The sequence below is a fragment of the Kitasatospora sp. NPDC088861 genome (assembly GCF_044750105.1).
Classification (GTDB): Bacteria; Actinomycetota; Actinomycetes; order Streptomycetales; family Streptomycetaceae; genus Kitasatospora.
The window spans coordinates 228685-458119 of the sequence record NZ_JBIVJF010000003.1 but is presented as its reverse complement, the minus strand read 5'-3'; the positions used below and the strand labels follow the sequence as shown (position 1 = coordinate 458119).

Annotated in this window: 195 protein-coding genes, 1 tRNA gene, 1 other RNA gene, 2 pseudogenes and 2 riboswitches (1 of these 201 cut by a window edge); of the genes and pseudogenes, 102 read left to right on the top strand and 97 right to left on the bottom strand. The window is 72.9% G+C overall.

The window, feature by feature from the left end; genetic code table 11:
* Positions 1-69 precede the first annotated feature (69 nt).
* The 3 genes from ACIP37_RS08800 to ACIP37_RS08790 all read right to left on the bottom strand — a co-directional run bounded on the left by ACIP37_RS08800 (position 70) and on the right by ACIP37_RS08790 (position 3199).
* On the bottom strand, positions 70-1104 hold the full coding sequence (locus tag ACIP37_RS08800) for an NlpC/P60 family protein (protein ID WP_400805619.1): 1035 nt from the start codon (positions 1102-1104) through the stop codon (positions 70-72).
* 200 nt (positions 1105-1304) lie between these two features.
* Complete coding sequence (locus ACIP37_RS08795) at positions 1305-2666, bottom strand: NYN domain-containing protein (protein ID WP_400805698.1); 1362 nt, start codon at positions 2664-2666, stop codon at positions 1305-1307.
* A 269-nt stretch (positions 2667-2935) separates the two neighbouring features.
* Complete coding sequence (locus tag ACIP37_RS08790) at positions 2936-3199, bottom strand: hypothetical protein (RefSeq protein WP_400805617.1); 264 nt, start codon at positions 3197-3199, stop codon at positions 2936-2938.
* A gap of 201 nt (positions 3200-3400) precedes the next feature.
* On the opposite strand from ACIP37_RS08790, the gene ACIP37_RS08785 reads away from it, so the two are divergent.
* Both ACIP37_RS08785 and ACIP37_RS08780 read left to right on the top strand, forming a co-directional pair.
* Complete coding sequence (locus ACIP37_RS08785; RefSeq protein WP_363618850.1) at positions 3401-4183, top strand: rhomboid family intramembrane serine protease; 783 nt, start codon at positions 3401-3403, stop codon at positions 4181-4183.
* A 41-nt stretch (positions 4184-4224) separates the two neighbouring features.
* Positions 4225-4506: an Lrp/AsnC ligand binding domain-containing protein gene (locus ACIP37_RS08780; RefSeq protein ID WP_063347281.1), complete on the top strand. Its 282-nt coding sequence runs from the start codon at positions 4225-4227 to the stop codon at positions 4504-4506.
* Positions 4507-4533: 27 nt separating this feature from the next.
* On the opposite strand, the gene ACIP37_RS08775 is transcribed toward ACIP37_RS08780, so the two are convergent.
* From ACIP37_RS08775 to ACIP37_RS08765, 3 genes are all read right to left on the bottom strand, one after another.
* Positions 4534-5913 (bottom strand): aminotransferase class V-fold PLP-dependent enzyme, encoded by a 1380-nt coding sequence (locus ACIP37_RS08775; protein ID WP_363583002.1) that lies wholly within the window; start codon positions 5911-5913, stop codon positions 4534-4536.
* Between the two features lie 53 nt (positions 5914-5966).
* Positions 5967-6084, bottom strand: a riboswitch (SAM riboswitch).
* A gap of 107 nt (positions 6085-6191) precedes the next feature.
* Positions 6192-7268, bottom strand: a complete 1077-nt coding sequence (gene trpD / locus ACIP37_RS08770; protein ID WP_363583004.1) for an anthranilate phosphoribosyltransferase — start codon at positions 7266-7268, stop codon at positions 6192-6194.
* 120 nt (positions 7269-7388) lie between these two features.
* Complete coding sequence (locus tag ACIP37_RS08765) at positions 7389-7814, bottom strand: hypothetical protein (protein ID WP_350886353.1); 426 nt, start codon at positions 7812-7814, stop codon at positions 7389-7391.
* 396 nt (positions 7815-8210) lie between these two features.
* Between ACIP37_RS08765 and ACIP37_RS08760 the strand changes: the two genes are divergently transcribed.
* From ACIP37_RS08760 to ACIP37_RS08740, 5 genes are all read left to right on the top strand, one after another.
* Positions 8211-8831: a heme-copper oxidase subunit III gene (locus ACIP37_RS08760; RefSeq protein WP_063347284.1), complete on the top strand. Its 621-nt coding sequence runs from the start codon at positions 8211-8213 to the stop codon at positions 8829-8831.
* 187 nt (positions 8832-9018) lie between these two features.
* Positions 9019-9828, top strand: a complete 810-nt coding sequence (locus ACIP37_RS08755) for a c-type cytochrome (protein WP_063347285.1) — start codon at positions 9019-9021, stop codon at positions 9826-9828.
* An 8-nt stretch (positions 9829-9836) separates the two neighbouring features.
* Positions 9837-10889, top strand: coding sequence for a Rieske 2Fe-2S domain-containing protein (locus tag ACIP37_RS08750; protein WP_363583006.1), 1053 nt, complete (start codon positions 9837-9839; stop codon positions 10887-10889).
* Entirely contained in the window at positions 10886-12538 is a 1653-nt protein-coding gene (locus ACIP37_RS08745) for a ubiquinol-cytochrome c reductase cytochrome b subunit (RefSeq protein ID WP_363583008.1), read from the top strand. Before ACIP37_RS08750 ends, ACIP37_RS08745 begins: the two co-directional genes overlap by 4 nt.
* Before the next feature lie 106 nt (positions 12539-12644).
* Positions 12645-13016, top strand: a complete 372-nt coding sequence (locus ACIP37_RS08740) for a GntR family transcriptional regulator (protein ID WP_063347288.1) — start codon at positions 12645-12647, stop codon at positions 13014-13016.
* 19 nt (positions 13017-13035) lie between these two features.
* On the opposite strand, the gene ACIP37_RS08735 is transcribed toward ACIP37_RS08740, so the two are convergent.
* From ACIP37_RS08735 to coxB, 4 genes are all read right to left on the bottom strand, one after another.
* Entirely contained in the window at positions 13036-14298 is a 1263-nt protein-coding gene (locus ACIP37_RS08735; protein WP_363583010.1) for an Ig-like domain-containing protein, read from the bottom strand.
* A gap of 179 nt (positions 14299-14477) precedes the next feature.
* Positions 14478-14894, bottom strand: coding sequence for a cytochrome c oxidase subunit 4 (locus ACIP37_RS08730; protein ID WP_063347290.1), 417 nt, complete (start codon positions 14892-14894; stop codon positions 14478-14480).
* Entirely contained in the window at positions 14894-16669 is a 1776-nt protein-coding gene (gene ctaD, locus ACIP37_RS08725; RefSeq protein ID WP_063347291.1) for a cytochrome c oxidase subunit I, read from the bottom strand. The genes ACIP37_RS08730 and ctaD overlap by 1 nt, the downstream gene beginning before the upstream one ends.
* The gene (coxB, locus tag ACIP37_RS08720) at positions 16666-17520 is read right to left on the bottom strand and encodes a cytochrome c oxidase subunit II (protein WP_363583012.1); all 855 of its coding nucleotides are present in this window, start codon (positions 17518-17520) and stop codon (positions 16666-16668) included. The genes ctaD and coxB overlap by 4 nt, the downstream gene beginning before the upstream one ends.
* A 368-nt stretch (positions 17521-17888) precedes the next feature.
* Here coxB and ACIP37_RS08715 point away from each other — a divergent pair, with 368 nt between their 5' ends.
* Positions 17889-19289 carry a cysteine desulfurase/sulfurtransferase TusA family protein gene (locus ACIP37_RS08715; RefSeq protein ID WP_400805611.1) on the top strand — a complete coding sequence of 467 codons (1401 nt, stop codon included), beginning with the start codon at positions 17889-17891 and terminating at the stop codon, positions 19287-19289.
* On the opposite strand, the gene ACIP37_RS08710 is transcribed toward ACIP37_RS08715, so the two are convergent.
* Positions 19282-20259: a carbohydrate kinase family protein gene (locus ACIP37_RS08710; RefSeq protein ID WP_363622249.1), complete on the bottom strand. Its 978-nt coding sequence runs from the start codon at positions 20257-20259 to the stop codon at positions 19282-19284. The two genes, ACIP37_RS08715 and ACIP37_RS08710, sit on opposite strands and share 8 nt — an antisense overlap.
* Positions 20260-20539: 280 nt before the next feature.
* Here ACIP37_RS08710 and ACIP37_RS08705 point away from each other — a divergent pair, with 280 nt between their 5' ends.
* Positions 20540-20749, top strand: coding sequence for a hypothetical protein (locus ACIP37_RS08705; RefSeq protein ID WP_350886337.1), 210 nt, complete (start codon positions 20540-20542; stop codon positions 20747-20749).
* Between the two features lie 124 nt (positions 20750-20873).
* Positions 20874-21572: a hypothetical protein gene (locus ACIP37_RS08700; RefSeq protein WP_363583018.1), complete on the top strand. Its 699-nt coding sequence runs from the start codon at positions 20874-20876 to the stop codon at positions 21570-21572.
* 94 nt (positions 21573-21666) lie between these two features.
* Here the strand turns inward: ACIP37_RS08700 and erpA are convergent, their stop codons facing one another.
* Complete coding sequence (erpA, locus tag ACIP37_RS08695) at positions 21667-22020, bottom strand: iron-sulfur cluster insertion protein ErpA (protein ID WP_030391519.1); 354 nt, start codon at positions 22018-22020, stop codon at positions 21667-21669.
* A gap of 246 nt (positions 22021-22266) precedes the next feature.
* On the opposite strand from erpA, the gene ACIP37_RS08690 reads away from it, so the two are divergent.
* Positions 22267-23127: a GNAT family N-acetyltransferase gene (locus ACIP37_RS08690; protein WP_400805608.1), complete on the top strand. Its 861-nt coding sequence runs from the start codon at positions 22267-22269 to the stop codon at positions 23125-23127.
* 91 nt (positions 23128-23218) lie between these two features.
* Here the strand turns inward: ACIP37_RS08690 and ACIP37_RS08685 are convergent, their stop codons facing one another.
* The 3 genes from ACIP37_RS08685 to ACIP37_RS08675 all read right to left on the bottom strand — a co-directional run bounded on the left by ACIP37_RS08685 (position 23219) and on the right by ACIP37_RS08675 (position 26398).
* Positions 23219-24586, bottom strand: coding sequence for a pyridoxal-dependent decarboxylase (locus tag ACIP37_RS08685; RefSeq protein WP_244293334.1), 1368 nt, complete (start codon positions 24584-24586; stop codon positions 23219-23221).
* Positions 24587-24805: 219 nt separating this feature from the next.
* Positions 24806-25270 (bottom strand): Lrp/AsnC family transcriptional regulator, encoded by a 465-nt coding sequence (locus ACIP37_RS08680; RefSeq protein ID WP_363580968.1) that lies wholly within the window; start codon positions 25268-25270, stop codon positions 24806-24808.
* Between the two features lie 204 nt (positions 25271-25474).
* Positions 25475-26398, bottom strand: a complete 924-nt coding sequence (locus tag ACIP37_RS08675; protein WP_363580966.1) for an NADP-dependent oxidoreductase — start codon at positions 26396-26398, stop codon at positions 25475-25477.
* Positions 26399-26617: 219 nt separating this feature from the next.
* Between ACIP37_RS08675 and nadA the strand changes: the two genes are divergently transcribed.
* The gene (nadA, locus tag ACIP37_RS08670) at positions 26618-27802 is read left to right on the top strand and encodes a quinolinate synthase NadA (RefSeq protein ID WP_400333622.1); all 1185 of its coding nucleotides are present in this window, start codon (positions 26618-26620) and stop codon (positions 27800-27802) included.
* Between the two features lie 86 nt (positions 27803-27888).
* On the opposite strand, the gene ACIP37_RS08665 is transcribed toward nadA, so the two are convergent.
* Both ACIP37_RS08665 and ACIP37_RS08660 read right to left on the bottom strand, forming a co-directional pair.
* Positions 27889-28182, bottom strand: coding sequence for a hypothetical protein (locus ACIP37_RS08665; RefSeq protein ID WP_363622262.1), 294 nt, complete (start codon positions 28180-28182; stop codon positions 27889-27891).
* Between the two features lie 37 nt (positions 28183-28219).
* Positions 28220-29023 carry a PspA/IM30 family protein gene (locus ACIP37_RS08660; protein WP_363580962.1) on the bottom strand — a complete coding sequence of 268 codons (804 nt, stop codon included), beginning with the start codon at positions 29021-29023 and terminating at the stop codon, positions 28220-28222.
* 298 nt (positions 29024-29321) lie between these two features.
* On the opposite strand from ACIP37_RS08660, the gene ACIP37_RS08655 reads away from it, so the two are divergent.
* Both ACIP37_RS08655 and ACIP37_RS08650 read left to right on the top strand, forming a co-directional pair.
* The gene (locus tag ACIP37_RS08655; RefSeq protein ID WP_350886323.1) at positions 29322-29912 is read left to right on the top strand and encodes a DUF3043 domain-containing protein; all 591 of its coding nucleotides are present in this window, start codon (positions 29322-29324) and stop codon (positions 29910-29912) included.
* A 158-nt stretch (positions 29913-30070) separates the two neighbouring features.
* Positions 30071-30811 (top strand): class I SAM-dependent methyltransferase, encoded by a 741-nt coding sequence (locus ACIP37_RS08650; protein WP_400805697.1) that lies wholly within the window; start codon positions 30071-30073, stop codon positions 30809-30811.
* A gap of 17 nt (positions 30812-30828) precedes the next feature.
* Here ACIP37_RS08650 and ACIP37_RS08645 read toward each other — a convergent pair whose 3' ends face one another.
* Positions 30829-31029 (bottom strand): hypothetical protein, encoded by a 201-nt coding sequence (locus ACIP37_RS08645; RefSeq protein ID WP_350886321.1) that lies wholly within the window; start codon positions 31027-31029, stop codon positions 30829-30831.
* A 132-nt stretch (positions 31030-31161) separates the two neighbouring features.
* Between ACIP37_RS08645 and cobU the strand changes: the two are divergent.
* The 7 genes and pseudogenes from cobU to ACIP37_RS08610 form a co-directional block, all read left to right on the top strand.
* Positions 31162-31719, top strand: a pseudogene (gene cobU, locus ACIP37_RS08640) (bifunctional adenosylcobinamide kinase/adenosylcobinamide-phosphate guanylyltransferase); the annotation flags it as partial.
* 28 nt (positions 31720-31747) lie between these two features.
* Entirely contained in the window at positions 31748-32863 is a 1116-nt protein-coding gene (locus tag ACIP37_RS08635) for a nicotinate-nucleotide--dimethylbenzimidazole phosphoribosyltransferase (RefSeq protein ID WP_363628804.1), read from the top strand.
* 87 nt (positions 32864-32950) lie between these two features.
* Positions 32951-33730 (top strand): adenosylcobinamide-GDP ribazoletransferase, encoded by a 780-nt coding sequence (locus ACIP37_RS08630; protein ID WP_363580958.1) that lies wholly within the window; start codon positions 32951-32953, stop codon positions 33728-33730.
* 260 nt (positions 33731-33990) lie between these two features.
* Positions 33991-35496, top strand: coding sequence for a leucyl aminopeptidase (locus tag ACIP37_RS08625; protein WP_363580956.1), 1506 nt, complete (start codon positions 33991-33993; stop codon positions 35494-35496).
* Between the two features lie 406 nt (positions 35497-35902).
* Entirely contained in the window at positions 35903-37291 is a 1389-nt protein-coding gene (lpdA, locus tag ACIP37_RS08620; RefSeq protein ID WP_363580954.1) for a dihydrolipoyl dehydrogenase, read from the top strand.
* Between the two features lie 56 nt (positions 37292-37347).
* A complete protein-coding gene (sucB, locus tag ACIP37_RS08615) occupies positions 37348-39120 on the top strand; it encodes a 2-oxoglutarate dehydrogenase, E2 component, dihydrolipoamide succinyltransferase (RefSeq protein WP_363628806.1) in 1773 nt (590 codons plus the stop codon).
* 211 nt (positions 39121-39331) lie between these two features.
* Complete coding sequence (locus ACIP37_RS08610; protein ID WP_350885237.1) at positions 39332-39847, top strand: DUF4240 domain-containing protein; 516 nt, start codon at positions 39332-39334, stop codon at positions 39845-39847.
* A 42-nt stretch (positions 39848-39889) separates the two neighbouring features.
* Here the strand turns inward: ACIP37_RS08610 and ACIP37_RS08605 are convergent, their stop codons facing one another.
* Positions 39890-40951, bottom strand: coding sequence for a DUF2510 domain-containing protein (locus ACIP37_RS08605; RefSeq protein ID WP_363580950.1), 1062 nt, complete (start codon positions 40949-40951; stop codon positions 39890-39892).
* A 119-nt stretch (positions 40952-41070) separates the two neighbouring features.
* Complete coding sequence (locus ACIP37_RS08600; RefSeq protein ID WP_400805603.1) at positions 41071-41568, bottom strand: GNAT family N-acetyltransferase; 498 nt, start codon at positions 41566-41568, stop codon at positions 41071-41073.
* A gap of 64 nt (positions 41569-41632) precedes the next feature.
* Between ACIP37_RS08600 and ACIP37_RS08595 the strand changes: the two genes are divergently transcribed.
* From ACIP37_RS08595 to ACIP37_RS08585, 3 genes are all read left to right on the top strand, one after another.
* Complete coding sequence (locus ACIP37_RS08595; RefSeq protein ID WP_400805601.1) at positions 41633-42538, top strand: TIGR01777 family oxidoreductase; 906 nt, start codon at positions 41633-41635, stop codon at positions 42536-42538.
* 505 nt (positions 42539-43043) lie between these two features.
* Complete coding sequence (locus tag ACIP37_RS08590; RefSeq protein ID WP_363580944.1) at positions 43044-44375, top strand: NAD(P)/FAD-dependent oxidoreductase; 1332 nt, start codon at positions 43044-43046, stop codon at positions 44373-44375.
* A 236-nt stretch (positions 44376-44611) separates the two neighbouring features.
* Positions 44612-45835 carry a cation:proton antiporter gene (locus ACIP37_RS08585; RefSeq protein WP_363580943.1) on the top strand — a complete coding sequence of 408 codons (1224 nt, stop codon included), beginning with the start codon at positions 44612-44614 and terminating at the stop codon, positions 45833-45835.
* A gap of 166 nt (positions 45836-46001) precedes the next feature.
* Here ACIP37_RS08585 and ACIP37_RS08580 read toward each other — a convergent pair whose 3' ends face one another.
* Positions 46002-47918: a regulator gene (locus ACIP37_RS08580; RefSeq protein WP_400805599.1), complete on the bottom strand. Its 1917-nt coding sequence runs from the start codon at positions 47916-47918 to the stop codon at positions 46002-46004.
* 310 nt (positions 47919-48228) lie between these two features.
* On the opposite strand from ACIP37_RS08580, the gene ACIP37_RS08575 reads away from it, so the two are divergent.
* From ACIP37_RS08575 to ACIP37_RS08545, 7 genes are all read left to right on the top strand, one after another.
* Positions 48229-48990: a 3-hydroxybutyrate dehydrogenase gene (locus tag ACIP37_RS08575; protein ID WP_400805597.1), complete on the top strand. Its 762-nt coding sequence runs from the start codon at positions 48229-48231 to the stop codon at positions 48988-48990.
* A 186-nt stretch (positions 48991-49176) separates the two neighbouring features.
* A complete protein-coding gene (locus ACIP37_RS08570) occupies positions 49177-50544 on the top strand; it encodes an MFS transporter (protein ID WP_363580937.1) in 1368 nt (455 codons plus the stop codon).
* A 59-nt stretch (positions 50545-50603) separates the two neighbouring features.
* Positions 50604-52511, top strand: coding sequence for a helix-turn-helix domain-containing protein (locus tag ACIP37_RS08565; protein WP_400805596.1), 1908 nt, complete (start codon positions 50604-50606; stop codon positions 52509-52511).
* 196 nt (positions 52512-52707) lie between these two features.
* Positions 52708-53478, top strand: a complete 771-nt coding sequence (lipB, locus tag ACIP37_RS08560) for a lipoyl(octanoyl) transferase LipB (RefSeq protein ID WP_400805695.1) — start codon at positions 52708-52710, stop codon at positions 53476-53478.
* A gap of 198 nt (positions 53479-53676) precedes the next feature.
* Complete coding sequence (lipA, locus tag ACIP37_RS08555; RefSeq protein WP_063347320.1) at positions 53677-54630, top strand: lipoyl synthase; 954 nt, start codon at positions 53677-53679, stop codon at positions 54628-54630.
* 224 nt (positions 54631-54854) lie between these two features.
* A complete protein-coding gene (locus ACIP37_RS08550) occupies positions 54855-55034 on the top strand; it encodes a hypothetical protein (protein ID WP_363580931.1) in 180 nt (59 codons plus the stop codon).
* Between the two features lie 205 nt (positions 55035-55239).
* A complete protein-coding gene (locus ACIP37_RS08545) occupies positions 55240-55929 on the top strand; it encodes a DUF4191 domain-containing protein (RefSeq protein ID WP_063347321.1) in 690 nt (229 codons plus the stop codon).
* A 125-nt stretch (positions 55930-56054) separates the two neighbouring features.
* Here ACIP37_RS08545 and ACIP37_RS08540 read toward each other — a convergent pair whose 3' ends face one another.
* Positions 56055-56522 carry an RDD family protein gene (locus ACIP37_RS08540; protein ID WP_350885262.1) on the bottom strand — a complete coding sequence of 156 codons (468 nt, stop codon included), beginning with the start codon at positions 56520-56522 and terminating at the stop codon, positions 56055-56057.
* A 263-nt stretch (positions 56523-56785) separates the two neighbouring features.
* Between ACIP37_RS08540 and glnA (ACIP37_RS08535) the strand changes: the two genes are divergently transcribed.
* Entirely contained in the window at positions 56786-58198 is a 1413-nt protein-coding gene (gene glnA, locus ACIP37_RS08535) for a type I glutamate--ammonia ligase (protein ID WP_063347323.1), read from the top strand.
* A gap of 98 nt (positions 58199-58296) precedes the next feature.
* Here the strand turns inward: glnA (ACIP37_RS08535) and ACIP37_RS08530 are convergent, their stop codons facing one another.
* From ACIP37_RS08530 to ACIP37_RS08515, 4 genes are read right to left on the bottom strand one after another with little or no spacing between them, the layout of a single operon-like run.
* Complete coding sequence (locus tag ACIP37_RS08530; RefSeq protein ID WP_400805593.1) at positions 58297-60909, bottom strand: pPIWI_RE module domain-containing protein; 2613 nt, start codon at positions 60907-60909, stop codon at positions 58297-58299.
* Between the two features lie 48 nt (positions 60910-60957).
* Positions 60958-64380, bottom strand: coding sequence for a hypothetical protein (locus ACIP37_RS08525; protein WP_400805592.1), 3423 nt, complete (start codon positions 64378-64380; stop codon positions 60958-60960).
* Positions 64381-64417: 37 nt separating this feature from the next.
* Positions 64418-65533, bottom strand: coding sequence for a hypothetical protein (locus ACIP37_RS08520; RefSeq protein WP_400805590.1), 1116 nt, complete (start codon positions 65531-65533; stop codon positions 64418-64420).
* The gene (locus tag ACIP37_RS08515; RefSeq protein ID WP_363580923.1) at positions 65530-67044 is read right to left on the bottom strand and encodes a PD-(D/E)XK nuclease family protein; all 1515 of its coding nucleotides are present in this window, start codon (positions 67042-67044) and stop codon (positions 65530-65532) included. The genes ACIP37_RS08520 and ACIP37_RS08515 overlap by 4 nt, the downstream gene beginning before the upstream one ends.
* A gap of 146 nt (positions 67045-67190) precedes the next feature.
* Between ACIP37_RS08515 and ACIP37_RS08510 the strand changes: the two genes are divergently transcribed.
* Positions 67191-68102 (top strand): serine/threonine-protein kinase, encoded by a 912-nt coding sequence (locus tag ACIP37_RS08510; RefSeq protein ID WP_363580921.1) that lies wholly within the window; start codon positions 67191-67193, stop codon positions 68100-68102.
* Between the two features lie 21 nt (positions 68103-68123).
* Here the strand turns inward: ACIP37_RS08510 and ACIP37_RS08505 are convergent, their stop codons facing one another.
* The gene (locus tag ACIP37_RS08505) at positions 68124-70682 is read right to left on the bottom strand and encodes a tetratricopeptide repeat protein (protein ID WP_363580919.1); all 2559 of its coding nucleotides are present in this window, start codon (positions 70680-70682) and stop codon (positions 68124-68126) included.
* A gap of 443 nt (positions 70683-71125) precedes the next feature.
* On the opposite strand from ACIP37_RS08505, the gene ACIP37_RS08500 reads away from it, so the two are divergent.
* The 4 genes from ACIP37_RS08500 (at position 71126) to ACIP37_RS08485 (ending at position 76060) form a co-directional block, all read left to right on the top strand.
* A complete protein-coding gene (locus ACIP37_RS08500; RefSeq protein WP_363580917.1) occupies positions 71126-71287 on the top strand; it encodes a hypothetical protein in 162 nt (53 codons plus the stop codon).
* 203 nt (positions 71288-71490) lie between these two features.
* Complete coding sequence (locus tag ACIP37_RS08495) at positions 71491-72249, top strand: hypothetical protein (protein ID WP_363580915.1); 759 nt, start codon at positions 71491-71493, stop codon at positions 72247-72249.
* On the top strand, positions 72246-72494 hold the full coding sequence (locus tag ACIP37_RS08490) for a helix-turn-helix domain-containing protein (protein WP_363580913.1): 249 nt from the start codon (positions 72246-72248) through the stop codon (positions 72492-72494). The genes ACIP37_RS08495 and ACIP37_RS08490 overlap by 4 nt, the downstream gene beginning before the upstream one ends.
* 293 nt (positions 72495-72787) lie before the next feature.
* On the top strand, positions 72788-76060 hold the full coding sequence (locus ACIP37_RS08485; protein ID WP_400805588.1) for an SdrD B-like domain-containing protein: 3273 nt from the start codon (positions 72788-72790) through the stop codon (positions 76058-76060).
* Between the two features lie 184 nt (positions 76061-76244).
* Here ACIP37_RS08485 and ACIP37_RS08480 read toward each other — a convergent pair whose 3' ends face one another.
* Together ACIP37_RS08480 and ACIP37_RS08475 are read right to left on the bottom strand one after the other, a co-directional pair.
* Positions 76245-77342, bottom strand: coding sequence for a PP2C family protein-serine/threonine phosphatase (locus ACIP37_RS08480; RefSeq protein WP_400805587.1), 1098 nt, complete (start codon positions 77340-77342; stop codon positions 76245-76247).
* 297 nt (positions 77343-77639) lie between these two features.
* The gene (locus ACIP37_RS08475) at positions 77640-78857 is read right to left on the bottom strand and encodes a cytochrome P450 (protein ID WP_400805585.1); all 1218 of its coding nucleotides are present in this window, start codon (positions 78855-78857) and stop codon (positions 77640-77642) included.
* Between the two features lie 192 nt (positions 78858-79049).
* Between ACIP37_RS08475 and ACIP37_RS08470 the strand changes: the two genes are divergently transcribed.
* Positions 79050-79406, top strand: a complete 357-nt coding sequence (locus tag ACIP37_RS08470) for an arsenate reductase family protein (protein WP_400805584.1) — start codon at positions 79050-79052, stop codon at positions 79404-79406.
* Between the two features lie 48 nt (positions 79407-79454).
* On the opposite strand, the gene ACIP37_RS08465 is transcribed toward ACIP37_RS08470, so the two are convergent.
* Positions 79455-79925, bottom strand: a complete 471-nt coding sequence (locus tag ACIP37_RS08465; protein WP_400805582.1) for a pyridoxamine 5'-phosphate oxidase family protein — start codon at positions 79923-79925, stop codon at positions 79455-79457.
* A 65-nt stretch (positions 79926-79990) separates the two neighbouring features.
* Here ACIP37_RS08465 and ACIP37_RS08460 point away from each other — a divergent pair, with 65 nt between their 5' ends.
* Both ACIP37_RS08460 and ACIP37_RS08455 read left to right on the top strand, forming a co-directional pair.
* Positions 79991-80539, top strand: a complete 549-nt coding sequence (locus tag ACIP37_RS08460) for a DUF1697 domain-containing protein (protein ID WP_363622287.1) — start codon at positions 79991-79993, stop codon at positions 80537-80539.
* Positions 80540-80707: 168 nt separating this feature from the next.
* Complete coding sequence (locus tag ACIP37_RS08455; protein ID WP_063347333.1) at positions 80708-81271, top strand: DUF1707 and FHA domain-containing protein; 564 nt, start codon at positions 80708-80710, stop codon at positions 81269-81271.
* Positions 81272-81406: 135 nt separating this feature from the next.
* On the opposite strand, the gene ACIP37_RS08450 is transcribed toward ACIP37_RS08455, so the two are convergent.
* The 3 genes from ACIP37_RS08450 to ACIP37_RS08440 all read right to left on the bottom strand — a co-directional run bounded on the left by ACIP37_RS08450 (position 81407) and on the right by ACIP37_RS08440 (position 84196).
* Entirely contained in the window at positions 81407-81814 is a 408-nt protein-coding gene (locus ACIP37_RS08450; protein WP_400805580.1) for a hypothetical protein, read from the bottom strand.
* Positions 81815-82042: 228 nt separating this feature from the next.
* Positions 82043-82834 carry a hemerythrin domain-containing protein gene (locus tag ACIP37_RS08445; RefSeq protein WP_363580900.1) on the bottom strand — a complete coding sequence of 264 codons (792 nt, stop codon included), beginning with the start codon at positions 82832-82834 and terminating at the stop codon, positions 82043-82045.
* 294 nt (positions 82835-83128) lie between these two features.
* Complete coding sequence (locus tag ACIP37_RS08440) at positions 83129-84196, bottom strand: alpha/beta hydrolase-fold protein (RefSeq protein WP_363628527.1); 1068 nt, start codon at positions 84194-84196, stop codon at positions 83129-83131.
* Between the two features lie 427 nt (positions 84197-84623).
* On the opposite strand from ACIP37_RS08440, the gene ACIP37_RS08435 reads away from it, so the two are divergent.
* A complete protein-coding gene (locus tag ACIP37_RS08435) occupies positions 84624-85367 on the top strand; it encodes an SDR family oxidoreductase (protein ID WP_363628529.1) in 744 nt (247 codons plus the stop codon).
* Positions 85368-85404: 37 nt separating this feature from the next.
* On the opposite strand, the gene ACIP37_RS08430 is transcribed toward ACIP37_RS08435, so the two are convergent.
* The 5 genes from ACIP37_RS08430 to pulA all read right to left on the bottom strand — a co-directional run bounded on the left by ACIP37_RS08430 (position 85405) and on the right by pulA (position 97783).
* Complete coding sequence (locus ACIP37_RS08430; protein WP_400805577.1) at positions 85405-86967, bottom strand: AMP-binding protein; 1563 nt, start codon at positions 86965-86967, stop codon at positions 85405-85407.
* 55 nt (positions 86968-87022) lie between these two features.
* On the bottom strand, positions 87023-87247 hold the full coding sequence (locus tag ACIP37_RS08425; protein WP_363580892.1) for a hypothetical protein: 225 nt from the start codon (positions 87245-87247) through the stop codon (positions 87023-87025).
* 148 nt (positions 87248-87395) lie between these two features.
* A complete protein-coding gene (locus ACIP37_RS08420; protein ID WP_400843534.1) occupies positions 87396-89135 on the bottom strand; it encodes a carbohydrate-binding module family 20 domain-containing protein in 1740 nt (579 codons plus the stop codon).
* Between the two features lie 254 nt (positions 89136-89389).
* Entirely contained in the window at positions 89390-91726 is a 2337-nt protein-coding gene (locus ACIP37_RS08415; RefSeq protein WP_363372164.1) for a M4 family metallopeptidase, read from the bottom strand.
* Positions 91727-92275: 549 nt separating this feature from the next.
* Positions 92276-97783 carry a pullulanase-type alpha-1,6-glucosidase gene (pulA, locus tag ACIP37_RS08410; RefSeq protein WP_400805572.1) on the bottom strand — a complete coding sequence of 1836 codons (5508 nt, stop codon included), beginning with the start codon at positions 97781-97783 and terminating at the stop codon, positions 92276-92278.
* Between the two features lie 316 nt (positions 97784-98099).
* Here pulA and ACIP37_RS08405 point away from each other — a divergent pair, with 316 nt between their 5' ends.
* Complete coding sequence (locus ACIP37_RS08405) at positions 98100-99065, top strand: phosphatase PAP2 family protein (protein WP_363580884.1); 966 nt, start codon at positions 98100-98102, stop codon at positions 99063-99065.
* A 75-nt stretch (positions 99066-99140) separates the two neighbouring features.
* Here ACIP37_RS08405 and ACIP37_RS08400 read toward each other — a convergent pair whose 3' ends face one another.
* Positions 99141-102173: a bifunctional [glutamine synthetase] adenylyltransferase/[glutamine synthetase]-adenylyl-L-tyrosine phosphorylase gene (locus tag ACIP37_RS08400; protein ID WP_400805570.1), complete on the bottom strand. Its 3033-nt coding sequence runs from the start codon at positions 102171-102173 to the stop codon at positions 99141-99143.
* Between the two features lie 179 nt (positions 102174-102352).
* Between ACIP37_RS08400 and ACIP37_RS08395 the strand changes: the two genes are divergently transcribed.
* Positions 102353-103552, top strand: a complete 1200-nt coding sequence (locus tag ACIP37_RS08395) for an acyltransferase family protein (protein WP_400805568.1) — start codon at positions 102353-102355, stop codon at positions 103550-103552.
* Here the strand turns inward: ACIP37_RS08395 and ACIP37_RS08390 are convergent.
* Together ACIP37_RS08390 and glnA (ACIP37_RS08385) are read right to left on the bottom strand one after the other, a co-directional pair.
* Positions 103519-104736: a hypothetical protein gene (locus tag ACIP37_RS08390; RefSeq protein ID WP_363580878.1), complete on the bottom strand. Its 1218-nt coding sequence runs from the start codon at positions 104734-104736 to the stop codon at positions 103519-103521. The two genes, ACIP37_RS08395 and ACIP37_RS08390, sit on opposite strands and share 34 nt — an antisense overlap.
* Positions 104737-104902: 166 nt before the next feature.
* The gene (glnA, locus tag ACIP37_RS08385) at positions 104903-106264 is read right to left on the bottom strand and encodes a type I glutamate--ammonia ligase (protein ID WP_363580876.1); all 1362 of its coding nucleotides are present in this window, start codon (positions 106262-106264) and stop codon (positions 104903-104905) included.
* Positions 106265-106427: 163 nt separating this feature from the next.
* Here glnA (ACIP37_RS08385) and ACIP37_RS08380 point away from each other — a divergent pair, with 163 nt between their 5' ends.
* Positions 106428-108182, top strand: coding sequence for an NAD+ synthase (locus tag ACIP37_RS08380; RefSeq protein WP_363580874.1), 1755 nt, complete (start codon positions 106428-106430; stop codon positions 108180-108182).
* 5 nt (positions 108183-108187) lie between these two features.
* Here ACIP37_RS08380 and ACIP37_RS08375 read toward each other — a convergent pair whose 3' ends face one another.
* The 3 genes from ACIP37_RS08375 to ACIP37_RS08365 form a co-directional block, all read right to left on the bottom strand.
* Complete coding sequence (locus tag ACIP37_RS08375) at positions 108188-109057, bottom strand: endonuclease/exonuclease/phosphatase family protein (protein WP_363580978.1); 870 nt, start codon at positions 109055-109057, stop codon at positions 108188-108190.
* 470 nt (positions 109058-109527) lie between these two features.
* Positions 109528-110178: a TetR/AcrR family transcriptional regulator gene (locus ACIP37_RS08370; RefSeq protein ID WP_363580872.1), complete on the bottom strand. Its 651-nt coding sequence runs from the start codon at positions 110176-110178 to the stop codon at positions 109528-109530.
* 164 nt (positions 110179-110342) lie between these two features.
* Positions 110343-111953 (bottom strand): MFS transporter, encoded by a 1611-nt coding sequence (locus ACIP37_RS08365; RefSeq protein WP_363580870.1) that lies wholly within the window; start codon positions 111951-111953, stop codon positions 110343-110345.
* Between the two features lie 280 nt (positions 111954-112233).
* Here ACIP37_RS08365 and panB point away from each other — a divergent pair, with 280 nt between their 5' ends.
* The 3 genes from panB to ACIP37_RS08350 all read left to right on the top strand — a co-directional run bounded on the left by panB (position 112234) and on the right by ACIP37_RS08350 (position 115086).
* The gene (gene panB, locus ACIP37_RS08360) at positions 112234-113103 is read left to right on the top strand and encodes a 3-methyl-2-oxobutanoate hydroxymethyltransferase (protein ID WP_363580868.1); all 870 of its coding nucleotides are present in this window, start codon (positions 112234-112236) and stop codon (positions 113101-113103) included.
* Between the two features lie 151 nt (positions 113104-113254).
* Positions 113255-114277, top strand: a complete 1023-nt coding sequence (locus tag ACIP37_RS08355) for an ATP-binding cassette domain-containing protein (RefSeq protein WP_363580866.1) — start codon at positions 113255-113257, stop codon at positions 114275-114277.
* Positions 114274-115086, top strand: a complete 813-nt coding sequence (locus ACIP37_RS08350) for an ABC transporter permease (protein WP_363580864.1) — start codon at positions 114274-114276, stop codon at positions 115084-115086. The genes ACIP37_RS08355 and ACIP37_RS08350 overlap by 4 nt, the downstream gene beginning before the upstream one ends.
* A gap of 158 nt (positions 115087-115244) precedes the next feature.
* Here ACIP37_RS08350 and ACIP37_RS08345 read toward each other — a convergent pair whose 3' ends face one another.
* Positions 115245-118634, bottom strand: coding sequence for an AfsR/SARP family transcriptional regulator (locus ACIP37_RS08345; RefSeq protein WP_400805566.1), 3390 nt, complete (start codon positions 118632-118634; stop codon positions 115245-115247).
* A gap of 181 nt (positions 118635-118815) precedes the next feature.
* Here ACIP37_RS08345 and ACIP37_RS08340 point away from each other — a divergent pair, with 181 nt between their 5' ends.
* The gene (locus ACIP37_RS08340) at positions 118816-119631 is read left to right on the top strand and encodes a site-2 protease family protein (RefSeq protein WP_400805565.1); all 816 of its coding nucleotides are present in this window, start codon (positions 118816-118818) and stop codon (positions 119629-119631) included.
* 4 nt (positions 119632-119635) lie between these two features.
* On the opposite strand, the gene ACIP37_RS08335 is transcribed toward ACIP37_RS08340, so the two are convergent.
* Complete coding sequence (locus ACIP37_RS08335; RefSeq protein ID WP_363372195.1) at positions 119636-119836, bottom strand: hypothetical protein; 201 nt, start codon at positions 119834-119836, stop codon at positions 119636-119638.
* 114 nt (positions 119837-119950) lie between these two features.
* On the bottom strand, positions 119951-120643 hold the full coding sequence (gene npdG, locus ACIP37_RS08330) for an NADPH-dependent F420 reductase (protein WP_363622329.1): 693 nt from the start codon (positions 120641-120643) through the stop codon (positions 119951-119953).
* Positions 120644-120690: 47 nt separating this feature from the next.
* Between npdG and ACIP37_RS08325 the strand changes: the two genes are divergently transcribed.
* Both ACIP37_RS08325 and ACIP37_RS08320 read left to right on the top strand, forming a co-directional pair.
* Entirely contained in the window at positions 120691-121296 is a 606-nt protein-coding gene (locus tag ACIP37_RS08325; protein WP_400805564.1) for a hypothetical protein, read from the top strand.
* A 107-nt stretch (positions 121297-121403) separates the two neighbouring features.
* Entirely contained in the window at positions 121404-122771 is a 1368-nt protein-coding gene (locus ACIP37_RS08320) for an MFS transporter (protein ID WP_363580855.1), read from the top strand.
* 67 nt (positions 122772-122838) lie between these two features.
* On the opposite strand, the gene ACIP37_RS08315 is transcribed toward ACIP37_RS08320, so the two are convergent.
* A complete protein-coding gene (locus tag ACIP37_RS08315; RefSeq protein ID WP_363580853.1) occupies positions 122839-123072 on the bottom strand; it encodes a hypothetical protein in 234 nt (77 codons plus the stop codon).
* A 104-nt stretch (positions 123073-123176) separates the two neighbouring features.
* On the opposite strand from ACIP37_RS08315, the gene map reads away from it, so the two are divergent.
* Positions 123177-124022, top strand: a complete 846-nt coding sequence (map, locus tag ACIP37_RS08310; protein WP_063347361.1) for a type I methionyl aminopeptidase — start codon at positions 123177-123179, stop codon at positions 124020-124022.
* A gap of 19 nt (positions 124023-124041) precedes the next feature.
* Here the strand turns inward: map and ACIP37_RS08305 are convergent, their stop codons facing one another.
* Positions 124042-124743, bottom strand: a complete 702-nt coding sequence (locus ACIP37_RS08305) for a bifunctional DNA primase/polymerase (protein WP_363580851.1) — start codon at positions 124741-124743, stop codon at positions 124042-124044.
* 413 nt (positions 124744-125156) lie between these two features.
* Here ACIP37_RS08305 and ACIP37_RS08300 point away from each other — a divergent pair, with 413 nt between their 5' ends.
* Both ACIP37_RS08300 and ACIP37_RS08295 read left to right on the top strand, forming a co-directional pair.
* Positions 125157-125387 carry a hypothetical protein gene (locus tag ACIP37_RS08300; protein WP_063347363.1) on the top strand — a complete coding sequence of 77 codons (231 nt, stop codon included), beginning with the start codon at positions 125157-125159 and terminating at the stop codon, positions 125385-125387.
* Between the two features lie 52 nt (positions 125388-125439).
* Positions 125440-125637 carry a hypothetical protein gene (locus ACIP37_RS08295; protein WP_063347364.1) on the top strand — a complete coding sequence of 66 codons (198 nt, stop codon included), beginning with the start codon at positions 125440-125442 and terminating at the stop codon, positions 125635-125637.
* 36 nt (positions 125638-125673) lie between these two features.
* Here ACIP37_RS08295 and ACIP37_RS08290 read toward each other — a convergent pair whose 3' ends face one another.
* Complete coding sequence (locus ACIP37_RS08290; RefSeq protein ID WP_400805561.1) at positions 125674-126330, bottom strand: PadR family transcriptional regulator; 657 nt, start codon at positions 126328-126330, stop codon at positions 125674-125676.
* Positions 126331-126517: 187 nt separating this feature from the next.
* Here ACIP37_RS08290 and ACIP37_RS08285 point away from each other — a divergent pair, with 187 nt between their 5' ends.
* Positions 126518-126916: an ACT domain-containing protein gene (locus ACIP37_RS08285; protein ID WP_363580847.1), complete on the top strand. Its 399-nt coding sequence runs from the start codon at positions 126518-126520 to the stop codon at positions 126914-126916.
* A gap of 96 nt (positions 126917-127012) precedes the next feature.
* The gene (locus tag ACIP37_RS08280; protein WP_063347367.1) at positions 127013-127270 is read left to right on the top strand and encodes a hypothetical protein; all 258 of its coding nucleotides are present in this window, start codon (positions 127013-127015) and stop codon (positions 127268-127270) included.
* 137 nt (positions 127271-127407) lie between these two features.
* Here the strand turns inward: ACIP37_RS08280 and rnpB are convergent.
* The 5 genes from rnpB to ACIP37_RS08255 all read right to left on the bottom strand — a co-directional run bounded on the left by rnpB (position 127408) and on the right by ACIP37_RS08255 (position 131708).
* Positions 127408-127804: RNase P RNA component class A (gene rnpB / locus ACIP37_RS08275), an RNA gene on the bottom strand.
* A gap of 13 nt (positions 127805-127817) precedes the next feature.
* Complete coding sequence (locus tag ACIP37_RS08270) at positions 127818-129344, bottom strand: MFS transporter (protein ID WP_400805558.1); 1527 nt, start codon at positions 129342-129344, stop codon at positions 127818-127820.
* 62 nt (positions 129345-129406) lie between these two features.
* Positions 129407-130864: an RNB domain-containing ribonuclease gene (locus ACIP37_RS08265; protein ID WP_363628560.1), complete on the bottom strand. Its 1458-nt coding sequence runs from the start codon at positions 130862-130864 to the stop codon at positions 129407-129409.
* A gap of 95 nt (positions 130865-130959) precedes the next feature.
* Entirely contained in the window at positions 130960-131331 is a 372-nt protein-coding gene (locus ACIP37_RS08260) for a type II toxin-antitoxin system death-on-curing family toxin (protein ID WP_063347370.1), read from the bottom strand.
* A complete protein-coding gene (locus ACIP37_RS08255; protein WP_363580841.1) occupies positions 131328-131708 on the bottom strand; it encodes a hypothetical protein in 381 nt (126 codons plus the stop codon). Before ACIP37_RS08255 ends, ACIP37_RS08260 begins: the two co-directional genes overlap by 4 nt.
* A 152-nt stretch (positions 131709-131860) precedes the next feature.
* Here ACIP37_RS08255 and ACIP37_RS08250 point away from each other — a divergent pair, with 152 nt between their 5' ends.
* The gene (locus ACIP37_RS08250) at positions 131861-132301 is read left to right on the top strand and encodes a DUF3995 domain-containing protein (protein WP_363580839.1); all 441 of its coding nucleotides are present in this window, start codon (positions 131861-131863) and stop codon (positions 132299-132301) included.
* Positions 132302-132386: 85 nt separating this feature from the next.
* Positions 132387-133172 carry a peroxide stress protein YaaA gene (gene yaaA / locus ACIP37_RS08245; RefSeq protein ID WP_400805554.1) on the top strand — a complete coding sequence of 262 codons (786 nt, stop codon included), beginning with the start codon at positions 132387-132389 and terminating at the stop codon, positions 133170-133172.
* A gap of 55 nt (positions 133173-133227) precedes the next feature.
* Here yaaA and ACIP37_RS08240 read toward each other — a convergent pair whose 3' ends face one another.
* From ACIP37_RS08240 to ACIP37_RS08230, 3 genes are read right to left on the bottom strand one after another with little or no spacing between them, the layout of a single operon-like run.
* Positions 133228-134364, bottom strand: a complete 1137-nt coding sequence (locus ACIP37_RS08240; protein WP_063347373.1) for a bifunctional RNase H/acid phosphatase — start codon at positions 134362-134364, stop codon at positions 133228-133230.
* Between the two features lie 4 nt (positions 134365-134368).
* Entirely contained in the window at positions 134369-135112 is a 744-nt protein-coding gene (locus ACIP37_RS08235) for a C4-type zinc ribbon domain-containing protein (RefSeq protein WP_363580833.1), read from the bottom strand.
* Positions 135113-135135: 23 nt separating this feature from the next.
* The gene (locus ACIP37_RS08230) at positions 135136-135972 is read right to left on the bottom strand and encodes a Nif3-like dinuclear metal center hexameric protein (RefSeq protein WP_350885034.1); all 837 of its coding nucleotides are present in this window, start codon (positions 135970-135972) and stop codon (positions 135136-135138) included.
* Between the two features lie 625 nt (positions 135973-136597).
* Here ACIP37_RS08230 and ACIP37_RS08225 point away from each other — a divergent pair.
* From ACIP37_RS08225 to ACIP37_RS08200, 6 genes are all read left to right on the top strand, one after another.
* Positions 136598-139813, top strand: a complete 3216-nt coding sequence (locus ACIP37_RS08225) for a lanthionine synthetase LanC family protein (RefSeq protein WP_400805551.1) — start codon at positions 136598-136600, stop codon at positions 139811-139813.
* Entirely contained in the window at positions 139810-141807 is a 1998-nt protein-coding gene (locus tag ACIP37_RS08220; protein WP_400843530.1) for an alpha/beta hydrolase family protein, read from the top strand. Before ACIP37_RS08225 ends, ACIP37_RS08220 begins: the two co-directional genes overlap by 4 nt.
* Positions 141808-142072: 265 nt before the next feature.
* Positions 142073-142216, top strand: a complete 144-nt coding sequence (locus ACIP37_RS08215) for a VenA family class IV lanthipeptide (protein WP_159398410.1) — start codon at positions 142073-142075, stop codon at positions 142214-142216.
* A 115-nt stretch (positions 142217-142331) separates the two neighbouring features.
* Positions 142332-143987 (top strand): ATP-binding cassette domain-containing protein, encoded by a 1656-nt coding sequence (locus ACIP37_RS08210; RefSeq protein WP_400805547.1) that lies wholly within the window; start codon positions 142332-142334, stop codon positions 143985-143987.
* Positions 143988-144196: 209 nt separating this feature from the next.
* Positions 144197-145903, top strand: a complete 1707-nt coding sequence (locus ACIP37_RS08205) for an ATP-binding cassette domain-containing protein (RefSeq protein WP_400805546.1) — start codon at positions 144197-144199, stop codon at positions 145901-145903.
* 167 nt (positions 145904-146070) lie between these two features.
* Positions 146071-146244, top strand: coding sequence for a hypothetical protein (locus tag ACIP37_RS08200; protein ID WP_363580823.1), 174 nt, complete (start codon positions 146071-146073; stop codon positions 146242-146244).
* A 78-nt stretch (positions 146245-146322) separates the two neighbouring features.
* On the opposite strand, the gene ACIP37_RS08195 is transcribed toward ACIP37_RS08200, so the two are convergent.
* A complete protein-coding gene (locus tag ACIP37_RS08195) occupies positions 146323-147414 on the bottom strand; it encodes an alcohol dehydrogenase catalytic domain-containing protein (RefSeq protein WP_363580821.1) in 1092 nt (363 codons plus the stop codon).
* 177 nt (positions 147415-147591) lie between these two features.
* Here ACIP37_RS08195 and ACIP37_RS08190 point away from each other — a divergent pair, with 177 nt between their 5' ends.
* The 4 genes from ACIP37_RS08190 (at position 147592) to ACIP37_RS08175 (ending at position 151744) form a co-directional block, all read left to right on the top strand.
* Entirely contained in the window at positions 147592-148248 is a 657-nt protein-coding gene (locus tag ACIP37_RS08190; protein ID WP_400805543.1) for a class I SAM-dependent methyltransferase, read from the top strand.
* A 180-nt stretch (positions 148249-148428) separates the two neighbouring features.
* Positions 148429-149628 (top strand): hypothetical protein, encoded by a 1200-nt coding sequence (locus ACIP37_RS08185; RefSeq protein WP_363580817.1) that lies wholly within the window; start codon positions 148429-148431, stop codon positions 149626-149628.
* A 7-nt stretch (positions 149629-149635) separates the two neighbouring features.
* On the top strand, positions 149636-150637 hold the full coding sequence (locus ACIP37_RS08180; protein WP_400805541.1) for an N-acetylmuramoyl-L-alanine amidase: 1002 nt from the start codon (positions 149636-149638) through the stop codon (positions 150635-150637).
* A gap of 195 nt (positions 150638-150832) precedes the next feature.
* A complete protein-coding gene (locus ACIP37_RS08175; protein ID WP_363580813.1) occupies positions 150833-151744 on the top strand; it encodes a hypothetical protein in 912 nt (303 codons plus the stop codon).
* A 130-nt stretch (positions 151745-151874) separates the two neighbouring features.
* Here ACIP37_RS08175 and ACIP37_RS08170 read toward each other — a convergent pair whose 3' ends face one another.
* The 3 genes from ACIP37_RS08170 to ACIP37_RS08160 form a co-directional block, all read right to left on the bottom strand.
* Positions 151875-152936, bottom strand: coding sequence for a prenyltransferase (locus ACIP37_RS08170; protein ID WP_350885009.1), 1062 nt, complete (start codon positions 152934-152936; stop codon positions 151875-151877).
* Complete coding sequence (locus ACIP37_RS08165; protein ID WP_363372252.1) at positions 152933-153682, bottom strand: methyltransferase domain-containing protein; 750 nt, start codon at positions 153680-153682, stop codon at positions 152933-152935. Before ACIP37_RS08165 ends, ACIP37_RS08170 begins: the two co-directional genes overlap by 4 nt.
* Positions 153683-153805: 123 nt before the next feature.
* Positions 153806-155116, bottom strand: coding sequence for a glycosyltransferase family 4 protein (locus ACIP37_RS08160; RefSeq protein WP_079135554.1), 1311 nt, complete (start codon positions 155114-155116; stop codon positions 153806-153808).
* A gap of 254 nt (positions 155117-155370) precedes the next feature.
* Between ACIP37_RS08160 and ACIP37_RS08155 the strand changes: the two genes are divergently transcribed.
* The 6 genes from ACIP37_RS08155 (at position 155371) to ACIP37_RS08130 (ending at position 161961) form a co-directional block, all read left to right on the top strand.
* Positions 155371-156000, top strand: a complete 630-nt coding sequence (locus ACIP37_RS08155; protein ID WP_063351068.1) for a TetR family transcriptional regulator — start codon at positions 155371-155373, stop codon at positions 155998-156000.
* Between the two features lie 92 nt (positions 156001-156092).
* Positions 156093-156168: riboswitch (cobalamin riboswitch) on the top strand.
* A 117-nt stretch (positions 156169-156285) separates the two neighbouring features.
* Positions 156286-157533 carry a prenyltransferase/squalene oxidase repeat-containing protein gene (locus tag ACIP37_RS08150; protein ID WP_400805538.1) on the top strand — a complete coding sequence of 416 codons (1248 nt, stop codon included), beginning with the start codon at positions 156286-156288 and terminating at the stop codon, positions 157531-157533.
* Between the two features lie 86 nt (positions 157534-157619).
* Complete coding sequence (locus tag ACIP37_RS08145) at positions 157620-158312, top strand: SCO2322 family protein (RefSeq protein WP_400805537.1); 693 nt, start codon at positions 157620-157622, stop codon at positions 158310-158312.
* A gap of 63 nt (positions 158313-158375) precedes the next feature.
* On the top strand, positions 158376-159479 hold the full coding sequence (locus tag ACIP37_RS08140; RefSeq protein WP_363580808.1) for a CbiQ family ECF transporter T component: 1104 nt from the start codon (positions 158376-158378) through the stop codon (positions 159477-159479).
* Positions 159476-161086, top strand: a complete 1611-nt coding sequence (locus tag ACIP37_RS08135) for an ABC transporter ATP-binding protein (RefSeq protein WP_400805535.1) — start codon at positions 159476-159478, stop codon at positions 161084-161086. Before ACIP37_RS08140 ends, ACIP37_RS08135 begins: the two co-directional genes overlap by 4 nt.
* A complete protein-coding gene (locus ACIP37_RS08130; RefSeq protein WP_400333464.1) occupies positions 161083-161961 on the top strand; it encodes an ECF transporter S component in 879 nt (292 codons plus the stop codon). The genes ACIP37_RS08135 and ACIP37_RS08130 overlap by 4 nt, the downstream gene beginning before the upstream one ends.
* A 26-nt stretch (positions 161962-161987) precedes the next feature.
* On the opposite strand, the gene ACIP37_RS08125 is transcribed toward ACIP37_RS08130, so the two are convergent.
* Positions 161988-162815, bottom strand: coding sequence for a helix-turn-helix domain-containing protein (locus ACIP37_RS08125; protein ID WP_400805532.1), 828 nt, complete (start codon positions 162813-162815; stop codon positions 161988-161990).
* A gap of 393 nt (positions 162816-163208) precedes the next feature.
* Between ACIP37_RS08125 and ACIP37_RS08120 the strand changes: the two are divergent.
* A pseudogene (locus tag ACIP37_RS08120) lies at positions 163209-163736 on the top strand (alpha/beta fold hydrolase); the annotation flags it as partial.
* A gap of 220 nt (positions 163737-163956) precedes the next feature.
* On the opposite strand, the gene ACIP37_RS08115 reads toward ACIP37_RS08120, so the two are convergent.
* Complete coding sequence (locus ACIP37_RS08115; protein ID WP_400805530.1) at positions 163957-165171, bottom strand: helix-turn-helix domain-containing protein; 1215 nt, start codon at positions 165169-165171, stop codon at positions 163957-163959.
* A 288-nt stretch (positions 165172-165459) separates the two neighbouring features.
* Between ACIP37_RS08115 and ACIP37_RS08110 the strand changes: the two genes are divergently transcribed.
* On the top strand, positions 165460-166011 hold the full coding sequence (locus ACIP37_RS08110) for a flavoprotein (RefSeq protein WP_400805528.1): 552 nt from the start codon (positions 165460-165462) through the stop codon (positions 166009-166011).
* A 235-nt stretch (positions 166012-166246) separates the two neighbouring features.
* Positions 166247-166717 carry an NUDIX domain-containing protein gene (locus ACIP37_RS08105; RefSeq protein ID WP_400805526.1) on the top strand — a complete coding sequence of 157 codons (471 nt, stop codon included), beginning with the start codon at positions 166247-166249 and terminating at the stop codon, positions 166715-166717.
* 130 nt (positions 166718-166847) lie between these two features.
* Here ACIP37_RS08105 and ACIP37_RS08100 read toward each other — a convergent pair whose 3' ends face one another.
* The gene (locus tag ACIP37_RS08100) at positions 166848-167177 is read right to left on the bottom strand and encodes a hypothetical protein (RefSeq protein WP_400805524.1); all 330 of its coding nucleotides are present in this window, start codon (positions 167175-167177) and stop codon (positions 166848-166850) included.
* 421 nt (positions 167178-167598) lie between these two features.
* Here ACIP37_RS08100 and ACIP37_RS08095 point away from each other — a divergent pair, with 421 nt between their 5' ends.
* Complete coding sequence (locus ACIP37_RS08095) at positions 167599-168774, top strand: macrolide family glycosyltransferase (RefSeq protein WP_363580792.1); 1176 nt, start codon at positions 167599-167601, stop codon at positions 168772-168774.
* A gap of 98 nt (positions 168775-168872) precedes the next feature.
* The gene (locus tag ACIP37_RS08090) at positions 168873-169520 is read left to right on the top strand and encodes a M15 family metallopeptidase (RefSeq protein ID WP_400805522.1); all 648 of its coding nucleotides are present in this window, start codon (positions 168873-168875) and stop codon (positions 169518-169520) included.
* A 124-nt stretch (positions 169521-169644) separates the two neighbouring features.
* Here the strand turns inward: ACIP37_RS08090 and ACIP37_RS08085 are convergent, their stop codons facing one another.
* Positions 169645-169971, bottom strand: coding sequence for an antibiotic biosynthesis monooxygenase (locus ACIP37_RS08085; protein WP_363580788.1), 327 nt, complete (start codon positions 169969-169971; stop codon positions 169645-169647).
* A gap of 401 nt (positions 169972-170372) precedes the next feature.
* On the bottom strand, positions 170373-171128 hold the full coding sequence (locus ACIP37_RS08080) for a helix-turn-helix domain-containing protein (RefSeq protein ID WP_400805520.1): 756 nt from the start codon (positions 171126-171128) through the stop codon (positions 170373-170375).
* A gap of 157 nt (positions 171129-171285) precedes the next feature.
* On the opposite strand from ACIP37_RS08080, the gene ACIP37_RS08075 reads away from it, so the two are divergent.
* The 5 genes from ACIP37_RS08075 (at position 171286) to ACIP37_RS08055 (ending at position 173039) form a co-directional block, all read left to right on the top strand.
* The gene (locus ACIP37_RS08075; RefSeq protein ID WP_400805519.1) at positions 171286-171477 is read left to right on the top strand and encodes a hypothetical protein; all 192 of its coding nucleotides are present in this window, start codon (positions 171286-171288) and stop codon (positions 171475-171477) included.
* 19 nt (positions 171478-171496) lie between these two features.
* On the top strand, positions 171497-171637 hold the full coding sequence (locus tag ACIP37_RS08070; protein WP_363580782.1) for a hypothetical protein: 141 nt from the start codon (positions 171497-171499) through the stop codon (positions 171635-171637).
* Positions 171638-171813: 176 nt separating this feature from the next.
* A complete protein-coding gene (locus ACIP37_RS08065; protein ID WP_363580780.1) occupies positions 171814-172020 on the top strand; it encodes a hypothetical protein in 207 nt (68 codons plus the stop codon).
* Positions 172021-172078: 58 nt separating this feature from the next.
* Positions 172079-172288, top strand: a complete 210-nt coding sequence (locus tag ACIP37_RS08060) for a DUF397 domain-containing protein (RefSeq protein WP_400805518.1) — start codon at positions 172079-172081, stop codon at positions 172286-172288.
* A 562-nt stretch (positions 172289-172850) separates the two neighbouring features.
* Positions 172851-173039, top strand: a complete 189-nt coding sequence (locus tag ACIP37_RS08055) for a hypothetical protein (protein ID WP_363580777.1) — start codon at positions 172851-172853, stop codon at positions 173037-173039.
* Between the two features lie 83 nt (positions 173040-173122).
* Here ACIP37_RS08055 and ACIP37_RS08050 read toward each other — a convergent pair whose 3' ends face one another.
* Positions 173123-173533, bottom strand: coding sequence for a cupin domain-containing protein (locus ACIP37_RS08050; RefSeq protein WP_400805516.1), 411 nt, complete (start codon positions 173531-173533; stop codon positions 173123-173125).
* Between the two features lie 63 nt (positions 173534-173596).
* On the opposite strand from ACIP37_RS08050, the gene ACIP37_RS08045 reads away from it, so the two are divergent.
* The gene (locus ACIP37_RS08045) at positions 173597-174109 is read left to right on the top strand and encodes a MarR family winged helix-turn-helix transcriptional regulator (RefSeq protein ID WP_363580773.1); all 513 of its coding nucleotides are present in this window, start codon (positions 173597-173599) and stop codon (positions 174107-174109) included.
* Positions 174110-174158: 49 nt separating this feature from the next.
* Positions 174159-175226: a S41 family peptidase gene (locus ACIP37_RS08040; RefSeq protein ID WP_400805514.1), complete on the top strand. Its 1068-nt coding sequence runs from the start codon at positions 174159-174161 to the stop codon at positions 175224-175226.
* Here the strand turns inward: ACIP37_RS08040 and ACIP37_RS08035 are convergent.
* The gene (locus ACIP37_RS08035) at positions 175223-177295 is read right to left on the bottom strand and encodes an MFS transporter (protein ID WP_363580769.1); all 2073 of its coding nucleotides are present in this window, start codon (positions 177293-177295) and stop codon (positions 175223-175225) included. The genes ACIP37_RS08040 and ACIP37_RS08035 overlap by 4 nt on opposite strands.
* A 403-nt stretch (positions 177296-177698) precedes the next feature.
* Between ACIP37_RS08035 and ACIP37_RS08030 the strand changes: the two genes are divergently transcribed.
* On the top strand, positions 177699-178844 hold the full coding sequence (locus ACIP37_RS08030) for a peptidoglycan-binding protein (protein ID WP_400805513.1): 1146 nt from the start codon (positions 177699-177701) through the stop codon (positions 178842-178844).
* A gap of 17 nt (positions 178845-178861) precedes the next feature.
* On the opposite strand, the gene ACIP37_RS08025 is transcribed toward ACIP37_RS08030, so the two are convergent.
* The 4 genes from ACIP37_RS08025 to ACIP37_RS08010 form a co-directional block, all read right to left on the bottom strand.
* Complete coding sequence (locus tag ACIP37_RS08025) at positions 178862-179452, bottom strand: TMEM165/GDT1 family protein (RefSeq protein ID WP_350878273.1); 591 nt, start codon at positions 179450-179452, stop codon at positions 178862-178864.
* A 299-nt stretch (positions 179453-179751) separates the two neighbouring features.
* Positions 179752-180468 (bottom strand): ABC transporter permease, encoded by a 717-nt coding sequence (locus tag ACIP37_RS08020; RefSeq protein ID WP_363580974.1) that lies wholly within the window; start codon positions 180466-180468, stop codon positions 179752-179754.
* A 50-nt stretch (positions 180469-180518) separates the two neighbouring features.
* Positions 180519-182135, bottom strand: a complete 1617-nt coding sequence (locus ACIP37_RS08015) for a dolichyl-phosphate-mannose--protein mannosyltransferase (protein WP_400805511.1) — start codon at positions 182133-182135, stop codon at positions 180519-180521.
* Between the two features lie 199 nt (positions 182136-182334).
* Positions 182335-183639 (bottom strand): MFS transporter, encoded by a 1305-nt coding sequence (locus ACIP37_RS08010; protein WP_400805509.1) that lies wholly within the window; start codon positions 183637-183639, stop codon positions 182335-182337.
* Between the two features lie 146 nt (positions 183640-183785).
* Between ACIP37_RS08010 and ACIP37_RS08005 the strand changes: the two genes are divergently transcribed.
* The gene (locus ACIP37_RS08005; protein ID WP_363580762.1) at positions 183786-184346 is read left to right on the top strand and encodes a MarR family transcriptional regulator; all 561 of its coding nucleotides are present in this window, start codon (positions 183786-183788) and stop codon (positions 184344-184346) included.
* 145 nt (positions 184347-184491) lie between these two features.
* Here ACIP37_RS08005 and ACIP37_RS08000 read toward each other — a convergent pair whose 3' ends face one another.
* The 3 genes from ACIP37_RS08000 to ACIP37_RS07990 form a co-directional block, all read right to left on the bottom strand.
* Positions 184492-186321, bottom strand: a complete 1830-nt coding sequence (locus ACIP37_RS08000; protein WP_363580760.1) for a glycosyl hydrolase family 18 protein — start codon at positions 186319-186321, stop codon at positions 184492-184494.
* A 351-nt stretch (positions 186322-186672) separates the two neighbouring features.
* A complete protein-coding gene (locus ACIP37_RS07995) occupies positions 186673-187317 on the bottom strand; it encodes a hypothetical protein (RefSeq protein ID WP_400843525.1) in 645 nt (214 codons plus the stop codon).
* 151 nt (positions 187318-187468) lie between these two features.
* Positions 187469-188029 (bottom strand): DoxX family membrane protein, encoded by a 561-nt coding sequence (locus ACIP37_RS07990; RefSeq protein ID WP_363580756.1) that lies wholly within the window; start codon positions 188027-188029, stop codon positions 187469-187471.
* 200 nt (positions 188030-188229) lie between these two features.
* Between ACIP37_RS07990 and ACIP37_RS07985 the strand changes: the two genes are divergently transcribed.
* Positions 188230-188862 carry a MarC family protein gene (locus ACIP37_RS07985; RefSeq protein ID WP_400805506.1) on the top strand — a complete coding sequence of 211 codons (633 nt, stop codon included), beginning with the start codon at positions 188230-188232 and terminating at the stop codon, positions 188860-188862.
* Between the two features lie 61 nt (positions 188863-188923).
* Here the strand turns inward: ACIP37_RS07985 and ACIP37_RS07980 are convergent, their stop codons facing one another.
* Positions 188924-189469, bottom strand: coding sequence for an NAD(P)H-dependent oxidoreductase (locus ACIP37_RS07980; protein ID WP_363628616.1), 546 nt, complete (start codon positions 189467-189469; stop codon positions 188924-188926).
* Between the two features lie 92 nt (positions 189470-189561).
* On the bottom strand, positions 189562-190005 hold the full coding sequence (locus ACIP37_RS07975; protein ID WP_063347413.1) for an Lrp/AsnC family transcriptional regulator: 444 nt from the start codon (positions 190003-190005) through the stop codon (positions 189562-189564).
* Positions 190006-190220: 215 nt separating this feature from the next.
* Between ACIP37_RS07975 and ACIP37_RS07970 the strand changes: the two genes are divergently transcribed.
* From ACIP37_RS07970 to ACIP37_RS07960, 3 genes are all read left to right on the top strand, one after another.
* Positions 190221-191051 (top strand): tryptophan 2,3-dioxygenase family protein, encoded by an 831-nt coding sequence (locus tag ACIP37_RS07970; protein ID WP_363580750.1) that lies wholly within the window; start codon positions 190221-190223, stop codon positions 191049-191051.
* 14 nt (positions 191052-191065) lie between these two features.
* Entirely contained in the window at positions 191066-192292 is a 1227-nt protein-coding gene (gene kynU / locus ACIP37_RS07965; RefSeq protein ID WP_363580748.1) for a kynureninase, read from the top strand.
* A gap of 126 nt (positions 192293-192418) precedes the next feature.
* Entirely contained in the window at positions 192419-192916 is a 498-nt protein-coding gene (locus ACIP37_RS07960) for a hypothetical protein (protein WP_363580746.1), read from the top strand.
* A gap of 147 nt (positions 192917-193063) precedes the next feature.
* Here the strand turns inward: ACIP37_RS07960 and ACIP37_RS07955 are convergent, their stop codons facing one another.
* Positions 193064-194512: a choice-of-anchor A family protein gene (locus ACIP37_RS07955; RefSeq protein WP_363580744.1), complete on the bottom strand. Its 1449-nt coding sequence runs from the start codon at positions 194510-194512 to the stop codon at positions 193064-193066.
* A gap of 284 nt (positions 194513-194796) precedes the next feature.
* On the opposite strand from ACIP37_RS07955, the gene ACIP37_RS07950 reads away from it, so the two are divergent.
* From ACIP37_RS07950 to ACIP37_RS07940, 3 genes are all read left to right on the top strand, one after another.
* Positions 194797-195504, top strand: coding sequence for a 4'-phosphopantetheinyl transferase superfamily protein (locus ACIP37_RS07950; RefSeq protein WP_363580742.1), 708 nt, complete (start codon positions 194797-194799; stop codon positions 195502-195504).
* A gap of 154 nt (positions 195505-195658) precedes the next feature.
* On the top strand, positions 195659-196141 hold the full coding sequence (locus ACIP37_RS07945; protein ID WP_400805503.1) for a DUF2269 family protein: 483 nt from the start codon (positions 195659-195661) through the stop codon (positions 196139-196141).
* A gap of 124 nt (positions 196142-196265) precedes the next feature.
* A complete protein-coding gene (locus tag ACIP37_RS07940; RefSeq protein ID WP_400805501.1) occupies positions 196266-197102 on the top strand; it encodes a helix-turn-helix domain-containing protein in 837 nt (278 codons plus the stop codon).
* Between the two features lie 7 nt (positions 197103-197109).
* On the opposite strand, the gene ACIP37_RS07935 is transcribed toward ACIP37_RS07940, so the two are convergent.
* The 6 genes from ACIP37_RS07935 to ACIP37_RS07910 form a co-directional block, all read right to left on the bottom strand.
* On the bottom strand, positions 197110-197580 hold the full coding sequence (locus tag ACIP37_RS07935) for a hypothetical protein (protein ID WP_400805499.1): 471 nt from the start codon (positions 197578-197580) through the stop codon (positions 197110-197112).
* Positions 197581-197746: 166 nt separating this feature from the next.
* Positions 197747-198625, bottom strand: a complete 879-nt coding sequence (locus ACIP37_RS07930) for an amidohydrolase family protein (RefSeq protein ID WP_400805497.1) — start codon at positions 198623-198625, stop codon at positions 197747-197749.
* Positions 198622-200256, bottom strand: coding sequence for an acyl-CoA dehydrogenase family protein (locus ACIP37_RS07925; protein WP_400805496.1), 1635 nt, complete (start codon positions 200254-200256; stop codon positions 198622-198624). The genes ACIP37_RS07930 and ACIP37_RS07925 overlap by 4 nt, the downstream gene beginning before the upstream one ends.
* Positions 200240-200911 carry a TetR/AcrR family transcriptional regulator gene (locus tag ACIP37_RS07920; protein WP_400805495.1) on the bottom strand — a complete coding sequence of 224 codons (672 nt, stop codon included), beginning with the start codon at positions 200909-200911 and terminating at the stop codon, positions 200240-200242. Before ACIP37_RS07920 ends, ACIP37_RS07925 begins: the two co-directional genes overlap by 17 nt.
* A 140-nt stretch (positions 200912-201051) precedes the next feature.
* Positions 201052-202542, bottom strand: a complete 1491-nt coding sequence (locus tag ACIP37_RS07915) for a S28 family serine protease (RefSeq protein WP_363580730.1) — start codon at positions 202540-202542, stop codon at positions 201052-201054.
* A 301-nt stretch (positions 202543-202843) separates the two neighbouring features.
* Positions 202844-203758: a serine protease gene (locus ACIP37_RS07910; RefSeq protein ID WP_363580728.1), complete on the bottom strand. Its 915-nt coding sequence runs from the start codon at positions 203756-203758 to the stop codon at positions 202844-202846.
* Positions 203759-203983: 225 nt separating this feature from the next.
* On the opposite strand from ACIP37_RS07910, the gene ACIP37_RS07905 reads away from it, so the two are divergent.
* Positions 203984-204859 carry a metallophosphoesterase gene (locus ACIP37_RS07905; protein ID WP_350878102.1) on the top strand — a complete coding sequence of 292 codons (876 nt, stop codon included), beginning with the start codon at positions 203984-203986 and terminating at the stop codon, positions 204857-204859.
* 58 nt (positions 204860-204917) lie between these two features.
* Here the strand turns inward: ACIP37_RS07905 and ACIP37_RS07900 are convergent, their stop codons facing one another.
* On the bottom strand, positions 204918-207455 hold the full coding sequence (locus tag ACIP37_RS07900; RefSeq protein WP_400805693.1) for an ATP-dependent Clp protease ATP-binding subunit: 2538 nt from the start codon (positions 207453-207455) through the stop codon (positions 204918-204920).
* 196 nt (positions 207456-207651) lie between these two features.
* Positions 207652-207726 (bottom strand) — tRNA-Val (locus ACIP37_RS07895).
* A gap of 162 nt (positions 207727-207888) precedes the next feature.
* Between ACIP37_RS07895 and ACIP37_RS07890 the strand changes: the two genes are divergently transcribed.
* Positions 207889-209256, top strand: coding sequence for a hypothetical protein (locus tag ACIP37_RS07890; RefSeq protein WP_400805457.1), 1368 nt, complete (start codon positions 207889-207891; stop codon positions 209254-209256).
* Positions 209257-209386: 130 nt separating this feature from the next.
* On the top strand, positions 209387-209617 hold the full coding sequence (locus tag ACIP37_RS07885; RefSeq protein ID WP_063347431.1) for a zinc ribbon domain-containing protein: 231 nt from the start codon (positions 209387-209389) through the stop codon (positions 209615-209617).
* A gap of 16 nt (positions 209618-209633) precedes the next feature.
* On the opposite strand, the gene ACIP37_RS07880 is transcribed toward ACIP37_RS07885, so the two are convergent.
* The 3 genes from ACIP37_RS07880 to ACIP37_RS07870 all read right to left on the bottom strand — a co-directional run bounded on the left by ACIP37_RS07880 (position 209634) and on the right by ACIP37_RS07870 (position 214272).
* Positions 209634-210494, bottom strand: a complete 861-nt coding sequence (locus ACIP37_RS07880) for an HAD family hydrolase (RefSeq protein ID WP_400805455.1) — start codon at positions 210492-210494, stop codon at positions 209634-209636.
* The gene (locus ACIP37_RS07875; RefSeq protein WP_400805453.1) at positions 210494-212932 is read right to left on the bottom strand and encodes a phosphoribosyltransferase; all 2439 of its coding nucleotides are present in this window, start codon (positions 212930-212932) and stop codon (positions 210494-210496) included. Before ACIP37_RS07875 ends, ACIP37_RS07880 begins: the two co-directional genes overlap by 1 nt.
* Before the next feature lie 143 nt (positions 212933-213075).
* Positions 213076-214272, bottom strand: a complete 1197-nt coding sequence (locus ACIP37_RS07870; protein WP_400805451.1) for an HpcH/HpaI aldolase/citrate lyase family protein — start codon at positions 214270-214272, stop codon at positions 213076-213078.
* Between the two features lie 372 nt (positions 214273-214644).
* Here ACIP37_RS07870 and ACIP37_RS07865 point away from each other — a divergent pair, with 372 nt between their 5' ends.
* Positions 214645-215811 carry a TerD family protein gene (locus tag ACIP37_RS07865; RefSeq protein ID WP_400805449.1) on the top strand — a complete coding sequence of 389 codons (1167 nt, stop codon included), beginning with the start codon at positions 214645-214647 and terminating at the stop codon, positions 215809-215811.
* A gap of 85 nt (positions 215812-215896) precedes the next feature.
* On the opposite strand, the gene ACIP37_RS07860 is transcribed toward ACIP37_RS07865, so the two are convergent.
* On the bottom strand, positions 215897-216643 hold the full coding sequence (locus ACIP37_RS07860; RefSeq protein ID WP_350878113.1) for a Tellurium resistance: 747 nt from the start codon (positions 216641-216643) through the stop codon (positions 215897-215899).
* 373 nt (positions 216644-217016) lie between these two features.
* Here ACIP37_RS07860 and ACIP37_RS07855 point away from each other — a divergent pair, with 373 nt between their 5' ends.
* Complete coding sequence (locus ACIP37_RS07855) at positions 217017-218180, top strand: DUF2637 domain-containing protein (protein ID WP_400805447.1); 1164 nt, start codon at positions 217017-217019, stop codon at positions 218178-218180.
* A gap of 70 nt (positions 218181-218250) precedes the next feature.
* Here the strand turns inward: ACIP37_RS07855 and ACIP37_RS07850 are convergent, their stop codons facing one another.
* The 5 genes from ACIP37_RS07850 to ACIP37_RS07830 all read right to left on the bottom strand — a co-directional run bounded on the left by ACIP37_RS07850 (position 218251) and on the right by ACIP37_RS07830 (position 222305).
* Complete coding sequence (locus ACIP37_RS07850; protein WP_363580699.1) at positions 218251-219354, bottom strand: DUF475 domain-containing protein; 1104 nt, start codon at positions 219352-219354, stop codon at positions 218251-218253.
* 157 nt (positions 219355-219511) lie between these two features.
* The gene (locus ACIP37_RS07845) at positions 219512-220090 is read right to left on the bottom strand and encodes a TerD family protein (protein WP_363580697.1); all 579 of its coding nucleotides are present in this window, start codon (positions 220088-220090) and stop codon (positions 219512-219514) included.
* Positions 220091-220332: 242 nt separating this feature from the next.
* Positions 220333-220908 (bottom strand): TerD family protein, encoded by a 576-nt coding sequence (locus ACIP37_RS07840; RefSeq protein ID WP_363580696.1) that lies wholly within the window; start codon positions 220906-220908, stop codon positions 220333-220335.
* Between the two features lie 208 nt (positions 220909-221116).
* The gene (locus ACIP37_RS07835) at positions 221117-221575 is read right to left on the bottom strand and encodes a peroxiredoxin (protein WP_363580694.1); all 459 of its coding nucleotides are present in this window, start codon (positions 221573-221575) and stop codon (positions 221117-221119) included.
* Between the two features lie 289 nt (positions 221576-221864).
* Positions 221865-222305, bottom strand: coding sequence for a DUF3052 domain-containing protein (locus tag ACIP37_RS07830; RefSeq protein ID WP_363580692.1), 441 nt, complete (start codon positions 222303-222305; stop codon positions 221865-221867).
* A 518-nt stretch (positions 222306-222823) separates the two neighbouring features.
* Here ACIP37_RS07830 and aceE point away from each other — a divergent pair.
* Positions 222824-225574 carry a pyruvate dehydrogenase (acetyl-transferring), homodimeric type gene (gene aceE, locus ACIP37_RS07825; RefSeq protein WP_363580690.1) on the top strand — a complete coding sequence of 917 codons (2751 nt, stop codon included), beginning with the start codon at positions 222824-222826 and terminating at the stop codon, positions 225572-225574.
* A gap of 183 nt (positions 225575-225757) precedes the next feature.
* Here aceE and ACIP37_RS07820 read toward each other — a convergent pair whose 3' ends face one another.
* Positions 225758-227362: an MFS transporter gene (locus ACIP37_RS07820; protein ID WP_363580688.1), complete on the bottom strand. Its 1605-nt coding sequence runs from the start codon at positions 227360-227362 to the stop codon at positions 225758-225760.
* Between the two features lie 215 nt (positions 227363-227577).
* On the opposite strand from ACIP37_RS07820, the gene ACIP37_RS07815 reads away from it, so the two are divergent.
* Together ACIP37_RS07815 and ACIP37_RS07810 are read left to right on the top strand one after the other, a co-directional pair.
* The gene (locus ACIP37_RS07815; RefSeq protein ID WP_363620373.1) at positions 227578-228267 is read left to right on the top strand and encodes a TetR family transcriptional regulator; all 690 of its coding nucleotides are present in this window, start codon (positions 227578-227580) and stop codon (positions 228265-228267) included.
* A 171-nt stretch (positions 228268-228438) separates the two neighbouring features.
* A protein-coding gene (locus ACIP37_RS07810) for a sensor histidine kinase (protein WP_363580684.1) crosses the window boundary here: on the top strand, positions 228439-229435 show its 5' portion. Its footprint extends 308 nt past the window's final position; only the first 997 of its 1305 coding nucleotides appear in the window; its start codon is at positions 228439-228441; the stop codon falls past the right edge of the window.

Genomic DNA, 229435 nt, shown 5'->3' with positions numbered 1-229435 from the left:
AACGCCACCCCCGGTCCGAGGGTGGCGTGGATCACAGGCCCGGACGGGCCCTTCGGGCGTGTCGGGACGTCAGACCCGGCGGATCGTGTTGATCTGCATCGCGTCGACCTTCATCACCTTCACCACGTCACCGGTGTGCGGCGCGTGCACCACCATGCCGTTGCCGATGTACATCCCGACGTGGTGCCGGTCGGGGCCGTAGATGACCAGGTCGCCCGGCTGGGCCTGGTCCAGCGAGACCCTGGTGCCGACGTTGCCCTGCTCCTGCGAGGTGCGCGGCAGCGAGACGCCGGCCTGGCCGTACGCCCAGACCATCAGGCCCGAGCAGTCGAAGGTGGTCGAGCCGGTGGCGCCCCACACGTACGGCGAGCCCTGCTTGCTCATCGCCTTGGCCACGGCCACGCCCGCGTAGCCGCCGGCCTGCGGGAGGCTGCCGAGGTCGGCACGGTCGCTGCCGCGCGAGGCGCGGTCGTCCTGCTGCTGCTGGGCCCGCAGCGCGGCGCGGTCGGAGGCGCTGAGCGAGTTCAGCAGGTCCTGCGCGGCCTTCAGCTTCTGGTTGACGTCCGTCTTGGCCTGGTTCAGGTCCTTGGTGGTGGAGTCGAGCGAGGCCAGGACGGCGGCGGCCTCGGACTTCTCCTGGTCCAGCCGGCGCTGCTGGTCCAGCAGTCCCTTGAGCGCCTCCGACTCGCTGGCGCTGGCCTGCTGGGCGCTGGACGCCTTCTCCAGGTAGCCCGACGGGTCCGAGGAGAGCATCAGCTGGACGGACGGGTCGATGCCGCCGGTGCGGTACTGCTCGCCCGCCACGCCGGCCAGGCCGGTCTGGAGCTGGGTCATCTCGTCCTGGCTGCGGGCCACCTTGTCCTGCAGCTGGTCGGACTGCTTGCGGAGCTGGTCGGCCCGCTCCTTGGCGCCGTTGTACTTCTCCGCCGCCTGCTCCTGGTCCTGCTGGAGCTGGTCGATCTGCGCCTTGACGTCGGTCTTGCTCGGCTGGGGCGCGGCGTGCGCGGCGACCTGCGCGGAGAGGGCGACCGCGGTCGCCGCGGCAGCGGTGAGCACGGAGACCCGGGCGCGGCTCGGCTGCTTGGGACGGCGGTGGGAGGCCAAGGGAATTGCTCCTTCTTCCATCGGCCTCACCCGATCAGGTGAGAATCCGGAAAATAGGTTTGACGCCACACCCTAGGGAAGATCCACGGGTTTTGCCACTCCCCCGAAGGCGTGAACTCCACTTCCCCCGCAGGCTTCACTGGATGTGCACACCGCCGCAAACCGGGCGCTGACCAGGCCTCATCCCGCCGCGGCAGCCGTCAGGGCCGCGCCAGCCGGTTCAGCAGCAGAACGGAAGCCACGGGGCGCGCGCCGGCCTTCCGCACGCCCTCCGCGACCTCCCGGTCGGTGGACACCACCACCACCGGACGACCCTGCGGCTCGGCCCGCACCAGACGGCGGATCAGCTCGTCCGCGGTCTCGCCGGTCCGGCTGAACCGCACCCGCACCCCGCGCGGTGGCGCCATGATCACCGGAACGTCCAGGTCCTGCCCGTCGAACACGCAGGTGACCTCCGCCTGCGTGCGCTGGGCCAGCATCGCCAGCCCGCCCAGCAGCCGGATCCGCTGCTGCTCCAGCGGCAGCGTCGGATAGCCCGTCTTGGTCACGTTGTAGCCGTCCACCACCAGGTGCACCTGCGGGATCGCCAGCAGCTGGTCCAGCAGCGCCGGATCGTCGTCGGCCAGACCGCGCCGGGCCACGTCGTGCGGCGAGGCCGCACCCGGCACCACCGCCTCCACCAGGTCCCCCGGCCGGATCTGGGAGACCGGCAGCGCCAGCTCCCGCTGGAGCCCCTGCGCCGACTGCAGCACCGTGTCCAGCAGCAGCCGCAGCCGCATGTCCTCGACGCTGCGGCCCTCGCGGGCCGACCGGCGGCCCTGCTCGGCCGCCGTCTCCAGCTCGCCGACCCGGTGCCGCAGCCGCCGTGCCTCGGACTCCGCGGCGCCACGCTCGGCGGCCGCCTGCGCCCTCGCGGCCTCCAGCTCGGCGGTCAGCCGCCTGGTCTCGGCCTGCGCCCGGCGGGTGTCGCTCTCCAGCGAGCGCACCTTCTTCCGCAGCGACTCGGCCTCCCGGCGGACGTCCTCGGACTCCGCGCGCTGCCGCTCCAGGTCCGCCCGGGCGGCGGACCGCAGCTCGGCGAGCTCCGCCTGCAACTTCTCCGCCAGCCGGGTGGCCTCGGCGGCCGCGCCCTCGGCGCCGGCCCGCTCGGCCTCCTCCCCGGCCTCGGCCACCAGCCGGCTCCAGCCGGCCGACCGCACCAGGTAGGCGGCGGCCGCGACGTCCATCGGATCGGCGGCGCCCGGAACGCTGCCCGACTCCAACGCCTTCACCAGGTCCGGCTGGCCCAGCCTCAGCCGCTCCGCTATCCGCACCCGGAACGCCGGCTCCGACTCCAGCGCCGCGGCCAGCGCCGTGGCCGCGTACTTGGCCCGCCGGGCCGGGGTGAACTTGACGTACTGGCGCAGGCTCTGCGGCAGCTCGCCAGGCGGCAGCCCGCCGAGCGCGTCCGAGGCCAGGCCGACCACGCGCCGGCGCACGCCCTCGGGCAGCGGCCGGTCCAGCTTCTCGGCACCACGCTCCGGCGCCACCTCGCCGGAACCCGCCGCCCCGCCGGGGCCCACCGACTCATCGGAACCCGCCGCCCCGCCGACGGCCGCGGGCTCGGACGGAGCCGCGTCGGCGGCCCGCGCCTGCACGGCCGCAGCGGGCTGAAGCCCCTGCGCTTCGGCGGGCTCCCTCGCTGCGTCCACCACGTCCTCGGCTCCGATCCTGGTCCTACGGGGTCACGGCCCGCGGCCGCCGCCCTGTCGTCACGCTCCGTGCGTCCTGTCTGTATTGTCCCAGCGCGGCGGGCAGGCGCGCCGCGCACCCGCCCCCGCGCCGTCGGGCGTCAGCCCTGGTCGGCGGAGGCCTCCGCGTTCTCGGCGCCCGGACGGGCCACCAGCTCGACCTGGTCCACGGCGTTGCACCAGCGGCAGCGCACCGACTCGATCGTCTCGCTCAGCACCTCGGTATCCTCGACCTTGGACTCGCCGGCCAGGTCGAAGTGCAGGAACTCGGTGACCCGCGCGGTGCGGGTCACGTCGAAGCGGGTGAGGTTTCCGCACAGGGTGCAGCGCCAGCGCGTCTCGGCGGTCAGGGCGGGGACGGTCATCGGGGGTCCTCTCGGGTGGTCCCTGGGTGGGCTAGGCGCTCCCCCCGGAGCCCCGGCGTCGGCGGCGGGAGGCGGGATTGCCCGCCCCAAGCCTATTGCCTGAGGCAACCATCCCGGCCACCAGTCAGGAGAACGAGCGGGCTAGTCCACCTGCCGTACAAGGCCGTGTCACACGCCCGACACGGAGGGATGCTTGGCCGCATGGCACTGACGGCCCCCGGGCACACCGACGCGCGGGGCGAGCACCCGTCCGTGCCCGCCCCGGCGGTCACCTACGCCCTGATCGCGGTCAACACCCTGGTGTTCCTGCTGGGCCCGGCCGCCGGGCTCAACCCGCTGTACGGCACCGGCCAGTCCCGGCTCTGCGCGGAGCAGCGGTACGAGCAGCGCTGGGGCGTCATCCCCGCCGAGGTGCTGGCCGGCCGCCCGCTGACCGCCGAGCAGCTGGCCCAGGCCCCCGACCCGGCCCCGGGCTGCCCGGCCGCGCCCACCCCGGGCAAGCACCCGGCGCTGTCCGTCCTCACCGGGCTCTTCGTGCACGCCGGCTGGCTGCACCTGCTGGGCAACCTGCTCTTCCTCCACGTCTTCGGCCCCACCGTCGAACGGCGGCTGGGCCGGGCCCGGTTCGCCGTCTTCTACCTGGCCGCCGGCAGCCTGGCCACGTACGGCTTCGCCCTCGCCGAGGCGCACTCCCCGGGCTCCACCCGGGTGCTGATCGGCGCCTCCGGCGCGATCTCCGCCGTCCTCGGCGCCTACCTGCGCTTCCATCCGCGCGCCCGGGTGACGACGCTCGTCCCGCTGCTGCTGTTCCTGCCGCTGCGCTTCCCGGCCTGGCTGGTGCTCGGCCTCTGGTTCGCCCTGCAGTGGTGGTCGGTCCACTCGGCCGGGCCCGGGGTGGCCTATCTGGTTCACGTGATCGGCTTCTCGGCGGGCTTCCTCTACGCCTGCACGGCGGTCAGCCACCCCCCGAGACGACCCGGCTGACGCCCGATACGCTGGCGGCACCCCACAAAGGAGCCCGAACAGTGATCACCGCCATCGTCCTGATCAAGACCAGTGTCGACCGCATCCCGGAGATCGCCGAAGCCATCGCGGCCATCGAGGGCGTCAGCGAGGTGTACTCGGTGACCGGTGGCTACGACCTGGTGGCGATGGTCCGGGTGCGCCGGCACGACGATCTGGCCGCGGTCATCCCGGGCCGGCTGAACAAGGTCCCGGGCGTGGCCCACACCGAGACCCAGATCGCCTTCCGCACCTACTCCCAGCACGACCTCGAGGCCGCCTTCGCCCTCGGCCTGGACGAGTAGGCCCCTCGGCCCCGCCGACCGGGCCCCTCAGCCCTGCTGACGCCCCCGGTCGACCTGCACGGTGGCGACGCAGCGCCCGCCCTCGTTGCGGTAGTTCCACGCGGCACCGTCCGTGACCAGCTCGCGCACGGCGGTCAGGAAGCGGTCGACGTGCTCGTCCGGGGTCCCGGCCCCGAAGCTCACCCGGATCGCGTTCAGGCTGCGCTCGCCGGGCAGCGACGGCTCGGGCGCCCCGCACTCGGAGGGGGAGACCTCTTCGTCCCCGAGCAGGGTGCGCAGCAGCGGGTGCGCGCAGAACAGGCCGTCGCGGACCCCGATGCCGTACTCGGCGGACAGCGCGGCCGAGAAGTGCGAGCTGTTCCAGCCCTGGACGACGAAGGACAGCACGCCCACCCGGGCCGCCTCGGCGCCGAACAGGGTCAGCACCTTGACCTGCGGGATCTCCGCCAGCCCGGCGGTCAGCCGGGCGATCAGCTGCCGCTCCCGGGCCTCCAGCACGTCGAAGCCCGCCTCGCTCAGCGCCCGGCAGGCCGAGGCGATCGCGTAGGCGCCGATGACGTTCGGCGAGCCGGCCTCGTGCCGGGCCGGACCGGAGTGCCACTGGACGGCCACCGAGCCGTCGGTCCCCCGGGCCACCGTCCGGGTCGCCCCGCCGCCGGCCAGGTACGGGTCGGCCGCGTCCAGCCAGTCCGCCCGGCCGGCCAGCACGCCGGCGCCGAAGGGCGCGTAGATCTTGTGGCCGGAGAAGGCGATCCAGTCGACGTCCAGCTCGCGCACCGAGACCCGGTGGTGCGGGGCCAGCTGGGCGGCGTCCAGCACCACCCGGGCGCCGTGCCGGTGCGCGGTCCCGGTCAGCTCGGCGACCGGCCACAGCTCGCCGGTCACGTTGGAGGCTCCGGTGACGCAGAGCAGCTTGGGGCCCTCGGGCGCCTCGGCGAGCGCGGCGTCCAGGGCGGCGACCGCCTCGGCGTGCGAGCGCGGCGCGCGCAGGTAGTGGACGTCGAGCCCGGCGTGCGCCCAGGGCAGCAGCGAGGCGTGGTGCTCGGTCTCGAAGGCGAACACCCGGGTCCCGGCCGGGACGGCCGAGGCGAGCAGGTTCAGCGAGTCGGTGGTGGCCCGGGTGAAGACCACCTGGTCGCCCTCGCGCAGGTCGAGGAACTCGGCGACGGTGCGGCGGCTCTGCTCGAACAGGTCGGTGGACAGCTGGGAGAGGTACCCCGCGCCGCGGTGCACGCTGCCGTAGTAGGGGGCGTAGGCGGAGACGTCGTCCCAGACCCGCTGGAGCGCCGGGGAGCTGGCCGCGTAGTCGAGGGCCGCGTACCCGACCTTCTCGCCGCTGGCGAGCGGGACCTGGACGTCGTGGCCGAGGACGGCGAGGGGGGCGCAGATTTCGGTGGCGATCGACATGAGGATGCACTCCTTCTGGGGGTGTGGGACCCCGGGAGTGCTAAGTCGTCGGGCGTCCGCGCTTGCCGCACGGACGATTCGCCGAGCGACCCGGTCCTCACCCAGGGCACCCCGCCACGGACGGAGGGTTGCCGGACAGCAAGCTGGGGCTTGACGCTGTCACTCATGACCTGGCCAAGACTCTAGGTCGCGCCCAGCGAGTGGTCAAACAGGCATCCACCATCCGGACAGCCGAGGAGCCCGCGCCGGCGTTCCGGCACGGGCTCCCAAGTACCGCCTCACACCCGGCTGGTGGCCTCCGACCAACGCCGCAGCAGCTCCTGCGCCGCGCCCGAGTCGATGGCCCGCTCGGCCCGCGCCATGCCCGCCGCGAGCTGTTCGGTGAGCGGCGCCTCACCCAGGTCGAGCGCGACCAGCGCCGCCGCCGTGTTCATCAGGACGGCGTCCCTCACCGCCCCGCGCTCGCCGGCCAGCAGCCGCCGCGCGACCTCGGCGTTGTACGAGGGGTCCGCCCCGCGCAGCGCCTCGATGCCGACCAGCTCGACGCCGACGTCCCGCGGGTCGAAGGCGGTCTCGGTGACGGTCCCGTCCCGCACGATCCACACCTGCGAGGTGGTGGTGATGGTCAGCTCGTCCAGGCCGTCGTCGCCCCGGAAGACCAGGCCGGTCGAGCCGCGCCGGGCGAGCACGCCGGCGATCAGTCCGGCGAGCCGGGTGTCGAAGCAGCCGATCGCGTGCGAGGTGACCTTGGCCGGGTTGGTCAGCGGGCCGAGGATGTTGAACGCGGTCGGCACCCCGAGGTCGCGCCGGGCGGTGGCGGCGTGCCGCATCGACGGGTGGAACTTGGCCGCGAAACAGAAGGTCAGCCCGACCTCCTCGGCGATCTCGGCGACCCGCCGGGCCGACAGGTCGAGGCGGACGCCGAGCTTCTCCAGCACGTCCGAGGAGCCGCTGGCCGAGGAGGAGGCCCGGTTGCCGTGCTTGACCACCTTGGCGCCGGCCGCGGCCGCGACGATCGCCGACATGGTGGAGATGTTGACGGTCTTGGCCCGGTCGCCGCCGGTGCCGACGATGTCCACGGCCGGGCCGGGGATGTCCAGCGGCTCGGCGTGCGCGTACATCGCGTCCACCAGGCCGGTGATCTCGTCGACCGTCTCACCCTTGGCCCGCAGCGCCACCATGAACCCGGCCACCTGGACGGGGGACGCCTCGCCGCTCATGATCCGGTCCATCGCCCACGCGGTGGCCGAGCGGTCGAGGTCCTCCCCCTTCAACAGCGCCGCCAGGACGTCCGGCCAGGTGCGGACCACCTGCGCGGGTGCGGTACCACCGTTCGCAGGGTTCACGTTCACCATGGCTGACTCCAGCTGTTGTCGGGTTCCCCGCGGCGGGGGGACGTCCGTACGGATGGAGTCAGCCTATCGACCGGCGGGGTTCCCCCGGCGGCGTCTTCTCTAGTTCTGAGACGGCACCGCTCAGCGGCTGACGGGCGCCCGCTTGGCCAGCCGCGCCCGCAGCAGGGTGGCGACCGCCTCGGCCAGCGCCACCGGGTCCACCGGGCGCGAGATCGCGGCGTCGGCCCGGCTCCAGGCGGCCAGCCAGGAGTCCTGCGGCCGGCCGATCAGCACCAGCACCGGCGGGCAGCCGTAGATCTCGTCCTTGAGCTGGCGGCCGAGCCCGAGCCCGCCGGCCGGCACCGCCTCGCCGTCCAGGATGCAGAGGTCCACGCCGCCCTTCTCCAGTGCCTTCAGCACCGCGGGGGTGGTCGCGCACTCCAGGTAGGACAGTTCCGGAAGGTCCTCGACGGGCCGGCGGCCGAGTGCCGTCAGCACCTGCTCTCGGGTGTTGCGGTCATCGCTGTAGACGAGGACGGTGAGCGTCTCGTCGGTCGTGTACGCCATGGGCCCTGCTCCCTCAAGTGTGATCCGGACCACGTTCGCCTGATCCGGATGCTACTCCCGATCACCCGTCGCCGAGTCCCCCTCGCGGACCTTCCTCCTCAAGCCGCCGCGCCCGCGACTCACCCGCCCGGAGGACGGCCCGTCACCCGGACCCGTCCAGACCACCCGTACGGCCGATAAGGGGCCCGCGCATTACCCCCGGAGGCTCCGCCAAGCGTGCAACGACGCGCTGGGCAACGGGGTCGCAGGCCCCTCCGAAGGAACCGTCAGAAAAGGGACACGCCGCTGCTCAGCCGCCATTGGGACCCCCCACCGCCCTCCAGGGGGGCATACCGCACGCACCGGACACTCCGAGGGACACCCCCCGGCGTGAAGACGGAATAAGGGACCGACATAATGTCCGTCGTGGCGACAGCAACAGCAGTAGAAACCGGGCACGCGCACGGATCGGTCAACCGGCCGAACATGGTCAGCGTCGGAACGATCGTCTGGCTCAGTTCCGAGTTGATGTTCTTCGCGGCCCTCTTCGCGATGTACTTCACGCTCCGCTCCGTCAAGGGAGCCGAGTTCTGGACCGAGAAGGCGCACGCCCTCAACGTGCCCTTCTCCTCGGTCAACACCACGATCCTGGTGCTCTCCTCGCTGACCTGCCAGCTCGGCGTGTTCGCTGCCGAGCGCGGGGACGTGAAGAAGCTCCGCTCGTGGTTCGTCATCACCTTCGTGATGGGCGCGATCTTCATCGGCGGCCAGATCTTCGAGTACACCGAGCTGGTCAAGAAGGACGGCCTCTCGCTGTCCTCCGACCCGTACGGCACGGTGTTCTACCTGACCACCGGCTTCCACGGTCTGCACGTGACGGGTGGTCTGATCGCCTTCCTGCTGGTCCTGGGACGGACGTACGCAGCCAAGCGCTTCACGCACGAGCAGGCCACCGCCGCGATCGTCGTGTCGTACTACTGGCACTTCGTCGACGTCGTGTGGATCGGCCTGTTCGCGACCATCTACCTGATCAAGTAACCAGCTGATCAGGTCGCTGGCCACCGGCTTCGGTCCCCGCCCTCACCGGCGTCGGGCCGATTCTGCCGGTGGCGACGCTCCCACCGACCGACCGCGCGCGCAGCCCTAGACAGGCAGCCTCGTGCCGGCCAGACCGGCCGCCGGGTGCACCCACCAGTCGACCAGATCCTGACACCGGGGTTATTCCGTGAAAAAGCTCTCCGCACGACGGCGCCACCCATTGGCGGCGCTGGTCGTCCTACTTCTCGCCCTGGCGGCAACCGGGGGGCTGTACGCCGCGTTCGCGCCCGCCGACAAGGCGCAGGCCGACGTCGCCGCGCAGTCGCTCGCGATCGATGAGGGCAAGAAGCTCTTCGCCGTGGGCTGCTCCTCGTGCCACGGCCTGAACGGCCAGGGCAGCAGCGACGGTCCGAGCCTGGTCGGCGTCGGCTCCGCCTCTGTCGACTTCCAGGTCGGTACCGGCCGCATGCCGGCCCAGCAGCCCGGCGCCCAGGTGCCGCGCAAGAAGAACATCTACTCGCAGGCGGAGATCGACCAGCTCGCCGCCTTCGTCGCCTCGCTCGGCCCCGGCCCGGTGACGCCGACCCCGGAGCAGTACACCTCGACCAACCCGGACGACATCTCCAAGGGTGGCGAGCTGTTCCGCACCAACTGCGCCCAGTGCCACAACTTCGCCGGCCAGGGCGGTGCCCTGACCAAGGGCAAGTACGCCCCGTCGCTGGAGGGCGTGGACGCCAAGCACATCTACGAGGCCATGCAGACCGGCCCGCAGAACATGCCGTCGTTCCCGGACACCACCATGCCCGAGGAGCAGAAGAAGCAGATCGTGGCCTTCGTCCGCCACACCACCTCCGATGAGCCCAACCCCGGTGGTCTCACGCTCGGCAGCCTCGGTCCGGTGACCGAGGGTCTGTTCGGCTGGATCTTCGGTCTCGGCACGCTCATCGCGGTCGCGATCTGGGTCGCCGCCCACACCACCAAGGCCAAGAAGTCATGAGCCACGACATGTCAGAAGAGAAGCTTCCGGAGTCACACGGCTCCGCCGGTGACGTCGCCGCGCACGGCGACCCGTTCGCCGACCCGGGCCTTCCGGCCCACGAGCCCCGCCGCACCGACATCGACGAGCGGGCCGCCCAGCGGGCCGAGCGTCAGGTCTCGCTGATGTTCGTGGTCTCGATGCTCGCCACCATCGGCTTCATCGCCTCGTACGTGGCCATCGACCCGGACAAGATCGTCTACATCTTCCCGCTCGGTCACGTCAGCGCGCTGAACTTCGCGCTCGGCCTGACCCTGGGCGTCGCGCTGTTCATGATCGGCGCGGGTGCGGTCCACTGGGCCCGCACGCTGATGTCGGACGTCGAGCTGCCGGCCGAGCGCCACCCGATCGAGGCTGACGACGAGGTCCGCGCGGACGTCATCGAGCAGTTCAAGACCGGTGCCGCCGAGTCCGGCTTCGGCCGCCGCAAGATGATCCGCAACACCCTCATCGGCTCCATGGCGCTGGTCCCGCTCTCCGGCGTGGTCCTGCTCCGCGACCTCGGGCCGCTGCCCGAGAAGAAGCTGAAGGAGACGGGCTGGAACGAGGCGACCCCGGCCAAGCCCCTGCAGCTCATCAACATGAGCACCAACCTGCCGATGAAGGCCGAGGACATCGTCATCGGCTCGCTGACCTTCGCCATGCCCGAGGGTCTGCACGTCCACGACGAGGACTTCCAGCAGGCGATCGCCAAGGACGCCCTGATGCTGGTGCGCATCGCGCCGGACGACATCAAGGACGACCGGTCGCGGGAGAAGGCCTTCGAGGGCATCCTCGCCTACTCCAAGATCTGCACCCACGTCGGCTGCCCGATCAGCCTGTACGAGCAGCAGACCCACCACGCGCTCTGCCCCTGCCACCAGTCGACCTTCGACCTGGCGGACGGCGCGCGCGTGATCTTCGGCCCGGCCGGCCACCCGCTGCCGCAGCTGAAGATCATCACTGACGAGAAGGGCTACCTGGTCGCCACCGGCGACTTCGACGAGCCCGTCGGCCCGAGCTACTGGGAGCGTGCTCGATGAGTACGAGCAGCACCACCGGTGCCGCCAAGCCCGCCAGCACGCGCGCCAAGCCCGCCAACAAGTGGGAGGCCGCTGCTGACTGGACGGACGGCCGGGTGGGGATCTACTCCCTCGCCAAGGCCAACCTGCGCAAGATCTTCCCGGACCACTGGTCCTTCATGCTGGGCGAGATCTGCCTCTACACGTTCGTCATCATCATCCTGACCGGTGTCTACCTGACGCTGTTCTTCAAGCCGTCGATGGCCGAGGTCGTCTACAACGGCTCGTACGTGCCGCTCAAGGGCATCGGGATGTCCGAGGCGTACGCCTCGACGGTGGACATCAGCTTCGAGGTCCGCGGCGGTCTGCTGATCCGGCAGATCCACCACTGGGCCGCCCTGGTCTTCGTGGCCGCGATGCTCGTGCACATGATGCGCGTGTTCTTCACCGGCGCGTTCCGCAAGCCGCGTGAGATCAACTGGGTCTTCGGCTTCCTGCTGCTGATCCTGGGCATGTTCGACGGCTTCTTCGGCTACTCGCTGCCGGACGACCTGCTGTCGGGTACCGGTATCCGCTTCATGGAAGGCGCGATCCTCGCCGTCCCGCTGGTCGGCACCTACATCCAGATGTTCCTGTTCGGGGGCGAGTTCCCCGGCCACGACATCGTGCCGCGCTTCTTCACGATCCACGTGCTGCTGATCCCGGGCATCATGCTCGGCCTGCTGGTGGCGCACCTGATCCTGGTCTTCTACCACAAGCACACCCAGTGGGCGGGCCCGGGCAAGACCGAGAAGAACGTCGTCGGCATGCCGCTGATGCCGGTCTACATGGCCAAGGCCGGTGGCTTCTTCTTCCTGGTGTTCGGTCTGATCGCCGCCATCTCGGCGATCGCCACGATCAACCCGATCTGGGCGTACGGCCCGTACCGCCCGGACCAGGTGTCCACGGACGCCCAGCCCGACTGGTACATGGGCTTCTCCGAAGGCCTGATCCGCGTCATGCCGGGCTGGGAGGTCGGCCTGTGGGGCCACACCCTGAACCTGGGTGTCTTCATCCCGCTGATGATCTTCCCGCTGGTCCTGGTCTCGATCGCGGTCTACCCGTTCATCGAGGGCTGGATCACCGGCGACAAGCGCGAGCACCACATCCTGGACCGCCCGCGCAACGCGCCCGTCCGCACCGCGCTCGGCGCCGCCTGGATCAGCCTGTACCTGGTGCTGCTGGTCGGTGGTGGCAACGACCTGTTCGCCACCCACCTGCACCTGTCGATCAACTCGATCACCTACTTCGTCCGCGTCGGCTTCTTCGCGGTGCCGGTCATCACCTTCATCGTCACCAAGCGCTGGTGCCTCGGCCTCCAGCGCCGGGACAAGGAGAAGGTGCTGCACGGCCGCGAGACGGGCGTCATCAAGCGCCTGCCGCACGGCGAGTTCGTCGAGGTGCACGCCCAGCTGCCGCAGAAGGACCTGTACAAGCTCACCGCGCACGAGCAGGTCCAGCCGGTCGAGCTGCCGGCCCAGACGGACGAGAACGGCGTGGCCAGCAAGGCCGGCCTGCTCGGCCGCACCCGGGCCAAGCTGTCCCGCGGCTTCTACGGCGGCAGCGCCCAGATCCCCAAGCCGACCTCCGAGGAGCACCACGAGATCACCAGCGGCCACGGCCACCACTGATCCCGTACGCCCCGCAGCGTCACACCCGAGGGCCGCTGACCAGAGTTCTTCTGGTCAGCGGCCCTCGGGCTTTCCCGTCCCCCGTCCGCACCCTCCAGGAGCTCCCGTGCAGCTGTCCGTCGACCCCGCCGCCGCCACTCCCCCGTACGAGCAGATCCGGGCCCAGATCGCCGAGCGGGCCCGTTCCGGCGAACTGCCGACCGGGCTGCGGCTGCCCACCGTCCGGGCCCTGGCCGAGGAGCTGGGGCTGGCCGCCGGGACGGTCGCCCGGGCGTACCGGGAGCTGGAGGCGGACGGCGTGGTGGAGACCCACGGCCGGCGCGGCACGCTGATCGCGGCCACCGGCGACACCGCGCACCGGCTGGCCGCCGCGGCCGCCGCCGAGTACGCCGAGCGGGCGACCCGGCTCGGGCTCCCGCGGGCGGATGCGCTGGCCGCGGTGGACGCCGCCCTGCGGCTGGCCTACCAGGAGGCCTGAGAAGGCGCTCCAGGGGCCCTCAGGCCTCCGGGCGGATCATCCCCGAGGCGTGGGCCTGGGAGGCCGGCGCGGTGGTGCTGACGGGCTCTCCGAGGGCGCTGTGCTTGACCCAGTCCGTCCAGGAGATGTTCCAGTCCCCGAAGCCGTTGCCGAACGGCTCCATGGTGGCGCCGCGGCTGTTCACCACCGTCACCAGGTCCCCCACCCTGGTGTTCTGGAAGAACCACTTGGCGTTCTCGGTGCTCATGCCGGTACAGCCGTGGCTGACGTTCTCCAGGCCCTGCGAGCGGACCGACCAGGGCGCCGCGTGGACGTACTCGCCGCTCCAGGTGACGCGGGTGGCCCACTCCACGTTGAGGTCGTAGAACTCCGAGCTCCCGGCCTTTATCCCGATCGTCTCGCCGTTCATCCGGACGGACCGCTCCTGGCCGAGCACCACCTTGACGCCGTTGCGGGTGTCGAAGCCGGGCTTGCCGGTGGTCACCGGGATGCTCCGCACCAGCTCGCCGTCACGGCTGAGGGTGAGCACGTGGGCGGCCGCGTCGACCACCGTCTCGACCCGGGCACCGATCCGCAGGCCCAGCGTGCTGCGGTCGCCGCCGTAGAGGCCGTCCTCGATCCGGACGCCGGTGCCGTCGAAGGCCAGCGAGACGGTGGTGCCGGCCGGCCAGTACTCCTGCGGGCGGAAGTGCAGTTCCTTGTCGCCCACCCAGTACCAGGCGCCGGTGACGGCGGGCTGGGAGCTGACGGTCAGGACGCGCTCGACCTCCTGGCGGGCCTGCGGGTCCTGCACCGCCTCGGAGAGCTGCACGGTGAGCGGCTGGCCGACGCCGTAGATGCCGCTGCCGGAGGAGTCCGGGCCCAGCTTGGCGGTGAGCAGGCGCTGGGCGGCGAGGGTGCTGAAGTCCGCCGTGGTGTCGCCGCGGCCGCCCTTGCCGTCGTCGGCGGCGATCCGCACCGAGTAGTCGGTGTCGGCCTTCAGCCGGCCGGTGGTCTGCCAGCTGTGCTGGTCCTCGGCGAGCTGACCGGCCACCACCCGGCCGTCCGGGCCGGTCACGGTGACGTCGGTGAGCCGGCTGCCGGGCACGGACGTCACCGTGAGCGGCTTGGAGGGGTCGACCTTGCCCCCGCCCTCGGCCGAGAGGTGGACGAACGCGGCCGCGTCGATCCGGTGGGGGCCGACCGCCTCGCCGCCGCCGGACGAGCAGGCGGCCAGCGGGGCCAGTACTGCGAGGGTCAGCGAGATGCCGCCGATACCTGCGATTCCGCGCCTGTCGGCCATGAAACGCCTCCGAGGGTCCGCACGATTGCTCAGATCGTAGGAACGAGGCTGGCCGAAGCGACATCGGAGCGACCCCGCGTTCACCCGGGTGAGTGGTTTCGTCACCCTGGAGACGCAACGGGGCCGGTCCTCCCCGTGCGGGAGGACCGGCCCTGTCGTCGTCGGCGGAACCCGGGAACCTACTGGTTCTGGTTCTCGCCCCGGTAGAACTCGAAGACCCAGCCGAAGAGGCCGATCAGGATGATCGGGATCGACCAGAACAGCAGCCACCAGCCGAAGATCACTCCGAGGAACGCCAGCGAACCGCCGATCGCCAGGGAGAGCGGCTGCCAGCTGTGCGGGGCGAAGAAGCCCAGCTCGCCGGCGTCGTCCGCCACCTCGGCCTCGGGGTTGTCACCCGCGCCGCTGTCCACCCGGCGGGCGGTGAAGGCGAGGTAGTACCCGATGAAGGCGCAGAGCGCGAAGGCGAGGAACAGCGCCGTGGTGCCGGCCGCCTCGATCCCGTGCTCCGAGTGGTTGGTCCACAGGCCGTAGGTGACGGCCATCGCGAGGACGAAGACGGCCAGGCCGAGGAAGATCTTTCCCTGTTCCTTCATCAGACGTCGCCCTCCTTCTTGCCCTTGTCCAGCTTCGGGGCGTCGTACTTCGCCGGGGTCACGCCGGCGAGGTGCTTGGCCGGCTCACCGTGGTTCTCCAGGTAGTCCAGCGCGGCGATCTCCGGGTGGTGGAGGTCGAAGGCCGGGGATTCGGAGCGGATCCGGGGCAGGGTGAGGAAGTTGTGCCGCGGCGGCGGGCAGGAGGTCGCCCACTCCAGCGAACGGCCGTAGCCCCACGGGTCGTCGACCTCGACCTTCTCGCCGTACTTGGCCGTCTTCCACACGTTGTAGAGGAACGGCAGCATCGAGGCGCCGAGCACGAACGACCCGATGGTCGAGACGGTGTTCAGCGTGGTGAAGCCGTCCGAGGCCAGGTAGTCGGCGTAGCGGCGGGGCATGCCCTCCGCGCCGAGCCAGTGCTGGACCAGGAAGGTGGTGTGGAAGCCGAAGAACAGCGTCCAGAAGGTGATCTTGCCGAGGCGCTCGTCCAGCATCTTGCCGGTCATCTTCGGCCACCAGAAGTGGAAGCCGGCGAACATCGCGAAGACGACGGTGCCGAAGACCACGTAGTGGAAGTGGGCGACGACGAAGTACGAGTCCGAGACGTGGAAGTCGATCGGCGGGGAGGCCAGCAGCACACCGGTCAGACCACCGAAGAGGAAGGTGACCAGGAAGCCGACCGTCCAGAGCATCGGCGTCTCGAAGCTCAGCGAGCCCTTCCACATGGTGCCGACCCAGTTGAAGAACTTCACACCGGTCGGGACCGCGATCAGGAAGGTCATGAAGGAGAAGAACGGCAGCAGCACCTGCCCGGTGACGTACATGTGGTGCGCCCACACCGTCACCGACAGACCGGCGATCGCGATGGTGGCCGCGATCAGGCCGGAGTAGCCGAACATCGGCTTGCGGCTGAAGACCGGGATGATCTCCGACACGATGCCGAAGAACGGCAGCGCGATGATGTACACCTCGGGGTGGCCGAAGAACCAGAACAGGTGTTGCCACAGCATCGCCCCGCCGTTGGCGGGATCGAATACGTGGGCCCCGAATTTACGGTCCGCCTCCAGGGCGAACAGCGCGGCGGCCAGGACCGGGAAGGCCAGCAGGACCAGCACGGCGGTCAGCAGGACGTTCCAGACGAAGATCGACATCCGGAACATCGTCATGCCGGGGGCGCGCATGCAGATGATCGTGGTGATGAAGTTGACCGCACCGAGGATCGTGCCGAAGCCGGAGAAGGCCAGGCCCATGATCCACATGTCGGCGCCGACGCCCGGCGAACGGACCGCGTCCGACAGCGGGGAGTAGGCGAACCAGCCGAAGTTGGCCGCGCCGTTCGGGGTCAGGAAGCCCGCCACCGCGATGGTCGAACCGAAGAGGTACAGCCAGTACGCGAACATGTTCAGACGCGGGAACGCCACGTCCGGGGCGCCGATCTGGAGCGGCATGATCCAGTTCGCGAAGCCGGCGAACAGCGGCGTCGCGAACATCAGCAGCATGATCGTGCCGTGCATCGTGAACGCCTGGTTGAACTGCTCGTTCGACAGGATCTGGGTCCCGGGACGAGCCAGCTCGGCGCGCATGACCAGCGCGAGGATGCCGCCGATCAGGAAGAAGGCGAACGACGTACCCAGGTACAGGGTGCCGATCGTCTTGTGGTCGGTGGTGGTCAGCCACTTGATGATGGTCGAACCCGGCTTGCGGGTCCGCTGCGCCCCGACCGTGACGGCCCCGGCGCCCCCGCCGGCCGCGGCGGGCTCGTTGAGGATGGTCACTTCTCTTCACTTCCCATGGTCGTGATGCCGGAGGGCAACGCGCCGGTCTGGCCCTTGGCCCGGAGGTCCGCCAGGTGCTTGTCGTAGTCGGCGCGGTCGACGACCTTGACGTTGAACAGCATGCGCGAGTGGTCGGTGCCGCAGAGCTCCGCGCACTTGCCCATGTACTCGCCCTTGACGGTGGGGGTGACCTCGAACCGGTTCACCACGCCCGGCACGACGTCCATCTTCATCATGAAGTTGACGGGCCAGAAGTCGTGGATGACGTCACGCGAGGTCAGCCGGAACTGCACCGACTCGTCGACCGGCAGCCAGAGGGTCGGAACCTCCTTGGGCGTACCGACGTCGTACGCGGCGTCCTTGTTGGCCGGGTCGGGGTTCTCGGTGTTCTCGTAGTTGAACGCCCAGCTCCACTGGAAGCCGACCACGTTGACCGTGTGCTGCGGCTTCTCGGAGACGGCGATCAGCTTCGACTCGTCGCGGGCGACGAAGTAGAAGAGCACCGACACGATGATGATGGGGACCGCGGTGTAGAGCGCCTCGATGGGCACGTTGTACCGGGTCTGCGGGGGGACCTCCACGCCGGTGCGGCTGCGCCGGTGGAAGATCACGCTCCAGATGATCAGACCCCACATCAGTACGCCGACCACCAGAGCCGCGATCCAGGAGCCCTGCCACATCTGGAGGACCATCGGCCCTTCCTTGGTGACGGGGCTCGGGAGGCCAAGCCTGGGGAGGTCGTTGGCCGAGCAGCCGGTGGCGGTCGCGATGACGAGGCCCAGTGCCAGCGCCTGAGGCAGCTTCCGCCGCATCGTGCGCCGCGGCGAGCGGTCGGAGCCGTTGGGACTCACGTAGCGCCTTCCCGAAGTCTCGCCCGCCTTCGCGTCGCCCCGCGGAGGATTGTGAGCCTCCCCGGCGACCCGTCCACGGGCACGGTTTGAATGCTTATGCGGGCCAAACCCTACTCCAGCCTTATGCGCTCCTGACGGGCAGCCCCCGGTAACGCGCCGCCCGGTCGCCCGATCAGGCCCGGCAGGGGCTGCGCCGCAGGTCATCGTAGGCATTCGAGGTCCTTACGCCCGATCGGGGGATGACCTCGAACCACGCGGGTGACGGTCCGTCGGACGCGGACGAAGCGGACATTCGGGGTGATCGACTGACGGCCGGTAAGCGACGTCGTCGGACCGGAAAGCCTCCGGGTGTGTCGTTAAATGTGACCGTGTACTTCGATGCGGCCTCGACGGCCCCTCTGCACCCCGTCGCACGACAGGCGCTGACCGCCGCCCTGGACGAGGGCTGGGCCGATCCGGCCCGGCTGTACCGCTCCGGCCGGCAGGCCCGGATGCTGCTGGACGCCGCCCGCGAGACGGTGGCCGAGGCCCTGGGAGCCCGGGCGGACGAGATCGCCTTCACCGCGAGCGGGACGCAGGCGGTGCACCTGGGCATGCTGGGCGCGCTGGCCGGCCACCGGCGGCGCGGCGGCCACCTGGTGCACTCGGCGGTCGAGCACTCCAGCGTGCTGCACGTCGCCGAGCGTCAGGAGGCGGGCGGTGGCACCGTCTCGGTGGCGCCGGTGGACCGCGCCGGGCGGGTCGACCCGGACGTGTTCGCCGCGCTGCTGCGCGCGGACACCGCGCTGGCCGTCCTGCAGAGCGCCAACCACGAGGTGGGGACGGTCCAGCCGGTCGGCGAGGTCGCCGGACACTGCCGCGAGGCCGGTGTCCCGCTGCTGGTCGACGCCGCGCAGAGCGTCGGGCGGGTGGACGTCCCGGCCGGCTGGTCGCTGCTGACCGCCAGCGCGCACAAGTGGGGCGGGCCGCCCGGCGTCGGGGTGCTGGCGGTGCGCAAGGGCGTCCGGTACGCCTCGCCGCTGCCGGCCGACGAACGCGAGGGCGGGCGGGTGCCCGGCTACGTCAACGTCCCGGCGATCGTCGCCGCGGCCGCCTCGCTGCGGGCCGTCCGGGCCGAGGCCGCGCGGGAGAACGCCCGGCTCCACGCGCTGGTGGAACGCATCCGGGCCCGGGTGCCGCAGCTGGTGCCCGAGGTGGAGGTGGTCGGCGACCCGGTGCGGCGGCTGCCGCACATCGTCACCTTCTCCTGCCTGTACGTGGACGGCGAAGTGCTGCTCACCGAACTGGACCGGGCGGGCTTCGCGGTCTCCTCCGGCTCCTCCTGCACCTCCTCCACCCTGACGCCGAGCCATGTGCTGGCCGCGATGGGGGTGCTCACCGAGGGGAACGTCCGGGTCTCGCTGCCGCCCGGGACGGCCGAGGCCGACGTCGAACGCTTCCTCACCGTGCTGCCGGAGCTGGTCGCCGGCGTCCGGGCGCCGCTCGGGCTGGACCTGTCGGCCCCGGAGCCGGAGCCGGCGGCCGGGCCCCTGCTGGTGATCGACACGCTGGGCAAGCGCTGCCCGCTGCCGGTCATCGAGCTGGCGAAGCGGATCGGCGAGGTGCCGGAGGGCGGCACGGTCGCCGTGCTCGCGGACGACGAGGCGGCCCGGCTGGACATCCCGGCCTGGTGCGGGATGCGCGGCCAGGAGTACGCGGGCGAGGCCCCGGCCGCCGACTACGGCGGCGACCGGGGCTCGGCCTACCTCGTCGTCCGGCGGACTACTTGACCAGGTGCGCGCGGATGTCCGCGGCGGCCTCGGCGCCGTAGGCGTCCTCGAAGCGCTTCAGGAAGGCGGTCGGGCGCAGCTCGTACTCCTGGGTGCCGACGGTCTCGATCACCAGGGTGGCGAGCATGCAGCCGAGCTGGGCGGCGCGCTCCAGGTCGAGCTGCCAGGACAGGCCGGTCAGGAAGCCGGCCCGGAAGGCGTCGCCGACGCCGGTCGGGTCGACCTTCGCCTCCTCGGCGGCGCAGCCGACCAGGATCGCCGCCTCGCCCTTGCGCTCGATCCGCACGCCCTTGCTGCCCAGGGTGGTGATCCGGGTGCCGACCCGGGTGAGGATCTCCTCGGCGTCCCAGCCGGTCTTGCTCTCGATCAGCGCGGCCTCGTACTCGTTGGTGAAGAGGTACGCGGCGCCGTCGACGATGTCGCGGATGTCGTCGCCCTCCAGGCGGGCCAGCTGCTGGGAGGGGTCGGCGGCGAAGGCGAAGCCGCGGGTGCGGCACTCCTGGGTGTGGCGGACCATGCCCTGCGGGTCGTCGGCGCCGATCAGGACGAGGTCGAGGCCGCCGACGCGGTCGGCGATCGGCTTGAGCTCGATGTTGCGGGCCTCCGCCATGGCGCCGGTGTAGAACGAGGCGATCTGGTTGTGGTCCTCGTCCGTGGTGCACATGAAGCGGGCGGTGTGCCGGGTCTCGGAGATGTGGACGGAGTTGCAGTCCACGTTGTTGCGCTCCAGCCAGCTGCGGTACTCGGCGAAGTCCGCGCCGGCCGCGCCGACCAGGATCGGGCGCAGCCCGAGCACGCCCATGCCGAACGCGATGTTCGGCGCGACTCCGCCGCGGCGGATGTCCAGGGTGTCGACCAGGAAGGACAGCGACACGGTGTGCAGCTGCTCGGCGACGAGCTGGTCGGCGAACCGACCGGGGAACGTCATCAGATGGTCGGTGGCGATCGAGCCGGCGACGGCGATACGCACGGGAGGTCTCCTCAGGATGGCTGCGGGGCCAACGGGCAAGCACGGGTGAACCCACACACGGTACCGGGCTCGGGGCGGGCGGCAGCAAGACCGCCGCAATCCGCCGGCCCGCAGTGCCATCGTGGCACCCGTCACCGTCGAACGTGTACTACCTCCGGGTAGCACTGGTGGGTGGGCCGAACCCCGGCCTAGGGTCGGCAGCAGGGGCCCCGCCGAGCCGGGCGGGCCCCGTCGTCGACCGTGGCAGTGCGGCCACGGCCATGGATCGGAGCGATGCCCGATGATGCCCAGCCACGCCCCGCTGCCCGCCCTCCGGACCGAAGCCGACGGCGAGAGCCTCGACGCGCTGGTGAGTTCGTCCCGGCGGCTGCGCCGGTTCTGGCCGCTGCTGGCGACCGGTCCCGAGCCGGCCGCGCCCGCCCGGGAGGGGTTCCGGGTGCCGTCCGACGCGCAGCGGCTGGTCGCCGGGATGGCCGAGTACGGCATGTGACCCGGCGCCCGCCCCGGCCCGGGGCGGGTGGAACCGAAGTGGAACCGGATCCGACCGGGTCACGTCACATCCGCGCGGAGCGGCCGAGCGGGCGGCACCGCTGAGCCCTCGGGAGGATGTGCAGATGGACCTGGAGACGATGCCCCGGCGCGGTCGGCGGGCGGTGGCCCTGGCGGGCCTGGCGCTGGCGGCGGTGGTGACGGTGGCCGGGTGCAACGGGGACGGCAAGACCTCGTCGGACTCGGCGGCGGGCGGCGCGGCCACGACCTCGGCGGGCGCGAGCGCCTCCCCGGAGGCCCCGGCGTCCTCCGGCGCCCCGTCCGCGCCGGCTCCGACAGCGAGCCCGTCGGCCACGTCGGACCAGCCCGGCCAGACGCCGCCGACCAAGTGGGCCCCCACCGCGGCCTCGCCCGCCCCGGGGCAGCCGTCGACGGCCGGTTCCGGGGGCACTCCCCCGGGCCCCGGGATCGCGGTGGGCGAGCCCGACCCGGCCGGGTCCGGGGCGCGCCCGGCGGTCTCCTACCGGGTGGACGGCAGCAACGGGCTGACCGTCTACTTCTTCGGCGGGGTCTGCCAGAAGTACGCGTTGAAGGCGGACGAGTCGCACCCCGGCCGGGTGGACGTCAGGATCGTGGTGGCGGCGCCGGTGCAGCCCGGGCAGGTCTGCAACGCGCTGGCCAAGCGGCAGTCGGTGTCCGCCGATCTGCGCTCGCCGCTGGCCGGGCGGACGGTGACCGACCAGTCGAGCGGCCAGAACGTGCCGCTGGAGGCCGATCCGCACATGGGCCCGGACCCGGTCACTCCGGACGTCGCCGGCCAGTAGCCGCGACAACGGTGCGGAACGCGGAGGCGGCCCCGGGGATGATCCCCGGGGCCGCCTCCGTACCGCGGCTCGAACGAGCGTCGAGCGGTGCTGCCTAGCTGAACGAGTCGCCGCAGGCGCAGGAGCCGGTGGCGTTCGGGTTGTCGATCGTGAAGCCCTGCTTCTCGATGGTGTCGACGAAGTCGACGGTGGCGCCGCCCAGGTACGGGGCGCTCATCCGGTCGGTGACGACCTTGACACCGTCGAAGTCCTTGAGCACGTCGCCGTCGAGCGAGCGCTCGTCGAAGAACAGCTGGTAACGCAGGCCGGAGCAGCCACCGGGCTGGACGGCGACGCGAAGTGCGAGGTCGTCGCGGCCCTCCTGCTCCAGCAGGCCCTTGACCTTGGCCGCGGCGGCATCGGTAAGGAGGATGCCACTCTCGACGGTGGTCTCGTCCTGGACGGTCATCTGCTTTCTCCCGGTCTTTGACGACGGTTTGCCCCCAGTGCCAACCAACGGCCGTCCGGATTCATTTCCCGAACGGCGATTGTCTTCGTCGGCTTGCTGGTGGCGGAATTTCCGTGGGCCGGGTGTGCCACCCGCGTCCCCTACGCTCCCCATGCTCGCACAACCCGGGAGGGTGGGTCACCGCCCGAGCCGCGGAATCCGGGGAACCCGCCCCGGGCCGGGCCCGCGGACGCCAGGATGGTGGCCATGATCCTGCGCCAGGTCAGGGACACCGCCGCCGACGCGGAGGCCGTCCAGGAGCTCTCCCTCGCCGCGTTCGCCGATCCGGCCCTGCCCGGTCCGGCGCCCGCACCGACCCCGCTGCAGCTCGCCCGGACCAGACATCTGGCCCGCACCGATCCGGAGGGCTGCTGGCTGGCGGAGAGCGGCGGGGAGCCGGTCGGCGCGGTGCTGTCGATGCGCCGGGAGGGCTTGTGGGCGCCGTCGCTGTTCGCGGTCCGGCCGCAGGCGCAGGGCAAGGGCGTCGGGCGGCTGCTGCTGGAACGGGCGGCGGCACACTCGCGGGGCTGCCTGCGCGGGATGGTCTGCGCGTCGGCGTCCCCGGCGGCGGCCCGCCGCTACCGGCTGGCCGGGTTCACCCTGCACCCGGCGATGCGGCTGACCGGGCGGGTGGACCGGGCCGGGCTGCTCGACCCGGGGGACATCCCGGTGCACCGGGGCGGCGCCGTCCACCGGCACCTGCTGGACTCGGTGGACCGGCGGCTGCGCGGGTCCGCGCACGGCCCGGACCACGAGCTGATGCTGGGCCACTTCGAGGAACTGCTGATCGCCGACGCGCTGGCCGGCAGCGGCTACTGCTACCGGGACGGCGGCGAGGTGAAGCTGCTGGCGGCCACCACCAAGCGGATCGCCGCCCGGCTGCTGCGCGAGGCGCTGGCCCGGGTGCCGGACGGGGTCGAGGCGCGCGTGGAGTTCCTGACCGCCGAGCAGGAGTGGGCGCTGGACGTCGGCCTGGAGGTGGGGCTGACCCTGCGGAGCCGGGGCTTCGTCGGGCTGCGCGGGATGCGGCCGCCGGCGCCGTACCTGCCGAGCGGCGCCTTCCTCTGAACCACGGGACGACGGAACGACTGGACGACTGGACGACGGGCCCCCCGCCGGCTGCCTGCTCCGGCGGGGGCCACGGGTCACCGGGGGCCGATCAGGCCATGGTGTCCAGGATCTCCCGGACCATGTCCATCGTCGTGCCCGGGTGCAGGAAGGCGAAGCGGGCGACCGTCTCGCCGTCCCAGCCGGTGGGGGTGACGAAGCCGATCTGGTCCGCGAGCAGCTGTTGCGACCAGCGGTAGTAGTCCTCGTTGGTCCAGCCCTTGCGCTTGAAGCAGACGGCCGAGAGCTGCGGGTCGAACAGCAGCTCCAGGTGGTCGGTGTCGCGGATGAGCTGGGCGGTGTCCCGGGCGAGCGTGAGGCCGGCCTCGATGGCGTCGGTGTAGGCCTGGGTGCCGTGGACGGCGAGGGAGAACCACAGCGGCAGGCCGCGGGCGCGCCGGGTGAGGTGGTAGGCGTAGTCGGTGGGGTTCCACTCGTCGCCCTCGGTGTGCAGGACGTCGAGGTAGGAGGCGTCCTGGGTGTGCACGGCCCGGGCGAGCTGCGGGTTGCGGTAGATCAGCGCGGCGCAGTCGAAGGGGGCGAACAGCCACTTGTGCGGGTCGACGACGAAGGAGTCGGCGTGCTCGATGCCGTTGTAGCGCTCGCGCACCGAGGGGGCGAACAGGCCCGCGCCGCCGTAGGCGCCGTCGACGTGGAACCAGAGGTCCCGCTCGCGGGCGACCTCGGCCAGGCCCTTGAGGTCGTCGACGATGCCCTCGTTGGTCGTCCCGGCCGTGCCCACGACCGCGATGACGGTCTCCGGGTTCGGGTCGGCGGCCAGCGCGGCGCGCAGCGCCTCGCCGGTGAACCGGCGGTTCACGGTGGGGACCTTGAAGGCCTCGACGCCGATGATGTTGAAGGTGTTCTTGACCGAGGAGTGGACCTGGTCGGCGACGGCGATCCGCAGCCGCGCCTCCGGCCCGACGCCAAGCTTGCGGCGGGCGGTGTCGCGGGCGACGACGAGGGCGGAGAGGTTGCCCGCGGAGCCGCCGGAGACGAAGGTGCCGCCGGCCGAGGCGGGCAGGCCGGCGCGGTCGGCGATCAGGCGCAGCACCTGGTTCTCGGCGGCGATCGCGCCGGCCGCCTCCAGCCAGGAGATGCCCTGCAGGGACGCGCAGGAGACCACCATGTCGAAGAGCAGCGCGGCCTTGGTCGGGGCGCACGGGATGAACGACAGGTAGCGCGGGCTGTCGGCGGAGATCACCGCGCGGGACAGCTCGTGGTCGTAGAGCTTGAGCACGTCGGCGGGGGCGTTACCGTCCGCGTTCAGCAGACCGGCCAGCTGGGCGCGCAGGTGCTCGCCGTCACCGGGGTGGTCGAGCGGGACGGGGTCGTACTGCAGCCGGTCCCGCATGTAGTCGAAAACCAGGTCGACCAGTTCGTTGTCGGGCCGGTGCATGCGGTCGGGGGCTGCGGACACGGCTGTCCCTCTCGGCTGTGGGGTGTCGGGGGATGCCCGGTCGGCGGGGCGGTTCACCGCGTGGACCGGACGTGATCAGCGTAGGCAGCGGGAGGGGTTCGCCGCGCGTCGGAACCCGGCTGGTCAGGCAGCTTTCGGGCGTCTTCGGGCCGGTCCGCGCAGGATTCCTGCGCACCGGCCGGAGGGGGCCGGACGGGGGCCGGCGGGCTAGGGCGCGCCCTAGCCGATGAGCTGGGAGAGGACGACCGAGGAGCGGCTGCGCTGGACGCCGGGCTCGCGGCGGATGCGCTCGATGACGGCCTCCAGGTGCCGCATGTCGGCGGCGCGCAGGTGGACCAGGGCGTCCGGGTCGCCGGTGACCGTCCAGGCGGCGACCACCTCGGGGAACTGGCGCAGGCTGGCGAGGATCTCCTCGGGGGCGGTCCGCTCGCGGCAGTAGACCTCGACGAAGGCCTCGGTCTGCCAGCCGAGCACCGACGGGTCGAGCACCACGGTGAAGCCCCGCACCACGCCGCGCGCCCGCAGCCGGTCGATCCGGCGGCGCACGGCGGTGGCGGAGAGGTTGACCTGGAGGCCGATCTCGGCGTACGAGGCGCGGCCGTCGCGGCCGAGCCGGGCGAGCAGGAGCCGGTCGGTCTCGTCCAGGTCGGTCCCGACCACCTCGTGCGCTCGGCTGCTGGTCATCGGTGCGGGGCTCCACGGGTCGTACGGGTCGGTTGCGGCCTCGGGCGGCGGGCCCTCGGACGGAGGGCGGTAGGGGCGGCTGCCGAAACGGTTCGCCAACCATTCTGGCGGATGTCAGGAGCGAGTTCACCGCTGGCAGATGACGGCCGGTGGTCCGTCGGTGGTCCGCCGCCGGTCGGCAGCCGGTCCGCCGTCAGTCCGCCGTCAGTCGGCCAGCAGGACGATCTTGCCCCGGGTGCGGCCCTCGGCGCTGAGCGCCTGGGCGGAGGCCGCCTGGGAGAGCGGGAAGGTGGAGGCGACCGTGACGGTCAGCCGGCCGTCGTCGGCCAGCGCAGCCAGTTCGGCGAGGTCCGCGGCGTCCGGGCGGACCCAGACGTAGTGGCCGCCGAGGGCCTTCACCCCGAAGTCGGTGATCGAGGCGATCCGGCTCTGGTCCGCCACCAGGCTCGCCGAGAGCGGGACGGCGCCGTGGCCGACCAGGTCGAGGGCCGCGTCGATCCCGCCCGGGGCGAGCGCCCGGACCCGGTCGGCCAGGCCCTCGCCGTAGAGCACCGGCTCGGCGCCGAGGCCGCGCAGGTAGTCGTGGTTGCGCTCGCCCGCGGTGCCGATCACCCGGGCGCCGAGGGCCCGGGCGATCTGGACGGCCAGGTGCCCGACCCCGCCGGCCGCGGCGTGCACCAGCAGGGTCTCCCCCGCCCGCAGCCGCAGTGCCTTGAGGCTCTGCAGCGCGGTGAGCCCGGCCAGCGGCAGGCCGCCGGCCTGGGCCCAGTCCAGTGCGGCCGGCTTGCGGGCGAGGGTGCGGACCGGGGCGGAGACGAGTTCGGCGTAGGTGCCGTGCTCGACGGTGTCCTTGCGGACGTAGCCGTAGACCTCGTCGCCGGGCGCGAACTCGGTGACGCCGCCGCCGACGGCGCGGACCACGCCGGCCAGGTCCCAGCCCATGACGAGCGGGAAGTGCGCGTCCAGCAGGCCGTCCAGGGCGCCGTCCCGGATCTTCCAGTCCACCGGGTTCACCCCGGCCGCCCGCATCCGCACCAGGACCGAGTCCGGACCGACCTTGGGGTCGGGCAGGTCGGTGTACTCGACGACTTCGGGGCCGCCGTAGCGGTTGATCGCGATTGCCTTCATGGCCTCAGCCATACCCGGGCCCGGCCGGATATCGATTCGGCCACGCGAGGACCACCCCAAAACGGTCATCCGGTTCCGCCAGGGTCCGATTCGGCGAGCGGTTCTCGTCACATCGACAGGATGGCCATCGTCACTCTGACACCAACCGGTTATCATAGATAGCGTCAGATAGACGAAAAGGCTTCAGGCTTGATCGGCCGCACAGAAGGGCACCCGCCCGTGACCACCACCATCACCGAGACCCACGGCGTCGACCCCACTCCGACGCCGCTCGCTCTGCTGCTGCTCGGCCGCGAGGCCGACCCGAACAGCGAGCGCGGCGTCGAGTGCCCCGGCGACCTCCCCCCGGCCTCCGACCCGAACCTCGTCGAGCGCGCCCGCGCCGCCAAGGCCGCGCTCGGTGACCGCGTCTTCATCCTCGGACACCACTACCAGCGCGACGAGGTGATCGAGTTCGCCGACGTCACCGGCGACTCCTTCAAGCTCGCGCGGGACGCGGCGGCCCGCCCGGAGGCCGAGTACATCGTCTTCTGCGGCGTGCACTTCATGGCCGAGTCCGCCGACATCCTGACCGGCGACGCCCAGCAGGTCGTCCTCCCGGACCTCGCGGCCGGCTGCTCGATGGCCGACATGGCCACCGCCGAGCAGGTCGCCGAGTGCTGGGACGTGCTGACCGACGCCGGCATAGCCGACGTCACCGTCCCGGTCTCGTACATGAACTCCTCCGCCGACATCAAGGCCTTCACCGGCAAGCACGGCGGCACCATCTGCACCTCCTCCAACGCCGAACGCGCCCTGGAGTGGGCCTTCGAGCAGGGCCAGAAGGTCCTGTTCCTGCCCGACCAGCACCTCGGCCGCAACACCGCGGTGCGCGATCTGGGCCTCTCGCTGGACGACTGCGTCCTGTACAACCCGCACAAGCCGAACGGCGGCCTGACCGCCGAGCAGCTGCGGGACGCCAAGATGATCCTGTGGCGCGGCCACTGCTCGGTGCACGGCCGGTTCAGCGTGGACTCGGTGAACGACGTGCGCGAGCGGATCCCCGGCGTCACCGTGCTGGTGCACCCCGAGTGCAAGCACGAGGTCGTCTCGGCCGCCGACATGGTGGGCTCGACCGAGTACATCATCAAGGCGCTGGACGCCGCCGAGCCCGGCTCCAAGTGGGCCATCGGCACCGAGCTGAACCTGGTCCGCCGCCTGGCCAAGGCCCACCCGGACAAGGAGATCGTCTTCCTGGACCGGACGGTCTGCTTCTGCTCCACCATGAACCGGATCGACCTGCCGCACCTCGTCTGGGCGCTGGAGTCGCTGGTCGAGGGCCGGGTGCCGAACGTGATCACCGTCGACCCGGAGACCGAGAAGTACGCCAAGGCGGCGCTGGACCGGATGCTGGCCCTGCCGTAGCCGGCCCGGCCGCCGGGACACGACGAAGGGCGGGTCCCCTCCCACCGGAGGGGACCCGCCCTTTCGTCTGGCACCGGCCGCGGCGGCTACTCGGGGTAGCCCGGGATCACACCCTCGCCGTCGGCCATCAACATCTCGCGGACCTCGTCGATCGTCGCCTCGGCGCTCGGCAGGATCAGCTCGGACGGCGCCAGTGAATCCAGCGGCACCGGAGTGCCGAACTGCTTCACCGCGTCCAGCAGCTTGCCGTAGGCCCGACGGAAGTGCTCCTCGTCCCCCGACTCCACTGCGGTGACGAGCTCGGCGTCGAGCTCGTTGAGCAGGTTCAGGTGGGACTCGCCCACCTCGTACTGCCCCTCACCCATGACCCTCATGATCATGCCGTGCGTCTCCCTGGTTCGTGGGATGGAGCTCAGATCACTTGTTGTAGTTGATGCGCGGGGTGTCCTGCTGCGGCTGGGCCTGCGGCTGCTGCGAATTGCCCTGCTCGATCGCGGCCGGACCGGAGGACGGGCCCCCCAGCTCGGCCTTCATCCGGGCCAGCTCCAGCTCGACGTCGGTGCCGCCGGCCACCCGCTCCAGCTCGGCCTCGATGTCGTCCTTGCGGCCGAGACCGCTGGAGTCGTCGAGCGCACCGGACGCCAGCAGCTCGTCGATCGCACCGGCCCGGGCCTGCATCTGGGCCGTCTTGTCCTCGGCCCGCTGGATGGCCAGGCCGACGTCGCCCATCTCCTCCGAGATCCCGGAGAAGGACTCGGCGATGCGGGTCTGCGCCTGAGCGGCGGTGTAGGTGGCCTTGATGGTCTCCTTCTTGGTGCGGAAGGCGTCCACCTTGGCCTGCAGCCGCTGGGAGGCGAGCGTGAGCTTCTCCTCCTCGCCCTGGAGGGCCTGGTACTGCGTCTCCAGGTCGGTGATCTGGGACTGCATGTTGGCCCGGCGGGTCAGCGCCTCGCGCGCGAGGTCCTCGCGGCCCAGGGACAGCGCCTTGCGGCCCTGGTCCTCGTACTTCGCCGACTGCTGCTGGAGCTGGGTCAGCTGGAGTTCCAGGCGCTTGCGCGAGGTCGCGACGTCCGCGACGCCACGCCGTACCTTCTGCAGCAGTTCGAGCTGCTTCTGGTAGGAGTAGTCGAGCGTCTCTCGGGGATCCTCCGCCCGGTCCAAGGCCTTGTTCGCCTTGGAGCGGAAGATCAACCCCATACGCTTCATGATTCCGTCGCTCATGGGCCTCGGGTGCCCCCTTCTCCGGCCTGCGGTCTCTATCTCGATACCAGACACGACGAGTGTATGTGCAGCGAGCCCGTCGCCGCAGTGCACCTGCCTGCTACAAGACTGCTACAGCGACCAGCGGAGTTCCTCCTCCCCCGGGTGGATCCGCCTCTCATCCCCTCCATAGTCCATCCGATTGATCCCCTACGGGAAGGGGCCGGGAAACCCCGGCGGGCGCCGACCTCGCGGATTGATACGCGTTTGGGTCCGAGGGGACCCCGAGAAGCCGCCCGGCACCCCGTACGCTGGTGGTGTGTTCCGACGCCGTTCAGATGATGCAGCCGCCTCCGCCACCGTGCTGGAGAAGCCGGACGAGACCCGCCACCCCCAGGCCAAGAAGGGCCGGCCAACGCCCAAGCGCAGTGAGGCCGAGGCCAACCGGCGCACCCGGGTGACGGTGCCCAAGGACCGCAAGGAGGCCGCCCGCCAGGCCCGCGAGCGGATGCGCTCCGAGCGCGAGAAGCAGCGCACCGCGCTGCTGGAGGGCGACGAGCGCCACCTGCCGGCCCGTGACAAGGGCCCGGTGCGCAAGTTCGCCCGCGACTACGTGGACGCCCGCTGGTCGCTCGCCGAGTTCTTCCTGCCCGCCGCCGTGGTCATCCTGGTGCTGAGCATCATCAAGGTGCCCGCCATCCAGCTGCTGTCCACGCTGCTGTTCCTGCTGTTCTTCGTGCTGGTGATCCTGGACTTCGTCCGCCTCGGCTTCGGTCTGCGCAAGCAGTTCGCCGAGCGCTTCGCCGGCCAGAACACCCGCGGCGCGGTCGCCTACGGCCTGATGCGCATCCTGCAGATGCGCCGGCTGCGACTGCCCAAGCCGCAGGTGCGGCGCGGAGAGAAGCCCTGACCGCCGAACCGGTGGACTCCGGCTGGGCCCCCCCTTCCTGGGAGGGGCCCGGCCTGTACGCGTTGCCGGGGCAGGGGGACGGCGGCCACGACCGGATCGGCCAGGAGCGCCGGCTGCCCTCGCGCAGCGGCTCCTTCGCCGGCGGTACCGGCGCCTGGCTGGACCGGCTCGGCGGACTGCGCGACTTCGTCCGCCAGGAACTGGTCTCCCGGCAGCTCGCCGAGCAGCTGGCCGGCCGCACCGCGCAGCGCGTCCTCGACATCGGCTGCGGCCAGGGCACCCAGGCGCTGCGCCTGGCCCGGGCCGGCCACTACGTCACCGGCATCGACTCCGACCCGGTCGCGCTCGGCGTCGCCCAGGGGGCGCTCGCCGAGGAACCGCCGGAGGTTGCCGGCCGGCTGCAACTGCTCAGCGGCGACGCCCACCAGTGCGGGCGCTGGTTCGGCCCGCGCAGCTTCGACGTGGTGCTCTGCCACGGCGTCCTGATGTACCTGCCCGCCCCCGACCCGATGATCGCCTCGCTGGCCCGGCTGCTGGCCCCGGGCGGGCTGCTCTCGCTGCTGGTCCGCAACCGCGACGCGCTCGCCCTGCGGCCCGCCGCCGCCGGGGACTGGCGGGCCGCCCTTCACGCCTTCGAGAGCGACCGGTACTACAACCGGCTCGGGCTGGCCGCCCGCGCCGACCGCCTCGCCGACCTCACCGTCACCCTCTCCGAGGTGTCGGTGCCGCTGAAGCACTGGTACGGCGTACGGGTCTTCACCGACAACGCGCCCGACGACGCGGCCCCGCCGGTGGACGGGCGGCAGCTCGCCCAGCTGCTGGAGGCCGAGGACCGGGCCGGCCGCACCGACCCGTACCGGCAGGTCGCCGCGCTGCTGCACGTGGTCGGCGCCAAGTAGCGGCCCCGCGACGGCGGTTACGCCTCGTGCAGGCTCATCGAGTAGATCACCCGGTCGTCGTCCAGCAGGACCGCCGTGTCGATGCCGTCCTCGGCGAGCTGCTTCCAGGACTCCCCGATCCAGGTCTCGGCGTCCCCCTGACCGGCGAACTCCTCCTGAGCGCCCTCCGGCACCACCGCGGTGCCGTCCGCCTTCTCGTACCGCCACGTCCAGACCATGCCCGGCTCCTCCCACCGACGACGCTGCCTGCGTGCTGCGCACCTTAGCCTGCCCGGCCCGATCTTCCGTATGCCTGGCCGGACGGTCCGGATGCCCGGTCGGGCAGGATGAGCGGCATGGCGATCCACCACCCGCTCCCCCGCACGCTGCTGCTCGGCGGCGCCCGCTCCGGCAAGTCCACCCGGGCCGAGCAGCTGCTCGCCGACCACCCGGACGTCCTGTACGTGGCCACCGGCGGCGCCCGGGACGGCGACGCCGAGTGGGCCCAGCGGGTCGCGCTGCACCGCGAGCGGCGGCCGGCGAGCTGGCGCACCGCCGAGACCTGCGACCTGGAGGCCGTGCTGGCCGACCGGACCGACCCGGCGCCGGTGCTGGTCGACTGCCTGGCGCTGTGGCTGACCGCCGTGATGGACGAGTGCGGCGCCTGGGACGACGCGGTCTGGGCGGCGGGTGGGGAGGCCGCCGTCCAGCGGCGCTGCGAGGCCCTGGCGCGGGCCTGGGCGGCCACCGGGCGCACGGCCGTCGCGGTCAGCAACGAGGTCGGGATGGGCGTCGTCCCGGCGACCGCCGCCGGCCGGCGCTTCCGCGACACCCTGGGCCGGCTGAACATGGCCGTGGCGGACGCCTCCGAGCGTGTGCTGCTGGTCGTGGCCGGGCAGGTTCTGACCGTCAAGCCAGCCGCCGCCTGAACATCTGCGGCGTGTAGCCTTCCGGACGATGGACACGACCGTGGATCTCGATACGTTCTCCTCGCTCGTCGAGCGCCCCGACGAGAGCGCCCGACGGGCCGCCGAGGAACGCTGGCAGGAGGCCGGCCGGCCGCGCGGCGGGCTCGGCAAGCTGGAGGAGCTGGGCAGCTGGCTGTCGTCCGTACAGGGGCGATCCCCCGTGCGGCCGGTGTCGGCCCCCAAGGTGCTGCTGTTCGCCGCCGACCACGGCGTGGCCGCGCTCGGGGTGTCCCGGCTGCCCGCCAAGGGCGGCACCGCCGCGCGGGTGCGCGCCGTCCTGGACGGCACCGCGCCGGTCACCCGGCTGGCCCGGCGCTACGGCGCCGAGGTGCGGGTCGTCGACGTCGCGGTGGACGCCGACCCCGCCGACTTCCCGGACGACGTGGTCACCCACCGGATCCGGCGCGGCTCCGGCCGGATCGACGTCGAGGACGCGCTCACCCCCGAGGAGACCGCGCGGGCCTTCCGGGCCGGCATGGCCGTCGCCGACGAGGAGGCCGACGCCGGCACCGACCTGGTGCTGCTCGGCGACCTCGGCGTCGGCGCCACCACCGTCGCCGCCGTCCTGGTCGGCGCGCTGTGCGGGACGGACGCGGCTGCCGTCACCGGGCGCGGCTCGGGCGTCGACGACCGGGTCTGGATGGTCAAGTGCGCCACCATCCGCGACTCCCTGCGGCGGGCCCGGCCCGTCCTCGGCGACCAGCTGGCGCTGCTCGGCGCCACCGGCGGGGCCGACTTCGCGGCGATCACCGGCTTCCTGCTCCAGGCCGCGGCGCGACGGCTCCCGGTGGTGCTGGACGGCGTCGTCTCGGCGGCCTGCGCGCTGGTCGCGCAGCGGATCGCCTTCCGGGCGCCGGAGTGGTGGCGGGCCGGGCAGTCGAGCGGCGAGCCCGCCCAGGCCAAGGCCTACGACCGCCTCACCCTGACGCCGTTGCAGGACCAGGGGATCACCATGGGCGAGGGCCTCGGCGCGCTGCTGGCCCTACCTCTGCTCCAGGCCGCGGGCGACGCGCTCGCGGACGAGGCCCCGCGGCCGTTCGTGCCGTCGGCGCCGAAGGAGCAGCCGAAGCTGCCGTCGGCGGCGGACCTGCTGCGGCGGCTGTAGGAACCCGCAGCAACCCGTGGCACCAGGATCATGGGCGCCCCGTCCGGCACATCGGACGGGGCGCTTCCGTTCGGAGGGAAACACGTCGTGCAGGGCGCCAGTTGGGCCGAGGGGCTCCGGTTCGGGTTCGGGACGCTGTCCGTGCTGCGGGTGCGGGTGGAGCGGTGGGACCGGGCCGCGGCGGCGCGGGCGATGACGGCGGCCCCGGTGGTGGGGCTGGTGCTCGGCGCGGCGGGCGCCGGGGCGGGGGCGCTGGTGGCCTGGCGGGCCGGCGGGCTGCTCGGGGCGGTGGCGGCGGTGGGGGTGCTGGCCGCGCTCACCCGGGGGCTGCACCTGGACGGTCTGGCGGACGTGGCCGACGGCCTGGGCAGCGGGAAGCCGGCCGAGGACGCGCTGCGCATCATGAAGCAGTCCGACATCGGCCCGTTCGGCGTCCTGACCCTCGTTCTCGTGCTGCTGGCCCAGATCGCGGCGCTGGCCGGACAGTTCGCCGAGTCGACCACGCGCGGCGCGCTCGCGGTGCTGGCGTCGGCGGTGACCGCGCGGTGCGCGCTCGCCTGGGGCTGCCTGCGGTCGGTGCCGGCCGCCCGGCCGGGCGGCCTGGGCGCGATGGTGGCGGGCACCGTGGCACCCGCCGGAGCGGTCGCGGGGACGGCCGCCGCGGCGCTCGCCCTGGCCGCACTCGGACTGTTTGACGGATCGTCAATCCTCCGTCTCCCCCTGTCCGTTGTGCTCGGCGTCGGATGCGCCCAGCTGCTGCTCCGGCGCTGCGTACGGCGGTTCGACGGAATCACCGGGGACGTGCTCGGCGCGATGGCGGAAACCGCCGCGACCGCCTCGCTGTTCGCCCTGGCGTTGCTCGGCTGATACCGGGCGGCGCGTGATCCCACCATGCGGACTACCATGCGGGGAGCACCGCAGCCCTGCACCGTCGCAGGTCCTGCCCGCCCGGCGTGACCCGAGGAGCCGGGGCCTCTGGTGTGCGTGGCCGCGACCTGCGCGGGTGCGCGCGCCAGGGGGCCCGGACCCGGAGCGTGCCGGGCGGTCCGGCCTGCGACGGCGGGTTGCGCCGGTGCGGCAGCCTCGCCGCAACCGGCCGTGGACCGCGAAAGAACAGGACGCATTACGTGACTGCATTGTCTGTGAGCACCTCCTCCGCCGCCTCGCTGCGCGCGGACGCCCTGGTGGTCGGTGTCGCCAAGGGCCCCAAGGGCATCGTGCTGGCCCCCGGCTCCGAGGCCGTGAACGAGGCGTTCGAGGGCAAGCTGACCGAGGTCCTCAGCACCCTGGGCGCGACCGGCGCCGAGGGCGAGGCCGTCAAGGTGCCCTCCCCCGCCGGCCTGAAGGCCGCGCTCGTGCTCGCGGTCGGCCTCGGCGAGGCCGCCGAGGCCGGCTACCAGCTGGAGGCGCTGCGCCGCGCCGCTGGTGTCGCCGCCCGCACCCTGGCCGGCGCCAAGAAGGCCGCGCTGGCCCTGCCGACCGAGTCCGCGGACGAGGTCGAGGCCGTCGCGCTGGGCGGCCTGCTCGGCTCGTACGCCTTCGGCACCTACAAGGCCGACGGCAGCGGCAAGGAGCCGGTCGGCGAGCTGGTCGTGCTGGCCCCCCGCAAGGGCAGCAAGGACGCCAAGGCGGCCGTGGAGCGCGCCGCCGCGGTCGGCGAGGAGATGAACCGGGCCCGTGACCTGGTCAACACCGCGCCGAACGACCTGAACCCGAAGAGCTTCGCCGCGATCGCCCAGGCGGCCGGCAAGGAGCACGGCCTCAAGGTCGAGGTGCTGGACGAGAAGGCGCTGCTCAAGGGCGGCTTCGGCGGCCTGCTGGGCGTCGGCAACGGCTCGGCCAACCCGCCGCGACTGGTGAAGGTGGCCTACACCCACCCGAAGGCGAAGGCCACGCTGGCCTTCATCGGCAAGGGCATCACCTACGACTCGGGCGGCATCTCGCTGAAGCCGGCCGGCCACAACGAGACCATGAAGTGCGACATGGCCGGCGCCGCCGCCGTGTTCGCCGCCGTGGTGGCCGCCAAGCGCCTGGGCCTGGCCGTCAACGTGACCGGCTGGCTGGCGCTGGCCGAGAACATGCCGTCCGGCTCCGCCACCCGCCCCGGCGACGTGCTGCGCATGTACGGCGGCAAGACCGTCGAGGTGCTGAACACCGACGCCGAGGGCCGTCTGGTGCTGGCCGACGCGATCGTGCGCGCCGGCGAGGAGAACCCGGACGTCATCGTCGACGTGGCGACCCTGACCGGCGCCATGGTGCTGGCCCTGGGCAACCGCACCTTCGGCGTGATGTCCAACAACGACGAGCTGCGCGAGACCCTGCACACCGTCTCGGGCGAGGTCGGCGAGCAGTCCTGGCCGATGCCGCTGCCGGCCGAGCTGCGCAAGGGCATGACCGAGTCGACCATCGCCGACCTGGCGAACATGGGCGAGCGGATGGGCGGCGGCCTGGTGGCCGGCCTGTTCCTGAAGGAGTTCGTGGCCGAGGGCATCGACTGGGCGCACCTGGACATCGCCGGCCCGGCGTTCCACGAGAGCGCGCCGTTCGGCTACACCCCGAAGGGCGGCACCGCGAGCGCGGTGCGCACCCTGGTCCGGTTCGCCGAGCAGACCGCGGCGGGCAACAAGGCCTGATCAGGCACTGAGTCGACGGGGGTCCGGCGCGCGTGCGCCGGGCCCCCGTCGGCGTTCGCGCGCCGGCGCCGGTTACCCGCGAGTAGGCCGGGACCCCGCCCCGCACCTCTGTTCGCTGCGGGCGAAACTTTGTTCCACCCTGCGGAAGACATGGCGCCGCAGGGCTGCGCCGACGCCCGTCCGGCGGCTGTCAACCCCGCGTTGAGCTGCAATGATGCCCTTCCGTCGGGGGTATTCCCGCCCCGGTGACCGCTCTGTGGGACACCCCTGGGGTGGACCCGGACATCAGCCACCGCGAACAAGTGCGAAGATGTATTTCCGGCACGACTGGGCGCCTCACAAAGGCTTCCGACCCACCGGACCGCGACCGGCCCGGCGACCCACCCCATTGCATGGAGGACGTGACGTGGCGAACGACGCCAGCACCGTTTTCGACGTAGTCATTCTCGGAGGCGGAAGCGGCGGTTACGCCGCGGCGCTCCGCGCCGCTCAGCTGGGCCTGAGCGTCGCCCTGGTCGAGAAGGGGGAGCTGGGCGGCACCTGCCTGCACCGCGGCTGCATCCCGACCAAGGCTCTGCTGCACGCCGCCGAGATCGCGGACGAGACGAAGGAGGCCGCCGAGTTCGGCGTTCTGGCCACCTTCCAGGGCATCGACATCAACGGCGTCCACAAGTACAAGGACGACGTCATCGCCGGCCTGTACAAGGGCCTCCAGGGCCTGGTCGCCTCCCGCAAGGTCACCTTCATCCAGGGCGCGGGCAAGCTCTCCTCGCAGACCTCGGTGGACGTCAACGGCCAGCGCATCGAGGGCCGCCACATCGTCCTGGCCACCGGCTCCGTGCCGCGCTCGATCCCGGGCCTGGAGATCGACGGCAACCGCGTGATCTCCTCGGACCACGCCCTCAAGCTCGACCGCATCCCGAAGTCGGCCGTCATCCTCGGCGGCGGCGTGATCGGCGTCGAGTTCGCCTCGGTCTGGAAGTCCTTCGGCGTCGAGGTCACCATCGTCGAGGCGCTGCCGCACCTCGTCCCGCTGGAGGACGAGAACTCCTCCAAGCTGCTGGAGCGCGCGTTCCGCAAGCGCGGCATCAAGTTCGAGCTGAAGGCCCGCTTCTCGGGCGTCGAGTACACCGAGGCCGGTGTCCGCGTCTCCACCGAGAACGGCAAGCAGATCGACGCCGACCTGCTGCTCGTCGCCATCGGCCGCGGCCCGGTCTCGTCCGGCCTCGGCTACGAGGAGAACGGCGTCGCGATGGACCGCGGCTACGTCCTGGTCGACGAGTACATGCGCACCAACGTGCCCACCATCTCGGCCGTCGGCGACCTCGCCCCGACCCTGCAGCTGGCCCACGTCGGCTTCGCCGAGGGCATCCTGGTCGCCGAGCGCCTGGCCGGCCTCAAGCCGGTGCCGATCGACTACGACGGCGTCCCGCGCGTGACCTACTCCAACCCCGAGGTGGCCTCCGTCGGCATCTCCGAGGCCAAGGCCGTCGAGCTGTACGGCAAGGAGAAGGTCGTCACCCTCAAGTACAACCTGGCCGGCAACGGCAAGAGCAAGATCCTGAAGACCGCCGGCGAGATCAAGCTCGTCCAGGTCAAGGACGGCGCCGTGGTCGGCGTCCACATGGTCGGCGCCCGCATGGGCGAGCAGGTCGGCGAAGCTCAGCTGATCTACAACTGGGAGGCCCTGCCGGCCGAGGTCGCGCAGCTCATCCACGCGCACCCGACCCAGTCCGAGGCCCTGGGCGAGGCGCACCTGGCGCTGGCCGGCAAGCCGCTGCACGCGCACGACTGATCACGCCACCACCCCCCATTTCCAGTACGCAAGACTTGATAGGAGTCGCTGAAACCATGGCGGTCTCAGTAACACTGCCCGCGCTGGGCGAGAGCGTTTCCGAGGGCACCGTCACCCGTTGGCTGAAGGCCGAGGGTGAGCGTGTCGAGGTCGACGAGCCGCTGCTCGAGGTGTCGACCGACAAGGTCGACACCGAGATCCCGTCGCCGGCCTCCGGCATCCTGGCCTCGATCAAGGTCGGCGAGGACGAGACCGTCGACGTCGGCGCCGAGCTGGCGATCATCGACGACGGCTCCGGTGCCCCGGTCGCCGCTGCGGCCCCGGTCGCCGAGGCCGCGCCCGTCGCCGCCCCGGCCCCGGTCGTGGAGGCGCCCGCCGCCCCCGCCCCGGTCGCCGCTGCCGCCCCGGCGGCTCCGGCTGCCGCTCCGGCTGCCGACGCCACCCCGGTCCTGCTGCCCGCGCTGGGCGAGTCGGTCACCGAGGGCACCGTCACCCGTTGGCTGAAGGCCGAGGGCGAGACGGTCGAGGTCGACGAGCCGCTGCTCGAGGTCTCCACCGACAAGGTCGACACCGAGATCCCGTCGCCGATCGCCGGTGTCGTGGTGAAGATCCTGGTCGGCGAGGACGAGACCGCCGAGGTCGGCGCCCAGCTCGCGCTGATCGGTGCCGCGGGTGCCGTCGCCGCCGCCCCGGCCCCGGTCGCCGCCCCGGCCCCCGTGGCTGCCCCGGCTCCGGTCGCCGCTCCGGCTCCGGTGGCCGCTCCGGCTGCCCCGGCCCCCGTCGCTCCGGCCGCGCCGGCTCCGGTCGCCGCCGCGCCGGCCCCGGTGGCCCCGGCCGCGCCCGCTCCGGTCGCCGCTCCGGCTCCCGTCGCCCCGGCCGCGCCGGCTGCCCCGGTGGCCGACGCCGGTGACGCCTACGTCACCCCGCTGGTGCGCAAGCTCGCCGCCGAGCACGGTGTCGAGCTGTCCTCCGTCGCCGGTACCGGCGTCGGCGGCCGCATCCGCAAGCAGGACGTCGTCGCCGCCGCGGAGGCCGCCAAGGCCGCCCCGGCCCCGGTCGCCGCCGCCGCTCCGGCCGCTGCGCCGAAGGCCGCCGCCGCGCCGTCCGCCCTGCGCGGCCAGACGGTCAAGATGACCCGCATGCGCAAGGTCATCGGCGACAACATGCTGAAGGCCCTGCACGAGCAGGCCCAGCTGACCAGCGTGGTCGAGGTGGACGTCACCAAGATCATGTCGCTGCGCGGCAAGGCCAAGGAGGGCTTCCTCGCCCGCGAGGGCGTCAAGCTGTCCCCGATGCCGTTCTTCGTCAAGGCCGCCGCCCAGGCGCTGAAGACCCACGCGGTCGTCAACGCCCGGATCAACGAGGCCGAGGGCACCATCACCTACTTCGACACCGAGAACATCGGTATCGCGGTGGACTCCGAGAAGGGTCTGATGACCCCGGTCATCAAGGGTGCGGGCGACCTCAACATCGCCGGCATCTCGAAGAAGACCGCCGAGCTGGCCGCCAAGGTCCGCGACAGCAAGATCACCCCGGACGAGCTGTCCGGCGCCACCTTCACCATCAGCAACACCGGCTCGCGCGGTGCGCTGTTCGACACCGTGATCGTGCCGCCGAACCAGGTCGCCATCCTGGGCATCGGTGCCACCGTCAAGCGCCCGGTGGTCATCGAGGCCGACGGCGGCACCGCCATCGGCATCCGTGACATGACCTACCTGTCGCTCTCCTACGACCACCGCCTGGTGGACGGCGCCGACGCCGCCCGCTACCTGGTCGCGGTCAAGGAGATCCTGGAGGCCGGCGAGTTCGAGGTCGAGCTCGGCCTGTAAGGCACTGCCGGTCCGCGGTTTCGGCTGCACGGAGCCCCGCGTCGTCCCTGGACGGCGCGGGGCTCCGCCGTTGCCCGGGCCCGCCTGCTGTCCGCCTGCTTCCGGCCGCGTCCGGTTGTCTCGGGCCGCGCCTGGCTGCGTCGAACATCACCAGCGTTTCGCCGGGCCATGGCATGCGCGGGGGCTTGCGAACGGGGATGCTGGAGCGGTGATGGACGAGACCGACTTCTGGCAGATGATCGACGAGACCCGGGAGGACGCCGACGGCGATCCGGACGAGCAGGCCGACCGGCTGGTGGAACGGCTGGTCCAGCTGACCCCGGACGACGTCATCGACTTCGCCCGGCTGTTCGAGGCCCGGTTCCAGCGGGCCTACCGCCACGACCTCTGGGGCGCCGCCTACCTGCTGCTGGACGGCGCCTCCGACGACACCTTCGACTACTTCCGCTGCTGGCTGATCGGCCAGGGCCGGGACGTCTTCGAGGGCGCCCTGTTCGAGCCTGACGACCTGGCGGACCTGCTGCCCGAGTTCGACGAGGAGGAGGACGGCGAGGCCGAGGACCTCGGCTACGCCGCCGACGAGGCGTACGAGCAGCTGACCGGACTTCCGCTGCCCGAGGTGGGCGGGCGGCAGTCCGGCCGACCGGCCGGGGCCGCGCTGGACTTCGACGACCCGGACGTCATGGCGAAACGGTTTCCCAAGCTCTGGGAGCGCTACGGGGATTAGGACGCGTCAGACACGCCCACGGCATGAGCGGGGCCGGACGCGTCAGGCGGTGCTGCCGCCGCCGGACGTGCCGTCCTGCTTGACGCCCTTGAGGATCTGGTCCAGCACGGACGCGTCCGGCGCGCTCGGGGTGTCGTCCACCCCGCCCTCGAACACCACGAAGCCGCCGCCCTTGGCCGGGACGGCCGCCAGCAGGACGTAGCCCTGGGTGCCGTCCGCGGTGCGGATGTGCCAGCGCACGGCGTAGCCGGACACGCCCGCGACGGTCGTGTAGCCGGAGCCGGAGTCTGTGTGCGAGCTGATCCCGGTGAAGATCTGGCCGGCGTACGCGGGCATCGTGGCCTCGGCGGCCGTCTTGGCGGTGACGCCCTGGACGGTGTCCTTCTCCACCGAGAACTGGCCGCGGATGCAGGAGCTGCCGTCCGGGCAGGTGTAGCGGCCGGTGCCCAGGTAGACCGTGGAGTGCGGGGAGTTGGGCGCCACGTCCCAGCCGTCGAACACCGGGACGGTGATCGCGTGCTGGGCGTCCGGGACGGTGCTCCTGACGGTCGGCGCCGGCTTGGGCGCGGGCGTCGGGGCGGACGTGCCCACCGTGGGGCTCGGGGCGGGGCCGCTCCGGGTGATGGTGACCGTCGGGTTCGGGGCCGGGTCGGCCTGCGGGGAGCCGCCACTGAGTACGATCCCGGCGACGATCCCGCCCACGGCGAGGACGGCGACCGCGATGCCGACGACCAGGCCGGGCCTCATCCGGCGGGGCGCCGGCTGCTGCGGCGGGTAGCCCGGCGCCGGGTAGCCGTAGCCCGCGCCCTGGGCGGGGTAGCCGTCCTGGGCCGGGTAGTAGCCGTCCTGGCCCGGGTAGCCGTAGCCCGGGGCGGGGGCGCTGCCCGGGTAGCCGGGGGCGTCCTGCGGACCGCCGTAGCCGTACCCGGGCTGCCGGCCGGGGGGCTGCCAGCCCTGGGTGGGGGCGTCGGCGAGGTGGCCGACGCCGCCCTGGAGCGGGCGCAGCTCGCTGGTCCAGGCGTTGCCGTCCCACCAGCGCTCGTGACCGGGGGTGCCGTCCGCACCGGGGACCGGGTACCACCCGGGGGGCGTCGAGTTGCTCACGGCCGTACGGTACCCGGCGGGGTGCCGGTCCAGACAGAGCGGATCGGTCACGACTCTGCACCACCCGCCACATCTGACTACTCGTCAGATGTGGCGGCCGGCAAGGCCGGTCGGGCGGGTCAGTCCGCCAGGCGGCGGGCCATCCAGATGTCGTCCACGTAGGACCCGTCGATCAGGAACTCCTCCGCCAGCGAGCCCTCGACGACGAAGCCGCAGCCCTCGTAGAGGCGGCGGGCCGGGGCGTTCCAGCCGAGCACCCGCAGGGTCAGCTTGCGCGCGCCCGCGGCCCGGGCGGCCTCGCAGGCCGCCTCGACCAGGCGCCGGCCGACACCCCGGCCGCGGGCCGTGCCGTCGACGACCAGGCCCTGGATCTGCCGGACGTGCCGGTTGCTGGCCAGCGGGGTCGGCGGGACCTGGCGGACGTAGCCGACCACCCGGCCGTCCAGGAGGGCGAGCAGGTACTGCTCCGGGGTGTGCCGTTCGTCGAAGACGCCGTCCTCCTCGGGCGGCTGCGGGGAGACGTCGGCCAGCGGGGACCAGGCGGCGCGGTTGAGAACGGCGAGTTCGCCCTCGTCCTCGGGTTGAGCTGGGCGGATGATCAGATTGTCCTCGTGCATGCGCGTCATGCTAATGAGGCGCATGCCGACATGACAGGGCCTTGGGAACTGGGAGGATGGACGCATGCGCATCGCTGTCACGGGCTCCACGGGATTGATCGGTTCGGCGCTCGTCCGCTCCCTGCTGGCGGACGGCCACGAGGTGGTCCGGCTGGTCCGGCGCCGCTCCAGGACGGGCCCGCAGCCCGACGGCAGCACGGCCATCGGCTGGAACCCGCTGCTCGGCCAGGTCGAGCAGGACGGACTGGCCGGGGTCGAGGCGGTCGTGCACCTGGCCGGCGCCGGGGTCGGCGACCACCGCTGGACGGACGCCTACAAGCGGGAGATCCGGGAGAGCCGGGCACTCGGCACCGAGACGCTGGCCGTCGCGCTGGCCGCGCTCAAGGAGCCGCCCCGGGTGCTGGTCAGCGCCTCCGCCGTCGGCTGGTACGGGCAGACCGGCGACCGGGTGATCGACGAGGACTCCCCCGCCGGCGACGACTTCCTGGCCGAGGTCTGCGTCGAGTGGGAGGCGGCCGCGCGGCCGGCCGAGCTGGCCGGCATCCGGGTCGTCCACCCGCGCACCGGGATGGTGCTGTCCGCAACCGGCGGGGCCGGCGCGCGGCTGTTCCCGCTGTTCAAGCTGGGGCTGGGCGGGCGGCTCGGCGACGGACGGCAGTACTGGAGCTTCATCTCACTGGCCGACCAGGTCGCCGCGCTGCGGTTCCTGATCGACCGGGACGACCTCTCCGGCGCCGTCAACCTCACCGCGCCCGACCCCGTCACCAACGCCGAGCTGACGGCGGCGCTCGGGCGGGTGCTCCGGCGGCCGACCCCGTTCCCGGTGCCGGAGGCGGTGCTCAAGGTGGTGCTCGGCGAGCTGGCGGTCGAGGTGGTCGGCAGCCACCGGGTGGTGCCGCGGCGGCTGCTGGACGCGGGCTTCCGCTTCGCGCACCCGGACGTGGACGCGGCGGTGCGCGCGGCGCTGTGAGTGGCGCTGTGAGTGGCGGTGCGCGCGGCGCTGTGAGTGGCGCCGGGATGGTGCGCACGGTGCTGTGAGTGACGCTGGGGGCGACCGGCGTCGCGGAGCCCTGCCGTCCGCCGCGGGGCTCCGGTGCGGGCTCCGCCGCAGGGCTCCGGTACGTCCCGCTGCGTACGGTGGCTACGGCATTCGCCCTGGCCAGGGGCATATGCCGGGCGGAGATCGGGTGGGGGTCGGACGGGGCTCCGGGAGGGGGCGCATGGGAGCACACACCAGGCGCGTCGCACGCCCCCGGTGACCGTGCGCGCCCGCCGACCCCGGAACCCGGCCCCAACGGCGCACTGTCCGTGACCGCGCTCCCGCCCGGTGCCGCGCGCCCCCTCTCGCCCCTTGGATCGGGCCCGATGCGCTTGTCTGATGCTCACACTGACTGGGCATCACACCGTCGGACCGTGTCCCGGCACCCCGCTGCCTGCGTCGGCCGGAGCCCCGGGACCAGGGAGGGAGCACGCCAGTGCCCACATACGACTTCACCCGCCGCGCCCGCCGCCCGTCCGACCCTGACGTCATCGTCATCGGCGCCGGACTCGCCGGCCTGGCCGCCGCACGCACGCTCACCGGCCGCGGCCTCACCGTGCAGATCCTTGAGGCCACGGAGCGGATCGGCGGCCGGATGGCCACCCGCGAACTGGACGGATTCCGGCTCGACGACGGCAGCCACCTGCTGAACACCGCCTTCCCCGAACTCCGCCGCGTCCTCGACCTCGACCGCCTCGACCTGCGCCCACTCGCGGCCGGAGTCCTCGTGCACAGCGGCGGCCGGCGCTACCGCACCGGGGACCCGCAGCTCACCACCGCCCGGCAGGCCGCCACCCGCGCCCCACTCGGCAGCCCGCTGGACAAGGCCCGGCTCGGCAGCTGGCTCGGCCGGCTCGCCACCACCCCCGCCAGCCGCCTCAAGGCCCGCCCGGAGACCACCACCGCCCGCGCGCTGGCCGGCCACGGGCTCGCCCCGCGCACCCTCGACGGCTTCCTACGGCCACTGCTCAGCGCGCTGCTCAGCGACCCCGCCCTCGGCACCAGCAGCCGGATCGCCGACCTGGTCCTGCGCTCCTACGCGCGCGGGCGGCTCTGTCTGCCCGCCGGCGGGATCGCGGCCGTGCCGGCCCAGCTGGCCACCACCCTGCCCGCCGGCACCGTACGCACCGGGGTGCAGGTCACCTCGATCGCCGCCGACGGCGTGGAGACCGCCACCCACGGGCGGATCGGCGCCCAGGCCGTCGTCCTCGCCACCGACGCCCGCTCCGCCGCCGAACTGCTGCCCGGGCTACGGCTGCCGGACTTCCACCCCGTCACGACCTTCTACCACGCGGCCGACCGCACCCCGCTGGGTGAGGCCGTCCTGCTGCTCGACGGCGACCGGCCCGGCGGGCAGCCGCCGCTGGTCTCGCACTCCCTGGTGCTCAGCGAACTGCACCCCTCGTACGCCCCTGCCGGGCAGGCACTGATCGCCACCACCGTGCTCGGGCGGCGCTCCTTCGACTCGGGTGGCCCGGCCGGGCTGGAACCGGCGGTCCGGGTCCGGCTCGCCGAGCTGTACGGCGCCTCGACCACCGGCTGGCAGTTCCTGAACGTGCGGCACGTCCCGGACGCGCTGCCCGCGATGCCGCCGCCGCACAACCCCCGGCGCCCGGTGCGGGTGCTGGCCGGGCTGTACGTCGCCGGGGACCACCGGGACACCAGCACCGTGCAGGGCGCGCTGGTCTCCGGGCGGCGGGCGGCGCAGGCCGTGCTGCGCGACCTCGGCGTCCCGACCAACGCCCGGGAGGCCGAGGCGGCGGCCTGAGCCTGGCGGGGTCGGCCTGCGGGCTCCCCGTCCGGCTCCCGGCCCGTCCGGCTCCCGGCCCGTCCGGCTCCCGGCCCGGCGGGCTCCGGGTCCGGCTCCGGCTCCCGATCCGGCAGGCTCCGGGTCTGGCTCCGGGGACACGCTGACGACCTGCCGGTGGGTGACGGAGCGGCGACATGCCAGGATGCCGACATGACCGCTCATCGGATGATTTACACCGTACGGCCGGTTGCGCGGTGAGCGCCGCCGTCCAGCCGGTGGCCCTGATCCTGATCCCCGCCGCGGCCGTCGCCGCGCCGCTGCTCGCCGACCGCCTGCTGCGGTGGATCGCCGTCCCGACCGTCGTGTTCGAGATCCTGCTCGGCGTCCTGATCGGCCCCGACGTCCTGAACTGGGCGCACGTCGACGACCTGGTCAACGCGCTCTCCCAGTTCGGCCTGGCCATGCTGATGTTCCTGGCCGGGTACGAGATCGACTTCGCCAAGCTGCGCGGCGGCCCGCTGAAACGGGCGGGCACCGCGTGGCTGGTCACGCTCGTGGCGGCGCTCGGCGTGGGCGCGCTGGTCAACCGGGACCCGCTGAACGGCGCCTTCGCCGGGCTCGCGCTCACCACCACCGCCCTCGGAACCATCCTGCCGATCCTCCGCGACTCCGGCGAACTCCCCACCCCCTTCGGATCGTTGGTGATGGCCACCGGGGCGGTCGGCGAGTTCGGGCCGATCATCGCGATCGCCATCCTGCTCAGCGGCAACTCCCCGGTCCGGACGGCCGTCATCCTCGGCGCCTTCGCGGTGATCACCGCCGTCGCGGTCCTCGGCGCACGCCGCCCCCGGCCCGGCTGGGCCACCCGGCTCATCGAGCGCACCCTGCGCACCTCCGGGCAGTTCGCGGTCCGGGCGGTGATCCTGGTGCTCGCCGTCATGGTGGCCGCCGCGATCTGGCTCGACCTGGACATGCTGCTCGGCGCCTTCACCGCCGGGATCGTCTCCCGGCTGCTGCTCTCCGACATCCGCCGGGCCGAGGAGGAGGTGATCGAGGCCAAGCTGGAGAGCATCGGCTTCGGTTTCCTGGTGCCGGTGTTCTTCGTGGTCAGCGGGATGAACTTCGACCTGTCCGCCCTGCTGGACGACCCCGGCACGATACTGCTCGTCCCGGTGTTCCTGCTGCTGCTCCTGGCCGTGCGCGGGCTGCCCGCCGGGCTGCTCGCCCCGGCCGGACTCGGCCGACGGGACCGCACGGCGCTCGGGCTCTACGGCGCGACGGCGCTGCCGCTGGTCGTGGTGATCACCACCATCGAGGTGGACGACGGTCACCTGCCGTCCTCGACGGCCGCCGCGCTGGTCGGCGCCGGCTTGCTCTCGGTGCTGGTGTTCCCGCTGGTGGCGCAGCGGGTGCGCGGCGGCGTCCGGCCGCCCGCACCGGAGGCCGGGCAGCCGCGCGTCCGGGCCGAGAGCTGGTGAGCCGCTTCGCCCCCGCCCGTCGCCGAGGCGGTCCTACCCGCCGCCGGGGCACTCGGAGCCGGAGCCGGTGCCGGGCGGACGAGCCCTTCGGCCCGGGGCGGACCCGGGCCGGACGGGTTTCCAGGGCCGCCGGGGCTCGCCCGACCGGCCCCTCTTCGACAGGTCCTCAGATCACGCCGGCCTGGCGGGCCGTCTCCTCGAAGGCGCGGGCCACCGGGCTGCCCCGGTAGGGGGTGAGGCGGCGGTGGAAGTCCCGGACGTACTCCAGCGAGCGGGCCGAACGCATCTCCCCCGCCGCCCGCAGCGCGTCGGTGGCCATGGTGCAGGCCTCGTCGAGGTCCCCCATGCCGAGCCGGGCGGTGGCCAGCACCAGCCGGCAGAAGATCCGGCTGCGCGCGTAGGCGGGTGAGCGCAGCCGCAGCGACTTCTCGGCGTGCTGCGCGGAGGTGCGCCACTGCTGGAGGTCGCGGTAGCAGTGGGCGAACTCGTCGGAGAGCTGGGCCTCGTCGAAGTACCGCGCCCAGGAGGGCAGTTCGTCGCCGACCCGAGCCGCGGCCAGCGCCCGCTCGGAGCGCACCAGGGCGGTGGTGCAGGCCCGGACGTCGCCCAGCAGGCCGTGCCCGCGCGCCTCGGCGGCGTGCATCAGCGACTGGACCACCGGCGGAACGGCGGTGCCCACGCCCTGCTGGGCGACCCTGGCCAGTTGGACGGCCTCCCGGCCGTGGCCCAGGTGGACGGCCTGCTGACTCATCGTCACCAGGACGTACCCGCCGAGCGCGCGGTCCCCGGCGGCCTGGGACAGGCGCAGCGCCTGGACGAAGTAGCGCTGGGCGAGGCCGTGCGCGGCGATGTCGAAGGACGTCCAGCCGGCCAGCCTGGTCAGGTCGGCGACGGCGCCGAACAGCGCCCGGCCGATCTGCTCGCCGTAGCGGCCGCGCAGCATCGGCTCGGCCTCGCTCTCCAGGTAGCGGACCAGCGCCTGCCGGGCGTGCCCGCCGCCGTAGGCGTGATCGAGCGCCCGGAAGAGGTCGCCGACGGCGCGGATGGCGGCGATGTCGCCGCGGCCGACCCGCAGGGCGGGGCGCGACTCGCGGGCCGGTTCGGTGTACGGCGGCTCGACGGCGGTCGGCGGGCGCCGGCTCTGGGTGGGCACCCGGCCGATGGTGGGCCCGGCGGGGCCGGCCGCGCCCGGCACGGGGCGCATGCCGGGGGCCCCGTGGTGGGCCTGGCCGCGCGCCGGGCTCGGAGGGGGAGCGCCGGGCGCGGGGGGCACGCTCTGGGCGGGCGCGGCGGACGCTGCGGATGCTGCCGTCACGGCGGATGCCGCGGTGCCGGTGGTACCGGCAGTGGCGGCGGGCGGACCGGTGGGCGGACCGGTGGGCGGGCCGGTGGCGACATCGGGGCGGGCCATCGTCGAGCCGTCCCGGGCGACGCGCTCGTCCGTGCGGCCGATCAGCCAGTCCCGGCTGGGGACGACCAGGCCCGCCGGGGTGAAGGCGATCCGGCGCAGTTCGGACTGCGGGCCGTTGTCCTTGCGCCACATGCTCGCCACGATGTCCACCGCCTCCTGCGGGGTCTCGGCGAACTCCAGGCCCGCGTACACCGGGGCGCAGGCGTCCAGGCCGAGGTCCTGGGCGGTGAGGCGGCGGCCGAGGCGGCGGGTGAAGACCTCGGCGATCAGCGCGGGGGTGGCGCCGCGGGGCTGCTGGCCGCGCAGCCAGCGGGTGACCGAGGTCTTGTCGTAGCGCAGGTCGAGGCCGTGTTCCAGGCCGAGCTGGTCGACCCGGCGGGCCAGGCCCGCGTGCGAGAAGCCGGCTTCCTCGATGAGCGCGGCGAGTTGGCCGTTCTGCGGGGCCGGGCCGGAGTGCCCGGAGTGGCCGCCGACCGGCCCGGGGGCGGGGACGGCGGGTTCGTGCCGGTCGGTTGTGGCCTGCGCGGGCAGCCGCAGTTCGTCGGCGGTCGGGGCGTCGGCGGTCAGGGCGTCGGGGGCGTCCGGCAGGGTCCGGCCGACCGGGCCTCGGTGGTGGCCGAGCGGGTCGAGCGGTCCGTACGCCGGGCTGTCGGTTGCAGGCCGTTGGGGCATGTCAGTCAACACCTCTCGGACGTCGCACCGGGCTCTACCAGCACTTCGGCTGCCTGGGGCGGCGCCCCCTGTCGGGAATCGGCGTGAATGTAGCGAGCATTCGGGCGCTATGGGTGGATCTGACCGAGCAATCCTCCGAACGGGTGAAGCAACCGCGCCCATTGTGGGGAAGCGCGGTCGGCGCGGGTTTGGCCTTCCGCGGTCGAACCGTCGATCGGCTGTCATGGCGGTGAACACCACAGCCCACCGGGCTGCTGTGGTGGACCACCACATGGGAGCCGGGCCCCCGGATTTCCTAGCGTTCTCGGCCATGGACACCACTACAGCCCGCCCGCTCGACGGCCGGACGGCCCTGGTCACCGGGGCCGCCTCGGGCATCGGCCGGGCCTGCGCCGAGGCCTTCGCCGAGGCCGGCGCCCGGGTCTACGTCGTCGACCTCGCGGCCGGACCGGCCCGGGAGCTCGCCGAGCGGATCGGCGGCCGCGCCGTCGTCGCGGACCTCGCCGACCCGGAGGCCGTGGAGGCCCTGCCGGCCGACGCCGACATCGTGGTCAACAACGCCGGCCTCCAACACGTCGCGCCCGTCCACGAGTTCCCGCCCGACCGCTTCACTCTCATCCAACGCGTCATGGTCGAGGCGCCGTTCCGCATCCTGCGCCGCACTCTCCCGCACATGTACGAGCAGGAGTGGGGCCGGGTGGTCAACATCTCCTCCGTCCACGGCCTGCGGGCCAGCGCCTTCAAGTCCGCCTACGTCACCGCCAAGCACGCATTGGAGGGCCTCAGCAAGACCGTCGCCCTGGAGGGTGCCCCCTACGGCGTCACCAGCAACTGCATCAACCCGGGCTACGTCCGAACTCCCCTGGTGGAGAAGCAGATCGCGAGCCAGGCGCTCGCCCACGGCATCCGCGAGGACGAGGTCGTCGAGCAGATCATGCTCGAACGCACGGCCGTCAAGCGCCTCATCGAGCCCGAGGAGATCGCCCAACTCGCCCTCTGGCTCTGCTCCCCGCCCGCCTCCTACATCACCGGCGCCAGCCTCCCCGTCGACGGCGGCTGGACGGCGCGCTGAGCGGCGGCACCTGGCCGTCCTCCCCAGGCCGACCCCCGGGACTATGTGGGTGGCCCACATAGTCCCGGGGAACGCGCCTCCCTACCTTGTGGCGACGTCCCTTGGGGCGGCGCCCCTCGGGACGACACTCCTCGGGGCGACGTCCCTGGGGCGACATCCTCCCCCCCCGGCCCGGAAGTGGTGACCATGAACGCCTCCGCACCAGCCACGGCAGCCACCCGCTCACTCCCTCGGGTCGTGGCCGCCAGTCTCATCGGGACCACCATCGAGTGGTACGACTACTTCTTGTACGGAACAGCGGCCGCGCTGGTGTTCAACAAGCTGTTCTTCCCGAACACCGATCCGCTGACGGGGACGCTGCTGTCCTTCCTCACCTACGCGATCGGGTTCGCCGCGCGACCGATCGGGGCGCTGGTGTTCGGGCACTTCGGGGACCGGGTCGGGCGGAAGAAGCTGCTCGTCCTCAGCCTGCTGCTGATGGGCGGGTCGACCACGCTGATCGGGGTGCTGCCCACCTACAGCTCCATCGGGGCGGCGGCGCCGGTGCTGTTGACGGTGCTGCGCCTGGTGCAGGGCTTCGCGCTCGGCGGGGAGTGGGGCGGGGCGGTGCTGCTGGTGTCGGAGCACGGGGACCAGCGGCGGCGCGGGTTCTGGGCGTCGTGGCCGCAGGGCGGGGCGCCGGCCGGGAACCTGCTGGCGGCGGGGGTGCTGTCGCTGCTGACGGCGGTGCTGTCGGAGGACGCGTTCCTGTCGTGGGGGTGGCGGGTGCCGTTCCTGCTGTCGGCGGTGCTGGTCGGGGTCGGGCTGTGGATCCGGCTGGCGGTGGACGAGTCGCCGCTGTTCAAGCAGGCGCTGGCGGCCCAGCAGCAGCGGAGGACCGCCGAACAGCCTCCGCTGGTGGCGGTGTTGCGCAACCACTGGCGGGAGGTGCTGGTGGCGATGGGCGCGCGGATGGCGGAAAACATCTCGTACTACGTGATGACCACCTTTGTGCTGACGTACGCCGTCACCCACGCACACTTCTCCAAGCAGACCGCGCTGAACGCCGTACTGATCGGCTCCGCGATCCAGTTCGCGCTGATCCCGCTGTTCGGAGCACTGTCCGACCGGGTCGGACGCAAGCCGGTGTACCTGGTGGGCGCGGTCGGAGTGGGCGTCTGGGCGTTCGTCTTCTTCGGGCTGGTGGACACCAGGTCGTTCGGACAGCTGGTGGTCGCGGTGACGGTCGGGCTGGTCTTCCACAGCGCGATGTACGCACCGCAGGCGGCGTTCTTCTCCGAGCTGTTCGCCACCCGGATGCGCTACTCGGGCGCCTCGATCGGGGCCCAGTTCGCCTCGGTGGCCGCCGGCGCGCCCGCGCCGCTGATCGCGACCGCGCTGCTCAAGGACTACGGCAACGCCACCCCGATCTCGGTGTACGTGGCGATCGCGGCGGCGATCACCGTGCTGGCGGTGCTGTGCGGGCGGGAGACCAGGGGCAGCGACCTGGCGGACGTCGAGGCGGCAGTGGAGGCGGAGGCCGCCGCCGTGGCGGCCAAGCCCGCCACCGCCTGACGGCGGAGCCGCTACGATCGCGCTTCCGCCGGACCCGACGCCGATTGGCGGCACGCACCATGAACCACCCTCACGAAAGCGCCGCGCCCGCGCTGCGGCGACTGCTCGACCTGCTCGCCTCCGGCGCCGCCACCGAGGACTTCGCCGACGTGCTGGCCGACGCCCGCCGCCGCGGGGCGCCGGCCGCCGTCCTCGCCGAGATCGACGACGCCACCTGGCAGGCCCTGCGGGTGCACCGCACGCTGCGTCAACACCGGCGCCGGGAGGCGGAGTTGACCGCACTGTTCGACACCGCCGGGGACCTCGCGGCCTCCCGGGAGCTGGACACCGTGCTCCAGGCGATCGTCCGCCGCGCCCGGATGCTGCTCGGCACCGACACCGCGTACCTGACCCTGCCGGACGAGGCCGCGGGCGACACCTACATGCGGGTCACCGACGGCTCGGTCTCCGTCCTGTTCCAGACCCTGCGGCTCAGTCTCGGCCACGGCCTGGGCGGCCTGGTCGCGCAGACCGCCCGCCCGTACGCCACCCCCGACTACCGCACCGACGAACGGTTCCACCACACCGGCACGATCGACGCGGGCGTGCTCGACGAGGGCCTGGTGGCGATCATCGGGGTGCCGCTGCTGCTCGGCGGCGAGGTCATCGGGGTACTGTTCGCCGCCGACCGCTCGCCCCGCGCCTTCTCCCCCGACGAGGTGGCGCTGCTGTGCACACTGGCCGCGCACGCCGCGATCGCCCTGGACACCGCCAAGTCGCTGGCCGACACCCGGGCCGCGCTCGCCGAACTGAACAGCGCCAACGAACTGGTCCGCGCCCACTCGGCCGCCGTCCAGCGCGCCGAGCAGGCCCACGACCGGCTCACCGACCTGGTGCTGCGCGGCGCCGAGGTGCCGGACGTCGCCGCCGCCGTCGCGGCCCTGCTGGGCGGCGAGATAGCGGTCCTCGACGCCGAGGGCGAGCCGCTGGCCGGGCGGTCCGCACCCGCCGGCGAGCTGGCGGAGGCGGTCGCCGCGTCCCGGGCCGAGGGGCGGTCCGTCCGGCACGGCGAGCTGTGGGTGTGCGCGGTGCTGGCCGGGCACGACGCCCTCGGCACCCTGGTACTGCGCGGACGCCCCGGCCTCGACGACGCGGACCGGCGGCTGTTCGAACGGGCCAGCGTGGTGACCGCGCTGCTCCTGCTGCTGCGCCGCTCGGTGGCCGAGACCGAGAACAGGGTCCGCGGCGAACTGCTCACCGACCTGCTGACCGCCCCCGACCGCGATCCGGCCGGGCTCACCGCGCGCGGCCGCCGGCTCGGCGTCGACCTCGCCCGCCCGCACCTGGTCCTGGTCGCCGAACCGGCCGAACCCGCCGGGCCCCCCGTCCCCGACCGCGGCCGGCTGGCCGGCGCCGCCCGGCGGTACCTGTTCGGCTCCCGGGGCGTCAGCGCCGAGCACGGCGAGGCGGTGGTGCTGCTGGTGCCGGAGGCCGGCGACCCGGAGGAGGCCGCGCGGCAGGCCGCCGAGCGGCTGGCCCGGCTGGCCGGGTTCCCGGTCACCGTCGGCGTCGGCCGTCCGGCCGCCGGCCCGCCCGCGCTGGCCGCCTCGTACGCCGAGGGCCTGCGCTGCGTCCGGGCACTGCGGGTGCTCGGCCGCGCCGGGGAGGGCGCCTCGGCCCGCGCGCTGGGCTTCCTCGGGGTGCTGCTCGGCGACGGGCACGACGTGGACGGCTTCGTCGGCTCGGCGCTCGGCCCGCTGCTCGCCTACGACGCCCGGCGCGGCACCGAACTGGTCCGCACCCTGCGCGCCTACTTCGACTGCGGCGGCAGCCTCACCCGCGCCAAGGACGAACTGCACGTCCACGTGAACACCGTCGTCCAACGGCTGGACCGGGTCGAGGCGCTGCTCGGCCCGGACTGGAACCACCCCGAGCGCTCGCTCGAACTCCAGCTGGCGCTGCGGCTGCAACTGCTCGCGGGGGGCTGAACGGTCCTCGCGGAGGGCTGATCGACCTCCTTGCGGAGGGCTGATCGGCCCTTGCGGGCGCGGCCCGTGCGGGCGCCCGAACGTCCCGTACGGGCGGCTGAACCGTCCGTACGGGCGTGGGCGTACAGTGGCGAGGTTGGTCTCGAACGCCTGGCAAGGAGCGGCAGCGGTGAGCGAGAACGTGCGTTTCGTTCGAATGGGGACAGGCGAGGGCGCCATCGCCTACCAGGAGGCCTGGGAGGAGCAGCAGCGCCTGCACGCGCTGCGAGTCGCGGACGAGATCCCCGACACCGTGCTGCTGCTGGAGCACCAGCCCGTCTACACGATGGGCAAGCGCACCAACCCCGCCGACCTGCCGCTGGACGGCACCCCGGTGGTCGAGGTCAACCGGGGCGGAGAGATCACCTGGCACGGCCCCGGCCAGCTGGTCGGCTACCCCATCGTCAAGCTGCCCGACCCGATCGACGTGGTCGCCTACGTCCGCCGGCTGGAGGAGGCGCTGATCCGCGCCTGCGCCGGGTTCGGCGTCGGAACCACCCGGGTCGAGGGCCGCAGCGGCGTCTGGGTGCTGGGCGAGTCCATCCCGGACGCCGTGGTGGACCCGGCGCAGGTGGTGGACATCGGCAAGCTGACCCTGCGAATGGGCCTGCCGCTGGGCATCGACCCGCGGCTGGCCGGCCCCGAGTACGCGCCGTCCAACGCCGGCCAGCGCGGCGACGACCGCAAGCTCGCCGCGATCGGCGTCCGGGTCGCCCGCGGGGTCACCATGCACGGCTTCGCGCTCAACTGCGACCCCGACATGACCTGGTTCGACCGGATCGTGCCGTGCGGCATCCGGGACGCCGGCGTCGCCTCGCTCGCCGGTGAGCTGGGGCGCGACTTCACCGTCGGCGAGGCGCTGCCGATGGTCGAGCGGCACCTGGCGGACGTGTTCGCGGAGCTGCCCGAACCCGCGCTCACCCGCTGACCCGGGCCCGGGCCCTCACCCGGGTCCTCACCCGGGTCCTGCTCCGGATTCTTCCCCGTGTCCTGTTCCGGGTTCTCCCCCGGGAATCTACCGGCCAGTAGCTCTGTTGCCCTGCGATTGCGGGGCAACAGGCCGCGCAAAGGCCTTACAACCACAGGCGTACCCTGGGGGTACCCCGTCTAGTTCTAGGAGTCGCACGTGTCCGCTGTCGCGCCCGACGGCAGGAAGCTGCTCCGCCTGGAGGTCCGCAACAGCGAGACCCCCATCGAGCGGAAGCCCGAGTGGATCAAGACCCGCGCGAAGATGGGGCCGGAGTACAACGCCCTCCAGTCGCTGGTGAAGAAGGAGGGGCTGCACACCGTCTGCCAGGAAGCCGGCTGCCCCAACATCTTCGAGTGCTGGGAGGACCGCGAGGCGACCTTCCTCATCGGCGGCGACCAGTGCACCCGCCGCTGCGACTTCTGCCAGATCGACACCGGCAAGCCCGCCGAGTTCGACCGGGACGAGCCGCGCCGGGTCGCCGAGTCCATCGTCACGATGGACCTCAACTACGCCACCATCACCGGCGTCGCCCGCGACGACCTGCCGGACGGCGGCGCCTGGCTGTACGCCGAGACCGTGCGCCAGGTGCACGCGCTGACCGCCGACCGCGAGAGCGGCCGCACCGGCGTCGAGCTGCTGATCCCCGACTTCAACGCGGTGCCCGAGCAGCTGGCCGAGGTCTTCTCCTCCCGCCCCGAGGTGCTCGCGCACAACGTCGAGACGGTGCCGCGGATCTTCAAGCGGATCCGCCCGGCCTTCCGCTACGAGCGCTCGCTCGACGTCATCACCCAGGCCCGCGCGGCCGGGCTGGTCACCAAGTCCAACCTGATCCTCGGCATGGGCGAGACCCGCGAGGAGGTCAGCCAGGCGCTGGCCGACCTCGTCGGCGCCGGCTGCGAGCTGATCACCATCACCCAGTACCTGCGCCCCTCGCTGCGCCACCACCCGGTGGAGCGCTGGGTCAAGCCGCACGAGTTCGTCGAGCTCCAGCAGGAGGCCGAGGAGCTGGGCTTCGCCGGGGTCATGTCGGGCCCGCTGGTGCGCTCCTCCTACCGGGCCGGGCGACTGTACCGGCAGGCGCTGGAGCGGCGCGCGCAGGCCGCGGTCTGATCCGGCTGGGTCGGTTGGGGCAGCGGGGTCGGCTGATCCTGCCGATCCTGCTGATCCGGTGCTTTTGAGCCACCCGCATGCGGGCGAAGGGCGGAGCCTCGGCTCCGCCCTTGTGGTTTTCACCGCGCTTTGACTGCCTGGTCACCGCCTGGTAACACGGGATGGTGACGATGGACTCGTTGCGATCGTTCGATTCTTCTCAGCCACGAGGGGAGCTGTTCGGCATGCGGATGCGCATCCGGTCGGTGGGGGTCGCGCTGCGGCTCGCCGAGAGCGTCCTGCTGGCGGGTGGCCAGCAGCAGGCCCGGCGCAACGCCTGGGCGGCGGTCTGCGAGAACCGCCAGTACGCGGCGGACCGCCGCCACGACGCGCGGGCGGCGACGACGTCACCGCCACGACGGTGACGTCCCCGACGGTTCTCTACAGTTCTCCACGGTTCTCGACGGCGACGTTCTCGACGGCGACGTTCTCGACGCGACCGCGCCGGGGGCCGTTCGCCGTGGCAGACGGTCGCTGTGTGCGACGACACAGGGCACACGAGTCACGGATCGAGGCGAACGGGTACCCGGGCTTGGTTATCCCGTACCCGTGCCACGTACCATGAGCGTTATGGCGAGGGAAACATCCGAGAACCCCGGGCGACTGAAGCAGATCCGCCTGGCGTACACCATGACCAAGAAGGTCGACACCAAGATCGGCCTGATCATCGCCGGCGTCGGCCTGCTGACCTTCGGCGTGTTCCTCGCCATCGGCTTCGCAATCGACCACCCGATCTACCTGGGCATCCTGGGCTTCATCGTGGCCTTCCTGGCCATGGCGATCGTCTTCGGGCGCCGGGCCGAACGCGCGGCGTTCGGACAGATGGAAGGGCAGCCGGGCGCCGTTGCGGCGGTGCTGAACAACATCCGACGCGGCTGGAGCTCCAACTCCACCCCGGTCGCGGTCACCCGCAACCAGGACGCGGTCTACCGCGCGGTGGGCCGGGCCGGAATCGCGCTGATCGGCGAAGGCAACCCGAACCGGGTGCGCCAGCTGCTGGCCTCCGAGAAGAAGAAGATGGCCCGGGTCGTCGGCGACGTGCCGGTGCACGACATCGTGGTGGGTACCGGCGAGGGCGAGATCCCGCTCAAGAAGCTGCAGATCCACCTGATGCGACTGCCCCGCGCCATCACCGCGTCCCAGGTCACCGAGACCAACGACCGTCTGCGCGCCCTGGGCGACCTGCTCTCCAAGGCGCCGATCCCCAAGGGCCCGATGCCCAAGGGTGCCCGGATGCCCAAGGGCGGCCAGGCCCGCTGACGCTCCCCCGACCACAACACTGAACGGCCCCGCCGCGGAGATCCCGCAGCGGGGCCGTTCAGTGTTGTGCGGCAAGGTCGTCCGGCCCTGGATCCGGACTGGGTCAGGGCCTCGACAGATCCCGACTAGATCCGGACCTCGACGGTGCCGACCGCCTTGTCGTGCAGGCCGCGGGTGTCACGGTCCCAGACCAGCGGCGGCACCACCAGGCAGAGCAGCAAGGTGCGCAGCAGCACCTGCGGGATGGTCGCGCGGCCGCCGTCCAGGCGGATCACCCGGAGGCCGAACAGCCGCTTGCCGACGGTCGTCCCGGTGGTGGCGAGCAGCACCGCCGCGACCAGGAAGTAGAGCGGGCTGGTCCACAGGTTCGCCTCGGCCGGGCTGCCCTTGCCGATCAGCCCGTAGGCGATCAGCGCGACCAGCCAACCGTCCACGAACAGGGCGCCGATCCGGCGGCCGGGGCCCGCGATCGAGCCGGGGCCCTCCTTGGGCAGGCCGAGGCGCTCGCCGCGGAAGCCGAAGTCGGCCCCCATCTTCTCGGCGGCCGCCTTCGGGCCGTCGATCCACGATCCCAACGCTTCTCTGGTGTCCACGAATCCACACTAACCGGGCGACCCGTCCGGACCGCCACCGGCTCCCCCGAACGCCACGGGCGGGTGAATCGTGCCGCCGGAGCTTTCCAAGTGGTCCAGACCACTTGTGGAGAGCCGAGCCTGACGGCGGTACGTTTTGCCCCGTCCCGTACATCTTTGCCACCCGATCGGCGGGCGTGGTTAACATTTATGAAACGACCGGGTCACCGGCCAGAAACGGCCCGTTCCTAGGGTGAGCCACATTCGCACGCCGAGGAGGATGGATGTTCAACAACGCCGCCGAAGTGAAGCAGTTCATTCAGGACAACGACGTGAAGTTCGTCGATGTCCGCTTCTGCGATCTGCCTGGCGTCATGCAGCACTTCTCCGTACCTGCGGCGACCTTCGACCCGTCCGAGATCCTGATGTTCGACGGCTCGTCGATCCGCGGCTTCCAGGCCATCCACGAGTCCGACATGGCCCTGGTCCCGGACCTCGCCACGGCTCGGCTCGACCCCTTCCGGGTCGAGAAGCACCTCAACATCAACTTCTTCATCCAGGACCCGGTCACCGGCGAGGCCTACAGCCGCGACCCGCGCAACGTCGCCAAGAAGGCCGAGGCCTACCTCGCCTCCTCCGGCATCGCCGACACCGCGTTCTTCGGGCCCGAGGCCGAGTTCTACGTCTTCGACTCGGTCCGCTTCGAGACCAGCGCCAACGCGTCCTTCTACCACATCGACTCGGAGGCCGGCGCCTGGAACTCCGGCGCCGCCGAGGGCGACGTCCGCGGCTACAAGGTCAAGTACAAGGGCGGCTACTTCCCCACCCCGCCGGTGGACCACTTCGCCGACCTGCGGGCCGAGATGTCGCTCGAACTGGCCAAGTCCGGCCTCGAGGTCGAGCGCCAGCACCACGAGGTCGGCACGGCCGGCCAGGCCGAGATCAACTACAAGTTCAACACCCTGCTGCACGCCGCCGACGACCTGATGCTGTTCAAGTACATCATCAAGAACGTCGCCTGGCGCAACGGCAAGACGGCCACCTTCATGCCCAAGCCGATCTTCGGCGACAACGGCTCGGGCATGCACGTCCACCAGTCGCTGTGGACCGAGGGCTCGCCGCTCTTCTACGACGAGCAGGGCTACGCCGGCCTCTCCGACACCGCCCGCTACTACATCGGCGGCCTGCTCCGGCACGCCCCCTCGCTGCTGGCCTTCACCAACCCGTCGGTGAACTCCTACCACCGCCTGGTCCCGGGCTTCGAGGCGCCGGTCAACCTCGTCTACTCCCAGCGCAACCGCTCGGCCGCGATCCGCATCCCGATCACCGGCTCCAACGCCAAGGCCAAGCGCATCGAGTTCCGCGCGCCCGACCCCTCCTCCAACCCGTACCTGGCCTTCGCCGCCATGCTGATGGCCGGCCTCGACGGCATCCGCAACAAGATCGAGCCGCTGGAGCCCGTCGACAAGGACCTCTACGAGCTGGCCCCCGAGGAGCACGCCAACGTCCCGCAGGTACCCGCCTCCCTCCCGGCCGTCCTCGACGCCCTGGAAGCCGACCACGAGTACCTGCTCGCCGGCAACGTCTTCACCCCGGACCTGATCGAGACCTGGATCGACTTCAAGCGCACCAACGAGATCGCCCCCATCGCCCTCCGCCCCCACCCGCACGAGTTCGAGCTGTACTACGACCTGTAGAAGGTGCTCTGACCTGCGGAAACACGCCAATTCATAATCGCGTTTCCGTAGGTCAGCCATGCGCTGACCTACGGAAACGCCTGATGGCTGGCACTCGTTCACCCCTCGGCCGATCCCTCCGCAGGGGCGAGCGGGAGGACGTACTCCTTCGCCAGTTGCGCGAGGTGTAGCGGGAGGGGGTACGCCAGGGGCGGGTAGTCGTCGTGGTAGCGGAGTTGGTGGGTCAGGGTGGCCCAGTCGACGGGATGGTCTGCCGAGCGTTCAGAGGAACAGCAGCCGAGAACCGTAACCTCAAGAAGCCTGGGGTTCCAGGCCGTCTTCCCGGGCGCGGTCCGGCTTCCCGGAGTCGGGGCGAGCTTCATCAGCCCCTTCGGCCTTGCCGCGGTGGGTGGGGTGCTGGTCGTACTGGCGAAGATGCGGTTGTGGGGACCGTCCGACAGGGCCCAGACGCCTTCGGAGAAGCCGATCTTGGCCAGCTCGTCATGGGCGTACCACTCGGGTACTTCGCCCCGGCCGTTCTCGTCCCGGACCAGGACCATCCGCAGGTCGTTGCCGTAGGCCGTGAGTCGCTGATCCGGACCGGTGCCGAAGGCGAGCATGTCGCGGGTCAGCGCGCCGTTGCGCAGCCTCGGCCAGCACTGCCGGAGGTTTCCCGAGTTGACCAGCAACAAGGTCGGCCGGTCACGGAGTTGGAAGAGCACGGTGCGAATCTCGCGCTCCAGGTCCGTGGGGACCGTGCCGCCGGCCTCTACGAGAGACAGCAGCATGCTGGGGTAGGGCACCCACTCGGCCCGTCCCGTGTCCCAACCCTCGACCGTCCCCGGGTCTCCGTCGGAACGGACCCGCACCGCAACCAGGCGGCGGGCTGGGCTCCGGGTGGGCCCGTCCTTTGTGCAGCGCACCAGCCAGAGCGCGGCGTACTGCAGGTCCCCTGGGATACCGTCACCCGCCCGGTGGGCCGGCGGGCTGATCGCACCGAGCTGCCGGAAGGCGTCCAGCCAAGCCCAGTTGGCCCGGTGTTCCAGGGCCGCCGTCCCGGGATCGGGCAGGTTGATGAACTGGGTGAGCCTCCCCTGTCGCCCGCAGGCGAGGCGCAGCGCATGTTTGGGGTCGGAACCGGGCACCGAGGCGAAGTGCTCCTTCCCGGCGATCTCTGCGATCACCAGACTGACGCCGTCACGCGTCCGGTCATCCGCTTCCGCCACCAGGGCGCAGCGCTCAGTGATGGCCTCGGCCAGGCGAACGGCCGGGCGGCGCTTGCGGTCGGTGGAAAGCCGCAGGGCGCTCGCCAGCTCTCCGGCCGGCCTGGTCCGGACCACGATCCGGACGCCGTCGGCCGTCCAGCTGGTCGCGCCGCCCCCGTCGGTCCGGCTCCCCGGCACAAGACCGATGACCTTCGGAAGTGCCGCAAGGAGGGCGTCCCGGGTCTGCGGTGACTGCCAGAGGATCTCCACGTCCAGCGGTCGGCCGTCGAGAGCACGGCCCAACGCGGTACGGCGTGCCAGAGCCTGCTGTGCTTCCCTGCTGCCCGGCTCGCCCTTCTTTGCGGAGCGGGGCAGCAGGGAAGGGGTGTTCCGCCGGGTGACCCGGCTCAGGTCCGCTACTCGGCGCAGGACGGGGCTCAGCCCCTGCTCGATCCACGCGTCCAGTCCAGCCCGCTCCCGTGGCATCAGGCCGGCCCCTACCTCGTGCAGCCCGAGCACCGGGTGGTAGACGATTCCGGCAGCAACGTCCTGGCGTCCGTTGAGCCACTTCTCGGGGGAGGTGAACAGCTCCTCCGGCTCCGGAAACCGGCGGGTGATGTCGAGATCGGACAGGAGCAGGGCGGGGCTGCGCCGCTTCCAGGCGATTTCCTTGGACCTCCAGTCGTACCCCAGGGTGTTGACCATCAGCCGGTAGCCTTGGTCCGGCCCTTCCGGCCACGGCAGTGGGGTATCCAGCAGTACGGTCGCTCCGCCCAGCTTCCACCGGGGGATGTCCAGCCGGGTGGCCCAGCGACGCACCCCGGTGGTCACGTGGACCCGGAACCGCTGGGCGAACGGCACCGTATGGACGGTGACGGTCAGGTGGGCCGAGTAGTACCAGGTCTGCTTCCGGTGTTCGTACCGCAGCGGCGGCCAGGAGACCAGATCGACCCCGCCGATTCCGGAACTGACGACACGGAAGCGGAGACTGCCGCCACCAGTACGAAAAGGCGTGCCGGCCAAGCGGAAGGCAACCGCCTCGGGGAGCAGGCGGTAGAGCCTGGACAGAGGTTCCGCCGTACCGCCGGGGGACACGACCGTCTCTGTAAGGTCAACCCGTTCGGTCTCCCACTCAGGCAGGGATAGCCCCGTAGCTTCACACCCTGTCTGCAACTCCCGTTCCAGGTCGACCGCTTCGTCATCGCTGCTGGAAAGGGCGGCGGCCCAGGTGCCGATCAGCGGCGCGAGGACCTGCCGCGGAACGGGCTCGCGCGCGTAGAGCCAAGGCAGTCGGCCGTCGGCTCCGGCGTTGCGCCCAGTGGCCAGTACCCCCGGCGCCCAGGCCCGCAGCAGCGAGTGGAGCCGGGCTACGGGGAGGTGCGACTGGCCACCGCCGCGCGAACGTTTCTGACGATCCATCAACTCCTTTTGCAGGCCGCATCCGAGCTGCAGGACGTGCAGGTCTTCCTGCCAGGCTCCGTGTTCAGGGTTCGGCTCGTAAGCCACGGCACGAATGGCGTGATACATGGCAGTGCTCCTCGGTGAAAGGACACGGACTCGACGACTGATGCACCATCAAGCCGCTGGCAGCGGCTGGGCCAGGCAGCGACCGAGCATGCGCCACAGCGGCTGGTAGAGGGCCCGGACGATGAATTCGTGGTCGGCAGGTGTCGCCCCGTCCTGGAAGTACGGATCGAGGACCTCAAGGATGCTGTGCAGCAGGCTGGACTTCGCCGTGTCCGCGGCCGGCGGACACGACGCGCGGTTCGGGGCGAAGGCCGCGTCCACGAAGACCACACGAGCCGGGACACCGCCACGCACGAGCCGACCGATGACCTGCCACATCAACACCAGGATGTCCCAGGTGACCTGCGCTCGGTCCTCGTTGAGCCGGCTCCACGCCATGGACCGCTGCAGCACCCGGTACCAGCATGACCTCGCCTCCCGACGGACCGCTTCGGCGCCTGCCTCCAAACTGTTCCCGCTGCGCACCCACTCCCCGAACCGTCCATCCTCCTGGGCCCGCACGATCCAGTCGTTGACGGCATGCACCGCCAGTGACAGGTCGTCGGGGTGCGGGTTCGGACGGGCGAGGAAGTAGACCGACCCGATGGCCGCCTCGTCCCTGCGGTTGAGGATGTTGTGCCCGCGTTCCACCGAGAGCAGCGGCGCCACCAGGATGTCCGCCTGGAGGTCCCGCAGGCGTTCGACGTCGCCCCGGCGCAGGGTCCGGGCCCGCTGCGCGGACGGGGCCTCGTCCTCCTCCTCGATCTCCTCGTCATCCGAGACGAGGCAGAGCACCTTGTTCCGCCAGCGCTTGTTGAGGTTGTGCAGGGTGTCCGCCACCACGCGTGCCTCTTGGTAGCTGCCCACCAGCAGCAGGATCTGGTCGCGCTCCGGAGGGAGCGACAGCAGTTCCTGCTCCAGCGGCCCGCCGTCCTCGATGTCGTCCGCGCTGGCGCCGAGCCAGGTCGCGATGCGGCGCAGCTTGGCCGGCCGCTCCGCCGGGGCGCTGCCCGACACACGCAACTTCCCCTGGTCGTCGTCGATGAACTCGAAGCGCATCCCGCTCTCGGCGGCGATCCGCTCCATCGCCTCCGGCGGTGGCTCGATCACCACTCCGACCGGAACCTGGATGTGGTAGCGGCTGGACTGCCCCGCCCAACTGCTGCCGGACATGAGCAGCACGTGGGCACCGGGCCGGCCGTCCACTGCGGCCAAGCCGGGCATGACCCGCAGCAGTTCACGGCCGACCCCGCTGCACCGGAAGAAGGTCAGCTCCCCGCTACGGACCCCTTCGCCGTCCTCGCCGTGCACCAGGAACTGAAAGCCGAGCACGTTTCCCATCGGCGCCTCGGGCACCATCGGGGCGTAGTCGTTCGGCCGTCGGTACATCTCGCTGAAGCCCAGACTGAGTGCGGCTTCGACCCGCGGCCACATGGCGTTGATCAGCGCCAGGCGCGGTTCCAGGGCGCTCAACAACAAGGTGAGTTCGAACCGATCGGCCATGCTGTCGCACCATTGCCCGGGGGTCTGCGGCGGCGGGGCCTCCTTTCCGACTCGCTTGCCGCTGCGCTGCCGGCACTGCCGCGCCTCCTGCTTCGCCTGCCAGGCCGCGAACCGTTCCTGGTACTCCGCCTCCTTCTCGGCCATGAAGGCCTCATCGAGCTGGAGCAGGGACTTCACGACGGCCAGTAGGCGGGCCCGGGTCCGCTCCGGGTTCCCGGTGTGCAGCAGTTCGTTGAGCAGCACCGTGAGGTGCGAGAAGTCCACCTCGGTGTGCCGGGCGCGGTCGCCGAACGGGTTGTCGCGGAAGGCCTCCAGTAGGTTCTGGAGCTCCTCCAGCGGGGCACGGTGCGGGTGGTCCTCAGCCGCGTCCTCAGGCAGGGGGAATCGCTCGTCGAGGATGTCCAACTGGAGCGTCCAGGCGCTGAAGTAGCCGCGCCCCACCCATTGGCGCAGTGGATACTGGGCCACCAGCATGGCGTGCAGCCGGTCGGTCGCCGCCACTACGGTGTTGAGCGCGGCGGAGAAGATCGCCACGTCTCGGTCGGACAATTGGGTGCGACCACTCGCGGCGAGTTCGCGGATTTTGTGCCGGCTCAGCCAGTCGATCAGCCCCCGCTCCTTGTCGGCGGCCAGCAGCACCGCGGGGGCGAAAGTCTGGTCAAGTTGCATCTGGATCCGGTCGGCCTCGTCGATGATCACCAGATCGCTGCGCCGGCAAGCGAGTTCGAGGTAGCGGATGCGTTCCCCGTTCTGCGGGTACGGTGGCGCGGAGTCGATCAGGCTGGGCAGCGTGGCGACCCAGATGGCCGCCTCGACCAGGGCCCGCGCACCATGGTGCCGGGGGCAGGCGGACCAGTACGGGCAGGCCAGGTTCTGTTTCTGCCACTCCGAGGCGTGGGCGCGCCCGGTCCGCCGGTGCGGGTCGGACGGTGGGCGTAGCCGGCTGCACGGCGACTCGCCGAAGGCGAGCGGCTCGCCGTTCCCGCCGCGCAGCTTGAGGTTCAGCACGCAGGACGTCCCCAGGTAGGCGAAGGCCGGGTCGTCGTGCGCCAGCAGTCGGTGTTCGCCGCGGCCGGCCAGTCTGCGGTGCAGCCGCTGGGCGTGGCGCTCCCGGCCGGAGGAGCCGAGCACCGGCGCCGCCGCGCCACCGGTGTACCGGTTGTAGAGCTCGACCAGCTTCAGGACCTCGGCCACGTCGGAGACCACGACGGTAGTCCGCCTCCGGCGCCTGGCCAAGTGGACCGCGATAATGTCCCGCAGCGTGCTCTTGCCCGCCCCGACGATGCCGAGCAGGTGCTGGATCCCGTCCACGGTGAACTCCTCGGACCCCCGGAAGACACCGAGCTCCGCCGTGGACATCTCGAACCCTCGCAACCGCCCCGCCCAGCTCAGGTCCTTCGCCTTGTCGAAGCGCCGGTCCACGGCGTCCATCACGGCTGCGGTGCGTGCCAGGTCCTTCAACCGGAAGGTCAGCGGCTCACCCCCGCCGGCCGGGACCAGATCCACGTCGTGGACCACCATGGGCGCCGGGGAGACCTCCGGCAGGTCGACCACCGCCAGCGAGCGGCCGACCGGGAAGGCGTGTGGCCCCGGACCGGCGACCGGAAGCCTCCGACCCGCCAAAGGTGGTGCCACCGACAGCAGCTGGTCGTAGGTCTGCCACCGCTCTGTTCCCACCGAGACCTCCCGGCGGACCGCCTCGGTGTCGGCGTGCGCCACGTCGTAACCGCGTAGCGCCGGGTCCAGCTGCTGGTAGCGCTCCAGGGCCTCCCGCCAGGCCCTGCGCCGGGCCAGGGTCCAGAGTGAATACCTGGCGACTTTGAGGGTTCGATCGGCATCCGGCGGCAGCGGAACCTGATAGGCCTTGGCGAACCCGTACCCGCTGAACAGCACCCAGGCCTGGGCCGCCGGGGCCTCCGGCATCAGCCGGTGCTGGAGGTACAGACCGAGTTCGACCTGGCAAAGGAACTCCGCCGTCGGTCCGGGCAACTTCGGTCGGGCGTAATGCTGGAGCTCCCGAACCGTCCTATGCAGGATCGGCGTCAGACTGCGCACTTCCTTCTCCCCTCATCTCTGTTTCGCCGAAGGCTCGTTCACCACGGAGCCGGGCTCCCAGATCGCCCGGCCCGGTCAGCAGGACCTGTTCTGGGGCGGACAGCGCCTGGGTGAAGGCGTTCCGGTACCGGACGACGCCGGCGAGGTCCTCCGGCACCACCACCAGGACCGGCCCCGTGGCACCGCTGAACCGCTCAGCCAACAGCGCAGGCTGAACCCGGTCATGAATGTGTAGTTGGCGGACCGACAGCCCGGCGCCCTGGAGCCGGTACGCGCTCAGCTCATTCGGCAGGGCCTGGTAGCCGACGGCCGCGCGGTCCAGGTCGGCCAGGACCGCCTGCTCCAACCGGAACGGGAGCGACAGGAAGGCCCGCAACGGCCTGCCCAGCAGCAGGACGCCGTCCGTCGTGCGGATCAGCTCCATCGGGATCCCATGCGGGCAGCTCTCGCCCTCGCACCAGGTATCCGACCCGGACACCGCCCCCTGGTCCGGCACCCGACGTCCCCCCAGCAGGGCCGGCAGCCGGCAAGTACCGCAGCGCAACAGGGTGCCCTCGACGGTCAGAGACTCCGGCACGGGACGGTAGAGGTCCTTGACCCGGGACCAGATCTCCTTGCTCCAGCCGCGCTGGAAGCGGTCTCCATGACGCACCACCGGATTGAGTGCCAGGAACCGCCGGCTCTTGTGAAACCGCTCCATCGAGCCGCACCGGCCAGCCAGTTCGCTCAGCAGCACGTGAGCGGCCTTCTCCGGACCACCCTCCGCGCCCGCGGAGGCCAGCTCCAGGCAGGTGCGGGTGGGCAGCAACCCGTTCCGGTCGACCAGGGCCGCGTCCGGGAAGACCAGCGCGGGTGGGACCTCGAAAGGCCGGTCGCCGGCCAGCGTGCAACGACACCACTCGATCAGCTCCGGCAGGCTCTTCGGAGGCACCAGGCCGAGGCCCATACAGTGCAGCACCATCCGGTCCAGTACTCGCTGCGCAGCGGGCGGGTAGGGCAGCAGGAACGACCTGAGACCGACCTCCTCCCCCAACTCGCATACGACTTCCGCAAGTTCACGGAGCAATGCGATTCCGTCCGACGTCATCGGGCCGCCTGGAAAGCCGGTCCGCTGGAGCACCATCGCGCCGTCTCGCACCGGGCACAGGCCGGTCCGGGACGTGGCGCGTAGTCCTCGTCCCGGAGCCAGCGGTCCACCAGCCCGCGCACGACCTGCTCGGCCGCGGCCCGTACTTCCAGGACGAACGGATCGATGATCTCCAAGTCCGCGCCGCCCGGCCGCAGCACCTCGAACTCGATCCGGGCCCGGTCCGACGTGCCGGCCAGGTCGCCGCGGGCGAGCAGCAACACGGCCAAGGCCAGTTGCGGGTACTGCTCCAACAGCGGGCGGTCGAAGGACCGATCGCGCGCCGCCGTCTTGGTCTCGCGCCACACCCAGGCACCGCCGTCCCGGTAGAGCAGGTCGGGCCTGGCGACCACCACCACGTCAGCGGCGGTGTCGTGGCGCACCACCCGCGGCTCGTTGCGGACATCGGTGGCGTCCCGGACCAGCCGCATCGGACAGACCGCAGCGTGGCCGCGCAGCAGCTTCGCGCCGAGCGCGCGCTCGGGCTCGGGCAGTTCGAAGCCTTCGGGCACCCACTGCTCGGGGACCTTCACCGTGCACGGGCGCGGTGGACCACCGCCGTGGCGCTCGGCGAGGTACGCGTGCAGGGCGCGGCCACGATCGACCGCCGCGGCGTGCTCGACGTCGTCCGCAGCCGGCAGGTGCAGCCGACGCATGTGATCGCGGGCCGGGCAAGCCCTGTAGTTCCGTCCATTGGTGACGGACCACCAACGCTTGGTCCGTCCCGGCTCGTCGATCCCCAGCAGGCCGGGAGCGCGGCGCAGCACCGGACAGGCGGAGACGTACGGGCAGTCGGCGCAGGAGGCGCCCGGGCGGTACTCCTGGCTGGCCAACAACGCGGTCAACGCGGCGCGACCGTGTGCACGGTAGTGCGCGAGCGACTCCTCCCGAGTGCCGTCGAAGAGCGGGCGGACCCGGCCGTCCAGCAGTGCGAACTCAACGATCCGCACGCGCTCCGGCCGTGGCCCGGGGGCACCCTCGGCGAGCACCAGAGCAGCCGCCGCGACGAAGCTTTCCGGCGGACGCTGCCGTCCCAAGCGATTGACAGGCAAACGCAGTTCGCGCACCGTGCCATCACGGGACTGCAAGCACCGGCCCCAGACCGTCAGGTGGTACTCGTCCGCACCCGAGGAACTGGTACCGGTCACCAAGTGGCTGTAGCGCCAAGGAGTTTTCACGTCTGACAGCAGGAGATCCGGGTCCTCCGGAAAGGCGGCGGTGTAGCTCGCCACCGCGTGCGCTGTCCACTGACGCAGGCCATCATGCAGCGGCTTCGCGGACCGCGGCTCCTCGGCGGGCTCGCCCGTGGGCTGGCTGAGGGCGTCACATGCGGCCATGAAGGGGCCGAAGGCGAACTGTTCCAACCGCTCTTGGCGCCGACGGCCGGCCTGCACCGGCTGGTAGCCGCGCGCCTTGAGCGCGTCAGCGGCCGGACAGCGGAAGTCGCCGCCCTTGAACATGCCGACCGACACCCTGATGACGTTGGAAACACGGCGAACCCCGTCCGGGGGTAGCCATGAGTCAGGCATTATGACTCCATATCTGTGGAAACCGGAGCCCTGCTGACATGCTCGGAAATCAGCCGGACTCCGAACAACGACAGGACGGGAAGACGACCATGACGCGACGGATCAAGAAGTTCGGCGCAATCGAAGACCACTACGAACTGATCGAACACATCGGCGGGGGTGCCCAAGGAGATCTCTACCTCGCCCATGGCCTGGGAACCGGGGAACAGGTAGCCATCAAGATCCAGCGGGAGCAAGAGTTCGAATCGGAGCGGAGCTTCGCCGAACTTGCACGTGAACTCACCCGCGAAGGGGTCTTCAGCCACCTGGTCTCCGACGGTCCGGGCGGAACGCTGCAGTTGTTCGGAATGGGCGAATACCAAGGTCGGCGCTGCATCGTCATGGAGTACGTCGACGGCGTCCTGCTGTATGACCTGATGACGGATTTCCGGCCGATCAAGGATGTAGCCACCGTGGCCTCGATCACCGGCCAACTCTGCGAAATCCTGGACGATGTCCACCGCAAGGGATTCGTCCACCGTGATCTGAAGCCCGAGAACGTCATGGTGGAGCACTCCGGGCGGGTGCGGCTGCTCGATCTCGGGCTCAGCGTGCTGGCCCGCCAGGGCACCCGGCACGGCTGCGGCACGATCGGCTACGCGCCCCCCGAGCAACTCACCGCGACCGCCGACGGAGTGACCGCGCGGGCCGACATCTTCGCACTCGGCTGCCTACTCCTGGAGATGACCGTCATGCAGCTCCCCTACGGCGGGACGAGGGCGGGGATCACCGCCACCCCTCCGGTCGTCCTGCCTGCGGATCGACTCGCCCTCGTGCCGACGCCTTTCACCGCGCTCGCCCTCTCGATGGTGGAGTTCACGGCGGAGAAGCGCCCCGCCTCGGTGCGCGAGGTGTTCGAATGCCTCCGCCCGCACCTACCCACAGTCGACGGGCCCCGACCCGTGAAACCGCTCCGGCCCGACCCGACGGAGTACTACCGGACCCGGCCGCCCAGGTGGTGAGGCGGTGACGGCCCCGGGCCGTCACCGCAGTGACTCCAGACGGTCGCGCACCTCCCGGAGATCCCCTCTGCCCATCAGCTCGCGCAGCACCAACACCCGTTCCAGTGCCGACACGGCCTCGGCCGCCCGACCCAGCGCCACCAGGGCATCGGTATGCAGGCACAGCGCCCTGTCCTCATCGGTCCACGAGCCCAGATCGCGGTAGATGTCGACGGCCTGCTGGAACAGCACCAGCGACGACTCCCTCTCACCCAGCGCGAATCGGACTCCGGCCAGGGTGCGCAGCACGTCGGCCCGGCCGCTGCGGTCTGCCGTCCGGCGCACCAGGTCGAGCGCCTCGTTGCAGAGCCTGAGGGCTTCGTCGTGCTCCCCGCGGTCGTGGTAGAGCGTCCCCAATCCGTTCAACGCGGCCGCCGCCCCCGCGTCGTCGGCCAGCTCCCGGTACAGCTCCAACGCCGACCGATGGCACTGCTCCGCGTCCGTCTCCTGTCCCTGTTTGCGGCGGGTGAGCGCCAGGGTGTGCAGGGATCGGGCCAGGCTCAGCCGCCCACTCGGGCTGCTGTCCCGCTTGCTCAGCAGCACGGCACGGGACAGATGGTTGGCGGCGATCTCGAAGCGGCCCTGACGCCAGCGGGTCCCCGCAAGCATCCGGAAGATCATGGCTTGGTCGACCGGGGGTGCGTCGTTCCGCTCTGCGGCCTCGCTGGCCCACGTGAGACCCCGCTGGGCGTCCTCGAAGCGATGGCGGCGCCATTGGTAGGTGACCAAGGCCATCGGCAGCAGCCACATGTGGCGTCGGCTTCCGCGCTCGATCGACAATTCGACTCCGCGCATGGCTGCTTCGTACTCGTCGTCGAGGAGGGCCAGCGCCCGCTCCAGGTCCTCGGGCTGGACCACCGTAATCCCTTCCGGCTCTCCGACCGGCAGCCATCGCTGCCCGTCCAGCCACCGGTCGCAGGCCCAGACGTAGTGCAGTTGGTGTTCCAGGATCTGCCAGACGGTGGCCTCCTCGAACCTGGGGGACGAGGTCAGGGCCGGAGGTCGCACCTGTTGGCGGGCGAAGGTCCGCACCAGGTTGTGCAGGCGGTACCGGCCCGACTGCAACTCCACCAGGTGCGCCGCCCGCAACTCCTCCACCGCCCGGTCGGGGTGCACGCTCTCGGCCGCCGAACCGAGATCCATCACCGCATCCCAGCCGATCGACGGCCCAGGATGCACCGCGAGCTGCCAGAGCAGACAACTAGCTTCTTCGGAAAGGGCGTTCACTGAGCAGGCCAAGGCCGCCCGAACGGACAGGCGGGCCGGCGGGTGTTCCAGGGCATCGAGCCGTCCCTCCTCCTTCGCGAGTTGTTCGCGCAGGTGGCGGATCGCCCTGGCCGGACGGCCTTCCAGGCGCCGAGCGGTCACGGTCAGCGCCAATGGGTTGCCGCCGCACACCTCGACGAGATCCTCGACCTCCTGGGTGAACATCCGACGATCGGATGGAGAGATGTCTTCCTGAAGCAGCTCCGCGGCAGCCTCGTCGTCGAGTTCACCCAGAGCCCAGAGCTTCACCTCCTGGCGGGCACGGAGCATTTCCGGCCTCCGGCGGCTGGTGATCAGCACCGCACTGGGCCCGGTTCCTGGCAGCAGCGGCAGCACCTGCTCGTCGTCCCAGGCGTCGTCGAGCACGATAAGCACGGAGCGGCCCGCCAACACCGAGCGCAGCGCCGCACTCTTCTGCTCCAATCCGACCGGTGAGTAGGGCAGCGGGAACTCCGCCAGGAACTTGTCGACGACGCGCTCGGGATCGGCCGGTTGCTCTCCTTCCCCCGGGAATCCGCCGAGTTCGGCGTAGAGTGCCCCGTCCGGGAACGCCTCCCGCAGCCGATGCGCCACGCGGTTCACCACCAGGCTCTTCCCGATGCCGGGCATGCCGCAGACCACGGCCACGGTCGGCCGGCCGGAGTCCTGCTGCCGCAGCACCGCCGCCACCACTTCACGGATCACCCCGTCACGGCCCAGTGCCGATCGTCCGAGAGGCGGCAACTGACTCGGCACGGAGGTCAGCGCGGTGGCACCCGATCGTGGTGCATTCCCCTGCAACTCGTCGATGACTGCCTGCAGTCCCTCGTCCGGACGCCTGAAGCGACTCTTCCATTCCTTGATCACCCTCTTCAGTCCCGCCGACGTCAGCGAGCGGCCGTGTGCGATCAGGTAGTAACGCAAGGGCCAGTCCTCCTCCGGCAGGCTGCGGTACCACCGGTCCGTCTCCGTGCGCAGCCAGTCCTCCATTCCAGCCCGCCGAGCGGTCTCCAACTGGGCTTCCACCACTGCCCGCCGTTCCCGCCGCAGCTTCGCCCGGCGCTGTACGGCCCATTCCCCCTTCAGGCCGCTCAGCGGAACCAGGTCGCCCCACTCCCCCAGGGCCGCGGTCAGAGCATCGACCCTGTCCTTCCCGAACAGCCGTTCCGCGTGCTGCACCTGGTCTCGGAAGCGGTAGAGATCAATCCGATCCCTCGGTAGATAAATGGAACAGATTCCCGATTCCATGCGCAGCGATTCCTTCCCCAGCCCCAATGCCTTCCGCAGCACGGTCATGACCTGGTCCAGCCGATCCCGCCCGAACTCCTCCGCGGGCCACAAGCAGGCGAATACCTCGCGCGCGGGACACCGACCGCCCGGCGACGTCACCAGCAAGGCGAACAGGGCTGCTGGCTTTGTGGATCCCATTACGGTCGGACTACTCGATGAATTTGATGGCCCAACACTCACCACCCCAAGCACTCGTCCATCCATGTTCGATTCCTCCGCTTCACGGTGATCGTCTCGGCCAGGGCTGTGGCACCACAGGGATCTGTGCGTTTCCGAGCGCCGGTTTACACGGTTGCGCTACTTCGCGCCCCCTCAGATCGAACTCAGAGTTTCCTCAGTTCCGCGCCCACCGAGCTCCTCGCCGGCTGGGCACCATGGCGTCAGTCGCTCGCCGAACCCGGCGACGACGGCTCGACCACGGAAAATGTCAGAAAAGGAAGGACGAGACCATGAGCAACCGCCTGCCCGCCCGCCGAGGGGGTCGCACCAAGCGGACCTCCGGCGGGTTCCCGCCGACCGCCAAGCGTCGGACCCGCGAGAAGGAGCTGCCGCCGGCGCCGGCAGCGCTGCCCGACCCCGCTCCGGACAACCCGTCACCGCCGGAGGTCTGAGACCTCCGGCTCAGGCCGAATCGGGGTGCCCGCCGACGGGTGGGCACCCCCTCCGGGAGGACTTTTCGTCCTTCCTACCGTTTCGGCCCGCCTAGTTCACGGGCTAACACGCGGTACCACTGCGTAGCACTCGGTACCACTCAGCAACAGTTCCACAGAACAGCCGCACCGAGTCCAGGCGGGCGGCAAGAGAGGACTGCACCTTGACCGTTGCCGGCGCCAGCAGCGTGTTCGCTGCCGTAGCACGGTACTTCGACAACCCCCGGGCACAGGAGGTCCGGCTGACCCTCCACCCGAACGGCGAGCCGCCGGTCCTGCTGAGCCCCGCTCAGGCGCGCGACGCCATCTACGGGACGGTCCAGGACCCCGCTCTGGTCACCGAGATCTGGCGGGCGGCCCTGCGCGCTGCGCAGACCGAGCACGGACCCGCGGAGGAGTGGCGACTCCTGTTGGTCTGGTTGGCCCTGCCGAGGCTGACCGGAACCGCCTTCCGCATCTGCCACCGGATGCGGGCCGACCGAGCCGATGTGGAGGCGGAGATGGTGCTGGGCCTTCTGGAGGGTCTGCGGACCGGCGAACCGCCGTCGGCGCTGTCGGTCGACGCCCTGCTCAAGGCCGTGTGCAGCAGGGCGTGGCGGCTCGCGCGGGCGGGGCGGCACGAAACCGCGTGCGCCACGCTGGAGCAGTGGGTGGACGATAGCGGCGGCACGGCGGCGTGTGACGGACCGGAGGAGGACGACCAGGTACAGCAGCCCCAGGTCGAGGTCACCCGGCACGAACGGGTCGGCGGACTGCGGGCCCAGCTGCGCTTCACCATCTCCCCCGAGCGCCTGAGCCAACAGGCTCTGACCGCACTCACCGAGGAGGCCGAGCGGCAGCAACTCAACCGCCGGGCGCGGCATGTCAAGCGGCAGCGCCACGCCAACAGCGCCTCCCCGCACCGAGGCGCGAGGCACCTGTGAGCCCCGCGAAGCACGGCCAGCTGAGCTTCATGGAGGCCTTCAACCTGCCGGTCGTGGTCGACGTGCCGACCGCCGCCCGAGCCCTGGGCATCTGCCTGGCGACCGCCTACCGGTTGGCCCGTCAGGACGCCTTCCCGTGCAAGATCTTGCGGATCGGCACCCGCTACCGCGTTCCCACCGTCGAACTCATGCGAGCCATCGGCGTTGACGAACGTGCCGTGTACACACTGGACCACCGCGCCTGAGCCCGAGCCACCTCACCCGCGCGAGTTCGAGTTGTACGACGATCCGCAAGGGCTCTCTGGCCTACGGGAACCCGGGTAGGTAGCTTGCGTCTGTGCAGGTCAGCGAGATCGCTGGCCTGCACAGACGTAGTCAGTACGGAAGCTCCCGCCACTTCAGCCCGTCGTGATGCGCGGTGGGGCTCTCGATTGCTTCTTGTGGCGGCCCTCGGGCGGGTGGGGCCGATCGGGTGGAAGTAGGGGGTTGTGCGTTGCGTCGGGGGAGGGACGGTCGGACGGTCGGATGAACTTCCGAGATGCGCATTCACTTCCGGACCGGGCGGATCGCCTCGGTGCTGGCCCTGCTGGCCGGTTCGCTGCTCGGCAGCAGCGTGCTGGCGCCGCCGGCCCAGGCCGCGATCTCTTTCACCAAATCCGTCGACAAGGCGACCGCCTCCCCGGGGGAGAACGTCACCTACACCCTCCGGTACACCTGTTCCATCACCGAGTGCACCGACGGGCGGATCACCGACACCCTGCCGTCGAACATGCAGTTCGTCGGCTGGACGCCCGACCCCTCCTCGGTGGACCAGGCCGCCTCCACGGTGCCCGCGGCGGGCGCGATGGGCGGCACCATGGACATCAGGCTCAAGGACCTCAGCCCGGGCACCACCGCCACCATCACGGTGACGATGAAGTACCCGAACTTCACCACCCCCGACGGGGCGGCCTCCACCAACTCGGCCACCATGACGGCCACCGGTGAGCCCAGCCAGACCGCCACCGCCGACACCAAGGCCCAGGTGCAGCCGCAGTACACGGTGGCCAAGGGCATCCAGACCTCCAGCAGCGACGGGCGCACCGTCACCTACCAGTTCAGCGCCTGCGCCACCGACCTGGTGCCCAACGTCGACCTGGACACCAGCCGGCTGCTGGACACCCTGCCGCCCGGCGCCGTGGTGGACACCGGCCGCTCGCCCGGCTGGAGCCAGGTCGCGCCCGGCCCCAACACCTGGGGCTACGACATCGGGGAGTTCCGCTCCGGCAACGGCCGCGGCGGCTGCCGGCTGCCGGGTGTGCTGGTCGTCAACTACCCGGAGGCCGACTTCCCGGACGGGACGACCTCCGACAACACCGTGGACCTGTACGGCGACCCGATCGGCCCGGACGCCGAGCGCGAGCTCGACACCGCCGGCACCACCACCGGTCAGTTCCGGCCCCCGGCCACCGGTGTGATGGTGACCGCCAGCAAGGTGTGGCGCGACAGCGTCGTCTCCGGCGACCTCGACTCCTTCAGCCTGTCGGCCACCAACACCTCCGGCCCGGCCACCAGCCTGACCATGACCGACCCCGGCGCCGGCACCACCGACGGCCTGTACAACTGGCTCTTCCCGCAGTCCCTCCAGCTGGAGCCGTGGAACCCGACCAGCATCGGGCTCACCCTGCAGTACCGCCTCGACGGCGACCCGACCTGGCAGACCTTCAGCCCGTCCAGCCCGCTGGACGGGTCCAGCGCCCGCCGGATCACCTTCGTCCAGGGCGCCGGCGACCCGACCCGCGACGAGCTGGGCATCCCGGCCGGCCGCCGGCTCGACGGCCTCAGGTTCACCTGGGACGGCCCCATCCCGACCGGCTGGAGCCCGGGCAACTCGGTGCAGGTGATCACCCAGATCGTCACCCCCGGCCACGACGGGCGCCCGGCCCCCAGCCCGCTGACCAACTGTCTGGACACCACCGCCGGCGACGGCACCAGCACCTCCGCCGCCAACGCCTGCGCCTCGACCACCGTCACCGCCGCCACCAACCTGGGCGCGGCCAAGACCACCGTCGCCGGCGAGCTGTCCGCACCCGGCGGCATGGCGACCTTCCAGGTGATCCCGTACAACCGCAGCGGCCGCGACCTGACCCGCCCGCTCGTGCTGTACGACGTGCTCCCGGCCGGTGTCGTCTACGTCGAGGGCTCGGCCCGCCCGGACCCGAACTACCCGGACGCCAAGGCCCCCCAGTCGATCACCGTCACCCCCGGCCCGGACGGCCGCCAGATCGTCAGGATGGAATGGCCGCCCGGCGCGCCCGACATGACGTACCTGCACGACGCGCTGGCCTACCGGATGCTCTTCGACGTCCAGGTGGCCAGCAGCATCCGCTCCGGCGAGCTGACCAACGACATCTACGTCACCGTCGACCAGCCGACCGCGCCGGTCTCCTGCATGTTCTCCGGCTCCGACAGCGGCAGCACGCCGGACGTGCTGGACCTCAACGGCAACGGCGACACCTCCGAGCTCATGTGCCACGCCTCCTCCCAGATCCAGGTGGACGTGCCGAGCGTGCTGCGCTCGTACAAGGAGGTCATGGGCGACCTGGACGCCGACTACGTCAGCATCGGCAGCGCCACCCCCGGCGGCCGGATCTCCTACCGGATGACCGTCCGCAACGACTCGCCCGACCCGGTCACCGACTTCATCGCCTACGACAAGCTCCCCACCCCGGGCGACAACTACGTCCTCACCCAGGACGCTCCGCGCGGCAGCGCCTGGACCCCGTCGCTGAGCCAGCCGATCACCACCAGCGACCCGACCGTGGGGATCGAGTACACCACCGACCCCAACCCGTGCGTCGACGCCGCCCTGGTCAACCGGACCGGCTGCAACAGCGGCGCCACCTGGAGCAGCACTTTCCCCGGCCCGGGAACGGCCACCTGGTTCCGGGTCCGCCGCCCCGGCAGCCTGCCCTCCGGCGAGGCCTTCACCCTGACCTGGCCCATGGTCGCCTCGGTGGACGCCCCCGACGGGGAGTACGCCTGGAACAGCTTCGCCTTCACCGCCACCGACGCCAGCGGCCGCCAGCTGCTGCCCGCCGAGCCGGCCAAGGTCGGCGTCGCCGTCAAGCAGACCAGGCCCTCCGACAACGCGCTCGGCGACTTCGTCTGGCAGGACGTGGACAGTTCCGGCATCCAGAAGCCCGGCGACCCGGGCATCGCCGGCGTCACGGTGAAGCTGCTCGACGGCAACGGCCAGCCCGTCCGCGACAAGAACGGCAAGCCGGTCACCACGGTGACCGACCAGAACGGCCACTACCTCTTCGACCACCTGCCCGACGGCAGCTACGCGGTGCAGTTCGACCTGTCCACCCTGCCCGCCGGCGCCGTCGTCACCAAGCGGGGCGTCGGCACCGATCCGGCCAAGGACTCGGACGCCGACCCGGCCACCGGCATCACCCAGACCGTCACGCTCAGCGGAGGGCAGCGCGACCTCGACCTCGACATGGGCGTGATCCTGCCGACCACCCCCACCGGGTCGCCGTCCCCGTCGCCGTCCCCGACCTCCTCGCCTTCCCCGACGTCGTCCCCGTCGCCGACGTCCTCGCCGACGCCGTCGCCGTCCCCCTCGCCGACCGCGACCCGGTCCGGCAGTACGACCCCGACCGCCGGCCCGACCCACAGCGCGAGTCCGTCGGCGAGCGGCGGGACACTGCCCAACACCGGCGGCTCGGCGCCCGACGCGCTGATCGCCGCCCTCGGCGCCCTCGCCGTCCTGGGAGGTGTGGCGCTGTGCGCGGTGGTCTACCGGCGGCCCGGACGACACAGCTGACACCGACGACGGACAACTGAACACCCGACCGACACCAGTGGCGCCGCCCCCAGCGGCGCCACTGGCGCGTTGTCGGAGGCGGACGGGCAGGCAGGCGGACGGGCAGGCGGGCAGGCGGGCAGGCGGGCAGGCGGGCAGGGCTGGAACCGGGGGCTCGGGCTGCGGGAGTTCACCCGGGGAAGGCCTACGGGCGCTCCGGAGTCAGCGCCAGGACGGCGAGGTCGTCGGCGAGCAGGCCGGCGTACTCGTGGACGTCCTGGGCCAGGAAGGAGACCAGCCGGTCGGGCGAGGTGGTGCCGAGGGCGGCCAGGCGGGGGGCCAGCGGGTAGAAGGCGCCGGTGGCGTCCCGGGCCTCGCTCACACCGTCGGTGTAGAGCAGGACGGTGTGGCCCGGGGGCAGCGCGACGGCGGTCGGCTTGCCGCGCTCGTCGGGGGGCCCGAGGTGGGCCAGGCCGAGCGGGAGTTCGTCCGCGCAGGACACCGGGGTGATGGTGTGCTCGGTGAGCAGCAGCGGGGTGGTGTGGCCCCGGTTGACGATCTCCACGCAGTCGGAGCCCGGCCGGTACTGCAGCAGGACGGCGGTGACGAACAGCTCGTCGTCGCCCCGGTCGGCGGCGTCGCGCAGGACGGCACGGTCCAGCTGGTCGGCGAGGTCGACCAGGTCGGGGGTGTCGTGCGCGGTCGCCCGGAAGGCGCCGAGCACGTCGGCCACCGTACGGACGGCGCCGAGGCCCTTGCCGCGGACGTCGCCGAGCAGCACCCGGACGCCGAAGCGGGTGTCGCACACCTCGTACAGGTCCCCGCCGACCAGGACCTCGGCCTGGGCCGGGCGGTAGAGGCCGGCCACCCGCAGACCGCCCGCCCGCTCGGGCACCGGGCGCAGCACGGTGCGCTGCAGGGTCTCGGCGACGGTACGGGCGTGCAGCAGGGTGCGGTTCTGCCGGGTCCGCTGCCAGGACAGGGCGGTGCCCATCACCCCGGAGAGCAGCGTGGCGATGTAGACCCAGACGTGGTGCTGCTCGTCGATGTGGCCCGCCCGCACGGCCAGCACCAGTTGCAGCGCCAGGGCGCCGACCGTGGTGGTGGCGGTCAGCACCGGGCCGTAGCTGAACGCCGCCACCACGGGCAGCGCGGTCAGCAGGAAGCCGGCCGCGACGGCGTCCGGGACGACCGCCTCGGCGGCCAGGTCGAGCAGCAGGAGGAGCACCGGCAGCCAGGGCACCCAGCGCGGTGCCCGGGGTTCCACGGCCGCCGGATGCTCCGGGCGGGGTACTACGGGCACGGTGGGGTCCTCCTGGCCGACCGGTCGGTATGACCGGTTCGTCCCTCCATGCTCTCCTACGGAGGACCCGGCCACGAACGGCCGAACGTCCCGGTTTCCGGGGCCGACCAGGCCCGGAAGCGGGGCGTCAGGGCCGGTCGGCGGACGGTGACCGACCCGGCCCCGGCCGGCGGACGGGGCCGGTGGGCGGTCGGCGGGCGCGCCGACAACCGGGCCGGTGGGCGGTCAGCGGCGGCCCGGCCGGTGGGCGGTCGGCGGTCAGCGGTCAGCGGTCAGCGGTCAGCAGCGAGACGGTCATCAGCGGACGATCACCGGCAGGGTCTCGAAGCCGCGCAGGACCAGGCGGTCCCGCCGGGCCGGCACGCCGCCCGGGGCCAGCCGGGGGAAGCGGTCGAGCAGGGCGGGCACCGCGACCTCGGCCTCCAGTCGGGCCAGCTGGGCGCCCAGGCAGTAGTGCGGGCCGCCGCCGAAGCTCAGCGGCTGGCTGTCCCGGCGGGTCGGGTCGAACACCTCCGGGCGGTCGTACCGGGCCGGGTCGTGGTTGGCCGCGCCGAGCAGCAGGAGCGCCACGTTGCCGACCGGCACGGGCAGCCCGTCGACGGCCAGCCCCTCGGCCAGCGCCACCCGGGAGGTGAGCTGGACCGGGGAGTCGAAGCGCAGCACCTCGTCGGTGAAGCCGGCCGGGGTGATCGCGCCGCTGCGCAGCCCGGCGGCCGCCTCCGGGTGGCGGAACAGCAGGGCCAGGCCGTTGCCGAGCAGGTTGGTGGTGGTCTCGAAGCCGGCCACCAGCAGCAGCACCAGGTTGGCCAGCAGTTCCCGGGCGGGCAGCCGCTCCGGGTCGTCGACGGCGATCCGGGCCAGGTCGGTGACCAGGTCGTCCTGCGGGCGGGCGAGGCGCTCGGCGGCCAGCTCGGTGAAGTAGCCGGCCAGTTCGTCGGCGGCCTCGTCCGCCTCGGTGAGCTCGGAGCGGTCGTCGATGAACTCCAGGGCGACGGTGAGGTCGGAGGCGAGGTCGCGGAAGCGGTAGCGGTCCCGCTCAGGGACGCCGAGCAGTTCGCAGATCACCCCGACCGGCAGCCGGAAGGCGAAGGCGTCCATGAAGTCCACCGGCGAGCCGTCGGCGCCCTGCTCGGCCATCCCGTCCAGCAGCCCGGCGACCGCCTCCTCCACCGCCGGGCGCAGCGCGGCCACCCGGCGGGCGGTGAAGACCGAGGCGATCAGCGAGCGGACCCGGGGGTGGTCGGGCGCGTTGCGCTGCAGGATCGAGCGGCCGAACAGCGCCAGCGACGGGTGCTCGGCGAACTCCGGGGTCAGCTCCGCCATCATGTCGGCGGTCGCGACGGCGAAGGCGGGGGTGCGCAGCACCTTGTCGGCCGCGGCGTGGCCGGCCACCAGGAAGGTGTCCGGCCCGGCGGGCACCACCGCGCCCAGCGCGTGTGCCCGCGCGTACAGCGGGTACGGGTCGGCCCGGCCCTCGCTGGTCAGCAGTTCCTCGATGATCGCCGCGCCGTCCATCCGGTGCTCCCCTCCCAGAGGCCACGTTCCTGCTGCGTGAACCACCGGAGGGTGCAGCGGAGTTCCCGTCCGGCGGGGGCGCCGGGCCGGACCGGGGGCTCGACCGGCGGAGGCCCGGGTGCGCGCCCGGCGGGGGCGCCGGGCCGGGCGGGTTGGCGCCCGGCCGTCGGGCGGCTCGGTAGGGTTGCCGGTATGGAGATCTGGATCAACCCGCGCTGCGGCAAGTGTCGATCGGCGCTCGGCGAGCTGGAGGCCGTCGGGGCCGAGTACACCGTGCGGCGCTACCTGGAGAATCCGCCGACCGCGGCCGAGCTGGAGCAGGTGCTGGAGCGGCTGGGCCTGGAGCCGTGGGACATCACCCGCATCGACGAGCAGGTCGCCAAGGACCTGGGGATGCGGAAGTGGTCCCGGGAGCCGGCGGACCGGGACCGCTGGATCGCGGCGATGGCGGAGCACCCGATCCTGATCCAGCGCCCGATCATCACCGCGGACGACGGCCACGCCGTCGTGGCCCGCACCCCCGAGGCGGTCAAGTCCGTCCTGCCGTAGCAGCGCCGCGTCCGGAGCCCAAGAGGCGTCCGGGGCGTCCGGGGCCGGTCAGTGCAGCTGGATCCGCTGCACCGGCCGGCCCGGGTGCCAGTTGAGGACCCACAGGTGGCCCTCCCCCACGGCGGTGTGCACCACCTGCTCCAGGTCCAGCCGGAAGGCGTGGAAGGCGGTCGGCGGCGGCTCGGGCAGATCGGCCGCGTAGGCGGAAAGTTCGGCCTCGTCGGTGATCTCGACCGCGCGGCCGGAGACCTTGGAGTCCCCGCCGGCCATCGTCTCGTCCCCCGGGTGGGCGTGCAGCGCGAAGCGGCCGTCCCGTTGGAGGTCGCGTGCCTTGGCCGAGCCGTGCATCGACCCGAGCATCAGGTCGGCGCCGACGAAGTCGACCTCCGTACCGCTCACCCGGGGCGAACCGTCCTTGCGCAGCGTCGCCAGGACGTGGTGCTTCTCGGCTTCGAACCGGGCCCTCACGAGGGGGGCCAGCTCGGGTGCCTGCTGCTCGAAATCCTGCCAGGTGGCCATGGTGCCAGTCTGGCACCGGGCACCGACAACCGCCGGGTGTCAGGGGCCGGTGCCAGACTGGCGGAGTGACCACCACGACCACGTACATCGCGTTCCTGCGGGCGATCAACGTCGGCGGCCGGACGGTGCGGATGGAGCGGCTGCGGGCGCTCTTCGCCGAGTTGGGGCTCGGGGGCGTGCGCTCCTACATCCAGAGCGGCAACGTCTTCTTCACCACCGACGAGCCGGACCGCGCCGCCCTCACCCGGCGCATCGAGGAACACCTGGAACGCTCCCTCGGCTACCCGGTGCCCACGCTGCTGCGGACGGTCGACGAGGTGGCCGCGCTGCTGGCCGCCGAGCCGTTCAGGGGCGTCGAGGTGACGCCCGACGTCCGGCTGGTGGTGGCCTTCCTCTCCGAGCCGCTGCCCGCCGACCTCGCCCTCCCCCGCCTCTCGCCGAAGGGCGACCACGAGGTGGTCGGCGCCGACCCGGGCGCTGCGTACGTGGTGGTCCACCTGCGGGACGGCAAGTGGGTCACCGGGGAACTGTTCGGCAAGGCCTACCGGGGTGCGGTCACCTCCCGGTTCCTGCACACCACCGAGAAGATCCTGGCGGCCGCCCGGAAGGGCTGACCTCCTGACATCCGCGCACCGGCCACCCCGGCACCCAACCGCCAGGCAACCCGGCCACCCGGAACCGCGGTGGCGCACCGGGCGTCTGGAGTGCAGTGACGTACTCACCGCGCGCCGGCACCCGGCGTGATCTGGACAGTCCGAGCCGGCCGAGCCGACAATCGGGCCATGACGTCTCCTGAGTTCCGCACCGGCGCCGTCCGGCCCTCCGGCGCGGTCCGCCCCTCGGACGCCGAACGGGACCAGGCGCTCGGGGTGCTCAAGGACGGAGCGGGCAGCGGACGGCTGTCGCACGACACCTTCCTCGGCCGGATGGAGATCGTCCTGCACGCCACCAGCCGGGGCGAGTTGGACGAGGCGATGACCGGGCTGCCGACCGGGAGCCCGGTCGAGCGCTTCCTGCTGCGGACGGTCGGCCGGGTCTCCGCGTTCGGGGACCGGCTGCGCCGGGCCTGGCGCACCGAACGGCTGCCCGGGCTGAGCCTGCCGGAGACCGGGGCCGGGCAGTTGACGATCGGTCGGTTCCCCGGCTCGGGGCTGCGGCTGCACGACGCCTCGGTGTCCCGACGGCACGCCGAACTGCGGCGCGAGGGCGGCGGCTGGGTGCTGTACGACCTGGGCTCGACCAACGGCACGCATGTGAACGGGCGCCGGATCGCGGGCGGGGTACGGGTCCGGCCGGGCGACCAGGTCCGGTTCGGGAACCTGGAGTTCCGGCTCGCCTCGGACTGAGTCGCACCCCCGGCCGGTCGGTACGGACCCGAGCGGGCACCGGGGAGGCGTCGGGTGGGCGTCCATGCGTGCGGACGGTGAACGTGCGGGTGTGCGGGCGGGTGTGCGGGCGTGCGGGCGTGCGGGCGGTGAACGTCAGCCGCGGGTGACGTGCAGTTCGGCGTAGCGGTCGCCCTTGTCCGCCTTGCGCAGGGTGACCTTCGCCGTGCCGACGGCGGTCTCGGCGCCCTTGCCGATGGTCTTCCGTTCGTCCCCGACCGCGACCTCGACCGTGCTGTCGGTGATGTGGCTGACGGTCATCTTCACGGTGCGGTCGCCGCCGAAGACCTGGAGGGTCTTGGAGGCCTCGGCGTCATCGGTGCGCACGACGACGTCGCAGCTGTCGTCGTCGAGGCAGAGCGCGACACCGCCGTCGCAGGCGGTCAGTCCGGCGCCGAGGGTGAGGACGGCGCCGGCGGCGAGGAGCGCCGGGCGGCGGACGGCGGGCCCGAAACGGCGCCGGGCAGGGGTTCGGTGGGAGTTCGGGGTGCTCGCTGTGGTCATGGCGTCGACGGTAGGCGCCCGCACGCGCCCCGCCATCGGCCGTCGGCGGTACGCACCCCCTGGCCGGCCCCGGAGCGCCCGAACGATCGCGACCCCGAGGGCGATGGGTCGAATCCCCTAGGGGACGAGGGGAGTTGGAACTGTTGGATCGGATTCCGGAAAGGCTCGGCATATGCCTCAGAGGTATGCCACGCGCGTAGATCGACGGGCCGCGAAAAGGACCGGCGGTCAGTCGGCGACACCGCCCAGGTCGCTGCCCCGCGCACCGGCCGGGCCCCACAGCGGCGCCATGCAGCGCTGGTAGGTGGCCTGCCAGTGCGGCCAGTTGCGGGCCACGTCGTCGTCGCACTCGGCCAACAGCCGCTCCACCAGAGCCGGTTCCACACCCTCCAGCAGCCAGGCCAGCGCGTCCGCCGTCCCCGGGCCGTCCGCCGAGCGCAGCAGGTCCATCAGCTCGCCCAGGCCGCCGAGCCGGGAGCCCTCCGGGACCACCCGCTCCATCCGGGGCAGCAACTGGCGCTCCTCGATCCGCAGGTGCGTCTCCAGCCGGGCCGCCAGGTCCTCCATCGCGTACGCCACCGGCCAGGCGCTGCCGGTGTCCCGGCTGGCGATCCGCACCAGCGTGGTGACCCGAGTGAACGAGTGGTCGAGGTTGTGGTGGTCCGCCTCCAGCCAGTTGAGCAGCAGCCGCAGCTCGGGGGCGAAGCGGCGCACGATCGGCCAGATCCGGCTGTCCTGCTGCTCGTGGTGGCAGGTCAGCATCGCGGTCACGAAGCTCCAGTGCCGCAGCAGCGCCTCGCCGGCGTCGTCCTCGCCGGGCTGGAGCAGCCGCAGGGCGTTGGGCAGCCGGGCGAGGTCCCGGCGCAGCGCGGCGTGCACCAGCCGCAGTCCGGCGAAGCGGGCCGTCGCCGGCTCCTCGCCGACGGCCCGCACGGGCACGGCCGCGCCCCGGGTGTCGACCCCGGACCCCGCCTGCTCGGGCACGGAGGGGGACGGCTGGGGCAGTAGATGGATCGGCATGGCACTCTCTTCACGACGTCGTGGGGCGGGCGGGGCCAGCCGGTGGAGCGGCCCCATCCAAGGTGCTCACAGTCGATCAAAAGTGAATCAATGTCCGATTGACGCGCAGGTCACAGGCATGTGCGCGGGGGAAGCCGCGCTGCGCGGGTGCCGCCCCGCGATCGCCCGCCCCGGCCTCCGGACGCTGCCGGAACGCCGTGGGCCCGGGGCACCTGGGTGCCCCGGGCCCACGGCCTGCGGGTCGTCGTACGGCGCGTCGTGCGGACGGCCGCGCGGGTCGTCGTGCGGCTGGGATCAGTCGGCCTCCGGGCCCGCCAGGTTCTTGGTGAGCCACTGCAGCGTGTCCGGGATCATCTTCTTGAAGTCCGAGGTCAGGTGCTTGCCACCGGGCTGCTCGTAGTACTCCAGCGACGCCGGCGGGGCGGCCTTGGCGACCCAGCCCTTGACCAGCTTGGTCTCGTACGGGTTGGCGCCGCCCGCGGTGACCAGCATCTTCACGTCGGCCTTGCCCTGGGCGACCAGCACGTCGGGGTTGTTGGCCTGCCGCTCGGCGTCGTGGCCCTTCCACAGCCCCGAGTCGGGAACGTAGTAGCCGTCGATCGGGACGGCGGCCTTGTAGACGTCCGGGTGCTGGAGGGCGAGCTTGGCGCTGCAGAAGCCGCCGGTGGAGGCGCCCATCACGCCCCAGCCGTCGCGGCCCTTCACGGTGCGGAAGTTGGCGCGGACGAAGTCCGGGAGGTCCTGGGACATCCAGGTGCCCATCTTGGGCTGGCCCGGGATGTCGGAGCAGTCCAGCGCGTTGTGCTCGTCGCTGTTGAAGTTCTGCACCGGCATGATCATGATGAACGGGTGGGACTTGCCCGCCTTGACCAGCTGCTCGTTCTCCTCCTGGATCGGCAGCTGGTTGTCGGTCCAGGTGTTGTAGCCGTTGCTCTGGCCGCCCGCGAAGAGGGTGAGCACCGGGAAACCGGTCTTGGCGAACTTGGGGTCGTTGTACTCGGGCGGCAGCCAGACCCAGACCTTGCCGGAGACGCCGGACTTCGCGCCGGTCACCGTGGTCACCATGATCGGACCGGCGGACGTGTCCCGGGCCTTGCTCAGGGTGGCGGCCGGACCGGTGGGCATCAGCACCTTCCCGGTGGCGGCCGCGGGCTCCGCGGTGGTGGGCGCGGGCGTACCGCCGCCACCGGCGCTGGGCGAACCCCCCGTGGCGCCGGTACCGGTCGCACCCGGGGTGCCGGCCGCCTTGGCGCTGTCCCCCTTCCCGCCACCGGAACTCCCGCAGGCCGCCAGCGAGGCGGCCAGGGCGAGCACGGCGGCGCCGGTCAGGACGGCGCGGGAACGGGACGACTGCCTAAGCACGGTGAGGACTCTCCGACCGATGACACGCCCGGTCCGTCTGACCGGGCTGTGGCCCCCCGGTGGGGCCGGACAGGCCGGGGGCGCGGCGCTGGTGCGGTCCCCGGGGTGGCGGCGCGTCCTCCCTCGCGGTGGCGCGCCTTCCTGCGATCTTATGACGTGGACCGGGGTGGCTCGGTTGCGCGGTGGCCACCGGAAATCCAATGTTTGTTCGCGATCAGGTAAAGGCCTTCACCGCTCCCCCCGGTCGGCGGGGGCCGGACGGCGGGGAGCACGGTCCGCGGCCTGTCCGGGGGTGCGAATTTTGGGGCCTTCGACCAGTGACGGCGGCCGCCGCATCCGCAACGATCGGCTCACGCCCCAACCGACCCGCGCCCAGCCGAAGCCGAAGCCGAAGCCCACCAGACCCGAGCAGACCCAGGAGAACGCCATGCCCCAGCAGATCGCCGTCGTCACCGGAGCCGGGAGCGGAGTCGGCCGGGCCGTGGCGGCCGAACTGGCCGCGGCCGGCTGGCGGCTGGTGCTGGCCGGCCGGCGGGCCGAGCCGCTGCGGGAGACCGCCCGCCTGGGCGGCACCCCGACCGCGGTGGTGCCGACCGACGTCACCGACCCGGCGGCGGTGGACGCGCTGTTCGCCGGAGCCGTCGAGCGCTTCGGCCGGGTGGACCTGCTGTTCAACAACGCCGGCACCTTCGGCGCGGCCGTGCCGGTGGAGAACCTGGAGGTCGAGGCCTGGCGGGCGGTGGTCGACCTCAACCTGACCGGGGCGTTCCTCTGCGCCCGGGCCGCGTTCCGGCAGATGAAGGCGCAGGACCCGCAGGGCGGCCGGATCATCAACAACGGCTCGATCTCGGCGCACGTCCCGCGCCCGCACTCGATCGCCTACACCGCGACCAAGCACGCGGTCACGGGGCTGACCAAGTCGCTGTCGCTGGACGGCCGCCCGTACCGGATCGCCTGTGGGCAGATCGACATCGGCAACGCGGCGACCGACATGACCGCCGCGATGACCACCGGGGTGCGGCAGGCGGACGGGCAGATCGCGGTCGAGCCGACCATGGACGTGGCCGACGTGGCCCGCACCGTCCGACACATGGCCGAACTGCCGCTGGAGGCCAACGTGCAGTTCGCCACCGTGATGGCGACCGCCATGCCGTACGTCGGGCGGGGCTAGGGCTGCCTGCCGGAGGTCCGCCGTCGGGCTCCCGCCGTCAGTCCGCCACGGACTCGCGCAGTCGCTTCTTGTCCGGCTTGCCCACCGCCGTCAGCGGGATCGCGGCCACGACGTGCAGGGCCTCCGGCGCGTAGATCCGCCCCTTGTGGGCCGTGACGAACGCGCGGACCTCCTCCAGGTCCGGCCGCTGCCCCGACGCGGCGACGACGGCGACGTGGACGTGCTCCGCCTCCTGCGCGTCGCGCACCCCGAAGACCGCGCACTGCGCGATCGCCGGGTGGGTGAGCAGCAGGTCCTCGACCTCGGACGGGTAGACGTGCCCGCCGACCACGATGATCTTGTCCTTGAGCCGGTCGGCCAGGTAGAGGTAGCCGTCCGCGTCGAAGTAGCCGATGTCGCCGGTGTTCAGCCAGCCGTCGCGCAGCACCTCGGCGGTCAGGTCGGGCCGCTTCCAGTACCCGGCCATGACGGTGTCCGAGCGGACGTGGATCTCGCCCTGCTCCCCCGTCGGCAGCTCGGTGCCGTCGGCGGACCGGATCACCACCTCGACGCCCGGGAGGGGGCGGCCGACCGCGATCTGGCCGCCGTGCCCGACCCGGTCGTGCTCGTGCGGGGCGAGCATGCAGATGTTCTGCGCCTCCGACTGCCCGTAGCCGCTCCACAGGACCGGCCCGAACACCTTGAGCGCCTCGCGCACCCGGGTGGGCGAGGCCGCGCAGCCGCCGTACGAGACCCGGCGCAGGCTGGACAGGTCGGTGCGGCCGATCGCCGGGTGGTCGAGCAGCTGGTAGAGCAGCGGCGGCAGCACCCACAGGTCGGTGATGCGTTCGCGCTCGATCGCGGCCAGCACCGCGCCGGGGTCGAAGGAGCGCTGGAGGACGACCGCACCGCCGTGGTGAAGCGTCAGGTCGGAGAAGAGCCCGGCGAGGTGGGCGAGCGAGGTGGCGGCGAGGAAGCGGGGCGCGTCGCTCGCCATGCGGCCGGGGGTGTCGAAAACCTTCCGGTAGGCGCCGTGCAGGCTGCGGATGCCCTTCGGGATTCCGGTGGTCCCGCCGGTGTGCCGGATGCCCCAGTCGTCGTCCGGGCCGACCCGGACGGCCGGCGGCTCGGCGGGCCGGTGGGCGGCGGCGGCGATCACGTCCTCGCCGATCGCATCCGGTCCGGGGCCGAGACGCAGGACGGCCGGCACGTCGATCAGGGGCAGCAACTCGGCGGCCACCGGGTACCGTTCGGCGTCGACGAGCAGGACGGCGGTGTCGACGCTCGTCGCGATCTCGGCCAGGGTCGAGGCGCTCATGCCGTCGTAGAGGTTCACCACCCGCGCACCCGCGAGGCCTACCGCGTAACGGGCGCTCAGCGCCTCGGCGGTGTTGCCGGCGAGCAGGGTCACGGTGTCGCCGCGCACCACGCCCCGGGCGACGAGCTCGTGGGCGAGGCGGTAGGTGGCGGCGGCGAAGTCACCGGCGGTGAGTTCGACGCCGTCGGCGGTGGTGATGGCCCGTCGGTCGGGGTCGGCGGCGAGGGACTGAAGAATCAGGGCGGGAGCGCTGACGAACTCCGGTTCGTTCACGGCCACTTCTTCCTCGCGGTTCGCAACCATGTCCCCACCCTAACCCAACCCCATTTCCAGGGCCGGGAATTATACCCGATGGCGATCACTCGTCGTGCGAGTGGCGGTAGCGGAGCGAGCCGGCGCGGTCGCCGTCCAGCCGGTAGACGCTGGTGGTCGGCCAGTACTCGCCGCTCTCCGCGGCGGGCAGGCGGGCCCGGAGCAGCATCCGCAGTGCGGGCGGCGGGGCGGCGGCGTTGACGCGCTTGCGGTGGCCGTCCCAGCGGCCGCCGCACAGTTCGAGGTCAAGGACGAGGGGGGTGGTTCTCATCCCGCGATCGTGTCAGCGCCGCTTCGCCAGCCGAGGTTTGAACCGGCACGGCCACCCGCACGAGGGACCCCCGTCAGGCCAGGCTGACGGGGGTCCAGGGGCGGCCCGAGGGCGGTCCGGAGGTGTCACGGGCGCGCCGCCCGGGGCCCTACGGCCGCCAGGTGTCGTTCAGGGTGACCAGGCCCGAGGCCGGCGCGGTCGCCGTCCGGTTGGCCCCGGACTCCCAGGTCACCGCGCCGCTCGCGTCCTTGCGGACGTACTTGTACTGGAAGGCCGTGCCGGCCGGCAGCGCGAGCGACAGCGACCAGACCGGGTAGCCGGCCGAGGAGAGCGGCAGCGCCTTGGCCGGGTCCCAGCCGCCGAGCGCGGCGACGTCGCCGACCACGTAGACGTTCTGGCCGTTGACGGTGGTCGCGTTGACGTTGAACGAGGCGCCGGAGCTGCTGGCCGCCCCGCCCGGGACGTACAGCGCGATCGCGTCGCCCGCGCCGACCGTCGCGGTGAACTGCCCGTTGGCGCCCACCTGGTAGGTCGGGCCGGTGCAGCCGCCGCCCGGCTGCGGGTCGCCGTGCTGGACATCGCAGTAGGTGCCGGCCGCGAGCCCGGTCTGGAAGGTCCGGGTGATCGGGCCGCTCTCGTGGTTGAGCGCGACGTAGCCCTTGTTGCCGCGGCCGAAGGCGATCGCGTTGTTGCCGTTGGACCACCAGTTGGTCACGCCGGTGCCCGCGACGGCGTTGCGGAAGCCGACCATGTTGGCGATCTGCCGCCAGGCGTGGGTGCAGTTCCAGCCGTCCTGGTAGCAGGCGTTGACGGTGCCGCCGTTGGGCGGGCCGTCGTCGTTGTTGGTGAAGGCGTAGCCGGAGTAGACGTTGGGCGCGCCGTACGGCGAGGCGAGCAGGAAGACGTTGGCCAGCGTGTAGGTGTTGCCGTAGGTGTAGTTGAGGGTGGAGCCGTTGCGCTCGGTGTCCCAGTTGTCGATGAAGGAGCGCGCCTGCCCGCTCGGCAGGTACCCCCAGGAGGCGCCCCAGCCTGACAGGTTGGCGAGCTTGTCGCTGGTGAACATCCGCTTGAGGTCGGTGCCGACGCGGAACTCGTCGATGTCGCCGGTGCCGGTGTACTCGGTGGGCTGGACCGGCTCGCCGGCGCCGTAGATGACCTCCTGCACCCAGTAGGCCTTGGGGTTGGCCGTCTTCGCCTTGATCGCGGCGAGGTCGCCGGCGGCGATGTGCTTGGCGGCGTCGATCCGGTAGCCGTCGACGCCGAGGGAGCCCAGGTCGTCCAGGTAGCGGGCGATGGTCTGCTGGACGTACGCGCTGCCGGTGTCCAGGTCCGCGAGGTTGACCAACTCGCAGTTCTGCACGTTGGAGCGGTCCTGGTAGTTGGTGATCGGCTGGCGGCAGGAGTGGAAGTCCTGGTCCTGGTAGGTGCCGGGGTAGGTGTACTTGGTGTACGCGGTGCCGCCGGTGCCGGTGCCGGAGCCGGCCGTCATGTGGTTGACGACGGCGTCGGCGATGACCTTGACCCCGGCGGCGTGGCAGGTGTCGACCATGTTCTTGAAGGACGTCCGGTCGCCGAGCCGCCCGGCGATCCGGTAGCTGACGGGCTGGTAGGAGGTCCACCACTGCGGGCCCTGGATGTGCTCCTGGGGCGGCGAGACCTCGACGAAGCCGTAGCCCTTCGGGCCGAGCGTCGAGGTGCAGGCCTGGGCGACCGAGTCGAAGCGCCACTCGAAGAGGGTGGCGGTGACGTCCTTACCGTTGTTGGCGGGTGGGGCGGCCTGGGCGGCGGGGGCGCCGAGGGAGGTGGCGAGCGAGAGCGCCAGGGCCGCCGAGGCGGCGAGGGCGCCGGCCGCGCGGGCGGTCCGGCGGGTGGGGGCGGTGGTGACCACGTCGTCTCCTGGGGGGTGGCTGGGGTGGGGGCAGCCGGGGATGAGCCGTGCGGGAAGAGCTATGCAGGAAGTTTCTGTAACTTGCCGGAAACTTGCAGCGCTGAACCTAGGGCCGCCGGGAGAGAGCGTCAAGGGCCTGGGAGGAACGTTTCTGCACCATCTGGGCCCGGACGCACGACAAGGGCCCGGCAGCCGTAGCCGCCGGGCCCCTCACCTGTCCTGGTTCACCGGGCCCGCGGGGGCCCGGTCCGGACTCAGCCGGTCTGGATGGAGGTGTCGTCGATCACGAAGCTCGTCTGCAGCGAGGCGTCCTCGGTGCCGGTGAACTTCAGGGTGACCGTCTGGCCCGCGTAGGACGAGAGGTCGAAGGTCCGCTGCTGGTAGCCCGCCGCGGCGTCCGCGTTGGAGTACGTCTTCAGCGTGGTCCCGTTCACCGACACGGCCAGCTTGTCGTACGCGGTGCTGCCCGACTCAGCGGTGTCGATGTGCAGCCAGAAGCTCAGCGTCGCCTTGCAGCCCGCCGGGATCGTCACCGTCTGCGCCAGCGTGTCGGTGTGCGAGGAACCGTAGCCGTTCAGCCACGACTTCCACGAACCACCGTGCGCCGCCTGCGAGGAGCTGTTGTCCACCACGCCGGAGCTGGTCGTCCACGGCGCCGCCGAGCCCGTCTCGAAGCCCGCGTTGCCCAGCAGCTGCGCCGGCGTGCAGGTGCCGCCACCGCCACCGGTCACCGTCCACGTGAAGCTCGCGGTACCGGACTTGCCCGCCGAGTCCTTCACCGTCACCGTCACGTTCGACGAACCCGCCGTGGTGGCGGTACCGGTGATCGCACCGGTGGAGGCGTTGATCGCCAGCCCGGCCGGCAGACCCGTCGCGCTGTACGACAGCGGCGCGGTACCACCGGAGGCCTTGATCTGGAGGTTCACCGCACCGCCGACCGCGGTCGACTGGTTGCCCGGGCTGGTGACGGTGATGCCGCCGGGGTTGGGCAGCGAGCCGACGTTGACGGCGGCCCAGGCCGTGGCGACCGCGTTGTACTCGGCGCTGTTCGCGCCGTACAGGTCGGTAGCCGCGTTCAGGGTCGCGGTGCGGGCGGCGGCGTAGTTGGTGGTGGAGGTCATGTACGCGGTCAGCGCCTTGTACCAGACCTGCTGGGCCTTGTCCCGGCCGATGCCGCCGACGGTGATGTTGTTGACCGTCGGGCTGTTGTAGCTGACGCCGTTGATCACCTTGGCGCCGCTGCCCTCGGCCAGCAGGTAGAAGAAGTGGTTGGCGACACCGGACGAGTAGTGCACGTCCAGGTTGCCGACGCCCGAGTACCAGGAGTCGGCGGAGGTGCCGTCCTTGGAGGGCTTGTCCATGTAGCGCAGCGGCGTGCCGTTGCCGTTGATGTCGATCAGCTCGCCGATCAGGTAGTCCGGGTTGTCGGCGGGCAGGTTGGCGTAGAACTCGACCATCGAGCCGAAGATGTCCGAGGTGGCCTCGTTGAGGCCGCCGGACTCGCCCGAGTAGTTCAGGTTGGCGGTGGCCGAGGTGACGCCGTGGCTCATCTCGTGGCCGGAGACGTCGAGTTCGGTGAGCGGGTGGGTGTCGCCCGAGCCGTCGCCGTAGGTCATGCAGAAGCAGCTGTCGTCCCAGAACGCGTTGACGTAGCCGGTGTCGTAGTGGGCCCGGCTCATCGCGCCGACGCCGTCGTTGCGGATGCCGTTGCGGCCGAAGGTGTTCTTGTAGAAGTCCCAGGTGGCGGCCGCGCCGAACTGGGCGTCCACGGCGGCGGACTCGCGGTTGCTGGCCTGGCCGTTGCCCCAGGTGTCGCTCGACTTGCTGAACAGCGTGCCGTTGCCGGAGGTGCCGTTCTTCATGTCGGTGGTGTACTGGCCGCCGCGGGTGGCGTCCTTCAGCGAGTACGTCGAGCCGCTCTGGGTGGTGGTCAGCGGCACGTTGCCGACGAACACGCCGTTGCCGGAGCCGCGCTTGATGCCGTCGGCCTTGCTGAGCACGTCGCCGGTCGCGGCGTCGGTGACCACGTGCAGCTTGCTCGGGGTGCCGTCGGACTCGCGGCCGGAGACGACGGTCTCCCAGGCGAGCTTCGGGGTGCCGTCGGCGGCCCAGACGACCAGGCGCGGCGCGGTGTCGACGGCGGCGCCCTGCTCGGCGGCGAGCGCGGCGGCCTGGGCCTTCGGCGCGGCCTGGGCCGGCGTGGTGCTGACACCGGCAAGATTGGCCTCGCTGGCCTTGGTCACGCTCTTGGTGGCGCCCGCGGCGTCCTGGTGGACGATCAGGTCGCCGCCGAGCACCGGGAGTCCGGCGTAGGTGCGCTCGTAGCGCAGGTGGCGGCCGCCGTTGGTGTCCAGGACGACGTCCTTGGTGACCAGCTTCTCCTGGCTGCTCAGGCCCAGGGCCTGGACGAAGGACGCGGACTGCTGGTTCGCGGAGGCGATCAGCGCGGCCCGGTCCGACTGCTGGGCGGCGACGGCGGACGGGGCGTCGGGCGTCGCGGCCTGCGCGATGACCGGTATGCCGGTCACCAGCAGCGCGGTGGTTGCGGCCATGACAACCGCGGCCTTCCGGGCGTGAGCGTAACGGGACATGCGGACTCCTTTTCCGACCGGCGCGGGTTCGCGCCGGTGGAGAGAAACCTGGGCCGCAGGGTTGCGGCGCAGTGGGGGCCCCCGCCCGGGGTGTGCGACGGGGGTGCGATTGCGGTGCTCACAAGTCGTGGCAGGTTTGGGACGCGCTGCACCTGAACTGGTCAGCCGCACCGGGGGGTGGGGCCCCCTCGTCTGCAGCCGCAGGAATCGTGGCAGCAAACGAGTCGTTAATGACAGATGCATGCCACGGAATGGCCGATTCATTACCGAAACCGTATGCATGACTGTTCATCAGTTGTGTTACCCCTTTGAGAACTCATGAACACGGTTTTCATGATCCGGGGAATGTTCGATCACTTCCGGAAGTCACTGACCAGCACTCAGGGCCCCCGCCCGCACCACCCGGTGGCCGACGGCGCCGGGCGGGCGCGGCACATCACGCTTCCGGCCGTGCCATCGGTGCTTTCCGGCCACCGGGCGGCCAAAACGAAACGGGTCCCGCACCGCCACAACGGCGGTGCGGGACCCGGGGGTTCCGGCGTTCGTCGATCAGCCCTGGACGAACACCGCCACGGTACGGCCCGGCACGGTGAAGGTGCCGGTCACGGCGTCGAAGCCGGACTGCTTCACCACCGCGTCCGCGCCGCCCGCCTGGACCGGGTGCAGGGCCTGGCCCGTCCCCTTCAGGGCCGCCACGGTCTGCGCCTGCGCGGTGGGCGTGGCGTTGAACACCACGGTGACGCCCTTCTCGGCGCCCTTCAGCCCGGTGCCGTCCAGGTGCAGGGTGATCACCCCGGGCGTCTCACCGGGCGTGCCGGAGAGCGGGTAGGACAGCCGCTGCTGGACGGCGGCCAGGGTGGGCAGCGAGAACAGCGGCGAGGACCGCTTGATCCGCAGGAACTCCTGGTACTGCGCGGAGGTCGCGCGGATCTCGGCCGCCCCCACGGTCAGCCGCGGGTTCGCCAGCAGGGACTGCGCGGTCGGCCACATCTCCTTGTTGTCGGCCGCCGGCGGCAGGCCGCGGCCCCAGCCGTTGCCCTGCGACGGGTCCCAGTGGATGGCGTTGAACCAGTCGCCCGAGTCGTAGGAGTTGGCGTCCAGCGACTTGGAGCGCAGCAGGTCGCTGCCGGCCTGGGCGAAGCCCGCGCCCTGGGTGAGCGCGGTGAGCGAGAGCCCGAGCGCCTGCATCCGGGCCCGGTCGGCGGGCGTGGTGCCGGTCGGCAGCTTGTACGCGAGCGCGTCGAACAGGTCGGTGTTGTCGTGGGCGTCCACGTACTCCACCGCCTCGCCCGGCTTGGCCGCGTACCCGGTCGGGGCTCCGTTGTAGTCGACCTGCGCGCCGGTGACGGCCCGGCCCGAGCTGTCGGTGAAGGAGTAGCCGGCCAGGTTGCCGGCCAGTCCGACCTTCAGCTGGTCCATCTGGTGCAGCAGCCGGTCCTTCTGCTCCTGCGGGGTGCCGTTGGCGGGCGAGCCGTTGGGGTCGGTGTACAGGCCCGAGGCGAAGCCCTGCTGCGGGGCGGAGTTCAGCATGAAGTTGCCGCCGCGGGCGGCGTCGCGGAGCCGGTCGTCGAAGGTGGCGATGCCGGTGCCGGCCAGGTTGAGCTGGGTGGCCTGCTCGAACCGGGCGTTGTTCGCGACGACGCCGAAGTTCCAGCCCTCGCCGTAGAGGAAGACGTTCTTCCCGTCGACGCCGTCCGAGGCGGGCGTCATCTTCCGCAGCGCGGCCTGCACGTCCAGCATGGTGGACTTCGGGTCCAGGCCCATCAGGTCGAAGCGGAAGCCGTCGACCTTGTACTCGCGGGCCCAGGTGGTCACCGAGTCGACCACGAGCCGGTTCATCATGGCGTGCTCGGGCGCGGTGTCGGCGCAGCAGCTGTCCGCGGTGACCTTGCCGTTGTCGTCCAGCCGCTGGTAGTAGCCGGGGACGACCTTGTCCAGTACCGAGTGCTCGGCCTGGCCGCTGGCGGCGGTGTGGTTGTAGACCACGTCCAGCACCACCCGCAGCCCGGCCTCGTGCATCGCCTGCACCATCCGCCGGAATTCGACGGTGCGCGCCACCCCGGTCGGCTCAGTGGCGTACGACCCCTCCGGCACGGTGTAGTGCAACGGGTCGTAGCCCCAGTTGTACGCGTCGTCGGCGGCGACGGCCGCCACGCATTCCTGCTGCTTCGGGCCGTCCGGGGGCAGGGACTTGAGGTCGCAGGCCGGCAGCTTCTGGTCGGCCCGGTTCTCCCGGATGGTGGCGATGTCGAAGGTCGGCAGCAGGTGGACGGTGGTCACCCCGGCCTGGGCGAGCTCCCGCAGGTGCCGCATGCCGGCCGACTGCGACTCGGTGAACGCCAGGTAGGTGCCGCGCTCGGCGGCCGGGACGGTGGTGTCCTCCACCGAGAAGTCCCGGACGTGCAGTTCCTGGATCTGCTGCCGCGCCGGCGGGACGGCCTCGGGGACGTTCTGCTCCTCCCAGCCCGCGGGCTTGAGCTCCTTGGCGGCGAGGTCGGCGACCAGGCTGCGCCTGGAATCGGTGGACAGCGCGACCGAGTACGGGTCGGTGACGGTGTTGACCACCACCTGCTGGACGGAGGGCGCCCAGACCTTCACCTGGTACAGGTAGTACTTGCCGTCCAACTCGCCCTTGTCGCGGACGACTTCCCAGACGCCGGTCTCGTCGTCCAGCTTCAGCGGCAGCGTCTTCGGGGTGCCGCCGGTCGCGCCGTCGAAGACCTGGACGGACACCTCCTGCGCGGTCGGCGCCCACACCGACAGCGCCACCTTGCCGTTGTAGTAGGCCGGGCCGAAGTCCACCCGGCCGGTGCGGCGCGCGTAGAGGTCGTCCAGCACGCCGGGGGTCTGCACGCCGGTGGCGGCCAGCACGGCGCCGCTGGGCAGGTGTTCGGTGAACAGCAGCTGGCTGCGCAGCGCGGCCGGGACGCGCGCGGTGTCCCGGGCGTCCACGGTGAAGGCCCGGTAGCCCGCCAGGTGCGGGAACGCGGCCTTCTGCGCGGCGGTCAGGCCGCCCTGGGCGGCGTTGAGCCGGATCCAACGGCCGGGCTTGGTCAGCACGCCCTTGTCGGCGCGGATGCCGCCCTCCGTGTCGTACACCAGCTGGGCGCTGGTGCCGCCGGCCAGGGCCGCGTCGCCCGCGCCGTAGGCCGCCGGGACGACGACGGTCCTGGCGTCGATCCACTGGGCCTTGGCGGTGCCGAGGTCCACCTGCGCGGAGGCGGCGGCGTTCTGCGGCAGCAGGTGGCCCTCGCGGCCACCGAGCAGCCACACCTCGCGGCCGTCGACGGCGAGGTCCAGGGACTGGTCGGTGGGCAGGTCCTTGTCGTTGCCCTTGTGCAGGATGTAGCTGAGGCTGGTCGCGCCGGGGGCCAGCGGCACCTCGAAGACGGCGCCGAAGGCGTCGCGGCGCACCGGCATCAGCGGCTTGCCCCAGTCGGTGGGGGTGGCGGCGCCGGTCCAGTCGTGCAGGCCCCAGCCGTCGTAGTCGCCGTCGGCCCGGTTGTAGTGGAGGACGGCGGTGTTGGCGGGCGGAGTGTTCACCGGGCCCGGGTCGGCGGTGCGCACGGCCGGGTCGCCCTGCCGGAGCCAGACCTCGCCGGTGGCGCCGACGTCGACGTGGCGGTCGGCGTCGACGTCCTTGACGCCGTTCTTCTCGACGACGAACCCGACGTCCGAGGCGCCGGGCTTGAGCTTCACGTAGGCGAAGGCGCCGTACGCGTCCCGGCCGGTGAAGGCGTGCCCGGCGGGCCACGGGGTGGCCTCGCCGTCGGCGAGGTCGCCCCAGGCGTAGAGGTTCCAGCCGTCGTAGTCGCCGTCCGGACGGTTGTAGTGCACGACGGCGTACGGGCGGGCGCCGGCGGTGGGCACCGGCTTGGGCGCGGGGGCGCCGGTGGTGAAGCTCGCGGTGGCGGAGCGCAGCCGGCCGCTGGAGTCCTGGACGACGGCCTTGTAGCGGACGACCGTGCCGGGGGCGGTGGCACTCAGGTCCTGGGTGACCAGGTTCCGCCCGGTGTCGGCGGTGCCCAGGGTCTGCCAGGGCCCGGTGCCGATCTGGGCGGCGAAGGTGACGCGGTTGAAGCCGCCGCCGGTCGTGGCGCCGACGGTGACGGTGCCGCTCGAACCGTCGGCCGGGGGCTGCACGGAGAGCCGCGGCGCCGCCGTGGTGGGTGCGAGGACTGCGCCCGCCTTGAACACCACCGAGGAGAGCGCCGGCACGGTCACGGTGACCTTGCGGTCGGCGCCGGAGGTCGCTTTCCCGCCCGTTGCCGGGTAGATCCGGTCGAAGCCCATCCCGGCGGAGAAGGTGTCGAGGGTGACGGTCTTCGCCTCGGCGGCGTTGTTGACCGCCACCAGGTACTCGGTCCGCTGCCCGGCGTCGATCCGGGAGAAGGCGTACACGCCCGCGCCGTCGGCGGCGTAGCGCTCGATCTGGGCGCCGTCGGCGAGCGCCGGGTTGTCGCGGCGCAGCTTGGCCAGCGCGGCGACGTCCTGGTAGAGCGCGCCGCCCTGCCCGTACCGGTCGGCCGGGCCGGAGGGGCCGCCGAGCACCCGGTCGCCGTTGTAGGAGGGCGTCTTCGAGGCGAACATGTCCTGCCGGGCGTCCTGGTCGCCGCCCGCACCGGTGAAGCCCTGCTCGTCGCCGTAGTAGACGACGGGCTGGCCGCGGGTGAGGAACTGGAGCTCGTTGCCGAGCCGGTCCTTCTTCAGCAGGGTGGCCTCGTCGGCGCCCGGGTTGTCGGCGAGCAGGAAGGAGCCGAACCGGCCCATGTCGTGGTTGCCGAGGAAGGTCGGCAGCTCGTACGCGTCGGTGTCGGCGGTGGTGTAGCGGTAGTCCTGGCCGTAGACGTCGGCGAGGTTCTTCGCCGAGCCGCCCTGGGAGACGTAGCTGCGGGCGGCGCCCTGGAACGGGAAGTCCAGGGTGGCCTGGAGCTTGCCCTTGGTGACGTACGGCGAGGTGATCGCCGGGTCGCCGGAGTAGACCTCGCCGAACATGAAGAACTTCTTGTTGCCCTGCTTGGCGGCGAAGTCCTTGAGCGCGGGCGCCCACTGCTGCCAGAACGCCATGTTGACGTGCTTGACGGTGTCGATCCGGAAGCCGTCCACGCCGGCGTCCTTGACCCACTGCTGGTAGACCTTCTCGAAGCCCTTCACCACCCGGGGGTTCTGGGTGTCGAGGTCGTCCAGGCCGCTGAAGTCGCCCTCGGTGGCGGACTCGCCGACGAAGGTCGAGTCACCGCGGTTGTGGTAGAGCGCGGGGTCGTTGAGCCAGGACGGGGTCTTGGCCGTGGCGTCGGCGGGCTTGCGGAAGACCGGGGTGTAGGGGAAGGAGTCCTTGGTGAGCCGCGGCCAGGGCGCGCCCGCGCCCGCGTCGGCGATCGCGGTCTCGTCGACGGGGTTGCCGTCGGCGTCGAGGGTCGGGTAGGCGCCGACGGAGCGGTAGCCGTGCTGCTGTTCGGCGTCGTCGATGACGTCGGCGGTGTGGTTGGTGATGACGTCGAAGAAGACCTTGATGCCGCGGGCGTGGGCCTTGGCTATCAGGTCCTTGAGCTGGTCGTTGGTGCCGAAGTGCGGGTCGACCTGGGTGAAGTCGGTGATCCAGTAGCCGTGGTAGCCGGCCGAGGCCTGGTCGCCGCTGCCCTGGACCGGCTTGTTCTTGAAGATCGGGGCCATCCAGATCGCGGTGGTGCCGAGGTTCTGGATGTAGTCGAGCCGCTGGATCAGGCCGGCCAGGTCGCCGCCGTGGTAGAAGCCCTTGTCGGCCGGGTCGAAGCCGTGGTCCAGCCGGCCGCCGGTGATGCCCCCCGTGTCGTTGGCGGGGTCGCCGTCGGCGAAGCGGTCGGGCAGGACGAAGTAGAACTGCTCGCGGGTGAGGTCGTGCCGCCCTGCGGTGGCCGCCAGGGCGGCGTCCGAGGGCGGGGCCGGCGGGGCGGCGGCGAGGGCCGCGGGCGCGCTGCCGAGGGTGGCGGCGGTCAGTGCGGCGGCCAGCAGGACGGCCGTGCGGCCGGGTCTGCGTCGGGGGGTGCTCCGCCGGGGGCGGAGCCGGACATCGGCCACTGAGGGTCTCCCTTAGGGGAAGGGGTGAGCGAGTTCCCTGGAAGCTAGCGGCCTGCAATATGTTTCAGCAAGATGCAGAAACCGTTTCGTTCCGGGAAACTCCAGGCCAGGACCGTTGCCGCCACCCCGATTACGCCCTTCGAGCGGTCGGCGTAACAATGGGACGTATGCCTGTCCCGCCGGTAAGCACCAGACCCGACCGCACCCCCTACCCCGGTGGGAGCCGCCCCCTAGCCCTCAAGGGGGACAGCCGGTGAAGAATCCACTGCCAGGGGATGATCGGACGGCGACGGGACGTCTGGCAGACTTCTCGTCCATGGGGGAACCGACCAAGATCCAGCACGGCCGCGAACAGCGCGCCGAAGCGGCGCGTGGTGACGGTTCCGGAGCACGGCCGGCCTCCTCGGGACGCCTGCCCGACGGAGCCGCCCGCGCCACTCAGTCCCGTATCGCCGCACTGCGCGGCCGCATCCGCGACCAGCGGCGCTCACCGGCCCGGCCGAAGATCTGGTTCGAACTGGCCCTGATCGGGATCAGCTACTGGATCTACTCGATCATCCGCAACGCCGTCCCGGAACAGGCCTCGATAGCCCAGAAGCACGCGCGCTGGATCTGGGACCTGGAGCAGTCGCTGGGCATCGCCGTCGAGCGTTCGATCAACCACGCCGCGAACAGCGTCGGGTGGCTCATCACCGGGATGAACTACTACTACGCGACGCTGCACTTCGTCGTGACGATCGGCGTGCTGGTCTGGCTCTACCGCCGCCACCCCGGCCGCTACGTCGCCGCCCGCACCGTGCTGTTCGCCACCACCGCGATCGCCCTGATCGGCTTCTTCTTCTTCCCGCTCGCACCGCCCCGGCTGATGACCGACGGCGGCTTCATCGACACCGTGAAGGTGCACGGCACCTGGGGCTCGATGGCCTCCGGGCCCGCCGCGCACGTGTCCAACCAGTACGCGGCGATGCCCTCGATGCACATCGGCTGGTCGATGTGGTGCGGGCTGGCCATCTTCTACCTGGCCCGCCGGACGTGGGTCCGGGTGCTCGGCCTGCTCTACCCGCTGGCCACCCTGGCGGTGATCGTCTCGACCGCCAACCACTTCTGGATGGACGCCGTCGGCGGCGAGCTCTGCCTGGCCGTGGGCTTCCTCACCGCCCGCTGGCTGTACCACTCCTGGGTCTACAAACTGCCCCAGGTGCCCGCCCGGGAGGCGGCGGAGGAGCCGATCACCGTCCCCGAGCAGTGGAGCGAACCCGCGGCGACCGGCGCCCGCCGGTAGAGCTGCCGGACCCGGACGAACCGAAGGGGCCCCACCCGGGGCCCCTTTCGCGTGCCCGAGCCTCGGCCGCCGGCCTCAGCCGCCGTAGAACAGCCGCTCCACCACCGCCCGGGCCCGCCGGGTGGTCCGCCGGTAGTCGTCCACCAGCTCGCCGCTGTGCCCGGCGCCGTACCCGAGGTAGCGGGCCACCCCGGCCAGCTCCCGGGCCTCCCCGGGGAAACTGTCGCCGGGCCGGCCGCGCACCAGCATCACCGCCGAACGCACCCGGGAGGCCAGTACCCAGGCCGCGTCCAGCACCTGCGCGTCCGAGCGCCCGACCAGCCCGGCTTCGGCGGCGGCCGCCAGCGCGGCCCTGGTCCGGGTGGTGCGCAGGGCCGGCAGCTCGTGCCCGTGCTGGAGCTGGAGCAGTTGCACCGTCCACTCCACGTCGGCCAGCCCGCCGCGGCCGATCTTGGTGTGCGTGGTCGGGTCGGCGCCGCGCGGCAGCCGCTCGGCCTCGATCCGCGCCTTGATCCGGCGGATCTCCACCAGGTCCCGCTCCGGCACCCCGACGCCGGGGTAGCGCAGCGGGTCGATCAGCTGCCGGAACCGCGCGCCCAGCTCCTCGTCCCCGGCCACCGGCTCGGCGCGCAGCAGCGCCTGGCTCTCCCAGGCGTGCGACCAGCGCCGGTAGTACGCCGCGTACGAGGCGAGGGTGCGCACCAGCGGGCCGCTGCGCCCCTCCGGCCGCAGGTCGGCGTCGACCAGCAGCGGCGGCTCGGTGGACGGCGCACCGAGCAGGGTCCGCAGCTCGTTGCAGACCGCCTGGGCGGCCCGGGCGGCGTCCTGCTCCAGCGAGCCGAGCAGCGGCTCGTGGACGAAGAGCACATCGGCGTCCGAGCCGTAGCCCAGCTCGTGGCCGCCGAACCGGCCCATCGCGATCACCGCGATCCGGGTCGGCAGGTCGCCGTGCTCGGCCTCCCAGCCGGCCGTGCAGGCGCGCAGCGCGCCCTGGAGGGTGGCGGCGTTGAGCGCGGTCAGCGCCTCCCCCGCGGTGTCCAGCGCCTCGGCCGGGTCCTCGCCGAGGCGGCCGAGGACGTCCGCGGCGGCGGTCCGGAACAGCTCCCGGCGGCGCACCGAGCGGGCGGCGGCGACGGCCGCGGCGGTGGATCCGGCCCGGCCGACGGCGGCCAGTATCTCCTGCTCCAGGGCGGCCCGGCCGCGCGGCGCCAGGCCCTGCGGGTCGCCCAGCATGGCGACCGCCTCGGGGGCGCGCAGCAGCAGGTCAGGGGCGAGCCGGCCGGCCGACAGCACCCGGGCCAACTGCTCGGCGGCGGCGCTCTCGTCGCGCAGCAGCCGCAGGTACCAGGGGGTGCGGCCGAGCGCGTCGGAGACCTGGCGGAAGTTGAGCAGCCCGGCGTCCGGATCGGCCGAGTCGGCGAACCAGCCGAGCAGCACCGGCAGCAGGGTGCGCTGGATCGCGGCCTTGCGGCTCACCCCGGAGGCGAGCGCGCTGAGGTGGCGCAGCGCGGCGGCCGGGTCCGCGTAGCCCAGCGCCTCCAGCCGGGCCCGGGCCGCGTCCGGGGTCAACCCGGCCGCGCCCGGCGGCAGTTCGGCGACGGCGTCGAGCAGCGGCCGGTAGAACAGCTTCTCGTGCAGCCGCCGGACCTCGACCGCGTGCCGCTTCCACTCGCGCTGCAGCGCGGCCACCGGGTCGGAGCGGGTGTCGTCGTTGATCAGCGCGGCCAGCGAGCGGGCCAGCCGGCGCAGGTCCTCCGCGCCGGTGGGCATCAGGTGGGTGCGGCGCAGCCGGTAGAGCTGGATCCGGTGCTCCAGGGAGCGCAGGAAGCGGTAGGCGGTGTCCAGCGAGACGGCGTCCGCCCGGCCGACGTACCCGCCGCGGGAGAGCGCGGCCAGCGCCTCCAGGGTGTTGCCGCTGCGCAGCGTCGGGTCGGTGCGGCCGTGCACCAGCTGGAGCAGCTGGACGGAGAACTCGACGTCGCGCAGCCCGCCGGGGCCGAGCTTGAGCTGGCGGTCCAGTTCGGTGGCGGGGATCGAGTCGATCACCCGGCGGCGCATCTGCTGCACGTCGGTGACGAAGTTGTCCCGGGCGGCGGCCTGCCAGACCATCGGGGCCAGCGCCTCCAGGTAGGCGGCGCCGAGTTCGGCGTCCCCGGCGACGGGGCGGGCCTTGAGCAGCGCCTGGAACTCCCAGGTCTTGGCCCAGCGCTGGTAGTAGGCGAGGTGGCTGGCCAGGGTGCGCACCAGCGGGCCGTTGCGGCCCTCGGGGCGCAGGTTGGCGTCCACCGGCCAGATGGTGCCCTCGCCGGTGGTGTCCGCGCAGAGCCGGGTGAGGGCGGCGGCGAGCCGGGTGGCGGCCTTGACGGCCTCGTGCTCGTCCACGCCCTCGCGCGGCTCGGCGACGAAGATGACGTCCACGTCGGAGACGTAGTTGAGTTCGCGGCCGCCGCACTTGCCCATGCCGATCACGGCGAGCCGGCAGGCCCGGGCGGCGTCCTGGTCCTGCTCGGCGGCGAGGTCCAGGGCGGTCTGCAGGGTGGCGCCGGCCAGGTCGGCGAGTTCGGCGGCGGTCTGCGCGAGGTCGGTGGTGCCGGTGAGGTCGCGGGCGGCGATGGCGAGCAGGCAGCGGCGGTAGGCGACGCGCAGCGCGTCCGCCGGGCTGCGGCCGCCCTCCCGGCCGCGCCGGACGCCCTCGGCGAGCGCGCGGCGGAAGTCCTCCGGGCCGGGGTGCATGTCGCGCAGCTCGAAGGTGACCAGCATGTGCCAGTCGTGCGGGTGCCGGGCCAGGTGGTCGGCGAGCGCGGTGGAGACGCCGAGCACGCCGAGCAGCCGGTCGCGCAGCGGCTTGGAGGTGGTGAGGGTGTCGCGCAGGGTGCGCCGTTCGGCCTCGTCGGCGGCCTCCAGCAGCCGGGCCAGGCCGAGCAGGGCGAGGTCGGGGTCGGCGGTGGCGCCGAGCGCGTCCAGCAGCACGGGGTCGTCGGCCAGGCCTTCCAGGCCGGGGCCCGCCAGCAGCCGCACCGCCTGCGCCGGGTCGGTGAACCCGCGCCTGACCAGCCTGATCTCCGGCCGGCTGACCCGGCTCCCGGCCCGCTGCTCGTCCACCGCCATGGCCCCTCCATCCGTCCGCCCCAGCAGGTTACGCGCCCTGACGGCCCGGCGCCGGACACGACCGCCGGACACGACCACCGGACGGCCCGCCGCCGCGCGCCGCGCCGCCCGTCCGTGACCTCGGGCCCGCCGCGCTCGTTCTCCCGGCGCCGACCGTCCCACCCCGTTCCGGAGCGCCGATGCCCAGCCGCCTGCCCTCGCTCACCGGGCTGCGCTTCTGGGCGGCCCTGCTGGTGGTGCTCTACCACCTGTCCCGCAAGGTCGGCGGGCTGCCGGTGCTCGATCCGCTCGCCTGGTACGGGCGCTCGGGGGTGACGTTCTTCTTCGTCCTGTCCGGTTTCGTCCTGGCCTGGACGTACGGCGGCTCGCCCGTCCCCGCCGGGGCGTTCGCCCGCCGCCGGTTCGCCCGGATCTGGCCGTTGCACGTGCTGAGCACCGTGCTGTCGCTGGGCGCGGACGCCGCGATCGGCACGGCGCTGCCGGTGGCGGCCGCGCTCTGGTCGCTGCTGCTGGTGCACCCGTGGGCGCAGGCGACGGTGTACGGCGGCAATCCGGCGTCCTGGTCGCTGGGCGCCGAGGCCTGGTTCTACCTGCTGTTCCCGCTGCTGCTGCGGTTGCTGGCGCCGCGCCGCCGCGCCTGGCTGCCGGTGGCGGCGGTGTGCGCGGCGCTCGGCCCGGCACTGTGGGCGGCGGGCCCGCTGCTGCCGGCCGATCCGACGGTGCGCGGCTGGCTGCTGGACTACCTGCCGCTGGCCCGTACCCCGCAGTTCGTGCTCGGGGTGGCGGTCGGGCTGGCGGTGCGGCACGGGCTGCTCCCCCGGGTGCGGCTCGGCGCGGCGGCCGCGGCGGTGGCGGGCTGGCACCTGCTGCTGGCGCCCTGGCACGCGGCCGTCCCGGACGCGCTGTGGTGGGGCCCGTACAGCGCCTCCCAGCTGGTGCCGGCGGCCCTGTTCGCGGCGCTGCTGGTGGCGGCGGCCCAGCGGGACGCGGCCGGTGCGGCCCCCCGGCCGCCGGGCGAACGGGGACCGGCCGGACGAGGTCTGGCCGGACGGGCAGCGGTGCGGCTCGGCGAGTGGTCCTACGCCTGGTACCTGGTGCACGAGATCGGCATCCGCTGCTGGCTCGCCGAGTTGGGCCGCCCGGCGCCCGGGGCGGCGGCGCTCGGGGTCTGGCTGCTGCTGGCCGGGGGGTCCCTGGCGGTGGCGGCGGGCCTGTACCGCTGGGTGGAGCGGCCGTGCGAGCGGCTGCTGCGCGGCTCGCCGCGCCGGCCCGGCGGGAACGCGGCGGCGCCGCTGCCGGCCCGCGCGGTGCGGGTGGGTCGGCAGCGGCGCCGGGCGGCGGCCGGTCAGGCGTCGGTGGAGCCGTCCAGGTTGACGTAGGCGTAGAAGACGCCGATGTCGTAGCCGTCCTTCTGGGTGTTGAAGGTGGTGGTGAGGTCGGTGTCCCCGTTGCGCAGGTACGGCGAGATGTCCCAGCGGTTGGAGTCGTAGCCGAAGTTGTTGCGGTTGTACGGGTTGCGGGCGAACTGGTCCTCCGGGGTCAGCTCCTCGATGGTGGAGTTGAAGGCGTCGTCCGGCGCGTGGTTGATGTCGGAGAACAGCGCCTCGGGCCCGTTGGTGGACTTGACCGACAGGGTGTCACCGGTCCACTTGAGGTCGCCGTCGTAGACCACCCAGCCGAGCTTGCCGTGGAGCTGACCGCTCTGCGGCGTCTGCAGCCCCGTGAGCTTGATCTGCCGCGTCGGGCTGTCCGGCAGCTCGACCTGGAAGCCGTCCCACAGGTGGATGTGCCGCATCGGCTTGCAGTCGTTCTCGTACGCGACGACGATCGTCCAGCCGCCCCAGCTGTGCGGCTTCACCACCGAGTCCATGTCGGCGACGGTGTAGGTGCCGTTGCCGGCGTTCCTGACCAGGTCGGTGATGTCGGCGGAGGCCTGGTAGCTGCTCTCCACGTCGGTGGTGATGTAGCCGATGGACGGCTGGTCGTTGGCGATGTCCCGGTACTGCTTCTCGCCCGGGACCTTGAGGTACACCTCGTCGATCTGGTTCTCCGGCAGCACGGTGTCGCCGATGCCGCGGGTGCCGCCCCAGTACAGCCGGGCGTACTTGACCTTGGAGCCGTCGATCAGGCCGAGGTCGGCGGAGCTGGCGGAGTAGATCGGGTCACCGAGCGGGCCGATGGAGCCCGGGTCGATGTTGATGTACTTCATCTCGTACTTGTTGTTGATCGGCATGCTGCCGAGGCCCTTGCGGGCGTCCTCGCAGGGCGGCTGCGCCGGGTCGACCGGCGGCTTGGTCTCGTCACAGGTCATCAGCGAGTTGCTGATCCTGGTGACGGAGCCGTGGAAGTCGCCCTGGAAGCGGGTGGTGAACGGCAGCGGGTTCTCGGAGATGGTCTCGGCGCGCGGGCGCGGGTTCGACGAACCGGAGCCGGAGCCACGGGCGTCGGCGACCGGGGTGGCCAGCAGCTGGCTCGCGACGGCGGCGAGGGCGGCGCCCGCGACGACGGCCCGGCGGGCGAGCAGGCGGGCCGCGGCGGCGCGGCTGACAGCGGAGGAGGGCATGGGATCCTCTCGGGACGGAACGGACGAGCACGCCCATCGGATCACAACCGTCCGTCACAGGATCTTCACATACCGCCATTGGGGAAGCGATCCCACCCCAGCGGACGGCCCGCTGTCATCCGATCGAACGACAGCGGGCCCGGAGGTGTTTGGGAGCCTCAGGTGCTCACAGCACCTGGAGGTTCTTGCGCAGCTCGAACGGCGTCACCTCGGAGCGGTACTCCTCCCACTCCTGCCGCTTGTTGCGCAGGAAGAAGTCGAAGACGTGCTCGCCGAGGGTCTCGGCGACGAGCTCGCTGCGCTGCATCAGGTCGATCGCCTCGCCGAGGTTCTGCGGCATCGGCTGGATGCCGAGGGCGCGGCGCTCGGAGTCGGACAGCGCCCAGACGTCGTCGTCGGCGCCCGGCGGGAGCTCGTAGCCCTCCTCGATGCCCTTGAGGCCGGCCGCGAGGGTGACGGCGTAGGCGAGGTACGGGTTGCAGCCGGTGTCCAGGGAGCGGACCTCGATCCGGGTGGAGCCCTGCTTGCCGGGCTTGTACATCGGCACCCGGATCAGCGCCGAGCGGTTGTTGTGGCCCCAGCAGATGTAGGACGGGGCCTCGCCGCCGGCGCCGGCGGTGCGCTGGGAGCCGCCCCAGATCCGCTTGTAGGAGTTCACCCACTGGTTGGTGACGGCGGCGGTCTCGGCGGCGTGCTTGAGCAGGCCGGCGATGAAGGAGCGCCCGACCTTGGAGAGCTGGTACTCGGCGCCGGTCTCGTGGAAGGCGTTGCGGTCGCCCTCGAACAGCGACAGGTGGGTGTGCATGCCCGAGCCGGGGTGGTCGGAGAACGGCTTGGGCATGAAGCTGGCGTGCACGCCCTGCTCCAGCGCGACCTCCTTCATGACCAGACGGAAGGTCATGATGTTGTCGGCGGTGGACAGCGCGTCGGCGTAGCGCAGGTCGATCTCCTGCTGGCCGGGGGCGCCCTCGTGGTGGGAGAACTCCACCGAGATGCCCATCGACTCCAGCATGGTGATGGCCTGTCGGCGGAAGTCGTGGCCGACCCCGCGCGGGGTGTGGTCGAAGTAGCCGGACTGGTCGGCGGGGATCGGCGGGGTGCCGTCGCCGGGCAGGTTCTTCAGCAGGAAGAACTCGATCTCGGGGTGGGTGTAGAAGGTGAAGCCCTGGGCGGAGGCCTTCTCCAGGGTGCGCTTGAGCACGAACCGGGGGTCGGCGTAGGACGGCGAGCCGTCGGGCATCAGGATGTCGCAGAACATCCGGGCGGTACCGGGGGTCTCCGAGCGCCACGGCAGGATCTGGAAGGTGGTCGGGTCCGGCTTGGCGATCATGTCGGACTCGTAGACCCGGGCGAAGCCCTCGATCGCCGAGCCGTCGAAGCCGATGCCCTCCTCGAAGGCCTGCTCCAGTTCGGCCGGAGCCACCGCGACCGACTTCAGGAACCCGAGCACGTCGGTGAACCACAGCCGGACGAACCGGATGTCACGCTCCTCAAGCGTCCGAAGCACGAACTGCTGCTGCTTGCCCATGGGGACAGTCTCACCTCTGCTCTTTACGCTCGTGTTACGCCCGGAAGACCCCCGGACGCGACTGCCCCCATCATGGCCGATCACCGCGCGGGACGGCAGTCCGGACCCCGGTCCGACCCCCCGGGCAGCACATTGCGTCAGATCGACGATTACACTCGGAGGCATGCCCAATCTCCGTCTCGCCCTGAGCCAGATCGACCCCTGGGTCGGTGACATCGCCCGCAACAGCGATGAGGTGGTGCGCTGGACCAGGCAGGCCGTGGAGGCCGGCGCCCAGTTGGTCGCCTTCCCCGAGATGGCCCTGACCGGCTACCCCGTCGAGGACCTCGCCCTGCGCAGTTCCTTCGTCGAGGCGTCCCGGGGCGCGCTGGTCGAGCTGGCCGGGCGGCTGGCCGCCGACGGGCTGGGCGAGGTGCCGGTGGTGGTCGGCTACCTCGGGCGCTCCGAGCACGCCTCGCCGAGGTTCGGCCGCCCGGCCGGCTCCCCGCAGAACTGCGCCGCCGTGTTGCACCGGGGCGAGGTGGTGACCCGCTTCGCCAAGCACCACCTGCCCAACTACGGCGTGTTCGACGAGTACCGCTGGTTCGTCCCGGGCGAGCAGCTGCCGGTGCTGCGGCTGCACGGAGTCGACGTCGCGCTGGCCATCTGCGAGGACATCTGGCAGGACGGCGGCCGGGTCACCGCGGCCCGCGAGGCCGGGGCCGGGCTGCTGCTGGTGGTCAACGGCTCGCCGTACGAGCGGAACAAGGACGACCAGCGGCTGGAGCTGGTCCGGCGCCGGGCCGCCGAGGCGGGCTGCCCGCTGGCCTACGTCAACATGGTCGGCGGCCAGGACGAGCTGGTCTTCGACGGCGACTCGATCGTGGTCGGCGCGGACGGCGAGGTGCTGGCCCGCTCCCCGCAGTTCGAGGAGCACCTGCTGGTGCTGGACCTCGACCTGCCGGCCGCCGGCGGCGACCACACCGACGGCCTGCTGCTGAGCGACGGCCTGCACCTCGTCCGCACCGAGCTGGGCGGCGAGCCGCAGGCCGCGCCCGCGGACACCCCGACCCCCGAGGTGGCGCCGCGGCTGTCCGACGAGGCGGAGATCTGGGCCGCGCTGGTCTCCGGCACCCGGGCGTACGTCACCAAGAACGGCTTCCGTTCGGTGCTGATCGGCCTCTCCGGCGGCATCGACTCGGCACTGGTGGCCGCCATCGCGGTGGACGCGATCGGCGCCGAGAACGTGTACTGCGTCTCGATGCCCAGCCGCTACTCCTCGCAGCACTCCCGGGACGACGCGGCCGAGCTGGCCCGCCGGACCGGGCTGCACTACCGCACCGTCTCCATCGCCCCGATGTTCGATGCCTACCTGGGCGCGACCGAGCTGACCGGCCTGGCCGAGGAGAACCTGCAGTCCCGGCTGCGCGGCACCCTGCTGATGGCGATCTCCAACCAGGAGGGGCACATCGTGCTCGCGCCCGGCAACAAGAGCGAGCTGGCCGTCGGCTACTCGACCCTGTACGGCGACTCGGTGGGCGCGTTCGGGCCGATCAAGGACGTCTACAAGTCGCTGGTCTTCCGGCTGGCCCACTGGCGCAACGAGGAGGCCGAGCGGCGCGGCGAGGTGCCGCCGATCCCGGAGAACACCATCTCCAAGCCGCCGTCCGCCGAGCTGCGGCCGGACCAGAAGGACAGCGACTCGCTGCCCGACTACGACCTGCTGGACAGCGTGCTGGCCCGCTACATCGAGGGCGACGAGGGGCGGGACGCGATCGTCGCGGCCGGCTTCGACCCGGCCGTGGTGGACCGGGTGGTCCGGCTGGTCGACACCGCCGAGTACAAGCGGCGGCAGTACCCGCCGGGCCCCAAGATCTCGGTCAAGAACTTCGGCCGGGACCGCCGCCTGCCGATCACCAACCGCTGGCGGCGGGGCTGACCTAGCTAGTTGAACCGGTAGGTGGCGGCCACCGCGAGGTGGTCGCTGCCGTCCCGGGGCAGGGTGCGGGAGTCGACCGGCGCGAGGCCGCCCTTGCTCATGATCTGGTCGATCCGGGCCATCGGGAAGGACGCCGGCCAGCTGAAGCCGAAGCCGTCCCCGGCGGCGCCCTGGGCCGAGCGCATCTGCGAGGTGACCGGCGCCAGGCTGCGGTCGTTCATGGTGCCGTTGAGGTCGCCGAGCAGCAGCACCTTCTTCACCGGCTCGGCCTGGATCGCGTCGCCGAGCGCCTGCGCGCTGACGTCCCGCTGGTCGACGGTGAAGCCGCCCTCGGCCTTCAGCCGCACCGACGGCAGGTGCGCGACGTACACCGCGACCGGGCCCTGCGGGGTGGCGACCTGGGCCCGGAACGCCCTGGTCCAGCCCATCTTGAGGTCCACCGGCGAGACTCCGCTGATCGGGTACTTCGACCAGAGGCCGACCGTCCCCTCCACCTCGTGGTACGGGTACGCCTCGGCGAGCCCGCTCTCGTAGTCGCGCAGCGGCTTGCCGGCCAGTTCCTGGAGGGCGACGATCTGGGCGCCGGAGGCCACCAGGCCGCGGACGGTGCCCGGCACGTCGGGGTTGGCGGCGGCGACGTTGTGGCTGACCACCGTCCAGTCGCCGGTGCCGCCGCTCTTGTCGCTGAGCAGGCCGCCGAACAGGTTGAGCCAGATCGCGACGGGCAGCAGCAGCGCGATCAGCGCGGTGGCGGAACGGCGCAGCAGCGCGGGGACCAGCAGCACCGGGACGGCCAGGCCGATCCAGGGCAGGAAGGTCTCCAGCAGGCTGCCGAGGTTGCCGGCGCTGTTGGGGACGTCGGCGTGGAGGGCCATCAGCAGGGCGGTGAGCACGGCCAGCACCGCGACCACCAGGCCGCGCCGCCAGGTGGTGGCGCCGCGGCCGTCCCGGCCCCAGTGCCGCAGGCCCAGGAACCCTCCGGGACGGCCCGCGGGGGCCGGGGCGCCCGCCTCGCCCCAGGGCCCGGCCGTGCTCCGGTCGGTCCTGTCCGCCTGCGTCATCCGTGGCTCCCGTTGTTCGTGCCGTCGCCGGTCCGGTGTCCGGCCCGTGCGGTACGGGCGGGTGCCGGACTGGTGCCGGTTTGATCGGATACCCGGCTCAGCCTATGCCGGGACAGACGCGGGGCCGTCGGAGCGGGTTCCGGCGTGGCCCGGTTTGGTGAGCCAGGCCACGCCGGACGCAGGTCGGTGCAGGTCGGTGCAGGTCGGTGCAGGTCGGACGCAGGTCGGTGCCGGTCGCTGCGGGTACGGGACCGGGGCGCGGGGTCCGGGGCGCGGGAGCGCGTTCAGCCGCGGGAGCCGGAGGCCGCGTGCGGCGCCAGGCCTTCGAGCAGCGAGTCGACCATCCGGCGGGCCAGGTCCGGGTCCTCCAGGTCGGAGTCGTCCCAGAGGATGCTGCGGTACAGGATCGGGCCCATCAGCATGTCGCCGAGCAGTTCGACGTCGAGGTCGGACCGCAGCACGCCCTCGTCCATGGCGCGGCGGATCAGGGTGAGCCCCGCCTCCCGGCGCGGCTTGATCACCCGGTCGCGGTACGCGCTGTACAGGTCGGGCAGGCCCTGCATCTGGCCGAGGGCGGCCTTGAGCACCCAGCGGGAGCGCTTGGCGAGGCCGCGCCGGCGCATGTAGTCGATCATCTCGATCAGGTGGTCCCGGGCGGTGCCGTCGGTCGGCGCGGGCATCGGGACTTCCAGCCGGCTGACCACGTCGACCAGCAGGGCCTCCTTGTTGGGCCAGCGCCGGTAGATGGTGGCCTTGCCGACGCCGGCCGCGGCGGCGATGCCCTCGATGGTGAGTTCGGACAGCGCGGTGCCGCCGGCCATCAGGTCCTCGACGGCGGCGAAGATGGCCTGCTCGGCGGCCTCGCTGCGCGGGCGGCCGCGGCGTACGGCGGCGCAGGGCTGTCCGGCCCCGGCGGCCGGGGTGTCCGTCTTCATCCCCGCTGTACTCCCTCGCTGTCCGCGTGGCGCACGGGCGCCGTTCCGTTTCCGATGGTGGTCCGTGGACCGGGCCGGGTGGCGGCCGCCGTCCTGGACCTCGGCCCTGCCGCCCGGGGGTTCACCCGGGTGACAGGGCCATTGTCGCTCAGCGCGATCGAGGGTCAGGCGTCCGCGGCCACGGCCTTGCGACTCTGGTCGGGCTGCTCGGCGGCCTTCCCGGCCGGGCCGCCGGGGGCGGCCGACCGGCGCGGCAGCAGGAACCAGGCGATCAGCGCACCGACCACCGTGATGCCCGCGGAGAGCGAGGCCACCACGTGCATGGCGCTGACGAAGGCGTCGTCGGCCGGGCCGATCAGCGCGGCGCCCTTGGGGCCCATCCGCTCGGCGATGGCCAGGGTGGCCTCCAGCGACTCGCCGGCCTTGCCGCGCAGGTCGTCGGGCAGCTGGTTGAGCGTGTCGGTCATGCCGTCGCGGTAGACGGTGGAGAGCACCGCGCCGAGCACGGCGACGCCGAGCGAGCCGCCGACCTGGCGGAAGGTGTTGTTGACGGCCGAGCCCGCGCCGGCCTTCTCGCGGGGCAGCGAGGCCATGATCGCGACGGTGACCGGCGGCATGACGTGCGCCATGCCGGTACCCATCAACAGGCCGAGCACGATCAGCACCCAGATCGGCGTGTCGACGCCCAGCAGGGTGTAGCCGACGAAGCCGACCGCGATCAGCAGCATGCCGACGGCGGCGGTGGCGGCGACGCCGAAGCGGTCGACCACCAGCCGGGCCCGCGGCGCGAACAGCAGCTGGGCGACGGCCAGCGGCAGCATCAGCAGGCCGGCCTGGAGCGCGCTGTAGCCGCGCACGCTCTGGATGTAGAAGACGCCGAAGAAGGAGACGCCCATCAGCGCGAAGAAGACCACGCCGACGACCACGACGGAGGCGCTGAACACCTTGTTGCGGAACCACGTGACGTCCAGCGCGGGGAAGCGGGTGCGGCCCTCGAACCAGACGAAGGCGGCCAGCGCCAGCACGCCGACCAGCGTCGGCACCCAGGCCTCGGCGGCGGTGAAGTCGGCCAGCTCGCCGCCCTTGATGATGCCGTAGATCAGCGCGACCAGGCCGATGATCGACAGCAGCACGCCTATCGGGTCGAGCTTGCCGGGGTTCGGGTCCTTGGACTCGGGCACCAGGACGATCATCGCGATCACCGCGACGATCACGATCGGGACGTTGACCAGGAAGACCGAGCCCCACCAGAAGTGCTCGATCAGCAGGCCGCCGGTGATCGGGCCGATGGCGATGGCCAGGCCGACCGCGCCGGCCCAGATGCCGATCGCCTTGGGCTGCTCGGAGCGCTCGAACACGTTCATGATGATGGCCAGCGTGGCGGGCATCGCGAGCGCGGCGCCGACGCCCATCAGGGCGCGGTAGCCCACGAGTTCACCGGGCGAGGCGGCCAGCGCGGAGAGCAGCGAGGCGATGCCGAAGACCACCATGCCGCCGAGCAGCGCGCGCTTGCGGCCGAAGCGGTCGCCGAGCAGGCCGGAGGTGAAGAGCAGCCCGGCGAACACCAGGGTGTAGGAGTTGATCGACCACTCCAGGTCGCTCTGGCTGGCGCCGAGGCCGACCGGCGCGGGGGTCGCGATGGTCTTCATCGCGACGTTGAGGATCGAGTTGTCGAGGACGACGACGAGCAGGGCGAGCACCAGGGTGCAGAGGATCGCCCAGCGTCGGCGGTGGATGGCTTCCGGCACGCGGGGTGGCGCGGCTGCGGTGGTCATTGGTCTTCCCGTCCGTGGTGGTGTGGCACTGGCGGGCAATTCCGAGCCATGGTCGTCTCGTAACCCCCCGGCACCAGGGTAGCGGCCATTACGATACGAGACGACTCCGTTTCGTAAAAACGCGGCAAAGCCCGGGGCCGCCCGCGCTCGCCGGTGTGCCGCAGATCGCACCCGACCGCCCGCACGCCCCTTTGCGCGCACGCCGGGGCGTGCAAGCATGGAGGTGATCCGGGGACGCCGCACGGCGCCACGAGACGACAACCCTTCAGGAGTCCGTTCGATGAACGCTTCTTCGCCTTCGCCTGCCCAGAACCAGGCGGCGACCGCCACCCTCTACGGCGGGGTCACCAACCGCCGCATCACCGTCCGCGACCTCGCCACCGCCAAGCAGCGCGGCGAGAAGTGGTCGATGCTCACCGCCTACGACGCCCTCACCGCCGGGGTGTTCGACGAGGCCGGCATCCCCGTCCTGCTGGTCGGCGACTCCGCCGGCAACTGCCACCTCGGCTACGAGACCACCGTGCCGGTGACCATGGATCAGATGGTGATGCTCTCCGCCGCCGTCGTCCGCGGCACCAAGCGCGCGATGATCGTCGCCGACCTGCCGTTCGGCTCCTACCAGGAGTCCCCCGCGCAGGCCATGCGCAACGCGGCCAGGCTGATGAAGGAGGCCGGGGTCGGCGCGGTCAAGCTGGAGGGCGGGGAGCGCAGCGCCCGCTCGATCGAGCTGCTGGTCGAGGCCGGCGTCCCGGTGATGGCGCACATCGGCCTCACCCCGCAGTCCGTGCACGCCTTCGGCGGCTACCCCGTCCAGGGCCGCGGCGACGAGGCGGCGCACCAGCTGCTGCGCGACGCCAAGGCCGTCCAGCAGTCGGGCGCCTTCGCGGTCGTACTGGAGGCGGTGCCGGCCGAGCTGGCCGCCCAGGTCACCGAGCAGCTGACCATCCCGACCGTCGGCATCGGCGGCGGGCCCGACACCGACGCCCAGGTCCTGGTCTGGACCGACATGGCCGGCATGACGGCGGGCCGGGTGCCCAAGTTCGTCAAGCAGTACGCCGACCTGCGGACCGTCCTCGGCGACGCCGCCCGCGCCTTCGCCGAGGACGTCCGCGGCGGCGCCTTCCCGGCGGCGGAGCACAGCTTCCGCTAGGGCGTGAACCGCCGACGGCCCCGCTCCCCCGCCCGGGAGCGGGGCCGCTGCCGTGTGCCCGCTCCCCCGGTGACAGCGGTCTGACAGCGCAGCGCCGGGCCCGCCCCCCTCATGACAGCCCGCTGACAGCCGGGCCGGACAACCTAGGGGCATGACACGAATCGCCACCGCCCCGAACGACCGGGGGACCGCCGCGGGCAACGCCGTCGAGGTCCGCGGCATCGTCAAGCACTACGGCACCACCAAGGCCCTCGACGGGGTCGACCTCACCGTCCGCGAGGGCACCGTGCTCGGCGTGCTCGGCCCCAACGGCGCCGGCAAGACCACCCTGGTCCGGGTCCTCTCCACCCTGATCAAGCCCGACGCCGGCACCGCGTTCGTCGGCGGCTACGACGTCCTGCGCCAGCCCAAGCAGTTGCGCCGCACCATCGGCCTCACCGGGCAGTACGCCTCCGTCGACGAGCTCCTCTCCGGGTACGAGAACCTCTACCTGATCGGCCGGCTGCTCGACCTCCCCAGCCGCGAGGCCAAGGCCCGGGCCGCCGAACTGCTGGAGCGCTTCTCGCTCACCGAGGCCGCCAAGCGGACCGCCAAGACCTACTCCGGCGGCATGCGCCGCCGCCTCGACCTGGCCGCCAGCATGATCGGCCGCCCCAAGGTGCTCTACCTGGACGAACCCACCACCGGCCTCGACCCGCGCACCCGCAACGAGGTCTGGGACGAGGTCCAGCGGATGGTCGCCGAGGGCAGCACCGTGCTGCTCACCACCCAGTACATGGAGGAGGCGGAGCAGCTCGCCGACGAGCTGACCGTCATCGACCGCGGCCGGGTGATCGCCAACGGCGGCGTGGCCGAGCTCAAGGCCAAGGTCGGCGGCCAGACCCTCCAGATCCGCGCCGTCCACCCGGCCGAGCTGCCCGAGATGGCCCGCTGCCTGCACGACCGCGGCATCACCAGCGCCACCGTCTCCACCGACACCGGGCTGCTCGCGGTGCCGATCACCAACGACGAGCAGCTGACCGCCGTCATCGGGGTGCTCGGCGGCCGCGGCTTCGCGATAGCCGGCATCGACACCAAGGTGCCCAGCCTCGACGAGGTCTTCCTCGCCATCACCGGCAAGCCCGCCGACACCGCGGACGCCGCCCCCAGCCTCGCCAAGGAGCCCGTCGCATGACCACCGCCACCGTCGCCCCCACCCGGGTGGAGGACCCCCGGATCGGCCTGTCCGGCACCTTCCGCCACGTCGGCGCACTGACCCGGCGCAACCTGATGCGGATCAAGGCCGACCCGGAGTCGATGTTCGACGCCGTGCTGATGCCGGTCATCTTCACGGTGCTGTTCGTCTACGTCTTCGGCGGCGCCGTCTCCGGCAACCAGGACTCCTACAAGCAGTACATGATCCCCGGCCTGCTCGGGCAGACCGGCCTCACCCTCGCGATGGCCGTCGGCACCGGCCTGAACAGCGACTTCCAGACCGGCGTGATGGACCGCTTCCGGACCCTGCCGATCGGCCGGGCCTCCGTCCTGCTCTCCAAGATGGCCGCCGAGACCTGCCGGGCGCTGCTCTCCTTCGTGATCCTGATCGGCTTCGCGATGTGCATCGGCTTCGAGGTGAAGACCGGTCCGCTGGAGGTCGTGGCCGCGGTCGGCCTGTCGCTGGTGTTCGGCATGTCGATCGTCTGGGTCTCGATGCTGCTGGGCATGGCGCTGCGCAGCGCCCAGGCCGTCCAGGGCGTGGCCATGCTGGTCCTGATGCCGATGCAGTTCGGCAGCTCGATCTTCGCGCCGACCGACACCATGCCGGGCTGGCTCCAGGCCTTCACCAAGGTCAACCCGCTGTCGGCGCTCGCCGACGCCTCCCGCTCCCTGCTCAACGGCCAGGGGCCGCTGGCCCACCCGGTGATGGTCGTGCTGATCTGGTCGGTGGCCACCACCGCGATCTTCGCGCCGCTCGCCGTCGCCCGCTTCCGCAAGCGGACCTGAGAACGGCCGCCGACCCTCCGCGGGGGAGGGCCGGGGGGCGACCGACCGGCACCAGGGGACGGGGCCGGCCGGCGGAACGGCTGACCGACGGCCGGGGACGGGCGTCGGTCAGCCGATCCACTCCTGTCGGCTGACCGGTGACCAGGGACGGACGCCGGTCAGCCGATCCACTCGTACATCCGCTCCCGGATCTGTTCCGGGGTCAGGCCCTCGCCGGCGGCGTGGGCGGCCTCGAACGCGGCGTCGCCCAGCTGGGCCCGCAGGTCGGTCGCCGCCCGGCCGCGCTCGACGCGGTCCAGGTAGCCGCCCTTCGGGCCGTTCAGCACGTGGTGCGCGCCGTGCAGCACGGTGGCCTGCCGGGCCCGCTCCAGGTCGCCGTCGCGCTCGGCGAAGGCGCGCAGCACCCCCACCACCGCGGGGACCACCATGACCGTCATCTGCTCGCCGAAGCCGCTCGTGCGCGACGTCTCGCGCAGCAGCGTCCGCCCCTCGCGCAGCATCGCGAGCCCCTCGTCCGGCAGGCCCGCCCGGGCGGTGATCCAGCCCCGGGTGGTGGTCAGCATCCCGGTCACGATCCCCGGGGCGAAGCTGCCGACGCTGGTCGCCTCCATCCGGTCCAGCTCGGCCAGCGCCTGCTCGTACTCGCCGCGCAGCATGTGGACGCCGCAGAGCGTGAGGCCGCCGAACAGCAGCGCGCCGGTGGAGGAGTGGTCCGCGCTGTGGTGGTCCAGCCCGGCCAGCGTCTCCCGGATGATCCGCTCGCCGCGCTCCATGTCCTGCTCCAGCAGGGCGGAGCCGAGGTTCACCCGCAGCATCGGCACCTCGTGCGGCGTCCCCAGCTCCTCGGCCAGCTCGATCGCCCGCTCGTACGCGACGGCGGCCGCCTCCGGATCGCCCCGGTTGGCCAGCGACTCGCCCTGGGCGGACAGGGCCTGGGAGACCCCCCAGAGGTTGCCGGCCTGCTCGAACAGTTCCAGGGAGCGCTGGCCGTCCAGGATTCCCTGGTCGGCCCCGCCCGGCCAGTCGTTCAGCATCTTGGCCCGGAGCTGCAGGATGAACGCGAGGTCGTTCGGCCCGCCGTGCTCCTCGCAGCCGCGGACGGCGTCGTCCAGCAGGCTCCTCATCATTTCCAGCCGGCCGGCCAGGAACGCCCCGAACACCCGTATCAGGCCCGGGAACCGGTAGGCCTGCGGCAGCTCCGGGGTGTAGGCCTCCAGCAGTTGCTCCGCGACGGCGATCGCCACCGGGTTGCCGAGCACGTCCAGGTTCCCCTCGAACATACCCATCAGCCGGTACATCGCGAGCAGTCGGCGGGCCTCCTCGACGACCCCTTCGGGCATCGGCAGGCCGTAGGAGAGCACGTCCCGCTCCAGCGGTACGGGCGGCTTCGGGCCGAACGGATCCGGCCCGAGCGCCGCGACGGCGTCGTACCAGCCGCGGGCCTCCATGCTGTAGCCGCGCAGCGACCAGTACCAGCTCATGCCGAGGGTGAGGACCAGCGACTGCTCCTCGTCCCCGAGGTCGATGGCGCGCCTCAGCGCGGCCCGGATGTTGTCCAGCTCGCGCTCCAGCACCGTCAGCCAGTGCAGCTGCTGGGGGCCGTGGATGTTCAGGAAGGCGGTGGCGGCGATGGTACGGAAGTGCGTCAGGTGGCGGGCCCCGGTCGCGTCGCGCTCCTCCTCGGACTCGGCGAGGCGCTCGGTCGCGTACTCGTGGATGGTCTCCAGCATCCGGTAGCGCGGCAGGCTGCCGTCGTCCAGGTCGGCCACCAGCAGGGACTTGTCGACCAGCGACAGCAGCAGGTCGGCGACCTCCCCGCCGACCACCTCGACGCCGTCGGCGCAGATCGCCTCGGCGTCCTCCAGCTGCCAGCCGCCGGCGAACACCGAGAGCCGGCGCAGCACCGCCCGTTCGCGCTTGCCCAGCAGGTCCCAGCTCCAGTCGACCACCGCGCGCAGGGTCTGCTGACGCGGCAGCAGGGTGCGGCTGCCCGCGGTGAGCAGGGCGAACCGGCCGTCCAGGCGGTCGGCGATCTGGCGCGCCGTCATCACCCGCAGCCGGGCGGCGGCGAGTTCGATGGCCAGCGGCAGGCCGTCCAGGCGGCGGCAGATCTCGGCGCAGGCCGCCGGGTCGGTGTCCGGGTCGAAGCCGGGTCGGGCGGCGGTGGCACGCTCGGTGAGCAGGCGCAGCGCCACCGGGTCGGGCAGCGGCTCGACCGGCAGCACGGTCTCGCCGGGCACGCCGAGCGGCTCCCGGCTGGTGGCGAGCACGGTCAGCTCGGGGCACTCGGTGAGCAGGATGTCGGCGAGGTCGGCGGCGGCCTGGATCAGGTGCTCGCAGTTGTCCAGGACGAGCAGCATCCGGCGGTGGCCGCAGTGCTCGACCAGCCGGCGCACCGGGTCCTCGGCGCGCTTCTCGATCACCTCGGCGACCATGCCGCCGCTGTGCAGCACGATCTCGCGCAGGCCGAGCGCGGAGACCACGGCGGCGGGCACCGCGTCCGGGGTCTCCAGCGGGGCGAGTTCGGCCACCCAGACGCCGTCCGGCCAGTGCCCGGCGGACTGCTCGGCGCGGCCGGCCTCGATCGAGAGCCTGGTCTTGCCGGAGCCGCCGGGGCCGGTCAGGGTGACCATCCGATGCTCCGTCAACGTCCCGCGCAGTGCGGCGAGATCGCCCTCACGGCCGACGAAGCTGGTCAGCCGGCCGCGCAGGTTGCCGCCGACGCGCGGGAGTTGGGGCGCTCCGGACCGCCCGGCGGCCGGCGGGGTCGGCGGGGCCGGTATGGACTCCGGCGCGGGCGTGGTCGGCGCGGCGGCGGGCGCCGGTTCGACCTCGGCCGGGGTCAGCAACGTGGCGTACAGGGACTGGAGTTGGCGCCCCGGGTCGACGCCGAGCTCCTCGGCGAGGGCGCGCCTGGTCCGCTCGTAGTGGCGCAGCGCCTCGGCGGTGCGACCGCTCTCGTGCAGCGCCCGGATCATCAGCTGCTGCAACGGCTCGTCCAGCGGCTGCCGTTCGCAGAGCTCGGTGAGCTCGGCGACCAGTTCGGCGGCCCGGCCGAGCCCGAGCTCGGCGGTGATCCGGTGGCGGCGGGCCTCCTCGCGCTGGGTCTCCAGCCGGGCGGCCGGGCCGCTGCGGTCCGGCAGGTCGGCCAGGGCGGGGCCGCGCCACAGCGCCAGGGCGGCGCGCAGCCGCTCGGCGGCGAGCGCGTGGTCCCCGGTGTCCAGGGCGCGGCGGCCTTCGGCGCCGAGCCGCTGGAACTCGGCGAGGTCGGTGGCCGGGTCGGTCAGCCAGTACCCGGCCGGGCCGGAGCCGATCTCGTCCCGGCCGACGGTCCGGCGCAGCCGGCCGACCAGGGTCTGGAGCGCGGCGGAGGAGTCCTGGGGCGGCTCGGCCTCCCACACCTCGTCCACCAGCAGGTCGGCGGGCACCGGGCGGCCCTGCCGGAGGGCGAGCGCGGTGAGCAGTGCCCGCAGCCGGGCGCCGCCTAGCGGCACCGGGGTGCCGTCGTCGTGGTGGGCCGTCGTGGTCCCGAGGATGCCGTAGTACACCGGTCCATTCTGGTCGATGGGCGGCGATCGGGGCGCACAATTGTCCAGGGGCCCCTCACCGGCGGCGGAACCCGGACGGGGCCCTCGGACGTTCACCCGGGACGGCTTGTCCGGTCACCGGCCCGCCCGGCATGATCGATCCCCTGCCCGCTTTTCCTCGGACACCCGGAGCACCCACACCATGACCTTCGCCGCCACGCAGCGCTCACGCAGCGAGGACCGCCGGATCAGCCCGGTGTTCTGGGTGCTCCTCGCCGTCCTCGCCACCTCCGGCTGGGCGGTGTACTCGGGCTACGGGAACGCCTCGTTCGGGGTGTTCCTGTTCGTGGTGGCGGGCTGGATGGTCTCGCTGTGCCTGCACGAGTACGCGCACGCGCGCACCGCCCTGCACGGTGGCGACATCAGCGTCGGCGCCAAGGGCTACCTCACGCTCAACCCGCTGAAGTACACCAACGTGCTGCTCAGCTTCGTGCTGCCGATCGTGTTCGTGATCCTGGGCGGCATCGGCCTGCCCGGCGGCTCGGTCTGGATCGAGCGGGACCGGATCCGGGGCCGGCTCAAGCACAGCCTGATCTCGGCGGCCGGGCCGCTGGTGAACGTGGTGTGCGCGGCCCTGCTGCTGATCCCGATCGGCGCCGGCTGGCTGGACGACCCGACGGTGCACGCGGTCTGGAACGGCTACGAGCTGAACGTCTCGCCGTTCGCGGGCGCGCTCGGCTTCCTCGGCCTGCTCCAGCTCAGCGCCGCCCTGCTGAACCTGCTGCCGGTGCCCGGGCTGGACGGCTACGGGATCGTCGAGCCCTGGCTGTCGTACAAGACCCGGCGCGCGGTCGAGCCGTTCGCGCCGTACGGGCTGCTGGCCGTGTTCGCGCTGCTGTGGCAGCCCTCGGTGAACTCGTTCTTCTTCGGGGTCATCCACGACCTGATGAGCCTGTTCGGCGTGGACCAGGACTACGCGACGCTCGGCCGGTACCTGTTCAGCTTCTGGAAGAACTAGCCGACTAGCCCTGCTCGGCTGCCGCGGCGGCGGCCGTGGCCTCGGCGATCTTCGCGCGGCGGCGGTTCATCCAGAGCACGTTGCTCGCCACACCGGCCATCGGGAGCCAGATCAGGCCCAGCCAGAAGCCCTGGGTCAGCGAGACCACGGCGGCCGCCAGCGCGAGGACGACGACGATCAGGGCGAAGAGGGACGTGCGGGGCATGGCGGGAGGCTCCTAGGGCCGGGTGCGGTCGGCCGGGTTGCGGCCGCACCCATTGTCGCCGACCTCACCTCCGGAGCTGGTCCAGGGGTGAGGCCGACACGGCTCCACCGGATCTCAGACGTCCGTCACCCGCAGGCCCGCGTGGGCCTTGTAGCGGCGGTTGACCGAGATCAGGTTGGCCACCAGCGACTCCACCTGGTGCGCGTTGCGCAACCGGCCCGCGAAGATCCCCCGCATGCCGGGGATCCGGCCGGCCAGCGCCTGCACGATGTCGGTGGCGGCCCGCTCCTCGCCGAGCACCATGACGTCGGTGTCGATCTGCTCCACCGACTCGTCCTGGAGCAGCACCGCCGAGAGGTGGTGGAAGGCGGCGGTGACCCGGGAGTCCGGCAGCAGCGCGGCGGCCTGCTGGGCGGCGCTGCCCTCCTCCGGCTTCAGCGCGTACGCGCCCTGCTTGTCGAAGCCGAGCGGGTTGACGCAGTCGACCACGATCTTGCCGGCCAGTTCCTCGCGCAGCGCGGTCAGGGTCGAGGCGTGCCCGTCCCAGGGCACCGCGACGATCACCACGTCGCTCTCCCGGGCGGTGGTGGCGTTGTCGGCGCCACGCACGCCGAGGCCCAGTTCGGCGGCGGAGGCCTCGGCCCGGGCCGCGTCGCGCGAGCCGATGATCACCTGCTGGCCGGCCTTGGCCAGTCGCAGGGCCAGGCCGCGCCCCTGGTCGCCGGTGCCGCCGAGGACACCGATCACCAGCTGTGAGACGTCCGGCAGTTCGTGGGCCGGGTTTGTCGCTGAATCGAGGGAAGTCATGGGCCGATCCTGTCAAACCCCCGGCCGGACGCGACATTCTGGGCCGCATGGACGCGGTGAGAGTTTCGGCACTCCGGCAGCACCTGGCGGGCACCGGCTGGCTGGAGGCGGTCGGCGGCTTCGCCGGGTCGCTGCGGCGCTCGGTGTCGCGGCGCGGGGCCGGCGAGCTGCTGCTGATCGGCACCGAGGCGTACGAGCCCTGGCATCTGGCCGCGCACCTGGCCGACGAGGCCGCCTGGTCGGCCGTCCCCCGACTGGCGCCCACCCTGCTGCGGCACGCTCCGCCGGCCGGCGCCCCGGCGCACCTCGCGCACGGCCTGAGTCGGCTCACCGGGGCCGGGCGCGGCGCCACCGTCCTGGTGGTGGCGCCGGAGACGGCCGGCGCGCCGCTGCTGGAACGGGTGCAGGACGCCCGCCGGCACGGCGCGACCGTGCTCGCGCTGGACGGCGCCGCCCCCGCCGAGCCGGGCGACCTCGGCGGGCTCGCGCACGAGCGGCTCGCCGTCGGCACCGCCGACGAGGAGCCCTTCGACCTCGCCCAGCACCTGGTCAGCGCCGCCGCCGGGCGGCCCCCGGCCCGCCGCACCGCGCTGGACCGGCTCGCCGAACTCGCCGGCCGGCTGACCGCACCGCCCACGATCAGCCGCTGGTAGCCCGGGCCCGACCCGGCCGTTGTCAGCGAGGTGTCGGGCTGACGGTCGTGTGTCGGGCTGAAAAACCCTTTGCGAACCCGGCAGCCCGCGTTCGAGGATGCTGGTTCGTGAACGACGACGAACCCCCGCATCCCCCTGGCACCTCCGGACGGTTGCGCACGCTGCTGCGCTCGCTCGCGCCCGACCTCTCGCCCTGGCGCGCCTCCCGCGACTTCCGCTTCCTCTGGCTCTCCGGCTGCGTCACCAGCTTCGGCAGCTACCTGACCTACGTCGCCGTGCCGATGCAGATCAAGGAGCTGACCGGCTCCTCCTTCGCGGTCGGCCTGATCGGCGCCTTCGAGCTCGTCCCGCTGATCGTCTTCGGCCTGTGGGGCGGCGCCCTCGCCGACGCCCTGGACCGCCGGAAGCTGGTGCTGCGGGCCGAGGCCGGGCTGGGTCTGCTCGCCGGCCTGCTGCTGCTCAACGCGCTGCTGCCGTCCCCGCTGCTCTGGCCGATCTACCTGGTCGCCGCGCTGGTCGCGGCCTGCGACGGGTTGCAGCGCCCGGCCCTGGACTCGCTCACCCCGCGGATCGTCCCGCACCAGCACCTGACCGCCGCGTTCGCCCTCAACTCCCTGTACCGCAACGCCGCTTCGGTGGCCGGGCCGGCGCTGGCCGGCGTCGTGGTGGCGTTCTCCGGGGTGGGGACGGCGTACGCGCTGGACGTGCTCACCTTCGCCGCATCGCTGCTGCTGCTCGTCCGGATCCGGGCGGTGCCGCCGGCCACCGGCGCCGAGCGGCCGTCGGTGCGGGCGGTGCTCACCGGCGTCCGGTACGCGTGGAGCCGCAAGGACCTGCTCGGCACCTACACGATCGACCTCTGCGCGATGCTGTTCGCCTTCCCGGTGGCCGTCTTCCCCTTCCTGGCCTCCGAGTTGGGCGCGGACTGGGCGCTCGGCCCGATGTACGCGGCCTCCGCGGCCGGCGCCCTGCTGGTCGGGGCGACCAGCGGCTGGACGTCCCGGATCCACCGGCACGGCCGGCTGCTGGTGGTCGCCGCCGTCGGCTGGGGCGCGGCCATGGCCCTGGCTGGCCTGTCCGGGAGCATCTGGCTGGTGCTGCTCGGCCTGGCGCTGGCCGGCGGCGCCGACGAGATCAGCGGGCTGGCCCGCTCGACCATGTGGAACCAGTCCATCCCGGACGAGGTGCGCGGCCGGATGGCCGGCGTCGAACTGCTCAGCTACTCCGTCGGCCCCCAGCTCGGCCAGGTCCGGGCCGGCACCATGGCCGGGCTGGTCGGCGTCCGCGCCGCCGTCTGGAGCGGCGGCCTGATCTGCGTCGTCGCCGTCCTCGCGGTGGCCGCCGCGCTGCCCAAGCTGCTCGCCTACGACGACCGCACCGACCCGCACACCGCCGCCGTCCGCGCCGGGCACGAGCGCGCGGAGCGCGAGCGGGAGCAGCAGCGGGAGCGGGAGGCCGCCGCGGCGACGGACTGACGGCGGCCGGCCGGCCGGCGGCGACGGCTTGACGGCAGAAGCCGTCCGCCGGACGCCGCCCCGGCCGCTACTCGCCGCCGCCGTCCTTCGGCGTGTCGTTCCAGCGCTCGTCCCCCTGCCGCCACTCCCGGTTGCGCTCGTCGGCGAGTTGCAGGGCGTGCGAGGCCTCCTCCGGGCTGTCGTACGGGCCGAGGCGGTCCTTGGCGGGGCACTCCGGCCCCTCCTCGACCTTGCCGTGCTTGATGCAGTAGAACCACTCGCCGGGCTTGCCGGTCGGCTTGCGGTGGAATCCCAGGGGCATGGTGCCCTCCCGTCGAAGCGATGGGGTCGTACCGATCATTCCCCGGCCGGGGCCGCCGCGCACACCGCCCGGGCGCGCCGGGGGCGGCCGATAGACTCGCGGCCATGGCTCTCGTACCCGGCATCCAGTCCCCCACCCGCAAGGTCCCGGCGCACATCGCGCGCCCCGAGTACGTCGGGCGGCCCGCCCCGACGCCGTACACCGGGCCCGAGGTGCAGACCGCCGAGACGATCGAGAAGATGCGGATCGCGAGCCGGATCGCCGCCCAGGCGATGGCGGAGGCCGCCAAGCTGATCGCCCCCGGCGTCACCACCGACGCGCTGGACGCCGTCGCCCACACCTACATGTGCGACCACGACGCGTACCCGTCCGACCTCGGCTACCGCGGCTTCCCCAAGTCGGTCTGCACCTCGATCAACGAGGTGATCTGCCACGGCATCCCGGACTCGACCGTGCTCCAGGACGGCGACATCGTCAACATCGACGCCACCGCGTACATCCACGGAGTGCACGGCGACCTCAACGCCACCTACCTGGTCGGCGACGTCGACGAGGAGTCCCGGCTGCTGGTCGAGCGGACCCGCGAATCCCTCAACCGGGCGATCAAGGCCGTCAAGCCCGGCCGTCAGATCAACGTGATCGGGCGGGTCATCGAGTCCTACGCCAAGCGCTTCGACTACGGCGTGGTGCGGGACTTCACCGGGCACGGCATCAACACGTCGTTCCACTCCGGCCTGATCATCCCGCACTACGACAGCGAGCGGGCCACCGAGGTGATCAAGCCGGGGATGACCTTCACCATCGAGCCGATGCTCACCCTGGGCACCTACGACTACGAGATCTGGCCGGACGGCTGGACGGTCGTCACCAAGGACCGCAAGCGCACCGCCCAGTTCGAGCACACCCTGGTGGTCACGGCGGACGGCGCGGAGGTCCTCACCCTGCCGTGACCCCCGGCCGGGCGCCGGTTCAGCCGATGAGCCACTGCTCCTCGGCGACGGCGCCCACCTCGGTGCAGGCGTCGGTGAGCACGTCCAGGACGCGCAGCGGGTCCGGCAGCGGCTGCTCGGGCCCGCGCAGCCACCGCACCTGCGAGCCGTCCGGCAGCGCGGCCGGCGGCAGCAGGGTGTACGAGCCGCGGCAGTGCCAGCGCAGGCCGGGGTGCTCGGACATGGTGTCCGGGGTGGAGTCGAGGACGCTCGGCCACCACTCGTCCTCGTCCTGCGGGGTGCCCCGGGTGGCGGTGAAGAACAGGTAGCGGTCCTCGCCGACGGCGGCGACCGGGCCCTCGACGCCCCGCTCGGTCAGCCGCTCCAGAGCCAGCCGGCCGGCCTCGACCGGGACGTCCAGGACGTCGTGGGCGCGGCCGGTGGCGGTGATGAAGTTGGTCTGCGGATCGCGGGCGAGCCAGCGGGCGAGCTGCTCGGGGTCGGTCGTGGCCTGGGTCTGCCAGGCGAAGGAGACCGGGTGCTGGGCGGGCGCCGGACAGGCCACCCGGTCGCAGGAGCAGCGGTAGCCGGCCGGATGCGCGGCCGGCGCGAGCGGGAATCCGGCGCGCACCGCGCCGAGCAGCTGATCGAGCCGGGCGGCGGGGCCGTCCACCTCACCCGACCTGGCCCGCTGACGCTCACGCTTCTGCCACCAGGTCGTCCACCTGCCGCCGGCTTCCATCGGGCCCCTTCCGCGCACTGCCGTACCTGGTGCGGCACAGCGTTCGACGTACCACTCCGACGCAACGCACAGCGCCCCCCGCTGCTTCCCGGGACGGTGCTCGGCCCTGCTGTCCACGCCCTGCCGACCGGGAACCGGGGTCACCGGAGGGCCGACGCCCGGGTCACGGTACGCAGTCGCGGCAGCACGCTGTCCGCGCCAGGTCGGCCGGAGGGCGCGCGGATCCGCGCCCCGCCCGGCCCGTACGGGGCCCGCTGACCCGGGTGAACCCCGGGGGCGTAACAGGAAGGATAAGGGTGCGCGGGGGCTCCGGATGACCGGGGGCGGTGCCTCTCCGGTCACACTCCCCGCACCCGGCCGGAGGGCTCGGGCGGGTGCGCCGGTCACCCGTGCGGAGGTGAGACCCTGGTGGGGTGAAGAGCGCGGACACCGAATTCGTCGGCGGCCCCCTGGACGGCCGCATCCTCCCCATCCCGCTGGGGCCGATGTTCGGCGTGCCGAAGACCTACAAGGTGCCGGTCCCCGCGCACGGCGACTCCCCCGCGCGCACACTGGTGTACGTCCGGTCCAAGCAGGTGCGGGGCATCAGCTGGCACTGGCGCTACGAGTTCGACGAGGCGGCCACCGCCCGCGCGTCCGGCTGACGGCCGCGCCGCCCGCACCGGCCGCCACCCCCAGCCTCCCCGGGAGGACGGCATGGCGAGAACGGCACGGCACCCCCGCAGCCGCCCCCAGGCGGTCGCGCACCACAACCGGCAGGTCGCCGGCGTCACCGGGGCGCTGCTGGTGGCGGTGTGCGTCTACACCGTGGTGATCGGCCCGAACGGCTGGCTCTGGTTCGGCTGGGCGGTGCTGCTGCTCGCCTGCGTGGCCCTGTTCACGGTCCACCCCTGAACAGCCGCACCGCCTGTGCCCAGCCCCCCACGGCGGTCAGTCCTCGTCGGCGAGGATCAGGTACAGCTTCTTGCGCGCCTCGGTGAGCACCACCAGGCCCTTGGCCCGCTGCGCCTCGGTGCCCGTCGCCATCACCTGGCGGATCGCCTGGTCGACCGCGGCCAGCGCCTGGCCGACCTCCTGGACGGCCTCCCAGTCGACCTCCCGGCCGGCCTCCGCCCACGGCTCGGCGGGCCCCGCCTCGGCCTCGGCCCGGCCCGCCTCGGTGAGCGATACCAGCCGCTTGCCGCCGACCTCCTCCGCGGTGATCAGGCCCTCCTCCTCCAGCAGTTGGAGGTTGGGGTAGATCGAGCCCGGGCTCGGCCGCCAGGCCCCACCCGTCCGCTCGGAGATCTCGGCGATCATCTCGTAGCCGTGCATCGGCCGCTCCTTGAGCAGCGCCAGCAGCGAGGCCCTGACGTCCCCGCGCCGCGCCCGGCCGCCGCGGCGCCCGTGCGGGCCGCCCCGGCGCCCGCCGTGCCCGCCGAAGCCGTGCCCGAACGGGCCGCCCATCGGCCGCCCGGGCCCACCGCCGCCGAACGGCGGCGGGCCGAAGCCGCCGAAGGCCTCCCGGACCTCGAACTCCCGCCCTTCGAAGTCCGGCCCCGGCCCGCGGCGCCAGCCACCGCGCGAACCCTCGCCGCTGAACCGCATTCCCGGATTTCCTCGGTTTCCTGAGCGCATGGCGCTCACCTCCTCGTTCACCGAGCCAGTCGAGTTACTGTCTCGATAGCTCGACGATATATCGGCGACTGTCGCTCGTCAACGGATTCCGACACGAACGGCGCATCGGCACCCCACCCCGCCACCCAGGCCCCGTCCGCCCGCTACGGTGACGGGCATGGCCGGTGAACGAGACCTCGCGAAGCTGCTGCACGGGATGCGCCCGCTGCTCAACCCGGGGCGGTACGTCTACTGCACGCTGCCCGCCAAGGTGCCCGCGGGCATGCGGCCGGTGGTGACCGTCGCCGAACCCGAAGGGGTCACGGTCGTCGTCACCCAGGAGGAGGCCGACGCGCTCGGGCTGCGCTACGAGTACGTGGCGGCCTGGATCACCCTGCAGATCCACTCCGCCCTGGAGGCCGTCGGCCTCACCGCGGCCGTCGCCGGGCGCCTCGCCGAGGAGGGGATCAGCTGCAACGTGGTGGCCGGCTTCCACCACGACCACCTGTTCGTCACCGCCGACGACGCCGACCGCGCCGTCCGGGCCCTGGAGGAACTGGCCGCCCGGCCCGCCTGACGACGCCGTCGAGTGGCCGCCCCCGCAGGGCCCTCCGACACTGGGAACGGCTGCCCGGCCACCCCGGCCGGCCCCCACCGGAAGGAGACGGCCGCCATGGCCACCTGCGTCACCTGCGGCAACGACTACTGGCTCGCCTTCGAGATCAAGACCATCACCGGCGACACCTACACCTTCGACAGCTTCGAGTGCGCGATGGAGAAGCTCGCGCCGCGCTGCGAGCAGTGCCAGGTCCGCATCGTCGGCCACGGCGTCGAAGTGGCCGGCCGCTTCTTCTGCTGCGCCAACTGCGCCCGCGTCAACGGCGGTCTCGGCGACCAGATCCGCGACGCCGTCGGCGCCCGCCCCGCGTAACGGCGGGCGAGCGGAACAGTCGGCCGGTACCCCCGGTTCCGTCTCCCCAGGTGCTCGCACGACTGGGGCGGCCTCACGAAAAAGGCCCCCTGACCTGCGGTTTCGCAGATCATGGGGCCTCAGTCGAGCTGGGGCGGCGGAAGAGTCGGCCTGTACGCCGGGTTCTGTCTCCCGGGGTGCTCGCGCGGCCCGGGGAGGCGGCCATCCATCTAGGACTGCCGTTGCCGACAGCCTCGTGCGGTCTACCCGCGGACTCGGGCGAGCAGCCCTCGGTCATCCGCGCACGGCGCCCGAGGGCACCGATCTTGACCTTGCTCCAGGTGGGGTTTACCGAGCCGGCCGAGTCACCCCGGTCGCTGGTGGTCTCTTACACCACCGTTTCACCCTTACCCGCCGCCGAAGCGGTGGGCGGTCTGTTTTCTGTGGCACTGTCCCGCGGGTCACCCCGGGTGGGCGTTACCCACCACCCTGCTCTGTGGAGCCCGGACGTTCCTCGGCGGGTCAGGGACCCGTCGCGACCGCCCGGCCGACTCTTCCGCCGTAGTGGTCATCGTAGCCGCTCGGGTGGGGCCTCCCGCACACCGGAGCGGACCGCGGGCGGCTCGCCGCCGAGGCGGGCGGCCACCCGGACGGCGGTCGCGGTCGCCCACGGGGTGGTGGTGGCCAGGCCGAGGAGGAGGATCGCGCCGCCCAGGCCCACCAGGATCCACCAGCCGGCGTGGCTGGCCGGGGCGAAGCCCGTCGCCACCGGGCCGACCACGGCCGAGGTGACGACCGTGCCGATCACCGCCACCCCCAGCGACTGGCCGATCTGGCGGCTCGTCGAGGCGACCGCCGCGGCCACCCCCGCCTGGGCGCGCGGCATGCCGGAGACGGCCGCGTTGGTGATCGGCGCGTTGACCATGCCGAAGCCGAAGCCGAACAGCGCGTACGCCGCCAGCAGCAGCGCCGCCGGGGAGTCGGCGGCCAGCCTGGTCAGCAGCAGCCCGCTCGCGACCAGGCCCAGCCCGGCCGCGACCAGCGGCCCGCGCGGGCCCCGGCTGCCGACGATCCGGCCGGACAGCGGCGCGCAGACCAGCATCATCGCGGCCATCGGCAGCGTCCACAGGCCCGCCTCGAACGGGTCGTAGTGCCGGACGTTCTGCAGGTAGAGCGTGTTGAGGAAGAGGAAGCCGCCCAGGGCCGAGAAGGCGCAGACCGCGGTGACGGTGGCGCCGGTGAACGGCGCGCTGGCGAAGAACCGCGGGTCCACCAGCGGTTCGGCCACCCTCCGCTCCCACAGCGGGAAGGCGACCAGCGCGGCCACGGCGACGGCCACCAGGCCGAGGATCAGCGGGGACGTCCAGCCGCTGCCCGGGCCCTCGATGATGGCCGCGGTGCCGCACCCCAGCAGGACGATCATCAGCAGCTGCCCGACCGGGTCCAGCCGGCGCGGCCGGGGCGAGCGCGACTCCGGGACGTAACGGGCGGTCAGGAGCATCGCGACCACGGCGACCGGAACGTTGATCAGGAAGATCGACGGCCAGCCCGCGCCCTCCACCAGGAAGCCGCCCAGCAGCGGGCCGAGCGCCATCGAGATGCCGACCACGCCGCCCCAGACGCCGATCGCCCGGGCCCGCTCCTTCGGGTCGGTGAAGGTGTTGGTGATGATCGACATCGCCACCGGGTTCAGCATCGAACCGCCGACCGCCTGCAACGCCCGGAACGCCACCAGCCACTCCAGGCTCGGCGCCAGACTGCACAGCAGCGAGCCGAGCGCGAAGCACAGCAGCCCGGTCTGGAACACCCGGCGGCGGCCGAAGCGGTCGGCCACCGAGCCGAACAGCATCAGCAGCGAGGCCAAGACCAGGGTGTAGGCGTCGATGATCCACTGCAGCCCGGACGCCGGAGCGTCCAGGTCCCGCTGGATCGCCGGCAGGGCGATGTTCACCACGGTGTTGTCCAGGCCGACGATGAACAGGCTCAGGCAGCAGATCGCCAGGACGAGCAGTCGGCGGCGGCGCCCCGGGGCGCCGGAGGGCTGGGCTTCGGGCACGGGACCGATCCTCCCACCTGGACGGTGCCCGGGGGCCATGTGACGGACCGTCCGGGTGGCGGCGCCGGGGGGAGCGCCGGGGGCGCGTGGAAGCCCGGGGGTCAGACGGCGGCGAAGCGGACGGTGCGGGTGACCGGGTCGGCCTGCGTCAGCCGGACCCGGATCAGCCCGCCGAGCGGCAGCACCACCCCGGGATCGGCGCCGTCGCAGCGGGCCCGGACGGCGGGCCGGCGCAGCTGCACGGTGCCGGCCGCGGGCCGCCGCTCGTCCACGTCGATCACCACGGCGGTGAAGTCCTCGCCCTCCCGGCCGGCCAGCAGCTCCGCCTCCACCAGGTCCACGCAGGCCCGCTCGACCTCGGCCGCGCGGCGGTCCCCGCTCGCCATCAGGCCCGGCACAGCGGGCAGCGCCTCGCGCGCCCAGTCCGGCACCTCCTCCCCCGCCGCCACCGCCGCGCACACCTCCTGCGCGAAGCGGTCCCCGAGCCGGCGCAGCGGCGCGGTGCAGTGCGCGTACGGCGCGGCGAGCGCAGCGTGGCCCGGGTCGGCCGGGGCGGGCAGGCCCCGGGACTCGTCGAAGGCGTGGTAGCCGGCGCCGCGCAGCAGGCCGGTGCACGCGTTGAGGAAGGCGGCGTCCATCGGCGCGTCCGGGTCCAGGGAGCGGATCAGCTCCGGGTACGGGAGCGTCCGCGGCCAGTCCACGTCCAGCGCGGAGGCGATCCGGCGCAGCCGCTCGTACGCGGCGGCGGGCGCGGCGGGCAGGGTGCGCAGCAGGCCGACGCCCGCGTCGAGCATCAGGTCGGCTGCGGCCAGGCCGGTGAGCAGCGAGATCTGCGCGTTCCAGCCGTCGGCGGGGCCGGGCGCGCGGTAGCCGAGGACGTAGCCGTGCAGGGTCTCCTCGACCTCCTGCTCGGGCACCGGGAGGCTGGTCCCGCCCCGCGCGCGCTCCTGCTCCTCGCGCAGCCGGCCGACGGTGGCGAGCAGGGCGAGCTGCTCGTCGGCGCCGCCGAGGTCCACCGCGCGCTGGACGGCCTCGTAGTCGAGGCGGCGGTGCGAGCGGACCAGGGCGCGGCGCAGGTCGGCGAGCACCACGGCGCCGTCGGCGTCCAGGTCCAGCTGCCAGAGCAGGGCGGGCCGGGGCTCGCCGGGCAGCAGGCTGGCGGCGTCCTCGGAGATCCGGGTGGGGTGCAGCGGGACGCGGTGGTCCGGGAAGTACAGGGTCTCGACCCGGCGGCGGGCCTCGGCGTCGATGGCGCCGCCCGGGCGGACGAAGGCGGCGACGTCCGCGATGGCGTAGTACACCCGGTAGCCGCCGCCGGGGCGGTGGAGCAGGTGCATGGCCTGGTCGAGGTCGCGCGAGCCGGGCGGGTCGACGGTGAACAGCGGCAGGTCGGTGGCGTCGTGCTCGGGCAGCCGGGGGCGCTCGGCCGCTTCCTCCGCCTCGGCCAGCACCGGCTCCGGCCACTCGGTGTGGATCTCCAGGCGGGCGCGGAGTTCGGTCAGTTCGGTGTTGATCCGGGCGGAGTCGGCGGCCTTGACGCGCAGTTTTCGGCGAGGCATGCAGGCAGCGTAGGGCGAATCGGGTGATTCCGGACGGATCACCCCGCCGGACGCGCCGGGCGGCCGGTGGCACTGGACTGCCGGTGCTGTTGGGCTCAGCGCCCCAGCAGCGACTTCAGGTCCTTGCCCGCGAGCACGACGGCGTCGTCGTAGCCGCCGGTGGCCAGCCGGAGCATGAAGGCCACCGCGTCGTCCGGGTGCGGGTCGGTGTACGGCTCGCCGTTGTAGTCCAGGAACAGCAGCATCGCCTCGAAGGCGGTGCGCTTGTTCCGGTCGATCAGCGGGTGGTTGCGGGACAGGCTCTGGCCGAGGGCGGCGGCCTTGGTCCACGGGTCCGGGTAGGCGTCCCCGCCGAACAGGCTCGCCTGCGGGCGGGCGATCGCCGAGAGCAGGCCGCCGAGGTCCCGGATGTTCTCCGGGCCGCCGGCCAGGTAGGTGACGTCCTCCAGGTCCAGGTACTCGGTCACAGGTCCTTGAGCCTCTCCAGCGTCTCCGCGTTGGCGGCGCGGATCCGGGCCACCATGGCGGCCCGGCGCTCGGACCTGCTCTGCTGGCCGGGCCCCTGCTGATCGGACCTCTGCTGGCCGGGCTCCTGCGACTGCTCCGTGAGCGCGTCCGGCACCTCGGACTGGCGGACCTCGAAGGCCAGCTCGGCGGTGTCCGACCCGGCCGGGGCCTCGGTCACCCGCACCCGCCCGGCCATCACGGCCTCGGCGGCGGCCCGCACCGCGAACTCCAGGGCCTGCCGGGTCTCCGCCGGCAGGCCGGCGGGCAGGCGCACGGACAGGGACTCCTCCACGGCGTCGTCGTCGCCGGGCACCAGGTCCAGGGGTCGCAGGGTCATCTCGCTCACTCTCCTCGCTGCTCACCGTAGTGGCGAACGCCGGGCGGCCCCAGCGGATTTCCGTTCCCGGGCGGGGCCCGGGCGGGGTGGGGCACGGGTGTGAGCGCTCGTAGGGTGGGGTCGAGTGGTCGTTCACGAAGGGGGTTCGGGCGATGGGTGTGGTGAAGGCGACCGGGGCGGCGGTGTCCGGGGTGTTGGCGGCGACGGGGGCGCTGCACGCGGTGTGGGCGGTGACGCCGTGGCCGCTGCGGACGCCGGAGGAGTTCGCGGACACCGTGGTCGGCGCGGGCGACGGAGCGCCGTCCCCGGCGGCCTGCGTCGCGGTGGCGGGGCTGCTCGGGACGGCCGCGTACCTGGTGGGGGCGGAGGCCGGGGTGCTGCCGGCGGTGGGGCCGCGGCGGCTGCGGCGGGCCGGGGTGCGGGCGGTGGCCGGGGTGATGCTGGCGCGCGGCGCCGGCGGCCTGGTGCTGTTCGGGAGGGTCGTCGAGCGGTCGGAGCGGTTCAAGCGGCTGGACACCCGGTACTACTCGCCGCTCTGCCTGGCGCTCGCGGCCGGGGCGGCCGTGGTCGCGGGGGCCGGTGGCGCCGAGTAGCCGCGGCCGGACGGGCCGCCCGGGGCGGGCCGGTTTTGCGTAGGGTGGCGGGGTTCATCCGCCACAGAGTGTTGAGGAGTCCGCTGTGCTGGTGCTGTTGCCGCCTTCGGAGGGCAAGGCCGCGTCCGGGGACGGGGTGCCGGTGGCGCTCGACCGGCTGTCGCTGCCCGGGCTGACGGCCGCGCGCGGCGAGGTGCTGGACGCACTGGTCGGTCTCTGCCGGGGTGACGAGGACACCGCCGCGGAGGTGCTGGGGCTCAGCCCCGGGCTGCGCGGCGAGATCGCCCGCAATGCCGGGCTGCCGGCGGCGGGTGCCCGTCCGGCGGGCGAGGTGTACACCGGGGTGCTGTTCGACAACCTGGGTCTGGCCACGCTGGACGCGGCCGCGTACGGCCGGGCCGAGCGGTCGCTGCTGGTCTTCTCCGGTCTGTGGGGAGCCGTGCGGATCTCCGACCGGATTCCGCCCTACCGCTGCTCGATGGGCGTGAAACTGCCCGGCCCGGGGGCGCTCGGCGCGTACTGGCGGGGCGCGATGGCGTCCGTGCTGCCGGAGGTGGCGGACGGGCTGGTGCTGGACCTGCGCAGCTCGGCGTACGCGACGGCGTGGAAGCCGGCCGGCGAGGTGGCCTCCCGGACGGCGACCGTCCGGGTGCTCCAGGAGCGCAACGGCAAGCGCACGGTCGTCAGCCACTTCAACAAGGCGACCAAGGGGCGCCTGGTGCGGGACCTGCTGGTCGCGGGGATCGAACCGAAGACGCCGGGCGAGCTGCTGGACGCGCTGCGGGGCCTGGGGCACCGGGTGGAGCTCGCCGCCGAAGGCACGGCGCGCAAGCCGTGGCAGCTGGACGTGGTGGTCACCGAGGTGCACTGAGCCCGGCTCCGGGGGGGGCGCCCCCCCCCGGAGCCGGGCGTTCAGCCCCGGGCGTTCAGCGCAGGTGCGAGGTGTCGTTGAGCAGCCGCAGCGAGGCGTTGCCGTCCGCGTAGTACTGGACGGCGCAGAACGAGGCGGCGGACAGCTCCATCCGGTACAGCGCGTCCGGCGGGGCGCCGAGCGCCAGCCGGACCAGCGTCTTGATCGGGCTGACGTGGGAGACCACCAGCACCGTCCTGCCGGGGTGCCGGGCGATGATCTTGTCCCGGGCGACGCCGGCCCGGTGGGTGAGCGTGGTGAAGCTCTCCGTGCTGCCGGTGGGCTTGGCCTTCGCCGAGCCGAGCCAGGCCGCCAGGTCCTCCGGGTGGCGCTCCTGCACCTCGGCGAAGGTCAGGCCCTCCCAGTCGCCGAAGTCGACCTCGCGCAGCCCGTCCTCGTACCGGACCTCCAGGCCGAGCCGGGCGGCGACGATCTCGGCGGTCTCCCGGGTGCGGCGCATCGGCGAGGCCACCACGGCCTGGATGCTGCCGCGGGCGGCCAGTTCCTCGGCGGCCCGCGCGGCCTGCCAGCGGCCCTTGTCGGACAGTTCCGGGTCGCTGCCGCCGCTGCCGGAGAAGCGCTTCTGCGGGGTCAGCGCGGTCTCGCCGTGGCGGAGCAGGACGAAGGTGGTCGGGGTGCCGAGGTCGGCGGGGGCGGCCCAGCCGGCCTTGGGGGCGGCGGTCTCCAGCGGTGGCTCGTCCACCACCGCGGCGGCCCGCGGCCGGGGCTCCCACTGGCGGCCGGCCTTGCCCGCGTCCATCGCCTCGTTGGCGAGCCGGTCGGCGTCCTTGTTCCGCTCGCGCGGGATCCAGGTGTACGTCACCCGGGCGCGCGGGAGGATCGTGCGGGCCTCGGCGGCGAGCGGCTGCATGTCGGGGTGCTTGATCTTCCAGCGCCCGGACATCTGCTCGACGACCAGCTTGGAGTCCATCCGGACGTCCACCGAGGCGTCCGGGTCGAGCTCCCGGGCCGCCTTGAGGCCGGCGATCAGGCCCTTGTACTCGGCCACGTTGTTGGTGGCGTGGCCGATGAACTCGGCGGCCTCGGCGATGATCTGCCCGGTGTCGCCGTCCCGGACCACCGCGCCGTAGCCGGCCGGCCCCGGGTTGCCCCGGGACCCGCCGTCCGCCTCGACGATGAAGCGAGCCGCCACCGGGTCAGGCGCCCGAATCGGCGGTGCGGACCAGGATCCGCGAGCAGTTCTCGCAGCGGACCACCTTGTCGGCCGGCTCGGCCTTGATGGCGTTGAACTCGGTGATGGAGAACTCGGTGCGGCAGCCCTCGCAGCGGCGCTGGTAGAGGCGGGCCGCGCCGACGCCGCCCTGCGTCTGGCGCAGCTTGGTGTAGACCTTCAGCAGGTCGGCGGGGACGACGGCGGCGACGGTCTCGCGGTCCCGCTTGACCTTGTCGGCCTCGGTGTCGATCTCGGCGAAGGCGGCGTCCCGGCGGGTCTCGGCCTCGGTGAGGACGACGGTGGAGTGCTGGAGGCGCGCGGTCAGCTCGGTGACCCGGGTCTGGGCGCTCTCCAGCCGCTCCATGACCTCCAGCACGATCTCCTCCAGGTCGCCCTGGCGCTTGGCCAGCGAACCGATCTCGTGCTGGAGGTTCTCCAGGTCCTTCGGCGAGGTGATCGCGCCGGAGTCCAGGCGCTGCTGGTTGCGGGCGGCCCGGGCGCGGACCTGCTCCACGTCCTGCTCGGCCTTGGTCAGCTCGCGCGTGGTGTCGCCCTGCTGGGCCTCGGCGGCGACCACCAGGTCCTTGAGCGCGGTGTGGTCGGCGGAGGCCTTCTCGATCTCGGCGTGCTCGGGCAGGCTCCGGCGCCGGTGGGCCAGCTGGTCGAGCTTCGAGTCGAAGGCCTGGAGGTCGAGCAGGCGGATCTGGTCGGCGGGCGCGGCGTTCAAGGGGAAGGCTCCTGTGAATCGGGTCAGGCGGTGAAGGACATGGGGGCGTGCGCGGTCCACGGGTCGGTGACCCGGTGGGAGACCTTGGTCTCCACGGCCCAGCCGCGCTGGTCGGCGGCGGCGTGCAGGGCCCGCTCGGCCAGGGCGAGCCAGGGCCACTCGGTGGCCCAGTGCGCGGCGTCGACCAGGGCGACCGGCGCCGCCTCGGCGGCCTCGGACGCGGGGTGGTGGCGCAGGTCGGCGGTGAGGTAGGCGTCCACCCCGGCCGCCCGCACCTCGGCGAAGAAGCTGTCGCCCGAGCCGCCGCACACCGCGACCCGGCTCACCAGCCGGTCCGGGTCGCCGGAGACCCGGACGCCCGTGGCGGTGGCCGGCAGGCCCTCGGCCACCTGCGCGGCGAAGGCCGACAGGGGCAGCGGGGGCTCCAGCAGGCCGATCCGGCCGGTGCCGCGACGGCCCAGCGGGTCGGTCGGGTCCGGCACCAGCGGGCCGGTCACCCGCAGGCCCACGGCCTCGGCGAGCGCGTCCGAGACGCCGGGGTCGGCGTGATCGGCGTTGGTGTGCGCGACGTGCAGGGCGATGCCGTTGCTGATCAGCGTGTGCACCACCCGGCCCTTGAAGGTGGTCGCGGCGACGCTGGTGGTGCCGCGCAGATAGAGGGGGTGGTGGGTGACCACCAGGTCGGCGCCCCACTCGACGGCCTCGTCGACGACCGCCTGCACGGGGTCGACGGCGAACAGCACGCGGCCGACCTCGGCCTGGGGGTCTCCGCAGACCAGGCCGACGGCGTCCCAGGCCTCCGCCCACTGCGGCGGGTAGACCTCTTCGAGCGCGGTGATGACGTCGGACAGTTTCGGCACCTGTCGAGACTACCGTGCGCGCGGGGGCGGTCGGGCCTCGGCCGTTCGGCGACCTGGACGGCGGCGGGGCGGCAGTGCGGCGGGGATGGCGGCGGGTGTGCGGCGGCGGCGAGGTGGCGGCGCGGCTCGGACACGGGTGCCGATGGCGTACGGACGCGCGTCAACCTGCGGCGGGGGCGCCCGGGAGGGGCCGGCGCCGGTCGCACGCGCCCGTGCGCCCGGCGCCCACTGCTCACACGGGAGCCCTCGCACGAATTCGAAACCGCCTCCTGATCACCCTTACGAGTGAAGTGACCGGCTCTACGTTGAGCCACTCCCGCCTCGAAAGTAACTTCAGTCCTGCGAACGGGAGTTGCCCCGACAGTTGCCCCGACCGGGGGTCGGGAAGGCGCTCCGCCGGACACGGGCCCTGGCGAGACCGGGCCCGGGGCGGGCGCGGCCGGGGCTCCTGCCCCAGGCGCGGCACCGCCGCACCAGGGCGGTGCGCCGCACCGGGGCGGCACTCCCGTTCAGGGGCGGCACTCCCGCTCCTTCCGAGGAAGCCGATCAGGCCGGGCCGCACGCCCGGGTGCCGGAGCAGTGGGCACCCGCGGGCGACGGACGAGACGAAGGGATGTGGTGGCGAATGGCGGCGGGCACATCGCTGCGTACGGCCGAGGGCGGGGAATCGGCGGGCCACGGGCCGGATGCGGCCGGACCGTGGCCGGAGACGACGCGGGCGGCGCTGGCGGACGCCGGCGGCCGGGGAGGCGGCGGCGACTGGGAGGTCACCGCCGGGGGCTTCTGGTGCACGGCCAGGCCGCCCGCGTCGGTTCCACTCCCGGAGCAGGGCTGGAAGCTCCACGTCAGCGCGGCCTCGGCGGTCGGCGAAGCGGTGCTCGCGGCCGTCGTACGGGCCCTCGCCGACGACCCGTGCCCGTTCAAGTTCGCCGCCGGGGAGCAGCGGCTGCGCGAACTCAACTCCCGTAACAGCGATCGGGGTTCGGCGGGCAAGTTCATCACCGTCTACCCGGCCGACGACGCCCAGTTCCGGCGGCTGGCCGCCGGACTCGACCGGGCCACCGCCGGACTGCCCGGGCCCGTCGTGCTCTCCGACCGCCCCTACCGGCCCGGCAGCCTGGTCCACTACCGGTACGGCGCCTTCGCGGCCCGCGCCGAGCTCGGCCACGACGGGGAGTACCGCTCCGTCCTGCACGGGCCGGACGGCGAACGGGCCGAGGACGTGCGCGGCGCCTCCTACCGGGCGCCGTCCTGGGCCCGGGACCCGCTGGCGACCGGTGCGGCCCGGCCGGGGGCGAAGCGCGGCGCGGGCGTGCTGCTCGCCGAGCGGTACGCGATCACCGCCGCCGTACGGCACAGCACCAAGGGCGGGGTCTTCCTCGGCCGGGAGGCCGCGAGCGGCGCCGAGGTCGTGGTCAAGCAGGCCCGCGCGCACATCGAGATCGACCGGGCCGGCACCGACGCCCGCGACGCCCTGCGGCACGAGGCCGCCCTGCTGACCCGGCTGGACGGGCAGGGCCTGGCACCCCACCCGATCGAACTGATCGAACGGGACGACTCCGTCTTCCTCGTGCAGGAACGAATCGCCGGACAGCCGCTCGGCGCGTGGGTCGCCGCCCGGCTGCGGCGCGACGGCAGCCCCGACGTCGACTGGGCCGAAGCCGGACCGGTCGCGCACGCCCTCCTCGACCTCGTCGAGCAGGTGCACGCCCAAGGGCTCGTCCTGCGCGACCTCTCCCCCGGCAACGTGATGGTCCGCCCCGACGGCCGCCTCCGGCTCGTCGACCTCGAACTCGCCGCCGAAACCGGCCGCCCCGCCGGCTCCGCCGGCACCCCCGGCTACCGCGCCCCCGAACAGGGGCCCGGCCGGCTCGGCCTCGTCCACGACGGCACCTGCGTCGCCGACCCGGCCGTCGACCTGTACGCCCTCGGCGGCCTGCTCTTCCTCCTCGCCACCGGCCACGACCCGCTGCTCCCGGACGACCTCCCCCGGGCCCGCCCGGTCACCGAGCGCCTCGGCCGCTGGCTCGCCCTCGCCGCCCGCACCGGTACCACCGCCCGCCGCCTCGCCCCCGCCGTCCTCGGCCTCCGGGCCGAACAGCCGGGGCAGCGCTGGAGCCTCGCCCAGGTCAGGGTGGAACTCGCGGGCGGAGCCACCGCGGGCGCCCGGCGCAGCGGAGACACGCACCCGGACCCGGCCGACGGCGGCGGAACCCCTGGTGCCGTGCACGGCCACGACACCATCGCCGCCGTCACTCCCCTGTGGCAGGCACCGAACCGGCGGAACACGCACACCGGGCGCCCCGACGGCCCGCATGCCGCCGGCCCGACCGGCGCCGCCGCCACCGCACCCCCGCAGCGAGCCGCCGACAGCAGTGCCGCGCCCGCCAGGGCCGGTGCCATCCGGGCCGCCACCGCTCCGCCGTGGCGCGCCGCGGCCCACCGGGCCACGCCCGCCGAGCACTCCGGCGACGCCCACGACGACCGTTCCGCGACCGATGCGACCGCCACGACCGGCGGCCCCCGGGCTACCGTCCGACCCGACGGCGCCGCCCCGGACGCCGCCTGCCGCGCGTCGGCCGGCCTCCTCGACCGGGTGCTGTGCGACGGCCTGCGGCAGCTGGCCGTCACGGCCACGCCGCTGCGGCGGGACCGGTTGTGGCCGGTCGTGCCCGCCGGGGAGCGGACGGATCCGTGCAATGTGCAGCACGGCGCCGCCGGGGTGCTGGCGGTGCTGGCGCGGGCGGTGGCGGCGGAGGGCCTGCCGGGCGGGGTGCGCGCGGAGGCCGCGCGGACGGCCCGGACGGCCGCCGGGTGGATCGAACGGCGCCTGGCCGCCGAGCCGGTGGTGCTGCCCGGGCTGCACTTCGGGCGGTCGGGGACGGCCTGGGCGCTGTTGGACGCCGCCCGGGCGCTGGGCGACGAGGGGCTGGCCGTTCGGGCCGCCGCGCTCGCCCGGCGGATCCCCGTCGAGTGGCCCAACCCCGACGTCTGCCACGGCGCGGCCGGCTCAGGGTTCACCCAACTCCGCTTTGCCGCCGAAGGCTTCACCGCCGAAGCCGCCGGTGACCCGGCCTTCCTCGACCGCGCCGCCCACTGCGGCCACGCCCTGCTCGCCGCCGCCCGGCGCGAGCTGTACGGGCGGGTGTGGCCGGTGCCGGCGGACTTCGACTCGGCGCTCGCCGGGATCACCCATCTCGGCTTCGCGCACGGCGTGGCCGGTGTGGGCGCCTTCCTGCTGGCCGCCGCCGAGGCGACCGGCGACCGCGACCTGCTGGCCGGCGCCGTCGAGGCCGGGCACACGCTCGCCGCGACCGTCCGCTGGGACGCGCCGCGCGAGAGCGCCTGGTGGCCGCAGAGCGCGGGCGATCCGGACCGCGTCCGGCTGGCGCACTGGTGCAGCGGCTCGTCCGGCGTGGGCACCTTCCTGCTGCGCCTCTGGCGGGCCACCGGCGACGCCACCGCGCACGGGCTGGCGCTGGCCGCCGGGCGGGCCGTACTGGCCGGGCGCTGGCACGGCGGGGTGAGCGCCTGCCACGGCCTGGCCGGCGACGGCGAGTACCTGCTCGACCTTGCCGAGGTCGCCGACGAGCCGGAATTCCGTTCCGGCGCCGAGGAGTTGGCGCAACTGATCGCCGCCCGGTCGGCACTGCGGGGCGGCCTGCTGGTGCTGCCGGACGAGACCGGGACGGGCTGCGCGGCCGGCTACGGCACCGGCGCGGCGGGCGCGCTGGCCTTCCTGCTGCGGCTTCGGCACGGCGGCCCCCGACTCTGGGTGGATCCGGCTCCGCCCGCCGTACGCCGGCTCCAAGGCGCGGGCAGCGGGGTGAGCGGGGCATGAACGTGGCCACCCGGACCGTCGCGCAGGCGCTGCGCCGACTGAGCTTCACCTTCTCCGCCGACGGCGGTCACGCCGCCTGCCTCGCCTCGGCCGCCGACGGCGGCTGGTACGTGGAGAGTTGGCGGCTGCCCTCGGACGGCGGGCCGGCCACCCCGCTGGCGTTGCCGCTGTCCGGCAACCGGTCGGAGAGCCTGCGTTCGCAACTGGTCGCGCTGCCGGACGGCTCGGTGCTGGTCTGCCGGCACGACGGCGAGCGGCACGACCTGGTCCGCCTCTCGTACGGCGAGAACGGCGCCGTGGAGCAGCAGATGGCCACGATCCGGATGCCCGGGCTGCGGCTGCTGCCGGTCCCGACGCCCCACGGCGCCGGTCCTCGGACGCCGATGGCGCTCGCCCTCGGGACGGACACCCGCCCGGCGACCACCGTCTGGCTGGTGCGGACGGACGGCAGCGAGCCCGAACGGGTCGCCGAGATCCCGGCGCTGCACGGCGGCGGCGCCTGGCTGGACAGCGCCGGAGCGCTGCTGGCGCTGGACCGGGTGAACGCGGGACTCGTCCGCACCGTGGTGCTGGACCTGCGCAGCGGCACGACCACCCCGCTGCTGGAGATCGGCGAGCGCAGCAACGACCGGCTGGTGCTGTTCGACCCGGACAGCCGGTTCGCGATGGTGCGCAGCGACGCGCCGGGCACCGACCGGCTCGGCTGGGGCGTGCTGGGCGGCGGCGAACCGCTGCGGTTCCCGGAGTGCCTGCACGTCGCGGGCATGTTCCTGCGGCCGGTCGCGCTGCGGCGGACGGCGGACGGCCCGCAGGTGGCGGTGCAGGTCGACCACGGCGCCGGCTCCGCGCTCGCCCTGTGGCGGGCCGCCGCCGGCCGGCTGGACCAGCTGCCGGTGCCGCCCGGCCGACTCGGCGCGGTCGGCCACTGGGGCGGGGCGGCGCTGCGGCTTCCGTACTCCTCGCCCGACCACCCGGCGGCGCTGGCCGCCCTGGACGTGGACGCGCTGCTGGCGCACGGCCCGGCGAAGGCCGGGTCCGGCCCGATGCCGATGCCGCTGCCGCTGCAACTGGCGCCGCTGGGCTCCGGCCTGCCCGGCCCGTGGCGGGACACCGTGCTGCCCTGGCAGCCCGGCGGTCCGCGCACCCCCCGCACCCAGCCGCCGGGTTGGCGGGTGGACGGCAGCACCGCCCCCGGGGACGGCGGCCGCTGGCAGCCCGCACAGAGCCTCGAACTCGCCGGTCCAGCCGGGCCGTTGGAGGCCGTGGTGTACGGCGGGGACACCTGGCTGAGCAGCCCGCACCTGGTGCTGGCGCTCCACGGTGGCCCGGCGGACGCCTGGCGGCTGGAGTTCGACCCGGCCCTTCAGCGGATGGCCGCCGAGGGCCTGGCCGTGATCGCACCGAACCAGCGCGGCTCCACCGGCTACGGGGTGGCGCACGCGATGGCCATCCGGGGCGCCTGGGGCGGGCCCGACCTGGACGACGTGCTGTACCTGCTGGACGGCATCGCCGGCCAGCGCGCGGCACTCGGGCTGGAACCGCCGGCCCTGTTCGGGGTCAGCTACGGCGCGTTCCTGGCGCTGCTGGCGGCCGCGCACGCGCCGTCCGAGCAGGTGTCCCGCTGCGCGGTGGTCGCACCGTTCCTGTCCGGTGCCCGGCTGCTGGCCGAAGCGGCACCCCCCGTACGGGCGTTGACCACCCGGCTGGCCGGCGACGAACCGATCACCGACGCCCGCGGCCCGCGCGACGTCCTCCAGCTGGCGCACCGGCTGAGCGCCCCGCTGCTGGTGGTGCACGGCAACCGGGACGAGGTCGTGCCGGTGAGCCAGTCCCGTTCGCTGCGGCACGAGTTGCTGCGGATCGGCCGGGTCGAGGGCGCGGACTTCCGGTACGTCGAGGCGGCCGGATCGGGCCACGAGGTGCTCGCCGAGGAGGGCGCGGCCGTGCTGCACGAGCTGCTGGCCGCGTTCCTGCGGACCGGCCGACCGGGCTGACCGGGCTGACCGGAGCCCCGGCACCTCGGTACGTCGACTCCTCGACACCTCAGGACGTCGACACCTCGACTCCTCGACACCTCAGGACATCGACACCTCGACTCCTCGACACCTCATCAGGACGTCGACACCTCAACACACAGACTCCCGGGCCCGACGCGGCCCGGGGCACCACCCCGGCGCGGCGGACCGAGCCGCCCGGGGGCGACACCCGATGCCCGCAGGCAGATCGCGGCGGGCGTAGTTCCAGGGGAGGAACCCGATCATGGAGAACATGGTGGACTTCGAGACCGACCTCGCGGCGCTGCAGGACCTGCCGGAGACCGAGTCCGTCGAGCTGACCGGCCACGGCGCCGGCTGCCAGTACACCTGTCTCATCCTCACCTGCCTGATCTTCACCAACAGCTGATCCAGGCGGTGAGCCGTGGGTGCCGTCCCCGCCTGTCCGGACAGGCGGGGACGGCACCGTCCGTTTCCCCGCACATGCCCGACCCCCGACCCGACGTTCCGACGGGAGCTCCGACTTGCCCCGCCGCCCCACCGGCTGGACCCTCGCACTCGGCATCGCCCTGCCGGTCGGGGCCGCCACCACGCTCGCCCTGCCCGCCGCCCTCGCCGCGGCCGTCGACGCCGCCCTCGGCCACCGGCCCGAGTCCGGCGCCTTCGTGCGGCTCGCCCTCGTCCTGGGCGTGGCCGCCGCGGCCGACGCCACCGCCGCCGCGGCCGCCCCGGCCTGCTCCGCCGAGGCCACCGCCGCCCTGCGCGGGCGCCTCGTCCGCCACCTGCTCGCCCTCGGAGCCGGCGGCCGGCTCCGCCACGGACCACCGCCCGGCGACCTCGCCGCCCGCCTGCTGGGCTCGGCCGGCGACGCTGGCGGCCGGCTGCCCGCCGTCCTCGGCGCGGCCACGGCGCTGCTCACCTCGGCGGGCGCGATCGTCGGGCTCGGGCTGCTGTCACCGTGGCTGGCGCTCGCCTTCTTCGCGGGCGTCGTCCCCGGCGTGGTGCTGATCCGGCTCTTCCTGCGCGAGGCCGGGCCGGTGTTCGCCCGCTACCAGGAGGTCCAGGCCAACCTTGCTGCCCGGCTCAGCGACGCCCTCACCGGACTGCGCAGCATCCACGCCGCCGGCGCCGAACAGCGTGAGGCGGCACGGGTGTTGGCGCCGCTACCGGACCTGTCCGCCGCCGGGCTCGCGCTCTGGGCGGCGCAGCGGCGCACCGCCTGGCAGGCCACCCTGCTGATCGCGGTGGTCGAGGTCGCGGTGCTCGCCACCGCCGGGGCGCTCCTCGCCGGCGGCACCCTGGCTCCCGGGGCACTCGCCGCCGCGGCCGGCTGGGCGGCCCTCGGCGCCGGGCTCTTCGAACAGGTCGAGGCGCTGGTCGCGGTGGCGCACGCCCGCGCCGGGCAGGCCCGGGCCGACGAACTGCTGGCCGTCCGCCCGGCCGAACCCGGCCGGGCGGCCCTCCCCGCCGACGGCTACGGGGAGGTCGTCCTGCGCGGCGTGGTGGTGCGCGACGGCGACCGGGTGCTGCTCGGCCCGCTCGACCTGACGATCCCCGGCGGCCGCACGGTCGCGCTGGTGGGACGCTCCGGCTCCGGCAAGTCCCTGCTGGCCGCGCTGCCCGGGCGGCTGCGCGACCCCGACGAGGGCGCCGTACTGATCGACGGCGTCCCGGTGGACGCGCTGGCCCCGTCCGAACTGCGGCACGCGGTCGGCTACGCCTTCGCCCGGCCCGCCCTGATCGGCCGTACGGTCCGCGACGCGCTGGCCGGCGCCGGCCCCGCCGAGGCGGCGGCCGCCCGCGCGGACGGCTTCCTCCAGCGGCTGCCCCGGGGCTGGGACACCCCGCTCGACGAACTCCGGCTCTCCGGCGGCGAACTGCAACGCCTCGGCCTGGCCCGGCTCCTGGCCCAGCCCGCCCGGGTCGTCGTCCTCGACGATGCCACCTCGGGCCTGGACCTCGCCACCGAGCACCTGGTCACCGAGGCCCTCGACCGCGCCACCCTCGGTCGCACCCGGCTGGTGGTCGCCCACCGCGCCGGCGTCGCCGCCCGCGCCGACCTCGTCGCCTGGCTCGACGCCGGCCGCCTGCGCGCCCTCGCCCCGCACGCCACCCTCCTCGCCTACCCCGACTACCGCGCCGCCCTGTCGGACACCGCCCTCCAGACGGCCGCCGTCTGATGGCCCGCCACCGCACCCCGCCCGACGGCGGCGCAGGAAGTCGGCCCTCTCGACTTCCCACGCAACCGCCCGCCCCGGCGCCCGGCACGAGGAGTCGGCATCGCCGACGGCCCGCAACAGCCGGAGCCCCGCACCGGCCCGGCGCGGGCCGACCGCCCGGCACCGGAAGTCGGCGTCGTCGACTTCCGGCGTCCGCCTCCCCCGGGTGGGTGCTGCTGTTCCGGCAACTGGCCGTCACGCGCGGGCCGCTGCTCCGGCTGCTCGGGTGGTCCGGGGTGGAGGCGCTGCCGCCGCTGCTGTCCGGGCTGCTCGTCTCGGCCGCCGTCGACCAGGGGTTCCTGGCCGGGCGGCCGGGGGCCGGGGTGGCCTGGCTGGCCGGGTTCGGCGCCTCGATGGCCGTCCGGGCGTACGCGGCGCGGGCCGGGTTCCCGCACCTGGCGGGGGTGGTGGAGCCGCTGCGGGACGCCCTGGTCGAGCGGGTGGTCCACAGCGCGCTCGCCCGGCCGTCGGCGGATCCGGCCGAGGTCGCCCGGCTCACCGAACAGGTCGAGTCCGCAAGGCAGTTGACCGCCACCCTGCTGCGCACCCTGCGCGGCGTCGGGGTCACCCTGGTCGCCGCCCTGGCCGGTCTGGCGCTGCTGGCGCCCGTCGTCCTGCCGCTGGTCCTGCTGCCGCTGCTCGCCGCCGGGTTCCTCTTCGCCCGTCTGCTGCGCCCGCTGGTGGCGCGGCGGCACGCGGTCGTGCTCGCCGAGGAGCGGCTGGCCGCCGAGGCGGGGCGGGCGCTGCACGGGTTGCGCGACGTGCAGGCCACGGGCACCCGGGAGCAGGTCGCCGAGGCACTGACCGGGGCCGCCCGGGCGAGCGCCGCTGCCTCCCGCGCCCTGGGCCGGGCCTCGGCCCTGCGCGCGCTGGTCGTGGCCCTCGGCGGCCGGCTGCCCGCCCTGGCCGTCCTCGCCGCCGCGCCGTGGCTGCTCGCCCGCGAGGCCCTGACCCCCGGCGAACTGCTCGGCGTCGCGACCTATCTGCTGCAGCAACTCGACCCGGCGGTGCGGACGTTGGCGGGTACGGTCGGCGGCTGGCTGCTCAACCTCGCCGTCGTCCTGGACCGCCTGGCGGCCACCACGATCGACCCGCCGGCGGACACCGCCCCCAGCGCGCTGCCGGGGAGAGCCGCGGGGCAGGAGCCGGAGGTACGGGTCAGCGGGTTGAGGTACGGGCACGGCGGGGCCGGGGCGCCGGTGCTGGAGGGGCTGGAGTTCGGGTTCGCGCCCGGGGAGCACGTGGCCGTGGTGGGAGTGAGCGGGGCGGGGAAGTCGACGCTGGCGGCCCTGCTGGCCGGGGTGCTGACGCCGACGGGCGGGGCCGTGTCGGTGGGCGGGGTGCGGCCGGACGGGCTGGCGGGGGCCGCGCGGGCGCGACTGGTGGCGTTGGTGCCGCAGGAGGCGTACGTGTTCCCGGGGCCGGTGCGGTCCAATCTGACCTGGCTCTCCCCGGAGGCCACGGAGGAGCAACTCGCCCGTGCCGTCCGCGTACTGGGGGCCGATCAGGTGGTCGCGCGGCTGGGCGGCCCGGAGGCCGTCCTGCGCGATCCGGGCGTGCTGTCGGGCGGGGAGCGGCAGTTGCTCGCGCTGGTGCGGACGTATCTGTCGCCGGCGCCGGTCGTGGTGCTGGACGAGGCGACCTGCCATCTGGACCCGCATGCGGAGGAGCGGGTCGAGCGGGCGTTCGCCGCCCGGCCAGGGACTCTCGTCGTGGTCGCGCACCGGATCAGTTCGGCCCTGCGCGCGGACCGGGTGCTGCTGCTGGACGGCGGGCGGGGGGTGCTCGCCCGGCACGGCGATCTTCAGGTGCTGTCCCCGCTGTACCGCGAGTTGGTCGGTCACTGGCTGGGTTCGACGGCGGGTCGCGCGTCATGATCTCGATAGGATCTCGTCCGTTCCGGCCGTTATGGTGGCCGGGGCACGGGCCGCGATCACCGGCTGTGGCGCGTACCGAGCGCCCGATCGGGGACCCGACCGCGCGCCGCCAAGCGCCGGCCGGGCGCCGATGACCTGCACCCTCCGCACGGAAAAGACGATTTCTGATGTCCGACACCCTCACCGCCTCCACCGGACCCGCGGCCAACGGGACCGACGCCGACGAGAGCACCGCCGGGTACACCTCGTCGCACGGCCGGCACCGGGGCCGTTCCGCCGCCGACGACAAGCCCGAGGCCGACCCGCACGGCCGGCACCGCGCCGCGGCGGACCGGGGCTGAGCACACCCGCACCGGAAGGGCCCGTCAGGGGGAGCACCCCCCGGCGGGCCCTCGTCGCGTTCGGGCAGGGCCTGCGGCTCAGCGCCCCAGCGTCACGACCGTGCGCAGCGCCTCGCCGCTGCGCATCTGGGCGATCGCCTCGTTGACGTCCGACAGGTCGACGCGGTGGCTGATCATGCCGTCGAGGTCGATCCGCCCGGCCCGCCACAGGTCGACGACCAGGGCGATGGTGCGGGCCACCGGCGCCCCGCCGTAGAGCGAGGGCAGCAGGCGCTTCTCGTTGAAGAACAGCTCGCCCATGGTGAACTGCGCGAGGTCGTCCTGCGCGCCGGCGCCGATCACCACGACCGCGCCGCCGCGCCGGGCCGCGTCGTAGCCGGCCCGGACGGTGGCGGACCGGCCGACGGCCTCGAAGACGTAGTCGAAGCCGCCGCCGGGCAGGCCCTTCGCCGTCGCCCTGAGGTCCTCGGGGGCGATCGCCTCGGTCGCGCCGAACGCCAGTGCCCGCTCGCGGCGCGAGACGACCGGGTCGACGACGGTGATCCGGGCGGCGCCGCAGACCCGGGCACCCTGCACGGTGGCGACCCCGACCCCGCCCGCGCCGATCACCGCGACGGAGGCGCCGGGTTCGACCCGGGCGGTGTTGACGGCGGCGCCGACGCCCGTGGTCACCCCGCAGCCGATCAGCGCGGCGGCCTCGTACGGCAGGTCGGCGGGCACCTTGATGACGGCGTCCGCAGCGACCACGACCTCCTCGGCGAACGCCCCGGTGCCGTAGAACCCGGAGGCCTCGACCGCCGCGCCGCCGTCCTCGAAGCGGAAGCCGGGCGCGCCGAGCCGCCGCAGGCTGGCGATGCACAGGTGGCCGCGGCCCCGCTCGCAGTGCGCGCAGCGGCCGCAGGGCGCCATCCAGCAGAGCACCACGCGGTCGCCGGGGGCGAGGCCGGCCACGCCCTCACCGACCTCCACGACCTCCCCGGCACCCTCGTGCCCGGGGACGAACGGCGCGGGCTGCGGCAGGACGCCGCTCATCGCCGAGAGGTCGGAGTGGCAGAGGCTGGCAGCGCGCATCCGGACCCGTACGGCGCCCGGCCCGAAGCCGACGGCCGTCACGTCCTCCCGGACGTCAAGGGTCTCCTGGCCGGTCTTGTGCAGGACGGCTGCGCGCATGGGGCTGCTCCCGGTGTGCCTCGTGTGCTCGGTTCTCCACGGTCGGGCCCGATTCTGACACGGGCGACCCGACCCGACTAGAACACGTTCCAGGGCCGCTGTGGTCCGCCCCTCTACCGTCGAGTAGGGTCCGGGGCGAACGCGTTCGCGCACGTCCCGAGCCCGAGGAGCACCGTCATGTCCGACCTGCTGGAGAGTGTCCGCCCGGCGGCCGAGGTGCTGGCGGCGTTCGAGGCGGCCGCCGGATTCATGCCGGTGGACGAGGGGCTGGCGCTGTACGCGGCGGCGGTGACGGCGGCGCGGCGCACCGGGCTGCCGGTGCTGGAGATCGGCACCTACTGCGGTCGCTCGGCGGTCCTGCTGGCGGCTGCCGCCCGGGAGACCGGGACGACCGCGCTGACGGTGGACCACCACCGCGGCTCGGAGGAGCAGCAGCCCGGCTGGGAGTACCACGACCCGACGCTGGTGGACCCGGAGGTGGGGCTGATGGACACCCTGCCGCGGTTCCGCCGGACGCTGCACGCCGCCGGGCTGGAGGAGCACGTGGTGGCGCTGGTGGGCCGCTCGCCGCGGATCGCGGCGCTGTGGGGCCGGCCGCTGGCCCTGGTGTTCATCGACGGCGGGCACACCGACGAGCACGCGACCGGCGACTACGAGGGCTGGGCCCCGCACCTGGCGCCGGACGGGCTGCTGGTGGTGCACGACGTGTTCCCGGACCCGGCGGACGGCGGCCAGGCCCCGTACCGGGTGTACCTGCGGGCGCTGGCCGAGGGCTTCGAGGAGGTCTCGGTGACGGGCTCGCTGCGCGTCCTGCGCCGGACCGCCGCGAGCTAGCGCTAGCCGCTCACCACCCGCCGCTCACCACCGCCGCCCACCGCCCGATCCGCCGAGCGGCCCCACAGTCCTGCACGGATGCTCTAACGTCGTGCCGGAGCTGTCGGGCGGAGGTTCGAACGGTACGGTGTCCGCGCAGCACCAGGCAGAGCATCGGCGGACGGTGGGGGCTAGCGGCACATGACGGACCAGCACAACACCGCTCCGGCAGTCTGGGACCCCACCGCGCGCGGCGGCGCGGGCGGCTGGGTGCGCGGCCCGCAGCGACCCGCCGAGCCCACCCCGGCGCAGCCCGCCCCCGCCCAGCCCGCCGCACCGCGCCCCGGGGCCGCACCGCAGGACGGGGCCGCGCTGCCGCCCGCCACCGGCGCCGTCGGGGACCAGGGCCCGCCGCTGGGTGCCCGCCCGTACCTGGCCGCCCCGAAGCCGCCGTCCGTGCCGCCGCCGGCGCCGTTCCCCTCCCACGCGTCCGCGCAGACCCCGGGGCCCGGCTACGTGTCCGGCGAGGCCCCCGGCCCCGGCTACGTGTACCCGCCGCAGCCGCCCGCCGGCCCGCAGCAGCCCCCGTACGTCCCGTACCAGGGACAGCCCGACTACCCCGCCGACTACCCCTCCGGTTACCCCGCCGACTACGAGGACCCGGACGACGGGGACCGCCCGAACAACCGGAAGGCACCGCTGCTGATCGGCTTCGCGCTGCTCCTGGTGGTGGCGGTCGGCGGCGGCCTGCTGGTGGCCGCCCAGAACAGCGGCGACAAGAAGGACCAGGCCTCGCCCGCCCCGCCGTCCGCCTCCGCGACGTCCACCGGGAACCCGCCGACGGGCCCGGCGCCCACCGGTACGGACGCCGCGCCGAACGGCGCCACCGACCCGGCCTCGTCCGCCGCGGCGCCGTCCCCGACCGCGAGCGGTGCCGGCGCCAACGCCAAGACGCAGGCACAGGCCCTGGACGGCCTGCTCACCGAGGGCGAGAGCGCGAAGGCCCCGATCGGCAGCGCGGTCGCCAAGGTGAGCAGCTGCCCGGCGAAGGCCGACATCGAGAGCGCGGCGCAGGTGTTCGACAACGGCGCCAAGCAGCGCGACGAACTGCTGCGCAAGCTCGCCAAGCTGAGCGCCTCCGACGTGCCGGGCGGCGCGGACGCGATGGCGTCGCTGAAGTCCGCCTGGCAGCTGTCGGCCGACATCGACCGGGCGTACGCGAGCTGGGCGCGGGCGGTCGCCGGCCAGGGCTGCTCGGGCTCGGCCCCGAACACCGCCGACAAGAAGCGGGCCGACGAGCTCAACCCGCAGGCCACCCAGGCGAAGAAGGACTTCGCGGGCAAGTGGAAGCCGATCGCCGACACGTACGGCCTCACCCCGCGCACCCAGGACAGGATCTGATCCACCCGTGACCGGCCCGAACTCCCGACCGCCCCGCCGTTCCACCCTGCTGCGCGCCACCACGGCGGTGGGCGCGGCCGTTCCGCTCTGCCTGGCGGGCTGGCTGGGCTGGCAGTCCCTCGGCCACTCCGCGGCGGTGGGCGGCACCGCCGCGCCGGCCACCTCCCCGGCCGGAACCGCCACACCGGGCACCACCACCCCGGGAACCGCCACACCGGGAACCACCGCACCGGGAACCCCGGCCCAGACGCCGACGACCCCGGTACCCCCGACCACCCCGACGACGCCCGCCCCGTCGAACACACCCGCCCCGTCGGACACCCCGGTCTCCCCCACCGCGCTCACCGGCCGCACCATCCTGCTCGACCCCGGCCACAACCCCGGCAACTCCGCGCACACCGCCGAGATCAACCGCCTGGTCGACATCGGCAACTCCCGCAAGCAGTGCGACACCACCGGCACCGAGACCAACTCCGGCTACACCGAGGCCGAGTACACCCTGGACGTCTCCCACCGGGCCCGCGCCATCCTGGCCGCCCGCGGCGCGACGGTGGTGCTGGCGCAGGACGGCGACCGTCCGTGGGGCCCCTGCATCGACGAGCGCGCCCGGGCCGGCGCCGACGCGCACGCCGACGTGGCCCTGTCGGTGCACGGGGACGGCGGTCCGGCGGGCGGCAGCGGGTTCCACGTGATCCTCCCGGCGAAGGTGGCGGCCGGGAAGGCGGACAACTCGGCGATCGTCGAGCCGTCGCGCCGGCTCGGCCTGCTGCTGCGCGAGCGCTTCCGCGCCGCGACGGGCGAGCCGTACGCGGACTACACCGCGAGCGACGGCCTGGACACCCGCTCCGACCTGGGGGGCCTGAACCTGTCCACGGTGCCGAAGGTGTTCATCGAGTGCGGTAACATGCGCAACCCGGTGGACGCCAAACGGATGACGGATCCTCAGTGGCGGCAGCGGGCGGCCCAGGGGATCGCCGACGCGCTGACGGCGTATCTGACCACCCGGTAAGGAAGTTGGGCCGGGGCGGCCGACGGCGTGCGCGCCGCCCGGGTCGCGCCTTTGGCAACGACTTCGCCCCATTCCCGGTCCCGCCGTGCACCGGCGGTGCGGTTGGGCCTAGGCTTCTGGTCCGTTCGGGAGTTTCGGCCGGTCAGCCCGACCGCACGAACCGCCGTCCACGACACGTCAACGAGGGGAACGTTAGTGAATCTGCGCGCTCTCACCAGGGGAGACGCCGCCGTCGCCGGCGCGGCCGTCCTGCTCTTCATCGCCTCCTTCCTGCCCTACTGGACGGTGGACTGCACCGGCCGGTACTGCGGCGACACATCGCAGAACGCGTGGAGCACCCAGCTGTTCCCCATCCTGCCGTCGATCTACCTGCTCGGCATCGCCGCCGCGGTGCTGATCCTGCTGCACCGCTTCCAGGGCGAGGCCGCGGCCGGGCGCCAGGTGCTCGGCCTGCGGCTGGACCAGTGGGGCATCGCCTTCGCCGTCGTCGCGCTGTGGACGGCGCTGTGGTCGCTGGGCGGCGGCCCGTCCGGCGGCAGCTTCGGGCACGGCTTCGGCGCCTGGCTCGGCCTCATCGCGCTGATCGTGCTGGCCGGTGCGGCCGCGGCCGCGCCGCTGGTGCCCGCGCTGAAGGCCCCGCTGGTCGCCGACCGTCCGGCGGCCGTCCCCTACCAGGGCGGCTACCCGGCCCCGGGCCAGCCGGTGCAGCCCGGCCAGTACGGCTACCCGGCCCCGGGCCAGGACCCGAACCAGGCCCCGGCGTACGGCGCCCAGCCCGGTGGCTACGGCTACCCGGCGGCCGGCCAGCCGCAGCCGGTGCAGGCCGGCCAGCCGCAGGACGCGGCCGCCGCCCCGCAGCCGGTCCCGGCCGCGCAGCCGCAGCCGACCCCGGCCGCCCCGGCGGCCGACTTCGCACCGTTCTGGTTCGCCGTCCCGGCCCCGCGCTCGCTGGCGTCGAAGGACAACCCGGCGGGCGCCCCCGTCGGCGAGCTGGTGCCCGGCACCTGGTACCTGGCGGTCGAGCAGCGCGGCAGCGCGCTGGTCGCCCAGCTTCAGGACGGCACCGTCGGCCTGCTGGCCGACACCTCGGGCATCCAGCGCGGCTGACGCCCCCGCCGGTACGACGAAGGGGTGGGACCGGATCTCTCCGGTCCCACCCCTTCGCGTTGCCCGTACGAGCCTCAACCGTCGTGCGGGCCTCAGCCGTTCGCACCGGCATCGGCCACGGCTACGGGCCTCAGCAGCAGTCCTGGACCACCAGCCCGGCGGGCAACTGCTCCCCGCCGAAGACCGCGACCGTCGCCGGGTCGCCACCGAGCGCGGCGACCGCGAGCAGCAGCGCGCCGGCCGTCCAGGTGGTGCGCTCCTCCGGCCAGACGGCGTCGTCCTCGAAGACGTACCCGGTCCAGTAGGAGCCGTCCTCGTGCCGCAGGTGCTTCTGGATCCAGCGCAGGATCTCCACGGCGCGGTCGGAGCGGCCGATCGCCCAGAGCGCGAGGGCGAGTTCGGCGCTCTCGCCGCCGGTCACCCACGGGCGGTCGCTGACGCAGCGCACGCCGAGGCCGGGGACGACGAAGCGGTCCCAGTCCCGGTCGATCCGTTCCAGCGCCGCGTCGCCGCGCAGTCCGGTGCCGAGCACCGGGTAGTACCAGTCCATCGAGTAGCGGCCCTTGTCGAGGAACCGCTCGGGGTGGTGGGTGATGGCGTGCCCCAGCCGGCCGGCGGCGAGCTCCCAGTCGGGCTGCGGCTCCTCCAGGTACTCGGCGATGGCCAGCCCGCAGCGCAGCGCGTGCAGCATGCTGGACGAGCCGGTGAGCAGCGCCTCGTCGGTGGCGGTGCCGTCCTCGTCGAGGCGCCAGGCGATCGGGCCGCCGGGCAGCCGCTGGCCGACGATGAAGTCCAGCGCGCGCCGGACGACGGGCCAGATCCACTCCAGGAAGGCGTCGTCGCCGGCGCTGAGGTGGTGGTGCCAGACGCCGACGGCCACGTAGGCGCAGAAGTTGGTCTCCTTGGCCCGGTCGGTGACGGCGCCGTCGGTGTAGGCGGCGTACCAGGAGCCGTCCGGGTTCTGGGTGGCGGCGAGCCAGCGGTAGGCGGCCTCGGCGGCGGCGTGCTCGCCGGCGGTGTCGAGGGCCATGGCGGCCTCGGTGTGGTCCCACGGGTCGAGGTGGTGGCCGGCGAACCAGGGTATGGCGCCGTCGGGAAGCTGTTCGGCCAGGATGCTGCGGACGGTGCCGGCGGCCTGCTCGGCGTCGAGCACCCCGTCGAGCAGCAGTGCCTCGGGGACGGCGGCGGTCATGCGTCCACGCGCCCGGGCTCGGTCCGCCGCGGCTTGGACGCGTAGGCGACGAAGCTCTTGCCGATGACCGGGTTGAGCGCCCGTTCGGCGGCCTTGGTGAGGGTGCTGATCACCGGGGTGCCGACGATGTCCCAGACCAGCAGCTGGTGGTAGGCCTTGACCGGCAGCGCCTTGTCGTTGTTCACGCCGACCGCGCACTTGATCCACCAGTACGGCGAGTGCAGCGCGTGCGCGTGGTGGGTGCCGTAGGGCTCCAGGCCGGCGTCCTTGAGCTTGCCGAGCAGTTCGTCGCCCCGGTAGATCCGGATGTGGCCGCCCTCGACCTCGTGGTACTCGTCGGACAGCGTCCAGCAGATCTTCTCGGGCAGCCAGCGCGGCACGGTGACGGCGAGCAGCCCGCCCGGCTTGAGCACCCGGAACATCTCGTTGAGCACGCCCTTGTCGTCCGGTATGTGCTCCATCACCTCGGAGATGATGATCTTGTCGAAGTAGTCGTCCTCGAACGGCAGCGCCAGCGCGTTGCCCTCCATCGCGACCGCCGACGCGCCCTCCGGGGCCTCGCCGGCCTGCTCCATCGCGGCGAACCACTTCTGGACCTCGGCGATCTCCTCGGCGTTCTGGTCGAGGGCGATCACGTTGGCGCCGCGGCGGTAGCACTCGAACGCGTGCCGGCCCCCGCCGCAGCCCAGGTCGAGCACCCGGTCGCCGGGGGCGAGCGGGAAGCGCGAGAAATCGACGGTCAGCACTGCAGGGCTCCCATTCCTTTTGCTACCAAGCGGACTTGACGCCGCGTCAGTTCGATCCGCTACCGCTCCGCACCGGGCGGCCGGGGCCGCCGGGCGGGCGCCGCGCAGGGCGGCCGGAGCGACTCAGGGCACGTACCGCCAGCCCGGCCCGGAGCGGGCCCGGGCGCCGGCGCCGGTGGCGATCGCCGCCCGGTAGGCGTCGGCGGTCAGCTCGGCGGCCCGCGCCCAGGTGAACCGGGCCAGCACCCGCTCCCGGCCGGCCGCGCCGAGCCGGGCGCGCAGCCGCGGGTCGTCCAGCAGCCGGCCGAGCGCCGCCGCCAGCCGGTCCGGCTCCCCCGGCGGCACGGCCAGGCAGGTCTCCCCGTCCGGCCCGGCCACCTCGGGGATCGCGCCGCCGGTGGTGGCGACCAGCGGGGTGCCGGTGGCCATCGCCTCGGCGGCGGGCAGCGAGAAGCCCTCGTACAGCGACGGCACGCAGGCCACCTCGGCCGAGCGGTAGAGGTCGACCAGCTCCTGGTCGGTCAGACCGCTGCGGAACTCGATGTGGTCCGCCAGCCCGAAGCGGCGCACCGCCTCCGCCACCGGGCCGTCCTCCTTCTGCGGCTTGCCGACCACCACCAGGTGCGCGGGGCGCTCGGTGCGCACCTTCGCCAGCGCCTCCACCAGGAACACCAGGCCCTTGAGCGGGACGTCCGCGCTGGAGGTGGTGACGATCCGTCCGGGGACGCGGGCGATCTCCTCGGAGGGCGACCAGAGCCGGGTGTCGGCGCCGATCGGCACCACCGAGATCGCGCCCGGCGCGGCGCCCAGGTGCTCGGCGATCTCGCGCTGCGAGGTGCCGGAGACGGTGATCACGTGGTCCAGCCGGGCGGCGACCCGGCGCTGCATCCGGGTGAAGGCGTACCAGCGGCGCAGCGACAGCCGCTTGACCCGGGTGGTGGCCGCGTCCAGCTCCAACTGCCGGTCCACGGTGATCGGGTGATGGATCGTGGTGACCAGCGGGAAACCGTGCCGGGCCAGGCCGAGCAGGCCGTAGCCGAGCGTCTGGTTGTCGTGCACCACGTCGTAGCGGCCCTTGTGCCGGGCCAGGTACTGGCGGGCGCGCAGCGAGAAGGTCAACGGCTCGGGGAAGCCGCCGGTGCGCATGGTGGCGAACTCCAGCACGTCCACCGGGCTGCGGAACTCGCCGCGGGCGGGCGTGCGGAACGGGTCCTCGGCGCGGTAGAGGTCCAGGCTGGGCAACTCGACCAGGCGCACCGAACCGGGGCCGTCGACCTCGTCCAGCACCGGGTACGGCTGGGCACCGATCACGTCCACGTGGTGGCCGAGCCTGGCCAGCTCACGGGAGAGGTGGCGCACGTACACGCCCTGACCGCCGCAGAAGGGGTCCCCGCGGTACGACAGCAGGGCAATCCGCAGCGGCTGCGCGGTCATCCTCGGGCCCTCATCTCTAGCTGCTATTCCTGTGCTGCTGCTGTCTCTGCGTTGGCGACGGCGCTGCCGCCGGTCGCTAAAGTAGATCAGGTTTCAGTGGCTGTGGAACTCGTCATCGACCATGTGAACAATGAGAGACCTCGAAGATACCGGCCCGTAGCTTTCCCTCAGGAGCCAGGGCTGGTGATTCCCGCCACGCCGACCCTGCCGACCTTGTGGAGCACGCCGCCACCCACGCGCCCCGGGAGCACTCCTTGCCGCCGCCGACCACCTCCACGAGCCCCACCACCCCGCCCCCCGCGCAGCCGGGCGAGCCGCCGCTGACCGCCCGCCAGGCCGAACGCCGGCGCCGGATCCTGCGGGCCGCCACCGCCCTGGCCGCCCGGGGCGGGTACGAGGCGGTCCAGATGCGGGAGGTCGCGGAGACCGCGCAGGTCGCCCTCGGCACGCTCTACCGGTACTTCCCCTCCAAGGTGCACCTGCTGGTCGCGGTCATGCTGGAGCAGTTGCAGGGCCTCCAGGAGCACATCCGGCGCCACCCGCCGACCGACCCCGAACCGGCCCCGCGGGTCGCCGACACACTCACCCGCGCCTTCCACGCGCTCCAGCGCGAGCCGCTGCTCGCCGAGGCGATGGTCCGGGCCCTGTCCTTCGCGGACCGCTCCGTCGGCGCCGAGGTGGACCAGGTCAGCACCGCCACCGGCCAGCTCATCCTGGACGCCATCGGCCAGTCCGGGCCACCCAGCGAGAGCCAGCGCGCGGCCGTCCGGGTGATCGAGCACACCTGGCACTCCGCCCTGGTCGCCTGGCTCTCCGGCCGCGCCTCGATCGCCGAGGTCCGGGCCGACCTGCACACCGCGGCCCGGCTGCTCACCCTGCCCTGACTGGAACCTGTTCCTGCCCGGGCGGGAGGGGCCGGCCGCCCCCGGCGGTTAAAGTCGACGGACAGCACAACTTCATCCCGTCCCTCCCCCGGGGGAAGCCGGTGCGAATCCGGCGCTGACCCCGCAACCGTGAGCCCGGCCCCCGTGACGGCCCGGGCGAGTCGGACCGCCCGTGGAGGGGCGAGCGGCCAGCCCGGGCCCGCCACGCGCACCGCCCGGCACCGTCGAGGACTACGGAACGGCCCCGCCGGGCCACCACCGCTCACCGAAAGGCACACCTCCACCATGCTCACCGCCGCCCGTCTGGGCGCCGCCGCCCTGTCCGCCGCGCTCCTCGCCGGCGCCACCGCCGGACCGGCCCTCGCCGACAGCCCCGCGCCCACCGCCGCCGCCGTCCCCGACGGCCTCTACGGCAAGGGCGACCCGACGTACGACGGCGTCTGGCGGCAGTCCCTCGCGCTCACCGCGCTCGCGGCGGCCAAGGCCACCCCGGCCGACTCCGCCGTCGGCTGGCTCACCGGACAGCAGTGCGAGGACGGCGGCTGGCCCTCCTTCCGGGCCGCCGGCGCCGCCTGCGACCCCAAGACCGAGGACAGCAACGCCACCGCCGTCGCCGTCCAGGCCCTCGTCGCCCTCGGCGGGCACCAGGAAGCCGTCGACAAGGGCGTCCAGTGGCTCAAGGCCACCCAGAACGCCGACGGCAGCTGGCCCTACAACCCCGGCAGCCCCGGCGACGCCAACTCCACCGGCCTCGCCGTGAACGCCCTCTTCGCCGCGAAGACCGACCCGGCCGGAGTCGCCAAGGCGGGCAAGAACGCCTTCGACGGGCTCGCCCTCTTCCAGCTCGGCTGCGCCGCCCCCGCCGACCAGCGCGGCGCCTTCGCCTACCAGCCCGACCCGTCCTCCGGTGCGCTCGCCCCCAACGCCCTCGCCAGCGCCCAGGCCTCGCTCGCCGCCGCCGGCGGCCACCTCCCGGTCGCCACCACCGCCCGCACCGACGCCGCGCCCAAGGCCCTCGGCTGCGACTCCGCCGCCACCTCCACCGCGGCTGCTCCGGTCGCGCACGCCGACTCCGGCGAGGCCGCCGGGGCGTACCTCACCGCCCAGCTCGCCGCGGGCGACAACCACCTCACCCTCACCACCCCCGGCGCCGCCCCCACCCCCGACTACAACGCCACCGCCTGGGCCGCCCTCGGCCTCATCCAGAGCGGCCACCCCCAGCAGGCCGCCGGCGCCGTCGACTGGCTCGCCAAGGAGGGCGCCGGCTGGACCAAGGGCGGCACCGACGCCGCCGCCACCGCCAGCCTCCTGCTCGTCACCCAGGCCGCCCAGCGCGACACCGCCCCGCTGACCGCCGAGCTCACCGCCCTCGGCCCGGCCCTCAAGGCCACCGCCGGCCCTGCCCCGACGGCGGCGGCGCCCAAGAAGGACGACGGCATCGGCCAGTACTGGCTGATCATCGTCGGCCTCCTCGTCGGCCTCGGCGGCGGCCTCCTCCTCAGCCTCCAGCGCAAGCGCGGCCAGAGCCTGTGACACCCCGCCCCGCGCGCCGGGCCCGCCCGGGCCGCCGCCGTGGCCGCCGCGCTCTCGGCTCGCGGCTCGGCTCGCGGCTCGGTGCGGTGCTCGGTGCGGTGCTCCTGCTGGTCGCCTCCGCCGGGGCGCCGGCGGAGGCGACGACGGGATACCGGTACTGGTCGTTCTGGCGTGCCGGCGGCGACGGGTGGCTGTACCAGCAGCAGGGGCCGGCCGTCGCCGTGCCGCCGGACGGGGCCGTGGACGGGTGGCGGTTCGCGGTGAGTCCGGACGGCGGGCAGGATGCGGCACGGCCCCGGACGGCGGGCGACTTCGCCGCCGTCTGTGCGGACACGCCCGCGCAGGCGGGCCGCAAGCGGGTCGCGGTCGTGCTGGACTTCGGCACCGCCACCGACTCCGGCTCCGGCTCGGCTTCGGGCTCGGGCTCGGCTTCCGGTTCCGGTTCCGGTTCCGGTTCCGGTTCCGGTTCGGGCGAGGCGCCGCCCGAGCAGCGGAGCGCGTGCGCCAGCGTCGTCTCGAACGCCACCTCGGCCGAGGTGCTGGCCGCCGTCGCCCCGCCGCTGCGCTACGACGCCAACGGCCTGCTCTGCGCCATCGCGGGCTTCCCGAAGGCCGGGTGCGCCGACCAGCTCGGGTCGGCGGCCAAGCCGGCCGACCCGTCCGGCGACGGCGGCGGCTCGGACTCCGGCCCGGACGTCGGCCTGATCGCCGGTGGCGCGCTGATCGCCGTGCTGGCCGGCGGTGCCGTCTGGCAGGCGCGCCGCCGCCGCACCTCCTGACGCCTCCCGAGCCCTTCTTCCCCCCTCCCGCACCCCTCCGGACCCCTTCACCTGGACTGACCCATGAGCACCGCCCGCACCACCCGACCGCCCACCGGACCCCGGCAACTGCACCCCGGGGCCTGGTGGTTGTGGGCGCTCGGGCTGGGCGCGGCGGCGACCCGCACCACCAATCCGGTGATCCTGCTGCTGCTCGCCGCCGTCGCCGGGTACGTGGTCGCGGCCCGGCGAGGCGACGCGCCCTGGTCGCGTTCGTACGGCGCGTTCCTGCGACTGGGCCTGCTGGTGCTGGGCATCCGGCTGGTGTTCGCGGTACTGCTCGGCTCGCCGATTCCGGGCACGCACGTGCTGTTCACACTGCCCGAAGTGCCGCTTCCCACCTGGGCGCAGGGAGTGCGGATCGGCGGCCGGGTGACCGTGGAGGGACTGCTCGCGGCGCTGTACGACGGGCTGCGCCTGGCCACCCTGCTCGCCTGCGTGGGCGCCGCGAACGCGCTGGCCAGCCCGGCCCGACTGCTGCGCGCCCTGCCCGGCGCGCTGTACGAGGCGGGCGTGGCGGTGGTGGTGGCGATGACCTTCGCGCCGAACCTGGTCGCGGACGTCCGCCGGCTGCGGGCGGCCCGCCGCCTGCGCGGCCGCACCGACCGGGGGATCGCCGCCGTGCTGAGCGTCGGACTGCCCGTCCTGGAGGGCGCGTTGGAGCGTTCGGTGGCGCTGGCCGCGGCGATGGACACCCGCGGCTTCGGCCGCACCGCGGACGTCCCGCGCCGACTCGCCCGGGCGACGGCCGCGCTCACCCTGGCCGGCCTGCTCGGGATCTGCCTGGCCGCGTACGGGCTGCTGACCGCGGGCGGCGCGGGCTGGGCGCCGCCGGTGCTGCTGCTGGGCCTGGCCGCCGCCTTCGCCGGACTGCTACTCGGCAGCCGACGATCCGTCAGGACACGCTACCGGCCCGACCCTTGGGCACTGCCCGAGTGGCTGACCGCCGGATCGGGCGCCGCCGTCGCCGGGTTGACCATCTACCTGTCCACGCGCGACCCGGCCGCCTTCGCGCCCACCGTCGTCCCGCCGACCGTCCCCGCGCTGCCGCTGGCCGCCGTGCTGGCCGTACTGCTCGGCCTGGTACCGGCGTTCGCCGCCCCGACCCCACCCCGGAGGGCTTCGTGATCACCTTCGAGCAGGTCTCCGTCCGGTACGCGGACGCCGCCGCCCCCGCCGTCGCGGACGTCGACCTGACCGTCCCCGAAGGCGAACTCTGCCTGCTGGTGGGCCCGTCGGGCTCCGGCAAGTCCACCCTGCTGGGCGCGGTGAGCGGGCTCGTCCCGCACTTCACCGGCGGCACCCTGCACGGCCGGGTCACGGTCGGCGGCCGGGACACCCGCGAGCACCGGCCGCGCGAACTCGCCGACCTGGTCGGCACGGTGGGCCAGGACCCGCTGGCGCACTTCGTCACCGACACCGTCGAGGACGAACTCGCCTACGGCATGGAGTCCCTGGGCCTGCCCGCCGACGTGATGCGGCGCCGGGTCGAGGAGACCCTCGACCTGCTCGGCCTCGCCGACCTTCGCGACCGCGCCCTCACCTCCCTCTCCGGCGGCCAGCAGCAGCGCGTCGCGATCGGCTCGGTGCTCACCGTGCACCCGCGCGTCCTGGTCCTCGACGAGCCCACCTCGGCGCTGGACCCGGGCGCCGCCGAGGAGGTGCTGGCCGTCCTCCAGCGGCTGGTGCACGACCTCGGCACCACCGTGCTGATGGCCGAGCACCGGCTGGAGCGCGTCGTCCAGTACGCCGACCAGGTGCTGCTGCTCACCCCGGGCGCCCCGCCCGTCCTCGGCGAGCCCGCCGAGGTGATGGCGCACTCCCCGGTGCACCCGCCGGTGGTCGGCCTCGGGCGGCTCGCCGGCTGGCGGCCGCTGCCGCTGTCCGTCCGCGACGCCCGCCGCAAGGCCGCCGGGCTCCGCTCCCGGCTGGACGGTCTGCACCCGGGCGCGGCCCCTGTTCCAACCGTTTCGACCGACGCCCCGATCGCCGCCGCCGAACGCCTCGCCGTCCGGCGCGGCCCCGTCCAGGCCCTGCGCGGCGTCGACCTGGCGCTGCACCCAGGCGAGATCACCGCTCTGATGGGCCGCAACGGCGCCGGCAAGTCCACCCTGCTGGGCAGCCTGGTCGGCCTGCACGCCCCCGCCTCCGGCCGGGTGACGGTCGGCGGACGCACCCCGCACCGCACCCGCCCGGCCGAACTGATCCGCCAGGTCGGCCTCGTCCCGCAGGACCCGCGCGACCTCCTCTACGGCGAGAGCGTCACCGCCGAATGCGCCGCCGCCGACACCGACGCGGACGCCACCCCCGGCACCTGCCGCGCCCTGGTCGAACGGCTGCTGCCCGGCATCGCCGACACCGCCCACCCGCGCGACCTCTCCGAAGGCCAGCGGCTCACCCTCGCGCTCGCCGTCGTACTCACCGCCCGGCCCCCGCTGCTGCTGCTCGACGAGCCGACCCGCGGCCTCGACTACGCCGCCAAGGCCCGGCTGGTGGAGATCCTGCGCGACCTCGCGGCGGAAGGCCACGCCGTCCTGCTCGCCACCCACGACGTCGAACTCGCCGCCGAACTCGCCCACCGCACGGCGATCCTGGCCGAGGGCGAGATCGTCGCCGACGGCCCGACGGCCGACGTCGTCGTCTCCTCCCCCGCGTTCGCCCCGCAGGTCGCCAAGGTGCTGGCACCCGGCCCGTGGCTCACCGTCCGCCAGGTCGCGGAGGCGCTGAGCGCATGAGCCGCCCCGCTCCTTCCGGTGTTCCTGCTGGTCGCCCCGTTCCGCTCGGCCGCCGCTCGGTGACGGCCCTGCTCCTGACTTCCCTCGTCGGCGTGGCGGCCTTCGGCTGGCCGCTGCTCGCCTCCACCAAGTCCGCCCTGGTCGGCCACGCCACCGACGCCCCCTGGCTGTTCGCCCTCCTGCTGCCGCTGCTCCTCGCCGTCGTCATCGCCCAGATCTCCGAAGGCCGCACGGCGGGCGGCGGCGCGCCCGGCCTGGACGCCAAGTCCGTGGCCCTGCTCGGGGTGCTGGCGGCGGCGGGCGCGGCACTACGGCCGCTCGGCGCGGGCACGGCGGGGTTGGAGCCCATGTTCTTCCTCATGGTGCTGTCCGGCCGGGTGCTCGGGCCGGGCTTCGGCTTCGTCCTCGGTTCGCTGTCGATGTTCGCGTCCGCGCTGCTCACCGGCGGCGTCGGGCCCTGGCTGCCGTTCCAGATGCTCGCCATGGGCTGGGTCTGCCTCGGCGCCGGCCTCCTCCCGGGCTCCGCGCGCCTGCGCGGCCGGCGCGAGCTCTGGCTGCTCGCGGGCTACGGCGCGCTGGCCTCCGTCCTCTACGGCACGATCATGAACCTCCAGGGCTGGCCGTACATCGCCGGGCTCTCCGGCTCCATCTCCTTCGTCCCCGGCGACCCGCTGCCCGCCAACCTGGTCCGCTTCGCCGCCTACTGCCTCACCACGTCGCTGGGCTGGGACCTCCCCCGCGCCGCCCTCACCGTCGTCCTCTGCCTCACCCTCGGCACCGCCGTCCTGCGCGCCCTGCGCCGCGCCACCCGCCGGGCCGCCTTCGACGCGCCGGTGACGTTCCGGCCGCCGGACTCCCGGCCGCCGAGCAGGTGAACTCCGTCTCCCCACCCCGGGGTCGACTACGGCAAGGCCCGCGACACCCTCGGAGCCCGACACTCCCCGCAGACCTGCCCGACACCCGCGACGGGCCGCCCGCACAAGCCGTCCCGCCCGGGGCACTCATGCCGACGCGGCCCCGACCCGCCGCCGCCCTGCGGGGTCAACGGAACGGGCGGCACCTTCGCCAACCTCCCCGCCAGCACCGCCCCCACGCTGTGCGTGACCCTCTCCGGCAAGGGCGCGGCCAGGATCCCCGCCAGCGCCTCCCCGCTCCACCCGCCCGCGAGCAGCCCCTCCACCCGCGCGGCCTGATCGCACAGCGGCTTGCCCGCCAGCGCCATCCTGGGCTCCCTGCGCCCGAGTTCGAGCAGCAGCGCCATGCCCGCCGTCAACTTCCCGGACGGACGGACGGAGGGAACTTCCGCTTCCTTCCCCATCACCTTTCCGGAAGGGCTTCCCGCCTTCCCGGCGCCCGCCACCCCAGCTCCGGGCCCACCGGCGGCCGGGGACACGGGAAGCGGCGGCACGGCGTGAACCGCCTTGCCCGTCACCGGCACTTCGTGCACCGAGACGATCGTCCGCACCTGCCCCGTCACCGGATCCCGCTGCGTCCGCCGCACGTAATGCCCGGCCGCCTCCAGCTCACGGAGCGCCCGCGCCACCGTCGCCCGGCCCTCGACGCTCTTCGCCGCCAGCGTCCGGATGTCCTCCCGCGCACCGTCCGGCAGGCTGAGCAGGTAGCTGAGCAGCCCACGCGCCGCCCAACTCAGCGAGTGCTTCCGGACGACGTGGCCGTTGTCGAGGATCGTGTACCCGGGCGAGTGCTTCGGGATACGATGAATGTGCATTCGGGAGCCCTTTACTCCTAGTGCCATTCCCCGGGGTGTTAGCGCACCGCCGGGGCTCACTTTTGCCGCGCACAGGCCGTCCCTCCGAACGCCCGCGCCGACCCAATGATCACCGTAATGCGCTAACCGAGCGTCAAACTCCCTACCACATCACCCAAACGGGCGGCGCAAGCGCACCCCCCCCAGCGCGCCCCAGGCCCACAAGCCCGGAACACGCCCCACATCATGGGCGAGTTGCTACGTTCGACTCATGGCTGACTACGAAACCACGTTCCGGTCACTGGACGGCACGGAACTGTTCGGCACGGTCACTTCCTCCCCAACTCCCTAGCGGCACTCGCCGTTCTCACCCACGGAGCTGGCGTCACCCGCGAAGAGGGCGGGTTCTTCGACCGCTTGGCGGCCGGCCTCGCGGCCGCCGGCATCACCTGCCTGCGCTTCGATCTGCGGGCCCACGGCGCGAGCGCCGGGCGCTTCTCCGACATCACGATCGCCGCCATCGCCAACGACATCCGGGCGGCATCCGAGCACCTGGCAGAGATCGCGGGTCGCCCCGGGCCTGTGCACGTGATCGCAGCATCGTTCTCCGGCGGGGCTGCGGCCCTGCACGCGGGCCATCGACCAGACGACGTCGACAAACTCAACGGCACCGGAGTAGTCGAACCGGGCCGCGGACTCCGCCTCCCGAACGGCCAGTTCGGCGCATTGCGCACAGTCGCCGACCGGCCCCGAAGCGGTATCGCGCCCCGCCCCCATCAGTTCCACCGGGACGCCCAGTTCGCCTCATGTACGCGCGCTTCCAGGTGCTCACGCCGCAGCCGCAGCCACTCGCCGTTCGCGGCCTCGAACCGTACGAAGGCCCGAATGGTTCCGTCGCCGTCCCGCAACCACTCGCCGCCCTGTTCGTCACGTACGCGGTAGCAACGCGCCGCCGGGTCCCAGCGGATGCCGTACCCGTACGTGGCGGCCGGATCCAGCTCCCGCACCTCCTGCCGCGACAGCCTGGCCGCCCTCGCGGCGGCGATTCCGTCCTGCGCCATTCGCACACTCCCTTACGCACCGAACCCGAAACGTCACTCAACGCTACGGGTTCGTCACTGTGCGAAGGGGTAGGGTTTCTGCCACCAACTCCGGCAGCCCGCTATGCGGCCATCCCGATCGACTCGGCGAGTCGACGCCCGGCCTCCTGGACCGGCGAACGGCCATCAATCAACCCTCGGACCATGGCCCGCGCCTCCTCGTTCCACCGGGCCGTCTCGGGCGCGACCGCAACGGCGTCCGTGAGCAGTTCCACCACGGACGCCGATTCCCCGCGAAGGACGTGTGCCCGCGCGACCTCGATCAGATGGCGACCACGGCGCGGAATCGCCGTGACCTCGGCCACCGGCAACCGTCGGGCCCACCGAAGCGCGGTACCGGTCTGGCGAAGCTCGACCGCCACAGTGACCGAGTGCAACCCGACCGCCTGACGGGAGCCCGACGTCGGGGCGCTCCAGAAGCCTGCGGGAAGGCGCTCGGCAACGGCTGCCGCACGGTCGATCCAGCCCCAGGCCTCACCGGCCTCACCGGCGACCGCATGGGTGATGGCCGCATGGAAGGCCATGTCCGCCCACGCCGAGGCCAGTTCCGGCGAATCCCCGCGGACGGGGTCGAGCAGGCGAAGAGCTCCCTCGGTCAGTGACTGGGCGCTGTCCCACTGGCCGGACTTCCGGAACGCCTCCACCAGGAACCAGCACGCCTGCGCGATCGCCCGCCGGTCGTCCGATGCCCGTGCGGTGGCCAGCGCCCGTTCGGCGACCCGCCAGACCAGGTTGCCGTCCCCTTGGAAGGCCGCATACATCTGCGTCAGGTTCAGTGCGCCGGCGTACATCACCTCCGCCCGACGCCGATCGGCGCAGTCCTGATGCGCAGCTGCCAGGGAGGCCGCCGACACGAGCGCCGGCAGCAACTCCGCCAAGGCGGTCCGGTGGTCGCCTCTGGTCATCCTGGTCCGCCAGGCGTTCGCCAGCTGGACCTCGATGTGGTCGAGGTTGGGCACCGGCCCACCGGCCGACCCGAGCTGCGCACCGTCAACCGCCCGCCGGACGGAGTCCAGCGCCGCGTGTTCCACGCCTGAGTACAGCGCCCTGGGCATGCTGCCGTCGCCCGTCAACAACGAGAGATCATCAACCCCCAAGTGCTGAGCGATACGCACGAGCATCGGCAGGCGCGGCGGCAGCAACGCCCCGTTCTCCACCTGCTTCAGCCAACTCGGCGACCGCCCCAGCAGCGCGGCCAACACCGGACGAGACTTCCCTGCACGCTCCCGGTAGTACTGGATGCGCCGGCCAACGGGCAGAGCGGGATCCACAGCCATGCCACCAGCGTAGGGCCGCCGGGTCTCCTCGGGCAGCCAGAGAAAAGAATTGAGCACGCTCCGAATCCAGGCCTCCGGAGGGCGGGGTGGCCCCTCCTGCACCGACGCATCCCCGGTCCAGAGCGACGGGTCGCACTCTGGGTGGAGTCCGCACGGGCGTACAGCCGACACGGCAGACTGGCCGTGGGATGCGGGGCGCCCAGAATCGCGAAGAGCTGTGCGCCGGAAGACATCCGTCGGCGCTGTCCCGGAACTTCGCTGCTTCTGCCAGGAATTGGGAGTCCAGACTTGACCGACCAACGCGAGCCGTTCCTCTACGTCGTCGTCTGCGCCTCGGGCATCGCGGACGACGTCGGCACCTTGATCAGCGCCGCCCAGGCCGAAGGCTGGAAGGTCGGCGTCATCGCCACCCCCCATGGGCTCGGGTTCATCGACCCGGAAGCCGTCGAGCGCCAGACCGGCTACCCGATCCGCTCGGCTTGGCGCACTCCCGCAATTCCCCAGCCCCTTCCCCCGGCGGACGCCATCGCCGTAGCGCCCGCCACGTTCAACACCATCAACAAATGGGCCGCCGGGATATCCGACACCCTTGCGCTCGGCATTCTCTGCGAGGCGTACGGGCTCGGCATCCCCACTGCCGTTCAGCCCTACGTCAACTCGGCCCAAGCAGCCCACCCTGCGTACAGCGAGAGCCTGGAACGACTCCGCTCGATGGGCGTCCTGATCGGCGACTACATCCCCCACAAGCCGAAATTCGGCGGAGGCCGCGACAAGTACAACTGGACCCACGTCCTCGACCTGCTTCGCCCCGTACTGGCCCCGGTCACAGAGCAGAACTGACAACGTGCACCCCGGGACCAAGCCCCGGGGCGCACAGGCCGGAGCTGAGACAGCTGAAGCGCGCGGCACCCGCCCGGCCGGGCCCGCGCAGCGCCGGCCAACGGGCAGAGCGGGATCCACAGCCATGCCACCAGCGTAGGGCCGCCGGGTCGATCAAGGCAGCCGGAGAAGGGAATTGGGCACGCCTCGCATCCAGCCGCCCAGGGGATTCCGTCGCGGCGACTACAGTCTCGCCGTGACCGACTCCCCGCACGAAGCCCTGGCCCAGCCGCGCACCGCCGCCGGTGTGCTGTTCTTCGACGAGGAGAACCGCATCCTCCTCGTGAAGCCGACCTACAAGCCCGGTTGGGAGATCCCAGGCGGCTACCTGCACGCGGGCGAGACCCCCAGCGAGGGAGCGGCCCGGGAGGTCAAGGAAGAACTCGGCATCACCCCGCCGATCGGCCGCCTGCTCGTCGCCGACTGGGCACCCCACCCCGCCGAGGGCGACAAGCTCCTCTTCGTCTTCGACGGAGGGGTTCTTCCGACCGCCGAACTCGACCGCATCACCGTCGACCAGGTCGAGATCGGCGAGCACTCCTTTCACCACGTCGACCAACTCGACGCGCTCCTCATCCCCCGGCTCGCCCGCCGAGTCCACGCCGCATACGCCGCCCGAACACAGGGCGAGACCGCCTACCTTGAGCACGGAGCGTCGCACGCGTAAACCAGGGGCCTCTGCGGCAACACCTTTCAAGAGGCACCGAGCCATCGCGACTCGACACGGCAAACCCGCCGTCCGCTACGAAGCGACCGCGCCGGTCACAGCCATCGACGAGTGGCCATGACCAGCTCGGTCATCGTTCGACGCCCGGCTCGTACAAAGGCAGGAAGTGGATGACCGGTTCCTCATACGGATGAGCCGCGCGCACTGCTCGCAGCACAGCCTCGGCCTGCTCGGCATCGCAGACGGATTCGACCCTGCTCTCCTCGCCCTGCCGCACTTCGCCCACTTCACCGTCGTAGGGCCGAGAACCAGGCAAGGGCCTCCATGTCCCCGTGACCCGCCAGGTGCTGGCGCACCGGGCATAGTCGCCGACCCGCCCCGCGCCGGCCGCCTGGAGAGCATCGATCACCTTCTCGACATGACTCTCCGGGACAGCTATCTCGATCTTCAAACGCGCCATGCCCGGACCCTAACAACCAGCGCCGGCCCACACCTTCGCAACCGGCCCTGGATCCCGAGATCCAGCCGACCTGCGAGGCGGCGGCTCCACGCCACGCCGTCACACACCATCCGCGAGGTCGCGCAGCGTCTGCCCGGCCTTCGCGGTCAGGACGAGCGGGCCCTTCCCGTTCGTCCACACGGCCCGCACGTCGAGGCTCCGCAGGCGCCGGCCCTCCGCCCACCTCACCCCGACCGACCCGTCTCGCGACCTTCCATGCGAACCTCCATGTGATCCTCCACACCGGCCGATCTTCGGCCGAACCCCACCCCTCGTCACCGCAACGACTGCCAAGGTTACGTACTGTTCTGAAAGGCGAGTTGACGACAAGTCAGCCAGCCGAACGCAGGACGCCTAGCGACATACGAGGAGAGGGCCCGACATGTCCCGACCAGCACACATCGCCATGGTGAACATCCCGGCACACGGCCACGTCAACCCCAGCCTGGAGGTGATGCGGGAGCTGGTCGCCCGCGGCCACCGGGTCAGCTATGTCAACGACCCGTCGTTCGCCGGGCAGATCGAATCCACCGGCGCCCAACTCGTGCCCCACGACACAACCCTGCCGATCGCCAAGGGCGGGGTCGACCCCAACATCGGGGCCGGCGTGCACACCATGATCTTCGAGGAGGCGCAGGCGATGCTGCCGCGACTGCGCGAGGCCTTCCACGACGACCGGCCCGACCTCGTCCTGTACGACTTCATGGCGTACGCGGGCCGGGCGCTGGCCGACGGCTGGGGCGTGCCGTCCATGCTGATCTCACCGTCCATGATCATCCGGGAGGACTCCCACCTGGCGCGCTTCGAGATGGCGCGGGAGGCCTTGGAGGCGGAGAAGATCCCGGAGCGGTTCGCGCAGTGGCTCGCCGACAACGGCGTGCCGGCGGGCGAACCGTTCGGGTACATGCTGCGCCCGGATCGCGGGCTGGCGCTCATCCCGCGGGTGCTCCAGCCCGAGATCGAGCTGGTCGATCCCCAGATCTTCTCCTTCGCCGGGCCCTGCCTCGGCGCCCGCGAGCACCAGGGCGGTTGGACCCGTCCGGAGGGGGCGCAGAAGGTGCTGCTGGTCTCGCTCGGCTCCACCTTCACCCACCAGCCCGACTTCTACCGCGCGTGCCTGGAGGCCTTCGGCGACCTGCCCGGCTGGCACGTCGTTCTCCAGGTCGGCCAGGCAACCGACCCGGCCGAACTGGGTACGATCCCGGCCAACATCGAAGTGCACCAGTGGGTGCCGCAGTTCGCCGTGCTCCAGCAGGCCGACGCGTTCGTGACCCACGCCGGAATGGGCGGGTGCAGCGAGGGCCTGTACTGCGGGCTGCCGATGGTCGCGGTGCCGCAGGCCGCCGACCAGTTCGACAACGCGGACCGGCTGGTCGAACTCGGCGTCGCCCGCCGGCTGGACACCCCCCAGGCCACCCCGGAGGCGCTGCGCTCCGCCGTGCTGGAGCTGACCGGCGATCCGGCGGTGACCGCCCGGCTGGCCGAGCTCAGCCGCGAGGTCCGCGCCGGCGGCAGCGCGGCCAGGGCCGCCGACCTGGTCGAGGCCGCCCTCATCTGAACCACCCGTCCGCCACCGCCCCGCCGCCCGGGGCGGTGGCGGACACCGCACCGGCCGCCGGGCCCGCACCGCCGCTCCCTCCTCCCCAAGAGACCCTGTTGACCGAGATCATCCTCATGTCCGACCCGCAGGTGGCCGCCGTCCCCGTCCAGGACTGCGGCGACCGCCTCCTGGACGTACGCGAGCACGAACTCCTGCTGGACGACCGCAAGCACGACGACACCGGGGCGTTCGCCCACCTGCGGTCCGGCGTGCTCGACCGGCTCCTCGACGCCCAATCGCACCTCCCGGACGGCCTGCGGCTGCTCTTCGTCGAGGGCTACCGCCCGCCGGCCCTCCAGCGCCGCTACTTCGACCAGTACACCGCCGAGTTGCGCGCCGCGCACCCCAACTGGCCGGCCGCGCAGCTCCGCTCGGCCACGAGCCGCTACGTCTCCCCGCCCGAGATCGCACCACACAGCGCCGGCGCCGCCGTCGACCTCACCCTGGCCGACGCCGACGGCCACGAACTCGACCTCGGCACCCGGGTCAACGCCAACCCGGAGGAAAGCGCCGGAGCGTGCTACACCGACGCCGCCGACCTCTCCCCCGAAGCCCGCACCAACCGGCAACTCCTCAGCCACACCCTCACCCGCGCCGGCCTCGTCAACTACCCCACCGAGTGGTGGCACTGGTCCTACGGCGACCGCTACTGGGCCCTCACAACAGGCGCACCCGCCGCCCTCTACGGCCCCCAACACCGATAGCCCTCACGCGACTGCCCTCCCACGCCCGCCGCAAGCTCCGCCCGACCCGCCGACGACAGGACGGGCCACCCAGAGCGCCCCGGGGCTCGGAAGCCCCGGGGCGCGTCGGTCACTCGGTGAGGCGTCAGGCCTTGGGGCCGGCGGACTGGACGACCTCGAAGGACCAGAGGGTGGAGCCGGAGGCGGCGGGGCGCTTGGGGGCCTCGCCCTCCGGGGCGGCGGGGCGGTGGGCGGCCTGCATGGGGCCCTCCATCCACGCCTTGAAGTCCTCCTCGCTGCGCCAGCGGGTGTAGACGAGGTACTGGTCGGTGCCCTCGACGGGGCGGAGGAGCTCGAACCACTCGAAGCCGTCCGAGTTCTCCACCGCGCCGGCGCGGGAGGCGAAGCGCTGCTCCAGGACCTCCCGCTGCTCGGCGGGAACCGTCAGTACGTTGATCTTGACGACGGACATGCCGCTCCTTCTGCTCCGCCGGGGCCGCGGGTGCGGCCGCCGGTCCGGTGACTGTCTGCGGTCAGCAGTCTCCTACACCTCACACCGTACGGGTCGGGCGATCCGGGGCCTGTCGATCGTGACGCCCTGCGGCAACTTGCCCGAAGTGCAGGCGGAGAAGGTGCGCGCAAGCCTGGTTGGAGAACCCGAAATCCAACCGAATGGGGCACAGCCATGGGTATCGGCGACAAGTTCCGGGACAAGGCCGAGCAGTTGGAGGAGGAGGCGAAGTCGCGCCTCGGCAGCAAGGCTGGGCGTTACGGCTGTCCCCAGCGCTCCTGAGAAGAGTCCCCGCACCGTCCCATCCCTTATCGGGTGAGGTCAGATGCGAGCACTCTTCCCCGTCTGCACTGTGAGGCGGGCTACGCCTCCGGCGGCACGCTGTAGCGGCTCAGGACGTCGTCCGCCGTGGACTTGTCCAGCAGGCGCAGTTCCCACGGCCCGGAGTTGACGTCGAAGTCCTTGCCGAAGCCAACCCACTTGCCGGCCATGCGGCGGCCGGTCGGGTCGACCAGCAACTGAATGGCGCCGTGGTACCTCGCCCCCTGGTAGTAGCCGTCCTGCGCGGTCTGTTCCACCCAGGAACCCGTCACGACGTTCCGATCAACAGTGAGATCGAATGACAGTGGCGAGTCAGGGTTGGACGACGCACCGGGCAGGGATCGCCCCGTGATCCGGTTCCCGCTCTGGGACAGCACGACATGATGCAGGCCGGTGAACGTGTTCTCCCGACTGCTGCTGTAGAACTCGTAGTGGCTGACCCATACCCCCGAGTGGTCCTCACCGGTAGGAGTGGGCGCGGCCTGCACGGGCATGCCCGGTTCATCACTGGTCACGTCGTGCCCTCCCGTACCGTCCACGCTGACCCTTGGCGGCAACTGTGGCGAGTCGAAGCCGAGGCGGTCAACGGGAATCTTGGTGACAGCTTCAAGGGCTCGAACGTACACCGGGCGGGGATACCGCACCTCTCCCGACTCCCAGCGCTGAACAAGGCGCTTGCTGGCGTCGTTCGGCTCCCCTTGGTCGTCCCCGACCGCCCGCAGCCGCTTCGCGAACTCGTCCTGACTGAGACGGAGCCCGAGGCGTACGGCCCGAAGGGTCTCATTCGGCGTAGTCATGGCTAGACGATAGGCCCAAACGTCGCCCAACGACGCCGAAATGACGTCTTGCCAGGACTCCGGAGTGACGCCCTCACGCCGTCGCAATGGCTCACAAGGTCGGGGCACGATCAGCCTGCTGACAGTCGGAGGACCACGGAATCGGAGTCGGAGAGCGGTGACGATGACACGCGAGGACCACGAGGCCGATCGACACAGGCGACCGCCCGGCAAGCGCGCCAGCCCGGCCTTGATCGCCGCTTGCCGCGCCGACTACCGCGAGGCCAAGGCGGACGACGACCGGCGTCCCCCGGACCCCTTCAAGTACGCCCCGCTGGGGTGGGAGGACGTGACCAGTGGCGCCGCCTGACAGCCGGCCGAGGTGTGCCGTGTGCGCATCCTTCGACAAGATCGACCACGCGTTCGCGGAGTCGCCCCAGCTTCCGGATCAGTCGGTGCTGCGCGAGATCGAACTTCGCCGCCTGGCGCACGAACTCATCTGCAAGGCGGTGGCGCGTGTCGCTTCGTGAGATCGCTCGGCGGAGACCGGACACGCCCGCCCCAAACGCTGATCAGTGCCCCGGCTGCCAGTACTTCGACTTCGCGCAAGCGCAGTACCCGGCCGAGGATTTCCCCACGATCGCGCGGAACTTGGCGCGTAGGCGGGCGCAGCACATCGCGGACGGCGAATGCCCGGTAGTGCACGATGCCGACGAGTGAGCCGGAGTACCTGCCGCCGGACTGGACGAGTTTCCTGGGCGGACCAGTGCCGTACCCGGTTGACCAAGGCGACCAGGACAGCGCCGAGGAGGACGCCTTGCCGCCCTTGGGGCCCGTCCCCGACTCGCCGACCATGGCCCGCCTCAGGATCGCGACGGCGATCGCCAACGCCCGCTCCCGCTGGGGGATTTGAGACTCCCACTCCAAGAGGGTGGGGACCGCAAGGGAAGATCGAGAGAGAGGACAGTGCAATGACCGCCCGTCCCGAATTCGAGTTCGTCACCATCGCGGCGTGCCAGAACACGGTGCGCAAGGCGTGCCCGCAGGTGGCCACCAACATCCCCGGCGTCGTCGCCTTGCGCGACAGCGAGCGGCCCGGTGAGGTGGTCACCATGACCCGTGAGGCGTGGGCGGAGTTCACCTACGCCGTCAAGTGCGGGGAGTTCGACCTGAGCGCGTAGGAGAGTAGTGGACTGTCCGCTGTGTGATCAGCCCGTCGCGTTCGACCCGGAGACAGGCCAAGGCTTCTGCTTCCGGTGCGACCAGTGGGCGACCGTCTACCCGGATCAACCGGACCCGTACCGGTACACGCCCAAGAATCGGCCCTACCGGCCGAGAAGGCACGGGCCGAACGACCACCCGGGTAGTCACGGTGGGCAGTCCACACCCGCATGACCCCGAAAACGGCCCCGCCCATACGTCGTCCCCCGTGGCGCATGGGCGGGGCTTCGCCGTCCGGCACTTCCTGCGACGGCCGGTCAGCGCTTATGTGAGTGGCTTGACACATTCGTTGATCTTGACGACGGACATGCCGCTCCTTCTGCTCCGCCGGGGCCGCGGGTGCGGCCGCCGGTCCGGTGACTGTCTGCGGTCAGCAGTCTCCTACACCTCACACCGCGCGGGTCGGGCGATCCGGGGCCTGTCGATCGTGACGCTCTGCGGCAACTTGCCCGAAGTGCAGGCGGAGAAGGTGCGTGCAAGCCTGGTTGGAGAACCCGAAATCCAACCGAATGGGGCACAGCCATGGGTATCGGCGACAAGTTCCGGGACAAGGCCGAGCAGTTGGAGGAGGAGGCGAAGTCGCGCCTCGGCAGCAAGCCCCCGAAGGGGGACGACGCCCAGCAGAAGGCCGCCCAGACCCAGCAGCAGGGCCAACAGCAGGGTCAGCAGAACCTGGACGACCTCCAGGACGACATCGACGACCGGAAGTAGCGGCGAGGACCGGGCGGGGACGGTCAGGGGTAGGCCCTCGACCGTCCCCGCACCCGTGCCCGGACCGCCGGACCGCCTCGCGGTCAGGCGATCCACGGCGGGAGGAGGCGCTCGGCGTCGCGGGGGGCGAGGCCGCAGGCGCCTTCGGGGGTGACGGCGTCGGGGTTGTAGGCGTGGGCGGGGGACGGGCCGGCGACGATGGCGGTGAAGCCGTCGGCGGTGGTGATCTGGCGGGCGAGGTCGGCGGGGAGGACGAGGGTGTCGCCGGCGGTGAGGGGCACCGGGCCGTCGGGGAGGGTGACGGTGGCGGTGCCGGTGAGCAGCGTCCAGATCTGTTCGACGTCCATGGCGTGCAGCGGGCCGCTCTTTCCGGCCGTCATGTCGACCTGCCACAGGGCGAGGGCGGTTGAGCCCTGGGTGGGTGAGGCGTAGGTGGTCATGACGGCGTTCGGCGTCTCGGTGCGACGGGCGTCGGTGTGGCGGATCACGGGCATGGCGAGGGAACCCCCTAAGGTGGTCAATGGCGTTGTCTATATGGTCAATGAGGTTGTCTACCTATGTCAAGCGAGCCCGCGAGCACACCCACCAGCGCACCCACGAGCGAACCCGCCCCGCCCGGCTTCGAGTTGCCGCTGCGCCTGCTGCTCGCCTTCCGGACGATCATCGACGAGCTGCACGAGCGCATCGCCCGCGAGGGCCACCCCGACCTGCGGCCCATGCACGGCTTCGTCTTCCAGGCGATCGGACCGCACGGCACCACCGCCGTCGAACTCGGCCGCCGGCTCGGCGTCTCCAAGCAGGCCGCCGGCAAGACCGTCGAGAACCTGGAGCAGCTCGGCTACGTCGAGCGCGGCGGCGACCCGGCCGACGCCCGCCGCAAGGTGGTCCGGCTGACCGCCCGCGGGGTGGACTGCCTGGTCCGGTCGGCCCGGATCTTCGACGAGCTGCGCGCCGAGTGGTCCGCCACCCTGGGCGAGGAGCGCCTGCGCGAGGTGGAGACGGCCCTGCGCCTGCTCGCCCCCGGCGACCCGTTCCGCCTCGACACCCCTCGCTGGTTCGGGAGTCCGTGAGGGAGGATCAGGAGCGACACGAACCAGGGGCAAGCGGAGGGAGAAGCGGATGAGACGGCTGGGACGGACGGTTGCGGCGGCGGCCGTACTGGTGCTCGCGGCGTGCTCCTCGCCGGCCCCCGAGTCACCGACCCCCGAATCACCAGCCCCCGAGTCGCCAGCCCTCAAGTCGCCGCCTCCCGAGCACATGTCCCCCGAGGCCCGCGGCTACCTCTCGGAGGCCCTGGACCTCATCCAGCGGAAGTCCCTCAACACCGCGAAGGTGGACTGGCCGAGGCTCCGCACCCAGGCCTTCGCCCAGGCGGCCACGGCCCGCACCCCGGCCGACACCCACACCGCGATCAGGGCCGCCGTCACCGCCCTCGACGACCACCACAGCCGCTTCTACCCGCCCGACCAGGCGGCGAGGGTCGACGCCGACCCGGAGGCAGTGAACGCCCCGACCACCCGGCAACTCCCCGGCCGAATAGCCCAGTTGACCCTCCCGGCGGTGAACGGATCGGAGCGCACCTACGCCGAGTACGTCACCCGCGGCCGCGCCGCCGTCGCCGAAGCGAGCGCCTGCGGCTGGGTGGTGGACCTGCGCAACGAGACCGGGGGCGGAATGTGGGCCCCGCTGGCCGTCGCGGCGCCGGTCCTCGGCGACGGCCCGCTGGGCGCCTTCGTCACCGCGGACGGCACCCGCAGCACCTGGTCGGTCCGCGACGGCGTGCCGTACCTGGACGACGCCCCGCAGGCTTCCCCCGCCACCCAGCACGACAAGGCGCCCACCCACCACGACAAGACGCCCGGAACGCCCGTTGCCGTCCTCACCGGCCGCGCGACCGGCAGCGCGGGCGAGGCGGTCGCCATCGCCTTCATCGGCCGCCCGGCCACCCGCAGCTTCGGCCAGCCCACCTACGGGGTGCCCACCGGCAACGCCGCCCACCGGCTGTCGGACGGCGCCGTCCTGCTGCTCACCGGCGCCGCCGAGGCCGACCGCACCGGCAGGGTGCACGAAGGCCCGATCGAGCCGGACGAGGCGGTCGAAACGGCCGACCCCCGCAAGGACGACGACCCCACGCTCGCCGCCGCCGTCACCTGGCTCTCCCACCAGACCCCCTGCGAGGCGGGCTAGAACGACCGCCCCTCGCCCCGGTACGGCGGCTCGTGGGCCGGTCGGTCGGGGCGGTCGCGCCGGTCGGCGCAGAGGGTGGAACTGAGGCGGGTGAGCAGGTCGGCGAGGTCGGCGTACTGCTGCTCGTCCCAGTCGCCGAGCAGGTCGGCGAGTTGCGAGCGCCGGGCGGCGACCAGCTTGACGGCCGCCTCCGCCCCCGGTTCGGTGAGCCGTAGCGGCAGCCCGCCGCTGCGGACGGCGAGGCCCCGGCCCTCGACTTCCCGGACGGCGCTCTCGATGACGGCGATCGGGATGATCCGCCGCTCGGCGAGTTCGGCCGGCTCGACCGAGCCGTGGTGGTGCATCTGCAACAGCAGCCAGCTGGAGGCGGGTTGGAGGTCCAGCCCGGCCCCCTCGGTGATCCGCCGGAAGAGGTCGCGCCGGGCCTCGCGGGAGCTCAGCACCGAGAGCGCGCGGGCGATCTCGTCCAGCGACGAGCGTTGGACGGGGTTGAGGCCGATGGATCCGCTCAGGTCGGGCGCGGTGGCGGTGGAGCGCAGCTTCTGCTCGCGCAGGAACAGCGACAGCACGAAGGCGACCATCGCGACGGGCACCGCGTACAGGAACACCCTGGTGATCGACTCGGCGTACGCGTGGTGGACGGCTTCCTGCGCGACGGCGGGCAGCCGGGTGATCACCCGTGGGTCGGAGGTGATGGCCTCGGGGTGGAAGCCAGGCGGCAGCGGCAGGCCGGTGAGGGCGTCGGCGAGCCGGTCGCGCAGCCCACTGGCGAACAGGGTGCCGAAGATGGAGACGCCGAAGGAGGCGCCGATGGAGCGGAAGAAGGTGGCGCCGGCGGTGGCGACGCCGAGGTCCTGGTAGCCGACAGAGTTCTGCACGATCAGCACCAGTACCTGCATGACCAGGCCCAGCCCGAGGCCGAAGACCAGGAAGTAGAGGCTCATCTCCGTGGTGCTGCTGTGCTCGTCGAGCCGGGAGAGCAGCAGCAGGCCGACGGTGGTGACGGCCGTCCCGGCGATCGGGAAGATCCGGTAGTGGCCGGTGCGGGCGACGATCTGGCCGGAGCCGATCGAGGTGAGCAGCATGCCGAGCACCATCGGCAGCATGTGGATGCCGGACAGGGTGGGCGAGACCTGCATGACGACCTGGAGGAAGGTCGGCAGGTAGGTGAGGGCGCCGAACATCGCGAAGCCGACCACGAAGGAGATCACCGCGACCAGGCTGAACGTCCGGGAGCGGAACAGCCGCAGCGGCAGCACCGGTTCGCTGGCCGTCCGCTCGACCAGGACGAAGGCGAGCAGCAGCACCAGGCCGAGCACGCCGAGCCCGACGATCTGCCAGGAGGTCCAGCCCCAGGTGGTGCCGCCGAGGGAGGTCATCAGCACCAGGCAGGTGGCGACGGCGGCGATCAGCACGGTGCCGAGGTAGTCGATCCGGTGCCGGCGCCTGACCTCCTGGCCGTGCAGGACGGCGGCGATCACCACCAGGGCGACGATGCCGATCGGCAGGTTGATGTAGAAGACCCAGCGCCAGCTGAGGTTGTCGACGAACAGGCCGCCGAGCAGCGGCCCGAGGACGCTGGTCACGCCGAAGACGGCGCCGAAGAGGCCCTGGTACTTGCCGCGGTCCCGGGGGGAGACGAGGTCGCCGACGATGGCCTGGGTGAGCACGATCAGCCCGCCGCCGCCCAGGCCCTGCAGCGCGCGGAAGGCGATGAGTTCGCCCATGTTCTGGGCGATGCCGCAGAGTACGGAGCCGAGCAGGAAGATCACGATGGAGGCCTGGAAGAAGCGCTTCCGGCCGTACATGTCGCCGAGCTTGCCCCAGAGCGGGGTGGCGGCGGTGGAGGCCAGCAGGTAGGCGGTGACCACCCAGGAGATGTGGTCCAGGCCGCCGAGGTCGCTGACGATGGTGGGCAGCGCGGTGGAGACGATGGTCTGGTCGAGGGCGGCGAGCAGCATCGCCAGCAGCAGGGCCCCGATCGGCACCCAGAGGTTGGGGGCGGTGACCTCCGGCGGGCCGGGCTCGTACGCCGGGCTGCGGTCGGACGCGGCGCGCGAGTCCGTCATGGCGGCTCCGTAGGGTCGCGGGCCCCGGCCGAGGCGGCGGGCCCGTGCGGATGATCACTCCCAGCTCACCATGCTGTCAGAAATGCCCCGGTTTGCTCCCTCGGATTGAGCCGAACGTAGCCTCCGGGCCTGCCCGAGCGGACCCTCCGGGCCTGCCGACCCAGGACGCACCGAGCCGAGCCGACCACACCCACCGCACCGACCCCGCCGCCGGCACCGGGGACATCCGCCGCCCCCCGACCGTTCCTCGGGAGACAACCGCCACCAACCGGCACAACACCCCCGCCCGGGTCCGGACGCCCCTGTCCCCCCTCCGGGACGTCCTGCATAATCAGGCGCGATCGTGAGCCCGGGAACCGCCCCGGGGCACGGAGACCGCCCGAGAACCGAGGAGGACCGGCCGATGCCGGACCAGCACTGCCCGACGTGCGGCACCGCACGCTCCACCGGGTGCGGCTGCGTCCCGGACCCGAGCCTCACCGAGACGGCCGTCCTCCCGCACCTCGAAGGCCCGCCGCTGGTCCGCCCGTACGTGCCGCAGGCGGTCGGCCAGGTCGCCGAGGAGCCCGTGGCGGACGTCCCCGCCGTCGACCCGTTCGCGACCGCCGTCCTGCCGCCGGTCGCCCCGGGACAGCCGGCCCCCGTCCACCCCGCCGCGCCCCCGCCCGCCGCTGCCCCGCCCGTGGTTCCCCCGCTGGGGCCGGACGCCGACGCCTACGCCACCACCGTGCTGCCGCCGGTGCCCGCCTCCGGGCCGGGCGCTTACGCGGCGGCGACGGCCCCGCAGGCCGCGTCCGGCGGCGACCTCGGAGTCTTCCCCTTCGACCATGCACCAACGCCCGGGCCCGAGCCGGAGCCCGTCGGCGGCCGGGCCGCGCGCAGAGCCGCCGAGCAGGCCACGCAGAACCCGCTGGCCCGGCACAAGCTGCTGCTGGCCGGGGTGGGCGCCGGCCTGGTCGCGCTCACCATCGGCATCGCGTACGCGGTGACGCCCTCGCCCGCGCCGACGACCCGGCAGGCGCAGCCGCTGCCCACCACCCTGGCGCCCGCGCCGGTGGAGCCGACCGCCCCGGCACCGACGGACCCGGCCACCCCGCCGCCGACCAGCGAGGCGCCGAGTCCGACGTCGTCCCCCACCCGCAAGCCGAGCCCGACGAAGACGGCCACCCCGGCGCCGACGCCGACCACCCAGGCCCCGGCCGCCGCTCCCCCGGCCCCGGCTTCCGCCCCGACCGCGCCCCCGACACCCACGCCCACCCCCACCACCGCGACGCCCACGCCGACTCCGACGCCGACCCCCACCCCGACGCCGACCCCGACCACCCGGGTGCTCCAGATGGGGATGACCGGCGCTGACGTCAAGGACATGCAGCAGCGGTTGTGGGCGGCCGAGTGCGGATACGTCGACAAGTCGATGATCACTGGCACCTTCGACTTCTGGACCAGGTCGGTGCTCGGCGACTACCAGACCAGCAACCGGATCAAGGGCGAGACCTACGTCTACGGCCCGAAGACCCGGGCCGCCCTGGAGGCCGACCCGGGCTGCTGAGCCCCGCGAACAAGGGGTCAGCCGGTGATCGCCCCGAAGATGCTGATGCCCGCCAGCACCACCATGATCGCCGCCGCGACCCGGATGATCAGCTTCATCGGCACGTACTTGAGCAGCTTCTGCCCGCCCACGATGGCGAGCCCGCCGACCGCGCACAGCGCCAGCCAGGCGCCGAGGCCGACGGCCAGCGGATCGGCGTACTTGGCGGCCAGGTTGGCGGTCATGATCTGGGTCAGGTCGCCGAACTCGGCGACCGCGACGACCACGAAGCTGGCCCCGGCCACCTTCCAGAAGCTGTTCGAGGACGGCTCCTTGGCGGCGTGCCCCTCCTCGTCGTCGCCCCCGCCGTGGAACAGCAGCATGGCCGCGCCGGCCAGGAACAGCACGCCGGTGACGCCCTCCACCCAGCGGTGCGGCAGCAGCGAGAGCAGGTGCCCGGCGGCGAGGGCGAGGACGACCTGAACGCCCATCGCGGCGGCGACACCCGCGAAGACGTAGCTGGCACGGTACTTGGTGCCGAGTACGAGGCTGGCCAGCGCGGTCTTGTCCGGCAGTTCGGCCAGGAAGATGATGCCGAACGTCAGCGCGGCCACGGTCAAACTCATCAGAAAGGGTCCCTCGGTCGGGCTGCCCGGCCTCCGCAGGTCCGTCAGGGGACGCTTCGGCCCGACAGCACTGGTCATGGTCACAGCACTGCGGCCGAAGGTCTCGCCGGCACCGACCCCGGAGGATCGGGTGCCCCGGGCGCCGGGCCCGTGAGGGCCAGTATGTCGACGGTCCGGTGGAGGGCTACTCCCCTTCAACGTGCTCAAGGGTACCCGACCGCGTCCGGTGCCCAAGGCGGCCCGGTCCCCGCCCCCGTCCGGCACCCGCCCCGGCCCGGTACCCCACGCTCACCAACCCACGCTCACCAGCCCGCGTTCACCAGCCCCCGGCCGACCAGCTCCAGCACCACCACGATCGCCACCGACTCCACCGCCAGCAGCCCGACCAGCACGAACAGCTGCACCGCCCCCGCCTGGACGGGCGAGGCGCCGCCGAGCAGCATGCCGACGAAGGCGCCGGGGAGGGTGACCAGGCCGACCGTCCGGGTCTGGTCGAGGGCGGGCACCAGCGAGGTCGCGGCGGCGGTGCGGCAGATCTCCAGCCGGGCGTCGCGGTCCTCGAAGCCGAGCGCCAGGGCCGCCTCCACCTCGCCGCGGCGCTGCCGCAGCTCGTCGAGGGCGCGCCGCCCGGCCAGCGAGGTGGCGGTGAGCGCGCCGCCGATCAGGATGCCCGCGACGGGGATGACGGACAGGCCCTTGGCCGGCAGCAGCCCGACGGCCAGCAGCAGGGCGAGCACCGGCAGCACGCCGGCGCCGATCGGCGCGGCCGCCCAGACCCAGCCGGGGCCGGGGGTCATCCGCCGCCCGGCGGTGCGCACCGCGACGGTGAACATCAGCAGCACGAACAGCGCCGACCACCAGAGCGAGCCGACCACCCAGCTGATCACCGCGGCGACGGCGGCCAGTTGCACCACCGCGCGCAGTCCGGCCCGCAGCACCGCGTGCCCGTGGCCGAGCAGGCCCCGGCCGGCGACCGCGACGGCGGCCAGCAGCAGGGCGGCGGTGACCACCCCGAGCATCGGGGTGACGGGTAGCAGCTGGCCGCCCGCGGCGGACAGGGTCACCGGTGTCAGATCCAGCTGGTGAACCACATCCGGTCCTGCCAGGACGTCATCGGGATCACCTCCGCCGTGTACAGCGGGTAGAAGAAGGCGAAGCAGGCGACGATGGCGAGCACGATCAGCCCGGCGCCGGCCGCGCCGATCCGGCGGCGTTCGGGGCTGCATCCGGCCGGGCCGAGGATCGCCCCGAGCATCTGCGCGACGGCCAGGCACAGGAACGGCACCAGGACGACCATGTAGAAGGAGAAGACGGTCCGCTCCTGGTACTGGAACCAGGGCAGGTAGATCCCGGCGACGGCGCACAGCACGGCGCCCGAGCGCCAGTCCCGGCGGAAGAACCAGCGCCACAGCAGGTAGACCAGGGCGAAGCAGGCCGTCCACCAGAGCAGCGGGGTGCCGAGGCCGAGGATCTGGGACGCGCAGCCGCCGGTGGCGGTGCAGCCGTGCTGCCCGTTCGGGACCTGCTCCCAGTACATGGAGACGGGGCGGCCGACGACCAGCCAGCTGAAGGGGTTGGACTGGTAGGTGTGCGGGGTGCTCAGCCCGGTGTTGAAGTCGTACATCTGCGAGTGGTAGTGCCACAGGCTGCGCAGCGGCGCGGGCACCCAGCTCATCGACACCTGCGGCAGCGGGACGCCGAGGAAGGTGTCCGGGGACAGGCCGGGGCGGCCGTCGGCCCAGTGCCGGTCGTACCCGCCCTCGCCGTTGCCGCCGCCGGCGAGCCAGCCGGCCCAGGCGCCGACGTACACCACCAGGGCGGAGCCGACCATGGCGAGGAAGGCGGGGACGGCGTCGCGGCGCAGCATCGAGCGCCACGGGCGGCGGGCGCCGGCCCCGCGGCGGCCGGACTGGTCCCACAGGACGGTCAGCAGGCCGAAGGCGGCGAGGATCATCGCGCCGTTCCACTTGACGGCGCAGGCGGCGCCGAGGAGCACCCCGGCGGCGATCCGCCAGGGCCGCAGGCCGAGCCGGACGCGGTCGCCGTCGGTGACGCCGGCCAGCCGGGCGCGGACGTGGTCGCGGTCGATCAGGAGGCTGCCGAAGGCGGCGAGCACGAAGAACATCTGGATGCCGTCGAGCAGCCCGACCCGGCTCATCACCAGCTGGAGGCCGTCGACGGCCATCAGCAGGGCCGCGGTGCAGCCGATCAGGGTGGAGCCGAAGAGCCGGCGGCCGATCCGGGCGAGCATCAGCACGGTGGCGGTGCCGAGCAGGGCGGTCATGAACCGCCAGCCGAAGGGGTGCAGGCCGAACAGCTGTTCGCCGATCGCCATCACCCATTTGCCGAGCGGCGGGTGGGCGATGAACTCGGGCGCGGAGGTGAGCGGGATGTGCTGCGGGACGGCCAGGACGTCGGCGTTGGCGTGGTCCGGCCAGCTGCCCTCGTAGCCCTGCCGCAGCAACGACCAGGCGTCCTTGGGGTAGTACGTCTCGTCGAAGACGAAGGCGTTGGGGTAGCCGAGGTTCCAGAACCGCAGCAGGCCCGCGAAGAGCGCGACGCCGATCGGCCCGAGCCAGCCGGACCAGTCGGCCGGCAGGCGGAGCAGCCGGCCCCGGGCCGGTGCCGGGGCGGCGGGGGCCGGGGCCTGGGCCGCCGGGGGGTGCGTGAGCGCCGCTTGCGTCATTGCCTCGCCGATTCGCCTGTCTCCTGTGCCGGCCGGGTCTCCTGTACCGACCGGGCCGGGCGGCCAACAGCCACTGACACTATGTGGCGGTGGTCGCGAAGCCAAGCGCGACGGGCGCCGACCAGGTGACCCGGTCGGCGCCCGTCGACACGCCTGTTCGATCGGCGGTCACGCCGCCGTCTGCAACCCCCGTCGGCGGTCACGCAGCCGTCTGCAACTCCCGGACGACCGTGGTGCGGACCACGGCCGGGGCCGCGTTGTCCTGCTCCGGCGTGAGGTACGGGCGCAGCCGCAGCGCCAGGACGACGATCAGCAGCGTGGAGCCCGCCATGGCCGCGAGGTAGAGCGGCCAGGTGCCGGAGCCGACCAGCAGCACGCCGACGGCCGGGCCGACCGCGATGGCGATCTGCTTCACCAGGGCGTACCCGGAGTTGTAGGTGCCGAGCAGCCGGGCCGGGGCGAGGTCGGCGACGATCGGGCCCATGGTGGGCGCGAGCAGCGACTCGCCGACGCCGAACAGGGCGTAGATCGAGACGATCGCGACCGTGGCGGCCATGGTCTCGGTCCGGATCAGGCCGGCCACCAGGGCCATCGCCCAGGCGCCGAGCCAGACCACGCCGGCCGCGGCCATCGCGGTGGTGCGGCGGCGGCGCGCGGTGATCCGCACCATGAACATCTGCAGGACGACGATGGTCAGCGCGTTGGCGCCGATCGCGAAGCCCAGGGTGGAGGGCGCGGTGCCGACGGTGTCGGTGGCGAAGGCCGCGACGCCGGACTCGAACTGGCCGTAGCAGGTGAAGAAGATCAGCCCGGCGAGCACGCAGAGCCGCAGCATCGCCTTGTCGGCGACCAGCGCGCGCAGGCCGGTCGGGCCGTCGCTCTTCTCCTGGAGCGGGATCAGCGGGTTGGCCGGCATCCGGGCGGTGCCGGTGACCAGGGCCAGGCCGAGGAAGGTCGCCGCCTCGATGGTGAACAGCCGGGTGAGGCTGGCCGGGTCGGCGACGTTCACGATCTGGCCGCCGACCAGGGCGCCGATGCCCATGCCCAGGTTGACCAGGGTGAACTGGAGCGCGAAGGCGTGCGAGCGGGTCGCGGCCGTCGAGCAGCGGACGATCATCGTGGCGAGCGCCGGCTGGCAGGTGGTGACACCCGCGCCGAACAGGAAGGAGGAGACCAGCAGGGCCGGGGTGCCGGTGGCGTGGCCGAAGGCGAACGCGCCGGTGGCGGCGAGCGCCGTACCGGCCAGCAGGACCGGACGGGGGCCGTACCTGTCGATGCCGCGACCGGTGAACGGCAGGACGGCGAGCGCCGCCAGCGCGAAGACGGTGAACACCATCCCGGCCGCCAGCGAACCCAGCCCGCGCACCTGGTCCACGTACACGAACATGTACGGCATCGTGAAGCCGCTGCCGAACGCGCTGAGCGCGTTGCCGATCTGGACGCGGCGCAGCGGGCCGCCCGCCCCGCGTCGCTGCCGCCCCTGCTGCTTCACCGTGCCGGTCACCGTGCACATCCCTTCCTGGATTCAACTGGATACTCTTAAGTCCAGAAGATTTCAGAGCTAAAGTTTGACAAGATAAATTCTTAGCACTGGAAGAGTGTGGAGTCAAAGGCTTAAGAGATGCACGCCCCCGTGCGACACTGGTCCGCATGACTACGGACAAGCCCCCGCCGGCCACCGCCAGGGAGCTCGGCATCACCGAGCAGGTGGCCGTCTACCAGCGGGAATTCCCCACCGTCGACCCCCAGGTGGAGACCATCGTGCAGACCCTGTCCCGGGTCGCCCGGCGGATGGGCGTGGCCTACGACCGGCAGCTGACTGTGCTGGGAATCACGGCCGCCGAGTGGGAGGTGCTCAAGGCACTGGTGGTCTCCGGCAGCCCGTACCAGCTCGGACCGGGCGAGCTGGCCAAGCGGCTCGGGCTCACCCCGGCCGCGATGACGCACCGGATCGACCGGATGGTGACCGAGGACCTCGTCACCCGGGAGCGCGACGAGACCAACCGGGTCCGGGTGATCATCGAGCTGACCGAGAACGGCCGCGACAAGTGGCTGGAGTCGATGCGGATGGCGGCGGTGTTCGAGGAGGAGCTGCTCCAGGACGTCACGGGCGAGGAGCGGGCCGTGCTGTCCGCGATGCTGGCGCGGATGCTGCGGCGGATCGAGGAGAGCCAGCCGGACGCGCTCGGGCGCACCGCCGACCTGGCCTGAGCCGCGCGCCCGGGTCGCGCCCCCGGGTCGCGCCCCCGAAACGCAACGAGTCCGGCCCGCCGGGGGTGCTCCCCCGGCGGGCCGGACCGCTTGGTTCAGGTGCTGCGAGGGTCCGTCAGGCCCTCAGTCCGTGCCGCCCGAGGGGTCAGCAGGCGCCGTTGTCGGTCCAGACGCCCCACTGGCCGCTCTGGCTCGGGTCATCGCCCTTGGTCCACCACTTGTTGGTGTAGTAGTGGCCCTTCCACGAGACCTTGGTGCCGCCGGCCGCGTAGGTGGTGTTGGCGTCCCAGCTCGGGGCGGCAGGGCAGCCGGCCGGCGAGGTCGGGGTGCCGGTGGGGGTACCGGTCGGGGTACCCGTGGGGGTGCCGGTCGGCGTGCCCGTGGGCGTGCCGGTTGGGGTCTGGGTCGGGGTCGCCGTGCTGCTCGGGGTGCCGGTCGGCGGGGCCGGGCAACCGGCGGCGGAGCCGTTGGTGGCGTTCACCATCGTGTCGAACAGGCCGGTCTTGGTGCCCAGGTCGTACAGCGAGAAGGCGAAGGAGCCGCCGAGGCCGTTGCAGTGCGCGTAGTCGAGCTTGGCCTGGATCGACCGGGTGTCCTCACCGCTCCAGAAGGTGTTGCCGTCGTAGAAGTACGTGGCCTTGGCGTCGTCGTCCCAGAAGGTCCTGGACGGGTTGTCGACGAAGCCCGCGAGCTCCTTGTACATCTGGATGCCGGGGACATTGCCGGACATCGCCGCGCCGGTCGCCGGGCTGGCGGCGGGCTGGAACAGGCCGTTCTTGCCGTTGTTCTGGACGCCGGTCCAGCCGCGGTAGTAGAACGGCACACCCATGTTGATCTTGTTGGCGGGGAAGCCGCCGGGGATCCCGTAGTCCGCGTCGCCGACCGTCCACGCCTTGATGGCGTTGTCGATCGAGTACTTGCCGTGGCCCGGCTTGACCGGGGTCGACGGGTCGTTCGGGCCCGCGTAGAGCGCGGCCTGGTGGTTGGTCGGCCCCTGGGCGTCCCAGCCGCCGTGCATGTCGTAGGTCATGACGTCGAGGAAGGTGAGGTACTGACCGATCTTGTCGGTCTCGACGTTCATGATCTTGTCCTGGCCGGCGCCGACCGCCGCCGACAGGGCGTAGGTCTTGTTGTCGGCCTTGCCCTGGGCGTCCAGCTGGGTGCGGAACTCCTTCAGCAGCGCCGTGAAGTTCTGCTTGTCGGCCGGGCTGGAGATGTTGCCGGTGTGGCCGCCGCCGCCCGGGTACTCCCAGTCGATGTCGATGCCGTCGAAGATGCCGGCGCCGGAGCCCGGGCCGCCGTAGCCGGCGTCGCTCGGGAGGTTGCCCTTGATGAACATGTCGAGGCAGGACGAGACCAGGTGCTTGCGCGAGGCGTCCGTGGCGGAGGCCGGCGAGAAGTACTTGGAGTAGGTCCAACCGCCGATCGAGAGCAGGATCTTGAGGTTGGGGTTCTTCGCCTTCAGCTTCTTCAGCTGGTTGAAGTTGCCCGCGATCGGCTGGTTCCAGACGTCGCCGACGCCGTCGACCGAGATGTCCGCGCCGAAGCTCTTCTGGTAGTCGGCGAACGCGTCGGCCGCGCCGTCACCCGCGTTGGGGTTGTTGTCGTTCGTGTCGGCGGCCTTGGTCGCCTCGAAACAGCCCAGGTCGGTCGGGTGGATGTTCGCGAAGTCGTAGATCAGGTAGTCGAGCTTCCCGGCCACGCCGGTGTCCTGGATCGTCTTCGGGTAGTACGCGTTGGCGTAGACCGACCACTGGTCGTAGTAGGCGACCTTGATGCCGCCGCTGGTGGCGGCCGCGCCGGTGGTGTTGGTGGTCGCGGCGTTGGCCGCGGCGCCGCCGGTCAGCGCGAGGCCCGCGCCGAGCAGCACGGAGGCGGCGGTGCCGGCCGCGACGGCGGCCAGGCTCTTCGGGCGGCGTCGACGGCCGCCCGTCGGAGCCGGGGTCCCGGCCCTTTCAATGCGTGAACGCAGCATGGGTGCGTGACTCCTGGTTGTGGGGGTTTTCCGTCGTCCCGTGGGGGTGCGCCCGAGGTGGGGTCGGGCGACCGGGACATGACAGCTCAGTGCGGGGAATCGTGCGGGATCAGCGGGATCGGGCCTGGACGGACACCGGGATGTGCCGAACCGGCGCCCGCGGCACGAGGCCGTTGACGCCGGTTCAGGGGCTCCCTGCACCTGGGCAATAAAAATGGACTAGACCAACTCCCCCGTCAAGGGGTCCCGTTGGGCCTTGAGCCGCGCTTAAGGTTCGGCCCCCGCCCGGCACCCGCGCTGACCTGCGAGCCAGCAGCGGGAAGTCAGTGGGGGAAGTCAGTGGCGGGGAAGTCAGTAGCGCAGCGCGTTCGCCACCACGGCCTTCAGGCTGCCCGAGAGGTCCCGGTTGCTGCGCGCGGTGGCCTGGGCGCTCCGGCCGGCCGCCACGTCCTGGACCGTCACCGCGGTCGCGTCCTGCACCGTGCCGGAGTCGTCGGTGAAGTCGACCTGGATCACGTACCGGTACGACTGCTGCCCGTGGTTGGTGACGGTCAGCTCCACCTGCGCCCTGCCGTCCGAGCCGGTGCTCACCGCCCCGACGGCCACGTCCCCCTTGGCGTCCAGCCCGCCCTTGATCCCGGAGACCGCCGAGGAGGCCGCCGACACCGCCGCCGAGGCCCGCGCCTCCGCCGAGGCGATCACCGCCCCCGCCCCGCCCGCCACCGAGGCCAGCGCCGAGGCGGCGGAGGCCGCGGCCGAGGCGCCCCGCTCGATCGCGGCGGAGGCCGAGGTGGCCACGCTGCTCGCGCTCTTTCCGGAGGAGCAGCCCGCCAGCGCCGCCGCGGCGACCATGGTGGCGGCCAACACCCCGGCCACCGCCCGGCGTTGGCGGCGCACCGGCGGCGCGTCCAGCTGCCGCGCGGTGACCCGCGGCCTCGAACCGATCCGGGTGAGCGGCTGGCGGTCCATGCGGTCCAGGCGGTCCAGGCGGTCCATGCGGTCCCTCGTTTCTGCCCCGGCGCCGGGCTGCCCGGCACGCCTTCCCGACCACCCTCCGAGGGCCGCCCGGGGGCCGCCAGCAGGACTGGTGCCTCCGGGTGACCGGGGCGAGCAGGCCGGCGAGGGCCGCCCGGGGGCCGCCGGCGCGTCAGGACAGCCCCGAGCCCTCCTGCTCGTCCGCCTCCATCGCGGCCCGCTCCTCGCGCAGCCGCACCACGTGCCGGCGCCGCGCCACCACGCCGTACGCCCCGGCGACGGACCCCGCGAAGGCCACCAGGCCCATCCACGGCTGGTCGAGGACGTGGCAGGTCAGGTGGTCCAGCGAGTACCGCCCCGGACCGGCCAGGCCGAGCGCCAGCCCGGCCGCGCCGAGGAAGGCCGGGTACTCGTAGCCGCCGGAGGTCGCGAAGAAGCCCCCGGGGGCGTGCACCGCCACCGCGCCGGCCATCGTCCCGGCCACCACCGCGCCGGCCGCGCCGGTGGCCAGCCCGGCGACCAGCAGCACGCCGCCGCCCGCCTCACCGGCGCCCGCCGCGATGGCGCTCTGTCGGCCGGGGTGGAAGCCCATGTGCTCCATCGCCTGGGCGGTACCCTCCAGGCCTCCGCCGCCGAACCAGCCGAACAGCTTCTGGGTGCCGTGCGCGATCAGCACCCCGCCGACCGCGCCGCGCAGGGCCAGCAGGCCCAGGTCCTTACGGTTCAGACACATGTCGCATCCTCGTTCCCGGGGAGGTGATCCGACTTCCATGGGAGCCGAGAGCGCGCACCCGTTCGAGCCAGGACGGCCATCCGGGCGAATTCGTCGGCGACCGGGAATGAACCGCTCCCCGGCGAGATTCACGCCACGCCCGACCGCGGGGCGTGGCGTGGCGGAGCGGCCGCACCGGCCACCGCGGTCATGCTTGGCGCATGTTCGTCTTCAATCTGAGCAGCGCCTTCATCACCTTCTTCGCCGTGGTCGGCCCGCCCAAGGTCCTGCTGGCCTTCGCCCGGCTGGCCTCCACCCGGAGCACCCGGGAACTGCGACGGCTGGCGGCGTGGAGCACGATCATCTCGGCGGTGATCGGCCTGGTGCTCGGCTTCACCGCGGACGAGGTCACCACGCTCTTCCACATCAGCGACCAGTCGCTGCAGCTCGCGGGCGGGACGATCTTCTTCATCTACGCGGTCGCGCTGGTCTTCGGCGTCCACCTCGGCGGCGAGAACGAGGACGACGACCACCTGCCGAACCCGATGGTGGACGGCATCCGCGAACTGCTGCTGCCGTACATCGCCAGCCCGCTCGCGGTCACCGCCGTGCTGGTCGCCTCGCTCGCCCGCAACGACTGGGGCTGGAAGGCCACCATCGGCGGGGCCTACCTCGCGGTCGTGGTGATCAACTACGTCTGCGTGGCTCTGCTGGCGCCGCTGATGCAGCGCACCCACCGCACCTCGCTGGAGGTGCTCTCCCGGCTGCTCGGGCTGCTGCTGGCGGCGGTCGGCGTGGAGCTGTTCCTGACCGGCCTGGCCGGGCTCGGGGTCCACCTGCCCGAAGGGCACTGAGCCCGACCGCCGCCCGTCAGGCCGCCACCCGTCAGGCCGCCACCCGTCAGACCGCCGCCCGTCAGACCGCGGCCGCCGCCAGCCGGGCCAGCACCTCGCCGATCCGCTCCCGCACCAGCGGATCGGCGACCAGCCCGTCCGGGCCGACCGCCCCGCGGTCCAGCGGGATGCGGACGCAGGCCCCGTCCACCACCGCCGCGCCGGTGTAACCGAGGACGGTGCGCAGGGTGGCCTCGGCGCCCTGGCCCCGGCCCGGGCCCGCCGCGTTGATCCAGCCGGCGGGTTTGTCCGCGATCTCCGTCCCGCCGACCGTCCAGTCCAGCAGGTTCTTGAAGGAGCCGGGCAGCGTCCCGGCGTACTCGGGGGTGCAGACCAGCAGCGCGTCGGCGGCCCTGACGGCGGCGCGCAGGGCGGCCACCGGCCCGGGCAGCGGGTCGGTGTCGTGGTCCGGGTTGAAGTGCGGCAGGCCGGCCAGCCCCGCGTAGTAGGTGGCCCGCAGGCCCGGGGTGGCGGCGGCCACGGCGGCGGCGGTGCGCAGCACCGTCTCGTTGGCGGAACCGGCCCGCAGGCTCCCGGGCAGCAGCAGGATGTGGCGCTCGTTCGGCATGCCGAGGAACCTACCGTTCCGGCCCCGGGCCGCACTGCGGTCGCGACGGCGCCATCGCGCTGTGGCGCTGTGGCGCTGTGGCGCTGTGGCTCCTACGCCCCGGCGGGCGCGACCACCGGCCGCCAAGGCACCGGGCTGGAGAGGATCATCGAGCTGGACGGCTGGCCGTAGCCGCCGAGCCGGTCGCACAGGGCCTCGAAATCGGCCATCGTGGGCACCGCGACCAGCAGCGCGCAGCAGGCCCCTCCGGTGACCCGGTGCAACTGGAGCACCTCCGGCCAGGCGGCCACCTGGGGGTCGCGCAGCACGCAGCGCGGGCCGTAGCACTGGATCTGGACCAGCGCGGTGATCGGCAGTCCGGCCCGGCTGAGGTCCACGTGGGCGTGGTACCCGGTGATCACGCCGTCGGACTCCAGTCGGCGGACCCGTTCGGCCACCGCAGGTGCGGACAGGCTCACCCGGCGGGAGAGTTCGTTGTAGGAGAGCCGGGCGTCGGTCTGCAACTCGGCCAGCAGGCGGCGGTCGACGGCGTCCATGGCGGCTCCCGGAGTGACTGGAATGGGTGGTTTCGCGATCGTAAAGCGAATCGGCCGAACGCCTCGCGAACAACAGCCCGGATCGCGGTTGCGGTGTCCGTCGACCATTCAACCGGGGGGTCGCACCGCCGCACAATGGGCACCCCGGTGGAACCAGGCCATCCGTCTGGTCGCCGGTCCGGGCGACGGGCCCGGGTGGATCAGGAGGAATCGGGATGGGGCACGACACGGTGGAGACGCCCAGCCTGTCGTTCGGTCGGCGCGGGGAGCCGGATCGGGGCACCCCGTACGCCCGCTACGTGTGCCTGGACGAGCTGCACAGCCTGCAGCACCCGCGCAGCAAGGTGCCGGCCGAGCTGTCGTTCATCGTCACCACGCAGGTGATGGAGCTGCTGTTCGACCTGTTGCGGCACGAGTGGACGCTCGCCCAGCGCGCGCTGCGCGAGGACGACCTGCCCGCCGCACTGGCCGCGCTGCGGCGCGGCACCCACGTGCAGGACGTGCTGGTGGAGTCCTGGGACCTGCTGGCCACCATGACGCCGCAGGAGTTCAACGGCTTCCGCGCGGCGTTCGGCCAGGCCTCCGGCTTCCAGTCCGCGGCCTTCCTGCACCTGGAGTTCCTGCTCGGCAACAAGAACGCCGCACTGCTCACGATGTACGACGGGATGCCGCGGACGCAGGCCGAGCTGACCGAGGCGCTGCGCTCCCCCGGCCTGTACGACGACGCGCTGGCCCTGCTGGCACGGCGCGGCCTGCCGCTGCGCCCGGAGCCCTCCGAGGAGCGCTACCGCGCCAGCGACGAGGTCGCCGCGGCCTGGCGCCTGGTCTACACCGACCCGGAGCACGCCGGACTGCGGCCGCTCGCCGAGGCGCTGCTGGACGTCGCCGAGCGGGTCACCCGCTGGCGCCAGCGCCACCTGTCCGCGGTCAAGCGGACCATGGGCGGCAAGCCCGGCTCGGGCGGCTCCAGCGGGCTGAGCTGGCTGCGCAGGTCCGCCGAGCAGGACGTGTTCCCGGAGCTGTGGACGATCCGGGACGAGCTGTGAACGAGGGGATGGGCATGGTCACGCGCGAGGAGTGCGCGGCGCTGGACGCCGTCGACCCGCTGGCGGCGTTCCGCAAGGAGTTCGCCCTGCCGGACGGGGTGGTCTACCTGGACGGGAACTCGCTCGGCGCGCTGCCGGTGCGCACCGCGGAGCGGGTGCGGCAGGTGGTCGAGGAGGAGTGGGGCCGGGAGCTGATCCGCAGCTGGAACGACGCCGGCTGGTTCGAGCAGCCCTACCGGCTGGGGCGGCGGATCGCCCCGCTGGTCGGGGCCGGGCCGGAGGAGGTGGTGGTCTGCGACACCACCTCGGTGAACCTGTTCAAGGTGCTCGTCGCCGCGCTGCGGCTGCGCCCCGGGCGGCGCACGGTGCTGGGCGACGGCGAGGCGTTCCCGACCGACCTGTACATCGCCGAGGGCGCCACCGGCCTGGTCGAGGGCGCGCGCAGCGTGCTGGTCCGGCCCGAGGAGCTGGACCGGCACCTGGACGGCGACGTCGCCGCGGTCGTCCTCTCGCACGTGGACTACCGCACCGGCGAGCTGCTGGACCTGCCCGGGATCACCGCCCGGGTGCAGGCCGCGGGCGCGCTGATGATCTGGGACGTCTGCCACTCGGTGGGCGCGCTGCCGGTCGGACTCGGCGCCGCGGGAGCGGACTTCGCGGTCGGCTGCACCTACAAGTACCTGAACGGCGGCCCCGGCTCGCCGGCCTTCCTGTACGTCGCCGAGCGGCACCTCGCGGCCGGCCCGCGGCAGCCGCTGAGCGGCTGGTTCGGGCACGCCCGCCCGTTCGCCTTCGAGCCCGGGTACGACCCCAAGCCGGGCATCGGGCGCTTCCTGACCAGTTCGCCGTCGCTGCTCGGGCAGGCCGCGCTGGGCGCGAGCCTGGACGTCTGGGAGCGCGCCGACCCGGCCGCCGTCCGGGCGAAGAGCCTGGCCCTGACCGACCTGTTCATCGGACTGGTCGAGGGGTTGGACGGGATCGAGGTGGTGACCCCGCGCGAGCACGCCCGGCGGGGCAGCCAGGTCGCGCTGCGGCACGCCGACGGCTATCCGGTGGTGCAGGCGCTGATCGCGCGCGGCGTGATCGGGGACTTCCGCGCGCCCGACCTCATGCGGTTCGGCTTCACCCCGCTGTACCTCTCGTACACCGACGCCTGGGACGCGGCCCGGGAGCTGGCCGAGGTGCTGGCCGGCGGGGAGTGGCGGGAGGAGCGGTTCTCCCTCCGGGGCGAGGTGACCTGAGGCCCGGCGCCGCGCCGCGGCCCGCCATGGAACAGTGACGCACGTCATGCCCAGGTAAAGTTCGACCCTCATCACCCTTGGGAAACCTCCTGATTGACTCACCGTCAGCCACAAGGGGAGGTTTGCGTGAACATCGAACTCGGACCGCTTTCGCCCGAACCCTTCATGCTGGCCCTGGGGTTGACCCTGTTCTTCCTGATCACGTGGACGCTGGGCCACCGCATCCTCCCCCGCGTCGAGCGGATTCAGGCCGAGCGGTGGGACGCGACCGAGGGCCGCGCCGAACGCGCCGAAGCCATCCGCGCCGAAGCCGAGGCCGCCCACGACGCCGGCCGGCAGGAACTGGCTCAGGCCCGGCACGAGGCGGCCCGGATCCGACAGGAGTACGCCGAGCAGGGCGCGGCGGCCGTCGCCGCGGCCCGCGCGGAGGGCATCCGCGACCGGGACCGGCTGGTCACCGCCACCCACGCGCGGATCGCCGCCGACCGGGCCGAAGCCGCCGAACAACTCCGGCAGGACGTAGGAGAGTTGGCCGTGACGCTGGCCGGCCGGGTGGTCGGTGAACCGGTGCACGCCGTCGCCGCCGGCCGCCGCACGGTGGACCGCTTCTTCCGCTCCCGCTGAGCCGCCGTCGGCCCCTCGCCCGTGCTGGGCGAGGGGCCGACGCATGCCTGCGGCGGGCCGTCGACACGGCCCAGGCCGCCCGGTCGGGGTCGACACGGGCGGCCTGGGCCGTTGTTGCTGCTCGGGCGTCCTTGCGCTGGGCAGGCCCTAGCTGTGGCGACCGCGACGGCGGGCGGCCAGGACGGCGAGACCGCCGAGGCCGAGCAGGCCGACGCCGGCCAGGCCGAAGACCACCGGGGCGTTGCCCGCGCCGGTGGAGGGCAGCTCACCACCGCCACCGGGGTGGTGGCTGGTCGGGTGCTCGGACGGGTGGTGGCTGGTCGGGGCCGGACCCGAGCTGGACGGACTGGCCGAGGGCGAGGAGGACGGTGACGACGACGGCGAGGAAGAGGGCGACGACGACGGCGAGGAGGACGGGGAGGAAGAGGGCGAGGAGGACGGTGACGACGACGGCGAAGAGGAGGGCGACGACGACGGCGAGGAGGACGGGGAGGAAGAGGGCGAGGTGGACGGCGACGGGCTCGGCGTCGTCTGGCAGTCCGGCAGGTCCCCGTCGAACGGGTAGCTGTGGATCTCGTAACCGCCGGTGCCGGTGTGGATCAGGTTGCCCGCGAGGTACACCCGGCCGTTCATCCCGGGCTGGGCGATGGTCGTGGTGCCGCCCGGGTTGCCGGCCAGGACCGAGCCCTGGAACTGGGCGCTGCCGAGGATCTGCGCCGAGGTCGCGGTCGGGAAGTTGTACATCAGCTTCGACCGCATGTCGGTGGTCTGGTCCCCGGCCAGGCCGGTGCCCGTGTAGGTGTTGATGATCGGGCTGTCCCCGAGCATGTTCACCACGACGGTGGCCCCGGCCGGGATGTTGTTGAAGACCAGTCCGATCTGCCCGCCGCTCGGCGAGGCGAGGTTCTGGGTGACGTTGAAGACCTGCTTCAGGCTGGTCCCGTCACCGGTGAGGGTCGCCTGGCTGGAGGAGATGTCGACGGTGCCGGTCGCGGCGGCCTTGCCGACGCAGTCGGAGATCTCCTCGATCTGGGTGAGCACCGTCTGGTACGGGGCGGCGGCGTTCGGGTCCTGGATCGACTGGCCGGTGGGGTCGATGCTGACGGTGCCGGTGACGCTGCCCGCGTGGCGCAGGTTGCCGAAGGCCGGGCCGTGGGAGTCGCTCCCGCCGATCAGGATCGAGTTGCCGGTCACGACGTCGACGTTGCCGCCGGTGGTGACGAAGTCGCTGCCGTTGGGCGGCACGACGCGCGAGCCGACGCCGACGACGCCCATGTTGTAGATGCCGCCGCCGTTCTTCTCGACGGTCAGGTTCCCCAGCGCGACGATCTTGCCCTCGGCCTCCGCGGCGCGACCGGTCACGGTGTAGTCGCCGCCGGTGAAGACGTTGATGCTGGCGTCCCGGCCGGGGAAGTCGCCGTTGTTCGGCGGCGGCCAGGTGGCGGGGCAGTCGGGGCCCGTGCAGGCGCCCAGCGGCGGGGCGAGCGGCGCGGCCGAACCGACCGTCAGCACGGCCGCCAGCGGCAGCGCCGCGACGACGGTCGCCACGGCGACCCGGACGGTCCGACGCCTGCGGGTGGCGGGTTCTCTTCTCACGGCGGTCGTTCTGTGATCCGGCGTACCGGTGCCCTGACCCATCGACACATTCCTCCGCGCATAGGAAAAGGAGCAGGTGCGCACAACCTGCCCCGTTCGTACTATCTGCTGGCGATCCCGCAGATCCGGGACATCCAACATCAAATCGGGCGATTCCTACCCTACAGATCCTCAGATCCGATCCGAGAATCCACCGCGCGGCGCAGCAGTCGCCTCCCACCGGCCCTGCCCGGACGACCTCCGCGCCGCCCCCGCCCGACGCCCGCGCCCGTTAGGTTGGAGCAATGACCTCCGAGGCCCAGGACCAGAGCACGCCGCTCGTCGCCGTCGCGTCCGCCGACGCCGTACTGCGGCACCCCGAAGCGGGCGAGCACCTGCTCACCCCCCTCGAACTCGAACGCGCCGCCCGCTTCCGGCACGAGTCCGGGCGGATCGACTTCACCGCCGGCCACGTGCTGGTCCGGCTCTGCGCCGCCCGGCTGCTCGACGTCCCGGCGGCCTCGCTCACGCTCGCCCAGCAGTGCCCGGACTGCGGCCTGGCCGACCACGGCAAGCCGTACCTGCCGGACCACCCCGAGGTGCACGTGAGCCTGTCGCACACCCGGGGCGTGGTCGCGGCCGGAGCCGGCCACCAGCCGGTCGGGGTGGACGTCGAGCTGGCCGCGCGCGGTGGGTCGCTGGGCGCGGTCGCCCGCCGGGTGCTCTCCCCCGCCGAACTGCGCCTGGTCGAGACGGCACCGGAGCCGGACCAGGCGTTCCTGCGGCTGTGGGTGCGCAAGGAGTCGCTGATCAAGATCGGGCGGGCCACCCTGGACACCCTGGCCTCCGTCGACCTGTCCGACCTGCCCCTGGACGTCCCGCCCGGCGCCCCGCTGCGCAGCCGCCACCAGGACCTGCACCTGCTCGACTGGGCCGACCCGGAGCACGGCGCCGCCGTCGCGGCGGTCAGCACCGCCGCGCCGAGGATCGTCCGGCTGACGACGGCGGGCTGACCAGGGCGGAGCTCCGCCGTCCTGCGGAACGAGCACGCCCACCCGCGCGGCGGGCCCCCGGATAAGCGGTGTTAGCGTGCCTGATCGCGGGCGCGCCGCCACCGGACGCCCGCCGCACCAGCTGCCCACCGCCGGATGTAAGGGTGTCCCCGCCATGGCCAAGTTCCTGCTGAGCCTGCACGTCCTCGCGTCGGTCCTGTTCATAGGCCCGGTCGCGGTGGCCGTCAGCATGTTCCCGCGCCGGGCCAAGGCCGCGCTGGCCGGCGGGCCGGACCAGGCCTCGGACGCGGGCGTGCTGCGGATCCTGCACCGGATCACCCAGGTCTACGCCCTGCTGGGGGTCGCGGTGCCGGTGATGGGCATCGGCCTCGCCCAGGTGATGGACGTGCTCGGGCAGTCCTGGATCATCGTCTCGATGGTGCTCACCGCGATCGCCGCGCTCTCGCTGCTGCTCTTCGTCCTGCCCGGGCAGCAGGCCGCGGTGGACGCGCTCGGCGCCGACACCGCGCCGGGGCAGCACGCCAAGGCCGTCCAGGGCCTGCGGCTGCTGCCGATGACGGCCGGGGTGTTCAACCTGCTGTGGGCGGTGGTCGTGGTGCTGATGGTCATCCGGCCGGGGTCGAGCACCGGCGTCTGAGCCGGGCTCCCGAAGCCGTACCGAACGAGGGACTCCACCGCCCAGGCGTGCCGCCCGGAGCCACGCCGACCGGGCCGGAAGGCCCTCTCCCCTGGAGCGGGCCCGGTCCAGTACCGTCCTGGCCATGACGATCATGGCGGGCATGGGCAGCCCGACAGGTACCGGAGTCGGTCCGCTGCTGCGCGGCTGGCGCGAACGGCGACAGCTCAGCCAGCTGCAACTGGCCCTGCGGGCGGACTCCTCGACCCGGCACCTCAGCTTCGTCGAGAACGGCCGGTCCCGCCCGAGCCGGGAGCTGGTGCTGCGGCTCGCCGAGCACCTGGACGTCCCGGTCCGCGAGCGCAACACCCTGCTGCTCGCGGCCGGCTACGCCCCGCACTTCCCCGAGACGCCGTTGGACGACCCGTCGATGGACGCGCTGCGCGGCGGCCTGGAGCGGCTGCTCGCCGCCCACGACCCGTACCCGGCGCTGGTCGTCGACGGGACCTTCCGGGTGCTGGCGGCCAACCGCTCGCTCGGGCTGCTCCTCGACGGCGTCGCCCCGCACCTGCTGGAACCGCCGCTCAACGCGATGCGGATCGCCCTGCACCCCGAGGGGCTGGCGCCGCGCATCGTGAACCTGCCGCAGTGGCGGCGGCACCTGCTGGAGCGGGTGGAGCACCGGATCGAGCTGCTGCGCGGCGAGGCGCTGCGGCGGCTGTACGAGGAGGTCGCCGGCTACCCGACGGCGGCGGACGACCCGGGCCCGGGCGGGGAGCAGGCGGACGGCGCCGGGCTGTTCCCGTTCGCGCTGCCGATGCGGATCCGGCACGAGGGGCGGGTGCTGTCGTTCCTGTCCACCATCACGACCTTCAACACGCCGCTGGACGTGACGGTCTCCGAGCTGGCCATGGAGACCCTCCTGCCGGCCGACGCGGAGACGGTGCGGTTCCTCCAGGACGCGGTCGGCCCGGAGTGCTGACCCCGGTTCAGGTGCGGCGCCCCTCGGTGCCGCCCCCGACGCCCCCGACGCGGCCGACGCGACCGTCGCGTCGGCGCAGCGCGGTGAACTGGAGGACGGCGAACAGGGCCACCACCACCGCCTGCACCGGGATCCAGACGGCACCGGCCGTGGTCGGCTCCAGCCAGGCCGCCATCGCCACCAGGCTGAGCACCACCCAGACGGCGTTGAGGTCGATCACCGCCCGCACCGCGAGCCGCGGCGGCCACCGGCGGGCGGCCAGGGCGCCGACCCCGAGGGCGTAGCCGGTGAGGAAGAGCCCGAGGGCGAGCAGGACACTACGGCCGACCCCGAGCAGTTCGCCGACCGGGCCGGCGAAGGCCAGGTAGACGAGGCCGTTGCCGCCGGTGACCAGGGCGTCCAGGGCGAGCACGCCGCGCACCGTCCACCGGGGGGAGGCGGAGCCGGGGCGGGCGGGCGTGAGGGTGTTCGCGGACATGGCGGGTCAGCCTCCTGACGGGGATGGGGCCCGGCGGCGGTGACGCCGGCCGGGCCCCCCACCCTGCCCGCCCGGCCGCCGGGCGTCGATTACCCCGCAGGTAAGGGCCCGGGGCCGAGACCGGTCGCCGGGGTGCTCAGGGCCGCGCCCCCGGCGACCGGCCGCCTCAGCCCGGCAGCCCGAAGAGCCCGGCGGCGTTGTCGTGGCAGACGGCCCGCAGCCACTCCTCCCCCAGCCCCAGCCCGGCCAGCGCCTCCAGTTGGTGCACGTACCGGTACGGGATGTTGGGGAAGTCACTGCCGAGCAGGACGCGGTCCTGGAGGCCGCGCAGGCGCGGCAGTTCGGCGCGCGGGAACGGGACGTCGGCCTCGGCGAAGTCCGTGAAGGCGATCGTGGTGTCCAGCCGGACGGCCGGGTGGCGCTCGGCGAGGTCGAGGAAGTCGCGGTACTCGGGCATGCCGAGGTGGGCGACCACCAGGACCAGTCCGGGGTGGCGCTTCAGCACCTCGCCGATCGGACCGGGGCCGGTGAAGTCGCCCGGCACCGGTCCGGACCCGCAGTGGGTGACCACCGGCGTGCCGGTCTCGGCGAGCAGCCCCCACACCTCGTCCAGCTGCCGGTCCGCCGGGTCGTAGCCGCCGACCTGCACGTGCGCCTTGAACACCCGGGCGCCGTCCTCGATCGCGCGGGCCACGTAGCCGGGCGCCTCGGGCTCGGGGAAGAACGTCGCGGTGTGCAGGCACTCCTGGGTGCGGGCGGCGAAGTCGGCCGACCAAGCGTTCAGCCAGCCGGCCATGCCGGGCCTGTGCGGGTAGAGCATCGAGGTGAACGCCCGGACGCCGAAGTCCCGCAGCCGCTGGACGCGCTGCTCCTCGGCCTCGCGGTAGGTGATCGGCCAGGGCCGGTTCACCAGCGGGCCGGCCGCGTCGAAGTACGCCCACACCTTGTCGAGGACGTTCTTCGGCATGAAGTGGGTGTGCACGTCGATGAGGCCTGGCAGGCCCAGGGCCTGCCAGAACGCGCGGACCTCCTGGGATTCGCTCACGCCGGCACCGGGCGGGCCCGGTCGATGATCCCGGCGGTGTCGACGCCGGACGGCAGGGTGCCGAAGGCGGAGCCGCGGTCGCCGGCGAGGCGGGTGGCGCAGAACGCGTCGGCCACCGCCGGGCTGCCGTGGCGGACCAGCAGCGCGCCCTGGAAGGCCAGCGCCATCGACTCGACCAGCCGGCGCGTCCGGTACTCCAGGTCGGCCTGGTCGGTGAGCTGCTTGCGCAGGTCGGCGACGGCCGCGTCCAGCCGGCGGTCCGCCCCGGCGGCGGCGTCGAGCTCGCCGAGGAAGGCCTCGACCGTCTCCGGGCGCTTCGCCATGGCGCGCAGCGCGTCCAGGGCGGCGACGTTGCCGGAGCCCTCCCAGATCGACACCAGCGGCGCCTCCCGGTAGAGCCGGGGCATCCCGGACTCCTCGACGTAGCCGTTGCCGCCCAGGCACTCCAGCGCCTCGGCGGCGTGCGCCGGGCCGCGCTTGCAGACCCAGTACTTGGCCACCGCCAGGCCCAACCGCCGTACCAGCGCCTCGGGTTCGTCCCCGGCCAGGGCCAGGTCGGTGCTCTGGGCGAGCCGCATCGCGACGGCGGTGGCCGCCTCGGACTCCACCACCAGGTCGGCGAGCACGTTGCGCATCAGCGGCTGGTCCACCAGCGGCCGGCCGAACGCGCGCCGGTGCAGGGCGTGGTGCACGGCCCGGGTGGCGCCGTAGCGCATGCCGGAGGCGGCGCCGACGGTGCAGTCCAGACGGGTCATGTTGACCATCTCGATGATGGTCGCCACCCCGCGCCCCTCCTCGCCGACCAGCCAGCCGACCGCGCCGTCGTACTCCAGCTCGGCGGAGGCGTTGGACTTGTTGCCGAGCTTGTCCTTGAGCCGCATCAGCTGGAGGCGGTTACGGGTGCCGTCCGGGAGGACGCGCGGCAGCATGAAGCAGCTGAGCCCGCCCGGCGCCTGGGCGAGCGTCAGGAACAGGTCGGACATCGGCGCCGAGGTGAACCACTTGTGGCCGGTCAGCCGGTAGGTGCCGTCCGGGTGCGGGGTCGCGGTGGTGGTGTTGGTGCGGACGTCCGAGCCGCCCTGCTTCTCGGTCATCGACATGCCGGCGATCAGCCCGCGCTTGGTGCGCGGCTCGCGCAGCCCGAAGTCGTACGTGGTGGCGGCCAGCAGCGGCTCCAACTCGCCCGCCAGGGAGGGGTTCGCGCGCAGGGCCGGGACGGCGGCGTAGGTCATCGAGATCGGGCAGGTGTGGCCGGCCTCGACCTGCCCCCAGACGAAGAACTTGGCGGCCCGGGCGGAGTGGGCGCCGGGCCGCTCGTCCCGCCAGGGCGCGGCGTGCAGGCCGTGGGAGACGGCGGTGCGCATCAGCTCGTGCCAGGCCGGGTGGAACTCGACCTCGTCGACGCGGTGGCCGAAGCGGTCGTGGGTGCGCAGGACGGGCGGGTTCTCGTTGGCCAGCCGGCCCCACTCGGCGGCCTGCTCGGAGCCGGCCAGGCGGCCGAGCTCGTGCAGCTCGGCCTCGGCCCAGCCGGCGCCGGCCCGGTGCAGGGCGGCGAGCAGGGTCGGATCGGCGGCGGTGTCGTGTCCGTACGGCAGGGGCACCTGGTTGGTGACCTCATGCGTCGCTGTCATCGCGTCCTCCCAGGGCACGCAGAGTGAAGGAGACCAGGGCGGGGACCACGTCGGTGGTGCCCGCCGGCTTCGTGGGCGCGGCCGTCCGTGCGGGCGCGGCCGTTGCCTCAGGCGCGGGCGCGGGCGCGGCCGCGAGCGGGCCGGCCAGCGCCTCGCCGACCGCACCGACCAGCGCGGCGGCGGTCAGCACCGGGTCCTGCTCGGGGAGTTCGCCGCTCGCCACGGCGGCGGCGATCTCGGTGGCGATCACGTCCCGGAACGCCCGGCGGAACACCAGGCGCTCGCTGTCCACGACCGCGTCGGCCGGCTCGACCAGCAGCGCGTACGCCAGCCGGGGCGCGCGCAGGGCGCGGGCGGCGAAGGTCTCGACGACCGCGGCGATCCGCTGCCGCGGGCCCTCCCGGAGGGCGACGGCCGCGTTGACGGCCGCCATCTCGTGGGTGACCACCCGGCGGAACAGCTGCACGGACAGCTCGGCCTTGTTGGCGAAGTGCTGGTAGAGGCTTCCGGTGGCGATCCCGGCGCGGTCCGCCACGGCGGCCATCGTGCAGCCGCCGTAGCCGCGTTCGGCGAGCAGCAGGACGGCCGCCTGCAGCACGGCCTCGCGCTGGGTGTCCAGCCGGGCTTGGACGGCGGGCGTGCGTCGGTAGGCCATGAAAGCATTGAAGCAATGATTCAGTGCTTCGGTGAGGGGTCGGCCCCGCCAGATGCGCGAGGAGGCCGCCCCCGGCTGGGGACGGCCTCCTCCAAGGCGTCACACGGTGTCACGGCCTGCCGGTTACAGCGGGTGGCGCGCTACAGCGGGTGGCGCTGCGACTCCAGCTTCAGGCCCTCCTCGTCGAGCGGGCCGAACGGCGGGATCTGCTGCTTCTTGCCGAGCGAGCGGGCGGCGTCCTGGTCGCCCAGGCCGGCCCACTCCAGCACCTTGGCGGTCGCCTCCGCCGACTGCGCGGCCGGCAGCTGGCCGATGTTGGAGCCGTGGTTGCCGCCCGGCACGGTGTAGACGTAGCTGTCGTCACTGCCCCGGCCGAGCTTGAACGGCTTGGCGCCCCACGGGTCGTTGCCGCCGTAGACGTAGATGATCCGCTCGGCGTCGTGCTTCACCCAGCGGTCGATGTCCCGCATCGCGTTCGGGTTGAAGGAGATCGGGATCTCCTTCGGCACGTACGACCGGGCCGAGTACAGCTCCTTGTAGTCGTAGTGCAGCACGCCCTTGAGGTGCGAGACGTCGAAGAACGGCGCACCCAGCTCGGTCGCGGCCTGGTAGTAGTACGCGGTGTACTTCGCCAGCGACTGGTCGCTGTTGCCGGTGATGCCGGACTGCGAGTCGAACCACGCGTACAGCGCGTCGTCGGTCGCGGTGGCCGCGGCCGGGACCTTGGCGCAGTCCGCCTCGGTGCTGTACTGCCAGAACGCCCAGACCACGTCGAGCACGCCCGCCTCGTACGCCCGGTCCGGCGTGCCGAGGGTGTTGAAGGTCGAGCCGGCGGCCTTGTTGTCGGCCACGTAGCGGGTCTCCAGGCGGTCGCGGCGCACCAGCAGCTCGCGCTGGGCGGCGTTCAGCGCGGCCCGGCACTCGGGGGTGCCGACGGTACGGAAGAAGTTGGTGTAGGCCGCGTAGTCGTTGACGTCGGTGTTGTTCGGCGCCACGTACGCGATCGTGCCCGCGACGTCGTCCGGGTAGAAGCGGCGGAAGTAGGTGGAGGACATGCCGCCCTTGCTGGCGCCGGTGGAGAGCCACTCCTGCTGGTAGATCCGCTTGAGCGCGGTCACCAGCCGGTGCGAGTCGGCGGCCTGCTGGCGGATGCCGGCCTTGGACCAGTCCGCCGGCTCGGGGCGCGACGGGGTGAAGTACCGGTACTCGATGGACACCTGGTTGCCGTCCACCAGCCGGGTCGGCTCGGTGCGGGACGGGTTGGTGCCCAACGTGTAGCCGTTGGTGTAGAAGACGGTCGGGCGGTCGTAGCCCCGGTGCAGCACGCTGAAGCGCTGCTGGAAGGTGCCCAGCCAGGGGCGGAAGTGGTCGATCGGCTGGGTGTAGGTGAGCAGGAAGTAGCGGTGGCCGGTGGTGGTCGGCTTCTCCTCGGTGATCGTCACCCCGGGGATCGCCGCCAGCCGGTCCTTGATGTCGGCATTCGGGTCGTCGGCGGGGCTCCGGCCGTGGGCGGCCCCGGCGGCGTCGGCGCCCTGGGCACCGGCGGCCAGCGCCGGGGTCGCCAGGCCGCCGAGCGCGAGCAGCGGTATCAGCAGGACGGAAACCAGCAGCCTTCGCAGCGTGGTGGTCATCAACTCTCCATTGGTCACACGGATATGACTGCCGCCCTGTCGGGACGACAGCGCGGCGCGGGTGGTGCGGCGGCCGCCCGGTGGACGGCCGAATGGGCCACCCGCCGTTCGCGGGTGGCCCATCGGGGATCGGTGCTGGTCAGCGGGGTCGCCCCGGTTCCGTCACGTCGTGACGGTCGAGCGCGGGGTGGCGGTCAGGTCAGGTCGGGTCAGGGCCGTCCCGACGGTCAGGTCAGGGCCTTCGCGACGGTCGAGTCAGGGCCGTCCCGACGGTCGAGTCAGGGCCGTCCCGACGGTCGAGTCAGGGCCGGACCAGGGTGCAGCCGGGCAGGGTGAGGTCGAACCGGTTGCCGGCGGCGAAGCAGGCCGGGATGCCGTAGGTCTCCTGGGCGTAGCCGATGCCCTGGTGCACCGTCACCGAGCCGTTCTCGTCGACCTCACACGGGTTGTCGAGGGTGCAGGACTCGCCGTTCTCGTTGATCGTGTTGTTGACCGCGACCACCTGCCCGGTGTTCGCGTCCACCACCGGCGAGCCGGAGGTGCCGCCGATCACGTTGCAGCCGGAGGTGTAGCGGACCGAGTCCTTGAAGGTCCAGTCGGCCTCGTTCAACTGGTAGGCGAAGCCGTCGATCGAGCAGGAGTAGATCTTCTTCCAGTAACCCGAGACGACCTTGATCGAGGTGCCCTGCGTGGGGTGGGCGGCGGAGATGGTCAGCGGGGCGATCCCGTACCGGGACTGGATCGAGGCGTAGCTGGTGTTCAGCTGGTAGATCGACACGTCGGTGTCGGTCATGGCGCCGTAGACCACCTTGGTCGCGCGCAGGGTGCCGAGCCCGCTGCCGCTGGAGCTGAGGAGGGTGAAGGTCCGGCTGGAGGGCTGGTTGAGGATCACCTCACCGGGGCCGGGCATGCCGGACTCCAGGCAGTGGCCGTTGGACAGGACGAGGGCCGGGTCGCTCGCGGCCGAGCCTGGCATCCGGACCAGCGAACCGGAACAGTTGTTGAGCGCCACCGTCCCGGCGAAGTTGACGGCGCGGGGGGCCGCCTTGGTGTCGGTGACCTGGGCCTGGTCGCTCAGGGACTGGCCGTCCCGGGCCGCGACGGACACGGCGGCGGGGGCCTCCGCGGTGGCGGCCTGGGCCGGGAGGGCGCCGGCGAGGGCGGTTGCTCCGGCGACCAGGACGGTGGCGAGCATGCCTATGAGCGGCTTCTTCATGAGAGACCTCTCGGTGTGGGGGTGCACCAAAGCTGTCGCGGACATGACTCACTGTCAAGAGTCAAGACGACACCAAGAAAGCACTTCGGCCGCAATGGCTCGTTCGCGCGGTGGCGGCGGTGCGCCGGCCCCTCCCTTCGCACCGCCGATCGCGTCAACCCGCCCCACGGCCCCCGTCCGCCACGTACTGTGGCGACATCGGACGGGTGACCACAGGGGGCAGGAGTGACTACCGAGTACCGCAGCGACGCGCCGTCGGAGCCCACGGGGGCGGGTGGGCGGTTGCTCGCCGTGAGCGACCTGCACATCTCCTACCAGGAGAACCGCGACCTCGTGGAGAAGCTCCGGCCCACCAGCCCCGACGACTGGCTGCTCGTCGCCGGAGACGTCGCCGAGCTCACCACCAGCATCGAGTGGGCGCTCGGGCTACTCGCCGAACGCTTCGCCCGCGTGGTGTGGGCCCCCGGCAACCACGAGCTGTGGACCCACCCCGAGGACCCGGTGCAGCTGCGCGGCGTGGCCCGCTACGACCACCTGGTCGACCTCTGCCGGAGCCTCGGCGTGCTGACCCCCGAGGACCCGTACCCGCTCTGGCAGGGCGCCGGCGGACCGGTCCGCATCGCCCCGCTCTTCCTCCTGTACGACTACTCCTTCCGCGCGCCGGGCACGACCACCAAGGAGGAGTCCCTGGCGGCCGCCTACGAGAGCGGCATCGTCTGCGCGGACGAGCGGATGCTCCACCCGGACCCGTTCCCGGACCGCGACTCCTGGTGCCGCGAGCGCGTCCGGCTGACCGAGCAGCGGCTGGCGGCCTGCGACCCGGACGTACCGCTCGTCCTGGTCAACCACTACCCGCTGGTCCGCCACCCGACCGAGATCCTCTGGTACCCCGAGTTCGCCCAGTGGTGCGGCACCGAACTGACCGCGGACTGGCACCGCCGCTTCAACACCGCGGCGATGATCTACGGCCATCTGCACATCCCCCGCAAGACCAGCTACGACGGTGTCCCGTTCGAGGAGGTCTCGCTCGGCTACCCGCGCGAGTGGCGCAAGCGCGGGCTGCCGGAGCCGCTGCTGCGCGAGGTCTTCCCGCAGGCGTAGGTGCGCCCTGCCCCGCCGCCTGACCGTCCGGCGGCGGGGCAGGGCGATCGCCGAGGGGTCAGGCCTCCCCCGCCTTCTCCCCCGCCTTCTCCTGCGCCTCCTCGAAGGTCGCCGACGCCTCCGGCCGGGCGAGCGTGACCACCAGGTCGCCGTCGCTCACCTCCGCGATCAGCGTGTCGCCCTCCTGCACCGTGCCGTCCAGCAGCAGGTTGGACACCCGGTTGTCCAGCTCCGACTGGATCGTCCGGCGCAGCGGCCGGGCCCCGAACTCCGGCTGGTACCCGCGGTTGACCAGCCACTCCTTGGCCGCCTCGGTGACCTCCAACTGCACGTCCTGCGCCTTGAGCCGGCGCCGGCTGCGCTCCAGCAGCAGGTCGACCACCGACAGCAGGTCCTTCCGGGTGAGCGCGTGGAAGACGATCACCTCGTCGATCCGGTTCAGGAACTCCGGCCGGAACTGCTGGCGCAGGTCGCGCATCAGGTCGTCGCGGATCTCGTCCACGTTCCCGGCGTGGTCGAGGATGCGCTGCGAGCCGATGTTGCTGGTCATGATCACCACGGTGTTGCGGAAGTCGACCGTCCGCCCCTGGGCGTCGGTCAGCCGCCCGTCGTCCAGCACCTGGAGCAGCAGGTTGAAGACGTCCGGGTGCGCCTTCTCCACCTCGTCGAAGAGCAGCACGCTGTACGGCTTGCGGCGGACGGCCTCGGTCAGCTGCCCGGCCTCGTCGTAGCCGACGTACCCGGGCGGGGAGCCGACCAGCCGGGAGACGGTGTGCTTCTCCTGGAACTCGCTCATGTCGAAGCGGATCATCCGGTCCGGGTCGCCGAACAGCAGCGCCGCCAGCGCCTTCGCCAGCTCGGTCTTGCCCACGCCGGTCGGCCCGAGGAAGAGGAAGGAGCCGGTCGGCCGGTCCGGGTCGCCCATCCCGGCCCGGCCGCGGCGCACCGCCTGGGCGACCGCGGTGACCGCCTCGTCCTGGCCGATCACCTTCTCGTGCAGGTGCTCCTCCAGCTTGAGCAGCCGCTCCCGCTCGGTCGCGTTCAACTCCGCGACCGGGATGCCGGTCCGGGACGACAGCACCTGCGCGATGTCGTCGGCGGTCACGTCGACGACCTCCTCGCGGGACTCGGCGACGGCCGCCAGCTCGTCCTCGGTCTGCCGCAGCTCGGCCTTCAGGTTGGCCGCCCGCACGAACTCCTCGTCCGCGACGGCCTCGTCCAACTCCCGCTTCAGCTTGGTGATCCGGTCCTGCACCCCGGTCGCCTCGGTCGAGCCGCTCAGGCTGCGCAGCCGCACCCGGGCGCCGGCCTGGTCCAGCAGGTCGATCGCCTTGTCCGGCAGGAAGCGGTCGCTGACGTACCGGTCGGACAGCGTCGCCGCCGCGTCCAGCGCCTCGTCGGTGAACCGCACCTGGTGGTGCGCCTCGTACGCGTCCCGCAGCCCCCGCAGGATCTCGATCGTCTCCTCGACGCTCGGCTCGGGCACCAGCACCGGCTGGAAGCGGCGCTCCAGCGCGGCGTCCTTCTCCACGTGCTTGCGGTACTCGTCCAGCGTCGTCGCGCCGACCACGCTCAGTTCGCCGCGTGCCAGCGCCGGCTTGAGGATGTTGCCGGCGTCCATCGACCCCTCGCCGCCGGAACCCGCGCCGACCACGGTGTGCAGCTCGTCCAGAAACAGGATCACGCTCTTCTCGGCCGCCGTGACCTCGTCGATCACCTTCTTCAGCCGCTCCTCGAACTCGCCCCGGTACTTGGAGCCGGCCACCAGGGCGGTCAGGTCGAGGGTGACGACCCGCTTGTCCCGCAGGCTCTGCGGCACGTCCCCGGAGACGATCCGCTGCGCCAGCCCCTCCACGATCGCGGTCTTGCCGACACCCGGCTCGCCGATCAGCACCGGGTTGTTCTTGGTCCGGCGGGAGAGGATCTCGACGGTCTGCTCGATCTCCTCGGCCCGCCCGACCACCGGGTCCAGCCGGCCCGAGCGCGCCGCCTCGGTGAGGTCCAGCCCGTACTCGTCCAGCGTCGGCGTCTCGCTCGGGTGCGCGCCCGTGCTGCTGCGCTCGCCGCCGACGCCGCGCCCCTCCAGCACCGTCTTCAGCGCCTCCTGCGAGGGCGCCGCGTTGCGCAGCGCCGTCCCCGCCCCGGACCGCTCCTGGTCCAGCAGCGCGCCGAGGATGTGCTCCGGCCCGATGTACGAGGCCCCGGCCGCCTGCGAACGGGCGTGCGCCGCCAGCAGCGCACGCTTGGCCGACGGCGTCAGCGCGGGCTGCCCGCCGTCCACCGCCGCCGGGTCCCCGGACGGCAGCGACCGCTCCAGGTCACCGGCCAGCTGGTCCGGGTCGATCCCCGCCCGCTCCAGCATCCGGCGCGACGGCTCCACCCGGGTGGCCGCCCAGGCCAGGTGCCCGGTGTCGAGGTCGCTGGTCCCGTCCTCGCCGGCCCGGTGCGCGGCCAGCCCCAGCAGCTCCTGCGAGGACTCGCTCAGCAACCGCCCGATCGGCACCCGCTGCACGGCGGGCGGGGAGGCCATCGGACTCATCCCGAAGAAGCGGCTGAGTAGATCGGAGAACGGATCGCTCGATCCGAACGGTGGCATGGTCACGGAGGATCACCTCTCCCAAGCGGTGTGCAGCCACCCAAACACAACCCGCCCCACCCCGCCTCCCGAGCCCCGCCCCCTGACGGCACCCCCCAACTCCCCCGCCCCGTCGACCGCACCGACGGAGCGGCCCGGGAAACGACGGAGGGCCGGTCCCGGGAGACATGTCTCCCGGGACCGGCCCTCCGAACGGTGGTGGGCGCGGACGGTTTCGAACCGCCGACATCTGCTTTGTAAGAGCAGCGCTCTACCACTGAGCTACGCGCCCCCTGTCGCGGCCCGGTGGGGGCACGACGACTGCCTAGGGTACCTGGTCCCGGGGGGTGCTGTGGTGCGGGTGGTCGGGGAGTGGGGCGGGTGGGGGTGCCGGTGCGGTGGGGCGATCGGGAAGAATGGGGGTGGATCAGCGGGTCGGAGCAGGGAGCGCGCAGTGACGGTGGCCGGCGGGAGCGGGCGGGGGCGGCGTCGGGCGGGGAGTGCGCTGGCCGACGCACTGGTGGTGCCGGTGGTGCTGGCGGGTGCGCTGGGTGCGCTGGGGCTGGCCTCGGCCGGGACGGGCGGCTGGTGGGGCCGGCGCGGCGGGGAGGGTGTGCGGGCGGACGCCAAGGCGGCCCGGGACGCCGCGCAGGAGGCGTTCTACGAGCTGGACTCGACGCAGCGCGAGGTGCAGTTGGCGGTGGAGACCGTCCGGGCGGCCGAGGACGAGGCGACGGCCCGCCGGGCGCTGGCGGATCTGGAGGGGATCACCGGCCGGGTGGACCAGGTCACCGTGAACTACCTGGGCGCGCTGGACGCGTACAACCTGGACGACGAGGCGCTGGACGCCGGCACCGCGGCGCGGGCCCGGCGGCAGTTGGAGGACGTGAAGGGGCAGCTCGGCTCGGCCCGGGCGGAGCTGAACGACTTCCTCCAGCGGCTTCAGCCGACCCTCCAGCGCGCCGAGCAGCAGTTGATGCGGGTCACCCCGGCGGTGGAGCAGGCGAAGCGCGCGCTGCTCCAGGCGAGCAACGCGCTGGACGCGGTGCGCGGCGCCGGGCTGCGGGCGGACGACCTGGCGGCCCGGCTGGCCGAACTGGCGCCGGAGCTCGGGCTGCTGAACGAGGGGCCGGCCCGGCACGGGGTGGCGCCGACGCTGCGGCGCGCGGACGAGGTGGGCCGGCGCGCCGAGGCGATCGCGGCCGACGCCGGTCAACTGCCGGAGCGGGCACGGGAGATCGACCGGCGGGTGGCGAGCCTGCGGACCCGGATCCAGGCGCTGGAGACCAAGGCGGAGACGGTCGAGCCGGCGCTGAGCGAACTGCGCCGCCGGTTCAGCGCGGCCTGCTGGCAGGACCTCCAGCGGGTGTCGGAGCAGGTCGCGGAGACCGGGCGGGCGGCGGAGCGCAAGCTCGCCGAGGCCGCCCGGGCCCGGGACGAGCAGCGCTGGGCGGACGCGACGGGCGCCATCGGTACGGTGCGCGCGCTGTTGGACACCGCGGACGGGTCGGTGGTCGCGGTGAACGAGCGGCTGCGGCAGCTGAACGAGGTGCAGCACGACCCGCACCGGGAGGTGGAGCGGGCCCGGTTCGCCCTGCGCGACGCGCAGCGGCTGGCGATGACGGGCCGCAGCGCGCCGGACCCGCGGCACGCCGCCCCGCTGGACGAGGCGGTGGCGCGGCTGGACCGGGCCGTGGCCACCCTGGAGGCGGCCGGCCGGCACCCCGACTACTGGCACTTCCTGACCGAGCTGGCGGGCGTGCGGGAGACGGCGGCGCAGGTGATCGGGCTGATCCGCGGCGATCTGGGCGGGCACCGGTAGCGCCGGTAGCGCCGGTAGTACCGGTAGCGCCGGTAGTACCGGTAGCGCCGGCCGGGCAGGACACCGGCAGCACCCACCGATAGGACACCGGTAGGGCGCCGGCAGGGCACCGCCTGGGTACCCTGCCGGTATGCCACGCTACGACTTCCGCTGCCGCTCCTGCGGCGCCACCTTCGAACTCCGCCGCCCGATGGCGCAGGCCGGCGCCCCCGCCGTCTGCCCGCAGGGCCACGAGGACACCGTGAAGCTGCTGTCCGCCGTCGCCGTCACCGGCTCCGCTTCGGGCGGCGCCCCGCGCCAGGCCCCCTCCGGCAACGGTGGTGGCGGAGGGGGCTGTTGCGGCGGCGGCTGCTGCGGCTGACCGCTCCCGCTTCCGCTCAGGAAGCGACGACGGGGGCGGCGGGGGCGACGGAAGCGGCGGCCACCCGGGCGAGGAACCGTCGGACGATCTCCTCCCCCGCCGCCACCCCCACCTCGTCGAGGGCGGTGACGCCGGGGGCGGTCCAGCCGCCGTCGGCGAGTTCGCCGTGCCCGGGCCGCCAGGCGGCGTCGGCGGCGAGCAGCAGGTCGGCGTCGAGCAGCGAGTCACCGGCCGCGAGCACGGTGCTCGCGCCGGTGCGCCGGACGGCTTCGGCGAGGGCGGCGCTCTTGCTGAGCGGCGCGGGGACGGCGTAGACCTTGCGGCCCTGGAGCGAGACCGTCCAGCCGCGTTCGGCGCACCAGCCGGTCAGCTCGTCGAGCCAGCCGACGGGCAGCGCGGCGCGCTCGACGACGAGGTAGGCGAACAGCCCGTCGGCGACGCGGCGCTTGTGCGTCCACTCCGGGTCGGCGCTCAGGGCGAGCTGCCGGACGACCTCCTCCAGCGGGGCCGCACCGGAGGCGAGCCGCGCGGTGATCTCGGTGCGCCAGTCCTGGTCGGGCACGCCGTCGACGAGCAGGTGCCCGCCGTTGCCGCAGATCGCGTACGCGGGGACCCAACCGGGCGTCGGGCCGGGCAGGTTGATCCGCTCGTACTGGGCGAGGGTGCGGGTGGTGGCGGGGACGAACCAGGCCTGCCGGACGAGTTCGGCGAGCAGCGCGGCGGCCTGTTCGGTCATGAACGAGAGCGCCTTGCCGTCGTGCACCTCGACGGAGAGCAGCCGGGGCGCGAGCCGGTCGGGGACGTCCAGGGCGAGGGCCCGGTTGGAGTAGACGAGCGTCCGGTCGAGGTCGCTGGCGACGAGAACATCGGCGTTCATCAGGACTCCTTCACCACAACGGTCCTACCGGAGGCCCCGGTCGCTCCCCGACTGTAGCGGGGGTGGATGAGGCCGACGCAGGAGTACGGCAGGCCGTCCACCTCCTCGACCTCGACGCCGCGCTGGGCGGCGAGCAGCCGGACGTGGTCGAGGTCGGCGCCGGCGCCGCGCCGGGCGAGGACCCGCCAGGGGACGCGGCGCAGCAGCACCCGGGTGGTCTCGCCGACGCCGGGCTTGACCAGGTTGACGCTGTCGATGCCGTACTCGGTGCTGATCCGCTCGACGGCGGCCCAGCCGGCCCAGTCGGGCGCGCGGTCCGGGGCGGTGGGCAGCCGGTCGGCGGCGGCGACGGCCTCCGGGCGGACGGCGTCGAAGTGGTCGGCCACGGTGTCGAGGAAGGCGGCGGAGACGTCCGCGCCGGCCAGTTCGGCGTAGTACTTGGCGCCGTGGAAGTCGTCCGGGCCGATCAGGCCGGGCCGCAGCACGGTGCGCGAGACCAGGCCGGAGACGGTGGAGTTGAGGCAGGCGGAGGGGATCAGGAAGTCGTCCCGGGTGCCGTAGGTGCGCGCGCAGCGGCCGGGGTCGGCGAGGACGGCGAGGTCCGGGTCGAATCCGGTGCCGGCCAGGGCCTCGGCGAGTTCGCGGCTGATCGCGCCCTTGCCGGTCCAGCCGTCGACGAAGACCACGTCGCCGGCGCGGTGGTGGGCGGCCAGGTAGCGCAGGGCTACCGGGTCGATGCCGCGGCCGCGGACGATGGAGACGGCGTAGTGCGGGGTGTCGAGTCCGTGGGCGTGGGCGAGCCAGCGGCGGATCAGGATGCCGACGGGCGTGCCGGCCCGGGCCAGCGAGGCGAGCACCAGGCCGGGGCCGCGCTCGCGCAGCAGGGTCTCGGCGACGGTGCCGGCGGCGAGCGCGATGCGGCGGGCGGAGGCGCGCAGCGCCTGGTGGAACAGCTCCTGGTACTCGGGGCTGGGCTGGTACTCGACCGGCAGCGATTCGGCGTAGTGCGCGCCGCCGTTCTGGACGGCCTCCTCGCGCTCCTCGGTGGGGGCTTCGAGCGGGACGCCGGAGAGGTCCTTGAGCAGCCAGGCCACCTCGTCGGGCCGGTAGGAGGAGAACGCCGGGCCGTACAACGGGGACGGCAGCCCAGACGGCCGGGGGGAAGGCCTGTGGGAGGGCAGCACCGCGAGCACCACCTGGTCGGTGACCTGCCGCAGCTGGCCGAGCAGGGCGCGCTCGCCCTCGCGCAGGGCGGGGGTGTCGGCGACGTCGTCGACCACCAGCACGACCGCGTCGAACCGGCGGGCCGGGTCGCTGCCGGGGGCGACGTTGTAGGCGTAGCGCTCGCGCGAAGCGTCGTCCTGCGGGTCGTCGTGGGCGGGGAAGGCGAGGCGGGTGCGGATGGCGTAGCCGGGGTCGTCCACGGCGAGGACGGGCGAGCGGGTGGTGGTGGAGTAGCGGACGCGGTCGCCGCCCAGCCGGTCGGCGAGTGCGCCGGCCAGCCTCAGCGGGGCGTACATCAGTTCCTCGAAGCCGAGGACCAGCACGCGCCGCGCCGTAGCGGGCAGTGCGTCGGCCAGCTGTGCGGCCAGGCGGGGCAGGGCGGCGTCCAGTCGGACGCGGTCGCGGGCGGTGAACCCGTGCCGGCCGCCGTCGGGGAGCCCGGCGGGCCAGTCCAGGTCGACCCGGGCGAGCGGTGCGGGCGGTCCGGGGGGCGCGGCGGGGGCGGGGGCGGCCTCGGCTATCAGCCGCTCGGCGCGGTCCAGGACGTCCGCGGGCAGCTGGACGGCGCCGCTGGCGGTGGCCACCAGGTCGAGCCGGACGCCGAGTTCGGCGGCGGTGTCGGCGAGTCGGCGGCGGTCGGCGGTGGAGCGCAGGTCGACCAGGGCGACGACGACGTAGTGGTCGCGGGGGTGGCGGGCGTGCAGTTCGCGGATGGTGTTGAGGACCGTGCGGCCGGTCGAGAACTCGTCGTCGACCAGCACCAACGGGCCGTCACCGGTGAGGAGCTCGGGATCGGCGGGGAGCAGCAGGTGCGAGGTGGCGTGCGAGTGCTCCTCCTCGAAGCCGCCGAGTGGGGGCACGCCGGCCACCGGGCGGCGGGTGGAGTGCAGGTACGGGGCGTCGAGGCCGTCGGCGACGCTGTGGCCGAGGCCGGTGGCCGTCTCCGCGTAGCCGAGGACGACGGCCCGCGCGGCGGCCTCGTCGCCGAGCAACTCGCGGACCTGCCGGCCGAGTTCGAGCCCAACGCCGTGGACGACCGCGGGCCGCTGCGGGACGTGCTTGCCGAGCACGGTGGAGACCAGCAGGTGGGCGCGCTTCGGGTTCTGGGAACGCAGGGCCAGGCCCACGAGTTCGGGGAGGCGGTCCGATCCGGTCAGGGCGATGCCGGCCCGGTCGGCGACCCAACGGCCGGTCCACGTCTGCTGTGCTGTCACTGCTGGTCCTGCCTTCGCATGGTGCGGTGGTGCGGTCTTCGGATCGGTTGGATCGGTCGGATCGGCCGGATGGGTCGGATCGGTGGGGCCGTTCGGGTCAGCCGCGGACAGCCCCCTCAGCCGCGCGCAGCCCCCTCACCCCCTCACCCCCCGCACAGGCAGGCCGCGAGCAGCTCCGCGAAGCTCACGTCCTCCCGGGCCACCCCGAACACCTCCGCCCGCAGCAACACCCGCTCCGCCCAGGCCCGGTGCGGCCGGGCCTCGTTCATCTTGTTGGTGTACGCCGAGCGCAGGACCCCGCCGCCGTCCCGCTCCTGCCGGAGGATGTCCCGGGCGTCGCAGTACTCCTCGTGCGTGACCACCGAGAGGGCGTGCACGGCGGGGACGTGGCTGGGGTGGATGCAGGTCTTGCCGAGCAGGCCGTTGGCCCGGTCGAGCTCGACCTCCCGGATCAGCCCGTCCAGGTCGTGCTCGATGATCCGCCGGCGGACCTCCTCGCCGGAGGCCCGGGCCGTCCCGGGGGCCTCGGCGAACGGCGTGCGGCGCAGCTGCGGCTTGAACATCCGCTCCTGGACCGGGAAGTACTCCCAGACCGGACCGGTGACGGTGTACCCGGTGCCGTCCGCCCGGCCGAGCACGTTGACCACGTCGCCGATCACCGCCGAGACCAGGGCTACGTCGTATGCGGTGAGGTCGGGCGAGCGGCGCAGGCCGTACGCGGAGCAGAGGTCGGTCACGCCGAGGCGGACGGCGAGCACCCGCTCCCGGTGCCCGGCGAGCAGGTCGGCGATGCCGAAGAGCTGCTGGCGCCTGGTCTCCAGGTGGGCGAGTTCGGGTGACTCCAGGACGGGCATGGCGAACAGCCGGCGCCCGGTGGCGGCCTCGGCGGCGGCCAGGGCGGCCAGGTACGCGCCGCCGGTCTCCGTGGTGAACTTCGGCAGGACGAACCCGCTCAGCAGCTCGACGGCCGGCCCGAGCCGCTCGGCCAGGTCGAGGATCTGGGAGGCGGCTCGAACTCTGATGAAGAGCAGGGGGTGGCCTTGTGTGCAGTCGGTGAAATCCCTGACCAGGTCATTCAACTGCTCGATCAGGTTCCGCTCCCCCGCGTCCACCTCGTGGTCGGCGATCGCGTCCTCCAGGCAGAGCACCATCGACACCACGCCCCGAGCAGCCTGTTTGCGGATGTCGGCGGCCAGCGCGGGCCGGGTGGCGGGGCTGTAGAGGGTGCCGCCGAGGGCGGTGGCCAGCACCGCGGCCTCGCTCCGCGCGGTGAACGGCCGGGGCGGTTCGAGGAAGAGGCGACCGCGTACGTCGTCGGCGAGGTGGCCGAAATGGCGCAAGGTGCTCTCCTCAGAGGTTTGACGGCCACCGGTCCGTTGCCGGGGCGTGCGGCGGCGCGGGACGACACCGCGATCCAGCGGTGCGACACCATGGTTAACCGGTCCACGGGGCTCCGTGGTTCCCGGACGGACGCCGGCGGGCCCCCTCCGCCCGACCCCGGCGGGCCCTTGGACCGCCCATCGTACGGACGGATTCCGGCCGTCCCCGGTTCCTCGGCACTGAACTCCCGGAACATCGCCGTCCAGATCACTGATCACCGGTCGAGCACCGGCAAACCCCCGGCAAGCGCAAGTCTTGGCAAAGTTCGACCTGGTTCCGACGGTCCCGGTCACGTTGTCCGAAGGGGTGGCGAACGGGCAGGATGGTCGGCTATGACGCACGTGATGGCCAAGGGCGCCAACATCGCACTGCCGGCTGCGGCGGTCCGCGCCGTGCTGCGCTGGAGCGCCACGCCCGGTGCGCCGGACGTGGACGCGTCCGCGCTGCTGCTCGGCGCCACCGGCAAGGTCCGTTCGGATGCCGACTTCGTCTTCTACAACCAGCCGCGACACCCCTCCGGCCTGGTGCGCCACCTGCCCAAGCAGCAGACCTCCGGCGGCGCCGAGATCATCGACACGATCGAGGTCGAACTCGCCAAGCTGCCCGCCGACGTCGACCGGGTGGTGCTGGCCGGCTCCTCCGAGGGCGGCTCCTTCCGCGCGGTGCCCGGGCTGCGCCTGCTGCTCTTCGACGCCACGGCCGGGGACGGCACGCCCGCACTCGCCGAGTTCGCGATCTCCGACGGCGAGAACGTCACCGCCCTGGTCGCGGGCGAGCTGTACCGGCGCTCCGGCGCCTGGAAGTTCCGGGCGATCGGCCAGGGCTACACCTCCGGCCTGATCGGCCTGGCCACCGACTTCGGCATCACCGTCGACGACGAGGCGGAGGCCGACGCGGCCCCGGCGGCGGCCTCGACGGCCACCCCCACCGCCGCCGTCGACCCGCGCAGCACCCCGCTGCCCGCCCCGCGCCCGACCGCCCCGCCCGAGCCCGGCACCTTCACCCTGGCCCCGGCCGTCCCGCAGCCGTCGGCCACCCCCCAGGGCCGGCCCCAGCAGCCCGCCGCGGCCGCCCCGGGCACGGTGCCGCCCCCGCCGACCGCCCCGCCCACCGTTCCCCCGGCCGCGCCGCCGGCTCCGACCGCACCCCCGGCCCACCAGCCCGGCACCGGGTACGGCTACCCGCAGCAGCCACAGCCCCAGCAGCCGCCCGGCACCGGCTACGGCTATCCGCAGCAGCAGCCCGGTACCGGCTACGGGTACCCGCAACCCACTCCCCAGCCGTACCCGCAGCAGCAGGGCACCGGCTACGGCTACCCGCACCAGCAGCAGCCCGCCCCGCAGCAGCACCCCGGCAGCTACGGCTACCCGCACGCCGGCACCGGCCAGCAGCCGCCGGCCCAGGCCCCCGCGCAACCACCGGCCCAGGCCCCGGCCCAGCCGCCCACCGGCGAGGAGTTCGCCCTGCCGCCGCAGGGCCCGCAGTTCCAGCCCCGCTGACCGGCCTGCTCAGGGCACCACCGCCGCCCGGCTCCGACCAGACCGGGCAGGGCCGAGGCCGGGCAGGGCCGAGGCCGGGCGGGGCCTAGTCGGAACCGCCCTGGCTCTTGTACCCGCGCTGCCACTGCATCCCGAACCCGTACAGCCGGTCGATGTCCGCCTGGAACCCGTTGACGTACCGCACCTCACGGCGCACCGTCAGCTGGTTGTCCCCCGCGTTCTCGATCAGCACCACCGCGCACGAGCGCGCCGCCCGGGCCCGTTCGTCCAGCTTGATCTCGATCCGCGGCCCGGTCTGCGGCACGATCGTCACCACCGCGTGGGACTGCTCGAAGGCCGGCGTGCCGTCGTAGATGTAGACGAAGATCAGCAGCCGTTTGAACTTGTCCTTCTTCTCCAGGTTGACGTACATCGTCTCGCCGGACGGCGCCCCGTACTGGTCGTCGCCGCTGAGCTTGATGTACGGCGGTTGCCGGAGGTCGCCGAAGTAGCCGCCGAGCGGCTGCACCACGCCGCTGCTCCCGTCGGACAGTTCGTACATGCACGCCAGGTCGAGGTCGACGTTGACCTGCTCGTTCTGCACCGAGTCCGGCTCCAGCGGGCGCAGGATGCGGGGGCTGAAGAGGCGCTTGGCGCGTTCCCGGGCACTCGGCCGGACGGCCCCGGAGCGGGTGGTCCAGTGCAGGTTGACGTAGAGGTAGCCGGTGGTGGCCGCGGACCCGGTGATCGCGTGCTGCGGGGTCGACTTGGTGAGTATGACCTTGTGCTGACCGCCCGGGTTGTCGAAGGTGTAGTTCCGCTCCCCGCGCAGGTACTCCCAGATCGAGACCATCCCGCCCTCTCCCCCTGCTCCCGTCAGGCGATCTGACGGTCCGCCGCTCCATGATCGGGCATCAGCCCGGCCCTCGGATACCCAAACCTTCCCCTCCCCTACCCCGTCGGGCCCCCCGGCGCTCACCGCCGGGTCGACGAGTGGAGCGGCCGGCGGGTCGATTGGCGGGAGGAAGCCCCCCTCCCGTAACATGCCGCCCCTTCGGACGCGATATCGTCTAGCCGCACAGGTGTCCCGTCCGCCCCTGCGCGGGTGCGGCGGGTACGCCGTGCGGCGACGAACGAACCGTCAGGCGCGACCCGAGTACCGGGAGCTGACCGCCTGTGTCGCTCTGTGAACCCGTCCCCTGCGGAAACCCGAGGCCCGACCCGCAATGAACCTGACCTCCATACAGCTGGTCTGGACCGTCGTCGGCGGCGCAGCCCTGCTGTTCGTCGCCGTCCTGCTGGCGACGCTGCGTTTCAAGAACACGAAGAAGGAAGAGGCCGGCGACTCCTGGGAGCGCAGCGAGGAGCGTCGGCGGCGCAAGGAGATGATCTACGGCATCTCCTCCTACACGCTGCTGTTCTGCTGCGCCGGTGTCGCGGCCGCGCTGTCCTTCCACGGCCTGGTGGGCTTCGGCAAGGAGAACCTGGGGCTGTCCGGCGGCTGGGAGTACCTCGTCCCGTTCGGCCTCGACGGCGCCGCGATGTTCTGCTCGGTGCTCGCCGTCCGCGAGGCCAGCCACGGTGACGCCGCGCTCGGCTCCCGCCTGCTGGTCTGGGTGTTCGCGATCGCCTCGGCCTGGTTCAACTGGGTGCACGCGCCGCGCGGCGTGTCGCACGACGGCGCCCCGCAGTTCTTCTCCGGCATGTCGATCTCGGCGGCGATCCTGTTCGACCGCGCGCTGAAGCAGACCCGCAAGGCCGCGCTGCGCGAGCAGGGGCTCGTGCCGCGCCCGCTGCCGCAGATCCGGATCGTCCGCTGGCTGCGCGCCCCGCGCGAGACCTACGCGGCCTGGTCGCTGATGCTGCTGGAGAACGTCCGCAGCCTGGACGAGGCGGTCGAGGAGGTGCGCGAGGAGCGCCAGGCCAAGCTGGACGCCAAGGTGCGGGCCCGCACGGCCGACCGCCGCGAGCGGGCCGAGCTGAAGGCCATCTCCCGCCAGGGCGGCATGCTCGCCCGGGCCCGCGGCGGCCGCCAGGTGCCCGCGCTCACGGCTGCCGGCGACGGCCAGACCGCTACGGAGCCTGCCCTAGCCGCCGAGTCGGACACCGCCTCCTCGCACCAGGCCGCCTCGGGCCCGCTGGAGCCGGCCGCGCTGGACGCCGGCCGCCGCCCGCGTGCCGCCGTCGGCTCGTCGTACGCGCCGTCCTCCTCGGCGTCCTCCTCGTCCTACTCGTCGTCCTACTCCTCGTCCTCGTCCGCCGGATCGGCCTCGGGCTCGTCCTACCGCAGCTCGACCATCGACCTGACGGCCGACGACGACACCCTGTCGATGCCCAAGCTGGACTCGCTGGAGCGCAAGCTGCGCGCGATCGAGCAGCAGCTCGGCTGAGCGGGCGCACCGCGACGCGAAACGGCCGCCCCCGGATTCCCGGAGGCGGCCGTTTCGCGTACCCGGCGGGCTATTCGCCGGTACCCGTACTCACCAGTTCCGGTTCGTCCCGCGCGGCCTCGCGCCGGTTGCGCAGGATCGACGAGCCGAGCGCCAGCCCGATGAAGGCGACGCCGATCAGGCCGGTGACGATCTCCGGGATGTGGTATTTGATCCCGACCAGCAGGATCACCGAGAGCGCGCCGATCGCGTAGTGCGCGCCGTGCTCCAGGTAGACGTAGTCGTCCAGGGTGCCCTTGCGGACCAGGAAGACGGTCAGCGAGCGGATGTACATCGCGCCGATGCCCAGGCCCAGGGTGATCTGGAAGATGTCGCTGGAGATGGCGAACGCGCCGACCACGCCGTCGAAGGAGAACGAGGCGTCCAGGACCTCCAGGTAGAGGAAGAGGAAGAACGCGGCCTTGCCGCCGACCTGGAGGATCGACTTGCCGGACTTCTCGGCCTCCTCCTCGCGCTCGGCGTCCTCCTCCAGACCCGATTCGAAGATCGAGGAGAGGCCGCCGACCACGAGATAGGTGATCAGGCCGAGGACACCGGCGAGCAGAACGGTTTCAGCGTGCTCCCCGGCGAAGAAGTTGGAGGCCAGCACCAGCACGACCAGCGCGACGACGCTGGAGAAGGCGTCCAGCTTGCCGACCTTCTCCAGCGGGCGCTCGATCCAGCCCAGCCAGTTGTGCTCCTTCTCGTCGTCGAACACGAAGTCGAGGAAGATCATGAGCAGGAAGACGCCGCCGAAGGCCGCGATGGCGGGGTTGGCCGCCTCCAGGTACTGACCGTAGGTCAGGCCGGCGTGCGTCTTGTCGGAGTGCAGCGCGAGGTCGACGACCGTCGCGGGGTTGAGCTTCGCGGTGAGGCCGACCACCAGCAGCGGGAAGACCAGCCGCATGCCGAAGACGGCGATGAGCACGCCGACGGTCAGGAAGATCTTCTGCCAGTACGGGTTCATCCGCTTCAACACCGTGGCGTTGACCACCGCGTTGTCGAACGACAGGGAGATCTCCAGGATGGAGAGGATCAGCACGATGCCGAATCCTTGGGCCCCCCAGAGCAGTCCGGCCGCGATCAGGCCTAGGACGGTGATCGCGAACGACCAGCCGAAAGTGCGGAGGAACACGGGACTTGGTTACCTTTCGGGTTTCGGGCCGTGCCGGGGGCGGCCTCGTCCCGAGACGCCCTGACCGGGCCGGGCCCGGTCAGGTCACCCCCGCACTGCCTTCTGTTCTCATGATCGTAGGTTGGGTGCGATTGTTCTGATTTTCGCCTTTTCGCCCTTACTGTACGTTTACGCCGAAATCGAGGGCGATGCCGCGCAGGCCGGAGGCGTAGCCCTGGCCCACCGCGCGGAACTTCCACTCGCCCGCGTAGCGGTACAGCTCGCCGAAGATCATCGCGGTCTCGCTGGACGCGTCCTCGGACAGGTCGTAACGGGCGATCTCCTCGCCGTCGAGGGAGTTGGCGACCCGGATGTAGGCGTTGCGGACCTGCCCGAAGTTCTGCAGCCGCGCCTCGGCGTCGTAGATCGACACCGCGAACACCACCTTGTCCGCCTGCGCCGGAACCAGCTCCAGGTTGACCAGGACCACCTCGTCGTCGCCGTCGTCCTCGCCGCCGGTGAGATTGTCACCAGTGTGCTCGACCGAGCCCTCGGGGCTCTTGAGGTTGTTGTAGAAGACGAAGTACTCGTCACCGAGCACCCGGCCGCCACCACAGATCAGGGCGCTCGCATCGAGGTCGAACGGTGCGCCCGTGGTCGAACGGGCGGACCAGCCGAGGCCGATCTGGACCTGCGTCAGGTTCGGCGCGGCCTTGGTGAGCGAGACGTTCCCGCCCTTGGCGAGCGTGACCACCATGACTGTTCTTCCTCCCTTGCCTTCTCCCGGGGCGCGCCTACAAGGTGTAGTCCCCCACGGCCCGGGCCGGCCCCGTTTGGCCGGCTGAACTTCCTGAACTCACATCCTCGCAGCGCACGGAGCCGACACGAAGCCGGGGCGGCCCCGGACCTCTGGAGGTCCGGGGCCGCCCCGTAGAAGGCTCCCGCGCCGGGCGACCGGCCGTCGTCCGCCGCCGCCCCGCGCCGTCCGGTGTCGTCCGGTCAGACGTTGACGCCGAAGTCCTGGGCGATGCCGCGCAGGCCGGAGGCGTAGCCCTGGCCGATGGCCCGGAACTTCCACTCCGCGCCGTTGCGGTACAGCTCGCCGAAGACCATCGCGGTCTCGGTGGAGGCGTCCTCGGAGAGGTCGTAGCGGGCCAGCTCCGTGTTGTCGGCCTGGTTCACCACGCGGATGAACGCGTTGCGGACCTGGCCGAAGTTCTGCCCGCGGTTCTCGGCGTCGTAGATCGAGACCGGGAAGACGATCTTCTGCACGTCCGCCGGGACGCCGGCCAGGTTGACCTTGATCGCCTCGTCGTCGCCCTCGCCCTCGCCGGTGCGGTTGTCACCGGTGTGCTCGACGGAGCCGTCCGCGCTCTTCAGGTTGTTGAAGAAGACGAAGTTCCCGTCCGAGGCGACCTTGCCCTGCTCGTTGCAGAGCAGCGCGCTGGCGTCCAGGTCGAAGTCCGTCCCGGTGGTGGTCCGGACGTCCCAGCCCAGGCCGACGACCACGGCCGAAAGCCCCGGGGCCTCCTTGGTGAGCGAGACATTGCCGCCCTTGCTCAGGCTGACACCCACTTGTCCTCCAAGAATCGGGAGGCACGCCCTGGTGCCCCCGTGGTGCGGTTCGAGGCGCCGGCCGGCGAGCGGCTCACGTGCCCCACCCGGCCAACGGACCGAGCGTAGTGCGCGGTTCCCGTCCGGACGTGCGAACGGGCCCGGCGCGGCTGTTCGAAGTTCGCGGGGCCGGGCCCACGGCCACCGCCACGGGCCTCCACGCGGGGCCTCAGAGGGCGCCGAGGGCCTTCAGGTACTCCTGCTCGTCCCGGGCGTCCGGGAGGTCGTTGACGACGCTCCAGCGCACCGTGCCCGCCGTGTCGATCACGAAGGTGCCGCGCACGGGGCAGCCCTTCCGCTCGTCGAGGACGCCGTAGGCGCGGGCGACCTCGCCGTGCGGCCAGAAGTCGGCCAGCAGCGGGAACTCCAGGCCCTCCCGCTCGGCGAAGACGCGCTGGGTGAACTGCGAGTCGCAGGAGACGCCGAGCACCTGGACCCGGTCGTTCTGCAACTGCGCCAGCTCCCGCTGGATGGCGCCGAGCTCGCCGGTGCAGACGCCGGTGAAGGAGAACGGGTAGAAGACCAGGACGACGTTCCGCTCGCCCCGGAAGTCGGAGAGGCGGACCGCTTCGCCGTGCTGGTTGTTGAGCTCGAAGTCCGGAGCCTCGGTGCCGACCTCGATGGCCATGGACGTGACCTTTCTGACGCGACCGCGCCGCGCGGGCGGCGCGGCCAGCGCCATCCTCGCATCCGTTCGGGCACGTTCCGCCGAATGGATGAGGGCGGCACCCGCGCGCTCCACCGCTTTCGCCCTGGGCGAACGCGTTTCCGGGCCGGCCCCGGGGCGGACGCGACCCCTGGCGACCACGCTCCGTGACGACGAGGGCGACGCCGCCCCCGGCTCCGGACCCGGAAAACGATCGGGCCCCGCCGGAGGGATCCTCCGGCGGGGCCCGGTGCGGGGCCTCAGAGCCCGCTCAGCGCTTGCCGGCCGGCTTGGCCGTGGACTTGGTGGCGAGCCGGGTGGCCGCCCAGTCCTTGGCGACCGCGATCGAGCTGGTCTGGGAGAGACCGGCGGTGCGGGCCGCGTCCGCGATGTCGGACGCCTCGATGTGGCCGTCGCGCCCGGTCTTGGGCGTCAGCAGCCAGATCAGACCGCCTTCGGCCAGGTACTCCAGGGCGTCGACGAGGGAGTCGGTGAGGTCCCCGTCGTCGTCGCGGTGCCACAGCAGGACGGCGTCGGCGACGTCGTCGTAGTCCTCGTCGACGAGATCCGTCCCGGTGAGCTCCTCGATGCCTTCGCGGAGATCCTGGTCAGTGTCGTCGTCGTACCCCAGCTCCTGGATGATCTGGCCCTCTTCGAAGCCGAGACGGGTCGCCGGGTTGGACTTGTCCGCGGGGTCCGCGGTCGCGCTCACGGGAATAACCTCCAGTATTCGGCCCGGCGTCCATGCCGAGGCTGTGGCCGTAGTCCACACGGGCGCGGCGGTTCGCGCAAGTACCCGCCCCCCGATCCCCCCCAAAGGTTGACGTGCCACAGCGGGGACACGCCGTTCGATGTGTCGGGAATCACGCCGATTTGCCCTTCTCTGCATGAGACAAGGATGCTTCGGGTGGTCCCGGCCCACAGGGCGTACGGATGCCCGAGATACGAACGGCATTCGGGTCCGCGCGTGCGCGGGCGTAGAGTCTCCTGTTGGCCCTCACCCCGGCCGCCCGCCATCGGGCGGACGGGACACCAGGTCGGACCACCTCTGTACGTAGCACCCGGGGGTGTGCGGGGCGGGCGAAGTCGCCCGGACCCGCGCACCGCCAGACCGTCCCGCCCACCAGGCGGAACGGTTACCGATCGGTAGAGATGACGGATCTCCGAGCGCGGTAGCACGATGGAGGCGGCGCGACACACCTCAGTTTCGACCGACAGTGAAGGAACAGCGTGGCTTCCGGATCCGATCGCAACCCGATCATCATTGGCGGCCTTCCGAGTCAGGTCCCGGACTTCGATCCCGAGGAGACCGCGGAATGGCTGGAGTCGCTTGACGCGGCCATCGACGAGCGGGGGCGCGAGCGCGCCCGCTACCTGATGCTCCGCCTGATCGAGCGCGCCCGCGAGAAGCGTGTCGCCGTGCCCGAGATGCGCAGCACGGACTACGTCAACACCATCGCGACCAAGGACGAGCCGTTCTTCCCCGGCAACGAGGAGATCGAGCGAAAGATCCTCAACGCGACCCGCTGGAACGCGGCCGTGATGGTCTCCCGGGCACAGCGCCCGGGCATCGGCGTGGGCGGGCACATCGCCACCTTCGCCTCCTCCGCGTCGCTGTACGACGTCGGCTTCAACTACTTCTTCCGCGGCAAGGACGCCGAGGGCGAGTCCGGCGACCAGATCTTCTTCCAGGGCCACGCCTCCCCCGGCATCTACGCCCGCGCGTTCCTGCTGGACCGACTGTCCGAGCAGCAGCTCGACGCGTTCCGCCAGGAGAAGTCGAAGGCCCCGTACGGCCTCTCCAGCTACCCGCACCCGCGGCTGATGCCGGACTTCTGGGAGTTCCCGACCGTGTCCATGGGCCTCGGCCCGCTCGGCGCGATCTACCAGGCCCGGATGAACCGCTACCTGGAGCACCGCGGGATCAAGGACACCTCCGACTCGCACGTCTACGCCTTCCTCGGCGACGGCGAGATGGACGAGCCGGAGTCGCTGGGCCAGCTGTCGCTGGCCTCGCGCGAGGGCCTCGACAACCTGACCTTCGTGGTCAACTGCAACCTGCAGCGCCTGGACGGCCCGGTCCGCGGCAACGGCAAGATCATCCAGGAGCTGGAGTCCCAGTTCCGGGGCGCCGGCTGGAACGTGATCAAGCTGGTCTGGGACCGCAGCTGGGACCCGCTGCTCGCGCAGGACCGCGACGGCGTCCTGGTCAACAAGCTGAACACCACGGTGGACGGCCAGTTCCAGACCTACGCCACCGAGACCGGTCAGTACATCCGCGAGCACTTCTTCGGCAGCGACCTGCGCCTGCGCAAGATGGTCGAGAGCATGACCGACCAGCAGGTCCAGCACCTGGGTCGCGGCGGCCACGACCACAAGAAGATCTACGCGGCGTTCAAGGCGGCCCGCGAGCACAAGGGCCAGCCGACGGTCATCCTCGCCCAGACGGTCAAGGGCTGGACGCTCGGCCCCAACTTCGAGGGCCGCAACGCCACCCACCAGATGAAGAAGCTGACGGTCGAGGACCTGAAGCGCTTCCGCGACCGGCTGCACCTGCCGATCACCGACAAGCAACTGGACGAGGGCTACCCGCCCTACTACCACCCGGGCCGCGACTCGGAAGAGATCCAGTACATGCACGACCGCCGCAGCGAGCTGGGCGGCTACGTGCCGACCCGCAAGGTGCGCCCGCGTCAGCTGGAACTGCCCGGCGACGACGCGTACAAGGCGGTCAAGAAGGGCTCCGGCAACCAGACCATCGCCACCACCATGGCGTTCGTCCGGGTGCTCAAGGACCTCATGCGGGACAAGGGCATCGGCAACCGCTTCGTGCCGATCGCGCCCGACGAGTACCGCACCTTCGGCATGGACTCGCTCTTCCCGTCGGCGAAGATCTACAACCCGCTCGGCCAGACCTACGAGTCGGTCGACCGCGACCTGCTGCTGGCCTACAAGGAGTCGCCGACCGGCCAGATGCTGCACGACGGCATCTCCGAGGCCGGCTGCACCGCCTCGCTGATCGCCGCCGGCTCCTCCTACGCCACCCACGGCGAGCCGCTGATCCCGGTGTACGTCTTCTACTCGATGTTCGGGTTCCAGCGCACCGGCGACCAGTTCTGGCAGATGGCCGACCAGCTGGCCCGCGGCTTCGTCATCGGCGCCACCGCCGGCCGCACCACGCTGACCGGCGAGGGCCTCCAGCACGCCGACGGCCACTCGCAGCTGCTGGCCTCGACCAACCCCGGCGTCGTCGCGTACGACCCGGCGTACGGCTTCGAGATCGCGCACATCGTCCAGGACGGTCTGCGGCGGATGTACGGCACCAGTGCCGAGCACCCGCACGGCGAGGACGTGTTCTACTACATGACCGTCTACAACGAGCCGATCAAGATGCCGGCCGAGCCCGAGAACGTGGACGTCGAGGGCATCCTCAAGGGTCTGCACAAGTACGCGCCGGGCACCGCCGGCCAGATCCCGGCCCAGATCCTCGCCTCCGGCGTGGCCGTGCCGTGGGCCCTGGAGGCCCAGCGCATCCTCGCCGAGGAGTGGAACGTCAAGGCCGACGTCTGGTCCGCGACCTCCTGGAACGAGCTGCGCCGCGACGCGGTGGAGGCCGAGGAGTTCAACCTGCTGCACCCCGAGGAGCAGCAGCGCGTGCCGTACGTCACCCAGAAGCTCCAGGGTGCCGAGGGCCCGGTCGTCGCCGTGTCCGACTGGATGCGCGCGGTGCCGGACCAGATCTCCCGCTGGGTGCCCGGTCAGTACCAGTCGCTGGGCGCCGACGGGTTCGGCTTCGCCGACACCCGCGGTGCGGCGCGTCGCTTCTTCCACATCGACGCGCAGTCGGTCGTCCTGGCGGTGCTCACCGAGCTCGCCAAGCAGGGCAAGGTCGACCGCAGCGCGCTGAAGGACGCGATCGACCGCTACCAGCTGCTCGACGTGGCCGCGGCCGACCCGGGCGCCGCCGGCGGCGACGCCTGATCACCCGCTAGACCCTGAAGGGCCGGGCCTCCGACCACGGAGGTCCGGCCCTTCGGCGTTCCCGGGTGCACCCGAGCGGGTCCCGCTGGTCCCACCGGCCCGCGGCGGCGGATGAGGGCACGCAGCGGCCCCGGACTCCATCGAGTCCGGGGCCGCTGGTCGTCGGCCGTTGGCCGCGCGGGATCAGATGTGGACGGCCGGGCCCGCGTCGACGGTGCCGCGGCGGGTGAGCAGGCCGAGCACGGCGGCGCCGAAGGCCACCACGGCGGCGACCGCGAAGGCGAGCGACATGCCGCTGACGAAGGAGTCGTGCACGGCGCCGGCCATCGCGTCCACCGCCTGCTGCGGGGTGCCGGCCGGGGCCGGCGGGGCGATGCCGAGCTGCGCGGCCTGCTTGAGGCCCTCGGCCTCGGCGCCCTGGACCGGCGGCAGGCCGGCCCGGGCCCAGTTGCCCGGCAGCACGTCGGTGACCTTGGCGGCCATCAGCGCGCCGAGCACCGCGGTGCCGAGGCTGCCGCCGACCTGCATCGCGGCCTGCTGGAGGCCGCCGGCCACACCGGACAGCTCCAGCGGGGCGTTGCCGACGATCACCTCGGTGGCGCCGACCATGACCGGGCTGATGCCGAGGCCCATCAGGACGAACCAGAGCGACATCACGCCGGTGCCGGAGCCCGCGTCCAGGGTGGACATGCCGAACATCGCGGTGGTGGTGATCAGCATGCCGGCCACGATCGGGATCCGCGGGCCGAGCTTGCCGATCGCGATGCCCGCCACCGGCGAACCGATGATCATCATGCCGGTCATCGGCAGCAGGTGGACACCGGCCGACACCGGCGACATCCCGTGCACGTTCTGCAGGTAGAAGGTCACGAAGAAGATCGCGCCGAAGAACGCGAAGGCCATCAGCACCATCAGCAGGGTGCCCGCCGACAGCGGCACCGAACGGAACAGGCTGAGCGGGATCAGCGGCTCCTTCGCCCGGGCCTGCCAGAACGCGAAGAGCACCATCAGGACCACCGCGCCGCCCAGGAACAGCAGCGTGCGGGCATCGCCCCAGCCCCACTCGGGGGCCTTGATGATGCCGAAGACCAGCGCGAACATCGCCACCGAGAGCAGCGCGATCCCGGGCAGGTCGAAGGACTTGGCGGCCTTCTCGGCCCGCACGTCCTTGAGGATCCACAGGCCGAGGCCGAGCGCGATCAGGCCGACCGGGATGTTGATGAAGAAGACCGACTCCCAGTTGACGTGCTCGACCAGCAGGCCGCCGACGATCGGGCCGGCCGCGGTCGAGGCGCCGATCACACCGCCCCAGATGCCGATCGCCATGTTGAGCTTCTCGGCCGGGAAGGCGCCGCGCAGCAGGCCGAGCGCGGCCGGCTGGAGCAGCGCGCCGAACAGGCCCTGGAGCACCCGGAAGGCGATCACGGTCTGGATGTTGCCGGCGAAGCCGATCGCGGCCGAGGTGGCGGCGAAGCCGACGGCGCCGACCAGGAAGGTGTTCTTGTGGCCGAACCGGTCGCCGATCTTGCCGGCCGTGATCAGGAAGACCGCCAGGGCCAGCAGGTAGCCGCTGGTCACCCACTGGATCTCGGAGGGCGCGGCCTTCAGGTCCGCCTGGATGACGGGGTTGGCGATGGCGACGATCGTGCCGTCCAGGGCGACCATCATCACGCCGACCGCGACGGTCAGCAGGGTCAGCCAGGGGTGCCCCTTGAGCCCTCCCCCGCCCGGTGGCGTGCGCTGCGGCGGGACGTCCGCCTTGGCGTTCTTGACGACGGACTGGCTCATCTGGGGCCCTCCGGGGGCGTGGCAGAGAACGGAACGTGGGCGTGGCGCCGCGACCCACCCGTCCCCACGAGTGCCCGGTCGGCGAGCGCCACTTCCGGCAGATTATGTCAGCCACTGACATTCGGCAAACACTGACTTCTGACTCTGGCTGACATTTGTCAGAGCGCTAAGGTTGTGCTCCTCACCCCGCCCGCACGCGCTCGGAAGGCCCCGCCATGGCCGCTCGCACCCCCACCCCCACCGCCGCCCCGGGCACCCCCGAACGGCTGCCAGGGCTGCGCGAGCGCAAGAAGCAGCAGACCAGGGACGCCCTCGTCCAGGCCGCCCACGTGCTCTTCCTCGGCCAGGGCTTCGCCCGCACCACCGTCGACGAGATCGCCTCCGCCGTCGAGGTCTCCCAGCGCACCTTCTTCCGCTACTTCGCCAACAAGGACGAGGTCGCGCTCGCCGTGATGGCCGACGCCGAGGACTACTTCATCGAGTGCCTGTGCCGCCGCCCGGCCCACGAGTCCCCGCTCCAGGCCCTGCGCGCCGCGATCGTCCAGTCCTGGCGCGAACTCGGCGCCGAACACCGCAGCGGCCCCCGCTCGATCACCACCGCCCTCGAACTGATGCGGATGATCGAGGAGACCCCCACCCTGCTCGCCACCCACCTGCGCCGGGTCACCGAGCAGGAACGGGTGGTCGTCCGGGTGCTCGCCGAGCGCGAGGGCCTCGACCCGGCCGAGGACCTGCGCCCCACCGTGCTCGCCGCCGTCTTCGGCAGCGTGCTGCGCGCCGCCCACCTGTCCTGGACCCCCGACCAGGAGCCCGCCGGGCCCGAGGGCATGGTCACCGTCATCGAGCGCCACTTCGACCAGCTCGGCCCGGCCCTGGCCGGCCACTGGCGCACCGGCCCGCAGTAGTACCGGCCACGCGGTAGTACCGGCCCGCGGTAGTACCGCGGGCACCACTCCCGGCCCCGGAACCGTGCCGGGAGCAGTAGTACCCGGGTAGCACCCCCTACTCCGGTAGCACTCCGATGTTCGACCCCAGTGCGACGACGGGCGGACGGCACCCTCTTAGGCTGGCCCGCGATGAAGACGATCACCACGACCGAAGTCCGCGCGCAGGCCCTCCGGCTGCTCCGCTCGCTCCGGCACCACCTCACCACCCCGACCGGCGGGTACGCCCCGCTGCTCGGGGACTCGCCCCGCGCCTGGCTGCGCCGGCTTCCGTACGTCGTCGCGCTGATCATGCAGGCCTCGCTGATCCCCACCGGGATCGTCGCGCTGGTCGACTTCTACGGCGTCGCCGTGCCCATCGCCGGCGCGCTCACCGTCGCCCAGACCGCACCGCTGCTGCTCGCCATCACCCGGCCGCTGGCCGCCTGGTGGATCAGCGCGGCCACCCTCGTCACCACGGCCTCCATCACCGCCCGGCACCACCAGTTCGGCGGCACCTGGCCGTGGACGGCGCCGATGGTCCTGGCGTACGTCTTCCTGCTGATCGCACTCGCGCTGCGGGAGAGCCGGGCCACCCTGATCGCGGTCTGGATCGCCACGATCCTGCTCACCCTCCTCACCACCACGCTCGGCTTCCCGCACGCCGACGACGGCACCACCATGCTGCTGGTCGCCCTCGGCGGCGCCGCCCTGCTGCTCGGCTGGGCCGTCCAGGACCGCACCGAGGCCCGCCGGCTGCTCGCCGAACAGGAGCACATCAGCGAGGCCGAACGCGAGCGGCGCACCCTGCTGGAGGAGCGCGCCCGGATCGCGAGGGAACTGCACGACGTGGTCGCCCACCACATGTCGGTGATCGCCGTGCAGGCGGCCAGCGCGCCGTACCGGATCACCGGCGTACCGGCCGCGGCCACCGAGGAGTTCACCGCCATCGCCGGCACCGCCCGCGAGTCGCTGACCGAGATGCGCCGGCTGCTGGGCGTGCTGCGCAGCGAGGAGTCCGCCGCCGAGAAGGTGCCGCAGCCCGGGATCGAGCAGCTGCCGCAGCTGATCGAGACGGTGGGGCGGGCCGGGGTCCCGGCCGAGCTGACGGTGGATCCGGGGCTGGCCGAGGCGGTGCCGAAGGCCGTCG

Bases quoted from the DNA above. Each gene is read 5' to 3' on its own strand.
- ACIP37_RS08790 (WP_400805617.1), bottom strand. From the start codon at position 3,199: ATGACCGTCCCCGCCCTGACCGCCGAGACGCGCTGGCGCTGCACCCTG.
- ACIP37_RS08785 (WP_363618850.1), top strand. From the start codon at position 3,401: ATGGCACTGACGGCCCCCGGGCACACCGACGCGCGGGGCGAGCACCCG.
- ACIP37_RS08775 (WP_363583002.1), bottom strand. From the start codon at position 5,913: ATGTCGATCGCCACCGAAATCTGCGCCCCCCTCGCCGTCCTCGGCCAC.
- trpD (WP_363583004.1), bottom strand. From the start codon at position 7,268: ATGGTGAACGTGAACCCTGCGAACGGTGGTACCGCACCCGCGCAGGTG.
- ACIP37_RS08765 (WP_350886353.1), bottom strand. From the start codon at position 7,814: ATGGCGTACACGACCGACGAGACGCTCACCGTCCTCGTCTACAGCGAT.
- ACIP37_RS08760 (WP_063347284.1), top strand. From the start codon at position 8,211: ATGTCCGTCGTGGCGACAGCAACAGCAGTAGAAACCGGGCACGCGCAC.
- ACIP37_RS08750 (WP_363583006.1), top strand. From the start codon at position 9,837: ATGTCAGAAGAGAAGCTTCCGGAGTCACACGGCTCCGCCGGTGACGTC.
- ACIP37_RS08745 (WP_363583008.1), top strand. From the start codon at position 10,886: ATGAGTACGAGCAGCACCACCGGTGCCGCCAAGCCCGCCAGCACGCGC.
- ACIP37_RS08735 (WP_363583010.1), bottom strand. From the start codon at position 14,298: ATGGCCGACAGGCGCGGAATCGCAGGTATCGGCGGCATCTCGCTGACC.
- ACIP37_RS08730 (WP_063347290.1), bottom strand. From the start codon at position 14,894: ATGAAGGAACAGGGAAAGATCTTCCTCGGCCTGGCCGTCTTCGTCCTC.
- ACIP37_RS08705 (WP_350886337.1), top strand. From the start codon at position 20,540: ATGATGCCCAGCCACGCCCCGCTGCCCGCCCTCCGGACCGAAGCCGAC.
- ACIP37_RS08700 (WP_363583018.1), top strand. From the start codon at position 20,874: ATGGACCTGGAGACGATGCCCCGGCGCGGTCGGCGGGCGGTGGCCCTG.
- erpA (WP_030391519.1), bottom strand. From the start codon at position 22,020: ATGACCGTCCAGGACGAGACCACCGTCGAGAGTGGCATCCTCCTTACC.
- ACIP37_RS08690 (WP_400805608.1), top strand. From the start codon at position 22,267: ATGATCCTGCGCCAGGTCAGGGACACCGCCGCCGACGCGGAGGCCGTC.
- ACIP37_RS08680 (WP_363580968.1), bottom strand. From the start codon at position 25,270: ATGACCAGCAGCCGAGCGCACGAGGTGGTCGGGACCGACCTGGACGAG.
- ACIP37_RS08675 (WP_363580966.1), bottom strand. From the start codon at position 26,398: ATGAAGGCAATCGCGATCAACCGCTACGGCGGCCCCGAAGTCGTCGAG.
- ACIP37_RS08665 (WP_363622262.1), bottom strand. From the start codon at position 28,182: ATGATCATGAGGGTCATGGGTGAGGGGCAGTACGAGGTGGGCGAGTCC.
- ACIP37_RS08660 (WP_363580962.1), bottom strand. From the start codon at position 29,023: ATGAGCGACGGAATCATGAAGCGTATGGGGTTGATCTTCCGCTCCAAG.
- ACIP37_RS08645 (WP_350886321.1), bottom strand. From the start codon at position 31,029: ATGGTCTGGACGTGGCGGTACGAGAAGGCGGACGGCACCGCGGTGGTG.
- ACIP37_RS08635 (WP_363628804.1), top strand. From the start codon at position 31,748: ATGGACACGACCGTGGATCTCGATACGTTCTCCTCGCTCGTCGAGCGC.
- sucB (WP_363628806.1), top strand. From the start codon at position 37,348: ATGGCGGTCTCAGTAACACTGCCCGCGCTGGGCGAGAGCGTTTCCGAG.
- ACIP37_RS08610 (WP_350885237.1), top strand. From the start codon at position 39,332: ATGGACGAGACCGACTTCTGGCAGATGATCGACGAGACCCGGGAGGAC.
- ACIP37_RS08600 (WP_400805603.1), bottom strand. From the start codon at position 41,568: ATGCACGAGGACAATCTGATCATCCGCCCAGCTCAACCCGAGGACGAG.
- ACIP37_RS08595 (WP_400805601.1), top strand. From the start codon at position 41,633: ATGCGCATCGCTGTCACGGGCTCCACGGGATTGATCGGTTCGGCGCTC.
- ACIP37_RS08580 (WP_400805599.1), bottom strand. From the start codon at position 47,918: ATGCCCCAACGGCCTGCAACCGACAGCCCGGCGTACGGACCGCTCGAC.
- ACIP37_RS08575 (WP_400805597.1), top strand. From the start codon at position 48,229: ATGGACACCACTACAGCCCGCCCGCTCGACGGCCGGACGGCCCTGGTC.
- ACIP37_RS08570 (WP_363580937.1), top strand. From the start codon at position 49,177: ATGAACGCCTCCGCACCAGCCACGGCAGCCACCCGCTCACTCCCTCGG.
- ACIP37_RS08565 (WP_400805596.1), top strand. From the start codon at position 50,604: ATGAACCACCCTCACGAAAGCGCCGCGCCCGCGCTGCGGCGACTGCTC.
- lipB (WP_400805695.1), top strand. From the start codon at position 52,708: ATGGGGACAGGCGAGGGCGCCATCGCCTACCAGGAGGCCTGGGAGGAG.
- ACIP37_RS08550 (WP_363580931.1), top strand. From the start codon at position 54,855: ATGCGGATGCGCATCCGGTCGGTGGGGGTCGCGCTGCGGCTCGCCGAG.
- ACIP37_RS08545 (WP_063347321.1), top strand. From the start codon at position 55,240: ATGGCGAGGGAAACATCCGAGAACCCCGGGCGACTGAAGCAGATCCGC.
- glnA (WP_063347323.1), top strand. From the start codon at position 56,786: ATGTTCAACAACGCCGCCGAAGTGAAGCAGTTCATTCAGGACAACGAC.
- ACIP37_RS08530 (WP_400805593.1), bottom strand. From the start codon at position 60,909: ATGTATCACGCCATTCGTGCCGTGGCTTACGAGCCGAACCCTGAACAC.
- ACIP37_RS08520 (WP_400805590.1), bottom strand. From the start codon at position 65,533: ATGACGTCGGACGGAATCGCATTGCTCCGTGAACTTGCGGAAGTCGTA.
- ACIP37_RS08510 (WP_363580921.1), top strand. From the start codon at position 67,191: ATGACGCGACGGATCAAGAAGTTCGGCGCAATCGAAGACCACTACGAA.
- ACIP37_RS08505 (WP_363580919.1), bottom strand. From the start codon at position 70,682: ATGACCGTGCTGCGGAAGGCATTGGGGCTGGGGAAGGAATCGCTGCGC.
- ACIP37_RS08500 (WP_363580917.1), top strand. From the start codon at position 71,126: ATGAGCAACCGCCTGCCCGCCCGCCGAGGGGGTCGCACCAAGCGGACC.
- ACIP37_RS08485 (WP_400805588.1), top strand. From the start codon at position 72,788: ATGCGCATTCACTTCCGGACCGGGCGGATCGCCTCGGTGCTGGCCCTG.
- ACIP37_RS08475 (WP_400805585.1), bottom strand. From the start codon at position 78,857: ATGGACGGCGCGGCGATCATCGAGGAACTGCTGACCAGCGAGGGCCGG.
- ACIP37_RS08470 (WP_400805584.1), top strand. From the start codon at position 79,050: ATGGAGATCTGGATCAACCCGCGCTGCGGCAAGTGTCGATCGGCGCTC.
- ACIP37_RS08465 (WP_400805582.1), bottom strand. From the start codon at position 79,925: ATGGCCACCTGGCAGGATTTCGAGCAGCAGGCACCCGAGCTGGCCCCC.
- ACIP37_RS08455 (WP_063347333.1), top strand. From the start codon at position 80,708: ATGACGTCTCCTGAGTTCCGCACCGGCGCCGTCCGGCCCTCCGGCGCG.
- ACIP37_RS08450 (WP_400805580.1), bottom strand. From the start codon at position 81,814: ATGACCACAGCGAGCACCCCGAACTCCCACCGAACCCCTGCCCGGCGC.
- ACIP37_RS08445 (WP_363580900.1), bottom strand. From the start codon at position 82,834: ATGCCGATCCATCTACTGCCCCAGCCGTCCCCCTCCGTGCCCGAGCAG.
- ACIP37_RS08435 (WP_363628529.1), top strand. From the start codon at position 84,624: ATGCCCCAGCAGATCGCCGTCGTCACCGGAGCCGGGAGCGGAGTCGGC.
- ACIP37_RS08430 (WP_400805577.1), bottom strand. From the start codon at position 86,967: ATGGTTGCGAACCGCGAGGAAGAAGTGGCCGTGAACGAACCGGAGTTC.
- ACIP37_RS08425 (WP_363580892.1), bottom strand. From the start codon at position 87,247: ATGAGAACCACCCCCCTCGTCCTTGACCTCGAACTGTGCGGCGGCCGC.
- ACIP37_RS08415 (WP_363372164.1), bottom strand. From the start codon at position 91,726: ATGTCCCGTTACGCTCACGCCCGGAAGGCCGCGGTTGTCATGGCCGCA.
- ACIP37_RS08405 (WP_363580884.1), top strand. From the start codon at position 98,100: ATGGGGGAACCGACCAAGATCCAGCACGGCCGCGAACAGCGCGCCGAA.
- ACIP37_RS08400 (WP_400805570.1), bottom strand. From the start codon at position 102,173: ATGGCGGTGGACGAGCAGCGGGCCGGGAGCCGGGTCAGCCGGCCGGAG.
- ACIP37_RS08395 (WP_400805568.1), top strand. From the start codon at position 102,353: ATGCCCAGCCGCCTGCCCTCGCTCACCGGGCTGCGCTTCTGGGCGGCC.
- ACIP37_RS08390 (WP_363580878.1), bottom strand. From the start codon at position 104,736: ATGCCCTCCTCCGCTGTCAGCCGCGCCGCCGCGGCCCGCCTGCTCGCC.
- glnA (WP_363580876.1), bottom strand. From the start codon at position 106,264: ATGGGCAAGCAGCAGCAGTTCGTGCTTCGGACGCTTGAGGAGCGTGAC.
- ACIP37_RS08380 (WP_363580874.1), top strand. From the start codon at position 106,428: ATGCCCAATCTCCGTCTCGCCCTGAGCCAGATCGACCCCTGGGTCGGT.
- ACIP37_RS08375 (WP_363580978.1), bottom strand. From the start codon at position 109,057: ATGGCCCTCCACGCCGACGTCCCCAACAGCGCCGGCAACCTCGGCAGC.
- ACIP37_RS08370 (WP_363580872.1), bottom strand. From the start codon at position 110,178: ATGAAGACGGACACCCCGGCCGCCGGGGCCGGACAGCCCTGCGCCGCC.
- ACIP37_RS08365 (WP_363580870.1), bottom strand. From the start codon at position 111,953: ATGACCACCGCAGCCGCGCCACCCCGCGTGCCGGAAGCCATCCACCGC.
- panB (WP_363580868.1), top strand. From the start codon at position 112,234: ATGAACGCTTCTTCGCCTTCGCCTGCCCAGAACCAGGCGGCGACCGCC.
- ACIP37_RS08355 (WP_363580866.1), top strand. From the start codon at position 113,255: ATGACACGAATCGCCACCGCCCCGAACGACCGGGGGACCGCCGCGGGC.
- ACIP37_RS08350 (WP_363580864.1), top strand. From the start codon at position 114,274: ATGACCACCGCCACCGTCGCCCCCACCCGGGTGGAGGACCCCCGGATC.
- ACIP37_RS08340 (WP_400805565.1), top strand. From the start codon at position 118,816: ATGACCTTCGCCGCCACGCAGCGCTCACGCAGCGAGGACCGCCGGATC.
- ACIP37_RS08335 (WP_363372195.1), bottom strand. From the start codon at position 119,836: ATGCCCCGCACGTCCCTCTTCGCCCTGATCGTCGTCGTCCTCGCGCTG.
- npdG (WP_363622329.1), bottom strand. From the start codon at position 120,643: ATGACTTCCCTCGATTCAGCGACAAACCCGGCCCACGAACTGCCGGAC.
- ACIP37_RS08325 (WP_400805564.1), top strand. From the start codon at position 120,691: ATGGACGCGGTGAGAGTTTCGGCACTCCGGCAGCACCTGGCGGGCACC.
- ACIP37_RS08315 (WP_363580853.1), bottom strand. From the start codon at position 123,072: ATGCCCCTGGGATTCCACCGCAAGCCGACCGGCAAGCCCGGCGAGTGG.
- map (WP_063347361.1), top strand. From the start codon at position 123,177: ATGGCTCTCGTACCCGGCATCCAGTCCCCCACCCGCAAGGTCCCGGCG.
- ACIP37_RS08305 (WP_363580851.1), bottom strand. From the start codon at position 124,743: ATGGAAGCCGGCGGCAGGTGGACGACCTGGTGGCAGAAGCGTGAGCGT.
- ACIP37_RS08295 (WP_063347364.1), top strand. From the start codon at position 125,440: ATGGCGAGAACGGCACGGCACCCCCGCAGCCGCCCCCAGGCGGTCGCG.
- ACIP37_RS08290 (WP_400805561.1), bottom strand. From the start codon at position 126,330: ATGCGGTTCAGCGGCGAGGGTTCGCGCGGTGGCTGGCGCCGCGGGCCG.
- ACIP37_RS08285 (WP_363580847.1), top strand. From the start codon at position 126,518: ATGGCCGGTGAACGAGACCTCGCGAAGCTGCTGCACGGGATGCGCCCG.
- ACIP37_RS08280 (WP_063347367.1), top strand. From the start codon at position 127,013: ATGGCCACCTGCGTCACCTGCGGCAACGACTACTGGCTCGCCTTCGAG.
- ACIP37_RS08270 (WP_400805558.1), bottom strand. From the start codon at position 129,344: ATGGCCCCCGGGCACCGTCCAGGTGGGAGGATCGGTCCCGTGCCCGAA.
- ACIP37_RS08265 (WP_363628560.1), bottom strand. From the start codon at position 130,864: ATGCCTCGCCGAAAACTGCGCGTCAAGGCCGCCGACTCCGCCCGGATC.
- ACIP37_RS08255 (WP_363580841.1), bottom strand. From the start codon at position 131,708: ATGACCCTGCGACCCCTGGACCTGGTGCCCGGCGACGACGACGCCGTG.
- ACIP37_RS08250 (WP_363580839.1), top strand. From the start codon at position 131,861: ATGGGTGTGGTGAAGGCGACCGGGGCGGCGGTGTCCGGGGTGTTGGCG.
- ACIP37_RS08225 (WP_400805551.1), top strand. From the start codon at position 136,598: ATGGCGGCGGGCACATCGCTGCGTACGGCCGAGGGCGGGGAATCGGCG.
- ACIP37_RS08220 (WP_400843530.1), top strand. From the start codon at position 139,810: ATGAACGTGGCCACCCGGACCGTCGCGCAGGCGCTGCGCCGACTGAGC.
- ACIP37_RS08215 (WP_159398410.1), top strand. From the start codon at position 142,073: ATGGAGAACATGGTGGACTTCGAGACCGACCTCGCGGCGCTGCAGGAC.
- ACIP37_RS08200 (WP_363580823.1), top strand. From the start codon at position 146,071: ATGTCCGACACCCTCACCGCCTCCACCGGACCCGCGGCCAACGGGACC.
- ACIP37_RS08195 (WP_363580821.1), bottom strand. From the start codon at position 147,414: ATGCGCGCAGCCGTCCTGCACAAGACCGGCCAGGAGACCCTTGACGTC.
- ACIP37_RS08190 (WP_400805543.1), top strand. From the start codon at position 147,592: ATGTCCGACCTGCTGGAGAGTGTCCGCCCGGCGGCCGAGGTGCTGGCG.
- ACIP37_RS08185 (WP_363580817.1), top strand. From the start codon at position 148,429: ATGACGGACCAGCACAACACCGCTCCGGCAGTCTGGGACCCCACCGCG.
- ACIP37_RS08170 (WP_350885009.1), bottom strand. From the start codon at position 152,936: ATGACCGCCGCCGTCCCCGAGGCACTGCTGCTCGACGGGGTGCTCGAC.
- ACIP37_RS08160 (WP_079135554.1), bottom strand. From the start codon at position 155,116: ATGACCGCGCAGCCGCTGCGGATTGCCCTGCTGTCGTACCGCGGGGAC.
- ACIP37_RS08150 (WP_400805538.1), top strand. From the start codon at position 156,286: ATGCTCACCGCCGCCCGTCTGGGCGCCGCCGCCCTGTCCGCCGCGCTC.
- ACIP37_RS08140 (WP_363580808.1), top strand. From the start codon at position 158,376: ATGAGCACCGCCCGCACCACCCGACCGCCCACCGGACCCCGGCAACTG.
- ACIP37_RS08130 (WP_400333464.1), top strand. From the start codon at position 161,083: ATGAGCCGCCCCGCTCCTTCCGGTGTTCCTGCTGGTCGCCCCGTTCCG.
- ACIP37_RS08125 (WP_400805532.1), bottom strand. From the start codon at position 162,815: ATGCACATTCATCGTATCCCGAAGCACTCGCCCGGGTACACGATCCTC.
- ACIP37_RS08115 (WP_400805530.1), bottom strand. From the start codon at position 165,171: ATGGCTGTGGATCCCGCTCTGCCCGTTGGCCGGCGCATCCAGTACTAC.
- ACIP37_RS08100 (WP_400805524.1), bottom strand. From the start codon at position 167,177: ATGGCGCGTTTGAAGATCGAGATAGCTGTCCCGGAGAGTCATGTCGAG.
- ACIP37_RS08095 (WP_363580792.1), top strand. From the start codon at position 167,599: ATGTCCCGACCAGCACACATCGCCATGGTGAACATCCCGGCACACGGC.
- ACIP37_RS08085 (WP_363580788.1), bottom strand. From the start codon at position 169,971: ATGTCCGTCGTCAAGATCAACGTACTGACGGTTCCCGCCGAGCAGCGG.
- ACIP37_RS08080 (WP_400805520.1), bottom strand. From the start codon at position 171,128: ATGACTACGCCGAATGAGACCCTTCGGGCCGTACGCCTCGGGCTCCGT.
- ACIP37_RS08065 (WP_363580780.1), top strand. From the start codon at position 171,814: ATGCCGACGAGTGAGCCGGAGTACCTGCCGCCGGACTGGACGAGTTTC.
- ACIP37_RS08060 (WP_400805518.1), top strand. From the start codon at position 172,079: ATGACCGCCCGTCCCGAATTCGAGTTCGTCACCATCGCGGCGTGCCAG.
- ACIP37_RS08055 (WP_363580777.1), top strand. From the start codon at position 172,851: ATGGGTATCGGCGACAAGTTCCGGGACAAGGCCGAGCAGTTGGAGGAG.
- ACIP37_RS08050 (WP_400805516.1), bottom strand. From the start codon at position 173,533: ATGCCCGTGATCCGCCACACCGACGCCCGTCGCACCGAGACGCCGAAC.
- ACIP37_RS08045 (WP_363580773.1), top strand. From the start codon at position 173,597: ATGTCAAGCGAGCCCGCGAGCACACCCACCAGCGCACCCACGAGCGAA.
- ACIP37_RS08040 (WP_400805514.1), top strand. From the start codon at position 174,159: ATGAGACGGCTGGGACGGACGGTTGCGGCGGCGGCCGTACTGGTGCTC.
- ACIP37_RS08035 (WP_363580769.1), bottom strand. From the start codon at position 177,295: ATGACGGACTCGCGCGCCGCGTCCGACCGCAGCCCGGCGTACGAGCCC.
- ACIP37_RS08030 (WP_400805513.1), top strand. From the start codon at position 177,699: ATGCCGGACCAGCACTGCCCGACGTGCGGCACCGCACGCTCCACCGGG.
- ACIP37_RS08020 (WP_363580974.1), bottom strand. From the start codon at position 180,468: ATGCTCGGGGTGGTCACCGCCGCCCTGCTGCTGGCCGCCGTCGCGGTC.
- ACIP37_RS08015 (WP_400805511.1), bottom strand. From the start codon at position 182,135: ATGACGCAAGCGGCGCTCACGCACCCCCCGGCGGCCCAGGCCCCGGCC.
- ACIP37_RS08005 (WP_363580762.1), top strand. From the start codon at position 183,786: ATGACTACGGACAAGCCCCCGCCGGCCACCGCCAGGGAGCTCGGCATC.
- ACIP37_RS08000 (WP_363580760.1), bottom strand. From the start codon at position 186,321: ATGCTGCGTTCACGCATTGAAAGGGCCGGGACCCCGGCTCCGACGGGC.
- ACIP37_RS07995 (WP_400843525.1), bottom strand. From the start codon at position 187,317: ATGGACCGCCTGGACCGCCTGGACCGCATGGACCGCCAGCCGCTCACC.
- ACIP37_RS07990 (WP_363580756.1), bottom strand. From the start codon at position 188,029: ATGTGTCTGAACCGTAAGGACCTGGGCCTGCTGGCCCTGCGCGGCGCG.
- ACIP37_RS07985 (WP_400805506.1), top strand. From the start codon at position 188,230: ATGTTCGTCTTCAATCTGAGCAGCGCCTTCATCACCTTCTTCGCCGTG.
- ACIP37_RS07980 (WP_363628616.1), bottom strand. From the start codon at position 189,469: ATGCCGAACGAGCGCCACATCCTGCTGCTGCCCGGGAGCCTGCGGGCC.
- ACIP37_RS07975 (WP_063347413.1), bottom strand. From the start codon at position 190,005: ATGGACGCCGTCGACCGCCGCCTGCTGGCCGAGTTGCAGACCGACGCC.
- ACIP37_RS07970 (WP_363580750.1), top strand. From the start codon at position 190,221: ATGGGGCACGACACGGTGGAGACGCCCAGCCTGTCGTTCGGTCGGCGC.
- kynU (WP_363580748.1), top strand. From the start codon at position 191,066: ATGGTCACGCGCGAGGAGTGCGCGGCGCTGGACGCCGTCGACCCGCTG.
- ACIP37_RS07950 (WP_363580742.1), top strand. From the start codon at position 194,797: ATGACCTCCGAGGCCCAGGACCAGAGCACGCCGCTCGTCGCCGTCGCG.
- ACIP37_RS07945 (WP_400805503.1), top strand. From the start codon at position 195,659: ATGGCCAAGTTCCTGCTGAGCCTGCACGTCCTCGCGTCGGTCCTGTTC.
- ACIP37_RS07940 (WP_400805501.1), top strand. From the start codon at position 196,266: ATGACGATCATGGCGGGCATGGGCAGCCCGACAGGTACCGGAGTCGGT.
- ACIP37_RS07935 (WP_400805499.1), bottom strand. From the start codon at position 197,580: ATGTCCGCGAACACCCTCACGCCCGCCCGCCCCGGCTCCGCCTCCCCC.
- ACIP37_RS07925 (WP_400805496.1), bottom strand. From the start codon at position 200,256: ATGACAGCGACGCATGAGGTCACCAACCAGGTGCCCCTGCCGTACGGA.
- ACIP37_RS07920 (WP_400805495.1), bottom strand. From the start codon at position 200,911: ATGGCCTACCGACGCACGCCCGCCGTCCAAGCCCGGCTGGACACCCAG.
- ACIP37_RS07915 (WP_363580730.1), bottom strand. From the start codon at position 202,542: ATGACCACCACGCTGCGAAGGCTGCTGGTTTCCGTCCTGCTGATACCG.
- ACIP37_RS07910 (WP_363580728.1), bottom strand. From the start codon at position 203,758: ATGAAGAAGCCGCTCATAGGCATGCTCGCCACCGTCCTGGTCGCCGGA.
- ACIP37_RS07900 (WP_400805693.1), bottom strand. From the start codon at position 207,455: ATGCCACCGTTCGGATCGAGCGATCCGTTCTCCGATCTACTCAGCCGC.
- ACIP37_RS07885 (WP_063347431.1), top strand. From the start codon at position 209,387: ATGCCACGCTACGACTTCCGCTGCCGCTCCTGCGGCGCCACCTTCGAA.
- ACIP37_RS07880 (WP_400805455.1), bottom strand. From the start codon at position 210,494: ATGAACGCCGATGTTCTCGTCGCCAGCGACCTCGACCGGACGCTCGTC.
- ACIP37_RS07865 (WP_400805449.1), top strand. From the start codon at position 214,645: ATGACGCACGTGATGGCCAAGGGCGCCAACATCGCACTGCCGGCTGCG.
- ACIP37_RS07860 (WP_350878113.1), bottom strand. From the start codon at position 216,643: ATGGTCTCGATCTGGGAGTACCTGCGCGGGGAGCGGAACTACACCTTC.
- ACIP37_RS07855 (WP_400805447.1), top strand. From the start codon at position 217,017: ATGAACCTGACCTCCATACAGCTGGTCTGGACCGTCGTCGGCGGCGCA.
- ACIP37_RS07845 (WP_363580697.1), bottom strand. From the start codon at position 220,090: ATGGTGGTCACGCTCGCCAAGGGCGGGAACGTCTCGCTCACCAAGGCC.
- ACIP37_RS07835 (WP_363580694.1), bottom strand. From the start codon at position 221,575: ATGGCCATCGAGGTCGGCACCGAGGCTCCGGACTTCGAGCTCAACAAC.
- ACIP37_RS07820 (WP_363580688.1), bottom strand. From the start codon at position 227,362: ATGAGCCAGTCCGTCGTCAAGAACGCCAAGGCGGACGTCCCGCCGCAG.
- ACIP37_RS07815 (WP_363620373.1), top strand. From the start codon at position 227,578: ATGGCCGCTCGCACCCCCACCCCCACCGCCGCCCCGGGCACCCCCGAA.